The organism is Sphingomonas cannabina (genome assembly GCF_021391395.1).
In the GTDB taxonomy this organism is placed as follows: Bacteria; Pseudomonadota; Alphaproteobacteria; order Sphingomonadales; family Sphingomonadaceae; genus Sphingomonas; species Sphingomonas cannabina.
The window spans coordinates 332559-552030 of record NZ_CP090059.1 but is presented as its reverse complement, the minus strand read 5'-3'; the positions used below and the strand labels follow the sequence as shown (position 1 = coordinate 552030).

Genomic DNA, 219472 nt, shown 5'->3' with positions numbered 1-219472 from the left:
GCGAGGCGCTCGACGCGATCGCACCGCGGCTCACCCGCGGCAGCCTCGACGACGGCGTCGGCCGGGCGCTGTGGCGCGAGCTCACCAGTCTGGTCGTGCTGCGGCACGAGACCACGCCGAGCCCACGCGCGGCCGACCGGCTCGCCCGTGCGCGGCGAATGCTCGACGCGGGCCAGGTCGAGGGTGCGCTGGCCGAGGTCTCGCGGATGCCCGGCGCCCCCGCGGCGAAGAGCTGGACCGATGCGGCGCGCCGCTACGTCGGCGCGCGCGAGGCGTTGAACGCATTGGAGCTGGTCGCGCTCGGCCCGGCCAAGGCGGCACCGCCGCCCCCGCCTCCGCCGGCAGCGGCGGAGCCCGAAACCGGCGCGACGACGCCGGCGATCTGATTAGGAGAGTTCCATGGCCGAGATGGGCCGGTTCGACTGGCAGGATCCGTTCGCGCTCGACACGCAGCTCACCGACGAGGAGCGGATGGTGCGGGATGCCGCCCGCGCCTATGCCCGCGAGCAGCTGCTGCCGCGCGTGACCCGGGCATTCCTCGACGAGAGCTTCGACCGCGAGATCATGCGCGAGATGGGGTCATTGGGCCTGCTCGGCCCCACCATCTCGCCCGAATATGGCGGCGCGGGCCTCGGCTATGTCGCCTATGGCCTGGTCGCGCGCGAGGTGGAGGCGGTCGATTCGGGCTATCGCTCGGCGATGAGCGTGCAGTCGAGCCTCGTCATGCACCCGATCAACGCCTATGGCACTGAGGAGCAGAAGCGGAAATACCTCCCCGGCCTCGCCACCGGCGAGCTGGTCGGCTGCTTCGGCCTGACCGAGCCTGACGCCGGTTCCGATCCCGGCAGCATGAGGACGCGCGCAGAGAAGACCGCGGACGGCTACCGCCTGACTGGCACCAAGATGTGGATCACCAACTCGCCGATCGCCGACGTGATGGTGGTCTGGGCCAAGAGCGACGCGCATGGCGGCGGGATCAAGGGTTTCGTCCTCGAACGCGGCCTCCCCGGCCTCTCGACGCCCAAGATCGAGGGCAAGCTGTCGCTGCGCGCCTCGATCACCGGCGAGATCGTGATGGACGGCGTCGAGGTCGGCGAGGATGCGCTGCTGCCCGAGGTGCAGGGATTGAAGGGCCCGTTCGGCTGCCTCAACCGCGCGCGCTACGGCATCGCCTGGGGCACGATGGGCGCTGCCGAGTTCTGCTTGGAGGCGGCGCGGCAATATGCGCTCGACCGCCAGCAGTTCGGCCGCCCGCTCGCCGCGACGCAGCTGGTGCAGCTCAAGCTCGCCAACATGGAGACCGAGATCGCGCTCGGCCTCCAGGCGGCGCTGCGTGCCGGCCGCATGTTCGACGAGGGCACGCTGGCGCCCGAGGCGATCTCGCTGATCAAGCGCAACAACTGCGGCAAGGCGCTCGACATCGCCCGGGTCGCGCGCGACATGCACGGCGGCAACGGCATCTCGGCCGAGTTCCACGTCATCCGTCACGCGATCAACCTCGAGACGGTCAACACCTACGAAGGCACGCACGACGTCCACGGCCTGATCCTCGGCCGCGCGATCACCGGGATCGCGGCGTTTTGACGCCGGACCGTCAGCCGGTGCTCGAAGGCGAGCTCGTCCGCCTGCGGCCGAGCGTGCCGGAGGATTGGGACGCGCTCTACGCCGTCGCCTCCGACCCGCTGCTCTGGGAAGTACATCCCGCGCACGATCGCTGGCAGGAGCCGGTCTTCCGCGCCTATTTCGACGGCGGCATCGCGTCGGGCGGCGCGCTGACGATCATCGACAAGGCGACCGGCCGGGTGATCGGATCGAGCCGCTTCGACAATTGGAACCGGCAAGCCGACGAGATCGAGATCGGCTGGACATATCTCGCGCGTGAGTATTGGGGCGGCACCTGGAACCGCGAGATCAAGCGGCTGATGCTCGATCACATCCACCGCTACGTCGGAACGGTGATATTCACCGTCGGCGAGGGCAACATCCGCTCGCGCAAGGCGATGGAGAAGATCGGCGGCGTGCTCCGCCCCGGTACCGTCGACCGGCCGATGGCCGGCGAGATGAAGCCGCATGTCATCTACGAGATTCGAAAGCCCGCCTAATGAGTGTCGCCTTCCGTCGCGAGAGCGACGACGAGCATAAGGAACCCGAGTTCGAGCTGCCGATCCCGGTCGGGCCCAATCTGGTCACTCCGCGCGGGCTCGAGCTGCTCGCGGCCAGGGATGCCGAGATGGCGGCCGCCGTTGCCGCGGCGACCGACGAGGACGAGCTGAAGCGGCTGAAGCGCGAGCAGCGCTATTGGGCGACGCGCCATGCCACCGCCGAGCTCGCCCCGCCGCCCGAGCCGGGCATCGCCGGGATCGGTTCCGAGGTGGTGATCCGCCGCGGCGGCGCCGAGCAGCGCTTCCGCATCGTCGGCCATGACGAGGCCGATCCCGCCGCGGGATTGCTTGCCTTCACCGCCCCGCTTGCCCGCGCGGTGATGCATGCGGAGGCCGGCGACCGCGTCGACTTCGGCGGCCGCACGGAGGCGGTCGAAGTGGTGAGCGTCGCGCCGTGAAGCCGCTCGCCGGGATCAGGGTCGTCGAGCTCGCGCGCATCCTCGCCGGCCCGTGGTGCGGCCAGCTCCTCGCCGATCTCGGCGCCGAGGTGATCAAGGTCGAGCGCCCCGGCGCAGGGGACGACACCCGCCACTGGGGCCCGCCCTTCCTGCACGACGCCGAGGGCCGCAACCTCGACGCCGCCTATTATCATTCGACCAACCGCGGCAAGACCAGCATCGCCGTCGACATCGCCTCGCCCGAGGGCCAGGCCCGCGTGCGCGAGCTGGCCGCCGATGCCGACGTCGTGATCGAGAACTACAAGGTCGGCGGCCTCGTCAAATACGGCCTCGACCACGCCAGCCTCGCCGCGATCAATCCGCGGCTCGTCACCTGCTCGATCACCGGCTTCGGCCAGACCGGCCCTTATGCCCATCGTGCCGGCTACGACTTCATCATCCAGGGCATGGGCGGGATCATGTCGCTGACCGGCGAGCCCGACGGCGCGCCGCAGAAGGCCGGCATCGCCTATGCCGACATCTTCACCGGCGTCTATGCGACGGTGGCGATCCTGGCGGCGCTCAGGCGTCGTGACGTCACCGACGAGGGCGCGCACATCGACATGGCGCTGCTCGACACGCAGGTGGCGGTGCTCGCCAACCAGGCATTGAACTGGATGGCGTCGGGCAAGGTGCCGCACCGGATGGGCAACGGCCACGCCAATCTCGCCCCTTACCAGGCCTTCGCCTGCGCCGACGGCGAGCTGATCGTCGCGGTCGGCAATGATTCTCAGTTCGCCAAGCTCAATGAGGTGCTGGGACTCGACCTCCACCGCGACGATCGCTTCGCCACCAATCCCGGCCGCGTCGCCAACCGCGACGCGCTGATCCCGCCGCTCGCCCGCGCGATCCTCGACTGGAGGAAGCGCGATCTCGCCGACGCGCTGGAGGCGAAGGGAGTTCCGGCCGGCCCGATCAACAATGTCGCCGAGGTGTTCGCCGACCCGCAGGTCGTCGCGCGCGGGATGCAGGTGGTGCTGGGCGGGCTTCCCGGCGTTGCCAGCCCGATCGTGATCGACGGCGAGCGCATGGTCGCCGATCGCCCCAGCCCGCCGCGCGCCGACCGCTGACAATGCGGCGGCTGGAGGTCGCGGTCGCCGGCTGTGGGGTTGCCGGGCTCGCCGCGGCGCTGCTGCTCCGCCGCGACGGCCATCGCGTCACCCTGTTTGAGCGGTTCGCGGAGCCGGGGCCGCTCGGATCGGGGCTGATGATCCAGCCCACCGGCCAGGCCGTGCTGCGCGCGATGGGGGCCGAAGCCGCGGTGATCGCCCATGGCGCGCGGATCGACCGGCTGGCAGGAGAGGCCGGCGGCAGCGGCCGCACCGTGCTCGACGTCCGTTATGCCGCACTGGGGCGGGCCGCCTATGGCATCGGCATCCATCGCGCCACTTTGTTCCACATCCTCTATCGGCTGGTGCTCGCCGAGGGCATCACGCTCGAGGCCGGCCGCACGGTCCAGTCCGCCGGTGAGGGCCGGCTGCGTTTCGCCGACGGGTCCGATGCAGGGCCGTTCGATCTGATCGTCGATGCGCTTGGCGCGCGCAGCGTGCTGGCGGGGGAGCCGGCGCGCACGCTCCCCTATGGCGCCTTGTGGGCGAGCGTGCCGTGGCGCGGCGATTTCGACCCGAATGCCCTGCAGCAGCGCTATCGCGCGGCCAGCGTGATGGCCGGGGTGCTGCCGATCGGCAAGCCGCCCGGCGGCGCGGCGCCGCAATGCGCCTTCTTCTGGTCGCTGCGCGGCGACCGGCTGAGCGCCTGGCGCGCCGACGGGCTGGAGCTGTGGAAGGCGGAGGTCGCCAGGCTGTGGCCAGCGACGCAGCCGCTGCTCGACGCCATTACGGCGCCCGAGCAGCTCACCTTCGCCCATTACGCCCATCGCACGCTGGCGCGGCCGTGGGCTCCCGGGCTGATCCACATCGGCGACGCCTGGCATTCGACCAGCCCGCAGCTCGGCCAGGGTGCCAACATGGCGCTGCTCGACGCCTATGCCCTGACGCTCGCCCTGCGCGCGGGCGATCCGGCGCAGGCGATCCGGCTGCGGCGCGGCCATGTCCGGCTCTATCAGGCGATGAGTGCGCTGTTCACGCCGGTCTACCAGTCGGACGGCCGGCTGCTCCCCTTCCTGCGCGACTGGCTGGTGGGGCCGCTGTCGAAGCGATGGCCGGCGACGCGGCTGCAGGCAGCGATGGTCAGCGGGCTGGTCGGCGATCCGCTGAAGACGCTCGGGCTCTGATCAAAGCCGCGCGATCAGCGCCTGCGCGGCCGCCGGATTGCGAACCTTGGCGCCGGCGATCATGAAGATGAAGGCGTCGCGCGGCGTCTTGGCCGGCGCATCGGCGACATAGGGCAACCCGTCAGGCTGCCCGCCCGCCGCCCAGGTTTTCGCCGCCTCCGCCCAGCGGTCGAGCTCGGCGGGCGCATAGCCGGCCGGCTCCTCTTCCACCGCCGTCTCGAGCCGGACATAGACGAAGTCGCCGCTCACGTCGGCGATCGCCGGATAATCGTCCGACTTGGCATAGACGATCGCCACGCCCGCCTTGCGGCACAGCTCGACGAACGCCGGCACCGCGAAGCTCTCGTGTCGTACCTGCACGGCATGGCGGAGCGGCACGCCGTCCTGCTTCTCCGGCAGCAGCTTCAGGAAGGCGCCGAAATCGTCCGGATCGAATTTCTTGGTGGCCATGAACTGCCATAGGATCGGCCCCAGCTTGGGTCCGAGCTCGACGATGCCCTGCCCGCAGAAGCGCGCGATCGATTCGCCCGCCTCCGCCAGCACCTTGCGGTTGGTGCAGAAGCGCGAGGCCTTGACCGCGAACATGAAGTCGTCTGGCGCGACTTTCGCCCATTCGGCGAAGCTCGCCGGCTTGAAGGTCGAATAATAGGTGCCGTTGATCTCGATCGCGGTGACGTGGCGGCTGGCATATTCCAGCTCGCGCTTCTGCGGCCATTTGTCGGGATAGAAGGTCCCGCGCCACGGCTCGAACGTCCAGCCGCCGATGCCGACGCGGATGGCGCCGGCGCCCGTCACCGGACGCGCACCCAGGTCGACGTCTTGCAGATGAGGCCGCCCAGCACGCAGCCCTTGCCAAGCAGCTTGTCGTCGCTCGTCACGGTCAGGCGGCCGGCGAAGGTGCGATTCATATCGGGCACGAACACCTTGCCCTTATAGCTGCCATCGCCCTCAGGACGAAATTCGCGGAAGATCTTCGTGCCGACGAGCTCCGGCGTGCCACCGCGGCGGGCGTCTGCCTCGGCCTCGGCGCTCGCCCAACTCACCGTGCCGCACACCAGCGCGCCGCAAGCATGGGTGCGGATATGGACGGTGTCCTTCTTGTTGCGCCATTCGCCGGCGAGGGTGCCGATGCCCTCCTCCACGCGAGCGGTGGCCGGGGTGGGTGCCGCGGTCAGCAGCACCGCCGATACGACGGCGGCGATCATACCCGACCGCAGCCCGCCAGGGGCGCGATTGATGTTCGTCATCGTTCCAAACTCCTGCGGCGCGCCGTCACCGTCGCCTCTCGCGACTCGCGCGGACGTAAAGCAAAAGCGCGCTTGCCATCGCCTGAACGGTGACGCGATTTGGCGACGGTATGATGGCGCCGAGTTGGGCAGATTGCGGCAGCTGCTGGAGGATTCGAACCACGCGCGCAACCCGGCAGGGCGGAGCGCCAACAAAGGACTCGAGGGTTCGGGCGAGCGCGTTCCGGAGGTGGAATCGCGCACAAAACGCGAAAACTGGAGCGGGCGAAGGGATTCGAACCCTCGACCCCAACCTTGGCAAGGTTGTGCTCTACCCCTGAGCTACGCCCGCTCGGCGCCAGTCCCACGGAAGAGCCCGTGGGCGGGTAAGGCGGCGGCCTCTAACAGCGCTCCGGGACGGGCGCAAGTCCCGAAAAGGCTTGCCCGATCCGCCTCCCGGCCCACATAGGCGCCTTCGAGGTCGAAAGGAGCGCCGATCCGTGGCTACGCTAGGTCTGTCCCCGCAGGAGAAGGATGCCGTCGAGGCGTTCCGCCGCGACGTCGTCGAGCCGTCGATGACCAAGCTGGTCATCATCGATTTTTGGGCGGAATGGTGCGGACCGTGCAAGGCGCTGGGGCCGGTGCTGGAGAAGGTGGCGGCCGATTACGCGTCCAAGGGCGTGGTGCTCGCCAAGATCGACGTCGACGCGAATCAGTTCATCGCCGCCCAGTTCCAGGTGCGCTCGATCCCGACCGTCTATGCGATGTTCCAGGGTCAGCTCGCCGCGGACCTCACCAACGCGCGCACCGAATCACAGCTCAAGGCGATCCTCGACCAGCTGTTGCGCCAGCTGCCGATCCAGAGCGACGATTCGCAGCAGGAGGCCGAGCTCGAGCCGCTGATCGCGATGGGCGAGGAGGTGCTGGCGGGCGGCGATTCGGCACGCGCTCTGTCGATCTTCGAGCAGCTTGCCGAGATGGCGCCGGAGCATCCCGCGGTGATCGCCGGCCGCGCCCGGGCGCTGGTCGGCCAGGGCCGGCTCGACGAGGCGGAGGCGGCGCTCGCCGACCTGCCGGAGGAGGTGGCGAAGAGCGCCGAAATCGCGCGCGCCCGCTCGGCGATCGATCTCGCCAAGGTCGCCGAGCCGGTCGACGACCTCGCCGGCCTCGCCGCCGAGGTCGCCGCCAACCCCGACGATTTCGACGCGCGCATGCGCCTTGCCGGCGGGCAGATGGCGGCCGGCGACCGCGACGGCGCCGCCGACACGCTGCTCGCGCTGGTCGCGGCCGACCGGGAGTGGAACGAAGGCGCCGCGCGCAAGCAGCTGCTCCAGCTGTTCGAGGCGGTCGGGCTGGAGGACCCCTGGGTCGCCGCCCAGCGCCGCAAACTTTCCGCGATCCTGTTCGGGTGAGCACGCGGCTGACGATCTTCCCCCTCGCGGGGGCGATCCTGTTTCCGCGGATGCTGCTGCCGCTCCACATCTTCGAGCCGCGCTACCGGGCGATGGTGACCGATGCGCTGGCGCGCGACCGGCGGATCGGGATGATCCAGCCGCGCGCGGCCGGCAACCCGCCGCCGCTGTTCGACATCGGCTGCGTCGGCCGTATCACCGATGTCGAGGCACTGCCCGACGGGCGCTTCGACATCGTGCTGGAGGGATTGGCGCGCTTCCGCCTGCTGCGCGAGCTCGATGTCGCGACGCCGTTCCGCCAGATCGAGGCGGAGCTCGAGGCGCCGGGCGAGGCGGAGGCGCTGGCGCCGGTCGAGCGCGCCGCGATCGAGAGCGAATCGCGCCGTTTCGCCGACGCGCAGGGCTATGCGGTCGACTGGGAAGCGGTCAGCCGGCTCGACGACGAGAGTCTGATCAACGGCATCGCCCAGATCGCGCCGTTCGATCCCGCCTCCAAGCAGGCGCTGCTCGAGGCGGCGACGCTCAGCGAACGGGCGCGGCTGATCGTACAGCTGATGGCCTTCTTCGGCCGCCACGACGAGGATTCGGGGACGCTGCAATGACGATCGACCCGTGGCTGCTCGAACGGCTCGTCTGCCCGGCGACGCGCACGCCGCTGCGCTGGGACGAGGCGGCGGGCGAGCTGGTCTCCGATGCGGCCGGCCTCGCCTATCCGGTGCGCGACGGCACGCCGGTGCTGCTGGTCGAGGAAGCACGGACGGTCAGACGGTAGAGCTCTCCTCTCCCGTTCGCCCTGAGCTTGTCGAAGGGCCACTCTTCTTCTCTTCTTCGAACACCGGAAAAGAAAGGACGGCCCTTCGACAAGCTCAGGGCGAACGGAAAGGGAGACTTGTCCGTTTCAGACCGTCAGCCCCTGCAGCAGCTTGGGCACCTCGCCGCTCTCGCCGCGCGCTTCGGCCATGAAGCGGTCCTTGAGCGGCGGCAGCGCCTGCACTGCGGACAGGCCGAGCCGGCGCACCGCGCTCGCGGTCCTGCCGGGGATGCCGAACAGGCGGGTGAGCCCGTCGGTGGCGGCGGCAACCATGAAGGTGTCGAGGCTGCGCCAGCGCTCGTAGCGCGCGAGGAGCTGCGCGTCGCCGAGGTCGAGGCCCAGCCGCTTGCCGTCGACCAGCACCTCGACCAGCGCCGCGACGTCGCGGAAGCCGACGTTGACGCCCTGGCCGGCGATCGGATGGATGCCGTGCGCCGCATCGCCGACCAGCGCGAGCCGCTCGGCGGTGATCTTTGCCGCATGGTGGAAGCCGAGCGGATGGCTGAACCGCTTCGTCAGCCGCGACAGGCCGCCGAGCACGCCGCCCATCTTCCTCTCGCATTCGGCGAGGAAGCCGCGGTCGGACAGCTTCAGCATCCCCGGCGCCGTGTCGCGCCGCACCGACCACACGATCGCCGAGCGATGGTCGTGCTCGTCGTCGGTGAGCGGCAGGATCGCGAACGGCCCTTCGGGATAGAAGATCTCGAAGGCGATGCCGCCGTGGTTCTTCTCGTGGTGGAGCGAGGTGACCAGCGCGGCGTGGTCGTAGCTCCAGCGCGCGACCTTGAGGCCCGCGGCGTCGCGCGTCGGCGAATTACGTCCCTCCGCGCCGACCAGCAGCGGCGCCGCGACCTCGCTGCCGTCGCTCAGCGTCGCGCGGACGCCATGGGCGTCGCGCGTCACCTGGACGGCCCGCGTCTTCATGCGAAGGTCGAGCCGCGGCGCCGCCTCGGCCGCCCCTATCAGCGCCGCGCGCAGCCGGCGGTTCTCGAACATTACGCCGAGCGCACCTTCGTCCGCGTCGGGCACGAAATCGAGCCCGCCCGGCGCGAGGCCATCGCTCACCCGGATATGCTCGATCGGGCAGCCGAAGCCGGCGAGCCGCTCGCCGACGCCGATCGCCTCCAGCATCCGCATCGGCGCGCTGGCGATCGCCGAGGCGCGGCCGTCGAAGTCGGCGGCGAGCACGGTGGCCGGATCGGCCGGATCGACGATGATCGCGCTCAGCCCATGCGCATCGAGCGCGACGCCGAGCGCGCTCCCGACCAGACCGCCGCCGAGGATGAGGACGTCCGCGCGTTCCATGGACGTTGCCCTAGCCCGGCTCGCCGCCGCTGCCAATGCCGCTGCCTTGACGTCGAGTCCGTGGGGGAGGACAATAGGAGAACGCCGATGGTCGGCGACGTTCCCGGGGGGACAGGACGATGGCAACCCGCGCGGCACCCTTTCTGTGGCGCGACACGATGAAGGCCGGTGCGCGGCGCTCGGGCGCGATGATCGGCGCGCTCGCGCTGCTGGTCGCGCTCGTGCTGCTGGCGCTTGCCCTCGGCAGCTATCATCCGGGCGATCCCTCGCTCAACACCGCCGCGGGCGGGCCGGTGCGCAACCTGATCGGCGCGCCGGGGGCGATGATCGCGGACCTCATGCTCGCGCTCGCCGGGCCGCCGGTGGCGCTGATGCTGCCGCCGGTGCTGTTGATCGCGCTGAGATTGTGGCGCGGCCGCCCCGTCGGGCGCTGGGTGGCGATGCTCCGCAACTGCGCGATCGCGGTCGCGCTGATGGCGACCGCGCTCGCCTTCATCTCCAGCGCCTCGGTGCTGTGGCTGCCGGCGGGCTATGGCGGCATCGTCGGGCTGACCATCGCCGATCTCTGCAAATGGGCGATCCACCTGATCGGCAACGAGACCGCCGAGATTTGGACGATGCGCCTGGTGGGCACGTTGTTCGGCATCGCCGGGGTGGTGATCTGGGCGCGCGCGGTCAACCTGGAGCTTCCCGAGCGCCGTCTCGCGCTGCCGAGTTTCCGCCGCGACGCGCCCGCCGACGAGGCACCGGCGGAGCGCGTGATCGCCGAGCCGACGCCCAAGCCGCAGCCGCGCAAGCCCGCCGCGCCGATCGACAAGCCGGCCCCGGTGATCGCCGACCGCACGCTCGCGCCCTCGCTGGCCAAGCCCAAGGCGGAGCAGGGTTCGCTCGATTTCCGCGACAACTACCGCCTGCCGCCGCTCGACCTGCTGAAGCCGGCCCCGGCGGGCACCAAGGCCGCAGTCGACAAGGCGGCGCTCGAGCGCAACGCGCGCCTGCTCGAGAGCGTGCTCGACGACTTCAACGTCAAGGGATCGATCGTCGAGGTTCGCCCCGGCCCGGTGGTGACGATGTACGAGCTCGAGCCCGCCGCCGGCATCAAGGCGAGCCGCGTGATCCAGCTCGCCGACGACATCGCGCGCAACATGAGCGCGATCTCCGCCCGCGTCGCCACCATCCCCGGCCGCAGCGTGATCGGCATCGAGCTGCCCAACGCCAAGCGCGAGGCGGTCAACCTGCACGAGCTGATCGGCAGCCAGAGCTTCGCCGACCAGTCGGGCGGGCTGCCGCTGGTGCTCGGCAAGAACATCGCCGGCGATCCGGTGGTCGCGGACCTCGCGCCGATGCCGCACCTGCTCGTCGCCGGCACCACCGGCTCGGGCAAGTCGGTGGGGCTCAACTGCATGATCCTGTCGCTGCTCTACCGGCTGACGCCGGACCAGTGCCGGCTGATCATGATCGACCCCAAGATGCTCGAGCTCAGCATCTACAAGGGCATCCCGCACCTGCTCGCCGACGTCGTCACCGATCCGCCCAAGGCGGTGCGCGCGCTCAAATGGGCGGTCGAGCAGATGGAGGAGCGCTACCGGATGATGGCCTCGGTCAACGTCCGCGGCCTCGCCAGCTTCAACGAGAAGGTGAAGGCGGCCAAGGCCAAGGGGCAGAAGCTCGGCCGCCGCGTCCAGGTCGGCTACGATCCCGACACCGGCAAGCCGATGTACGAGGAGGAGGAGCTCGACCTCGTCCCGCTGCCGCAGATCGTGGTGATCGTCGACGAGCTCGCCGACCTGATGATGACCGCGGGCAAGGAGGTCGAGTTCCTGATCCAGCGCCTCGCGCAGAAGGCGCGCGCGGCCGGCATCCACCTGATCATGGCGACGCAGCGCCCCTCGGTCGACGTCATCACCGGCGTGATCAAGGCGAACCTGCCGACCCGAATCAGCTTCCACGTCACCAGCAAGATCGATTCGCGCACCATCCTCGGCGAGCAGGGCGCCGAGCAGCTGCTCGGCAAGGGCGACATGCTCTACATGCCGGGCGGCAAGGGGGTGGCGCGTGTCCATGGTCCCTTCGTCAGCGACGAGGAGGTGCAGGCGGTCGCCGACTTCTGGCGGTCGCAGGGCGAACCCGATTACATCGACGCGGTCACCAACGATCCGGAAGGCGACGACGGCTTCGCGATGGAAGGCGGCCCGTCGGGCGACGACAGCCCCGAGGACCAGCTCTACCGCCGCGCCTGCCAGCTCGTCGCCGAGAGCCAGAAGGCCTCGACCTCGTGGCTCCAGCGGCAGCTGCGCGTCGGCTACAATTCCGCCGCGCGCCTGATCGAGCGGATGGAGAAGGACGGGCTGGTCTCGCGCCCCGACCATGTCGGCCGGCGCGAGGTGCTGATGGACCCGGACGGGCGGCCGCTCGCCTGATGAGTCTTGTCGAGCTCGGCCGCTACGACCGTAACCTTGCGCATCTGCTGGTGGGCAGGCTGGAAGCGGAGGGGATTCCGGCGGTCGCCTTCGACGGCGGCGCCTCGATCGCCGACGGGAGCTGGCTGCTGATCCCGGTGCGGGTGATGGTCGACGAGGACGATCTGGAGGCCGCGCGCGGGATCGTTGGCGACGTTTGACGCCGATTGTAAGACCGTCATCCCGGCGAAAGCCGGGATCTCGTGCCACAAACCGTTTGGCTGCCGCGGGAGATCCCGGCCTTCGCCGATGACGAAAGATCGCTGCCCGATTCTTAGGCATCTCCTTCGCAGCTGCACAAAAATTTACCGCCAATTGACAATTTTCGATCCCCTGTAACCGTTTTCCTGCCCCGAAATTGCTCTGGCACGCCCCTTGCGAGGCATTTCCTTGCGACTGCGCAAGGGGGTGCCAATGAAATTGGTCATCGCGATCATCAAGCCATTCAAGCTCGACGAGGTCCGGGAAGCTCTGACCGAGGCCGGCGTCGCGGGCATGACCGTCACCGAGGTCAAGGGGTTTGGCCGCCAGAAGGGCCAGACCGAGATCTACCGCGGGGCGGAATACAGCACGAACATGGTGCCGAAGCTCAAGATCGAGGTGGTCTGCGCCGCCGACCTCGCGCCCAAGGTGGTGGAGGCGATCCAGGCCTCGGCCAACACCGGCGCGATCGGCGACGGCAAGATCTTCGTGCTCGACGTCGGTCAGGCCGTGCGCATCCGCACCGGCGAGACCGATGAGACGGCGCTCTGAGATGAAGGGGGGAACGATGAAGCAGATGTTGAAGTTTGCCGCGGCCCTGGGCGTCTGCGCCGTGCTGGCGCATCCGGCCTTCGCCGCCGCGCCGGCCGCACCGACGGTGAACAAGGGCGACACCGCCTGGATGATGACCTCGACCGTCCTCGTCCTGATGATGATCCTGCCGGGTCTGGCGCTGTTCTACGGCGGCCTCACCCGCGCCAAGAACATGCTGTCGACGATGACGCAGATCGGCGCGGTCGCCTGCCTCGCCATGCTGATCTGGGTGATGTGGGGCTACACCATGGCCTTCGGCGATGGCGGCAACGACTTCATCTCCGGCTTCGGCAAGGCGTTCCTCGCCGGCATCACGCCCGATTCGACCGCCGCGACCTTCACTACCGGCGTCGCGATCCCCGAATATGTCTTCATCTGCTTCCAGATGACCTTCGCCGCGATCACCATCGCGCTGGTGCTGGGATCGGTGGTCGAGCGCATGAAGTTCTCGGCGGTGATGGTGTTCGCCGCCGTCTGGCTGACGATCGTTTATTTCCCGATCGCGCACATGGTGTGGGCATCGGGCGGCCTGTTCTTCAAGATGGGCGCGCTCGATTTCGCGGGCGGCACGGTGGTGCACATCAACGCCGGCGTCTCGGCGCTGGTCGCCTCGCTGATCCTCGGCAAGCGCATCGGCTATCCGACCGAGCGGATCGTGCCGCACTCGCTGACGCTGACCGGCGTCGGCACCGGCCTGCTTTGGGTGGGCTGGTTCGGCTTCAACGCCGGCTCGGCGCTAGAGGCGAACGGATCGGCAGGACTCGCGATGATCAACACCTTCGTCGCCACCGCCTCGGCCGGCCTGTTCTGGATGCTGGCGGAGCGCGTCAACGGCCACAAGGGCTCGGCGCTCGGCTTCTGCTCGGGCATCATCGCCGGGCTGGTCGCGGTGACGCCGGCGGCGGGCAACTCGGGTCCGTTCGGCGCGATCGTGCTGGGCGCGGTCGCCTCGGTGATCTGCTTCTATGCGGTGTCGGTGCTGAAGCCGAAGCTCGGCTACGACGACGCGCTCGACGCGTTCGGCATCCACGGCATCGGCGGCATGATCGGCGCGGTCGGCACGGCGATCGTCTATGCGCCGTCGCTCGGCGGCCCCGGCAAGCCCGATTTCGCGATCGGCGGCCAGATCGTCACCCAGCTCGCGGCGGTGGCGACCACCATCGTCTGGGCCGCGATCGGCACCGTGATCGCCACCTATGCCGCCAAGGCCCTGACCGGTCTGCGCGTCGCCCCGGAAGTCGAGCGCGAAGGCCTCGATCTCGGGGAGCACGGCGAGCGCGCCTACAACTATTGACGAGGTTCCTCCTGCGGACGACTGGGCCGGCGGGTCATTCCGCCGGCCTTTTTTTACTTGCCGGAGGCCGCCGTCGAGCCGCGCCGCTGCGCGAACAGCCAGGCGGGGAGCTTGGGGTCGTCGAACCCGGGATCCCAGCTGTTGTGGTCGACGCCGGGCAGCTCCTTATAGTGGACCGCGGCACCCGCCGCCTTGAGCGCCGCCGCCATCTGCCGCGAATCCTCGACCGGGACGACCGTGTCGGCACCGCCATGGATGATCCACACCGGCAGCCGCGCGATCCGCCTGGCCATCGCGGCATAGGGATCGGGCTCGGAGGCGGGGACGAGCGGCTGGTAGGGGCGCAGCGTGATCGGCTTGACGAAGCCGCACACCACCACGATCGCGGCGAAACGGTCGGGATCGTCATAGGCGAGCGCCCAGGTGCCGTTGCCGCCCATCGACAGCCCCGCGACATAGACGCGGTCGCGATCGGTGCGGAACTCGCGCTCGGCCGCCGCCAGCGCGGCCAGGGCGATGTCCTTGCTGTTCTGCCACAGCCGGTCCTTCGGCACCTGCGGGAACACCACGATCGCCGGCCAGCGCTCGACATGCTTGCGGATGGCATGGCCCAATCCGACGTCGGTCTGGAGCAGCCCGTCGCCGCCGCGCTCGCCGGCGCCGTGCAGCGCGAGGATGATCGGCAGCTTCTCGCCCGGGCGATAGCTGCGCGGCACATAGACCTGATAAGCGTGGCGTACCCCCGCCACCGTCACCGTGCGATCGAGAAAGCCGGTCTCGCGCGCCTCGGCCGTCGCGGGCGCCAGCCACGCCATCAGCGCCAACAGCGCCAGAACCATTCGCCGCATCGTCTCTCCTCCCTCGCTTTCGCCGCACGCTAGTCGGTCATGCGGATACGAAAAAGGCCGGAGCGATGCCCCGGCCTTTTTACATTTCGTTCCCTAAAGCCGTCGCGGCGAAGCCGCGCCGTCGGTCGGGCTCATGCCCGCCGGCCGGCACTCGGCTTGACCCTCGCCAATGCTCGCGCGTTAGCTCGGGCCTCGTGCTTACCCGTCGTAATCCCCGCCGACGTTCTGGTTGCGCGGCGGCGCGGCCGCGGTGAGGCGCAGTGCCTCGGCCGACGCGGCGAGGCTGCCGATCTCGTCGGGCGCTTCCTCGTCGTCGATCTGCACCTTCTGCATGCTCGAGACGAGCGCTTCCTCAAGCTGGTTCGGGGTGACCGACTGCTCGGCGATCTCGCGCAGCGCGACGACCGGGTTCTTGTCGCGGTCGCGGTCGAGCGTCAGCTCGGCGCCGCCGGAGATCTGGCGCGCCCGCTGCGCAGCCAGCAGTACCAGGTCGAAACGGTTCGGGATCTTGTCGACGCAATCCTCGACGGTGACGCGCGCCATCCAGCACTTCCTTGGGCAAACGGTGTTCGGGAAAGGCGCTGCACCTAGGGAGTAGGGCCGCGGGAGTCAAGGAAAACGGCTTGCCGAGCGCCGCCCGCTGCCCCAAATCGGCGGCGTGGCCGCGCCTTTGATCCAGCCGACGTTCGAGGTCGAAGGCAATCGCCTGACGCTGCTCGACACCGGCCCTGGCCGGCTGGAGGCGCTGATCGCACTGATCGACGGCGCGCGCGAGAGCGTGCGGCTGCTCTTCTACATCTATGTCGACGATGCCGCCGGCGCGGCCGTGCGCAATGCCCTGATCCGCGCCGTCGGGCGCGGGGTGAGGGTGTCGCTCACCGTCGACGGGCTCGGCAGCGAGCACGCCGCGCAGCGCCATTTCTTCGCGCCGCTGATCGCGGCAGGGGTGGACGTGTGCCGCTTCGTGCCGCGGCTCGGCCGGCGCTACCTGCTGCGCAACCACCAGAAGCTCGCCATCGCCGACGAGAGGATCGCGATCATCGGCGGCTTCAACGTCCAGGACAGCTATTTCGGCACGCCGGCCGAGCAAGCATGGCGCGACCTCGGCCTCGTCGTCGAGGGCCCCGCGGCGCAGCGGCTCGTCGGCTATTACGACGCCCTCTCGCGCTGGGCGCGCCGGCCCAGGTCCTCGCTCCGCGCGCTCCGCCGCATGCTCTCGACCTGGAGCGAGCCGGCCGGTCGCGCGCGCTGGCTGCTCGGCGGGCCGACGCGACGGCTCTCGCCCTGGGCGCGCGTCGTCAAGAACGACATCAACGCCGCCCGCCGCGTCGACATCATCGCCGCCTATTTCGCGCCCAGCCCGGCGATGCTGCGCCGGCTCGACAGGGCGAGCCAACGTGGCCGCGTGCGCGTGGTGCTGCCGGCCAAGAACGACCACCCGGCCGCGATCTGGGCCGCGCGCTTCACCTATGCCGGCCTGCTCAGGAAGGGCGTCGAGATCTATGAGTACCAGCCGACCAAGCTCCATACCAAGCTGTTCGTGATCGACGACATCGTCCACATCGGCTCGGCCAATTTCGACATGCGCAGCCTCTTCCTGAACCTGGAGCTGATGCTCCGGATCGACGACCCCGCCTTCGCCGCGCATGTCCGCGCCTATGTCGACGGCGAGGTGGCGGATTCGGAGCGGATCACGCCGGAGCTCCACAGCGCGCGCACCGGCTGGTGGACGCGGACCAGGCAGTTCGCCGCTTGGTTCGTGATGGCGGTGCTCGATCCCGAAGTGACGCGGCGGTTGAGCTTCGGCAGCGACCGGAGCTGACCTTCGGTGAGATCGGTGCCGGCCCGCAACTGTTCCAGCTTGCAAACGAATCGCAACTGAAACCCACCGGGCTTCTCGCCGGTTGGCGCCGGGAGGAGAGGCATGATGGCCGAAGCCAAGATCTTCCGCGACCTGAAGGCGGACCATGACAAGCAGCGCAAGATGCTGAAGGCGCTGGGCGAGCTCCAGGGTGATACCAAGAAACGCAAGACACTGTTCGAGGAATTCCGCCTCGAGCTCCAGAGCCATGCCGCCGCCGAGGAGGAATCGCTCTATGCGGAGATGCTCGCCGATCCGAAGCTGCGCGAGGACGCCCGCCATTCGATCGCCGAGCACAAGGAGATCGACGATGTCCTGGGCGAGATGATGGAGCTCGATTTCGGCTCCGACGAATGGACGGAGAAGTTCTTCCACATGCGCCGCCGCTACGAGCATCATATCGACGAGGAAGAGGAGGAGATGTTTCCGGCGGCGGCCAGGCGGTTCGACGATCCGACCGAATATGAGCTCGCCAGGACCTATGAGGAACGCAAGCCCGAGGAGCTCGAGCTGGCCAAGGACAACCCGCCGGGAAGCGACGAGCGCGAATGAGCGTCGGCGGCAACATCGCCGCGGCCTGGACGGCGCTGCGCGAAGAAGCCTCCGGCTGCACGCGCTGCGACCTCTACAAGGATGCGACTCAGACCGTGTTCGGCGAAGGCCCGCTCGACGCGCGGCTGATGTTCGTCGGCGAGCAGCCCGGCGATCAGGAGGACCTCGCCGGTCGGCCGTTCGTCGGCCCGGCCGGCCAGGTATTCGACCGCGCGCTCGCCAGCGCCGGGGTCGAGCGCGACCGGGTCTACGTCACCAACGCGGTCAAGCATTTCAAGTTCGAGCGCCGCGGCAAGCGCCGCATCCATTCCAAGCCCAACGCTGGCGAGATCACCGCCTGCCGCTGGTGGATCGAGCGCGAATCGGCGCTGGTGAAGCCCGAGATGACGGTCGCGCTCGGCGCCACCGCGGCGCGATCGATGATCGGCAAGGCGGTGACGATCACCAAGGCGCGCGGTGCGCCGGTCCCGCTCGCCGACGGCAGCGAGGGCTGGGTGACGATCCACCCGAGCTTCCTGCTCCGCATCCGCGATCGCGCACAGGCGGAGGACGAGTTCGGCCGCTTCGTCGAGGACATCAGGCTGGCGGCGGCGCGGCTGAAATAGCGGCCGGACGGCGCGTCGGGGGACTAGGCAAGCGGCGCGGCTTCGGCCACCAAGCCGCGCATGGTGGAACAGATCCTCGGCTGGCTCGCCGGCATCGTCATCGCGGTCATCGAAGCGACCGGCTATCTCGGCGTCCTCATCCTGATGGCGATCGAGAGCGCCTGCGTGCCCCTGCCCTCGGAGCTGGTGATGCCCTTCGCGGGCTATCTCGTCTCACTCGGCAAGATGAACCTGTTCGCCGCCGCCACCGCCGGCGCGCTCGGCTGCAACCTCGGCTCGGTGATCGCCTACGAGATCGGCAAGCGCGGCGGCCGGCCGGTGATCGAGCGCTGGGGCAAATATCTGCTGATCGGTCCCGACGAGCTCGACGCCGCCGACCGCTTCTTCCTGCGCTGGGGCCGCTCGGCAGTGTTCGTTGGTCGCCTCCTGCCGGTGATCCGCACCTTCATCGCCTTTCCCGCCGGCGTCGCACGGATGCCGCTCATCCCGTTCCACCTCTACACCTTCGCCGGCAGCTGGCCCTTCTGCTTCGCGCTGACCTGGGTGGGGATGAAGCTCGGCGAGGCGTGGCACACCGATCCGCGGCTCAAGGAAGCGTTCCATTCGGCCGATGCGGTGATCGGCGTGGTGCTGGTGGTGGTGGTCGGCGGCTACATCTGGCACCGCGTCCGCAGCATCCGCCGCTCTAGCAAGGGCTGACGTCGAGCCACAGCCCGCCCTGCGGCCGCAGCGTCACCGTGCCCAGCGGCTCGACCGGCCGGCCCGGGATCGGGGCATAGCGGCGCGCCGCCAGCCAATGGGCGAGGATCACCAGCGCCTCGGTGATCGCGAAGCGCATGCCGACGCAGGTCCGCGGGCCGCCGCCGAACGGGATGTACTGGAAGCGATGGCGCTCCGCCTCGCGGCCCGGCGCGAAGCGGTCGGGATCGAAGGCGTCGGGATCGTCCCACAGCCGCCGGTGCCGGTGGATCAGCCACGGCCAGATCGAGACGATGTCGCCCTTGCGCACGACCAGCTCGCCGAGCCGGTCGTCGTCCGCCGCCTCGCGGTCGAAGCGCGGCGCCGGCGGATAGAGGCGCAGCGCCTCGTCGAGGATGCGGCGCAGATAGGGCAACCGCTCCGGTAGCGTCGCGACGTCGCCGGCCAGCGCCGCCATCGCTTCCATCCGCGCGCGGTCCTGCACCTCCGGCACGTTGGCGATCAGGTACATGCTCCATGCCAGCGCATTGGCGGTGGTCTCGTGCCCGGCGAGGTAGAAGGTCGCGGCATTGCCGATCGCAAGCTGGGTCGCCTGGACCGGCGGGAAGCGCTCGTGCAGCGCCCGGATGATGCCACCCAGGAAATCGTCGCCGCCTTCGGGCCCGCGCTCGCGCACGATCGCGGTAAGCGTGGTGCGCAGGAAGCGACGTCCGGCATGGCCGGCGCGGATCCTGGAGGAGAAGCCGATCGCCGGCAGACCGAGGATCGCCGACATGCGCACCGCTCCCGCCGCCTCCAGCGCAGCGGTGATGTGCCGGCTCGCCGCGGGCGTCACCAGCCGGCGGTCGCCGGAGAACAGCGCCTCGGCGATGATCGTCATCGTCGCCTCGGTCGCGGCGGCGGCAATGTCGATCGTGCCGCGCGCGGGCCATTCCGCCATGCGCCGCTCGGCCGCCTCCGCGATCAGCGGGGTGAGCGCCGCCACTGCGCCGGGCGCGAAGCTCGGCGCCACCATCCGCCGCTGCTGGCGCCACAGCTCGCCGTCGGCGGTGAGCAGCCCCTCGCCGATGATCGGCGCGATCAGCCGCTTGACCACGCGCGGCTTCACATAATTGGCGGCATTGCCGAGCAGCACGCGCTCGACCGCATCGGGATGGCGCGGGAAATGGATCGTCAGACCCATCAGCCGACGGGTGATCGTCCAGTCCTCGAACGCGCGATGCGTCCAGCCCGCGACGGCGTTGCGCGATCGCTCGCCGAAGAAGGCAGTCCAGGCGGGCCGCAGCCGATCGGCGCGCGGCGGATGGGCGGGGATGAAGCTCATGGCGTCATTCGTTCTGCGATCGCCTTCACCTTCTCGGCCCGGCCGGGGGCATAGGCCTCCACCATCGAATGATAACGCGCCAGCGTCTCCGGCGCGGCGCGTTCGGGCGAGCCGCTGTCGAACGGCGGGGCGGGGTCATATTCGAGGCTGAGCTGGACGAAGCGGGCGTGGTCCTCGCCGCGGATCGCGGCGGTCAGGGCGAGGGCGAAGTCGATTCCCGCGGTTACGCCGCCGCCGGTCACGCGATTGCGGTCGAACACCACCCGCTCCGCCACCGGCTCGGCGCCGAACCAGGCGAGCTGGTCGCGCGAAGCCCAATGGCAGGCGGCGCGATAGCCGCGGAGCAGCCCTGCCGCGCCGAGCAGCAGCGATCCGGTGCAGACGCTGGTGACCCAGGTCGCGCCGGCACCGACCTGCCGCAGCCAGGCGAGCGTCGCCTCGTCCTCCATCGCCGCGACCGTGCCGAAGCCGCCGGGGACGCACAGGATATTCGCCGCCGGCACCTCGTTGAAGGTGGCGGTCGGCAGCAGTGCGAAGCCGGCATCGGTCGGCACCGGATCGCGCGTCTTCGCGACCAGCGCGATGCGGGCACCGCCGAGCCGCGAGAGCACCTGCGCCGGGCCGGTCAGATCGAGCTGGGTGACGTGCGGAAACAGCAGGAAGGCGATGGTCATCGGATCTGGGGTGATCGGCTCGGGCATGGCAGTCCTCCTCATGGCAAAGGGGTGCCCAGGCGAGCGGCGTCCGGCGCCGCGCGCTTCCCGATGGTGCTCCATCCGAATCGCCAGTCACGCGCGGCGTGGTCGGGAGCTTAGCGTGATCGGCGGCGGGGCTGAACCCCGCCCGCTGCTTACTGCCCGCCCGCGCTCTTGCTCGCTGCCATCGCCGCGGCCGCCTGAGGCGAGCCTTCGGGCAGCACCACCAGCGTCCAATCCTTGTCGGGGCGCAGATACTTGGCCGCGAGCGCCTGGATCTCCTGCGGCGTCGTCCCGGCGAGATCGCTGGCGAGCGTATCGACCGCCTTCAGCCGGCGCGGGTCGAGCGTGCCGCCCTCGGTCTGCTCGAGCCAGAACATGTTGCCGGTCGAAAAGCGCATCATCTGCTGCGCGATCGGCAGCAGCGCGCGCTTCAGCTCGTCGGCGTCGACCGGCTTCGCCGCCAGGTCCGCGGCAATGCTGCGGGCAAGCTCGAAGAAGAAGCCGGTCTTGTCGGGCGGCACCATGCCCATCGCCATGACGCGCCCGCCGCCCGGCATCCCGACCGGCCATTGCGAATCGACGTTGGGGGTGTAGCTCATCCCCGCCTTCATGCGCAGCTGGTTGAGCAGCCGGTCGCGGAACACCGCCGCCAGCACGTCGAGCCGCCGGCCCTCGCCGACGCCTTCGATCCCGCCGCCGGTCGGCCAGGCGATCACCGCCGCCGCCTGGGTGTCGCGCCCGCCATGGGTGCGTACCACCGGATTGGCGACATGCGCTGGGAACTTGGCCGCAGGCGCCACCGCCGGGGCGGGCTTGCGCGGCTTGAGCGCGCCGAAGCTCCTCGCCATCGCGTCGATCGCGGTATCGGCCTTGACGTCGCCGAACACCTGCACCTCGATCGGCCCTTCGGCGAGCAGCGGCGCCCACAAGGCGCGGAAGCTCTCGGGGGTGAGCTGGTCGATCTCCTCCCGCGACGGCGTGCCCCAGCGCGGGTCGCCGGCATGGAGCAGCCCGTCGAGATCGCGCGCGAGCACGCCGTCGGGCGATGCGCCGAGCGCGGCATAGCTCGCCAGCAGCGCCGCCCGCGCCCGTGCCACCGGCTTGGGGTCCCAGCCCGGCGACTGCAGCTTGGCGGCGAACAGCCGGAGTTGGTCGGGCAGGTCCTCGGCCGAGGTGGTCGCGCCGACCACGAAGGCGTCATCGTCGGTCGCGAAGTCGTAGCCGATCCGGCGGCCGCCGGTGAGCCGGTCGATCTCCTCCTGCCCCATCTTGCCGATCCCGCTCGGCATCAGCGCGAGGTCGGCGGCGAAGGCCGGCGTCGGCCGGTCGGAGGGCAGCGCGGTCAGGCCGCGGCCGAAGCGCACGCGGACGTAGACGCGGCTCACCTCCGAGGGGTTCTCGAACAGCAGCATGGTCACGCCGTTGGCGAACTCGATCCGCTCCATCTTGGGATCGGCGAGCGCGACGGTGCGGCTGACGACCTTCCCCTTCGGCCCGAATTTCGGCAGCTTGTCGAAGCTGACCTTGGACAGGCGGGCCGCGGCCTCGGCGGCGCCCTTGACGTCGGTCTTGAGCGCGGCCGCGAGCTCGGCGGCGGCGTCCTCGCCTGGGGTCGGGCTGTTGATCACCGCCCGCAGCGCGGTGCCGGAGAACACCGCCTTGGCCGACGCCTGCACCGCGGCGGGGGTGAAGAACTTCTTCTTCACCGCGTCTTGGAAGATCGCGTAGCTCGTCGCCATCGTCGTGGTGGTCTCATGGATGTCGACCGCCTCGACCATGTCGTCGGCCTTCTTGGCGCCGGCCTCGACCTTCGCGCTCGCCACCTGAGCGCGCATGTTGGCGTCGATCTCGCCCACCTCGCGATCGATTTCGGCCTGGGTCGGCGGCGCGGCGATCGCGTCGGCGATGGTCTGGCGCACGTCGCCGAGCGCGGCCTTCCAGTCGTTGCCGAGCGGCAGGATGTTGACGAAGGTGATGTTTGCCGAACGCGACACGTCCTGCAGGTCGGTGCTCGCCTGGATGAAGCTGCCGCCGCCGCGCGCGCGCGATTCGAGGCGGCGGTTGACGATGCGGGTCGCGATCATGTCGACCATGCGCTTCTGGTTGAAGATGATGGTGTCGTCGCCGATCGTCCACGGCCGCACATAGGCCATCGACAAGAGCGGCGGCAGCGACGGCTCGACCAGGCTCGCCGTGGCGGGATCGGCCCCTGGAGCGGGCTTGCCGAAATCGGGGCTCGGCGTCGCCGGACCCTCGCCCTGCCAGGACGAGAAGTGGCGCTGGATCAGCCGCTCGGACGTGACCGGATCGATGTCGCCGGAGATCACCACCACCGCGCGTTCCGGCCGATACCAGCGCTCCTGGAAGGCGCGCATCTTCGCCGGAGTCGCCGCCGTCAGCGTCTCGGGCTTGCCGATCGGCGAGCGCTTGGCGAGCAGCTGGCCGGCGAAGAAGGTCTCGCGCGTGAGGTCGGCGAGCCGCATCTGCGGCCCCGGCTGCTCGCGCGCCTCGGCCAGCACCACCGGGCGCTCCGAATCGAGCACCGCCTGTGTCAGGCTGGGCCGGTCCATCATGTCCTCGAGGATCTTGAGGCTCTCGTCGAGATTGGCCTCGGTCGCGGACGGCAGGTCGATCTTGTAGACCGTCTGGGTGAAGCTGGTGCTGGCGTTGGTGTCGGCGCCGAAGGTCGCGCCCATCCGCTGCCAGATCCGCATCGCCTCGCCGTCCGCGACATGCTCCGAGCCGCGGAAGGAGAGGTGCTCGATGAAATGGGCGTAGCCGAGCTCGTCGTCGTGCTCCATCAGCGATCCCACGTCCATGCGGATGCGGATCGCGACCTGCCCCGGCGGCACCCCGTTCCGCCGCACGGCATAGCGCAGGCCGTTGGGCAGCACGCCGAAGCGCCACTCGGGGTCGGGCGGGATGTCGCTGCCCTTGTAGAGCCAGCCGGGCTGCGTCTGCGGCGCCGGCAGCGGGGCATGTTCCTGCGCCGGGGCGGCAATGGCGGCGGCGAGCAGGGGAAGCGCGACGAGCGCCGGGCGGAGCACGCGGGGGAACCAAATCATCGCCGCCGATTTAGCTGGCTTCGTCATCTCCCGCCAGCGTCACTTGCCGCACCGGTGAGGCGACTGGTTGGCGGTGGCCGGGAGGCTGCCGTCGCGCTGCCATGATTTTGACCCAAGTCGCGCCTAGCGCCCCCCTGTGCCGAGATCGCTGCGCCAATGAGGGCCAGGGACCTGCGATCCGGCCAAGTTCAGCCGTTGTGGGCGAGTATTATGAACGTAAAGCTTGAAGAGTCGGAGCCCGCGGCCCGGGCGGGAACCGGAGATCGCGTGCCCTCGCGCATTCCCGACATCACCGCCGTCTCGGGTGCGCCCGCCGACTCGCGCCGACTGGAAAAGGCACGCGGCCGGCCATTGATCGTGCAGCTCGGCAAAAGGTTGCGCGGTCCGTTCGACCGGGTGATCGCCTCCTCGTCGCTGGTGCCGAACGATCCGGTGCTCGACGTACGGGACTTCCCCTGGACGGCGGAGCTGCGCGCCAATTGGCAGGCGATCCGCGACGAGGCGGTCGCGGTCGCGCTCCAGGGCGGCGTGGCGCCGAGCCTGGCGACGATCTCGCCCGATCACCGCGCGATCGCCGAGGTCAACATGTGGAAGTCCTTCTTCCTGTGGGGCTACGGCTATCCGATCGAGGAAAATCTCGCGCAATGCCCGGCGACCGCCGCGCTGGTCGAAAAGATTCCCGGGCTCAACAGTGCCTTCTTCTCGATCCTCGAGCCCGGCACCCACATTCCCGCGCACCGCGGCGTCACCAAGGGGCTGATCACCTGCCACCTCGGCCTGATCGTGCCGCACGACGGCGACGTCAGGATGCGCGTCGACGAGCGGATCGTCCGCTGGGCGGAGGGAGAGACCTTGGTGTTCGACGACACCTACGACCATGAGGTGTGGAACGACACCAGCGGCACCCGCGTCGTTCTGCTCATCCAGTTCGAGCGGCCGCTGCGCCAGCCCGGCAAATGGTTCGCCGACCTGTTCCTCAACGTCGCGCGCCGCTCCGCCTTCGTTCAGGAAGCGCGGGAGAATATCCTGAGCTGGAATGCGGCACTGAAGGCGATGGATGTCTGAAGGCCAATTCGAATCGTCATTCCCGCGAAGGCAGGAATCCATTGTCGCCGAAGGTCATGAGATTCACCGCGGTCAGCCAGAATGGATTCCCGCCTTCGCGGGAATGACGACGCCCCAAACTCAATCGGACAGCTTCCAACGGACGCCGTGCCCCTGACGTTTCGGCCTTGCTCCTTGATCACACGCCCACGCGGGCCCAAATGCACGTCATGCTGATCGAGACCGAAGCCACGCCCAACCCGGCGACGCTCAAGTTCCTGCCCGGCCGCACGGTGATGGAGGCCGGCACCCGCGACTTCGCGACGCCCGAGGAGGCGGCCGCCTCGCCGCTGGCCGAGGCGCTGTTCGACCTCGGCGACGTGACCGGCGTGTTCTTCGGCCGCGACTTCGTGTCGGTGACCGCCGCGCCCGGCGTCGAATGGCTCGACCTCAAGCCCGACGTGCTGGCGGTGCTGCTCGATCATTTCTCCGCCAACATGCCGTTGTTCCGCCCCGGCTCGGCCGCCGGCATCACGGTGCCGCCCGAGGGCGCCGAGTTCGCCGATAATCCGGAGGACGCCGACATCGTCGCGCAGATCCGCGAGCTGATCGACACGCGCGTGCGCCCTGCGGTCGCCAACGACGGCGGCGACATCGTCTACCGCGGCTTCGACCAGGGCAAGGTCTATCTCCAGATGCAGGGCGCCTGCTCGGGCTGCCCCTCGTCGACGGCGACGCTGAAGCAGGGTATCGAGCAGCTTCTCAAATATTATGTCCCCGAAGTGACCGAAGTCCGCGCGGTCTGATCTTTGGGGCGGGGGAGAATTTGATGGGACAGCCGCTCGACGATGCCGGGCTCGACACGATCTTCCGCACCGCGCGCACCTATAACGGCTATACCGACGCGCCGGTCACCGAGGCGGACATCCGCCGCATCTACGACCTGCTCAAGCTGGGCCCGACCTCGGCCAACCAGCATCCCGCGCGCTTCATCTGGCTGCTGAACCAGGAAGGGAAGGACAGGCTCGCCGAGCTCGCGAGCCAGGCCAACGCCCCCAAGATCCGCAAGGCGCCGGCGACCGTGATCATCGGCATGGACATGGAGTTCCAGGAGAATCTGCCCTGGCTCTTCCCGCACGCGCCCGACGCCAAGAGCTGGTTTCCCGAAGGCGAGATGCGCTTCAACAATGCCTTCCGCAACTCGTCCCTGCAGGGCGCCTATCTGCTGATCGCCGCCCGCGCGCTGGGCTTCGATACGGGGCCGATGTCGGGTTTCGACAACGCCAAGGTTGACGCGGCCTTTTTCGCGGACCAGCCGAGCGTCCGGTCCAACTTCATCGCAACATTGGGACATGGCGACGCCTCCACCATCTTCGAACGCCTCCCCCGCCCTGAATTCGAGCGGTTCAATCGCGTCCTCTGACCTGATCCTCGTCATCGAGACCGCGACCGCAGCCTGCTCGGTCGCATTGATCGTCGACGGTGCGGTCGCCGCTGCGCGGCACGAGGTGGTCGGCCGCGGCCATGCCGAGCGGCTGGTGCCGATGATCGCCGAGCTGCCGGGCGAGGGTCGTGCCGCGCGCATCCTCGTCGATTGTGGTCCCGGCAGCTTCACCGGCATCCGCGTCGGCCTGGCCGCGGCGATCGGGCTCGGCATCGGCTGGGGCGCCGAGGTCTGGGGCTTCTCGTCGCTCGCGCTGGTCGCCGCAGCCGGTTTCGCGGCGCGCCCGGGCCTCGGCGAGCTTGCCGTGGTGCTCGAAGGCGGCCACGGTGAAGTGTTCATGCAGAGTTTCACCCATCCGCTCGCCGCAACCGATGCGCTCGCCTCGCTGCGTCCGGAGGTGGCGCTCGCCAGGCTCGGCGGGCGTCCCGCCGTCGGCAACGGCGTGCGCCATCTCGCCGCGCTCGATTCCTCGCTCGACCTTGTCGAGGCGCTGCCCGATGCAGCGCAGGCCATATTGCTGCCGCCGACCTTCGCCGCGCTGCCGCCTCGGCCGATCTATGGCCGCGCACCGGATGCCGTCGCCAAGCCATGAGCGCGAAGCTGATCGATCTGCGCGCGGGGGACGCCACCGACCTGCCCGAGGTGTCGGCGCTAATGGCGGACGCGTTCGATCCGCGTTTCGGCGAGGCGTGGACGCTCAACCAGTGCCTGGGAATGCTGAGCCTGGCGGGCGTGTGGCTGACGCTCGCTTATGATCGGGGCCGGTTGGCGGGCTTCGCGCTCGCCCGCGCGGTCGCGGGCGACGGCGAGCTGCTGCTGCTCGCGGTGCGGCCGGCGAAGCGCGGCCACGGCATCGGCGCGGCATTGCTCCGAAGCGTGATCGCCGATGCCGAAGCGCGATCGGCGACGCGGCTCCATCTCGAAGTCCGCGCGGGCAATGATGCGGTGAATCTCTATCGTGCTAATGGTTTCGCCAAGGTCGGCGAGCGACGCGATTATTATCGCGGCATTACGGGCCAGTCGTTCGATGCGCATACCTATGCGCGGGAACTGTCGGTCAGCCGAGTCGGCTAATCGTAGTAAGCAACGATTGCGCTTGCGTTCGCTCGCAAATCGTCCGAAAGGCGCCCGGCAGGGGCTGTTGGTGCAATACATATACGGGGACCAAGGAAACGACCATGGACAATACGAACGATCTACAGGAAACGCTGGTCACGCTGACCGCTGATATTGTCGCTGCGCACGTCAGCAACAACAGCGTCGCGGTTTCCGATCTTCCGCTGCTGATTCAGAACGTCCATGGCGCGCTTTCGGGCCTCGGCACCCCCGCTCCCGCTCCCGAGGTCAAGCAGGAGCCGGCGGTTTCGATCCGTTCGTCGATCAAGCCGGACTACATCGTGTGCCTCGAGGACGGCAAGAAGCTCAAGATGCTGAAGCGACACCTGATGACGCACTATCAGATGACCCCGGAACAGTATCGCGCCAAGTGGAACTTGCCGGCCGACTATCCGATGGTCGCCCCCAACTATGCCGAGCAGCGCCGTTCGCTCGCCAAGAAGATCGGCCTCGGCACCAAGCGCCGCAAGTCGCGCTGAGCGCCGTCTTCGTACGGATATAGAGAAGGGAGTCGGCCGTGCCGGCTCCCTTTTTTTCATCTGCGCCCTCCGCGCCGGAATCTGCTCCACAGCTTATTGCGAGTCGGTTGCCCTTCCTTCTCGCGCCCGTTCGCATTACATCGCTGTCATGGCGCGCAAGATCGATCTCGAAGCTCTCTGTCACGAAAAGGGACTGCGCATCACCGAGCAACGCAAGGTGATCGCCCGCGTCCTGTCCGAGGCGGAGGACCATCCCGACGTCGAGAAGGTCTATGAGCGCGCCTCGGCGATCGATCCCGGCATCTCGATCGCGACGGTCTACCGCACCGTGCGGCTGTTCGAGGAGGCAGGCATCCTCGACCGCCACGACTTCGGCGACGGCCGCGCCCGCTACGAGCCTTCGCCCGAGGCGCATCACGATCACCTGATCGACGTTGAGACCGGCCGCGTGATCGAGTTCGTCGATCCCGAGCTCGAGCAGCTCCAGAAGCAGATCGCGGAGAAGCTCGGCTTCCGCCTGGTCGATCACCGCATGGAGCTCTACGGCGTCTCGCTCGACCGCAAGAGCTGAGCGCTGTTCGGTCCGGCTGTGATCCGGTGACGCTCAGCCCCGAGGCCCGGCTCGCCGCTCTCGAGGGCCGCCCGCCGCCGATCGACGCGCTGGGGTGGTGCCGTGTCGGCTTGCGCGCCGCGGGACTGGTCGGCGGGCTGATCCTGTGCGTGCCGCTCCACTATCTCTGGCATTTGCTGCGGCTCGGTTCGCCATGGCCGCGCATCTTCCTCGGCTGGGCGGCGCGGATCGCCGGCGCGCGCGTGACGCGGGTCGGCGTGCCGCTGAAGCGCGACGTCTTCTATATCTCCAACCACCTGAGCTGGATCGACATCCTGGCGATCGCCGGCGCCTCGGGCTCGGCGTTCGTCGCCAAGGCGGAGATCCGCGACGCACCGGTGGTCGGCTGGCTGGCCGGACTCAACCGCACCGTCTTCGTCAGCCGCGAGGACCGGATGGGTGTCGCCGAGCAGATCAATCAGCTGAAGGATGCGCTTTCGGAGAATTGGTCGGTCACCGTCTTCCCCGAAGGCACCACCACCGACGGCCGCTCGCTGCTCCCGTTCAAGACGCCGATGCTGCGCGTACTGGAGCCACCGCCGCCCGGAGTGATGGTCCAGCCGGTGATGCTCGAATATGGCGCGGTCGGCGAGGAGATCGCCTGGATCGGCGTCGAGGCGGGAATTGACAACGCCAGGCGGCTGCTGTCGCGCAAGGGCAGCTTCTCGCTCCGGGTCCATTTCCTCGAGCCCTTCCACCCGCGTGACTTCCCCGGCCGCAAGGCGATCGCCGCCGAGAGCCGCCGCCGCATCGAAGAGGCGCTGGTCGCCGCGCTCGGCGAGCCGCTGCGGCCGTTCCGCTACGATGTCGCCTCGGTGCGCTACGAAGCGGCTCTGCCGCACCTTGACGAGATCGAGCGGAGCAGACGGCTTCCGGTCTGGTCCTCGCTGTCCGATCTGTTCCTGGACACAGACGTATCGCTGCTGCGTGATACGAATGCCCGCGTGCTGGCGGACAGCCCGTATACGATCAACCAGATCGAACGCATCTTCCTGGACGAAGTAACGCCGGCCTGTTCGTTCAACTTGTCGGCTGTCGCTGGCGAATGGTCGGGGTTCGACGAGCAATGGCTTGCCGAGCGCATCATCGCCGTGCGCGTCCGGCCGGGTAGCGGCAAACCATATGTTCCTGTCGAGGCGGAGTGGCGTGCTCTGCGTGATGAAGTCCTTCGCCTTCGCGGGTCCGCCTCGCTGGTGTCTTCGGGCAGTTAGCAGTAAGGGCGGCGCAAATGACCGACCCGAAAACCTTTCACGTCAAGTCGTTCGGCTGCCAGATGAACGTCTATGACGGCGAGCGCATGGCCGAGCTGATGGGCGAGGCCGGCCTGACCGTCGCGGCCGATGCCGGCGAGGCGGACCTCGTCGTGCTCAACACCTGCCACATCCGCGAGAAGGCGACCGAGAAGGTCTATTCGGAGATCGGGCGCCTCCGGAAGGATGGCCGCAAGCCGATGATCGCGGTCGCCGGCTGCGTCGCGCAGGCCGAGGGCGAGGAGATCGCGCGCCGCGCCAAGGTCGACGTGGTCGTCGGACCCCAGGCCTATCACAACCTTCCCGAGCTGGTCGCCAAGGCGGCAAAGGGCGGCCTCGCGCTCGACACCGACATGCCGGCGGCGAGCAAGTTCGCCGCGCTCCCCGCGCGCCGCAAGGTCGCGCCTTCGGCCTTCCTGACGGTGCAGGAAGGCTGCGACAAGTTCTGCACCTATTGCGTGGTGCCCTATACCCGCGGCGCCGAGATCAGCCGGCCGTTCCAGGCGATCGTCGACGAGGCCAAGGCGCTGGTCGACGCGGGCGCGCGGGAGATCACGCTGCTCGGCCAGAACGTCAACGCCTGGGGCCAGGACGAGGGCGGGCTGGAGACGCTGATCCGCGCGCTCGACCGGGTCGAGGGGCTGAAGCGCATCCGCTACACCACCAGTCACCCCAACGACATGACGCAGGGCCTGATCGACGCGCATCGCGACGTCGAGACGCTGATGCCGTTCCTCCACCTGCCGGTGCAGGCCGGCAGCAACCGCGTGCTGAGGGCGATGAACCGCAGCCACACGCGCGACTCCTACCTCCGCATCCTCGACCGCGTCCGCGCCGCCCGGCCGGACATCGCGCTGTCGGGCGACTTCATCGTCGGCTTCCCCAGCGAGACCGACGCCGAGTTCGAGGAGACGTTGAGCCTGATCGACGAGGTTCGCTATGCCCAGGCGTTCAGCTTCAAATATTCGCCGCGCCCCGGCACGCCGGCGGCGGAGATGGACGGCTTCGTGCCAGCCGAAGTGATGGACGAACGCCTCCAGCGCCTCCAGGCGGCGCTCAACCGCGATCAGGCCGCATTCAATGCGGCGACGGTGGGCAGGCACTGCAAGGTGCTGATCGAGCGTCCCGGCAAGCTCCCCGGCCAGCGCATCGGCAAGTCGCCCTGGCTGCAATCGGTCCACCTGATGACCGACGCGACGATCGGCGCGATCGTCGAGGTCGAGATCGTCAGCGCCGGCCCCAATTCGCTGGGCGGCATCGAGCGGCTGCGCGCGGCGGCGTGACGCGTCCGCGCGCCGGCCAGCCATATTTCCCCCCTTATTTCCGCTATCCACGCCGCGCCGCTTCTGCCACAGTCGCGCCAGCGATGCAGCGCGGACCCGCAGCTTTCTTGGCGCCGTCACGAAACCCGTCCATGCGCGCCCCGTTGATCCGGGGCACGGCACGCCCGCCTGTCCTCCACCCCTCCGCTTCAGGAGACGCATGAGCCGCAAGCCCGTCCCCGCCCAGTCTGGCGAACGCAGCCGCGCCGAAGTGACCTTCGACCGGCCCGAACTGCTGCCCCAGCTCTTCGGCGAATATGACACCAACCTCGTCGCGATCGAGAACCGCCTCGGCGTCTACATCACCGCGCGCGGCAACCGCGTGCAGCTCGAGGGCACGGCGGAATCGGTCGCGCTCGCCCGTGACGTGCTGAACGGGCTCCATACCCGGCTTCTGCAGGGGCAGGACGTCGATCCCGGCATGGTCGACGCGGTTATCGCGCTCGCCAGCGAGCCGACGCTCGACGGCATCATCCGCGCCGACCGCACCGCGCCGCCGCCGATCATGATCCGCACGCGCCGCAAGACGATCGTGCCGCGCACGATGATGCAGACGCACTACATGCGCGAGCTGGTGTCGAGCGACATGATCTTCGCGCTCGGCCCGGCTGGTACGGGCAAAACCTATCTCGCGGTCGCGCAGGCGGTGGCGCAGCTCATCAGCGGGTCGGTCCAGCGCCTTATCCTGTCGCGCCCGGCGGTCGAGGCGGGCGAGCGCCTGGGCTTCTTGCCCGGCGACATGAAGGAGAAGGTCGATCCCTATCTCCGCCCGATCTACGACGCGCTCTACGACTGCATGCCGCCCGAGCAGGTCGAGCGGCGCATCGCGTCGGGCGAGATCGAGATCGCGCCGATCGCCTTCATGCGCGGCCGCACACTCGCCGACGCCTTCGTCATCCTCGACGAGGCACAGAACACCACGCCCGCACAGATGAAGATGTTCCTGACCCGCTTCGGCCAGAACAGCCGCATGGTGATCTGCGGCGATCCCAAGCAGGTCGACCTGCCCGGCGGCATGGGCGCCTCCGGCCTCAACGACGCGGTTGGACGGCTGGAGGGGATTGAGGGGATCGCCATGGTCCGCTTCAGCGCCGCCGACGTGGTGCGCCATCCGATCGTGGGGCGGATCGTCGAGGCCTATGAGGGGGCGGAGGCTTGAAGGGAGGGATATCCCGTACTATATAGCGGGATATCCCCGGAGGGTCGGATGGCATCGCTCTATATCAAGGACGGCGAAACCGCGGAGCTGGCCTCGCGCATCGCACGCCGGCTCGGCACGACCAAGACCGAGGCCGTCCGGCGCGCCCTGCTCAAGGTTGAGGCGGAGCTGGGACCGCAGGCCGCCAAGCAATCGACAGTCGAATGGCTTCGCGAATATCGCCGCGATCATCCGCTGCCGCCGCCGACCGGCCTGAAGGCCGACAAGGCATTCTTCGATGAGCTCTGGGGCGAGGATCCCGATTGACCCTGTTCATCGACGCTTCGGTGCTGGTCGCGATCCTCGCGGAGGAAAGCGGTTTTGACGCATTGGCCGATCAGCTCGATCAGGCGCCACGACGACTATGGTCGCCGATGTCCTGCTGGGAAGCGATCTCGGGTCTGCGCCGCTCGCACGGGTACGACGTCGAACAGGCGCGCGAAGACGTGACGGCCTATGCTCGGACACGCCGTTTCGACCTGGTGCCGGTCGGCGCGGCGGAATTGGAGATCGCGCTCGACGCCTATCAGACCTACGGCCGCAGCAGCGGCAGCCCCGCCCGGCTCAACATGGGCGACTGTTTCGCCTATGCCTGCGCGAAGGCCAACCAGGCCCGCCTGCTCTACAAGGGCGACGACTTCATCCATACGGACCTCGCCTGATGATCGACGTCGCCGTCCTCCGCGAGGATCCCTGGCCCGAGGGCGAATGGGAGGACCTCGCCACCCGCGCCGCCGTCGCCGCGATCGAGCGGACGCCGCAGGGTGAGTGGATCGGCCTGCCGACCGCGATCGAGATCGCCGTGCGGCTGACCTCCGACGAGGAGGTCCACACGCTCAACCGTCAGTATCGCGGCAAGGACAAGCCGACCAACGTCCTCTCCTTCCCGATGGTGCAGCCCGACCTGCTCGATACGGTGACGCAGGGCTCCGACGACGGCGAGGTGATCCTCGGCGACATCGTGCTCGCGCATGGCGTCTGCGTCGCCGAGGCGGCGGACAAGGGGATCAGCGTCGAGCATCACGCGACGCACCTCATTGTCCATGGCGTGCTCCATCTGCTAGGCCACGACCACGGCGACGACGCCGCGGCGGAGGCGATGGAGGAGATCGAGCGCGCGGCGCTGGCGAGCCTCGGCATCGCCGACCCCTACGCCATCGACCCAGATTTCATCGACGAGGACTGATCCCCACCATGCCCGAGGGCCAAAGTCGCAGCGGGAACGGCGACAACGAACCTTCCAGTATCTGGCGCGGCCTGCGCAACCTCCTGTTCGGCGAGGACAGCGGCGAGACGCTGCGCGACCGCCTCGAGGAAGTGATCGACAGCCATGAGGACGAGGGCGAGGGCCACCGCCCGATCGCCGGCGACCTCGCCCCGGTCGAGCGGCAGATGCTGCGCAACCTCCTCCACTTCGGCGAGCGCGACGCCGGCGACATCGGGGTTCCGCGCGCGGACATCATCGCGGTCGAGGAGCAGACCAGCTTCGCCGATCTGGTGAAGCTGTTCGCGGAAGCCGGCCACAGCCGCCTGCCGGTCTATCGTGAGGAGCTCGATACGGTGATCGGCATGGTCCATATCAAGGACGTGTTCGAGATCGTGGCAAACGGCACGACGCCTCCCGCCTCGATCACCGCGATCATGCGCCAGCCGCTCTACGTCCCCCAGTCGATGGGTGCGATCGACCTGCTCGCGCAGATGCGTCAGAGCCGCACGCATCTCGCCGTGGTGCTCGACGAATATTCGGGCACCGAAGGCCTCATCACCATCGAGGACCTGATCGAGGAGATCACCGGCGAGATCGAGGACGAGCACGACGAGGCGCCGGTGGCGATGCTGGTGCCGCTCGACGGCGGCGCCTGGGACGCCGATGCGCGTGCGGAGCTGGAGGATGTCGCCGAGACGGTCGACCCGCGGCTCGGCGAGGTCGACGAGGACGTCGACACGCTCGGTGGGCTCGCCTTCGTGCTCGCCGGCCATGTGCCCGAGCCCGGCGAGTGCCTGGTCCACGACAGCGGCTGGACGCTCGAGGTGACTGAGGCCGATTCGCGCCGCGTCACTCGGCTGATCCTGCATCCGCCCAGGCCCGCGCGCGAGGAGGACGAGGTGGCCTGAAGCCGCTCGTCCTGTGATCGCCCCAGCCGATCACCAACTTCGTCTTTTCGCGTTTCTCCGATCACTGCGCCTCGGTTAGCTTCGCCGAAACTTCTCGGAAAAAGCCGCTCGGCCGTCGCCGGGCGCGAGCACGTCAGCGCATGGACAAGGAGAAGACGAGATGGATGCCCCAACCACCGGTGATCCCCTGAGCTCCCCCGCCAAGCAACCGGCCGCGCTGCGGCGGCTGCTCGGCCGCACCAACCGCGACTGGTGGCCGAACCAGCTCAGCCTCGAGATTCTCCAGCAGAACGGCCTGTCGAGCGATCCGATGGGCGACGACTTCGACTATGCCGCCGAGTTCAAGACGCTCGACTATCAGGCGGTGAAGCGCGACCTCCACGCGCTGATGACCGACAGCCAGCCGTGGTGGCCGGCCGACTATGGCCACTACGGCCCCTTCTTCATCCGCATGGCGTGGCACAGCGCCGGCACCTACCGCACCGGCGACGGCCGCGGCGGCGCGTCGTCGGGCTCGCAGCGCTTCGCGCCGCTCAACAGCTGGCCGGACAATGCCAATCTTGACAAGGCGCGCCGCCTGCTGTGGCCGATCAAGCAGAAATACGGCCGCAAATTGAGCTGGGCCGACCTGCTGATCATGGCCGGCAACGTCGCGTTCGAATCGATGGGTGCGCCGGTGTTCGGCTTCGGCGGCGGGCGCAAGGACGTGTTCGAGCCCGAGAAAGACATCTACTGGGGCACCGAGGAGCAGTGGGTCGGCCACCCCGAGAACCAGACCCGCATCCAGCCCGAGAAGGAGATGGTGCTCGAGGAGCCGCTCGCGGCGATCCAGATGGGGCTCATCTACGTCAATCCGGAGGGTCCTGGCGGCGTCCCCGAAGCGCTGCAGTCGGCGCGCGACATCCGCGAGACGTTCCTGCGCATGGGCATGAACGACGAGGAGACCGCCGCGCTCACCGCCGGCGGCCACACCTTCGGCAAGGCGCACGGCGCCGGCGACGCGTCCAAGGTCGGCGCTGAGCCCGAGGGCGCGGACATCGCCCAGCAGGGTCTCGGCTGGCAGAGCGGGCACGAGTCTGGAATGGGCGACCACACCATCACCAGCGGCATCGAGGGCGCATGGACGCCCACGCCCACCAAATGGGACATGAGCTTCTTCCACATGCTGCTCGACTATGAATATGAGCTGGTGCGCAGCCCCGCCGGCGCCAAGCAGTGGCAGCCGGTCAATCAGAAGCCCGAGGATTTGGCCCCCGGCGCGCACAGCCCCGACCGCCGCCTGCCGACGATGATGACCACCGCCGACATGGCGTTCAAGGTCGATCCCGAATACCGCAAGATCATCGAGAAGTTCCGGGCCGATCCGGACTATTTCGCCGACACCTTCGCCCGCGCCTGGTTCAAGCTGTGCCATCGCGACATGGGGCCCAAGGCGCGCTACCTGGGGCCCGAGGTGCCGGAAGAGGATCTGATCTGGCAGGATCCGATCCCGAAGGCGGACTATGCGCCGATCGATGCGGGCGACGTGGCGGCGCTCAAGGGCAAGATCGCGGAGTCCGGCCTGTCGGTCGCCGATCTCGTCAAGACCGCCTGGGCCTCGGCCTCGACCTATCGCAGCTCGGACCACCGCGGCGGCGCCAACGGCGGACGCATCCGCCTCGCCCCGCAGAAGGACTGGAAGGTCAACGAGCCCGAGAATCTCGCGCGAGTGCTCAAGGTCTACGAGGGCATCAAGGCCGACTTCGACGGCAGCGCCGGCGGCGGCAAGAAGGTGTCGATCGCCGACCTGATCGTGCTCGGCGGCTCGGTCGGCATCGAGCAGGCGGCGCGCGCCGCCGGCCATGCGATCGAGGTGCCCTTCACCTCCGGCCGCACCGACGCGACCGAGGAGCAGACCGACGCCGCCGGTTTCGCGGTGCTCGAGCCCAAGGCCGACGGTTTCCGCAACTATCTCTCGGTCCGCTTCAGCGTGCCGACCGAGGAGCTGCTGGTCGACCGCGCGCAGCTGCTCGGTCTCAGCGCGCCGGAGATGACGGTGCTGGTCGGCGGCCTGCGCGTGCTCGGCGCCAACCATGACGGGTCGAAGCACGGCGTGTTCACCGACCGGCCCGGGCAGCTCACCAACGACTTCTTCGTCAACCTGCTCGACATGGGCACTGCGTGGAAGGAAGTGGATCCGGCCGGCGACGAGGAGTTCGTCGGCACCGACCGCCGCACCGATCGGCCGAGATGGACGGCGACGCGCACCGACCTGGTGTTCGGCTCCAACTCGCAGCTCCGCGCGCTGTCGGAGGTCTATGCCTCGGCCGATGCCGGCGGGAAGTTCGTGAAGGATTTCGTTGCGGCGTGGACCAAGGTGATGAACGCGGATCGCTTCGATCTCGCTGCGTGATCGCGCGACGCTGAAGGACAGGGGTCGTGAGGACTGCTCGCGGCCCCTGATCCGTTGAAGGCCGTGCCCGAATCGGTGCTCCTCCGAAAGCAGGAGCTCAGGCCGGCGCTGGGCGCGATGCTTGGCGTCATGACGCTGATGGACATCACCAGCCATATCGCACCTGGTTTCGCGGGAGCAAAGCCACGCGAGCCGCGTTTGCTCCGAAAAGGACAGGGAATCACTGGATGATAGAACGCGTTGCTCCGCTTGCCGCCCTCGCGATCGCGCTGGCGGCCGTCCCCGCCGCTGCCCAGGACAATCCGCCACCGCCCGCCGAGCCCCGTAACGACAGCTTCGCCACCATCGGCGTCGGCATCGCCACCGTGCCCGACTACGAAGGCTCCGACGACAACCGTATCGCGCCTTTCCCAGCGGCGATGGGGCAGGTGAGCGGCTATCGCTTCACGCTGATCGGCAACCGCCTCAGCGTCGATCTCATCCGCAACCGCCCGGGGCCCGGCTGGGACCTCCAGCTCGGCCCGGTGGCCGCGGTCAACTTCAACCGCAGCTCGACCAAGAGCATCGACGATCCGCGCATCAAGGCGCTCGGCAAGGTCGACACCGCGATCGAGCTCGGCGGCTATGCCGGCATCGCGCGCACCGGCGTCATCACCAGCGACTATGACCGCCTCAGCGTCAGCGTCACCTACCGCCACGACGTCGCCGGCTCGCACGACAGCGGCATCTGGACGCCGACCGTCAGCTACATGACGCCCTTGAGCCGCAAGGCGATGGTCGGCCTGTTCGCCAGCGCCGATCATGTCGAGGGCAAGTACGCCCGCACCTATTTCAGCGTCACGCCCGGCCAGTCGATCGCGAGCGGCCTGCCCGTCTACAACGCCCGCGGCGGCTGGAAGAACCTGACGCTCGGCGCGATGGCCGGCGTGTCGCTGACCGGCGATCTCACCCACGGCCTCAGCCTGGTCGGCGGCGGCGCCTGGAGCCGGCTGATGAACGACTTCGCCGACTCGCCGGTCACCAGCGTCGCGGGCGATCGCAACCAGTGGATCGGCACGGTGGGGCTCGCTTACACCTTCTGATGGTCCGCCGGGCAGCACGCCTCGCGAGATTTCGGCTTCCGCCGCGCCGGCGAAGCGCCTAGAACGTCCGCATCCCCGGGGGAGCGCTGGTCCGCGCTTGAGAGGAGGGCAGGAGCCCTCGACCCGCTGAACCTGATCCGGCTGACACCGGCGTAGGGAGGGAGCGGCCCCGCCACCGGACCGTCCTCTCCCGTTTAAGGAGAAGACGAATGGCCGATATCCCCGCTCGCACCGAAATCGGCGTCACGACGGGCCCCATCCGCGGCTCGCGGAAAATCCACGTCGGCCCCCTGAACGTCGCGATGCGTGCGATCGACCTCGAGCCCTCGTCCGGCGAAGCCCCGCTCAACGTCTACGACACCTCCGGCCCCTATACCGACCCGAACGCGCGCATCGACATCATGGCCGGTCTTCCCGCCCGCCGCCGCGACTGGATCCTCGCCCGCGGCGACGTCGAGTCCTACGACGCGCGCGCGGTAAGGCCCGAGGACAACGGCCAGCTCGGCCCCGACCGCTCCGGCGGCGTCGATCCCTTCCCCAACGTCGTCCGGCGGCCCCTGCGCGCCAAGTCCGGCGCCAACGTCAGCCAGATGCACTACGCCCGCCGCGGCATCGTCACCCCCGAGATGGAATATGTCGCCACCCGCGAGAACCTCGGCCGCGAGATGCTGCGCGACTACGTCCGCGACGGCGAGAGCTTCGGCGCCGCCATCCCCGACTATGTCACGCCCGAGTTCGTCCGCGACGAGGTCGCCCGCGGCCGTGCGATCATCCCCAGCAACATCAACCACCCCGAGACCGAGCCGATGGCGATCGGCCGCAACTTCCTGGTCAAGATCAACGCCAACATCGGCAATTCCGCCGTCGCCTCCAACGTTGCGGCCGAGGTCGACAAACTGGTGTGGGCGATCCGCTGGGGCGCGGACACGGTGATGGACCTCTCCACCGGCCGCAACATCCACGACACCCGCGAGTGGATCATCCGCAACTCGCCGGTGCCGATCGGCACCGTCCCCATCTACCAGGCGCTGGAGAAGGTCGGCGGCATCGCCGAGGAGCTGACCTGGGAGATCTTCCGCGACACCCTCATCGAGCAGGCCGAGCAGGGCGTCGACTATTTCACCATCCACGCCGGCGTGCGCCTGCCCTACGTGCCCCTGACGGCGAAGCGCGTCACCGGCATCGTCAGCCGCGGCGGCTCGATCATGGCGAAATGGTGCCTGGCGCACCACAAGGAGAGCTTCCTCTACGAGCGCTTCGACGAGATCACCGAGATCATGAAGGCCTATGACATCGCCTATTCGCTGGGCGATGGCCTCCGCCCCGGCTCGATCGCCGACGCCAACGATGAGGCCCAGTTCGCCGAACTCTACACGCTGGGCGAGTTGACCAAGCGGGCGTGGGCGCAGGACGTCCAGGTGATGATCGAGGGCCCTGGCCACGTGCCGATGCACAAGATCAAGGAGAACATGGACAAGCAGCTCGAGGCCTGCGGTGAGGCGCCCTTCTACACATTGGGACCGCTCACCACCGACATCGCGCCGGGCTACGACCACATCACCTCGGGCATCGGCGCGGCGATGATCGGCTGGTACGGTACGGCGATGCTCTGCTACGTGACGCCGAAGGAGCACCTCGGCCTCCCCGACCGCGACGACGTCAAGGTGGGCGTCGTCACCTACAAGCTCGCCGCCCACGCCGCCGACCTCGCCAAGGGCCACCCCGCCGCCAAGCTGCGCGACGATGCCCTGAGCCGCGCGCGGTTCGAGTTCCGCTGGCGCGACCAGTTCAACCTGTCGCTCGATCCCGAGACGGCCGAGCAGTACCACGACCAGACGCTGCCGGCGGAGGGCGCGAAGACCGCCCACTTCTGTTCGATGTGCGGTCCGAAGTTCTGCTCGATGAAGATCACCCAGGAGGTGCGGGACTTCGCGGCGAAGCAGAATGCGCCGGTGGAAAGCTTCGTCGCCGCCGAGGAGGCGGAGGCTGGGATGCAGGCGATGAGCGACGTGTTCCGGGAAAAGGGAGGCGAGATCTACCTGCCCGAAGCGGAGTAATTCGCGAGCACGGATTTGGATAGGCTCGCGAGAATGATATTCGACCAAACCGCGATGGCCCAGCCTGATCTTCCGATAAGAAATATCTCCGTTCGTCGGCTCGGCCTGGCCGAGCCCGGCGACGACGCATCATTGCGCAGCGTGCCGATCGAGGCGCCCGTTTCGATCGAGGTCTGCGGTCTCGGCTACGCCGTCATGATGGCGACACCGTCGGACCTGGTCGATTACGCGCTCGGCTTTGCGATGAGCGAAGGGCTGGTGGAGCGGCCGGATCAGGTCGAAGCGATCGACGTCGATCAGGTCGGCGGCGGCTGGGTCGTGAGGGCCGCCTTGCCGCCTGAGCGCGCCGAAATCGCTCTCGATCGGGCGCGCCGGCGGGTGACCGAAAGCAGCTGCGGCCTGTGCGGCATGGACAATATCGAGCAGGTGCTGCGGCCGCTGCCGGCGGTGACGGCGCGTATCTCGATCGATCGGAGCGCTATCGCTCGCGCGCTCGCTTCGCTGCCCGACCATCAGCCGCTCGGACGGGCGACGGGCGCGGCGCATGTCGCGGCGTTCTGCTCTCCCGACGGGGAGATCGTGCGGGCGCGCGAGGATGTCGGCCGGCACAATGCGCTCGACAAGCTGATCGGCGCGCTCGCGCGGGCGGAGATCGATCCGGCGTCGGGCTTCATTCTTCTCTCGGCCCGGTGCAGCTACGAGCTGGTCGAGAAGACCGTCCGGGCGGGATGTCCGATGCTGGTCACCATCTCGGCGCCGACCAGCCTTGCCGCCGAGCGGGCGGCCGCGGCCGGCCTGACCCTCGTCACGCTCGCGCGCGCCGATTCCGCCCTGATCGTCAGCGACGTACACCGAGCGATCGGATGAGGACGCTGGGCATCGTGCTGGCCGGCGGCCGCTCCAGCCGCTTCGGATCGGACAAGGCGGAGGCGATGCTCGCCGGGCGCCGGCTGCTCGACCACGCGATCGCGGCGCTATCGCCGCATTGCGACGAGGTCGCCGTGGCCGGCCGGGCGAGCGTCCCCCATCTGTCGCTCGCCGATCGCCCGCGGTCCGGGCTGGGCCCACTCGGCGGGCTCGCCGCAGCGCTCCACCATGCGGCGGCGCACGGTTTCGGGCAGGTGCTCAGCATTCCGGTCGATTGCGCGGTGCTCCCGCCCGGCATCCGGACGATGCTCGAGCCAGCGCCGTCCTATCTGGCCAGCCAGCCGGTCATCGGCCTGTGGCCCGCCGCCGCTGCCTCCCGGCTCGACGACCTGCTCGCCGGCAGCGGGAGCCGCGCGATGCGGGCCTTTGCCGAAGCGATCGGGGCGCGGGAGGTCGCGAGTGACTTCGCATTCCCCAACATCAACACGCGGGACGATCTCGCCGCCTTGTCCGGGGCGCCGGAATGACGGAGACGCCATCCTGCCCCGCCCATGTTCCGCTCGAGGAGGCGCTTGCCCTGATCCGGACCGAGGCGGTTCCCCTCGATCTGGAGACCGTTCCCATCGCCGATGCCGGCCTTCGCGTCCTCGGCGAGACGCTTCGCGCCCGGATCGATGCTCCGCGCGGGAATGTTGCCGCCATGGATGGATTTGCGATTCAGGACTCCGTGGCACGGGCAGGACGCCGGACCTTCGACATCGCCGGAACGACCTATGCCGGGAGCGAGCGGGGCACGGCGCTTGAGCCGGATTCGGCCTATCGTGTCATGACCGGCGGGCTGATACCGCCTGCCGCCGACCGGGTCATCCCGTTCGAGCTGGTCGACGAGCATGACGGCCGGATTCACATCAACGGCGCCCTCCCCCATAGCCTGCACGTGCGGACGCAAGGGAGCGATTTCCGTGCCGGTGACCCGCTTCTCGAACGCGGGACGCTGCTGGACCCGGCGAGGCTGCTGGTGGCGATGGCCTCCGATCAACCCTCCGTTGCGGTCCATCGGCGGCCGCGGCTGCGGATCGTGGCGAGCGGGGACGAGCTGGTCCCGGCGGGCACCGCGCTCGGCGTCGAGGCCGGCGTCCCCGACAGCATCAGCGCGGCGCTGCTGCTCTTTGCCAGGCAATGGGGCGCCGAAAGCCTGGGCGCGGTCACCGTCGGCGACGACGTCGCGGCGATCGAGGACGCGGCCCGGCGCGCCATCGCCGACAGCGACATCCTCGTGCTGGCGGGCGGCGCGTCGAACGGCGATCGCGATCTGGCGCGGCCGGCGTTGCGCGCGGCCGGACTCCGGCTCGGTTTTGCGGGAGTCGCGATCAAGCCCGGGAAGCCGGCCTGGTTCGGCCGGATCGGCCGGACCCACGTTGTCGGGCTTCCCGGCAATCCCGCCGCAGCGCTGGTGGTCGCCCGGCTGTTCCTGGCGCCAATGATCCATGCATTAAGCGGGCGGAGCTTCGATGACGCGCTGCAGTGGCGAGAGATGCCACTGTCGCGCCCGGTTCCCGCGGTGGGGACGCGGGAGACCTTTCTCTTCGCCCGAAGCGACAGCAGCGGCGTGGAGGTCATAGCGCGGCAATCCGCCTCGACCCAGCTGCCACTCGCCGGGGCCGAGATGATCGTCCGCCGCCCGCCGGAAGCGCCGTCGCTTTCGCCCGGCACGCTCGTGCCGACCCTCGACCTGCTGCGATAGGACCTAAGCGGCGACGACGCGGACCGGGATCGACTTGGCCGCCGGCGTGCCGCTGATCCTGTCGTGGTGGTCGAGCGGCAGCAGGGGATTGAGCTCGGGATAATAGCCGGCGACCGCGCCGCGCGGCATCGGGTAATCGATGACGGTCAAGCCATCGACGCACCGCCGCACCTCGTCGTTCGCGATCGTTTCCAGCGCGACGCGCGTCCCGGCCGCGATCCCGCGGGCGATCCGGTCCTCCCGGTTCATGAACAGGACCATCCGGTCGTTGTACACGCCGCGATACCGGTCGTTGTAGCTGTAGATGGTGGTGTTGAACTGGTCGTGCGACCTGACCGTCGCCAGCCGCAGCATGTCGGGATCATCGACCGGCGCATCGACCTCGAGGCCCGGCAGCGGCAGGAAGTTCGCCTTGCCGTTGGGGGTCTTCCACACCCGGCGGCGGGGCGCGATGTCGAGGTGGAAGCCTTTCGGTTCCTTGATCCGCTCCGAGAAGCCGGCGTAGATTTCGGGATAGACCTTCGCGATCCGGTCGCGGATCAGGTCGTAGTCGTGAATGTAGCTTTCCCACGGGATGCCGCTGTCGGGCAGCGTCGCCATCGCCATCCGGCAGACGATCTCGACCTCGGGCTTGAGGTCCGGGCTGGCCGGCGCCAGCACGCCGCGTGAGGCGGTGACGTTCGACATCGAATCCTCGATCGTGACGAACTGCTCGCCCGCCGCGGTCTTGATGCGCTCCGACCGCGCGACGACGGGCAGGATCAGCGCGTCCTTGCCGTGGACCAGATGGCCGCGGTTGAGCTTGGTCGCGATGCCGACGGTGAGCGCGAGCTTGCGCATCGCCGCATAGGCGCGCTCGGTATCCGGCACCGCCCGGACGAAGTTCCCGCCGAGCCCGATGAAGACCCGCGCGGTGCCGTCCAGCATCGCCTCGACCGACTCCACGGTATGGTGCCCATGCTCGCGCGGCGGCTCGAACCCGAACACGTCGCGGACGCGGTCGAGATAGGCCTCGGTCGGCTTCTCGTCGATGCCGACCGTGCGGTCGCCCTGGACGTTCGAATGTCCGCGGATCGGCGAGATGCCCGCGCCGGGCCGGCCGAAATTGCCCTTGAGGAGGAGCAGGTTCGCGACCTGCTGGGTCAGCCGCGATCCCTGCTGGTGCTGGGTGAGGCCCATGCCGTAGCAGATCACCGTCGCGCGCGAGCGGACGTAGATCTCCGCGCAGCGCCGGATCTGCGCCTCCTCCAGCCCGGAAACGCGGACGATGTCCGCCCAGTCGAGCGCCATCACCTCGTCGCGGATCGCCTCGCCCCCCGCAGTGTGCTCGCGGATGAAGTCGTGGTCGAGCGCCGTCTCGCCGCGTGCCTCGCGCTCGAACATGTCCTTCATCATGCCCTTGATCAGCGCGAGGTCCCCGCCGATCCGGATGTGAACGAACTCGCTGGCGATCGGCGTCGAGCCGAAGGTCGCCATCTGCACGACGTCCTGCGGCTCGGTGAAGCGGATCAGCGCGCGCTCGGGCATCGGGTTGACCGCGACGATCGGCACGCCGCGCTTTCGCGCCTCGACGAGGGTGGTCATCATCCGCGGCGCGTTGGTGCCGGGGTTCTGGCCGATCACGAAGATCGCCTGGGCGTGCTCGAAATCCTCGAGCACCACCGTTCCCTTGCCGACGCCGATCGCCGGGGGAAGGCCGCGGCTGGTCGGCTCGTGGCACATGTTCGAGCAGTCGGGGAAATTGTTGGTGCCGAACGCGCGGACGAAGATCGAATAGAGGAACGCCGCCTCGTTTGGGGTGCGGCCGGAGGTGTAGAATTCGGCCTGGTGAGGACTCTCCAGCGCGCGGAGATGGGCGCCGATCATCGCGAACGCCGTGTCCCAGTCGCAGGGCACATAATGGTCGGTCGCGGCGTCGTAACGCATCGGCTCGGTCAGGCGTCCCTGCATCTCCAGCCAATAGTCGGGCTTCTCCATCAGCTCGGCGACGCTATGCTGCGCGAAGAACGCGCGGGTCACGCGGAATTTGGTCGCCTCGTGCGCGAGCGCCTTGGCGCCGTTCTCGCAGAATTCGAGCGTCTTCTTGCAGTCGGGATCGGGGAAGGCGCAGCTCGGGCATTTGAAGCCGCCGGGCTGGTTCATCGACAGCAGCGCGCGCGACCCTTTGGTGACGACGCTCTGTTCGAGCAGGACCTTGGCCGTCGCCGCGGCCGCGCCCCAGCCGCCCGCGGGGCGATCATAGGTCTTATAGCGGGGCTTTTCCTCAGCCATGGCGGCAGACTCCGAAAAACAGCCCGATGATTATACGATGGAATCACGCTATCCTATTGATATCGTGCCCGAGCGACTTGGCGCTGTCGGAGGGGTGGCGGCTGATGAAGCAGGAGGCTGACCCGGTAACCAAACGGAGAACGTCTGACGCCAGGTCAACCTCATGTGGCCAGCTATCGGATTGTTGGACGCGATGTTGGATGCATCGCCGATGATGCGATAAAATCGCAATATATCAGCATCTTATTGAGATCAATGGCGGAGACGGAGGGATTCGAACCCTCGGTACGAGTAATCCCCGTACGGCGGTTTAGCAAACCGCTGGTTTCAGCCACTCACCCACGTCTCCGGATGCGGCAGAGCGCCGGGCTATAGCGACGGTGGGAAGGGTGATCAACCGACCATGCACATCACGAACCGACGCGGAATCGACTCGCCTCGTCGTCCGTGCGACTCGCCCTGCCGCCTGTTCATTGCCGGTCAAGCATGGCAGGATCAGTCGTGAAGGATGAATCCGAAGGCCGGGGGTCGACAATGCGTGCTTTGAGGGCCCTGGGCCTGTTCGTTCTGACCGCCGGTCTTTTGGCCACGCCCGCAGCCACGCAGGTGCGCACGGTCGATCCCAACAGCGCGATCGATGCCGACCTCCGGCAATCGTCGCCTCCCGCCCAGCAGACGACCCCTCCGCCGCCCGAGCCGGGGGAGGAGATGCCGGTCGATCCCGGTTCCGACAGTTCCGCCGCCCAGGCCGCTCCTCAAGCCGATGCCCAGGCTGACACTGGCGCCGCGCCGGCGAGCACCGCCCGATCGGGCGACCTGCCGCCGCCGGTCCCGGGCTCGCAGGCGGCGCCCACCTACGACAACGAGGACGTGCTCTCCGCGGCGGAAGGGGTGTTCGGCAAGGGTGCCAAGGGTCTCGCCTCGATGATCGAGGACCTGCTCAAGAAGCAGGGCCGCCCCAACGCCTATATCGCCGGCCGCGAGGCGGGCGGCGCGCTGGTCGTGGGGCTGCGCTATGGTTCGGGCACGCTCAGCCACAAGGTCGAGGGAACGCGTCCGGTCTATTGGACCGGCCCGTCGGTCGGCTTCGATGTCGGCGGCGACGCCAACAAGGTGTTCGTGCTGGTCTACAACCTTTACGATACCCAGGAGCTCTACCGCCGCTTCCCGGCCGCCGAGGGCCGCGTCTATTTCGTCGGTGGCTTCGCGGCGACCTATCTGCGCCGCGGCAACATCGTGCTGATCCCGATCCGGCTCGGCGTCGGCTGGCGGCTCGGCGCCAACGTCGGCTACATGAAATTCAGCGAGAAATCGCGCTGGCTGCCGTTCTAGCCGCGCGCAGCGCCGGCTGTGTCCGGCGCGATCAGCGCGCGGCCGGCCGGCGAGGCGAAGCTTCGTCCGACGGCGCGGCTTTGCCGCGCCGCGCCAGCGCTATTCCACCATCCGCCACCTGAGCCGCTCGCCCGCCCGGAACGGCACCACCGCGCTCCCGCCGACGGCGATCCGCTCGGGCACCGTCCACTCGGCCCGCTCGAGGGTCACCGTCCCCTCGTTGAGCGGCAGGCCATAGAAGCGCGCACCGTTCCCGCTGGCGAACGCCTCGAACCGGTCGAGCGCGCCATCTTCCTCGAACACCTCGGCATAGAGCTCGAGCGCATGCAGCCCGGTGAAGATCCCCGCGCACCCACATGCGCTCTCCTTGGCCTCCACCATATGCGGAGCGGTATCCGTGCCGAGGAAGATGTTGGGCGCTCCGGAGGTCGTCGCACGCCGCACCGCCAGCCGATGCCGCTCACGCTTAGCGACCGGCAGGCAGTAGGCGTGGGGCCTCAGCCCGCCGGCGAAGATCGCGTTGCGGTTGATGATCATGTGCTGCGGCGTCACCGTCGCTCCGACGCGTCCGGGGTGCGCGAGCACGAAATCGGCGGCCTCGGCGGTGGTGATATGCTCGAGCACGACGCGCAGCTCAGGAAGGTCGCGCAGCAACGGCGCCAGTACGCGCTCGATGAACACCGCCTCGCGATCGAACACGTCGACCTCGGGATCGGTCACCTCGCCGTGGATGAGCAGCGGCATGCCGATCCGCTGCATCGTCTCCAGCACCGGCATGATCGCGGCGATCCGCGTCACGCCATGAGCCGAGTTGGTGGTGGCATTGGCCGGATAGAGCTTGCAGGCCGCAAACACGCCCTGGACGAAGCCGCGCTCCACCTCGCCCGGGTCGGTGGCATCGGTGAGATAGCAGGTCATCAGCGGCGCGAAGCCGCTCTCCTCCGGCACCGCGGCGAGGATGCGCGTGCGATAAGCCTCGGCGGCGGCGATATCGGTCACCGGCGGAGCCAGGTTGGGCATCACGATCGCCCGCGCGAACTGGCGCGCGGTGAGCGGCGCGACCGCCGCCAGCATCGCGCCGTCGCGCAGATGCACATGCCAATCGTCGGGGCGGCGGATGGTGAGGCGATCGGTCATGCGGATGTCCGGCTTGGATTTGCGTCGGCCCCGCTTACCTAGACGTCATGGCCAACACCACCCTTGCCGACCGCGCATTGATCCGCGTCGCCGGCGATAATCCGCGGGACTTCCTCCAGGGCCTCGTGACACAGGACACCAATCTCGTCGCCCCGAATGTACCACGCTGGAGCGGCCTGCTGACGCCGCAGGGCAAGGCGCTGTTCGACTTCATCCTATGGGACGACGGCGACGCGCTGCTGATCGATTGCGAGGCAGGCGAGGCGGAGGCACTCGCGCGCCGCCTCGCCATGTACCGCCTGCGCCGCGCGATCACGATCGAGCCGGCCGCCGGTGCCGTCCATTGGTCGGCGGATGCGGACAAGGGCGTGCCCGATCCCCGCCTCGTTGAGCTCGGCCGCCGCTGGCTGGGCGAGAAAGGCGATCCGGCCGCCGGCTGGGTCGAGCATCGCCTGAAGCTCGGCGTCACGGAAGGCGGCGCCGAGCTCGGCCACGACGCGACGCTCTGGCTCGAATGCAATGCCGCAGAGCTGGGCGGGGTGAGCTTCGCCAAGGGCTGCTACGTCGGCCAGGAGAATACGGCGCGGATGCATCATCGCAGCAAGGTCAACCGCCGGCTGGTGGTGGCGCCGCTCGGCGAGCCGGGCGAGCGCACCCGTGCGATCTATCCGGAGCTCGGCCTGATGGTCGAGCATCGCCGCGTGGAGGCGTTGGGCGACGCGATCATGCCGGATTGGCTCGCGAACGCGGTCTCTGGCGAGGCTGATTGAGTCCATTGGGAGACGCGAAGGCACGAAGAAAGAAGGATCTGTTCGCGCAGAGACGCGGAGGCGCCTCGCCTGCTGCACCGTCAGCCGCGTAAGCGGTTTTCAAAGCTCCGGAGCCGCAGGTGAAAGGTCTCGCTGACGCGAGACGGAGCTGCGAGCGAGACACCTCCGCGTCTCCGCGCGAACCTCTACCTTTCTTCTTCTCTTCGCGCCTTCGCGTGAACAAACTCTTTTTTTCTCTCCACGTCTTACACGAACAAATCTCGATAAGCCCCAGCGCCCCCAAACAAAAAGGGAGGCCGGTTGCCCGACCTCCCTGATTGTGTCGTCCGGAACCGGACGGTGGATTACATCCCCGAGCCAGGCCCGTAGGTGATTTCCACGCGACGGTTCTGGAGCTCGCGGACGCCATCGGCGGTCTCGACGCGCGGGCGGCTTTCGCCGAACGCTTCGGTCGAGATGACCCCGTCGGGGATGCCGTGCGAGGTGAAGTAGGCCTTCACCGAGTCTGCGCGGCGCTGCGACAGGCCGACGTTGTACTTGGCGGAACCCGAACGGTCGGCGTGACCGGCCAGCATGACCTGCGCGTTGCCGCAGTTCTGGTACGCCGAGATGGCGTTGTCCAGGATACCCGAGGCCTCCGGCGTGATGTCCGAGCGATCCCACTCGAAGAACACGATGTACGGTCCCGGCGTGCACACCGGCGGCGGAGGCGGCGGGGGCGGCGGCGGGGGAGGAGGCGGCGGGGGCGGCGGGGGCGGAGGCGGCGGGGGAGCCGCCGGCTCACCGAAGTTGTAGGTGAAGCCGCCGAGGATGCTGTGCGACCGGTAGCGACCCTCGTAGGTGCTGCCGACGACGTCGACGAACTTCGGATCCTGCGCATTGAAGAAGCGATACTTCAGCGTCGCGTCGATGTGATCGGTGATCGGCGCACGGATACCGGCGAGGCCCTGCCATGCGAACACGGTGTCCGAATCGTTCAGGAACCAGCCGTTGGTGTTCAGCCCGTACTTGGCCTTGATGCGCGCTACACCGGCACCACCGCCGATGAAGCCCTGGATGCCGTCATCGTCGCCGAAGTCGAGCAACGCGTTCAGCATGAAGCTGAGAGCGCTGGTGTTGCCGCCGGCATAGTCATAATCGCCGGCCGGTGCCGTGCCGAGTACGCCCGCGCCATTGAACGCCGGCGTCGCCACGGTCGAACGATAGCCGTCGACGTTCGAACGCTTGTAGCCGACCTCTGCCTCGAGGCGGAACGCGCCGAAGTCGTAGCCGATGTTGCCGTCGAAGTCATAGCCGTAACCGCTGTCGACGGTCGAGGCATTGCTGACGGTAGTGCCGGCAGCACTAGTGATGTCGAAGTCGATGTCCTCGACGAGAGTCACGCCGCCCTCGACGCCGACGTACCACGATTTATCGCGGGCGACGGCGGGAGCGCTGAGCGCGGTAGAGGCGAGCGCCAGAGCGACGACAAGCTTCCGCATCATAATCCCCTTTCAGTGACGTCCAACGGACAGCCCAAACTCCCTACCCTCAGCTTGGTTGCGGCGCAAGACGACAAATTCTGCGGACTGTTGCCTTATCGTCACAGTTTACGCGGATAAGACCAAGTGATGACGGCGTAAAACGTTGAGCACCTCGGCAAGGGTCGCGCGGGCTTCGGCGTCGATCGTTGCGCCTCCGATCGGATCGGGGATGGCCGGCGCGGGCGAAGCGAGCATCGGCTGACCCGCCAGGAGCAGGGTCTCCCCCACGATCTCGCCGAATTTCCAGGCCGTCTCGTATCGTGCCGCAACGCCGCGGTCCGCCACCCACACCGCCATGCCTTGCCGAGGTGCGACGAAGCGCCAGCCGCCCGCTGTCCAGCCCGCGATCTCGCCGGCATGTCCGGCCCAGCCTCCGGTCGGCGTGTCGCCCACGATCCAGCACTGGCCCTCCGCCGGGCCCTCCGGCGGCGCATCCACGCCCGCCGCCACGACTGCCGGCTGCACGATCATGTCGAGTGCGGCGAGCGCCTCGTTATGCGTCATCTCCTTCTGCACCTGCCCCGGCGCGAGCAGCGGCAGCGCCCAGCACGCGGTCATATCATCGTTCATATCTGTCCTCCGTCATTCCGACAGCGCCTGCGTGGCGGCGGGCGACCAGCCGAACGAACCGAGCTGCCGCACCTCGACGACCGCCGTTCCGATCGTCGCTCGATCAATTGACGCCTCGCTCGCGTCCGTGTCGATCGCCAGCGTCGACCCGTCGCCGCGGCGCAGCGTCACGCGATAGCGTTCGCTCTCCTCAGCAAGCGGTACATCCGCGCCGTCGATCCACCGCCAGCCGGCTCGGCTGCGCCGGACCCAGGCGAGCCGCATCGCCTCCTCCGATCGGCGCACCGTGACATGTACCGGAGAGGGCGGGCGCACCGACGCGCCAGTCACCGGCACGGTCGCGACAGGCGGCGCATCGCCATCCGCGACGCCTGAGGCCATGACCCTTGCCGTTCCGCCGATACTGCCGGCGGGCAGGTCGATGGTCGTCAGCGTCGGCGGCTCGAGCAGCACGAAGCGATCTCCCGCCACGGCCGCGCCGGTCGCCCATTCGGTTCCGCGCCGCCCGCGCCACAGTTCGGTGAGCCGCCAACGCCGCGGACCGATCCGTTCGGCGCGGCCGAACTGGACGATCTCGTCGCCGACCAGCGCCAGGTTGGCTCCGGCGTCGAGCGCCGCTGCATCGGCGTCGCCAAGCTCCATCGCTTCATTCGCGAGCATCACCTCAATCGCATGACGCCGATCGATCAGTGCCGACCCCGCTGCACCAGGGGCGACCACGACGTCGCCGAGCACCGCCGGCATGGACGTGCGCCCGGCCGGCGTCCAGCTCGCTCCGTCGGCGCTGATCTGCAGCGCGGCGCTCCGCCACCCGGCGCCGGTGCCCGCCACCGCGATCGTCAGCCGCGGCGCGGAGAGCACCGCATCGTCGGTCGGCGGGATCTCGAAGGCATGGACGACCGTGCGCCCCGCCGTCAGGTCCGGCGCGCTGCTCACCCGTCCCGGCGTGGCGGTCGCCGGCGCCATCGCCCGGGCGATCCGCTTCAATTCGAGCCCGAGCACCATCCCCTCGAGCGACCAGCCTGCCACCCGCCAGCGCCCCTGCTCGCCGGCGATCGTCACGCTATCCCCCGGCGCGATCCCGATCGCCCGCCAGTCGAGCGACACCGTCCGCCGCTCCCGCTCGACGTCGAGCCGTCCGAGCGCCGCCGCCGCGATCCGCTTGGCTCCGGCCGCATCGAGCACCGCCGGCAGCTCAATCCGCGCCATCTGCGATCCCGCCCCCGGCCGGTCGGCGCGCTGCAGTCCCGCCTGGTAATCCCGTGCCGGATCATAATAGCCGAGCGTCAGGCTGCGCGGCGCCGTGTCCGCCGGCGCGATCGCTCGGCTCCCGCGCTTGCCCTCGCCAACACCGTCGTCGGCGATCGCCGCTGCAACGCCCTCGCCGGTCCTCAATGCTAGCCGATCGCCCTCGGCCGTAAACCAGGCGCTGCCCGCCTCTGCGAGCCCGTCGACCACGTCGCGCCGGCTCGCGCCATAAGCCGAATAGCCGCCGAGCATCGTCGCCGCTTCGCCGCCCGCGACCGCTCCGCCGGTCACCGTCTCGACGATGGAGCCGACGCTCACCGGCCCCGCATCCGCCTCGACCTCGAAGGTCAGCGATGGAATCCGGTTGCCGTAATCGGCGAGCGCCAGCTCCTCGAACACCGCATAGGCCTGCCCCCGGCACGCGGGCGCGAGCGCCGCCCCTTCCGCCGAAGCGATCAGCGGATCGGCCACCTGCTCCTCTCCGCCGAGATGCAGGCGAAACCCGCCAACCGGGGTCTTGAAATCCCCCGCAGCCCCTCGCAGCAGCTTCCCATCGGCCCAGATCCGCTTGACGCCCCGGACTGCCCGCGCCGACAGCAGCACCGCGAACGACACCGAATAGGAATAGCTCGTGGTCGGCGGCGCGCCCTTGCCCCCGCCGCTGCGCGAGCGATGCTCGATGAGGTCGGTCGACCAGATCACCGTCCCCGCCACGCGCATCGTCCCGAACAGGTGCGGGATCGGCGCGCCATAGGAGGACATCTGCACCGCAAGGTCGGTCAGCCGCGGCCCTTCGCGCCCCTTGGGCCGGAAGATCTGCCGGTCGACCGCCCCGCCCAGCGCCGCCCCCAGCGCCGCCCCGATCGGTCCGCCGATCGCGCCGCCCACCGCCGTCAGCACCAGCGTCGCCATATCCTACTCCTTCCGCCAGCGCCCGAGCACCGGCCATGGCGGTTCCCCCGGCCGCTCGACGACACGCCCGAGCCCCGCATCGGCATGGACGAACCCGCTGTCAGTCGCGACGCCGAGATGAAGCTGCCCCGGCCCCGTCCGCATCAGCAGGAGATCGCCGGCCGCCGCATCCTTGGCGACTGCCAGCCCTGCCGCCGTGATCGCGCGGGCGACCCGCTCCGCATCCCCGGTCCGCAGCCGGTAGCCGCGCGGCACCTCGACCCCGAACGCCAGCCCGGCCAATCCTACGCAATCCAACCCGTCCGCCGCCGACCGCCCATGCAGCCGGAACCGCGCGCCCACCGCGCCCCGCGCCGCGCTCACGCTCCCGGGTAGCGCGTCAACAGATCGATTCCCGGCAGATAGGGTTCCCCCCGGAAGTTCACGGCATTGCCGAACCGCGCCGCGCAGGTCGCCAGGCTCTTGTCGCACCCCTCGATCACCTCGACCCGGTCGCCCGGCGCCGGCACGAACCGTGGTACCGTCCGCAGCGTCACCATCGCCCCGCTCGACGCGACGATCGCATCCTCCAGTCCCGAATTCGCACCGCCGAACCACCGCAGTCTCCCCCCGCCCCAGCCGTTCGCCACCGGCTCCGCCACGTCGAGCGTCACCGTCTCGTCCTCCGCCGCCGTCACGCGCGCGAAGCGCCGCCGCCCGGCCATCGCCACCCGGCATCGCCGGTCGCCGAGCTCGGCGCGGCATTCGGGAGAGGTCTCCTCGCACACCGGCGCATCCAGCACCGCCGCGACGCCCTTCAGCTCCGCGGTGAAGTTGCCGTCCGCGGTCTCGACCGCCCCGATCGTCCCTTCGCCCAGCGCGATGCGCCGGCCGGTGTCGGTCCAGTCGACCGCGAAGATCGCCACCCGCGCCCCGTCCCAGCGCCCCGCCAGCAGGTCGCGTTCCCGGATCGCCGCGCTGGTCAGGGCTCCGCTCACGTCCATGCTGCTGGGGTCCGCGCCGTCGCCGCGCTTGATCGCCGACGGCACCATGCCGGGGCTCGCGCGATAGATATTGCCGTCGATCACCAGGTCGCGGTCATGCGCGGTGAGCCCGATCCCCACTCCATCGCGCCGCTCGAGCCTCCAGCACAGCGCCAGCGTCGTGACCGGTTCATCCAGCCAGCTCATAAATAAAGCCCTCTCCCCTCTGGGGAGAGGGTTGGGAGAGGGGCGGTGTCTCACCGAGCCCGCCGCCTGCCGCACTGCCCCTCTCCCCGGCCCTCTCCCCGACGGGGAGAGGGAATTATCCTTCCCTCACCTCGACCAGCGGCACGCTCGGCACCACGCCGGCCAGGAACGTCGCCCGGCTCGCGCTCAGCCGGTCCTCGGCAAAGCGCACCGGCACGTCGAAGTCGAAGCTCGCCTCCACCCAGGTGCCGGCGGCGGGCGGCGCGTCGAACGCCACCCAGCCGCCCTCCTCCAGCGTGAACGCCGCGGTCTCGACGCCGCCGACGAACGCCGTCACGCTCCCCGCCACCGGCCGCGTGATCCGCCGCGCGACCTCGCCATAATGCTTGACCAGCGCGAACCGCATGCGGCTACCGTCGCCGATCCCGATCCGCTCGCGCTCGCCCCGCCAGTCGAACGGATCGCGCAGCCGAAAGCCCCGCGCCGGTCCCATCCGCGCGCGGAAGAAGGCGAGCAGCTCGGCGACATCGGCCTCGCTGCGCACCCCCGGCCCCACGTCATAGCGCGTCCGCGCCTCCGCCCAGCCGACATTGCGGCTCTCGCGCCCGCCCGCCGAACTCACGATCGCGGTCGACGTCTCGGGGATCACCTCCGCCTCGCGCCCCAGCGCCAGCGGAAAGCTTACGTCGTCGAAGCCTTGCACCGCGTCCTCCTCATCGAAATGCACGAAGCCGTCGCGCATCACCTGCGGCAGCGCCCAGACGAAGCTCGCCGCCACGCCCCGCCGCCGCGCCGCCTCGGCCGCCGCATCGATCGCCGCCCATTGCGCGCGGTCCTCGGGCCTCAGCACGAAGCCCGCGAAATAATGTTGCCGCTCAGTCGGATAGCCGAGCCGCCCCTCGGCGGCGGCGATCCCGCGCGCGGTCGCGCCGGGATTGCCCGTCGCCGCCCAGTCGTAATCCTCGAGCTGGAGCACATCGAACGCCGGGCTCGCCCAGCCGAGCGGCAGGTTGGCGCGCTTGGCCTCGGGCGCCCGCCCATCGAGCACCGTCGGCAGATAGGCTAGCAGCAACGTCTCCGCCCCCGGCGCCGCCGCGCGCACCGCCGCCGTCAGCGCCGCGGTCGACTCCGCCAGCAGCGCGCCTGCCCGGTCGAGCAGTGCCTTCTGCGCCGCATCGAGCGGCGCGAACATCGTCGGGATCTCGACGGTCTCCGCCCCGAATGCCGCCCGCGCCGCCGCGTCATAGAGGCACAGCCGCCCGTCGCCCGGCACCGTCCACCACCAGGGCTCGCCGACCTGGAACTTGACCGGCAGGCCCGCCTCCAGCGCGATACCGACGAACGCCAGCGCCACCTGACGCAGATAGCCCATCGCTCCGGCATGGGCCGGCGACAGCAAGGTAGAGGGCGGCTCCCACCCGGTCAGCGCCATCCCGCCATCCCACGCGCGCTGCGCCCAGTCGCCCCAGCAATGCTGCGCCAGCATCTCGTATGACAAGGACCAGATGACGTCGTAGCCGAGCGCCTTCGCCCGCGCCGCGAAGTCGCGATGCCATGCCAGCGCCGCGACGTTGAGCACCCCACCGGCCAAGCTCACATAATAGCCGCCGGAATTCGCCTCGAGCCGGAAATAATGGCTCATCCCGACATAATGGTTGATCGCCCCGCGATAACCGAGGTGCAGCGCGTTCCTCAGCAGCCGTGCCGGCGTCAGGTGATAGCTGTCGTCATAGCCCCCGGCGATGCCGATCCCATGCTCCGGCACGATCGTGTCGCCGATCGCCAGCACCGCGCCGGGCCCCTCGCAGCCGATGCCGCTGAGCTCGACCCAGCCCTCCGCCCGCGCGTCGAGGGGCGCATCGTCGCCCTCGACATAGCCCGGCGCCACCAGCGACACGAACATCCGATCGATGTCCCCGGCGAACACCGGATCGGCCTCGCCCGGCAGCCCGAACCCGCCGACGAGCGCGTCGAAGTCGATCGCGACCGCCGCGTCCTCGGGCGTTCCCGTCGCATAGTTCCACAGCCGCACGTACCAGGCGCGCGGGTTGCCTGCGGCGTCGCGCCCCTCGATCGTCAGCGTCGGGCCATGCGTCGCATCGAGCGCCCGCACCCCCGACGACCGCCAGCGGAAGCTCAGCCGGCATCCGCGAAAGTCACGCGACGTCTCGTAGCGCAGCAGCGGATGATCGTGGACATCCTCCGCCTCCCAGATCAGCCCGGCAAGATCGCTCCGCCGATAGAAGACCGCATCGACCCTCAGCGAATCCGCGCCCGTCGATACCACGCTCGCGCCCATCGGCCGCGGGAAGTTGACCGTCCAGAACCGCGGATCGAAGCGCTGGATGAAGCCGGCGATGCCGTCCTTCGGCACCCGGCCGGCAAGCCAGTGACCCAATTGCCGTCTCCCTTTGGTTGGACGATGATGACCGGATGGAAAAACAGGTCGCCATCCTCATGGGCAACGAGGTTGATCGACGCGTCGTCGTCACAGAGGACGGCAACGGACATTTCCGCTGGTATGAAGAGGCGTTCGTCACTCTGGACGAAACCCCGGAGGGCGGCGTCATCTACGAATATTGGAGTTCCGTCTGGATTCCGCCGGGGCTCTACAGCAATGCCGCCGATGCAATTGCCGATGCGAAAGCCCATTTCGATTGGCTGAGAGCGTCCGCCGCGGATTAATCCATCTCCATCAGCGCCTGCCGCACCGCGCGTGCCACCTGCCGGCTCGACTGCTGCAGCGCCGCCGGCGCCTCGCCGCCGCGCGCGTTGACCGTGATCGCGACCCGCACCTCGCGCGACCCTGCCGCCGCAGACGGCGCCGCCACCCGCCCGCTCGAGGTCGGCACGAACAGCTCGGGCCCGCGCTCGCCGACCAGATAGGCCGCGCCCGGCGACACCGGCCCGCCCGTCGCGCGCCCCGGCAACCCCAGCAGCGCGGTCAGCAGCCCGCCGGCACCGCCGCCGCTTCCGCCCGATCCGCCGCGCAGGACCGCATCGATCCCGCTGCGCACTGCTGCCGTCGCGATCTCCGACAGCACCTGCAACGCGAGCTTGCCCAGGTCGTCGAACCCGACCTTGCCGGTCGCGATCGCCCGCGCCAGCGAGGTCTCGATGCGTCGCCCGGCGCGATCCACCCCGTCGGCGAACGGCCCTTCCAAGTTGCCGCGCATCTCGGCCACGTCCCTGGCGAAGGCGCCGGTATCGGCACGTACGCTGACGATCAGCCGCTCGATCTCCTCATCCATCGGGAAAAGCCTCCATCAGCCGCGCAAGCTCGCCGCCGCCGAGCGCGTCGGGCGCATCGCCCGCCACCGCCGCCACCAGCGCCCCCAGCTCCGCCGGCGTCGCATTCCAGAAGGTGTCGGGTGCCCAGCCGAACAAAACGCCGGCCAACCCTGCGAGCCGCACGGCGGCACTCCGAAAATCCTCCCCGGCACGGGGAGGGGGACCATTCGTCGCAGACGAATGGTGGAGGGGGCCCTCCTCCTCAAGTCGAGTCCCGTAGGGCGGGGCCCCCTCCACCACGACGCTGCGCGTCGCGGTCCCCCTCCCCGTTCCGGGGAGGATCTTCGCCTCCATCACCGCCCCGCCAGAATCTGCCCGACGAGCGCCTTCAGCACCGGCGTCGCGCTCACCAGCCCCCCGGCCACCACGGCCTCCCCGAACGCTTCCCGCGTCAGCCCCTCGGGCCGCTCCCGCAGGCAATGCCAGAACAGCGCCGTCATCTCCCCGAGCGCCAGCCGCCCCTCCGCCGCCCGCTCGACCAGCGCGAACAGCGGCCCGATCTCGGCTTCGGCCGCCACCAGTGCGGCGAAGCTCGGTCGAACCGCCAGCTCGACGCCGCCGACCCGCAGCACCGCCTCGCCCCGCGCGGGATTGGCCCCGCTCACGCCGACACCACCGGCCCGGAGCTCTCCAGGCTGAGCGTGTAGGCCCGCTCCCCATTGAAATCGCCCGAATAGTCGAGCCGCGTGACCAGGAACCTGCCCGTCATCGTCTCGCCTCCCTCGAAGCTCAGCCGATAGTCGTCGAGCACGCCCGACAGCGCCGACGCCTTGATCCGCGCCTCCGCCACGCTGCCGGTGAACACGCCGGCCCCCGACACGCTCACCGATCGCACGCCGGCCCCCGACAAGAGCTCGCGCCACCCGCCCGAATCCTTGGAGGTGATCGCCACCATCTCGCCGTTGATCGAAAGCTGCGTGGTCCTCAGCCCCGCCACCGTAGTGAATGCGGGCGTCGCCGTCCCATCCCCCACCTTGAGAAGGAACGCGCTTCCCTTTTCCGCCGCCATAAGACTCTCCCAAAAAATCCTCCCCGGCACGGGGAGGCTAGTCCGCCTCCAGCACCCGCACCCGATATTCGAGCACGCACAGCCATTTCCCCGGCCCGTCACCGGTGGTCCGCGAACGCAGGAAGGCGATGCTCGCCACCCGCCACCCCGCGATCTCGCGCGGCATCGCCTCGATCGCCCGCTCCGCCAGCGCCGCGATCGCACCCAGCCGCGCCGGTGTCTCCGCCGCATCGCGCAGCATCACGGCGACGCGCACCTCGCGCCCGCGCGTGTCCTTGGTCCCCCAGTCCGCCGCCAGCGTCTCGCTCACCTCGGCGAAGGGCGGAGACGAGCGCACCGCCGGCCCTGCGAACACGCCGTTGAGCAGCCCGCGCAGCTCCGCATCGCTCCGCAGCGCGTCGGCCACCGCCGCGCGCACCGCTGCCGGGCCGCTCACAGCCAGCCTCCCAGCCAGCGCAGCCGCGCGTCGGTCAGCCAGCGCCGCCTGAGCCCGCGCCCGCTGACGGCAACGCCCTCGTCGACCGCCTCCGCCCGCACGCCTTGCATCTCGCCCAGCGCGGCCAGCACCCGCTCGACGGCGCGCTGCCGTACCCGCTCCGCCGCCGCTCGGCCGCGCGCCTCGACCCCGCTCAGCATCGCCCGCGCTCCGCCGACAGCCGCATCCGCCGGAACGGCCGCCACAGCGCCGCGATCGCCGCCGGCGGCGCCGCACTGCCGGGCCGTGCGTTGAACAGATGCGCGGCGAGCAGCACCACGCCCTGCCGCACCGGCGCCGGGAGTGCCTCCCAGCTTTCGCCCGATCCGGCCAGGTAACGTATCGCGACCCGGTGCTCGCCGGCGCTGCGATGCGCCCGCACCCAGCCGTCGCCGGCCGCATCGATATCGACTGCATAGGCCTCCGCCGGCAGCACGATCGCCGTGCCATCGTCGGCCAGTCCTTCGACACCGGCGATGCCCTGCACCGGCCCCATCGCGAGCCGGGTCCAGCGCCCGTCCGCCGGCGCCGTCTCGTGCCATTCGCGCGCGATCATCGCCGCGCCGGTGAAGCTCTCGCACAGCGCCAGCGCCGCGGCCGCCTGCGTCTCGATCAATGCATCCTCGTCCGCGCTCGCGATCCTGAGGTGCGCCTTGGCGGCATCGCGCGCAGCCGCGATCGCCTCCGCCGGAAAGGGCGGTGGTGTCATGTTCGTCCCCCAATGTTGCCGTTACGCCGTCCTCCCTCTCCCGCATGGGAGAGGGAGGGGCCCCTCCACTCAGCTCGCGGCGAACTTGATGAGCTTGATCGCCTCGGAGTTCGACACCATCCCGCCGATCCGCTTGGCGGCGTAGAAGTGGACGAACGGCTTGTTGGTGTAGGGATCGCGCATGATCTGCGTCTCGGTCCGCTCGGCGATCAGATAGCCCGCCTTGAAGTTGCCGAACGCGATCGACAGGCTGTTGGCGGCGATGTCGGGCATGTCCTCGGCCTCGACCACCGGATAGCCGAGCAGGGTCGCCGGCTGCCCCGCCGCGATCCCCGGCACCCACAGGAAGGCGCCGTCGCTGGTCTTGAACTTGCGGATCCTGGCCAGCGTCGCCGAGTTCATCACCCAGACGGCGCCCTGGCGATAGGGCGCGCGCAGCGCCTGCACCAGGTCGATCAGCACCTCCTCGGGATTGGCCGCGAACGCGCCCGCCGAGCCGCTCACCAGATGCTGCAGCGTCCCGAACGGCCGCGTCGCGTCGCCCGCCGCCGAGGTCGGCACCTTGAGGAAGCCCCGCGGCTTGTCGACGCCGTCGCCGTTGACGAACGCCGCGCCCTCGGCCTTGGCGAACTCGGTCGCGATCTCGTGCGCCAGCCATTCCTCGACGTCGAACGCGGCGTCGTCGAGCATCGCCTGGCTCGCCGCCGGATTGGCGTAGAGCTCGCCCATCGGCGGCGCCACCTCGTTGAAGGTCGGCGTGCCGGTCTCCGCCCGCGCGCCCGTCTCGCTCGCCCAGCCCGACGGCGTGCCGCCGGAGGCGACCAGCTTGCGATAGCCGGCCGATCCCACCTTCACCACATTGGCGACGGCGCGGATCGGCGAGATGCTCGCCAGCGTCTCGTCGATCACCGCGTCGATCTCGCGCGGTACGGCATAGCCGCCCGCGGCGTCGCTCGCCCCGCTCATCGCCTTGGTCTCGAGCATCGCACCCGACCGCACGAAGCCCGCGAACGCGCCGTCCCGCGCGCTCGCCCCCGCCAGCGGCGGCCGCGCCGCCGGCACGCCCGCACCCTCCACCGCGCCGAAGCTCGCCTCCAGCGCGTCCATCACCTCACTCATCCCCGTCTCCTCCAAAAGAAAAAGGGCGCGCCCACCGGGGCACGCCCTTTCCGTCCAAAACCTGCGACCGGCACCGCAACCGTTTCAGCTTCGCTGAAACAGGCACATCACGACAGCAGCACCAGCGCCTCCTGCCCGAGCAGCGAGCCGTTCTCCGCCTCGCCCGCGCGCAGCCGAGTCACGCGCGGCGCCTGCCACGGCTGCTTGCGATCCCTGTTCCTCACTCGATCGGCCATAAGGTCCTCCGCCTCGCTTCCACCGCCAGGACCGGCGGCTCGCGCGTAATGTGACGCGAACCGGCCTTCCAAGTTTCCTCAAACAGTCTCCGTTTCGGAGGCTTGGGACGCAGACGGAGTGGGAAAATCCTCCACAACGGCGTGGACCCGCGCCAGCCGCTGCATCGGCTCGGCCACCAGGCTCACCTCGACGAGCTCCAGTGCGGTCAATTCGCGCCGCGCGCCCTCCCGGCAGCCGCGCACGCGATAGCCGAACGACAGCCCGTCCACCGCTCCCGCGCGCACCGCCGCCGCCAGCCGCGGCTCATCGATCCGCCCGATCACCCGAAGCCCCCGCGCATCCTCGCCCAGCGCCTCGATCACCCCGATCGGCGAACCCTGATGCTGCCACAGTAGCGGCACCGGCCGCGCCGTCGCGTCGAACGCCCCGCGCCGCACCACGTCGCCGCCCCGGTCGGGCGCGTCGAACACCGCGGCATAGCCCGCGAACCTCAGTCCACCCACGCGCCGAACCCCAGCTTCACTGCCAGCCCCACCAGCACCAGCGCGAGCAGCATCCGCACCACCCAACCGACCACCGCCTTCACCGCGGATCTTTTGGCATCCCGCCAGGCGCGCAGCAGCTCGCGCAGCTCCGCCATGTCCGCCGCCGCATCCTCATCCGCCAGCCCCAGCCGCTTGAGCGCCCGACCCGCGCCGAGCTCGCCCGCCTCCTCGGCGATCGCGCGCAGCGTCGACAGGTCCGCCCCGTCGCCCGCCGCCTGCGCCATCAGCTGCGCCAGCACCGCCGCGCTGCTCATAATCCCACCACCTTCCGCTTCTCGTCGTCCGTCAGGAAATCTGCCCCCGCCACCGATCGCCACAGCCGCTCGCGGTCCTCCGCCAGCGCCGGCACCCGATTGAGATCGACGCTCATCGCCGCCTCCGGCCACCACCCCCGCAATCCATGCGCCAGCCCGCCGAGGATCGTCGCGGCGAGCGGCAGGATGGTGAGCCGCCACAATGCCCGATTGGCCTCCCGGTAATTGGCATAGGCGGCGTCGCCCGGCAGCCCGACCAGCATCGGCGGCACGCCGAACGCCAGCGCGATCTCCCGCGCCGCCGCCGCCTTCAGCCCGACGAAGTCCATGTCGGCCGGCGACAGGCTCATCGCCTGCCACCTGAGCCCGCCCTCGAGCAGCATCGGCCGCCCGGCATTGGCGGCGCCGGCGAACCCCTCCTCCATCTCCTGCCTGAGCCGCGCGAACTGCTCCGCCGACAGCGCCGCCCCGTCGCCGGGATCATAGACCAGCGCGCCGGACGGCCGCGCCGCATTGTCGAGCAGCGCCTTATTCCAGCGCGTCGCCGCATTGTGGATCGCGATCGCGCCCGCCGCCGCCCCCAGGCAGCCGAGCCCGTAATGGTCGTCGGCCGGATGAAAGGCCTTCAGATGGATCACCTCCGGCCGCGGCCCCTCGGCCATCAGCCGCATGACGCGCTCGCCGACGCGGTAGCGATAGGCCGCCGGCCACCCGTCCGCCGCCGGCTCGACCGCCACCCGCTCGGGCCTGAGCGCGAACAGCTCGCCGATCCCGCCCTGGCCGTCGCCGAGCAGCTGCACATAGGCATTGCCGTGCAGCAGCAGCTGCGCCGCCACCGTCTCGAGCAGCGGCTGCGCCCCGGAAGGCGCAGCCAGCAGCTGTGCAAGCTCGGGCGCGGAGGCGTCGACCGGCGCCCAGCCGACCCCCTCGCTGACGATCCGAACGGCGCGCTGCGCGATCGGATTGAGGCAATAGCCGTCCCGCACCTGCGCCTCATAGGACCGCGGCCAATCCCCGACCGCCGGCCCTACCGACACGCGCCCCAGCGCCGGACGCGACCCCTCGCGCCCGGACTTGCGTCCGAACAATTTCATGTGACGTGCTCCTTGTTTGTCGCGGAGGCGGGTTAGCGCTTAAACTTAATCAGGACCGGGTCGCGATCGTCCGTGGAAAGCCGTGGACAAGGAGAGCACCGCAGACGCTCCCGAGAAGGGTTAGCTTACCAGGCCCAGCAATGCTTCGACTTGGCTCTTAGTGAATTCCACCCCGGCAATGGTCACATGGGTGTCGGCCGTTTTGCCGATGACAATTTCATTATCGCGAGTGGAGACGGCCCCGACTCCGATCACCACGCTGCCGCTCGCATCGATCTTTTGCCCGGCACCGAAGCCGGCATCGCGCCCGATAAAGATCGTGTCGTTGCCGCCGGTGAGCGACCGTCCAGCATTGGCTCCGAGGCCCGTATGACCTCCGCCAGACGTGTTCTCGAAGGCTAGCCAGCCGACAATCGCGTTGTAGCTGCTGGGCGTGCCCGGGTCTGTCGGCGTGCCGCTATCTTCCGGCAACGGCCCGACCGGCTTTCCGGCATTGTAGAGTGCGCCTTGTCCGATCACGACATTATAGCTGTTGTAATAGCCGTATCGCATCGCGCCGTACCCAACGACGCAGTTCTGCTCGCCCTGGCCCAGCCCGGCGGCGCTGGCATCCGCGCCGCCATAAAGGTTGCGGGCGGCGGAATCGCCGAGCGCCGTATTGTTCCCGCCCTGCACGAGCGACTGAAGCGAATAGCGCCCGATCGCAGTCACGCCGACGCCATCGATCATCTTGTTGAGCGCACCCGCTCCGACGGCCGTACAGTCGCGCGCCGTCGTACCGGAGATCAGCGCCCGCGCCCCAAGCGCGACATTGTTGCCGCCACTGACGATATTGTAGCCCGCCTCATAGCCGATGAGCGTATTGCTGTCCGCATTGGCGAGGCTGAAACCAGCGGTGATGCCGATCGCGATATTGGCGCCTCCCGTTGCGGTGAAATTTCCGGCATTGCCGATGAAGATCGCCTGCCCGCCGAGCCCCGCCTTGCGGAACATCGTGAAGTCGAACAACACCATCTCGCCGGCGTTGAGCCCCAGGACTGTATTATTGTCGGCCGTGGTTCCGACCTCATCGCTCGCCTTGATACCCATCGTCTTACCTCCTCAACCAACCGTTGCGATCGCCGACCCCGCGAGACCGATTGGCCTCCGAGCGCGCCAAAAGCCCCGCGCCCAGTAATAGCGGGTTCCCTCTGAAACTCGGCGCCCATGACCTGCATGACTTGGCCGAGCGCGCGATGACATCTCGGCCAACCTGCGTTGCCGTGTCGAGATCGTCTATGCTGTTTGCGATAGAGCCGCTCATGGGCGAGTAGAGGCATTCTGAAGGTCACCCTAGCGGTCCTAGGCTATCGGCGGGGCATCCCCCTCACCCCAACCCCCGCACCCGAGCCTCCCCCCGCCGCCCGAGCATCAGCTCCGTCATCGCCCACACCAGCGCATCCGCCCGATCCGGCGACCGCCCCGGCCCTTCGTAGCCACCCCCGGCTGTCAGCCCGCACAGCTCGTCCTCGAGCGCCGGAAACGCCCCGACGTGCCTAACCTTCCCATTCTCGTAGAGCGCCGCCACCGGCTCGGCCCGCGCGCTCTTCCCCCGGCTCGCGTGGACCAGCGTCAGCGGCAATGCCGCATCCGCACCCGTCAGCACGCTGCGCACCATCTCCCCGCCGTTGTTCTTCTCGGCGATCACCCGGTCGGCGCCATGCCGCGCCACGCAACCCGCCACCGCCGCCGCCCATTCGCCGGGCGAGGCGCCCGCGACGCTAGCATCCTCTAGCACGTAACCGATCCCGTCCGCGCCCAGCGCCACCGCCACGATCCCGCACGCATCGCCGTCGATCCCCGCCGGCGGATCGACGCCAACCACCACCCGCGTCACCTCCGGCCGCCTGCGCACCCGAGACGCCTCCAGCAGCGCGCGCGTCCACAGCGCGCCGGCGACGTCGTCGATCATCTCGCCGTCCAGCTCCTGCCGCCCCAGCCGCGTGCCGCCATATTCCGCCGTCACCGCCTCGACGAAGCTCTGGGGCAGATGCGGGTTGTCGCGCGTGCTCCCCACCGTCTGCGCGATGTCCGGCAGCGCCATCACCCGCCGCATCAGTCGCGTCGGCCGCGGCGTGGTCGTCACCAGCACGCGCGGCCGCTCGCCCAGCCGCATCCCCATCACCAGATTGTCCCACGCCAGCTCGCCGCGCTGCCGCCATTTGCCGAGCTCGTCGCACCAGGCGAAATGATGCTCGGGCCCGCGCAGCGCCTCGGGCGCCTCGGCCGAATAGACGAAGGCGCGGGCGCCCGAGGAGAACAAGATCTCGCCCGCGGTCGGCCGCCAGTCGATCGTCTCGCCGTCGCGGGCGACCGCGATCAGGCCGCTCTTGCCCTCGATCATCACCCGGCGCACCTCGTCGAAGGTCGCGCCGACCAGCGCGATCCGCGCGGAGCGATCGCGGCGGGCCAGCTCACTCACCCATTCCGCCCCGGTCCGCGTCTTTCCAAAGCCGCGTCCGGCGCGGATCATCCACACGCGCCAGTCGCCGGGCGGCTCGTGCTGCTCGTCGCGGCGCCACATCGTCCAGCGCCGCTCGAGCTCGCGCGCCTGCGGGTCGCTGAGCGCGGCCAGCACCCGCACCTGCTCGTCCTCGGGCAGGTCGGCCAGGGCTTCGCGCAGCCAGGCATCGTCGACCGCATCCGCGCTGTGCCGACGCTCAGCTCTCGCGGTCACGACGCTTCTCCACGCGCCGCTTGGCCGCGGCGAGCGCCTTCAGCAGGTTGGCATTGGTCTCCTCGCGCGTCGCGGCGCGGCGCGGACCGCCGGTGCGGCGATTGGGTTCGCCATTGCGCTCGCCGCGGCGATAGATCAGCACCTTCATCGCCCGCTCGAAATCAAATGGTTCGGGATCGGCGCCGTCCGCCGCGGCGCGTTCGGGATCGGGCTCTATCCGTCCGCAGGCGCCGCTATACTCGAGCACCAGCGCCTCGATCCGATCGTAGCCCATCTCCAGCGCCTTGCGCCATTGTTCGGCGAACACCGGATCGCGATGGCGCGTGCGTGCGATGGTGGCGCTGGAGACCTCCGCATAGGCGGCCGCCTTGGTGATATTGCAGGTGAGCGCCAGTGCATCGAGGAACTTCTGCCGCTTCCTTATCCCGAAGCTGTTCGCTCTCGTTCCCGTGTCGTACCCCGACGCTCTCCGCCGCTTTCGCATGGTATCGTCCATGTCACGATCTCCCGAAACGCGAACGGGCCGGCAGCAGCCCTGCGGCGCGCCAGCCCGTTCGCTGCGAAGCAGGGATGCGGCCGCCCAACCGCTATCCCCGCTTCGAACTTGTTTCCGTTCCCTCTCCGCCGTCATCCCGACGAAAGCCGGGATCCAGGGTCAGGCAGGTTGTCGCCCGCGGCCCTGGATCCCGGCTTTTGCCGGAGAAATGAATCCTCTTTGGCCAGCTGATCCTCGATCGGACGATGGCACGGCCTGCGGCGACGCCATCCCCCGACTCGCAATTCTTCAGCGTTCTCTTTTTGTGCCATAAGAGCGTGACGATGTCAATAGAAAAGTGCCAGATAGGTTAAATTGGTTTGGCGCTTTCCCAGGCGGCCACTTCGTCCTCGCGTCGCCGCGTCACGGTGAGGCCGGACGCGGTGGCGGTGGCGAGGTCGACCTCCACCTCGCCGTCCCATTCGAAGGTGGCGTTGCCCGCGATCGTCACCATGCCGTCCTCGCCCGCTGCGGCGCGCACCATCCCGCCCGGATTGAACACGGTGATCTCGCGCCCGAACGGCACACGGCCGGTCAGGCCCGCGGCATAGGTCGACGCCGCCATCGCGCTGCCGCAGGCGTCGGTCAGGCCGACCCCACGCTCGAAGGTGCGCACGTAGAGGTCGCTTCCCCGCACCTCGACGAAGGACACGTTGGCGCGGTCGGCGAGCAGCTCCGGCCCCGCCTCGCACCACCAGCCGAGCGACACCAGCTCGCGCTCGTCGACCTTGTCGACGAAGGCCACGAGATGCGGGTTGGGCATCGCCACCGCGGTGAAGGCGCGCGCGTTGGGCAGTCCCGGAATCGTCGCCTCGATCACCGGCGCGTCGACCCTCAGCCCGACGTCGCCCGGCGCCAGCGAAGCCGGCCCCACCCGCGTGCGCACCGTCACCACCCCGGGCGCCAGCTCCGCCACCCGCTCGACCTCGGCGGTCGACCGCATCAGCTGAACGGTCGCGGCATCGATTCCCAACGCCTCGAACCCTGCCCGCGCCACGCACCTCAGCCCGTTCAAACAGGTCGCCGCCTCGGACCCATCAGAATTGAACATTCTTTGCCCGAATTTCGCAACTTTATTACCGGGTGTCAGCAGCAAAAGTCCATCGCCGCCCACCGGTCCCCGCCGGTCGGCGAGCGCCCGCGCTACCGCTGCCCACTCGGTGTCGCTCAATTCGATCGCGCGGGCGTCGATCAAGGGAAAATCATTCCCCGATCCGTGGCATTTGACGAACGTGAATCTCATGCGCGCGCTGCGTCCGGCAAAGGGGTCGATCCGACGAGAATCATGATGTGCTCCAATCCATGGCAAGCCTAGCGTTACCGTTTTTCATCGCAACGCAGTTTCGCGGCGGACGGCGTCGCTCGCTTGTGGCATAGCAGGTCCAGCGAAAGGGGCCGCTTATCTTCTCATCGTTCGTCATCCTGCTGATCGGTGTCGTCGGGGCCGCTGCCTTGCATCGGCGGATCGCCCGCCTCGAAGCGGAGGTCGAGCGGCTCCACGACCGGCTGATCGCGCTCGATCCCGGCATGTCCGTCCGCCCGGCCGAACGCGAGGTCGCTTCGTCCGCACGGCCGGCGGCGGAACGCCGCGCTCCGGCCACGGTCGTCGCGGGACAACGCAGCGAAACACCGGCATCACCACCCGAACCTGTTCCGCCGCCGTACGAAAGCCCGCTCACTGCCCTGCCGCGTTTCAATCTGGAGGACGCGATCGGCGGACGCCTCCCGATCTGGATCGGCGGCGCCGCTCTGGTCCTCGCCGGCTTCTTTCTGGTGCGCTATTCCATGGAAACCGGCCTTCTCGGCCCGGCCGTCCGCACGATTCTCGCGGCGCTGTTCTCGCTGCTGCTGGTCGCTGCCAGCGAAGTCGCGCGCCGTCTGCCGCTCACGCGGGACGATCCGCGCGTGGGACAGGTGCTGGCGGGTGCGGGTGTCGCCAGCGCCTATGGCACGCTCTACATCGCCGCCGCGCAATATCATCTGGTCGGCGCGCTCGCCGGGTTCGCGATCATGGTCGCGATCACCGCGCTGGCGCTGTTCCTGGCGCTGCGTCACGGCCCGCCGACCGCGGTGATGGCGCTGGTCGGCGGATTCGCCGCGCCGCTCGTCGCCGGCTTCGAAGCAACGGGCGTCGGGCCTTTGCTGGTCTATCTTGCGCTGCTCGTGACGGCGCTGTTCGGCCTCGCGATCCGGCGCGGGTGGAGCTGGCTCGCGATCGCCGCCGTCGCCGCGGGGTTCGGCTGGGCGAACCTGACTACGCTGCTGCTTGACGGCCGCGACGCCGGTGCGGTCGCGGGCTTCGTCGTCGCGCTGGCGATCGGCGCGACGCTGGCGCTGCCGCGCACGGGTGCACGCAGTCCCTGGCTGCTGCTCGCGCCGCTGGTTGCCGGGCTGGTCCAGCTCGTCGTGCTCGCACCGGTCCTGCGCTTCGATGCGCTGTCGTGGAGCTTCGACCTGATCCTCGCTGCCGCCGCGCTGATCCTGGCATGGCGCGACCCCCGGATGCGTGCGGGAGCGCTCGCCGCCGCGCTGCTCCTCCTGTTTCTGATCGGTGCCGGCCTGCTTGCACCCGAAACGCGCGTAACGCCGATCGCAGCCGTGGCGGCGACGCTGCTGTTCGCCGGTGCCGGCGGCGCGCTGTCCCGCACCGCGCGCGAATGGGCCGGCGTCGCCGTCATCGGCCTCGCCGGACCGGTGCTTGTCGCCCATGGTCTCGCTCCAACCCTGCTCGCACCGTCCGCCTGGAGCGCGATCGAGCTGGCCCTCGCCGCCGCCGCCCTCGTGCTTGCCTGGCGCCACCGCGATCGCGCGGGCAGCAGCGATGCCGGGCTGGTCGGCGGCACCGCCGCTGCCGCGCTGCTCGCCGGCATCGCGCTCGCCACCTGGGTCCCCCCGCTCTGGGCGAGCCTGCCCGTTGCCGCCATCACGGTCGGCCTCGCCTTCTGGGCAAGGCGCTGGCCTGATCCGGCTCTCGCACGGCTCCCGACGCTCGCCCTGGTTGCGCTGGTGCTGCTCGCGATGCAGCCGCTCATCGGCATGGCGGGCCTCATCGGCGAATCGCTGATCGGCAACCACACGCCTTACACGCACCTCCCGCCGCTCGCCGACCTGCTGCTGCGCGTCGGCGTGCCCGGTCTCGCCGTCGCCGGTCTCCTCGTCCTCGACCGCACCGCCTTCGCGAGCGGCCGCCCGGGTGCCGGTGCCGTCGCCGTCCTGTTCATCGCGGCGGCGCTCTACGCGCTCGCCAAGCAACCGCTGGCGATCGCCACGCCTGAGCGCTTCATCACCTGGGGATTCACCGAGCGCGCCATCATCACGCTCGCTTTCCTCGCCGCCGGCTGGCTCGCCTGGCGGTTGCGGCGCGATGTCCTCGGCAACCTGCTCGCCGGTATCGCCCTGCTGCGCATCCTCTGGTTCGACCTGCTGATCCTCGACCCGCTCCACACGCCCCAGCTCGTCGGTCCTGCGCCGGTCGCCAATGCGGCGGTGCTGCTCCCGGCGATCGCGGCGGCGCTGCTCGTCCGGCGCATGGGCGTCTGGCGCATCGCCTGCCTCGCGCTCACCGCGCTCGCCGTCGCCGCCGCCGTCCGCCAGCTCGCCCATGGCAGCCTGCTCACCGGCCCGGCCGGCAGCGGCGAGAACTGGGGCTATTCGGCCGCCTTCCTGCTGCTCGCGATCGCATGGCTCTGGCGCGGCATCGCGACGCGGTCGCATACACTGAGGAGCTTCGGGCTCGGCCTGCTCACGCTGGTGGTGCTCAAGGTATTCCTGCTCGACATCGCCTCGTCGGGCGGGCTGCTGCGCATCGTCTCGCTGCTCGGGCTGGGGATCGCGCTGATCGGGATCGGCTGGGCCTATCGCCGCGTCTTCCCCAGCACCGTGGCGGAGGACCCTCAGCCCAGCCCGTAATGGTCCGCCAGCCGGTCGAGCGCCAAGCCGAGCACCAGCTTGCCCGACCGACTCGGCCAGCCGAGCGCCTTCTCCGCCATCGTCAGCCCTTCGCCCGCGCACACCACGCGCCACAGCACGTCGCCGAGCCCGGCGCCGACCGCCTGCATCGCCGCATCGAACCGCCGCTTCGCCGCGATCCCGGCCAGCGTCGGATCGAGCGCGTCCGGCGCCGATCGCCGCCCGCGGCCGGCCGGCGCCGCGTCCCAGCGCATGGTGACGCGCGGGCCCAGCTCCGCCGTCTCATAGTCCGCACGCAGCCGCTCCCCCGCCTCATACTGCCGTACGTCGACATGCCCGCGGGAGCGCAGCCAGCTCAGCGGCGATTCGGCCAGGTTCACCGTCACGCTCCGCCCTCCGCGGCCGGACGGCCGCTCCGTTACCCGCCCGTCCTCGAAAACCCGCTCGACCAGCTCCCGCATACACCCTCCATCGTTCCGAGTCGCGCGAGGGGGTTGCCATAACGGCAAGTATGTAGGAAACAGGAAAAACCATATAGGTTCACGGAGCCGATCATGATCACCGCCATCCGCGAAGTCCGCCGCGCCAAGGGAATGACGCTCGAGGACGTCGCCAGGGCGTGCGTGCCGCCGACGACCGCGCAGACGATCGGCCGGCTGGAGACGGGGACCCGCACCGTCTCGGTCGCCTGGCTCAATCGCATCGCCGCCGCGCTCGGCGTCGACGCGAGCGATCTGGTGACACTTCCCGACCGCCCTGACGTTGCGGTGGCGGCCGAACTCGGCGCCGACGGTGTCCACGCGCCCCGTCGCCCCGCCACAGTCGTTCCGCCGCGGCCGGCGCCGGAGATGGTTGCAGTCACGGTTGCCAACGGAGTCGGCGATTATCGCGCAGGTGATGAGATCTGGTGCGAACGGCTTGCGCCCGATGCCTTCGGCCAGGCGCTCAACCGCGACGTGCTGGTGCCCCGCCCCGCCGGCCGCTTCCTGTTCGGCCGCCTGATCGGTCGGGAGGAAGGCAAGCTCCATCTGCTCCCGCTCGGCGCCGGTCAGCGGCAGCAGGTCGTCGCCGATCCGCCCTGGCTTGCCCGGGCGGTGCGGCTGGTCCGGAGCCTCTAGTACCTCTAGGGGATCGGCCGATGGTGGGCGGTGACGGGCTCGAACCGCCGACCCTCTCGGTGTAAACGAGATGCTCTACCAACTGAGCTAACCGCCCTCGGGACGGCCTCGATACGCCAGGCTCAGGCGCTCGCCAAGCCCGCGCGGCGGATCGCAGCGAAATAGCGCAGCATCCCCTCGCGCGCCTTCTCCGACAGCGAGACATAGGCGCGCCGCCGGTCGAACGGATCGGCGTGGCGCTCGAACAGCCCGGCGTCGATCATCGTTCCGATCCAGCGCAGCGCCGTCGTTCCCGGCACCGCCGCGGCGATGCACAGGCTCGAGACGGAGACGCGCACATGCTCGAGCTCGGCCGCGAACAGGTCGAGCAGCATGTCCCAGGCCGGATCGGCGAACAGATCGGCGGCGAAGAAATTGGCGCGCAGCCGCCGCGCCCGGATCGCACCGCGCACCTCGGCGGCGCTCACCGTCACGCCCGTCTCGATCACCGGCGGCATGCCGTAGCCGCGCGCAGGCTCGTGCAGGGTCGGCCGGATACGGCTGCCCGGCTCGTCGTCTTCGCCGCGCGTCAGCCGCGCCAGCGTCTCGGCGATCCGTGCCACCTCCGCGTTGAGCATCCGGAGCTGCTCGGCCTCGTCCCGGCGCGGCTCGTTGATCTGCGTAGCGGGGCCCTGCGGCATCGTCGCGAGCGCGGCGACGCGATCGCCGACGCCGGGGGCGCACAGCAGCTTGATGCCCGGTCCCATCAGTCGGGCGGCGACGAGATCGATCTGATCCTCACCGAACGCGACGATCACGCGCAGCTCGCGCTCACGCATCGCCGCCTCGACGTGGCCGAGCACATCGTCGGCAACATCGGCTGTGATCCCGGTCAACTCGACCATCAGGATATCGAGCGCGGGTTGCATCGCCAGCCGCTCTGCCGCGTCGGCAATGCGGACACGGTCGAGCAGCCGGGCGCCGGCAAGGGCGACCGCCCGCTCCGCCGCGCCGCCCGCACGGGTGTCGTCGGCGATCAGCAGGACGGTGGGTGCGTCGGCATAGGTCACATCAGGCGCATCGCTCTCGCTCATCGCGATCCCCTTCGTTCGATCTCTGTTCCGGTTTGCCGCAAGGCATCTATCCGGACGAGTAGCATCACCGCCGGAATGGACCCGTCACCCGCCGAATCCGTGCGAAATGCCTCCGGAGCGGATCAACCGAGCGCCTTGACGATCTCTTCGACCATCTTCTTGGCGTCGGCGAGCAGCATCATCGTGTTGTCGCGGTAGAACACTTCGTTGTCGACGCCGGCATAGCCGACGCCGCCCATGCTGCGCTTCACGAACAGCACGGTCTTGGCCTTTTCGACGTCGAGCACCGGCATGCCGTAGATCGGCGACGACTTGTCGGTCTTGGCCGCGGGATTGGTGACGTCGTTGGCGCCGATCACGAAGGCGACGTCGGTCTGCGCGAACTCGGAATTGATGTCCTCGAGCTCGAACACCTCGTCATAGGGGACGTTGGCCTCGGCCAGCAGCACGTTCATGTGCCCCGGCATGCGCCCGGCGACGGGATGGATCGCATATTTGACGCGCACCCCTTCTTCCTTGAGCTTGTCGGCCATCTCGCGCAGCACGTGCTGCGCCTGCGCCACCGCCATGCCGTAGCCGGGGACGATGATCACCTGCTCGGCCTGGCTCATCAGGAAAGCCGCGTCCTCGGCCGAGCCGCGCTTCCACGGCCGGTCGATCGCCGCGCCGCCGCCGACGGCCGCCGCGTCGCCGCCGCCGAAGCCGCCCGCGATCACCGAGAGGAAGCTGCGGTTCATCGCCCGGCACATGATGTAGGAGAGGATCGCGCCCGAGCTGCCCACCAGCGCGCCGGTGATGATCATCGCGGTGTTGTGCAGCGTGAATCCCATCGCCGCCGCCGCCCAGCCCGAATAGCTGTTGAGCATGGAGACCACGACCGGCATGTCCGCGCCGCCGATCGGGATGATCAGCAGGAAGCCGATCGCAAAGGCGAGTGCGGTCGCCGTCCAGAACACCCAGGGCGCCTGGTCCTGCGTGAAATAGCCGATCAACCCGAGGATACCGGCGAGCACGCCGAGATTGATGACGTGGCGCGCGGGCAGCAGGATCGGCTTGCCCGACATGTTGCCGTTGAGCTTCAGGAACGCGATCACCGAGCCGGAGAAGGTGATCGCGCCGATCGCGACGCCGAGACCCATCTCGATCCGGCTGACCGGCAGGATCGCGCCGTCGGCGCCGACGATCCCGAACGCCTCCGGATTGAGGAAGGCGGCTGCCGCCACCAGCACCGCGGCCATGCCGACGAGGCTGTGGAAGGCGGCGACGAGCTGCGGCATCGCCGTCATCGCGATCCGCCGCGCGACGACGAAGCCGATGCCGCCGCCGATCAGGATGGCGACCGCGATCTCGGGCAAGCTCGCGATCTCGTGGGTGACGAGCGTGGTCACCACCGCCAGGCCCATGCCGATCATGCCGAACCGGTTGCCGCGACGGCTGCTCTCGGGCGAGGAGAGCCCGCGGAGTGCCAGGATGAAGCACACGCCGGCGACGAGATAGGCCAGGGCCACCCAAGGGTTCACCGGTGCTGCGTGTTCCATTCCATCCCCCAAATCGTCATGCCGGCGAAAGCCGGAATCTCGTGCCGGATCGCCCCATCGCCTGAGACCCCGGCTTCCGCCGGGGTGACGTCAATCAATGCTTGGCCGCCGGCCGGTCCTTCTTCTTGTACATCGCCAGCATCCGCTCGGTGACCGCGAAGCCGCCGAAGATGTTGACGCTCGCCAGCACGACGGCCGCGAGGCCCAGCCATTTCGAGGTGGCCGATCCCGCCGCCGCGCTGGCGATCAGCGCGCCGACGACGATCACCGAGGAAATCGCATTGGTCACCGCCATCAGCGGCGTGTGCAGCGCCGGCGTCACTGACCAGACGACGTAATAGCCGACGAAGCAGGCCAGCACGAAGATCGACAGGATCGAGATGAAGTCCATTTGCTTACTCCTGCTCGGCCAACCGCTTTGCCGCAGCGCTATCGAGGGGGCGACACCCCTCCGACGCGCTTGCGCGCGCCACCTCCCCTTGCAGGGGAGGATTGTTCATGACGTCAACCTCGCGCTCACCACCTGACCGCCCTTGGTCAGCCGGATCGCCTCACCGATCTCGTCGCCGTCGGGCAGCACCGGCCGCCCGGCATCCTTGTCCCAGAAGGCCGACAGGAAATTGTAGAGGTTGCGCGCGAACAGCGCCGAGGTGTCGCTCGCCAGCCGCGACGGCACGTTCCTGTGCCCGACGATCTTCACCCCGTGCTTCTCGACCACCTCGCCGGCGACCGCGCCCTCGACGTTGCCGCCCTGCTCGACCGCGAGGTCGACGATCACGCTGCCCGGCCGCATCGCCCTGACCTGCGCGTCGGAGATGAGCCGCGGCGCCGGCCGGCCGGGGATCAGCGCGGTGGTGATCACCACGTCCTGCTTGGCAATATGGCCGGAGACCAGCTCGGCCTGCGCCTTCTGATACTCCTCGCTCATCTCGGTCGCATAGCCGCCCGAGCCCTCGCCCTCGATGCCGGCGACGTTCTCGACGAAGATCGGCTTGGCGCCCAGCGACAGGATCTGTTCCTTGGTCGCCGAACGCACGTCGGTGGCCGAGACCTGCGCCCCCAGCCGCCGCGCGGTCGCGATCGCCTGGAGCCCGGCGACGCCGACGCCCATCACGAAGACCTTGGCGGCGCTGACCGTGCCGGCCGCGGTCATCATCATCGGAAAGGCGCGGCCATATTCCGCCGCCGCGTCGAGCACCGCCTTGTAGCCGGAGAGGTTCGACTGCGAGGACAGGATGTCCATCGACTGCGCGCGGGTGATGCGCGGCATGAACTCCATCGCCAGCGCTTCGAGACCGAGCTTGGCGTAGTCGTCGACCCGTGCCCGCTCACCGAAGGGGTTGAGCCCCGCCACCAGCCATGCGCCGGGCTGCACGCCGGCCAGGCTCGCCGGATCAGGTCCCTGCACGCCGAGCAGGATGTCGGCGCCCTTCACCACCTCGGCGCGCGAGCCCAGCGTCGCTCCCGCCGCGGCATAGTCGGCGTCGGCATAGGAAGCGGCCTCGCCGGCGGCGGCCTCGACCGCCATCTCGGCGCCGAGCGCGACGAACTTCTTCACCGTCTCCGGCACGGCCGCGACGCGGCGTTCGCCGGCAGCCCCCTCCTTGAGGACGGCGATCCGCACTTAGCTGGCGATCAGCAGGATGACGGCGAACGCCACCAGGAAGCAACCGAGCGCGCCCCATTTCAGCAGCGCCATCACCCCGTGATAGGTCGCCTCGTGCGCCTTCATGTCGGTCTGCTCGGCCATTCGCATCCATCCCCTAGCTGCTGTGGCCGCCGTCTTACCCACCCGGCCGCCGCCCCTCAAGTCCCGGTGCGAGACGCGCTTAAGGCGGCCTTTACCGAACCGCACCTAAAAGTCGCTGACCTGATCTGGGACAGTGGGATAGGATTATGACGCGGAACGGCCAGCGCGTGCTGATGCTGATCGACGACGAGCCGGCGCAGCGCCGCCTGGTCGCCGCCATCGCGGCGCGGCGCGGGTGGCGGACGATCTTCGCGGGCGACGCGGAGACGGCGATCGCCACGCTCGGCACCCCCGATGGCATGGCGCTCGACGTGGTCCTGCTCGACCATTGGTCGCCCGACGCCGATGCCGGCTCGCTGATCCGCGAGATCCGCCTGCGCCGCCCGGCGCTGCCGCTCTTGATGCTGACCGCCAATGGCTCGGTCGCCGCCGCGGTCGACGCCATGCGCGCCGGCGCCACCGATTTCCTGGTCAAGCCGATCGGCGCCGAACGCCTGCTCGCCGCGCTCGATACCGCCGTGGGCGGCAGCGCCGCCGGTGAGCTCCGCCCGCTGACGGAGAAGATTCCCGCCGCACTCGCCTTCGACGAGATCGTCGGCGCCGCACCGCAGTTCCGCGCCGCGCTCGCCATTGCCGCCAAGGCCGCGCGCGCCCGCGTGCCGGTGCTGATCGAGGGCGAAAGCGGCGTCGGCAAGGAAGTGGTGGCGGAGGCGATCCACGCCGCCTCGCCGCGCGGCCGCAAGGCCGTAGTCCGCGTCAATTGCGGCGCGATCCCCGCCAACCTCGTCGAATCCGAGCTGTTCGGGCATGAGAAGGGCGCATTCACCGGCGCGTTCGAGCGCAAGATCGGCCGTTTCCAGGAGGCCGACGGCGGCACCCTGTTCCTCGACGAGGTCGGCGAGATGCCGCTGGAGGCGCAGGTCAAGCTGCTGCGCGTGCTCCAGTCGGGCGAGATCCAGCCGATCGGCGCGCGCCACACCAGCGAGGTCGACGTCCGCGTCATCGCCGCGACCAACAAGACTTTGGTCGAAGAGGTCGAGGCGGGCCGGTTCCGCGAGGACCTTTATTATCGTCTCAATGTGGTGCAGGTGACGATCCCGCCGCTGCGCGAGCGGCCGGACGACATCGCCCCGCTCGCCCGCCACCTGCTCGGCCGCATCGCCACCCAGCCGGGGCTGAGGCCGCTCGGCATCACCGACGATGCGCTGTCGCTGCTGGTCCAGTACGACTGGCCCGGCAACGTCCGCCAGCTCCACAACGCGCTGTTCCGCGCCGCGGTGCTGTGCGACGGCGATGCGCTGACGCGTTCGGATTTCCCGCAGATCGCGACGCTCGCCGGGGTGCGCCAGGGCGGCCCGGCCGGCAGCCTCGCCGGCGCGAGCGGCGTCACCTTGTTCCGCCCCGACGGCAACCTGCGCGCGCTCGAGGAGATCGAGGCCGATGTCATCCGCCTCGCGATCGGCCATTATCGCGGCCGCATGACCGAGGTCGCGCGCCGGCTCGGCATCGGGCGTTCGACGCTCTACCGCAAGCTCGGCGAGCTCGGCATCGACCAGAGCAGCGCCGCCTGATGGGCAGCGGCGGAAACATCATGCTCGTCTATCCAACGGGGAGCCCGTCATGATCGACTTCATCGCACTCGTCGCCGCCGTCGCCTTCGCTCTGATCATGCTCTATCGCCTCAGCGCAGCCGCCCCGGCGGCGACCCGCCTGGCCGCATCAGTGGCCGGACTCGCCGGCGGTCTGTTCGGCATCGCTCATTGGCATGCGATCGGCGATTCGCGCTGGCTGGTCGGCGCGGGGCTGGTCCTGGCGGCGACCGTTCTCGGCTGGATCGGCGCGTCCCGCCTGCTGCGGATCGCCGCGGCCGTGCTGGCCGTGCTAGGCGGACTGCTCATCGTGATCGCCTTCGCGACCGGATTTCAGCCGATCCAGCCCGTTTGATCTAACGCACCGCGCTCAGCGCCGCGTCCCTGAGGCCGCGCCACACCCGCAGCGCCTGCGCGGTCTCGGCGACATCGTGGACGCGCAGGATCTGCGCGCCTTGCTGGGCGCCGTGCAGCGCCAGCGCCAGGCTGCCGCCCAGCCGCTCGTCGACCGGCGCCTCGTGACTCAGCGCGCCGATCATGCGCTTGCGGCTCGCGCCGAGCACGATCGGGACGCCGAGGCCGTGGAGCAGGCCGAGCCCGTTCAGCAGCGCGAGGTTGTCGGCCAGGCTCTTGCCGAAGCCGATGCCGGGATCGATCAAAATCTTCGCGCGATCGATTCCCGCCGCCACGACGGCCTCGATCCGCGCCTCCAGCCAGTCGAACACCTCGATCAGCACGTCGCGATAGCCCTCGTCCCCGTGCGGGCCCTTGGCCGGATCGGGCGAGTGCATCAGCACCACGGGACAGCCGGCGCGCGCGACCACGCCGGCCGCGCGATCGTCCCACAGCAGCGCGGCGACGTCGTTGACCATGTGCGCTCCGGCCGCGAGTGCCGCCTCCATCACTGCGGCCTTGCGGGTGTCGATCGAGATCGGCGTGCCGCCCGGCGTCATCGCCGCGATCACCGGGACGACGCGGGCGATCTCGTCGCCTTCCCACACCGTGGCCGCGCCGGGCCGCGTCGATTCGCCACCAATGTCGACCACCGCGGCGCCGGCTACCCCCAGATCGAAGCCCGCCCGCGCGATCGCACCCGGATCGCCCTGATGCTTGCCGCCGTCGGAGAAACTGTCGGGCGTCACGTTGAGAATGCCCATCACCTGCGGCTGCTCGAACCGCAGCACGCGCTCGCCGAGCGTCATCGGCGCACGCGGGGCCGAGATGCGATGCGCGAGCTCGCGCAGCCGCTCGGCCTGCGCTGGCGGCAGGTTGGCGATCATCCCCGGCAGGCGGCTCACCGGTAGGCTCGCCTGCACGACGCGCCGGCCGTCCTCGACCGCGATCAGCTCATAGGCCGCGCACCAGACGAGGCCGCCCGCGATCCGCGCCACCTCGCCATCGCGGCCGACCGGCGAATCGACGAGCTGCTCGGGGCGGAGATAGAGGCGGGCACCGGCAGGAATCTCGGCAGGGTCGATCATGCCGGCGCCCTAGCCGGTCTAGGGCTGCGTCGCGAGCAGGTAGCGCTGGCGCAGCGTGTCGATCGGGGCGAGCGCGCCGTTCTCCTCATGGTGCCAGAAGGTCCAGCCATTGCACGCCGGCGCGCCCTGCAGGGTCGCGCCGAGCTTGTGGATCGATCCGTTGGCGCCGCAGTCGCTCGCCAGGCTGCCGTCGGCGCGCACGGTCGCGAACCAGCGCCGCTTGGTGTCGGTGAGCCGGCTTCCCGCCGGCAGCAGCCCGGTCTCGACCAGGGTGCCGAACGCCACCTTGGGCTGCGCCTTGGGGCTCTGCATGGTGGTGAGCGCGCTCTCGTCGAGCGGCAGCGCGGCGGCGATGCGCTCCTCGGCGGCATCGATGTAGACGCCCTCGCGCTCGATCCCGATCCAGCGCCGCCCGAGCCGCTTCGCCACCGCGCCGGTGGTGCCGGTGCCGAAGAAGGGGTCGAGAATCACGTCGCCCGGCTTCGAGCAGGCGAGCAGGATGCGGTAGATCAGCGCCTCGGGCTTCTGGGTCGGGTGGACCTTGACCCCGTTCTTCTTGAGCCGCTCCTGCCCGCCGCAGATCGGAAACTCCCAGTCCGATCGCATCTGCAGCTCGTCGTTGAGCGTTTTCATCGAGCGGTAGTTGAAGGTGTATTTCGCCTTCTCGCCCTTGGATGCCCAGATCAGCGTCTCGTGCGCGTTGGTGAAGCGCGTGCCTTTGAAGTTCGGCATTGGATTGGCCTTGCGCCACACGATGTCGTTGAGGATCCAGAAGCCGAGGTCCTGGATCGCCGCGCCGACCTTGAAGATGTTGTGGTAGCTGCCGATCACCCAGATCGCGCCGTCGTCCTTGAGCACGCGGCGCGCCTCGGCCAGCCAGGCGCGGGTGAAGGCGTCATAGGCGGCGAGGCTGTCGAACTTGTCCCAGTCATCGGTGACCGCGTCGACATGGCTGCCGTCGGGCCGGCTGAGGTCGCCGCCAAGCTGGAGGTTGTAGGGCGGATCGGCGAAGATCAGGTCGACCGACTTGGCGGGAAGCGCCCGCATCGCCTCGATGCAGTCGCCGCGGATGATGCGGTCGAGCGCGAGCTCGATCGGCGCCTCCGCGCTCGCGTGTCCCCGCGCAACCTTCTCGATCACCCCCATCGGCGGTCCTTCACCCTGTTTTCCGGACGGGTCACGTCAGCGGGCGAACTCCTACCCGTCAAGCGAACATTGGTTAACGGAAAATCTTGCCAAGTCGTTAACCGAGCGGAACATTCGTGGACCGCGACTCGATATTGAGTCCGTCCGAATCCTCGATCCACAACCCCTTGGGGTGTGGCACGAAAGACTCAGCCGGCATGGATAACGGCAGCTCGGCTTGGGCGACCGGCGCAAAGCTGCGGCGGTGGAGCGGCGACGGTCCGTGTTCTCGCAGCGCCCGGAGATGCTCGGGCGCGGCATAGCCCTTGTTGGAATGCCAGCCATAGTGCGGATGCGATTCGGCATGGGCGATCATGATCGTGTCGCGGGTGTGCTTGGCGACGATCGAGGCGGCGGCGATCGACAGGCTGATCGCGTCGCCCCCCACGATCGCGGTCGAGGCATAACCCCAGCGCGGCAGGCGGTTGCCGTCGACCAGGACATGGCCGGGCGCGCAGCCCAATGCCTCCACCGCCAGCGTCATCGCCTTCATCGTCGCCCAATAGATGTTGAGCCGGTCGATCTCGTCCGCCTCGACGATGCCGATGCCGACGGTCGCGCAGCCGCGCAGCCGCTCGCACAGCCGCGCGCGCTCGGGCGCGGTGAGCTTCTTCGAATCGTCGATGCCGCGCGGCACGCCTCTGGCCGGCAGGATCACCGCCGCCGCCACCACCGGTCCGGCGAGCGGTCCACGGCCCGCTTCGTCGACGCCGACGACCGGCGCCAGGCACAGCTTCTCGTGCTTGAGGCCCGGCATCAGCCTTCGAGCTCCTCGAACGGATTGTAGCCGAGCGCATGTCCCATCGGCCCCTGCCCCTGGCCCAGGCCGGGCGCATTGATCAAGGCGATGCGCACGAACCGGACCGCCGTCGCGAACGCCTCGTCGATCGGCCTCCCTTGCGCGAGCCCGGTGGCGAGCGCGCTGGCGAAGGTGCAGCCGGTACCGTGGGTATCGTCGGTGTCGATGCGCTTGCCGTCGAGCTCGCGCAGCAGCTGGCCGGTCGGCGACAGCAGCCGGTCGATCACGCGCGGGCCGTCGACATGGCCGCCCTTGATGACGAGATGGCAACCATGGGCGAGCACCGCCTCGACCCCGCCGAGCGCCTCGAGCTCGGGGGCGTTGGGAGTCGCCACCGTGGCGACCGCGAGCAGCCGCTCGAACGCCGCGATGGTCGCATCGTCGGCGAGCACCGATCCGCTCGTCGCCACCATCACCGGGTCGAACACCACCGGCACGCCGATCCCCTTCAGCCGATCGGCGACGGCATGGGCGGTCTCCGCCGATCCGATCATGCCGATCTTCACGGCATCGACCCCGATGTCGGCGACGACCGTATCGATCTGCTCGAGCACGAAGGCCGCCGGCACCGGCATCACCCCCTCGACGCCCAGCGTGTTCTGCGCGGTCAGGGCGGTGATCGCGGTCATCGCATGGCCGCCGAGCATGGTGATCGTCTTGATATCGGCCTGGATGCCGGCGCCGCCGCCCGAATCGGAGCCGGCGATGACGAGGACCCGGGCGATCACGCCTTCGTGCTCCTGCGAAGGCAGGAGCGTTGGATCATGGTGTCGCCGGAGGCCCAGGGCTTCTGCTTGCGCAAGAGCACATGATGGCAAGCTGTGCTCATGATCCTTGGAACTTCCGCTCGGTCGATGCCGGATGCTGCCTCAGCGTCTCACCCACCCGCGCCGGCCGGTCGAGCAGCTCGCCGCCGCAATTGGGGCAGGTCTCGTCCATCGCCTCCGCGCATTCCGCGCAGAAGGTGCATTCGAACGAGCAGATGAACGCTCCCGCCTGGTCGGCCGGCAGGTCGGCGCCGCAGCGTTCGCAGTCGGGGCGCATCTCTAGCATGTGCGTTCTTCCTAGACCGGATCGACGTTCAAATCCTCCCCCGCCAGGGGGAGGTGGCACGCGAAGCGTGACGGAGGGGGCGGAAGCACGCCGATAGTGGGTCGGCATCCTCCCCCTCCGTCAGCCTACGGCCGACACCTCCCCCTGGCGGGGGAGGATTGAAAGGGGCGTATTTCGACAAGCTCAGGGCGAACGGGGAAGGAGTTACCGTCACGCCGCCGCCTTCTGCACCGCGTCGCAGATGCGGTCGACCAGGCGCTCGATCTGCGCGCGATCCTCCCCTTCCGCCATCACGCGGATCAGCGGCTCGGTGCCCGATTTGCGGATCAGCAGCCGGCCGCTGCCGTCGAGCTCGGCCTCGCTCTCGGCGATCGCCGCCTTGACCGCTTCGGCCTCCAGCGGCTGGCCGCCCTTGAAGCGGACGTTCTTGAGCAGCTGCGGCAGCGGATCGAAGCGGTGCAGCACCTCGCTGGCCGGCGCCCCGGCGCGCTGCAGCTCGGCGAGCACCTGCAGCGCCGCCACCAGCCCGTCGCCGGTGGTCGCATAGTCGGATAGGATGATATGGCCCGACTGCTCGCCGCCGAGATTGTAGCCCGACGCGCGCATCTTCTCGAGCACGTAGCGGTCGCCGACGGCGGTGCGCACCAGCCCCAGCCCCTGCGCCGCGAGATGCCGCTCGAGGCCGAGGTTCGACATGACGGTCGCCACCACGCCACCGCCCGCGAGCCGGCCCTGGCGCGCCCAGCCACCGGCGATCGTCGCCATCAGCTGGTCGCCGTCGACGATCGCGCCGGTCTCGTCGACCACGATCAGCCGGTCGGCGTCGCCGTCGAGCGCGATGCCGATCGCCGCGCCGGAGGCGACCACCGTTTCCTGCAGGGTGGTCGGCGCGGTCGATCCGACCTGGTCGTTGATGTTCTTGCCGTTGGGCTCGACGCCGATCGCCACCACCTCGGCGCCCAGCTCCCACAAGGCCGAGGGCGCGACCTGATAGGCGGCGCCGTTGGCGCAATCGACCACCACCTTGAGCCCGTCGAGGCGCAGGTCGTCGGGGAAGGTCGACTTGGCGAAGTGGATGTAGCGCCCGCGTGCGTCCTCGACCCGGCGGGCGCGGCCGATCTCGGCGGCGGGGGCCAGCGCCACCTCGCTCGCCAGCAACGCCTCGATCGCCGCCTCGTCCTCGTCGGAGAGCTTGTAGCCGTCGGGTCCGAACAGCTTGATGCCGTTGTCCGAATAGGGATTGTGGCTCGCCGAGATCATCACGCCGATGTCGGCGCGCATCGAGGTGGTCAGCATCGCCACCGCCGGGGTCGGCATCGGCCCGAGCAGCACCACGTCCATGCCGACCGAGGTGAAGCCCGCCACCATCGCGCTTTCGAGCATATAGCCCGACAGCCGCGTGTCCTTGCCGATCACCACCCGGTGGCGGTGGTCGCCGCGCTGGAAGTGCTTGCCCGCGGCCATTCCCACCTTCATCGCCATCTCGGCGGTCATCGGGGCGACGTTAGTCAGCCCGCGAATTCCGTCGGTGCCGAAATATTTCCTTGCCATTGCACGTCTCGTCGGTTTGCGTTGTCGACCCAATAGCGTGACCGGAGGCGAACCGCGAGCATGTCGCAAGCCACTCGAATATTGCTCGCCCTGGTCGTGGGGCTCCTCGCGGGCATCGCCGGCGCCTCGCTCGCGCCCGACGTCGCCGCGGCGGCGCTGCATGTGACCGATCCGATCGGCGCGGCCTGGCTGCACGCGCTGCAGATGGTGATAGTCCCGCTGATCGTCGCGCTGCTGGTGGTGGGCGTCGCCGCCGGCGCCGAGGCCGCGCGGGCAGGGCGCATCGCCGGGCGCGCGCTGGTCATGTTCGTGGCGATCCTGTGGACGACCACCTTGATCTCGGCGGTGATGATGCCGCTGCTGCTGCGCCTATGGCCGCTGCCGAGCAATTGGGCGGCGGCGCTCAGGGGATCGCTGTCGGGCGCCAAGCCGGTCGGCGAGGTGCCGGGGCTCGCCGCCTTCTTCGATTCGATCGTGCCGACCAACGTGGTGACGGCGGCGGCGGGCGATGCCTTCCTGCCGCTGACCGTGTTCGCGCTGGTGTTCGCCTTCGCGATCATCCGGCTGCCGCCCGAGCCGCGCACCACGCTCACCAAGCTGTTCCAGGCGATCGCCGACGCGATGATCGTCATCATCGGCTGGGTGCTGAAGCTGGCGCCGATCGGGGTGCTGATGCTCGCCTATGGCGTCGGCGCGCGTACCGGGGCGGCGGCGTTCGGCGCGCTGGCGCATTACATCGTGATCGTCTCGACGATCGGGCTGATCGTGCTGATCCTCGCCTATCCGGTGGCGATGATCGGCGCGCGCGTCGGCCTGGTCCGCTTCGCGCGCGCGGTGGCGCCGGCGCAGGCGGTCGCGATCAGCACGCAATCCTCGCTCGCCACGCTGCCGACGATGCTGCGCGCGAGCGAGGCGCTCGGCGCCACCGCGGGCGTGTCCGGAATCGTGCTGCCGATCGCGGTGGCGATCTTCCGCGCGACCAGCCCGGCGATGAACCTGGCGGTCGCGCTCTACGTAGCGCACTGGCTGGGGGTGCCGATCGGCCCGGCCCAGCTCGCCGCGGGCATCGCCACCGCCGCGATCACGACGATGGGATCGGTGAGCCTGCCGGGCACGATCAGCTTCATCGCCTCGACCGCGCCGGTCGCGATCGCGATGGGCGTGCCGATCGAGGCGCTCGGCCTGCTCGTCGCGGTGGAGACGGTGCCCGACCTGTTCCGCACGATCGGCAACGTCACGATGGACGTCGCCGTCACCGCGACGATCGCGCGGCGCTCCGATGCGGGGCCGGCGGGGGAGGTGGACGCGTTGATCGCGGAGGGCGATTAGGACTGACATTCCCACGCCTCCTCGCCGTCACCCCGGACTTGTTCCGGGGTCCACCGGGAGGCAAGGACTGGGCAGGAGGATTGAGCGCGGCCTGCGAGGCTTGGTGGACCCCGGAACAAGTCCGGGGTGACACGAACCTACCGCATCAGCACCAGCTCCTCCGCCATGGTCGGATGGAGCGCCACCGTCGCGTCGAAATCGGCCTTGGTCAGCCCCGCCTTCACTGCGATCGCCGCGGCCTGGAGGATCTCCGGCGCGTCGGGGCCGATCATGTGGAGGCCGACCACGCGGTCGGTCACGCCGTCGCACACCATCTTGTAGAGTGCGCGCTCGTTGCGGCCGGCGAGGACGTTCTTCATCGCGCGGAAGTCCGACTGATAGACCTTGACCGACCCCAGCTTCTGCCGCGCCTGGCTCTCGGTCAGACCGACGCCGGCCATCGGCGGATGGCTGAACACCGCATGGGGCACGTTCTCGTGGTCGACCCGCCACGGATTGCCGCCGAACACCGTGTCGGCAAAGGCATGGCCCTCGCGGATCGCCACCGGCGTCAGCTGGATGCGGTTGGTGACGTCGCCGACCGCGTAGATGCTGGGGCAGGTCGAGCGGCTGTCCTCGTCGACCTTGACCGCGCCCTTGGCGTCGAGCTCGACGCCCGCATTCTCCAGCCCGAGGTCGGTGGTGTTCGGCACGCGGCCGGTGGCGAACAGTACGCAGTCGACGGTGATCGGCTCATGGTTGGTCATCTCGACCGTCAGGCAGCCGTCCTTGTCCTTGGTGATGCCCCGGAACTCGGCGTGGAAGCGGAAGTCGATGCCCTTCATCATCGCGATCTGCAGCAGCCGGTCGCGGATCGATTCGTCATAGCCGCGCAGGATCACGTCGGTGCGGTTGATCAGCGTCACCTTGCTGCCGAACTGATGGAAGATGCCGGCGAACTCGTTGGCGATATAGCCCGCCCCCGCGATCAGCACGCGTTTCGGCAGCGCCTCGAGGTGGAACACCTCGTTGGAGGTGATGCCGTGCTCGTGGCCGGGGCAGCTCGGGACGTCGGGCCGCGCGCCGGTGGCGACTAGGATAACCTTCGCGCTGACCTCGCGTCCGTCGGCGAGGCGCACGCCGTGCGGACCGGTGACGGTGGCGCGCTGGTGGATGATCTCGACGTTGTTGTTGGTCAGCGTCTGGGTATAGGCCTGGTTGAGCCGGTCGACCTCGCTCAGGACATTGTCCCTGAGCGTCGTCCACTCGAAGTCGCAGTCGGGCACGTTCCAGCCGAAACGGCGCGCGTCCTTCAAATCCTCGGCGAAATGGGCGCCGAACACGAGCAGCTTCTTGGGCACGCAGCCGCGGATCACGCAGGTGCCGCCGACGCGGAATTCCTCGGCGATCGCCACCTTCGCCCCGTGCGCCGCCGAGACGCGCGCCGCGCGCACGCCGCCCGATCCTGCGCCGATGACGAAAAGGTCGTAGTCGTACCCGGCCATATGCTGCCCTCCTGCTGGCGCTGCCCAGTTAGGATGGCGGCGGCTTGCGCGCCAGCATCCGATGCGCGACGCTGCGGCGAAAGGAGGAGAGGGCCATGAGCGACTTCGACATCATCGTCTACGGCGCGACCGGGTTCACTGGCCGGCTGGTGGCCGAATATCTGGCGGAGCGCTACGGCGCCGGCAGCGGCGTGACCTGGGCGATGGGCGGCCGTTCGCTGACCAAGCTCCAGGAGGTGCGCGACGCGATCGGCGCGCCGGCCGACACGCCGCTGGTCACCGCCAATGCCGACGATCCCGCCGCGCTGCGGGCGATGGCGAGCCGCGCCAAGGTAGTGATCACCACGGTCGGCCCCTATCAGCTCCACGGCAGCGAGCTGGTCGCCGCCTGCGCCGCGACCGGCACCGCCTATGTCGACCTGTGCGGCGAGCCCGCCTGGATGCGCCACATGATCGACGCGCACGAGGCCGCGGCGAAGGCGAGCGGGGCGCGCATCGTCTTTTCCTGCGGCTTCGATTCGATCCCGTTCGATCTCGGCGTCTGGACCTTGCAGGAAGCGGCGAAGGCGCGGTTCGGGCGCCCGGCGCCGCGGGTCAAGGGCCGCGTCCGCCAGATGAAAGGCACCTTCTCCGGCGGCACCTTCGCCAGCGCCAAGGCGACGATGGTGGCGGCGGCCAAGGACCCGTCGATCCTCAAGCTGCTGGTCGACCCGTTCGCGCTGACCCCCGGCTTCCGCGGCCCCGAGCAGCCCAAGGGGCTGATCCCCGAATATGACGGCGCGCTCAACGCGTGGCTGGCGCCGTTCATCATGGCGCCGATCAACACCAAGAACGTCCACCGCACCAACGCATTGCTCGGCCACGCCTATGGCACCGACTTCGTCTACGACGAGATGATGATCGCGCCCGGCCTCGGCGACCTCGGCAAGGCTGCGGCGGAGGCGATCGCCAAGTTCAACCCGATGGCCGGCGACGACGGTCCCAAGCCGGGCGAGGGCCCGTCGAAGGAGGAGCGCGACACCGGCTTCTACGACCTCCTGTTCATCGGCGAGATGCCGGGCGGCGAGCGGATCGACGCGGTCGTCACCGGCGACAGGGACCCGGGCTATGGCTCGACCAGCAAGATGATCGCGGAGAGCGCGCTGTGCCTGATCCGCGACGTCGAGGGGGAGGGCGGCATCTACACGCCAGGCGGGCTGATGGCGGCGCCGCTCCGCAAGCGGCTGCAGGAGAATGCGGGGCTGACGTTCACGGCCTGACCCTTACCGTCACCCCGGCGAAGGCCGGGGTCCACGGTGCCGCAAGTCCGGTCCTTTGAGCCTCTTGCACTGAAGCCTGCCTCCCGGTGGACCCCGGCCTTCGCCGGGGTGACGGTGGAGGGTCAGCGCTTCCTTCCCTGATGCCGGATATTCGCCGGCCGCCCGCGCCGCTTGAGCACGCGCTTCGGCCGCTCGCCCCCGCCGGCCGCGCCCTTGCCCTCCGGCAGCTCGAAGCGCAGCGCCCCCGACACGGGATTCGCCTCGACCAGCCGCAGCTGCAGCCGCTGGCCGAGTGCGAACTCAGTCCCGCTGTGCTCGCCGACCAGCCGCTGTCCCGCCTCGTCCCAGCGGTAATATTCGCTGCCGAGATCGCGTGCCGGCACCAGCCCGTCGCCGCCGACGCCGTCCACCGTCGCGAAGAAGCCGAAGCTCTGCACGCCGGTGATGCGCGCCTCCATCACCTCGCCGACATGCTCCGCCAGATAGGCCGCGACGTAGCGGTCGATCGTCTCGCGCTCCGCCTCCATCGCGCGGCGCTCGAGCTGGCTGATGCCTTCGCCGATCCGCTCGAAATTGGCGACTTCCTCCGTCGTCAATCCGCCCGGCCCCAGCCGATAGCCCTCGACCAGCGCACGATGCACCAGCAGGTCGGCATAGCGTCGGATCGGCGAGGTGAAATGGGCGTAGCTGCCGAGCGCGAGCCCGAAATGCCCGGCGTTCTGTGGCCCGTAATAGGCCTGGGTCTGCGTCCGCAGCACCTGCTCCATCACCTGCGGGCGGAAGTCGGCGTCGCCGATGCGGTCGAGGATGCGGTTGAATGTCGCCGGCCGGATCACCTGCCCCAGCGCGAACTCGACATCGAAGGTGGCGAGATAGTCCTTGAGCGCGACCAGCTTCTCGCGCGCGGGCGGCTCGTGGATGCGGTACATGACGGGGAGCTTCTTCGCCTCCAGCGCCTTGGCCGCGGCGACGTTGGCGGCGATCATGTAATCCTCGATCAGCTTGTGCGCGTCGAGCCGTTCGCGCGGCGCCACCGACAGGATGCGCCCCTTCTCGTCGAGCACCACCCGCCGCTCGGGCAGGTCGAGGTCGAGCGGCTCGCGCTTCTCCCGCGCGGCGTAGAGTGCGCGCCAGCAGTCCCAGAGGGGCTTCAGCGCCGTCTCTGTCAGCGCGTGCGGCTTGATGCCGTCGATCGCCGCCTGCGCATCCTCGTAGGGAATATTGGCGGCGATCCGCACCACCGCGCGGGTGAAGCGGAAGTCGCTGATCGCACCGGCCTTGCTCACCTTGAAATGGCAGGCCAGCGCCGCGCGATCCACGCCCTCCTTGAGCGAGCAGACGTCGGCCGACAGCACCTCCGGCAGCATCGGCACCACCCTGTCGGGGAAATAGACGCTGTTCCCCCGCCGCCGCGCCTCGCGGTCGAGCAGTGAGCCGGGCCGCACGTAGAAGCTGACGTCGGCGATCGCGACGATCGCGTCCCAGCCGCCCTCATCGTTCGGCTGCGCCCAGACCGCATCGTCATGGTCGCGCGCGTCGACCGGATCGATCGCGACGATGGGGAGCTGGCGCAGGTCCTCCCTCAGATCCTCCCCGGCACGGGGAGGGGGACCAGCCGAAGGCTGGTGGAGGGGGCTCTCGGCACCGGCTTCCGATGCGGCCAGCCCCCCTCCACCACCGCCTTCGGCGGCGGTCCCCCTCCCCGTGCCGGGGAGGATCTTGAGTTCCGCCACCCGCCGCGCCTCGTCGAGCAGCTCTTCGGAGAAGACATGCGGGATCTCGTGCCGGTGGATCGCGATCAGCGAGAAGCTGCGCGGCGCGAACGGATCGCCGAGCCGCTCGACCACCCGCGCAGTCATGCGTGGCGGCCGGCCCGCCTTCTCCGCCATCACCAGGTCGCCCGCCTCCGCGCCGCCGGCGTCGGAGACGAGGAAATCCCGCCGCTCCTTCTTCTCGACACCCTGGAGGAACAGCCGTCCACCCTCCTCGCGCAGCACGCCGATCATCGTCTCGGACGCCTTGGGGAGTGTCTTCATCGGATGGGCGATCCAGCCCTTCCCCGCTTCCTCGGTCCGCGCGAGGATGCGGTCGCCGACGCCGAGCCGCCCGTGCTTGCGCTCGCGTACCCTGAGGCGCGGCTCGGGCACGCCCTCCGCCTCCCAGCGCTCGGGCTGCGCCCAGACGTTACCGCCGTCGTCGACATCGACCACGCGCAGCACCGTCACCTTGGGCAGCCCGCCCACCGCATGGAAGGCGCGGCCGGGGCCGGCGTCGATCAGCCCCTCGTCGCCCATGTCCTTGAGCAGCGCCTTGAGCGCGATCTTGTCCTGCCCGTGCAGGCCGAACGCCCGCGCGATCTCCCGCTTGCCAGCCGGCTGGTCCGACGAGGCGATGAAGTCGAGGATCTGCTGCCGCGTCGGCAGCCCTGCGCGCTTGGCCATGCCCCGAGATAGGGGGTTAAGCCGGCTCAGTCACCCCGATCCGCCGCACGCTGATCAGCATCGCCGCCCCCGCGAGCACCCCGAACGCCCCCGCCACCACCAGCGCCGGCAGGTAGGTGCCCAGCATCTCGCGCGTCACGCCCGCGCCGAACGCCGCCACCGACGCGCCGAGCTGGTGCCCGACCAGCACCCAGCCGAACAGGATCGGCCCGTCGCGCTCGCCGAACGCCTGGTTGGCGAGCTTCACCGTCGGCGGCACCGTCGCGATCCAGTCGAGCCCGTAGAAGATCGCGAAGATGGTGAGGCTAACCGCGTCGAAGTTTATGAACGGCAGCGCGATCAGGGAAAGGCCACGGAAGCCGTAATAGACGACCAGCAGCTTCCTCGGGTCATAGCGGTCGGTCAGCCAGCCCGAGGCGGTGGTGCCAATCAGGTCGAAGAAGCCCATCATCGAGAGCAGCCCCGCCGCCGCCACCGGCGCGATGCCGCGATCGCCGCAGAAGGCGATGAAATGCGTGCCGATGAGCCCGTTGGTGGTGAGCCCGCACACGAAGAAGGTGCCGAACAGCAGCCAGAACATCGGATGCCGGCTGCCGCGCACCAGCGCATGGATCGCCAGCATCGGCGTCCCGGCGCCCTTGAGCGGCGGCGTCGCGGCGAGCGGCTCGACCTCGCCGAAGCGGCGCGCGCCGATGTGCGCCGGGCTCTCCGGCACCAGCAGCGCCACCAGCGGGATCAGCGCGAGCGCGACGATCGACACCGCCAGCACCACCGGCCGCCACGCGCCGCCTTCCGACAGCCACGCCATCGCCGGCAGGAACACCAGCGCGCCGGTCGCGGTCGAGGCGCTGAGCAGCCCCATCACCAATCCCTGCCGCGCCGCGAACCAGCGGTTGACCACCGCCGCGCCCAGCACCGGCGCGATCGCGCCGCTGCCGATGCCGGACAGCACGCCCCAGGTCAGCACATAATGCCAGGGCTGCGTCATCCACAGGCTGGCGAAGGTCGACGCCGCCATCAGCGCGAGGCCGCCGAGCATGGTGCGCCTGAGCCCGATCGTCTGCATCAGCGCCGCCGCGAACGGCCCGACCAGGCCGTAGAGCAGGATGCCCACCGCCGCCGCGGTCGAGACGGTGGCGCGGCTCCAGCCGAAATGGAGCTCGACCGGCTGCATCAGCACGCCCGGCGCCGCGCGGAGGCCCGCCGCGGCCAGCAGCGCGAGGAAGGTGGTCATCACCACCACCCAGGCATAATTCTCGCCCCGGCGGATCCTGGCCGCGCCGCTCATCGCGCCGGCTCCTGCGCCAGCGCGGCGAGGCCGGTGAGCGAATCGTACAGCGCATCCCAATCGGCCGCGCCGAACCGTTCGACCAGCCGCCGCTGCGCCGCTTCCCACGCCGGGGTCGTCTCCGCCATCGCTTTCCTCCCCGCCTCGGTCAGCGCCGCGCGCTTGGCGCGGCCGTGCCCCGCCGCCGTCACCGCCACCCAGCCTGCCCGCTCGAGCGGCGCCAGCGCGCGGTAGAGCGAGGTGCGGTCGAGCACCATCGCGTCGGCCAGCCGGCTCAGCTCGACCGGCTCGGCGCGCGCGACGTTCCGGAGCAGCGCGAATTGGGCGATCGTCATCGCAGACCCCTCCAGCGCCTCGTCATAGAGCCGCGTCACCGCGCGCGATGCCTTGCGCAAAACGGTGCAGGCGCAATGAAGATCATGATGCATATACATCATGTATCTGCATCATATAGACCGGTCAAGCTTGCCAGCCGGCCGCCGATATCGCATCGCTGGCGGGGGGAGCCGTCTACCTATGACTTTCGTGACCTTCGACGGTTTTCTGCGGGTTTCAGCGCGGTGACCTACGACCTCCTGATCGTCGGCGGCGGGATCAACGGCTGCGCGATCGCGCGCGAGGCGGCGCTCCATGGCGCGAGCGTGCTGCTGGTCGAGCGCGACGATCTCGCCAGCCACACGTCCTCCGCGTCGACCAAGCTGATCCACGGCGGGCTGCGCTACCTGGAGCATTACGAGTTCAGGCTGGTCGCCGAGGGACTGCGCGAGCGCGAGCGGCTGCTCCACGCCGCGCCGCATCTCATCCGGCCGCTGACCTTCGTGCTGCCGCACGACCATGGGCTGCGACCGTGGTGGATGGTCCGCCTCGGCCTGTGGCTCTACGACCGGCTCGGGGGCAAGAGCAGCCTGCCCGCCTCGCGTGGCCTCAGCGCAAGCGACGCCGCCTATGCGGCGCCGCTCAAGGGCGGGGCGAAGGGCTTCGTCTATGCCGACGCCTTCGTCGACGACGCACGGCTGACGCTGCTCAACGCGATGGACGCTGCCGTCAACGGCGCGGAGATCGCCACCCGCACCGCGCTGGAGGCCGCCCACCGCGCCGGCGATCATTGGCTGGTGGGGCTGTCGGACGGCCGCCGGGTCGAGACGCGGATGTTGGTCAACGCCGCCGGCCCGTGGGTCCACCTTCTGCTCGACCGGCTCGGCATCGCGACGCGCAGCACCGTGCGCCTCGTCAAGGGCAGCCACATCGTCGTGCCCCGGCTCTACGAGGGCGACCACGCCTATATCCTCCAGCAACCGGACCGGCGGATCGTCTTCGCCATTCCCTATGAGGGGATGACGGAGGTCGGCACCACCGACGTGCCGGTGGAGCGCCCCGAGGATGCCGGGATCGACGCCGGCGAGGTCGCCTATCTCTGCGATGCGATCAACCGCCACTTCACTCGCCGGATCGCGCCGGCCGACGTGGTCGCGACCTGGTCGGGCGTGCGGCCGCTCTACGACGACGGGACCAGCGCCGCGCAGGCGGTGACGCGCGACTATGTGCTCGAACTCGACGCGGACGGCCCGCCGCTGCTCAGCGTGTTCGGCGGCAAGATCACCACCGCGCGCCAGCTCGCGGAGGATGCGATGGCGAAGCTCGGCATCGGTGCGGGGCCGGTCACGCGCAACCGCCCCTTCCCGGGCGGCAATCCGTGCCCCGGCGAAGGCCGGGGCCCAGCAGGGGGCCGGTTCGAGACTGGGCCCCGGCCTTCGCCGGGGAAGCGGTTTGAAGAATATCTGGCCATCGTCCGCGCACGCTGGCCGTTCCTTGGCGACGAGCGCTCTATCCGCATGGCCCGCGCCTACGGCACGATGCTGGAGGAGATGCTCGCCGGGATCACCGAGGAAGCCGGCCTGGGCGCCGACCTCGGCGGCGGGATCACAGAAACCGAAGCACGCTGGATGCGCGCGCGCGAATGGGCGGTCACCGCCGACGACGCCCTCGACCGCCGCTCGAAAGTCGGCCTGCACCTGACGCCGGAGCAGCGCGCCGCCTTCACGCGATGGTGGGAGGCGGACAAGCGGCGGGAGCCTTGAGCGCGCGCGCCGGTTCGGGCATTCGGCGCCGATGCCGATCCTCCCGAGCGCCGCCCTCGCCCTCCTTCTCGCAGGCCCGGCCGCAAGCGCCGACGACCCGGCCGCGCCGGATTTCTTTGCCGCAGCGCTCTGCCAGCCGCCTTATTCGATCGACGGCGCGACCACGCTCTACGAGGCGGCTGAGAAGCTCGCCAAGCCGGACACGTCGATGCTGGGCGCCGCGGTCTACCACCTGCCGGCTGCGATCGAGAGGGACGGCTTCGCCGCCCGCGACGTGGTGTTCGCGGGCATGGCGGTCGGCGTGCTGGTCGAAGGAGAGGTCGCGGCCCGGCTCGCCCAGCGCTACGAGCTGACGCCGGAAACCGGCCATCTGCTCGGCGCGTCGTCGCTGGGCTTCTCGCGCCAGCTGCCGGAGGCGCAGCAGGGCATGAAGGCGCTGGGCCTCATCTCCATCGTCGCCCGCCAGGGGCCGGCGATGCAGGGCAAGACGCTGCTGGCGTGCGAGTTCGTCTCGAACGAGGATCGCGAGGCCATGGAGGAACTGGAGAAGTCTTCCAGCCAACCGTGATTCATGTCGAAGGCGCCCTTTCAATCCTCCCCCGCCAGGGGGAGGTGGCACGCGAAGCGTGACGGAGGGGGCGGAAGCACACCGATAGCGGATCGCCGACCTCCCCCTCCACCGCCTTTGGCGGTCCCCCTCCCCCTGGCGGGGGAGGATTGGATGTCGTTCAATAAGCCCGCCCGATCAGGATGCGCTCGACCGCCGGCTTGCCGGTGAACAGGCACGTCCCCGTCACCGGCGCCTGGCCGATCGGCACGTTGCGCATGGTGAGCTTGAGCGGCTTGATCCGCTCGACCACCGCTTCCAGCTCGGCGCCGGTCGGCCGCGCCCAGGCGACCTCGGCCCAGCCGGGGTTGTCCTGCCCCTCGAAATAGGCCGCCAGCGCCTCGAAGCTGTCGAGCCCGCGCACGATCCCCGCCTCCAGCCGCGCCTTGGCCTCGGCGAACAGCGATGCCTGGATGTCCTCCAACGTCGCCGCCACCTCGCCGACGAACTCGCCGCGCGCGATCACGCGGCTGTCGAGCTTGCCGTCCTCGCGGTAGAGCCGGTCGCGGCGGATCACCGACACGTTGCCGCCGGCGACGTCGCGGCCGCCGACCTCGATCACGATCGGCGCGCCCTTCTTGACCCACCCCCAGCGCTTGGTCGCGGCCTTGATCGGCTTCAGGTCCAGCAGCGCGCGCACCGGCTCGCCGAACGCGCTGAGCTTCGCCAGCTCGGCATGGAGCTCGCGGCAATAGGCGACGACCGCCTCGTCCTCCGGCAAGTCGCGCAGCATCGGCACGATCACCACCTGCCACGGTGCCACCCGCGGCGGCACGCGCAGGCCGTCGTCGTCGCCGTGCGTCATGATCAGCCCACCGATCATGCGGGTCGACATGCCCCAGCTCGTCGTGTTGGCGTATTCCAGCTCGCCCGTGTCGTTCTGGAAGCGGATGTTCTGGGCATGGGCGAAATTGGTGCCGAGGAAATGGCTGGTGCCGGCCTGCAGCGCCTTGCCATCCTGCATCATCGCCTCGATCGACCAGGTCTCGACCGCGCCGGGGAAGCGCTCGTTCTCGGGCTTCTCGCCCGCGATCACCGGCAGCGCCACGCACTCCTCGGCGAAGCTGCGATAGACCTCGAGCATCCTGAGCGTCTCCTCGCGCGCCTCCTCGGCGGAGGCGTGGGCGGTATGCCCCTCCTGCCACAGGAACTCGGCGGTGCGCAGGAACATGCGCGTGCGCATCTCCCAGCGCACCACGTTGGCCCATTGGTTGATGAGCACCGGCAGGTCGCGCCACGACTGCACCCAGCGGGCAAAGGCGGTGCCGATCACCGTCTCGCTGGTCGGCCGCACCACCAGCGGCTCCTCCAGCTTCGCCTCGGGATCGGGCATCAGCCCGCCCTTGCCGTCGGCGATCAGCCGGTGATGGGTGACGACCGCCATCTCCTTGGCGAAGCCCTCGACATGCTCCGCCTCCTTCTCGAAATAGGAGAGCGGGATGAACAGCGGGAAATAGCAGTTCTCGTGGCCCGTCGCGCGGATGCGGTCGTCGAGCTGGCGCTGCATCCGCTCCCAGATGCCATAGCCCCACGGCCGGATCACCATGCAGCCGCGCACGCCGGAATCCTCGGCCATGTCGGCCTCGGTGATGACGGCCTGGTACCATTGCGCGAAATCGTCGGCGCGGGTGACGGGAAGAGCGTGCTTGATCATGGCGGCGGCGGATAGCGCGAACCCGCCCGGTCGCGCCAGCATCGAATCGCTGGCCGCACTGCGGCCATTCGCCTAAGACGCCGACGCAGACGTGGGGGGAAGGTCTCATGCAAGGTCACGCCGCGCAGCCGAATCTGTGGATCAGCTATGCCGTCACCGCCGCGGTGATCGGCATCGTGTTCCTGATCCGCTGGCGGCGGATGCGCCGGGTACGGCCGCTCAGGATCGAGCAGCTCTGGATCTTCCCCGCGCTCTATGCGGCGCTCGCGGCCTATATGATGTGGCGCTACCCGCCGACCGGCTGGGGCTGGGCGTTCTGCGCGCTGGCGCTGGTGCTCGGCGCCGCCTTCGGCTGGCAGCGCGGCAAGCTGATGCGCATCCATGTCGATCCCGGGACACATGAGATCAACCAGCACGCTTCGCCCTGGGCGGTGCTGTTCATCCTGCTGCTGATCGTGGTGCGCACCGGCGCGCGGACGATGATGGCCACCGACAATCCCTTCCACCTCAACGCCATGGCGGTCACCGACATGCTGATCGCCTTCGCGCTCGGCATGTTCACGATGCAGCGGATCGAGATGTACCTGCGCGCGCGGCGACTGCTGGAGGAGGCGCGCGCCGTCTGAGAGCCGTTCAGGTGCTTGCATCATCAGCCGACCGGCGTAAGGAACCTCTCGCCTGCCGAAAGGAACCGTCTTGGCCACCGCCCGCAACGTCAACCGCCCGCTCTCGCCGCATCTCCAGATCTGGAAATGGGGCCCGCACATGCTGGTCTCGATCCTGCATCGCGTTACCGGCTCGGGAATGGCGACGGTGGGAACGGTGCTGCTGGTGTGGTGGCTCGCCGCCGCCGCTTCGGGCAAGGAGGCCTATCAGACCTTCACCGACGTGATGGGCTTCCACGGTCTCGGCTATGTCCTCGGCATCGGGCTCAGCCTCTGCTTCTTCATCCACATGGCCAACGGCATCCGCCACTGGTTCATGGACGTCGGCGCCAATTTCGAGCTCAAGGGCAACAAGACGTCGTCGATTGCGGTGCTGACGTTCGGCATCCTCGCGACAATCGCCTATTGGGCCTATCTGATCTGGGGGAAATGACCATGGCGAACCGCACCGCGCTCGGCCGCGTCCGCGGCCTCGGCAGCGCCAAGGAAGGCGCGCACCACTGGATCAACCAGCGGATCACCTCTGCCTCCAACCTGGTGCTGATGCTGTGGCTGGTGATCAGCCTCGCCCGGCTGCCGGGCTATGACTTCGACAGCATCACCCGCTGGCTGCATTCGCCCTGGGCGGCGATCCCGATGGTGCTGCTGGTCGTCAGCGTCTTCTATCACTTCCGCCTGGGCCTCCAGGTGGTGATCGAGGACTATCAGCACGACGAAAGCCGCTTCGTGCTGCTCCTCCTGCTCAACTTCTTCACCGTGGGGGCGGCGGCGATCGCCATCTTCTCGGTGCTCAAGATCGCCTTCACCGGGACCCCCGCCTGATGCCTGACGCCTACAAGATCATCGACCACACCTATGACGCCGTCGTCGTGGGTGCCGGCGGCTCGGGCCTGCGCGCGACGATGGGCATCGCCGAGAGCGGGCTCAAGACCGCCTGCATCACCAAGGTGTTCCCGACCCGCAGCCACACCGTCGCGGCGCAGGGCGGCATCGCCGCCAGCCTCGGCAACATGGGCCCGGATCACTGGACCTGGCACATGTTCGACACCGTCAAGGGTTCCGACTGGCTCGGCGACCAGGACGCGATCGAGTATATGGTCCGCGAGGCGCCGGCCGCGGTCTACGAGCTCGAGCACGCCGGCGTGCCGTTCAGCCGCACCGAGGCGGGCAAGATCTACCAGCGCCCGTTCGGCGGCATGATGCAGAACATGGGCGAGGGCCCGCCCGCGCAGCGCACCTGCGCCGCCGCCGACCGCACCGGCCATGCGATGCTCCACGCGCTCTACCAGCAGAGCCTCAAGTACGACGCCGACTTCTTCGTCGAATATTTCGCCATCGACCTGATCATGGAGAATGGCGAGTGCCGCGGGGTGATCGCCCTCTGTTTGGAGGACGGCAGCATCCACCGCTTCCGCAGCCACGCGGTGGTGCTGGCGACGGGCGGCTACGGGCGCTGCTATTTCTCGGCGACATCGGCGCACACATGCACCGGCGACGGCGGCGGGATGGTGCTGCGCGCGGGTCTCGCGCTGCAGGACATGGAGTTCGTCCAGTTCCACCCGACCGGCATCTACGGCGCCGGCGTCCTCATCACCGAAGGTGCGCGCGGCGAGGGCGGCTATCTCACCAACTCCGAGGGCGAGCGCTTCATGGAGCGCTATGCCCCCAGCGCCAAGGACCTCGCCAGCCGCGACGTCGTCGCGCGCTCGATGGCTATGGAGATCCGCGAGGGGCGCGGCGTCGGCGCGGAGAAGGACCATATCTTCCTCCACCTCGACCATATCGACCCCAAGGTGCTGCATGAGCGCCTGCCCGGCATCACCGAGACCGGCAAGATCTTCGCCGGCGTCGATCTGACCCGCCAGCCGCTGCCGGTGGTGCCGACCGTCCACTACAATATGGGCGGCATCCCGACCAACTACCATGGCGAGGTCGTGCAGCTTCGCGACGGCAACCCCGACGCGGTCGTCCCCGGCCTGTTCGCGGTCGGCGAGGCGGCGTGCGTCTCCGTCCACGGCGCCAACCGGCTCGGCTCCAACTCGCTGATCGATCTGGTCGTGTTCGGCCGCGCGACCGGCAAGCGCATCGCCGAGATCGTCAAGCCCGACACGCCCCACAATCCGCTGCCCAAAGGCTCGGAGGAGCTGGCGCTCGGCCGCCTCGACCATTTCCGCAACGCCAAGGGCGGCACCCCGACCGCGCGCATCCGCCTCGACATGCAGCGCACCATGCAGAAGCATTGCGCGGTGTTCCGCACCGAGGAGCTGATGGCCGAGGGCATCGGCAAGATGGAGCAGGTCTATGCGTCGATGCAGGACATCGCCGTCACCGACCGTTCGCTGATCTGGAACACCGATCTCGTCGAGACGCTCGAGCTCGACAACCTGATCGGCCAGGCGATGGTGACGATCCGCGGCGCGATCAACCGCACCGAGAGCCGCGGCGCGCACATGCACGAGGACTATCCCGAGCGCGACGACAAGACCTGGATGAAGCACACCATCGCCACCTTCGACGGCTGGGGCGGCAAGGGCGGCGCGACCGCGCTCGATTACCGCCCGGTGCACGACTACACGCTCACCGACGACGTCGAGTACATCAAGCCGAAGAAGCGGGTGTACTGAGGGCCAAGTGGCTGCCTCTCGTCAGGCAGCCCGCCCGGGTGAATCAGCTCCGCTCCCGCTCCAACAGCTCGGCACGGACGTGGACGGCGCGCAGCGACATGCGCACCTCGATCAGGAACAGCAGCAGCCCGATCATCAGCATCGCCATCGCGAAGATGAACATCACCGCGACCGTGCTACCGATGTGGAGGTTGACCAGCCGTGCGACGAACATCAGCGCCACGACTCCGCAGATCGCGACCGCGCTCGCGACGCAGAAGGACAGCGCCCAGTTGATGACGACGATACGGCGGTCGAGGATACGCAGCTCCCAGACGTGGCGGTCGTGCTCCGGTCCGGACGAGCGGGGATGCAGCGCCTCCAGCGCGCGGACGCGGTCGACCACGCGCGACATGCGCCCGGCGAGCACGTTCAGGATCGAGCCCAGGCCCGCCAGCAGGAACACCGGGGCGATCGCGGCCTGGATCGTTTCGGCGACAGTCGAGAGCCCGGGAGAGAAACCCATGGCCCGACGTTATGGCGAAAGGGGCGCAGGAGGCAATCATGCTGACGATGACCACCGACGATGTCACGGGACTGGTGGAGCTGACCGTCGACGGGCGGATCGACCGCGCAGACTTCGAGCGCGTGGTGGCCGAGCTCGAACGGCTGCTGGAGACGCACAAGCAACTGAACGTGGTCGAGGTGATCCGGAACTTCGAAGGGATCGATCCGGCCCTGTGGTGGCAGGACGTGAAGTGGAGCTTCGGCCACATCCACCGCTTCGCCCGCGCGGCGGTGGTGACCGATTCGGGCTGGATCGGACCGGTGGCGCGGGCACTGGGCGCGCTGATGCCGTCGGAGATCCGCACCTTTCCGCTCGACCGGCTCGAGGAAGCGCGGCGCTGGGCGGCGGAGCGGCGGTGAAGGCACAAACCCAACCCCGTTGTGGAATCGTGGGGCCCCTCACGCCTTGGTAACCCCTGCCTGCTAGGCCCCTCCCATGAACAAGCCGATGCCGCTCGCCGATTTCGCGCGGCTGCCGCCGGTCCATGGCGCGCAGCTCGGCGTCGGGCTGGCCGGCGCGATCGATGCGGTCGCCGAGCGGGCGCGGCCGAGCCATCGCTTCCTGCGCTACGGCTGGTATGCGGCCGCGCTCCAGGCCTATGGCGGCGAGGCGCGCACTCTGGTCGTCGAGCGCGAGGGAACGCCGGTGCTGGCGCTGCCGCTGGTCGGCCTCGGCCCGCGATGGCTCGGCATGGCCGCGGTGCCGGGCTGCTACTGGCCGTTCCGCAGCTTTCCGACCCGCGTCGGCGTCACGGCGGGCGCGTTCGACGTTGCGCTGGCGAAGTTGGCCAAGGCGGTGACGGCGCTGCGGATCGGCCCGGTCTATGACGGCGACGCCAGTGCGGCGCCGCTGATCGAGGCCGCCCGCGCGCGCGGCTGGGCGGTGCTCGACCGATTCGTCGCCGACAGCTACCTGCTCGACATCGCCGCCAGCCAGGCCGAGGGGCCCTGGCCGCGCAATTCGACGCTCAAGAAGAACCGCTTCCACGAGAAGCATCTCGCCGGCCACGGTGCGCTCGAATGGCGATTCGTGGCCGGCGCGGACTGGACGTCCCAGGCATTCGATGACCTCGCGAGCATCGAGCAGGCGAGCTGGATCGCGGCACGGACCGACGGCGGCGATGCCAAGTTCACCGACGCGGGACACGGCCGGTTCTGGCGCGCCGCCGCCGCCGATCCGGTGATCGCGAAGATGATGTGGGCCGCGGTGCTCGACGTCGCCGGCAAGCCTGCGGCCTTCTCGTTCGACATGAACGCTGGCGCACTCAAATATGCGATAGCGAACAGCTACGACCCCGCCTATGCCAAGCATTCGCCGGGCAAGCTGCTCTACTACCGCAACCTCGTCCGCGGGATCGAGGACGGCATCCACACCGTCGACTGGGGTGCGGGCGACAGCGGCTACAAACGCACGATCGGTGCCGAGCAGGGCCCGGCGATCCGCGACTGGCTACTGGTGCGGCCGGGCCTGAGCGCGCTCGCCGCCAAGGCGCTGGCGTTCGCCTGGCGGCGGAGCGGCAATCGGGCCTAGACGGCGGCGAGCTTAGTCCTCGCGCGGCGACTGGGCGCGGCGCTCCGCGACCCGGCGTTCAGGACCGGGATAGGTAGGATCGTCGGTAACGCGGCGGTCGCCGGTGCGGCGCTCGGTCTTGGCTTCCTTGTCGAGCATCGAGGCTCTCCTGATCGTCCGGTCTCATGGACCGGTACGGGAGGATAGCCGATGATGGTTAACGGATTGCTCCGCCCCGTCAGATGCGCAAATAGCGGAAGTACCACACCTCATGCCCCTGACGGCGTGCCTTGCGCTCGTAGCGCGTCTCGGGCCAGTCGTCGGGCCGCGTCAGGAAGTCGCGCGGATGACGCGCCTGCCAAGCGAAGTCGCGGCGCTGGTCCATCACCATCATCGACCAGCGGCAATAAGTGGGATCGTCGGTGCCGAGGCGGAACTCGCCGCCGGGCTTGAGCTTCGCCGCGATCAGATCGAGCGGACCGTGGTTGACCATGCGCCGCTTGGCGTGGCGCGCCTTGGGCCAGGGATCGGGATGGAGCAGATAGACGCGCTCCAGGCTGGCATCGGACAGGCGATCGATCACCTCAATCGCGTCGCCCATGTGGAGGCGGACGTTGTCGAGGCCGCCGTCGCGGATGTGGCCGAGCGCGCCGACCACGCCATTGAGGAAAGGCTCGCAGCCGATGAAGCCGGTGCCGGGCCGTGCCGCCGCCTGACCGGCGAGATGCTCGCCGGCGCCGAAGCCGATCTCAAGTTCGAGCGGGCGATCATCGCCGAACAAGGTGCGGGCGTCGAGCGGGCCGGTCTCGGGCACCGACACCCGGGGCAGCAGCTCCTCGACCAGCGCCGCCTGTCCGGCGCGGAGCTTATGGCCCGAGCGGCGGCCGTAGAGCTGACGATGGGTGGCGGGATCGACCATGGTGGGCGCGCTTAGGGGCAGCGATGCCCGCTGTCACCCCACCCGCTCGAAAGCGAGGCTGCGATGCTCGGGATCGGCCGCCTCCAGCCGCACCCGCACCGCATCGCCGGGATGCACGCGATGCGCCGAGACCCGCGCCACGATCGGCAGGTCGGCGAGCTGGATGCGGGCGCCGCGCTCGTCGATGTCGGTGACGACGGCGTCGAATATCTCACCCATCCGATCGCGGAGCATGATCGCCTCCGCAAGGTCGATCACCGCATTGTCGATCCGGCCGCTCAGCGAATCGGCGCGGGCCATCACCTTGGGCAGCCGCTCGAACGCTGCGATGACGCCCTCCGGCACCGGCCGGCCGTTCGCCACCGCGAGCGCCGCCTGCACGACATAGCGGTCGGCGAGCCGGCGCAGCGGCGCGGTGGCCTGGGCATAGGTCGCTGCCATCGCGGCGTGCCACGGCACCACGCCATCGCGATAGGGGGCGTAGGAGGCACCGTTCCCCGCCCGCCTGATCGCGAGCATGAAGGCGGCATGGCGCGGATCGGCGGCATCGAGCGTGCGCTCGAACTGCTTGAGCTCGGTTTCGGCGGGCCAGTCGAGGCCGAATGCCCGGGCGGTGTGGCGCAGCCGGGCGATCGCCTGCTCGCTCGGCCCGGCCATCACCCGGAACAGCCCGGTGCGATGCTCCTGCAGCGCCGCGGCGATGGCGAGGTTGGCCGCGAGCGACAGCGCGGCGTTGCGATCCTCCGAAGCGAGCCGCGGGCGGAAGGCGAGCCGATAGCGCCCGTCGCCGAGCGCGATCACCTCCTGTTCGGGCGGGTCGACGCGGGCGGCGCCGCGGCGGTCCTCCGCCGCCTGGATGCGCCTGGCGAGCTCGGCGAAGCCCTCCGGCAGATCCTCGTCGCGGACGGTGTCATAGGCGAGCTTGGCGGTGGAGCGGATCACCGCGCGCTCGGCGCCGTCGAGGCGGGCGATGCCATCGGCCGGCACGCGGACGGTGAACACCACCGCCGGGCGTGGACCGTCGGGAAGCAGGCTGGCGGCGCCCTGGCTCAGCACCTGCGGATAGAGCGGGGCCTTGCCGTCGGGGAGGTAGAGCGTCTCGCCGCGCTGCCAGGCCTCGGCATCGAGCGCGCCGCCCTCGTCGACGAACCAGGCGACGTCGGCGATGGCATAGTAGAGCAGCAGGTCGGCACCGCTGCGCTCGATCGCGAAGGCCTGGTCGAGATCGGTCGAAGTGACCGGATCGAGCGTGACGAAGCGGGTGCCGGTGCGGTCGACGTGCTCGGAGGGCGCGCGAGCGGCAGCATCGTTGGCGGCAGCGACGACCTCCGGCGGGAACTCGGCGGGAACCTGGAACTCACGGCGGAGCCTGGCGAGGCCCTCGGCCAGCGCCCTGTTCGGATCGGCGAGCGTCTTCATCGGGGATGGTGGTAGCGGCTCGGGGTGCCGGCGTCACTTGCCCAGCGTCTTGGGATCGAGCGCGATCTCGCGCTTGCCGCCCCAGGTGCCGGTGCTCGACTGCGGCTCGCCCGCGATGATCTCCAGCAGCTGATCCGGCGGCGGCAGCCGATCCTGGTCGGCATAGACCAGCGTCCGGCCGGGTAGGACCAGGCTCACCGTCCAGCTCGGCTTGCGCCTCTTCTCGATCAGGCCGGCCAGGCTGGGTGCGACGCTGACGCCGCGGCCAGCGTCCGACAGCGCGAGCAGATAGGCGTCGGTGCCCGCGTCGGCGCGATAGATGGCGGCGTCGGCCACCGGTGCCGGATCGCGGCACCAGACGGCAGGCGTCTTCACCGCACCCTCCGTCTCTGCGTCAGCCGCCGCTGCCGCCATCAGCGCGCCCATCAGGGTCCCGGTGGCGTCCCGCCGCGCCGGCTTGGCCCGGCCGTTGAAGGCGATCGGCGCGGAGCATGGCTCGACCGCCGCCGCCGGTGGCGCGGATGCGAGCCCCGCCGGCCAGCCGAGTGCCGCCACCGCCTGGCGCAACCGCTCGTCCAGCGCCGGCGCGTCGAGGGTCTTCGAGGAATAGCGTAGCTTGACCAGCCATTCGCCGAGCGGGACGATCGCCAGCGCGGTGCTGCGGAAGCTGCTGCCTTCGAGCGACCAGACCGCGATCAGACCCGACGCCGCCGCGCCGGCGGCTGGCGCGAAGGCGACGGGACGGTCGAGCCGATGGGGCGTGCCGAACATCGGCCGCTTCTCGACCGCGGCGACCGCCCGGTCGAACCATACCGGCGCCGCGCCGGCTGTGGTGCGATAGACATAGACCGAGGCGAAGTCGCTCTCGTCGGCATTGGCATATTCGAAGATGATGTCGAGCTGGGGCGCCTCGAGCTCCGAGGCGCGAGTGCGCGGCAGCCCTGTCAGCGACGACGGCAGCGTCATGCCGCTGTTGGCATGGACGAACGGCTGCCCCTCGGGCACGGCGATCGCGACATTGTGCGCGCCTTGCGCGAACGCGGGCGGCGCGGCGCAGATCAGCAGCGCCGCGCACAGCCTGGCAGTGATGGACATCCGGTGGCCCTCCCCCTTGGACGGCCGCCAGAGTGTCAGCTCCGGCTCATGCCGGCAAGCCTCAGCCGAGCTCGGCCTTGAGCGCGTCGACCAGGTCGGTGCGCTCCCAGGTGAACAGGTCGCCCTCCGCCTTGCGGCCGAAATGGCCATAGGCGGCGGTCGGCTGATAGATGGGTTTGTTCATGCCGAGGTGTGTGCGGATGCCCTTGGGCGTCAGGCGCACCAGCTTGGGCAGCACCGCCTCGATCTTCGACTCCTCGACGGTGCCGGTGCCGTGGGTGTCGACGTAGAGCGACAGCGGCTCGGCGATACCGATCGCGTAGGACAGCTGGATCGTGCAGCGCTTGGCGAGGCCGGCGGCGACGATGTTCTTGGCGAGGTAGCGGCTGATGTACGCCGCCGAGCGGTCGACCTTGGTCGGGTCCTTGCCCGAGAAGGCGCCACCGCCGTGCGGGGCCGCGCCGCCATAAGTGTCGACGATGATCTTGCGGCCGGTGAGGCCGGCGTCGCCGTCGGGACCGCCGATCTCGAACAGACCGGTCGGGTTGACGTAGATCTGCGATTGGTCGGCCGGCATCCAGCCCTTGGGCAGGACCTCCTCGAACACCGTCATCACATAGTCGCGCAACTGCTTCTGTCCGGCGTCGCTCGACAGCGCCTTCGAGTGCTGAGTCGAGACGACCAACGCGGTGGCGCCGGTCGGCACGCCGTCCTCGAACTTCAGCGTGACCTGGCTCTTGGCGTCGGGCTCGAGGAAGTCGACGACCTTGCCGTGACGGTCCTGCGCCAGCTTCTCGAGGATGCGGTGCGAGTAATAGAGCGTCGCCGGCATCAGGTCCGGCGTCTCGTCGCAGGCGAAGCCGAACATGATGCCCTGGTCGCCGGCGCCCTCGTCCTTGTTGCCGCTCTCGTCGACGCCCTGCGCGATGTGCGCGCTCTGGCCGTGGAGATGGCAGGCGAACTCGGCGGTCTGCCAGTGGAAGCCGTGCTGCTCGTAACCGATCCGCTTCACCGTCTCGCGCGCGGCCTTCTCGATCTCGTCGAGCGTCGGGAAGCTTTCCTGGTCGCAGCGGACCTCGCCCGCCAGAACGATGCGCTGCGTCGTCACCATCGTCTCGCAGGCGACGCGCGCGACGGGATCGCGCGACAGGAACAGGTCGACGACGGCATCGGAGATCTGGTCGGCGACCTTGTCGGGATGGCCTTCGGAGACCGATTCGGAGGTGAAGAGATAGTTCTTGCGCATGGGAAGCAGCCTTAATCCAGAGCGCGGGAGCGCGATATAAAGAAATGCTTATGTGTCTATATGCTGCCTCGCGACCTAGCGGCGGCGGAGCGCGGCTGCAAGCGCGAGCAGCACGACGAGCGCGAGTCCGATGCTCCAGTTACCGATGCGCGAGAACAATGTCGGGGGCAGCGGGCGCGGCATCGGCAGTTCGATCGCGGCAGCGGTGAACCGGGGAATCGTGCCGAGCAGGCGGCCATCGGCGGCGATCACCGCCGAGATGCCGTTCGGCGTCGAGCGGATGATCGGCAACCCCTCCTCGATCGCGCGCATCCGCGCCTGGGCGAGGTGCTGCGGCGGGCCCCAATTGCCGAACCAGCCGTCGTTGGAGGGATTGAAGATCAGCGCCGGACGGTGCGCGCGGTCGACCACTTGCCCTGAGAAGATGATCTCGTAGCAGATCTGCATCCCCACCGGGCCGAAGCCCGGCACGTCGAGCGTGCGCGGGCCTGGGCCGGACAGGAAGTCGATCTCGCCCGCGACCAGGCGCGACAGGCCGATCGGCCCCAGCAGCGTCCGCATTGGGAGATATTCGCCATAGGGGACGAGATGCGCCTTGTCGTAGCGCCCGCCGAGCCGCGCGTCGGGGCCGACGAGGAAGATCGAATTGCCGGCGCCGATCAGCTGGCCCTTTTCGCCCGGCCGGTCGAACATGAGCGCGGTGCTGCCGACCAGCGCGCGGTCGCGGGGGCCTAGCGTCCGGGCGATGGCGCCGCGCGTCGCCGCGGGATGTCCGCGATAGTACCACCAATGCGGATAGCCGTCCTCGAGATAGGGATCGACCGATCCTTCCGGCCACACCACCAGCCGCGGCGTCGCGCCGGGCAGGCCGGACAGCGCGACCATGGTGCGCAGGATGCGTTGCGCATAGTCGGGCGCGGTCACCTCGTCCTGGCCGATGTTGGGCTGAACGACGCGGACGCGGCGAGCGGGATCGGCGGGCGGGGCATAGGGCGCGCCGAGCAGGATCGCGGCGAGCGCGAGCGGGGCGAGCACCGCCGCGGCGAAGCGCCAGCGCCTCTCCGCCAACAGCAGGAGCAATGCACCGGCGGCCAGGATGGCGATGCCGGACAGGACATAGGTACCGGTCCAGGCGGCCAGCCGCGCGATGCCGGGAAGTGGCAGCCAGGCGACGCCGAGCGGATCCCAGGCATAACCGGTGAACATCGTCGCGCGGAGCCACTCCGTCGCGATCCAGGCGGCGGTGAACACCAGGACGAAGGCGGCGCCGGGCACGGTGGCCGCGTCGCCCGCCGCGCGGGGGCTCGCCAATCGCCAGGCGAGGCCGGCGGCGAGCATCGGATAAACCGCGAGATAGAGCGCGAGCAGGACCACGGCGACATAGCCGAGCGCTGGCGGCATCTTGTCCTGGAAGTCGAAGGCGTGCTGGATCCAGTTGTTGTTCACGGTGAAGTGGCCGACGCCGAACAGCCAGCCGATCAGCAGCACGCGCCTGAGGCTCGGCGCGTCATGGACGAGCTTCATCCATCCGGCGAAGGCGACGAGCGTCACCGCCCACCAGTCGAGCGGCGCGAATCCGGTCGCGGCGAGCGCGCCCAGCAGCAGGGAGAGGAGCAGGGTCAAGGCCGGCGGTCGGGCAGCGCGTGGGTCGACGGGCAATGCGCCATGCTCAGCCTCCGATGCGCAGCCACAGGGCGGTGGCGTCGTCGGAGACCTTGAAGCGCGGGAAGCGCGCGCAGGCAATATCCGCCTGCTCGATTTCGCGCAGCTCGGCAGCGACGGCGGCGAGGCCGTGCTCGGCCACCGCCGCCATCAGCCCGGCGGTGTCATAGGCGGCATAGCTGTCGACGAGCGCGGCGAAGCCGTCGGTCATCAGCAGGAGCTCATCGCCCGGCGCGCAGGGGGTGCGGAGCGTTTCGACCTCCGCCATCCACTCGGGCAGCACGCCGAGCACGCGGATGCCGGGCCGCCCGCGGCCGGCGCGCAGGTCGGCAAGGATCGGCGCGTTCTTCTTGATGTTGCCGAGGCCGTGCTGCGCCAGGCTGGCAGCGTGGGCGATCTCCTTCCCGCGATCGTCCGCGACGGGGCCGAGCCGGACCACCTGACCGCCGCGCCGCAGCAATCCGGAGCAGTCGCCGAGCCAGCCGCATTCGAGCGCATCGCCGCCGATCCGCACCGCCAGGCCCGACGCCAGCGGCAGTTCCCAGCGTCCCTCGGGCTCGCGGGTGCGGTCGCGCGCATAGGCGGCGACCAGCCGGTCGGCGACGCCGGCGAAGATCGTCTCGATCGCCCCGTCGGCCGCGACGGTGAAGGCGGCCTGCGCCTCGCTCGCCAGCCACGCCGCGCCGCCCTGCGACCCGACCAGCCCCGGCGGGCCGAGATCGGTGGCGCCGTCGATCACCCAGGCATGACGGAGCGCCATGCCGGCGCGGTCGTCGTTGGGCGTGGCGGGATCGCCGGCGAGGCTGATCGACTGGAGGAGATCGAAGTGCATGGCGCAGCTCTACACCGGCTTTGTGACGCGCCGCACCATGTAACATGCTCCCGGGCCATAGCTGGCGAGCTTGGCCCGCAGTGCCGGGCTGTCCTGCGGCACGAAGCCCTGCGCTCGCCAGAAGGCGGCGGAGTCGTTGACCGAGACGAGCGCGATCGGGGCATCGATACGGCCGAACAGCAGATCGAGCCCGGCGCGGGCATGGCCGCCGCCGCGCGCCTCCGGCAGCAGCGCGAGATCGTGGAGATACCAGGCCTCGCGCGCTTCGGGCAGGCTGCCGAGCAGCGTGTCGAGCGGCGGAATCGCCTCGAGCGGCCACGGATAGGCGATCAGGTAGCCGGCGATGCCGTTCTCGCCCTCCAGCACGAAGCAGCTCCCGGGCGCGAGGGCGAGCCGCTCGGCGAAGCAGGCGCGGCCTTCGGGATGCTCGGGAAAGGCGACGCGGGCGACCGCGACGACACCGTCGAGGTCGCCCGCCGCCATCGCGCGCCAGCGCATCACTCGGCGAACAGTAGGACGGGGGTCTCGAGCAGCTTCTTCACTGCCTGGACGTAGCTCGCCGCGTCCCAGCCGTCGACGACACGGTGGTCGCAGCTGATCGACAGGTTCATCAGCTTGGCGCGGACGATGTCGTCGCCCCGGAAGACGGGTCGCTCGACGATCTTGTTGGGGCCGATGATCGCCACCTCCGGCCGGTTGATCACCGGCGTGGTGGCGATGCCGCCGAGCGGGCCGAGCGAGGTGACGGTGAGGGTGGAGCCGCTGAGCTCCTCGCTCTTGGCCTTGCCGGTGCGCGCGGCCTCGGCGAGGCGGGTGATCTCGGCCGCGAGCTGCCACACGTTCCGGTCCTGCGCGTCGCGGATCACCGGCACCATCAGGCCCGCGTCGGTCTGCGTCGCCATGCCGAGATGGACGCGGCCGTGGCGGGTGACGACGCCCGTCTCGTCGTCGTAGCGGGCGTTGATCATCGGAAAGACCGGGATGGTCCGGCAGATCGCGACGATCAGGAACGGCAGCATCGTCAGCTTGGGCCGATTGCCGCGGTTGGCGTTGAGGTCCGCGCGCATATCCTCCAGCGCGGTGACGTCGATCTCCTCGACATAGGTGAAGTGCGGGATGTGGCGCTTCGACGCGGCCATGTTCTCGGCGATGCGGCGGCGCATGCCGATGACCTTGACCGGCTCGTCCTCGCGGGCGTGGCTGGCGTGGGGAGCATGGTAGCCCTCGCCGCTACCGTACCGGAGGTATGCGTCGAGGTCGGCGTGCCGGATACGGTCGCCGTCGGCTTTCACCTGAGCGAGGTCGATACCGAGGTCCCTGGCACGAGCGCGGACGGCGGGAGAGGCGAGGACGTGGCGGTGCTCAAGCTCCTCCCCGGCACGGGGAGGGGGACCAGCCGCAGGCTGGTGGAGGGGGCTCTCCTCAACGGGCGTCGCTTGTGGCGCTCCCCCTCCACCATCGGCTTCGCCGATAGTCCCCCTCCCCGTGCCAGGGAGGATCTCTTCGACCCCCGGCGTCTCCGCCTCGATCTGCTCCTCGACCTCCTCGGCCTTGGGGTCAGGCGGGGGCGCCGCCTCCTCCGCCGCATCGGTCTCGATCACCAGCAGCGCCGAGCCGATCGGCACTTGGTCGCCGACCTCGCCCGCGAGCTCGACCACGGTGCCGGACACCGGCGATTCCATCTCGACCGTCGCCTTGTCGGTCATCATGTCGGCGACCTGCTGGTCCTCCTCGACCCGGTCGCCGACCTTGACGTGCCACGCCACGATCTCGGCCTCGGCGATGCCCTCGCCGATGTCGGGCAGGCGGAAGGTGAAGCGCGCCATTCTGGTCAATCCTTCATGATCTTGCGGAGCGCCTCGCCGATGCGGACGGGCCCCGGGAAATAGGCCCATTCGAGGCTGTGGGGATAAGGCGTGTCGAAGCCGGTGACGCGCTCGATCGGCGCTTCCAGGTGGTAGAAGCAGCGCTCCTGCACCAGCGCCGACAGTTCGGCGCCGAAGCCGGAGGTGCGCGTCGCCTCATGCACGATCATGCAGCGGCCGGTCTTGCGGACCGACGCCTCGATCGCCTCGATGTCGAGGGGCACGAGCGTGCGCAGATCGATGATCTCGGCGTCGACGCCGGCCTCCTCGACCACGCCGCGCACGACATGGACCATCGTGCCGTAGGCGAGGATCGTCAGCGCTTCGCCGGGGCGGACGATCTCGGCCTTGCCCAGCGGGATGTGGTAATAGCCGGTCGGCACCTCGCCGCCTGGGTGCTTCGACCAATTCTCCGCCGGGCGGTCCCAATGGCCGTTGAACGGGCCGTTGTAGATGCGCTTGGGCTCGAAGAAGAGGACGGGATCATTGTCCTCGATCGCGGCGATCAGCAGCCCCTTGGCGTCGTAGGGCGTCGACGGGATCACCGTCTTGATCCCCGAGACATGGGTGAAGATGCCCTCGGGCGACTGCGAGTGGGTCTGTCCGCCGAAGATGCCGCCGCCGAAGGGCGAGCGCACCGTGATCGGCGCGGTGAACTCGCCGGCCGAGCGGTAGCGCAGGCGCGCCGCCTCGCTGACCAGCTGGTCGAGCGCGGGGTAGATGTAATCGGCGAACTGGATCTCGGGCACGGGCCGCAGGCCATAGGCGCCCATGCCGATCGCGACGCCGACGATGCCGATCTCGGTGATCGGCGTGTCGAACACGCGGGTCTTGCCGTATTTGGCCTGCAGCCCCGCGGTCGCGCGGAACACGCCGCCGAAATAGCCGACGTCCTCGCCCATCACGATCACGTCTGGATCGCGCGCCATCATCACGTCCATGGCGGAGTTGATCGCCTGGATCATGTTCATGCGGGTGGTCTCGCCCGCGCCGTTCTGCGCCTCGTCGGCCATCGTCGTCACTTCCGCGCCCATGGCCGTCCGCTCGCTTCCTCTTCCGCCAGCATCTGCGCTTGCTGCTCCCTCAAATGCCAGGGCATCTCCTCGAACACGCCGTCGAACAGCGTGTCGAGCGGCTGGTGCAGGCCGTGGCCGAGGATGCCGTTGGCTTCGGCCTCCTTCTGCGCGGCCTTGACCTGCTCGGCGACCTCCTTGTCCTGCGCAGCGTGGCGTTCCTCGTCCCATTCGCCGAGCGCGATGAGGTGCTGCTTCAGCCGGACGACAGGGTCGCCGAGCGGCCACTTCCCGGATTCTTGGGCGGAGCGGTAAGCGCTCGGGTCGTCCGAGGTGGAGTGGCCTTCGGCGCGATAGGTGAAATGCTCGATCAGCGTCGCGCCCTGGTTGGTGCGCGCCCGCTCGGCCGCCCAGCGGGTGGCGGCATAGACCGCGAGCGCGTCGTTGCCATCGACCCTCAGGCCCGCGATGCCATAGCCGAGCGCGCGCGCGGCAAAGGTGGTCGCCTCCGCCCCGGCAAATCCCGAGAAGCTAGAGATCGCCCATTGGTTGTTGACGACGTTGAGGATCACCGGCGCGCGGTAGACGCTGGCGAAGGTGCAGGCGGAATGGAAGTCGCCTTCCGCCGTCGATCCCTCGCCGCACCAGGTCGCGGCGATGCGGCTGTCGCCTTTGGCCGCACTCGCCATCGCCCAGCCCACCGCCTGCGGATATTGGGTGGCGAGGTTGCCCGAGATCGAGAAGAAGCCGCGCTCCTTCACCGAATACATGATCGGCAGCTGCTTGCCGCCGAGGCGGTCGGCGCTGTTCGAATAGATCTGGTTCATCATGTCGACCAGCGACCATTCGCGCGCGATCAGGATGCCCTGCTGACGGTAGCTCGGGAAGCACATATCGTCGGGATCGAGCGCCATCGTCGCCGCGACCGCCACCGCCTCTTCGCCGGTCGACTTCATGTAGAAGCTGGTCTTGCCCTGGCGCTGGGCGCGGAACATGCGCTCGTCGAAGGCGCGGACCAGCGCCATGTAGCGCAGCATCCGGCGTAGCGTGTCGGGATCGAGCTTCGGGTCCCAGGGCCCGACCGCCTGCGCCGATTCGTCGAGCACGCGGATGAGGCCATAGGCGAGCTCGTGGAAGCCGTCGGCCTTCTCGGCAGTGTCGGGACGACGAGCCGAGCCGGCGGGCGGCACCGTCACATCGGCGAAGTCGGCTTCGTCCCCCGGCCGGAACCGCGGCTCCGGCACATGCAGGCTAAGTCGGGGCAGATTGGCGCGCGCGCCGGGGTCGGTCATGCTCTCTCCAGCGTTCGATCCACATCTCAAGCGCCGGTCGAGCGCGTGGATTCGCGTTGCGCAGCCTTGTTATAAAATTTCAAGAGCCGAGTCACGCCTTCCGGTCGCCGGACGTCACGCCGGACCGCCGCTCAGCGCCGGTTCAGGCGGCATCGGCTAGAGAGCACGGCATGACCCGCACCCTTATCGCCCTGGCGGCGCTTGCCGTCGCCGCCGTGCCGGCCGCCGCACAGAAGCCGGCGCCGACCCAGCCGAAGGAGGAGTCGATCCCCTTCGTCCAGTTCGGCAACATCTATGACTTCGAGGCGGACGGCGATCGCGGCATCTACCTCCAGAATCGCGCGCGGCAGTGGTATTACGCCAGCTTGAACGGACCCTGCACCAACCTGCCCTTCGCGACCCGCATCGCAGTCGACACGCGCTTCGCCGGCGATCGGCTCGACAACAGCGGCCGCATCTATGTCGACGGCCAGGCCTGCTGGATCGCGAGCCTGACCAAGAGCGACGCGCCGCCCAAGCGCCAATCCGCCAAGAAGCAGTGATGGTCGGTCAGGCTTCCGCCCGCTAGAAGCGCGCCATGGCTGAACAGAATATGGCCTACACCGTCGCGGTGTGGCTGATCCCGCTGGTGTTTGCGATCGTGTGCCACGAGGTCGCGCACGGCTGGGTGGCGCGCGCGCTGGGGGATCAGACCGCGGCGAATCTCGGGCGGCTGACCCTCAATCCGATCAAGCATGTCGATCCGATCGGCACGGTGGTGCTGCCGCTGCTGCTGGCGATCGCCCACGCGCCGATCTTCGGCTGGGCCAAGCCGGTGCCGGTCCGCGCCAAGCGCCTGCGCAACCCGCGCCGCGACATGGTGCTGGTCGCGCTCGCCGGACCCGGGAGCAACCTGGTGCTGGCGCTGCTGACGACGCTAGCGCTCGGCGCGACCTATGCCGTCGCGGGCGAGCTGCCGGAGACGGGCGCGGCGGGATTCCTCACCGACAATCTGGTCAACTTCCTGCTGATCAATGTCTTTCTCGCCATCTTCAACCTGATCCCGCTGCCGCCCTTCGACGGCGGTCACGTCGTCGAGGGCGCGCTGCCGCGCGCGCTGGTGCCGGGGTGGCGCAAGATCGCGCGCTTCGGGTTCCCGCTACTCGTCTTCCTGCTGCTGGTGCTGCCGATGATCGCGCCCAAGGCGAACATCGTCGCGCGGGTGATCGGTCCGATCGCGGAGACCGTCATCCGCGCTTTCCTCGCGCTCGGTGGGATTCCGGCCTGAGCGTGATGCACGGCTGGGTGATCCTCGACAAGCCGGTCGGACCGGGCTCGACCGAAGCCGTATCGGCGGTCAAGCGGGCGCTGCGCGCGGGCGGCTACGGCAAGATCAAGGTTGGCCACGGCGGCACGCTCGATCCGCTCGCCTCAGGCGTGCTCCCGGTCGCGCTGGGCGAGGCGACCAAGCTTGCCGGGCGGATGCTCGACAGTGACAAGGCTTATGATTTCACGATCCGCTTCGGCGAGGAGACCGACACGCTCGATGCGGAAGGTGAGGTGGTCGCGACCTCGAAGGTGCGTCCGACGCATGCGGAGGTCGAGGCGGTGCTGCCCCGCTTCACCGGCCCGATCAGCCAGGTACCGCCCGCCTATTCGGCGCTCAAGGTCGACGGCAAGCGTGCCTATGACCTTGCCCGCGCAGGGGAGATGGTGGCGCTGGCCAGCCGGGACGTGGTGGTGCACGCCCTAAGCTCCTCCCCGGCACGGGGAGGGGGACCATCGCGCAGCGATGGTGGAGGGGGCCCAGCCACGAACGATTCGCTTGTGACGGGCCCCCTCCACCACTCGCCTTCGGCGAGCGGTCCCCCTCCCCGTGCCGGGGAGGAGCTTGAAGACATCACCCTCTCCGCCCATGTCTCGAAGGGCACTTACATCCGCAGCCTCGCCCGCGACATTGCGCGGGCTCTCGGCACCGTAGGACATGTGACGATGCTTCGTCGCACAAAGGCCGGCCCGTTCGGCCTCGATTCCGCGATATCGCTGGACAAATTGGCGGAACTCGGTAATGGGCGCCGCCTTGAACAGATTCTCCTGCCGCTGAGGGCGGGGCTGGACGACATCCCGGCTCTCCCCCTCGACCCCGACCAGGCAGGAGCGCTCCGTCAGGGGCGTGTGCTGGCCGGGATCGCCAGAGACGACGGCCTCCACTTCGCGATGCTGGGCGAGACCCCGGTGGCGTTGGTGGAGGTGGAAAGCGGGCAGGCCCGCGTCGTCCGAGGCTTCAATCTTTGATCCGATGTCGAAGGAAACACAATGTCGATCACTGCCGAGCGCAAGGACGCGCTCATCAAGGAACATGGCCGCGCCGCCGGCGACACCGGTTCGACCGAGGTGCAGGTCGCGATTCTCACCGAGCGCATCAAGAACCTGACCGAGCATTTCAAGACCCACGCGAAGGACAACCATTCGCGCCGCGGCCTGCTGATGCTGGTCAACAAGCGTCGCTCGCTGCTCGACTATCTCCGCAAATCGGATGGCGACCGCTATCTGGCACTGATCGCGAAGCTCGGGCTTCGCAAATAAGGGAAGGGCGCCTTCGGGCGCTCTTTTCGCATTCGGGCGGCACGCAATCCGGCGAACCGCCCGCCAAGTCCTCTACCGTTCGCCCCGAGCTTGTCGAAGGGCTGCACTTCTTCTTCCGAAAGAAGGACGGGGCTTCGACAGGCTCAGCCCGAACGGGTTGGGAGGATACCGAAAGAGCCGCACCGGCTCGCTCATAGGCCCCTCGCGCATAGGGCGCGGGGAGTGAAGGAAACCAAATGTTCGACAAGAAGACCGTAAGCATCGAGTGGGGCGGCAAGACCCTCACGCTCGAAACGGGCAAGGTTGCCCGCCAGGCCGACGGCGCGGTGATCGCGACCCTCGGCGAGACCGTCGTCCTCTGCGCCGTCACGGCCGCGAAGACCGTCAAGGAAGGGCAGGATTTCTTCCCGCTCACCGTCCATTATCAGGAGAAGTTCTCCGCCGCGGGTCGCATCCCGGGTGGCTTCTTCAAGCGCGAGCGCGGCGCGACCGAGAAGGAGACGCTGGTCTCCCGCCTCATCGACCGCCCGATCCGCCCGCTGTTCCCCGAAGGCTTCTACAACGAGATCAACTGCATCGCGCAGGTGCTCTCCTACGACGGCGAGAACGAGCCCGACATCCTGGCGATGATCGCCGCCTCGGCCGCGATGACGCTGTCGGGCGTGCCGTTCATGGGCCCGATCGGCGCCGCGCGCGTCGGCTATGACGGCAGCGACTATATCCTCAACCCGACCGACGAGCAGGTCGAGGCCGGCCTGCTCGACCTCGTCGTCGCCGCCACCCACGACGCGGTGATGATGGTCGAGTCCGAGGCCAAGGAGCTGTCGGAAGAGGTGATGCTGGGCGCGGTGATGTTCGCGCACAAGGCGTCGCAGGACGTGATCAAGGCGATCATCAAGCTCGCCGAGCAGGCCGCCAAGGAGCCGTGGGAGCTCAAGCAGGGCGACGACCAGGCCGCGGTCAAGGCCGAGCTCAAGAAGCTGGTCGGCAAGGACATCGAGGCCGCCTACAAGCTGACCAACAAGTCGGAGCGCTCCAACGCGCTCAACGAGGCCCGCGCCAAGGCCAAGGCGGCGATGGCGGAGAAGACCCCGCAGGAGCAGCTGGTCGCGGCGAAGCTGGTCAAGAAGCTCGAGGCGGACATCGTCCGCACCGCGATCCTCAAGGAAGGCCGCCGCATCGACGGCCGCGACACCAAGACGGTCCGCCCGATCGAGGCCGAGGTCCACTTCCTCCCGCGCGCGCACGGCTCCGCCCTGTTCACCCGCGGCGAGACCCAGACCATCGCCACCACCACGCTCGGCACCAAGGACGCCGAGCAGATGATCGATGGGCTGGACGGCCTCAGCTACCAGCATTTCATGCTGCACTATAACTTCCCGCCCTATTCGGTGGGCGAGGTCGGCCGCTTCGGCGCGCCGGGCCGCCGCGAGGTCGGTCACGGCAAGCTCGCCTGGCGCGCGCTGCACCCGGTGCTGCCGACCAAGGAGGAGTTCCCCTACACGATCCGCGTCACCAGCGACATCACCGAGTCGAACGGCTCGTCGTCGATGGCGACGGTGTGCGGCGGCTCGCTGAGCCTGATGGATGCCGGCGTGCCGATCAAGCGCCCGGTTTCGGGTATCGCGATGGGCCTGATCCTGGAGGGCAAGGACTTCGCGGTGCTCAGCGACATCCTGGGCGACGAGGATCACCTCGGCGACATGGACTTCAAGGTGGCGGGCACGTCCGAGGGCATCACCAGCCTGCAGATGGACATCAAGATCGCCGGCATCACCGAGGAGATCATGAAGGTCGCCCTCGCCCAGGCGAAGGACGGCCGCGCGCACATCCTCGGCGAGATGGCCAAGGCGCTGGGCGAGACCCGCACCGAGCTGTCGGCCCACGCGCCGCGCATCGAGACGATGCAGATCGACAAGTCGAAGATCCGCGACGTCATCGGCACCGGCGGCAAGGTGATCCGCGAGATCGTCGCCACCACCGGCGCCAAGGTCGACATCGACGACGAGGGCGTGATCAAGATCAGCTCGTCCGACGTCGCGCAGATCGAGGCGGCGATGAACTGGATCAAGGGCATCGTCGAGGAGCCCGAGGTCGGCAAGATCTACAACGGCAAGGTCGTCAACCTCGTCGACTTCGGCGCGTTCGTGAACTTCATGGGCGGCAAGGACGGTCTCGTCCACGTCTCGGAGATCAAGAACGAGCGCGTCGAGAAGGTCTCCGACGCCCTCAAGGAGGGCCAGGAGGTCAAGGTCAAGGTCCTCGAGATCGATCCGCGCGGCAAGGTCCGCCTGTCGATGCGCGTCGTCGACCAGGAGACCGGCGCCGAGCTCGAGGACACGCGCCCCGCGCGCGAGCCGCGGGAGCGGGGCGAGCGCGGCGATCGAGGCCCACGTGGCGACCGTGGCGGTGACCGCGGCCCGCGTCGCGACGGCGGCGATCGCGGTCCGCGCCGTGACCGCGGCGACCGTGGTGATCGCGGCCCGCGCCGCGAGCGCTCGGAGTCGAAGGACGAAGGCGGCGAGGACATCGGCCTGCCGGCCTTCCTCACCGGCGAGGACTAAGACCGGCGATAGCGCAGGAACGGAAGGGGGCTCGCGGCGACGCGGGCCCCTTTTCACATTCACCGTCATGCCGGACTTGTTCCGGCATCCACGTCTCCGCAAGGACAGGCGTCGAGGTTGCACATGGAACCGAGAAGCCCGCGCTGGGCTGCCCGGTGGACCCCGGAACAAGTCCGGGGTGACGAAGGGTGGCCCTACCCCTCCCGCCCCGGCCGGTAGCGCAGCGCCTCGACGATCGCCGCGAAGGCGGGCGTCGGCTGCCGGCGGCTCGGATAGTAGAGATGATAGCCCGAGAACGGCGGCGACCAGTCCTCGAGCACCGCCTCCAGCGCCCCGCTGTCGAGATCGTCCCCGATCATGGTCTCCATCAGATAGGCGATCCCGAATCCGTCGAGCGCCGCGTCGCGGACCTGGAAGATGCTGTTGAAGATGAGCTGCCCGTCCACCCGCACCCGCAGCGCCCGCCCGTTCCGCTCGAACTCCCAGGCGTAGAGGCCGCCATAGGTCGGCAGCCGGAGGTTGATGCAGCGATGCGTGGTCAGCTCCTGCGGCGTGCGCGGCCTGTCGTGGTTGGCGAAATAGCCCGGCGTCGCCACCGCCAGCATCCGCATCGGCGGGCTGACCGGCACCGCGATCATGTCCTTGTCGAGGAGGTCGCCCAGCCGCACGCCGGCGTCGAACCGCTCGGCGACGATGTCGGTCAGGCGATAATCGGCCTCGATCTCGACCTTGATGTCGGGATGGTCGGCGAGCAGCCCGCGTAGCCGCGGCCACAGCACCGTCTGGAGCGAAAGCTCGTCGGCGGTGATCCGCACCGTGCCGGCGGGCCGCTCGCGCAGGTCGCTCAGCGCCGCGACATGGGTCTCGATCTCGTCAAGATGGAAGGCGACCGAGCGCAGCACGCGCTCGCCCGCCTCGGTCGGGGTGACGCTGCGCGTGGTGCGGTTGAGCAGCCGGACGCCCAGCCGCTCCTCGAGACCCCTGATGCCATGGCTGAGCGCCGACGGCGTGACGCCTAGCTGCGCCGCGGCGCGCGTGAAGCTGCGCTCGCGGGCGACCATGACGAAGGCGGACAGATCGGGCAGGTCCTGGCGGTTCATTGCTGAGAAATACTCACAACCGCTTTCAGATTACAGCGCCTAATCGCGGGACGGAGCCGCCCTATCTCCATTGCGTTCCGGAAGCGACGATGAGGTGGGCACGTGAAGCTGCTGATCCTGGTCGCCGCGCTGGTCCTCCCCACCCCCGCGGCCGCCGCCGAGGACGCGCCGCAACCACAGGAGCATCGCATGCGAATCCAACGCAGCGGCACGCAGCCGTCGCAGCGGGGCCCCGCGGAATGGTTCACCGGATCGGTGCGCATCGATCCGCTGACCGTCGCGCCGGAGCCGCGCTTCGGCGTGGCCAGCGTCACCTTCGAGCCGGGCGCGCGCACCGCTTGGCACACCCATCCGCTCGGCCAGACGCTGATCGTGACCTCCGGCGTCGGCTGGACGCAATGTGAAGGCGAGGCCGTGGTCGAGATCCGCGCGGGCGACGTGGTCTGGTGCCCGCCCGGCCATCGCCATTGGCACGGCGCGAGCCCGACAACCGCGATGACCCATATCGCCATCCAGGAGGTGCTGGACGGCAGCATGGTCGAGTGGATGGAGCATGTCAGCGACGAGGATTATCTCGCCGGCCCCGGAAAGGACCGCTGATGCCGCACGTCACTCTCAAGCTACAATCGGGGCGCTCCGAGGCGGACAAGAAACGGCTGGCTGAGGCGCTCGCCCAGGCGGTGACCGCCAGCATCGGATCGTCGGCGGACAGCATCTCGGTATCGATCGAGGACGTCGACCCGGCCGACTGGCCGGAGGTCTATCGGCGCGAGATCGTCGGGCGCCGGGAGCTTCTCTTCAAGGCGCCTGGCTACACCATGTAGCCGCGGCTCCCTCCCAACCACCTTTCCCCCCAAACCACCGAGGACGTTATGCCCAGCCAAGCCAAGGCCTATGCCGCCCAGTCGGCCACCACTCCGCTCGCGCCATTCAGCTTCGAGCGCCGCGACGTCCGTCCGGACGACGTCGCGATCGACATCCTCTTCTGCGGCGTCTGCCATTCCGACCTCCACACCGCGCGCGGCGAGTGGGACGGCACGCTCTACCCCTGCGTCCCCGGCCATGAGATCGTCGGCCGCGTGACCGCGGTCGGCGGCGACGTCACCAAATTCCAGGTCGGCGACCTCGTCGGCGTCGGCTGCATGGTCGACAGCTGCGGCCATTGCCCGTCGTGCCAGGCGAGCGAGGAGCAGTTCTGCGAGACCACCGGCTTCGTCGGCACCTACAACGCCCCGGACACGGTCCTGGGCGGCCACACCTTCGGCGGCTATTCGGACCATATCGTCGTCAAGGACCGCTTCGTGGTGAAGGTCGGCCATGACGAGCAGGACCTCGCCGGCGTCGCTCCGCTGCTCTGCGCCGGCATCACCACCTACTCGCCGCTCCGCCACTGGCAGGCCGGCCCGGGCAAGAAGGTCGGCGTGGTCGGCATCGGTGGCCTGGGGCACATGGGCATCAAGCTCGCCGCGGCGATGGGCGCGCATGTCGTCGCCTTCACCACCTCTGCCGACAAGGTCGAGGACGCGAAGCGGCTCGGCGCGCATGAGGTGGTGATCTCCAGGGATCCCGAGGCGATGGCGGCGCATGCGGGCAGCTTCGATTTCATCCTCAACACCGTCGCGGCCAGCCACGACCTCGACCAGTTCATGGTGCTGCTGCGCCGCGACGGCACGATGACCCTGGTCGGCGCGCCCGAGCATCCGCATCCCTCGCCCAGCATCTGGAACCTGCTGATGGGTCGCCGCTCGATCGCCGGGTCGCCGATCGGCGGCATCGCCGAGACGCAGGAGATGCTCGATTTCTGCCGCGACCACGGCATCACCGCGGACATCGAGATCATCCCGATCCAGGAAATCGAGACCGCCTATGCCCGGATGCTGAAGAGCGACATCAAGTACCGCTTCGTGATCGACATGGCGTCGCTCAAGCAGGCGGCGTGATCGGAGAGCCTTTTTGAAACAGCTTGTGTGCTCCTGCGAAAGCAGGAGCCCAGGCAGCAAGCGAACGACCTGAAATCCAACGCTCCTGCCTTCGCAGGAGCACGCTCCTTTCCGTTCGGACGGACTTTGACGAGGGCTGGTCCAGGCAACCGGCCCTCGCCATAACAGGGCGATGCGTCTCGCCCTGCCGCTCCTTGTCCTCCTCGCCGGCTGCGCGACCACACCGCGCCCCGCCGAGGTCCGCGTCGCCTTCGACGCCACCCGCATCACCGCCGAGCAGGCGCGCGGCATCGCCGATCGCCGTACCGGCCGCAGGGTCGCCCCCGCCGATCCCGTCCGCGTCGCCAGCATCTCCAAGCTGGTGGTGGCGCTCGGCGTGATGCGGCTGGTCGAGCGCGGCACGCTCGATCTCGACCGCGACGTTTCCGACTATCTCGGCTGGCGCCTGCGCAATCCCGCCTATCCGGACACGGCCGTAACGCTGCGCCTGTTGCTCTCGCACCGATCGAGCCTGACCGACGGTATCGACTACATCATCCCGTTCGGCGTCCGCATCCGGGATGCGCTGGCCGATCCCAAGGCCTGGGACGCGGAGCACGCTCCCGGCGCCTATTTCCGCTATACCAACCTCAACTTCCCCGTCGTCGCGACGGTGATGGAGAAAGCGTCGGGCGAGCGCTTCGATCGCCTGATGCAACGCGAGGTGTTTCGCCCGCTCGGCCTGGACGGCTGCTACAACTGGTCAGGGTGCAGCGACGCCGCGATCGGCCGGGCGGTGGTGCTCTACCGCGCGGGTGGCGACGTCGCGCGCGACGACCTGCGCGGCCAGCACCCCGCCTGCCCGACCGTATCGAAGGGGCCGTGCGATCTCGCCGCCTACCGAATCGGCGACAACGGCGGCATCTTCTCGCCGCAAGGCGGCATGGATATCTCGATGCGCGACCTCGCCCGTATCGGCCAGATGCTGCTGAGACGCGGCGACGGCTTCCTCAAGCCGGAGTCGATCGCGACGCTCGCCACGCCGACCTGGGTGTTCGACGGCGCCAATGGCGACACCTCCAGCGGCTTCTACTGCCAATATGGTCTCGCGGTGACGATGCTTCCCGCCAAACGCCCCGGTTGCGACGACGACCTGTTCGGCGACGGCCGCACCCGCATCGGCCATGCGGGCGAGGCCTATGCGCTCCGCTCCGGCCTGTGGATCGATCCCGCCGCCGGTACCGGCGTCGCCTTCTTCGCCACCGCCGTCCGCGACGACAGCAAAGGCAGGTCGCGCTTCAGCCGGGAGGAAGAGCGTCTGGCGCGGGGGCGCTGAACAGCCGCCGCAGCACGCGCCGCACCATCAGCAGCGCGGCCACCGCGACGGCAAGCAGCACCAGCGCCACGACGATGGCCACCGCCGGAAACGCCGTCACCAGCGCCAGCAGCCCCACGGTCGCGACATCCTCCCCGGTCGACACCACGGCGTTGCTCACCGGCTCGGGGCTGGCGTTCACCACCGCGCGCGTCCCCGCCTTGGCGCCGTGGGTCAGCAGCGTCGCCCCACCGCCGAGCAGCAGCACCGCCACCTGCCACGCCGGGTTGGACGGATCGACGATCGCCACCGCGAGCAGCGCGCCGCCCACCGGCCGCACCAGCGTGTGCACCGCGTCCCAGGCGCTGTCGATCCACATCACCTTGTCCGCCAGGAACTCGGCGAGCGCCCCAATGCCGGCAATGCCGATCACCCAGGGATTGGCGAGCACGTCGAGGCTGCGCAGCTGGTCGGGTAGCCCCAGCCAGCCGAAGTGCATCGCCATCCCCACCGCGAACACGCACAGGTACAGCCGCCACCCGGCAAGCAGGCTGATGCTGGCGGCGAGCCCGATGATCTCGACCGCGCTCACCGCTGGATGAACCGGATGGAGTTGCCGTCGGGATCGTCCACGTAGAACTCGCGCGTGCCCCAGCTCTGGTCGACGGGCGCGCAATGCACCGGCGAATCGCTCAGATGCCGCTGGTCTAGCCCGCGCACCGCCAGCCGCCCGGCCAAGGCGTCGACGTCGCCGACCAGCACGCCCACCGCCTGCCCGGCCACACCGTCGCCGGCATGGCTGGAGAGATGCAGCTCATGTCCCCCGCGCCTCAGCACGGTGTAGGATGGGTCGGTCATCGCCGGCCACGTCCCCTCATGCTCGAAGTCGAGCACGCGCGTGTAGAATTCGACCGCCCGGGCCATGTCGGTCACGCGGACGATCGGGATCAGCGCCATCGCCGGTCAGTCGCGATAGCTCGGGTCGATGCGGTCGAGCTTCCTGAGCAGCGCCGGCCAGGCCAGTCCCTTCGCCAGCATCCCCACGCCGCCGGCCGGGGACTGGCTCGCCACCTTCTCCTCCGTCCCCTGCGGCGGGTTGTTGAGGTTCTCCAGGCCCGCGGAGAGCATCATCACCTGCGCCTGGCATGCGCGCTCGAGGAAATAGAGGCGCAGGAAGCACGACGCCACGCTGTCGCCCACCGTCAGCGTGCCGTGGTTCCTGAGGATCATCGCATGCTTGTCGCCGAGGTCCTTCACCAGCCGCTCGCGCTCGTCGAGGTCGGTCGCGATCCCCTCATAGTCGTGATAGGCGACATTGTGCTTGGCGATCATCGCGGTCTGGGTATGCGGCAGCAGGCCGAACTCCATCGCGCTCACCGCCTGCCCGTGCGGCGTGTGGAGGTGCATCACCGCCGTCGCATCCTCGCGCGCCATGTGGATCGCCGAATGGATGGTGAAGCCGGCCGGGTTCACCGGAGACTTGGCCTCGCCCACCGGCATCCCGTCGACGTCGATCTTGACCAGCGAGGAGGCGGTGATCTCCTCGAACATCATGTTGTAGGGGTTGATCAGGAAATGATGCTCCGGCCCCGGCACGCGGCACGACAGATGGGTGAAGATGAGGTCGTCCCAGCCATAGAGCGCGACCAGCCGGTAGGCGGCGGCGAGGTCGACCCGCGCCTCCCATTCGCCGGGCGCCATCCGGGTATCGGGCCGGGTTTCGGGTTCGCGTGCGAGCGTGGCCATCGGGTGTACCTCTCCGTCTTGCTTTGACGGCAGGATACGCCGCTTCGGCCGAGTCTTCAAATCTTCGGTACGGTTTCAGTCGGCGCGCACGTACCAGTCGTCCATCTGCGACAGGTCGGTGAACTTGCGGACATAGCCGTGCCCGGCGAGCAAGGCGAACAGCCGGTCGCGCATCGGCGAGAAATTATGCTCCACCGTGATGACGCGCGGCCGCCAGGCGTCGAAATCGAGCGCGCTCAGGATCGCGAGCTCGGAGCCTTCGGTGTCCACCGACAGATAGTCGATGTCGCCGGGCGCCCCGTGCTGGTGCAGCAGATCGTTCAGGGAGACGGTCTCCACCGCATAGCGCCGTCCGCCGCGGCGGACGAGGGCGTGGTCGTCGTTCGCGGAATATTGCTCGATCGACGACAGCTCGAGCTCGCCGACCTCGGTGAAAGTCACGGCCTCGCCGCTGCGGTCGGTGACGCAGCGATGGTCGACCGCGCAGCGGCGGCTGCGGTCGAGCGCCTCGTGCCACGCGCGCGCCGGCTCGGCGACGATGCCGGTCCAGCCGAACTCGGTCTCCAGCATGAAGCTGTTGCTGCGCACGATCCCGTCGGTCGCGCCGAACTCGACGAAATAGCCGCTGCGTTTCTCGCCCGTCTCGTAGAGGGCGAACAGGTCCTGCAGGATCTGCGATTTCGACAAGGAAAGCCTGGTCAGGCAGAAGGACAGGAACGCCCGCGTCTCCGGCGCGGTGGTCTCCATCAGATCGCGGGCGTGCGCCAGCATGTTGACGCTCGCGGCGCCGGGATCGAGCACCCGCTTCAGCTCATAGCCGAACCCGCGCGCGACGCGCCTGCTTGCCCGTTCGATGATCGACACGGGCGCCTCCCCCGCAACCTCTTTATGCGAGCGGATAGAGCCCGCGATCCCCGATCCGGGCAATGGGAAACAAGGATGTCCCCGAAAGGCGTAGGGGGCCGTGCGACGTGCAGCCCCTTTCAATCCTCCCCCGCAAGGGGGAGGTGTCAGCCGCAGGCTGACGGAGGGGGAGGACGGCGACTCATTATCGGTTCGCTTCCTCCCCCTCCGTCACGCTTCGCGTGCCACCTCCCCCTGGCGGGGGAGGATTGAATGTCATTCGTCTTGGGAAGAATTCGAAAAGGTCCGGAGGGTTCTGTTGCCCGGCCCCTCCGGCGGCCGCTGGAATCCGCTTCTGTTGCCCGGTGCGGCCCGACCGCGCTTTTGTCCAGATAACCTAGGCCGTTAGGCCGTCAGTTACGCGGCAATCGCGAGCGCCTCGTTATCGTTGGCACTTGTGTAATGGGCCGTTGCGGTGGTCCCATTCCGGGCGAAAGCTGCGCTTTTCAACACACGTCGATCCTGGTTCGGCCCCGTCATCGAGGCTGAGGTCCGCCGCCACGCTTGAACCGCGTGGCGCCGAGCGCCTCAGCTCCGGTGGTGGAGCCGCCGGGTACTGCCCCCGGGTCCGCTGCGCCTATTGAACGCAACATTTTATCGCCATAGCCGGCAAGCCGGCATTCATGAATATAGGCGCATATTCCCCGAAGAAAAGAAGGATATGGCCTTCACACCGCCACAATGGTGCGGCATGGGGATTTCTCATATGTTGACCCAGCGTTCCCGTTACGCGCTCCGTGCGATGCTGTTTCTGGCCGAACAAACGGCGGGAGGACCGCCGGTGCCGATGAACCGGATCGCCGCCGCCGCCAATGTGCCGAGGAAATTCCTTGAGCTGATCCTCGCCGACCTGCGTGAGGCGGGCTTTCTTCATTCGCATCGCGGCAAGGCGGGCGGCTATTGCCTGTCGCGGCCGCCGCATCTCATCTCGCTGGGCGAGATCATCCGCGTGATCGAGGGGCCGCTGGCGCTGGTGCCCTGCGTCAGCCGTACCGCCTATCGCCCGTGCAACGACTGCCGCGACGAGGCGGCCTGCGCGATCCGCATCGCGATGGCGCGCGTGCGCGACGAGACCGCGCGCATCCTGGACGGCACCAGCCTGGCCGACGCGATCGCCGAGGACTTGGCCGCGGCATAATCCGCGGCCGTCGTCCCGATACCGGCTTACTTCTTCCGAAGCTCGTCCCTGATCTCCCTGAGCAGCGTCACATCCGCGGCTTCGGCGGCATCTTCCGCTTTGGTGATGGGAACGACGCGGTTCACTGCGCGCACCAGCAGGAAGATGATGAAGGCGACGATCACGAAATTGACCGTCTGGGTGATGAACTCGCCATAGCCGAACAGCGGCACGCCGGCCTTCTTCAGCGCCTGATAGTCGGTCGACCCGGCGAGGTTGGCCGGCACCGGCCCCAGCGCGACGAAATAGCTCGAGAAATCGAGCCCGCCGAAGATGCGGCCGATCACCGGCATCAGCACATCCTCGGTCAGCGAGGTCACGATCTTGCCGAAAGCGGCGCCGATGATCACCGCCACCGCCAGGTCGAGCACATTGCCGCGTGCGATGAACGCCTTGAATTCCTTGAACATTCGCTGGTCTCCCTCTTTTGCCCATCCGATTTGCCATTGTGCGGACGCGCGAGACCCCTAAATGTTGCCGCCGCGAGGGTTGGAGGACAAGTCACATGAAGCTTCGTCTCGTCTTTGCCGGGCTGGCCGCGCTGGCGCTGTCGGCGTGCGGCCTCAACAGCGTCCCGACCGCCGAGGAGAACGCCAAGGCGCGCTGGGCCGACGTCCAGAACCAATATCAGCGCCGTGCCGACCTGATCCCGAATCTGGTCGCCACCGTGCGCGCGGCCGGCGCGCAGGAGAAGGACATCCTGACCGAGGTGACCCAGGCCCGCGCCTCGGCGACCCAGGTGCAGGTGTCGGAGGGCGATCTCACCGATCCCGCCAAGATGGCGGCCTATCAGCGCGCCCAGGCAGGCGTGACGCTGTCGTTGCAGCGGCTGCAGGAAGCCTATCCCGAGCTCAAGAGCCAGGCCAACTACACCACGCTGATGAGCCAGCTCGAGGGCACCGAGAACCGCATCACCATCGCCCGCAACGACTATAATTCGGCGGTGCAGGCGTATAACACGCGTATCCGCACCTTCCCCGACGCGATCGGCGCGAAGATCTTCTATGGCGCCAAGCCGATGGTACCGTTCGCGGCGACCACGCCGGGGGCCGAGACCGCGCCGAAGGTCAATTTCGGCAACGCGAGCTGAGGAACTGAAGCGACTCACTAACCCGTTCGGCCCCGGACTTGATCCGGGGTTGTCGGCCCCCATCCTTCTGAGGTGAGAGAAGAAGTGCAGCCCTTCGACAGGCTCAGGGCGAATGGATGGGGATGGGTGGCGGTCCTCTGCGCGCTGCTGTTTGCGCTCGCGGCGCCGGCGTCCGCCCAGACCTTCCCGAAGTTCACCGGCCTGGTGGTCGACGACGCCAATGTCCTCCCGCCCGAGACGCGGGCCGACCTCACCGCCAAGCTCGAGGCGCTCCAGCGCGACACCAACCGTCAGCTGGTGGTGGCGACGATCGCCGACACGCAGGGTTATCCACTGGAGGACTATGGCTATCGGCTCGGGCGGGCTTGGGGCGTCGGGCTGAAGGACGTCAACAACGGTGCCATCCTGTTCATCGCGCCCAATAACCCGGCCGGGCAGCGCGGCCCCCGGATCGAGGTCGGGCGCGGGCTCGAGCCGATCCTGACCGACGCTCTGTCGAGCGTGATCATCAATACCGAGATGATGCCGCGATTGCGCGAGAACGGCGACATCCCGGGCGCGATGACGGCCGGCGCCGATGCGATCATCGCCCAGCTGCGCGCCTCGCCCGACGAGGCCAAGGCGCGCACCGATGCCGCGGTCGCGGAATTCGACCGTACTCATCGCCAGCGGACGTCCTCCAGGGGTGGCGGCTTCCCCTGGCCGATCCTGCTGCCGATCGGGATCGTGCTGTTCTTCATGGTGCTGGGCGCGGCCGGCAGCCGGCGCGGGCGGCGCTACAGCGATGGCGGCGGCAGCGTGTGGCCGATCGTGCTGTGGTCGATCGCCGACGAGCTTTCGCGCGGCTCGGGCCGTTCGGGCGGCTCGGGCTGGGGAGGCTCCGACTGGGGCGGCGGTGGCGGCGGCAGCGACGGCGGTTGGGGCGGCGGCGGCTTCACGGGAGGCGGCGGCGGCTCGTTCGGCGGCGGCGGCGCGTCGGGGAGCTGGTGATGCATCTGAGCGCTGCCGAGCACGACAGGGTCACCGCCGCGGTCACCGCTGCCGAAGCCCATACCAACGGCGAGATCGTCACCGTCGTCGCGCGCCAGTCCGACGCCTATCACGACGTCGCGCTGCAATGGAGCGTGCTCGGCATGGTGCTGACGCTGGCGCTGCTCGCGACCTTCCCCGGCGTAGTCGAGGCGATCAACGCCCGGCTGTTCGATGCCTGGAGTGGGCCGCATGTCGGCCACCTCATCGCGATCGCGACGGTGCTCGCGACGCTGGTCTATCTGCTCTGCCGCTTGGCGCTCGCCTGGCGTCCGCTGCGCCTGCTGCTCACGCCCGCCGCGACCAAGACCCGCCGGGTGCGCCGCCGCGCGCTCCAGCTGTTTCGCACGGGCGCCGAGAAGCGCACTATCGCCGCGACCGGCGTGCTGCTCTACCTCTCGCTCGACGAGCATCGCGCCGAGCTGATCGCCGACGAATCGATCCATTCGAAGGTGCCGCAGGAGACCTGGGGCGCGGCGATGGCGGCGCTGATCGCGGCGGTGAAGGACGGCCGACCCGGCGACGGCATGGCCGATGCCGTCGCCCAGATCGGCCTCGTGCTCGCCGAGCATTTCCCGCGCAGCGATGACGACGTCAACGAACTCCCCGACCGCCTGATCGAGTTGTGATTCCATGGTAATCGACGCCGACGCGCCAGAAGAGACCGTCTGGCAGGGCCGCTTTCTCGCCGCCAAGACGCGCGGGCGCTGGGAATATGTCGGCCGCGCCCGCGGCATCCGCGCTGCGGTGATCCTCGCGATCGACGAGGAGGGGCGGGTGATCCTGGTCGACCAGTATCGCGTGCCGCTCGGCCGCCGCTGCCTCGAGCTCCCCGCCGGCCTGATCGGCGACGAGGAGGACGGCGAGAGCGTCGAGGCCGCCGCCGCGCGCGAGCTGGAGGAAGAGACCGGCTACCGCGCCGAACGGATCGAGCCGCTCGGTGAGTTCTGGTCCTCGCCGGGCATGGTCTCCGAAAGCTTCACGCTGGTCCGCGCCCACGGCCTGACGCGCATCGGCGATGGCGGCGGAACGGCGGACGAAGGCATCATCGTCCACCGCGTACCGCTGGCCGATGTCCCCGCCTATGTCGCCGCCCGGCGGGCAGAGGGCATGGCGGTCGACGTCAAGATCCTGCTGCTGCTGGCCAGCGCGATACTGAGGTGACGAAAAGCTCCTCCCCGAGACGGGGAGGGGGACCAAGACGCGAAGCGGCTTGGTGGAGGGGGCCCTCCGCATCGGAATCCGTCTCGGCAAGCCCCCTCCACCACCGCGCTACGCGCGGCGGTCCCCCTCCCCGTGCCGGGGAGGAGCTTCGTGCTACCGGAAATTGTCGGCGTAGGCCTGCAGCTTCAGCCTGCGCTCCGGCGCCGGCACCACATGATAGGCGATGCCCTCCCGCTTGGCGTAATCGACCGCCGCCTCCAGCGTCGGGAAGTTGAGGCGGAGCTGGTTGCGGGTATCGCTCGATCCGGCCCAGCCGGTGAGCGGATCGGGGCGCTGCGCCTCGGCGGGCTCGAACTCGAGCACCCAGCGGTCGGTGCGGAAACGGCCCGACTGCATGGCGTTCTTCGGGCGCTGGTAGATGCGGGCTGGCTGCGACATGGCCGCCTCCTTATCGCGACTCGGCGCGGCGCGCATCAGCCTTTTTGGTCCTGAGCGTCGCCGCCGCGCCGGCCGGATCGTCGGGCCAGGGATGCTTGGGATAGCGTCCGCGCATCTCCTTGGCGACCGCCGCCCAGCTCCCGCGCCAGAATCCCGGCAGATCGCGCGTGGTCTGGATCGGCCGTCCCGCCGGGGAGGTGAGGCTCAGCACCAGCGGCACCCGGTTCGCGCCGACGGTCGGGTGCTCGGCGAGGCCGAACAGCGCCTGCACCCTGAGCTCCACCTTGGGTCCGCCCTCGACCTCATAGTCGATCGCATGGCTGGAGCCGGCCGGGCTCTCGAACCGCGCCGGGGCGAGGCGGTCGATCGTCCGCATCGCGTCCCAGCCGAGCAGGCCCTCGAGTGCCGACGTCAATCCCTCCACCGCGTCGAGCCGCCGCTTTCCGGCGAGCAGCGGCGGCAGCCATTCGTCGAGCCGGCCGAGCAGCGCCGTCTCGCCCAGCCCTTCGATCCCGGCAAAGGCGGCGCGGGCCCTGAGCGCCCCGGCGCTCTCCGGCCACGGCAGCAGGTCGAGCCCGTGCTCGCGCACCCCCTCGAGCAGCGCCGCCTCGATCTCGGCGGCGCTCGCGGCCGAATCGGGCCCGGACGCCAGCCGCAGCGCCCCCAGCCGCGTTTCCCTGAGCGCCGTGACGGCGCCCGTCGCCGGGTCGAAGCGCACCGTCCGCCGTGTCTCGATCCGGTCGCCGAACAGCGCATCGATCGTCGTCCGCTCGATCGGCGCGGCGGAGAGGATGCGCGCGCCGGCAGCCATGCCCGCCGTCTCCGCCACCGCCAGCCACTCCTGCCGCGCGAGGTTCGACGCCGGATCAAGCCGGAACCCGCGCCCGCCGACCGATGCCCAGCTCTCGCCCGAGGCATCCCGCCGCCGCGCGACCCGATCGGGAAAGGCGAGAGCGACGCAGGTCGCGACCGGATTTAGCCCTCTCCCCTCTGGGGAGAGGGTTGGGAGAGGGGAAGAGGTCTCACCGAGACCGTCGCCCGCGGCACGGCCCCTCTCCCCAGAGGGGAGAGGGAGAAGCTTGGCCCACCGCTCCGCCAGACGCCGGGCGCTCTCGGCCCGCTGCCCGCGCTCGCTCCGCCAGCGCCGGAGACGCGCCTCCAGATCGGCGTCATTGCCCCCGAGGCCGCGCTCGCCGAGCAGCACCGCGATCTCGGCGGCGGTCCTCGCCAGCCCCATCTCGCCCGCCCGCACCAGCATGTGTCCGAGCCGCGGCGGCAGCGGCAGGCTCGCGATCATCCGGCCATGCGCGGTCGGCCGCAGGTCGGTGTCGAGCGCCTCCAGAGCCTTCAGTCGCGATCGGGCCTCCTCGACCGCGGCCGCCGGCGGCGGATCGAGCCAGCGCAGCGCGCGCGGATCGGCGATGCCCCAGATCGCGGCGGCGAGCGTCAGCGCCGACAGATCGGCCTCCAGGATCTCGGGCGGATCGAAGCGCGGCAGCCCGGCGGTCGCCGCCTCCTCCCACAGCCGATAGGCGACGCCCGGCCCCTGCCGTGCCGCGCGGCCGGCGCGCTGGGTGGCCGCCGCCTGGCTCGCGCGCTCGGTCACCAGCCGCGTCATCCCGGCCGCCCGGTCGTAACGCGGCCGCCGTGCGAGTCCGGAATCGACCACCACCCGGATGCCGTCGAGCGTCAGCGACGTCTCGGCGATCGAGGTGGCGAGCACCAGCTTGCGCGTGCCGGACGGCGCGATCGCGGCACGCTGGGCAGCGGGGTCGAGGCTGCCGTGCAGCCGGTGCAGGGCGATGCCGGGCAGCTCGCCGAGCCGCTCGGCGGTCCGTTCGATCTCGGCGACGCCGGGCAGGAAGGCGAGCACGCCGCCGTCCTCCTCGCGCAGCGCCGTGCGGATCGCCGCCGCCATCGCCTCCTCGATCCGGCTCTCGGGCGCGCGGCCGAGGTAGCGAATCGTCAGCGGATGGCTGCGTCCTTCGCTCTCGATCACCGGCGCATCGTCCATCAGCGCGGAGAAGCGCGCTCCGTCGAGGGTCGCCGACATCGCCACCAGCCTCAGGTCCGGCCGAAGCCCCGCCTGCGCGTCGAGCGCCAGCGCCAGCGCGAAGTCGCTGTCGAGGCTCCGTTCATGGACCTCATCGAACAGCACCGCCGACACGCCGGCGAGCTCGGGGTCGGCCTGGATGCGGTTGACGAAGATGCCCTCGGTCACGACCGTCACCCGCGTCGCCGCCGAGCGCTTGCTGTCCATCCGCGTCGCGTAGCCGAAGGTCCTGCCGGCCGGCTCGCCTGCCAGCGCGGCCATCCGCTCCGCCGCCGCGCGCGCCGCCAGCCGGCGCGGGCTCAGCAGCAGCACCTCGCCCGTGCACCAGCCTTCGCCGAGGAGCGCGGGAGCCACCGCCGTGGTCTTGCCCGCGCCCGGCGGGGCGACCAGCACCGCGTTGCTGCGTTCCCGCAGCGCCGCCAGCAGGTCGGGAAGGACGGCTTCGATCGGAAGCGTCGTCAGGGGCGCCTCAATAGGCGCGGGCGACGGCGAACTCGACCGCCTCGACCATCGCGTCCTTGGCGGTCGACGGCGCGAAGCGGCCGAGCGCGTCGATCGCGCGCTGGCCGTAATGGCGCGCGCGCGCCAGCGTGTCGTCGACCGCGCGGGTCTGCCGGATGTGATCGACCGCCTCGGCGAAATCGGCGTCGGTAGCGCGGCGCCCGGCGATCGCGTCGCGCCAGAAGTCGCGCACACCCTCGTCGCCGCGGGCGTAGGCGAGGATCACCGGCAGCGTCACCTTGCCCTCGCGGAAGTCGTCGCCGGCTTCCTTGCCCATCGTGCCGGCGTCGCTGACATAATCCAGCGCGTCGTCGACCAGCTGGAAGGCGATGCCGAGGTTGCGGCCATAGGCGTCGAGCGCGACCTCGTCCGCCTCCGGCCGTTCGGCCACGACGGCGGCGATGCGGCAGGCGGCGGCGAACAGCGCGGCGGTCTTGGCGCCGATGATGTCGAGATAGCGCTCCTCGCCCAGCTCGATCTGGCGGACGGCGGTGAGCTGGTTGACCTCGCCCTCGGCGATCACCGCGCTGGCGTTCGACAGAATCTTGAGCGCCTTCAGCGATCCGTCCTCGACCATCAGTTCGAAGCTGCGGCTGAACAGGAAATCGCCGACCAGCACGCTCGCCGGGTTGCCCCAGATGATGTTGGCGGTGCGCCGCCCGCGCCTCAGGTCCGAATTGTCGACGACGTCGTCGTGGAGCAGGGTCGCGGTGTGGATGAACTCGACCGCGGCGGCGAGCCTGTGGTGGCGGTTGCCGGTATAGCCGAGCAGCGCCGCGCCGGCGAGCGTCAGCATCGGCCGCATCCGCTTGCCGCCGCCGGCGATGAGGTGGCCGGCGAGCTCGGGGATCAGCGGGATGTCCGACTGCATCCGGTCGAGGATGACCGCGTTCACCAGGTTCATGTCGTGCGCGACCAGCGCCATCATCGGATCGAGCGAAGGCGCGCGCTTGGCGTCGAGGCGATGAACGGTTGCGCTCATGGGCGGCAGATGGCGGGGCGCGGACGGAAACGCAAGCCTTGCGCCGGGATGCGCGGCGTTTCAAAGCGGCGCGGGCATTCGCGTACGAGGACAGGCATGAGCGACGAGACGCTGCAACGCTATCGCCAGAGCATCGACAATATCGACATGGCGCTGGTGTGCCTGCTCGCCGAACGCTTCAAGGTTACCCAGGCGGTCGGCCGCTACAAGGCCGAGGCGGGGCTGCCGCCGGCCGATCCGGGTCGCGAGGAGCAGCAGATCGCCCGCCTGCGCGCGCTGGCGGTGCAGGCGGACCTCGATCCCGAATTCTCCGAGAAGTTCCTGCGCTTCATCATCGACGAGGTGATCCGCCACCATGAGCGGGCGCGGGAAGCGCGGGAGGTTTGAGGTTCACGCGAAGGCGCGAAGAAGAGAAAGATAAGAGGTTCACGCGGAGGCGCGGAGACGCGGAGGTGGTTCGCCTGTGGTGCTCATCTCGCGTCAGCGAGACCTTTCAACCTGTAGCGAGTGGTAAGCAAGAAGGCCGCTGGCGCGGCTGAGAGTGAGGCAGGCGACGTATCTCCGCGCCTCCGCGTCTCCGCGCGAACAAACTCTTCGCGCCTCGCGTGAACAAGATCACTCCGCTGCCAGCAGCCGTTCCGCGCCGCCGAGGTCGACCGAGACCAGCCGGCTCACTCCCTTCTCGACCATCGTCACGCCGAACAGCCGGTGCATCCGGCTCATCGTCGCGGCATTGTGGGTGACGATGAGGTAGCGGGTATCGGTCTCCTCGATCATGCGGTCGAGCAGGTCGCAGAAGCGGTCGACATTGGCGTCGTCGAGCGGCGCGTCGACCTCGTCGAGCACGCAGATCGGCGCCGGATTGGTGAGGAACAGCGCGAAGATCAGCGCGACCGCGGTCAGCGCCTGCTCGCCGCCCGACAGCAGAGTCAGCGACTGCAGCCGCTTGCCCGGCGGCTGCGCCATGATCTCCAGCCCCGCCTCGAGCGGATCGTCCGAATCGACGAGCTCGAGATGCGCCTGGCCGCCGTTGAACAGCGTCGTGAACAGCCGCCGGAAGTGCCCGTCCACCGCCTCGAACGCCGCGAGCAGCCGCTGCCGCCCCTCGCGGTTCAGGGTGCCGATCGAGCCGCGCAGGCGATGGACCGCCTGGATCAGCTCGTCGCGCTCGGCGGCGTTGGTGGTGCTGGCGGCCTCCAGCTCGGCGAGCTCGCTCTCGGCGACGAGATTGACCGGCCCGATCCGCTCGCGCTCGGCGAGCAGCCGCTCGTGGCGGGCGGATTCGTCGACGGGCGCGCCGACATCGGCCTCGGCGAACTCGATACGCTGCGGCAGCAGCGGTGGCGGGCATTCGAAACGCTCGCCCGAGAGGCGTCCCATCTCGACCCGCCGCGCTTCCTGGTTCTCCGCGCGCGCCACCGCGCCGGCACGGGCCTCGCGCGCTTCCGCCAGGGCCTCGGCGATGACGCGGGCGGCGGCCTCCTGCGCGCGGACCTCGGCCTCGGCCGCGCGCTCGCCTTCGAGCGCCCGGTCCGCGGCGGCGCGCAGCTCGGCATGGCCGGCCTCGACCCGCGCGATCTCCCTGGCGAGCGCGGCGGGGCGGGTGGACAGCGCCGCGATCTCCTCCGCCAGGCTCGCCTCGCGCGTGCCCATCTCGGCGATGCGGCGCGCGGCCTCGCCGGCGCGTGATTTCCAGCCCTTCGCCTCGGCCGCCGCGGCGGCGAGGCGCGCGCGCGCGTCGGAGACGGCGCGGTCGTGCGCCGCCCGCTCGGCGCGAGCGGTGGCGACCGCCGCGCGCGCAGCCTCGGCATCGCCGGTCAGCGCGGCGACGCGTGCGCGGGTGGCGGCGCCATCGGGGAGCGCGGCGATCGCAGCTTCGGCGCGGGCGAATTCGGCTTCGGCCTCGGCACCCTCGGCCTCGACCCGCTGGCGCCGTGCATCGAGATCGGCGCGCTGCGCCTCGGCGCGTTCGAGCGCGGCGGTGGCGCGGTCCTCGCCGCGAGCGGCCTCGCGCGCGCCGGCTTCGGCCGAATCGAGCAGCCGCCGGGCGTCGGCGGCGGCGCGGCGCGCCTCGGCGATGGTGGCGTCGATCCGGGCGAGCTCGGCGTCAGCAGTCTCGACCGCGCGCACCGCCGCCGGCCGCGCCGCCTCGATCGCGCGCAGGCGGTTGAGCCGCTGCAGCCGCTCGGCCGCCGCCGCGCCGCCCTGGCGCGCGACATAGCCGTCCCAGCGCCGCAGCACCCCGGCCAGCGTCACCAGCCGCTGGCCGACGGCGAGCGGCCGGCCGTCGTCGCTCTCCACCACCAGGATCTGCCGCAGCCGCCGCGCCAGCGCCGCGGGAGCCTTGACGTGATCGGCGAGCGGACTCGCCGCCACCGGATCGTCGGGCAGCGGCTCGGCGCCCGCCCAGTAGCGATCGGCCTTGGCATCGAGCCCGGCCTCGAGATCGTCGCCCAGCGCCGCCGCCAGCGCGCGCTCATAGCCCGGATCGGGGCGGAGCTGGTCGAGCAGCTTGTCCCCGCCTGTCGTCCGCGTCGCCTTGGCCAGCGCCGCCGCCTCGCTGTCGAGCGCGGCGAGCTCGGCATGCGCCTCGGCGCGGGCATTCTGCGCATGATCGCGCCCGGCAATCGCACCGCGCTCCTCGGCGTCGGCGCGGGCGAGCGCGGTGCGCGCCTGCTCGGCATGGCGCTGGCACTTCGCGCGCTCCTCGGCGGCGCGCTTGCGCTCGGCCTTGAGCGGCTCGGGATCGGCGAGCCGCGCCGTCTCCGCCGCCAGCGCGGCCTTGTCGCGCTGCGAACGGTCGCGCCGCTGGCGTGCGGCGGCGAGCGCGGCGTCGGCGACCCTGGCGTCCGCCGCCTCGGCCGCCTGCTCGGCCAATGCCTGCGCCAGCGCCACCTCGGCATCGCGCGCGCCGCGCTCGGCTTCGGCGAGCGCGGCCTCCAGCGCCGGCAGGCGGTCCGTGCCTTCGGCGATGCGCGCCTCGAGCGCCTTGCTTTCCTCCCCCAGCCGCTCGAGCGCCTCGGCGGCGTCATGCGCCAGCGCCCCCTCGCGCGCGCGGTCGTCGACCAGGCGTCTCGCCGTGTCCTGCAGCTCGACCAGCCGCCGCTCGGCGCTGTCGCGTTCGGCGCGCAGCCCGGCGAGCTTGTGCCCCGCCTCGCTCGCCTGGTCGCGCGCGGCCAGCGCCGCGGAGCGCGCCACCACCAGCAGCTCGGTCGCCTTGGCCTGCGCTGCCTCGGCCATGCGCGACGCCTCGCCGCGCTCGGCGACCAGCGCCTCGGCGGCGGCGGCCTCGGCCTTGGCGGCATCGGCGGCGGCGGCGGCATCGCGCCAGCGCGCGAAGATCATCCGCGCCTCGGCGACGCGGATGGTGGCGGAGAGGGTGCGGTAGCGCTCCGCCTGCCGCGCCTGGCGCTTCAGCGCGGCGGCGCGCGCCTCCTGGTCGGAGATCACCTCGTCGAGCCGGGCGAGGTTGGTCTCGGTCGCGCGCAGCTTCTGCTCGGCGTCCTTGCGGCGGACGTGCAGGCCGGCGATGCCCGCCGCCTCCTCCAGCATCGCGCGGCGCTCGGCGGGCTTGGCCTGGATGATCGCGCCGATCCGGCCCTGGCTCACCAGCGCCGGCGAATGCGCGCCGGTCGCGGCGTCGGCGAAGGCGAGCGCGACGTCCTTGGCGCGCACGTCGCGGCCGTTGATGCGATAGGCGGAGCCGGCGCCGCGCTCGATCCGCCGCACCACCTCCAACTCGCCGTCGCCTTCGCCCCCCTCACCTGCCACCTCATCGGCAAGGATCGACACTTCGGCGAAGTCGCGCGGCGGCCGGCTGGCGGTGCCGGCGAAGATCACGTCCTCCATGCCGGCGCCGCGCATCGACTTGGCGCTGGTCTCGCCCATCACCCAGCGCAGCGCCTCGAGCAGGTTGGACTTGCCGCAGCCGTTGGGACCGACCACGCCGGTCAGCCCGGGCTCGATCCGGAGGTCCGCCGGGTCGACGAAGCTCTTGAAGCCGGTCAGCCTGAGCCGCTTGATCCGCATGGCGCTAGGACCGGCCGAGGTTCGGACGGGCCGCGCGACCGGCGCCAAGGGGAAGGGAGTCGCGCTTCATTCGTTCACTTTGCTCCACTTGTCCCCCGGGGCTGTGCGGCGGCAGCCCCGATGCAAGTCAAGCAAAGCAAATCCTATTAGGGAAGCGATTTGTTTGAGCTGCATTTCCCCTCTCCTTTTGGGAGAGGGAGGGGCCCGCCCGGCGTAGCCGGGTGGGAGGGTGAGGGCGACCACGCCCGCCGCAGTCACCCTCACCCTCCCGCAGCTTCGCTGCTCCTTCCCTCTCCCAAAGGGAGAGGGACAGTAGGACACCCGCTCTACCGCGCCCCGGCGTTGCGCAGCGCCGGCTCGAGCTGCGACCAGGACACCACGCCCTCGACCGGCTTGTCGTTGAGGATGAAGGTCGGCGTGCCGGTCACCAGCCCGCTGGCGCCGGCGTCGTTGGTGACCTTGGCCAGCGCATCGATCGCCTTCTGGTCGGTGAGGCAGGCGCGCGCCTTCGCCTCGGGCACGCCGCGCTGCTTGAAGAAGTCGATGAGGCCCAGCTTCTCCGCCCAGGCGGTCGAGACCTGGCCCGGCGACTTGCCCTGGAGGCTGGCGGTGAACGCCTGATCCTTGCTCGCCGCCTCGAGCGGCTCGAGGTAGCTCAGCTGGTTCTGGTACATCTGCTCGAGGATGACGAAGAACGGCTCGGTGCCGACGCAGGTGCCGAGCAGGCTGGCGGCGAGGTCGGGGGCGCCATGGACCAGGAACTCGCGGAACTCGTAGCTGACCTTGCCGGTCGAGACATATTTCTGCTCGAGCGGCTGCATCCCCTCGCGCCCGAAGATGCCGCAGGTCGGGCAGGTGCGGGAGCCGTACTCGACCAGCTTGAGCGGCGCATTGGGATTGCCCAGGCGATAGCCCTGCTCGGTCTTCTCGACGACGTCGGTCCATTGCTTGCCGGCGGGCGGCGCCGCGCCGGCGACCGGCGGCGCCTCGGTGGTGCCGTTGGCGCCGGTCGATCCGCCGCCGCCGCATCCGGCGAGGGCGATCAGCGCGGTGAGGGCGAGGAGGTTACGCATTCCTTGACTCTCTCCTGGGGGTCTATCGGGCGCCGGCGGCGCGGAGCTTGGGCTCCAGCGTCGCCCAGTCGAAGGTATTGGCGGCGAGCGTGCCGTTGATCTCGAAGCCGGGCGTGCCGTTGATCTTGGCGAAGGCGGCCTCGGTCATCTTGAGGATCGGGCTCAACGTGGCGTCGCCCTTGAGGCAGGCCGTGAGCGCGGCCGGCGTCACCCCGTGCCGCGCGCCGATCGCGCTGAGGCCGCTGTTGTCGGCGACCGCCCGGAGCTGCGCCGCCTGCGGCATCGCCTTCACCGCGGCGAGATTGGCTTGGACATAGGCCTCGCCCTTCTTCATCCAGTCGTCCTGCGCCGCGAAGATCGCGCTGCTGAGGCCGGCGAAGCGGCGCGGCCCGCCGCAGCGCGCCACCACCCAGGCGGCGAGGTCGAACGGATCGCGCGCGGCGCTGCGCGTCTCGACCCGGACGGTGCCGTCGCGCACCATGCGGTCGTGCAGCACCGCCTTCGATTCGGCGGCGAAATGCGCGCAATGGGGGCAGGTGAAGCTCAGATACTCGACCAGCACCACCTTGGCCGCGGGATTGCCGACGGTGAAGCCGCCCGTCGCCGGCGCGACGCCGACGTTGGTGCGCCAATCGCGCGCCTGGGGGGACGCCGCGGCAGTGAGGAGCGCGCCGAACAGGAGCGCGAGGAGGATGCGCATCAGTTGATCTTGCCGATCTTGGGAATGGGGCCGGCGCCGACGCCGGCGGCGAGCCCTTCGAGGACGGCCTTGAGCTCGGGGTCGGCGATGGTGCGCAGGCTGTCGCCGAGCTCGACCGGAACCGGTCGGACGGCGGGCGGGGCGACACGCTGCGGCCGCTTGATCTCGCCCTGGCGGATGACGATGCGGCCGACCGCGGCATAGCCGAAGAAGCGGTTGACCCGCTCGATGATCTCCGGGCCGATGTGCTGCATCATCGTCGCGTGCGGTCCCGCGACGGTGAGCGTCAGCGTGCCGTTGGCGCGCTCGCCCATCGGGAAGCGGATTGAATCGGGCGCGGAGACGCGGGCGTATTTCTCGCCGACGATCTCGGCCCAGCGGCTGATCACCGAGGATTGCACGAAGCCGAAGCGGCGGAAGGCGGCGCGGCCCACGTCGGGGAGCAGCTCGCTCACCTTGCGGACGCGATTCGCGCGCTGCGGTTCGGGGGCGTCGGGCTTCGGCATCGCGCTCACCCATGCCATAGGGCGCGGGTGTCCGCAAAGCCTTCCATCTCCGACCTGCTGCTCGCCTGGTACGATGCCAACGCCCGCGTGCTCCCCTGGCGCGCGCCGCCGGGGAGCAACGCCGCCAATCCCTATCGCGTGTGGCTGTCGGAGGTGATGCTGCAGCAGACCACCGTCGCCGCGGTGACGCCGCGATTCGCGGCGTGGATCGCCCGCTGGCCGGACTTCGCCAGCCTCGCCGCGGCGTCGGAGGAGGAGGTGATGGGGGCCTGGGCCGGGCTCGGCTATTATGCCCGCGCGCGCAACCTCGTCGCCTGCGCCCGCGCGGTGGCGGCGCGGGGCGGCTTCCCGACGACCGAGGCCGAGCTCAGGCAGCTTCCCGGCATCGGCGACTATACCGCCGCCGCGGTCGCGGCGATCGCCTTCGGCCGGCGGGCGGTGGCGATCGACGCCAATGTCGCGCGCGTGGTCGCGCGGCTGTTCGCGCTGGCGGACAAGGCGGACGTGCCGGCGCATGCCGAGCGCATCACGCCGGACCTGCGCGCCGGCGATTTCGCCCAGGCGATGATGGACCTCGGCGCGACCGTCTGCACGCCGCGCGGCCCGCGCTGCCTGCTGTGCCCGCTTCGCACCGAATGCCGGGGATTCGCGAGCGGCACCCCCGAGGCGTTTCCGGCCCGGGCGGCGAAGAAGGCGCGGCCGACCCGTCACGGCACGATCTTCTGGCTCGAGCGCGATGGCCGCGTCCTGCTCGTGCGCCGTCCGCCGAAGGGGTTGCTCGGCGGGATGCGCGCGCTGCCGACCGGCGACTGGGCGGAAGCGCCGCCGGGCCTCGCCGGCGCCCCTGCCACGGCGGGCTGGCAGCTGCTCGAGGACGAGGTCACGCACGTCTTCACCCATTTTCGGCTCGAATGCCGGCTTGCGGCCGCCTCGATCGCGGCGCAGGAAGTGCACGCGGAGGGTGAATGGTGGCCGATCACCGATCTTGGCGCGGCGGGTTTGCCGACGCTGTTCGCCCGCGCGGCGCAACTGTTCGGGAGAGAGCGATGGGGATGAGATTGGCGGCGGCGATCCTGCTGGCGGGCAGCGTGACGGCATCCGCATGGGCCCGGCAGGCGCAGCCCGCGCCGGCGCCGGCTCCGGCGGTTCAGGCGTCGATCGGCCGCTACCCTGCCCTCAAGACTCTGGTCGACCGCTATGTCGCCGAGGGCAAGACCAACGGCATCGTCGTCGCGATCGGCGAGGGCAGCGCGCCGCCGACCTTCCTCGTCGCCGGCACCATCGCTGCCGAGCCGGGGTCGGAACCGGCCGGTCCCGACAGCCTGTGGCGGGTCTATTCGATGACCAAGCCGATCACCGCGATGGCGGCGATGATGCTGATCGAGGACGGCCGGATGTCGCTCGACCAGCCGATCAGCGACTTCATCCCCGCCTTCAAGGACATGAAGGTGCTGACCGACCCCGCCAACAGCCTCGCCGCGCGGCCGGCGGCGCGGCCGATCACGATCCGCCACCTGCTGACCCATACCGCCGGGCTCGGCTACACCATCGTCACCAAGGGGCCGCTGCTGGAGGAATACAACCGGCTCGGCATCGTTCCGGGACAGGTCGACATTAGGACCGAGACCGAGGCGCGCAAGGCGCGTCCGGCGAGCCTCCAGGAATTCGCCAACCGCGTCGCCAGCCTGCCGCTGATTGCCGATCCCGGCACCGAATGGAGCTATTCGATCGCCCTCGACGTGATGGGGGCGGTGATCGAGAAGGCGAGCGGCATGACGTTCGACGCCTTCGTGCAGAAGCGGATCCTCGGTCCGCTGAAGATGACCTCGACCTTCTGGCAGGTGCCCGCCGCGGACGTCGGCCGGCTCGCCAGCAACTATGCCTGGGTCGGCGACAACCGCGTGCCGATCGATCCGGCGGCGACCTCGGTCTATCTCCAGAAGCCGAGCTTTCCCTATGGCGGCGCGGGCCTGGTCATGTCGGCGCGGGACTATGACCGTTTCCTGCAAATGCTGCTGAACGAGGGCGAGGTCGACGGCGTGCGCGTGATGAAGCCGGAGACGGTGCGGCTCGCCATGTCCAACCTGCTGCCGCCGGGCGTCACCTTCGGCGGCGTCGGTGGCAACACCGGCGGCGACGCCAGTCCCGAGCAGGGCTATGGTGCCGGCGGCTCGGTCTACCTGCGCGACGTGCCCGGCGGGGCGAGCAAGGGCACCTACGGCTGGGGCGGCGCCGCCGGGACGGTCGCCTGGGTCGATCCGGTGCGCAAGGTCCGCGGCACGGTGATGGTCAATTATTTCCCCTCCGACAAATGGCCGCTCCGCGCCGATGTCGTGAAGGCGCTCTACGCCGATCGTCCGTGAGCGTGCGTCCCGGCTTCACCGGCGGCTGGCTCGACCGCGCCGACCATGTCCGCATGAATGCCGATGCCCTCGACGCGGCGGCGGGCGACTGGCGCGCGCGGCTGCTCAAGCTCGACGGCAGCTTCGATCCGATGATCGGCGATGACGGCAAGCTCATCTGGTCGAACCTCGCCGAGCGCGCGGATGATGGGGAGCTGCTGTTCCTGGGCCTCGACGCGGGCGGCCGCCCCCATTTCGCCGAGACGCGGCTCAGCGATCCGCCGGCGGTGGACCGTTCGCCGGCGCTGTTCGGGATGCTGGCGCTCATGCCCGACGAGGAAGCGGCGGTGTTCGCCGCCGCGCGGCATCTCGTCTCCTGGCACGCGCGGCACCGGCGCTGCTCGGTCTGCGGCGCAGGGACCGGCCTGATCCGCGGCGGCTGGGCGCGGGTCTGCCCTGACTGCGGCGCGGAACATTATCCGCGCGTCGATCCGGTGGTCATCATGATCGCCGAGCACGACGGCCGTGCGCTGGTCGGCCGCGGGCCGAGCTGGCCCGCGCGGCGCTATTCGGCCCTGGCCGGCTTCGTGGAGCCTGGCGAGACGATAGAGGAGGCGGTGGCCCGCGAGATACACGAGGAGGCCGGCGTGCGCGTGCGCGACGTCCGCTATGTCGCGAGCCAGCCTTGGCCGTTCCCGGGCTCGCTGATGATCGCCTGCATCGCGCTCGCCGACGATCCGTCGATCACGATCGACCCGAACGAACTGGAGGACGCGATGTGGGTCTCGCGCAAAGACGTCCGCGCAGCGTTGGCAGGCGAGGAAAGCGCCCCCTTCCTCTGCCCGCCCCGCTACGCGATCGCGCATACGCTGCTGACGGCCTGGCTCGGCGATTAGGGCCGCGGCCGCGCTTGGGCGTAGGTGCCGAGCAGGCGCAGCCACTTGGAGTGGAAGCCCAACTCCTCCAGCGCCCGATCGACGGCCGGCTCGCCGGGACGGCCGACGATGTCGGCGTAGAATTCGGTCGCGGCGAAGCTGGCGCCGCGTTGGTAGCTCTCGAGCTTGGTCATGTTGACGCCGTTGGTGGCGAAGCCGCCGAGCGCCTTGTAGAGCGCGGCGGGGACATTCTTCACCTCGAAGATGAAGGTGGTCATGAACGGTCCGTCGCCTTCCAGCGGCCGCGAGCCGCGCGCCAGCGTCACGAAGCGCGTGACGTTGTGCTCGGCGTCCGACACATCCTCCTCGAGCACGTCGAGCCCGTAGAGCCCGCCCGAGGCCGGCGGCGCGAGCGCGGCGATCGTCGGATCGCCCTTCTCCGCCACCATCGCCGCGGCGCCGGCGGTGTCCGGATAGGCGACCGGCGCGATGCCGTGCGCGCGCAGCCAGTGACGGCACTGGCCGAGCGCCTGGGGGTGGCTCATCGCCTCCCGGATCCCCTCGCGCGGGCCCTTGGCGAGCAGCGCGTGGCGGATCGACAGGAAATGCTCGCCGACGATCACCAGCCCCGATTCGGGCAGCAGGAAGTGGATGTCGGCGACGCGGCCGTGAAGCGAGTTCTCGATCGGGATGATCGCACAGCCGGCCGTGCCCTTCTGCACCGCCTCGATCGCGTCGGAGAAGTCGAAGCAGGGGAGCGGCAGCCCGTCCGGCACGGCTTCCATCGCAGCGACATGGCTGTTGGCGCCCGGCGCGCCCTGGAAAGCGACCGCACGCTCAGGGTCCGCGGCGGCGGCTTTGGCCATGCGGGCGACGATCGGACGGGCGGGGGCGGCGAAATTCTCCATGATGCCGGGCGCGTAGCCGTCGCATTTCATCATCGCAAGCGCGGCTTGCCGCGACGAAATGTGCGCCTTAAAGGAGCACGACCTTTCTAGTTCTTCCATCGGCGGGCAAATGGACAATCGGACCAACACGATCGCGGGCTGGGTGCTGGCTGCATGCGTTTCCGCGCTGGGGCTCTCGATCGTGAGCGGCATGGCATTCCACGGCGAGAAGCCCGAGAAGATGGGCTATCCCATCGAGGGCGTCGAGGAGAGCGGCGGGGCGGCCGCGGCCGACAAGCCGATCGCGGCACGGCTCGCAACCGCCGATCCGGCGAAGGGCGCCGAGGTGTTCAAGAAGTGCGCGGCCTGCCACACGATCAACCAGGGCGGCGCGAACGGCGTCGGGCCGAATCTCTACGCCACGCTCGGCGAAGGGATCGCACAGGGCAAGGGCGGCTTCGCCTTCTCCGACGCGCTGAAGAAGGTCGGCGGCACCTGGGACTTCGACAAGATGGACGCGTGGCTCAAGAGCCCGCGCAAGTTCGCCGACGGCACCAAGATGACCTTCGCCGGCCTCGGCAATGCCGACGATCGCGCCAACGTGATCGCCTATCTGAACCAGCAGGGCTCGAACCTGCCGCTCCCCGCCGCTCCGGCCGAGGGGGCTGCGCCGGCGGCGGCCGATGCCGCGACCAAGACGGGCGAGGCGGGTGAGACCGCCAATGTGGCCAACGCCGCGGCGCCTGCTCCGGGCGCGCCGACCGTCGACAAGGCGGCAGCGGTCGAAGCCGAGAAGCACTAAGGTCTTTGGACCACTTCGTCACCCCGGCCTTGTGCCGGGGTCCACTAAGCAGCCAGGCACTGGTTTCGAGGTTCCAGCCGGAACCTCACCGCCTGTCCTCGTGGAGAAGTGGATGCCGGAACAAGTCCGGCATGACGATATAGGTTACGGCACCATCATCCCGCCGCGATCGCGGTAGAAGGCGCGGACCACGTCCCACCCCTCCTCCGCCGTCTCGACATAGGTGAACAGGCTGAGGTCGCGCGGGGAGATCACGCCCTCCTCGCAGAGCCCCGGGAAGTTCACCACCCGCTCCCAGAACTCGCGCCCATAGAGCAGCACCGGGATCGGCGCGATCTTGCCGGTCTGGATGAGCGTCAGCAGCTCGAACAGCTCGTCGAACGTGCCGAACCCGCCCGGAAAGGCGGCAAGCGCGCGGGCGTGGAGCAGGAAGTGCATCTTCCGCAGTGCGAAATAGTGGAACTGCAGGCTGAGGCGGGGGGTGACATACTGGTTCGGCGCCTGCTCGTGCGGCAGCACGATGTTGAGCCCGATCGTCTCCGCGCCGACATCGGCCGCGCCGCGATTCGCCGCCTCCATGATCGAGGGCCCACCGCCCGAACACACCACGAAATGGCGCTTGCCGGCCTCGTCGACCGGGAAGCCGCTGGCGAGCCGGGCGAGTTCGCGCGCGACCTCGTAGTAACGCGATTTGGCGGCGAGGCTCTCGGCGATACGCTTGGCCTCGCCCTCGGGCGCGGCGGCGACCAGCGCCTCGGCCTTGTCCGGCGCCGGGATGCGCGCCGATCCGTAGAAGACGAAGGTGGAGGCGATGTTCGCTTCGTCGAGCAGCAGCTGCGGCTTCAAGAGCTCGAGCTGGAAACGGACGGGACGCAGGTCCTCGCGCAGCAGGAAATCCATGTCCTGGAAGGCGAGGCGGTAGGCCGGATGCTCGGTCTGGGGAGTGCTGATGCCCTTCCTGGCGGTCTCGGCATCCTGCTCGGCGCGCGGGAAGACGCGCGCGGGGACTTTCGTGTCGGTCATTTTTGCGGGCCTTAGAGGAATGCGCGGGTCTTGGCTATCGGCAGAACGGCCGTCCGCCCATGTCGAAATGCAGGTGGTTGTAATGCGCGGCGTTGTAGTCGGGGCTCAGCACCGTCCTGAACCGCTTGCAGGCGGAGGCACGGACGATCTGGAGGAAGTCGCGTACCGCCGGGTCGGGATTGCGCCAGTCCTGCTCGATCGCGATCCGGCGCCCGTCGGCGAGCACGAAGGCGGAGACGTCGACGGCATTGGCGTGCGCATGTTCGGAGAGCTTGCCGGCGGTGGCCCCGCCGCCCCCGATGATGCCGCGGCACGAATAGGTGCCGAAGGTCTCGATCCTCACCACCGGGCTGCCGAGGATCTCCCGCCCGGCCGGCACCACGCCGTAGCGCGCCCAGGCGACGAAGGTGCGCGAGAGCGGGCAGGTCATCGCCTTGAGGTTGGTGGTGGGCACGCCGAAGTCGATGAGCTGGACGGTGCCGGTCAGGATACAGCCGCCGCCGAAGTCGCGGTCGGGCAGCGGCGAATAGCGGACGTTCGCGCCGGAGAGGTCGGCGAAGCATTGCCGCGTCTCGCGCGACGGTTCCGAGCTGAGCGTGATCGGCGCGCTGTTGCGCGGTCGCGGCGCGGGCCGCTCGCCGCCGCAGGAGGTGAGCATAAGCGTCAGCGCCAGCCCCGCCACGCCGGCGACGCGCCGCCGTCCACCCCGCCCGTACACTCGCATGGACGAGACTTTGCGGCATGGCGGACTCGGGCACAAGGCCGCGGTGACGAAGGGGATCGCCAAATGCGGCAGAATGCACGCCCGCGCTTGACAGCAGCCGCCGCATCGTTAGGGCCGCCGGCGGGCCACGCGGTCCCAACGCCGCGCGTGCTCTCTGCAAGGAGAGTCTACATGACTGATACGCTCGTACCCGGCGCCACAGCTGCGCCCGCCAAGCCCGCCACCAAGCCGGCGCGCCCCCACTTCTCCTCCGGTCCCTGCGCCAAGCCTCCCGGCTGGTCGCCCGAGAAGCTCGCCGTCGACGTGCTCGGCCGCTCGCACCGCTCGAAGCTCGGCAAGGCCCGGCTCCAGTACGCCATCGACCTGATGCGCGAGCTGCTCCAGCTGCCCGACACGCATCGCATCGGCATCGTGCCCGGCTCCGACACCGGCGCATTCGAGATGGCGATGTGGACGATGCTCGGCGCGCGCGGCGTCACCGCGCTGGCCTGGGAGAGCTTCGGCGAGGGCTGGGTGACCGATGCGGTCAAGCAGCTCAAGCTCGAGCCGACGGTGATCCGCGCCGACTATGGCCAGCTCCCCGATCTCGACAAGGTCGACTGGGCCGACGACGTGCTGTTCACCTGGAACGGCACCACCAGCGGCGTGCGCGTACCCGACGGCGAGTGGATCCCGGCCGACCGCGAGGGGCTGAGCTTCGCCGACGCGACCAGCGCGGTGTTCGCCTATGACCTGCCGTGGGACAAGATCGACGTCGCCACCTTCTCTTGGCAGAAGGTGCTGGGCGGCGAGGGCGGTCACGGCGTGCTGATCCTCGGCCCCCGCGCGGTCGAGCGGCTCACCGAATATACGCCGGCTTGGCCGCTGCCCAAGGTGTTCCGGCTCGTCTCCAAGGGTGCGCTCGCCGAGGGCGTCTTCAAGGGCGAGACGATCAACACCCCGTCGATGCTTGCGGTCGAGGATGCGATCTTCGCGCTCGAGTGGGCGAAATCGGTCGGCGGGCTGAAGGGATTGATCGCGCGCTCCGACGCCAATGCCGCCGCGCTCGACAAGATCGTCGCGGAGCGTGATTGGCTCGGCCATCTCGCGGTCGACCGCGGCATCCGGTCGAAGACCAGCGTATGCCTGACCGTCGAGGGCGCCGACGAGGCGTTCATCAAGAAGATGGCCTCGCTACTGGAAGCGGACGGCGCGGCGTTCGACATCGCCGGCTATCGTGATGCCCCGGCGGGGCTGCGCATCTGGTGCGGCGCCACGGTCGACACCGCCGATATCGAAGCGCTCGGCCCGTGGCTCGACTGGGCCTACGCGACGGCCAAGGCGGGCTGACCTGCCCCTGGGCACCCGCGCAGGCGGGTGCACAGGGCCGCAAGCGGTTCCCCTCGCAACTCTAGGCTCCCGCTTTCGCGGGAGCACATGCTCTTGAAAGGCACGCACATGCCCAAAGTCCTCATCAGCGACAAAATGGACCCCACCGCCGCCGAGATCTTCCGCGCGCGCGGGATCGAGGTCGACGAGATCACCGGCAAGACGCCCGACGAATTGAAGGCGATCATCGGCCGATACGACGGCCTCGCCATCCGCAGCGCGACCAAGGTGACCAAGGAGATCCTCGACGCCGCGACCAACCTCAAGGTGGTCGGCCGCGCCGGCATCGGCGTCGACAACGTCGACATCCCGCACGCTTCGGCCAAGGGCGTGGTGGTGATGAACACCCCGTTCGGCAACTCGATCACCACCGCCGAGCACGCGATCGCGCTCATGTTCGCGCTCGCCCGCCAGCTGCCGGAAGCCGACGCCTCGACCCAGGCCGGCAAGTGGGAGAAGAACCGCTTCATGGGCGTCGAGCTGACGTCCAAGGTGCTCGGCCTGATCGGCGCCGGCAACATCGGCTCGATCGTCGCCGACCGCGCGATCGGCCTCAAGATGAAGGTGATCGCCTATGATCCCTTCCTCAGCCCCGAGCGCGCGATCGAGCTCGGCGTCGAGAAGGTCGAGCTCGACGAGCTGCTCGCCCGCGCCGACTTCATCACGCTGCACACGCCGCTCACCGACCAGACCCGCAACATCCTGAGCCGCGAGAACCTCGCCAAGACCAAGAAGGGCGTGCGCATCATCAACTGCGCGCGCGGCGGGCTGGTCGACGAGGCGGCGCTCAAGGAGGCGCTCGATGCGGGCCATGTCGCCGGCGCCGCGCTCGACGTGTTCGTGACCGAGCCGGCCAAGGAGTCGCCGCTGTTCGGCACGCCGAACTTCATCTCGACCCCGCACCTCGGCGCGTCGACCAGCGAGGCGCAGGTCAACGTCGCGATCCAGGTCGCCGAGCAGATGGCCGAGTATCTCACCACCGGCGGCGTCACCAATGCGCTCAACATGCCGAGCCTGTCGGCCGAGGAAGCGCCGCGCCTGAAGCCCTACATGGCGCTGGCCGAGGAGCTCGGCAGCCTGGTCGGCCAGCTCAGCCACGGCGCGATCCCGCGCATCTCGATTCATACCGAGGGCGCGGCGGCCGAGCTCAACCCGAAGCCGATCGTGAGCGCGGTGCTCGCCGGATACCTGCGCACGCAGACCGCGACGGTCAACATGGTCAACGCCCCCTATCTGGCGAAGGAGCGCGGGCTCGAGGTGCGCGAGGTACGGACCGAGAAGGAAGGCGATTACCACACGCTGCTGCGCGTCTCGGTGAAGACCGACGCCGGCGAGCGTTCGGTCGCCGGCACCTTGTTCGGCAACCAGGCGCCGCGCCTGGTCGAGCTGTTCGGCATCAAGGTCGAGGCCGATCTCGCCGGCCACATGCTCTATGTGGTGAACGAGGATGCGCCGGGCTTCATCGGCCGCCTGGGCTCGCTGCTCGGGCAGGAAGGCGTCAACATCGGCACCTTCCACCTCGGCCGCCGCGAGGCGGGCGGCGAGGCGGTGCTGCTGCTGTCGGTCGACGAGGCAGTGACGCCGGACCTCATCGCCAAGGTCCGCGCGCTGCCGGGCGTGAAGACCGCGATGGCGCTGGCGTTCTGATCCTGAGCGGGGGGGGGGGGTGGGAGGTGTTTCCACCTCCTCGTTCGCCCTGAGCTTGTCGAAGGGCCGTCCTTCTTCTAGCCGGGGCAAGTGAGGACCGGGCTTCGGCACGCTCGGCCCGATGAGGGGCTTCATCCATTGATGACCGGCTTGCTTCCCGAGGGCTTCGACGATCGCCTGCCGCCGTTCGCGGACGCGGCGGCGCGGCTGGAGCGAGGCGTGCTCGATGCCGCACGGCTCAACGGCTATGAGCAGGTCGAGCCGCCGCTGGTCGAATATGCCGACGAGCTCACCCGCCGGCTGAAGGCGGGCGCGGTGCGCGACGCGGTGCGCTTCGTCGATCCGCTGTCGCAGCGCACGCTGGCGATCCGGCCCGACATCACCGCGCAGATCGGCCGGATCGCGGCGACGCGGATGGCGCATCATCCGCGCCCGATCCGCCTCAGCTACGCCGGCCCGGTGCTCAAGCTCCGCGCCTCGGAACTGCGCCCGGCGCGGGCGATGCGGCAGATCGGCGTCGAGCTGATCGGCCTCGACAGCGTCGCCGCCGCGACGGAGGTGGTACGCGTCGCGGTCGACGCGCTCGCCGCGGTCGGGGTGAAGGGACTGTCGATCGACTTCACCCTGCCCGACATCCTCGCGACGCTCGCCGGCGATCTTGCGCCGGAGACGCGGACTGCGCTGAGCGAGGCGCTCGACGCCAAGGACGCGGGCCGTGTCGCCGCGATCGACCGCGCCTATCTGCCGCTGATAGAAGCCGCGGGACCCTTCGCCGCCGCGGTCGAGAAGCTGCGCGCTCATGACAAGCTCGCCAGCCGGCTCGACGGCTTGGTCGCGATTGCCGAGGCGCTGCCGGAGGGTATCGGCCTCACGCTCGATCCCACCGAACGCCACGGGTTCGAGTACCAGAGCTGGGTCGGCTTCTCGATCTTCGGCGGCGGCGCGCGCGGCGAGATCGGGCGCGGCGGCAGCTACACCATCGTCCACGACGGCGGCCGCGAGGAGCCGGCGGTGGGCTTCACGATCTTCGCCGATTCGATCCTTGAATCTCAGGGCCGCTCGGTCGAGCGGCGGCGATTGTTCCTGCCGTTCGGGACCGATGCTGCGGCGGCGGCGAAGCTGCGCACCGACGGCTGGGTGACGGTCGCCGCGCTCACCGGTGACGATACGCCCGAGGCGCAGCTGTGCACCCATGTCCTGACGCGGCATGGGCCGGAGCCCCTGTAACACTCCGCTGTAAGGATCGGCCGGCCCGGGTGTTGCTGCGATGCGACAATTCGGACTTGATACGTTGTAACATTGCTCGTAACAGGCGCGCCCATGCTGAAGCTCGCCTCCGCCGCCAGCCTGATCGCGCTGGCCGTCACCGCCGCTCCCGCCTTCGCGGAAGACACGCCCGCCGCTCCGGCACCTGCTCCGCAGCAGCACGATCATGCCAACGATCCGGGCGACATCGTCATCACCGGCATCATCGAACGGAGCGAATCGGACGTGCTACAGGGCACCTCGGTCGTCACCGGCGAGCAGCTGACCCGCAGCCTGCGCCCGACCATCGGCGAGACGCTCGCCCGCCAGCCCGGCGTGTCGGCGACGTCGTTCGGGCCGAGCGCGTCGCGGCCGATCCTGCGCGGCTTCCAGGGCGATCGCGTCCGCGTGCTGACCGACGGCATCGGCTCGATCGACGTCTCCAACACCTCGGTCGACCACGCCGTCATCATCGATCCGCTGCTCGCCGAGCGCATCGAGGTGGTGCGCGGGCCGTCCGCGCTGCTCTACGGCTCGTCGGCGGTGGGCGGCGTCGTCAACGTGATCGACACGCGCATCCCGCGCAGCATCCCCGAGGACGGCTATCGCCTGCAGGGCATCGCCACCTACGGCTCGGCCGCCAACGAGCGCACGGTGGGCGCGGCGGGCGACGTCGCCGTCGGCGGCCCGTTCGTGGTCCATGCCGACGGCAGCTATTCCAAGTCCGGCAACCTCAGGACCGGCGGCTATCTGCTCGCACCCTGGGCGCGTGCCGCGTCGCTCGCCAGCGCCGGCCTGCCGCAGGATCCGGACGAGGAGCCGATCGACTTCGCCGGCCAGGCCAGGCTCAAGGGCAAGCTCCCCAATTCCTCGGCCGAGACCTGGACCGCCGGCTTCGGCGCCTCGGTGATCACCGACACCGGCAACCTCGGCGTCTCCTACAGCCACTATGACAGCCTCTACGGCGTGCCGATCCGCTATGCGACCGAGCCTGGCCAGGAGCAGGAGGCGCCGCGGCTCGACGTCGTGCAGAACCGCGTCGACCTGCGCGGCGAGATCGATACCGGCGGCGGCTTCCTCGACCAGATTCGCCTCCGCATCGGCCACGCCAACTATCGCCATTACGAGTTGGAGGAAGACGGATCGATCGGCACCGCCTTCTACAACAACGGCACCGAGGGGCGGCTCGAGCTGGTCCAGGCCAATCGCGGCGGCTGGACGGGCGCGTCGGGCGTCCAATATTTCAACCGCGCCTTCAACGTCGTCGGCGACGAGGCCTTCCTGCCGCGCAGCGAGACCAACCAGTTCGGCGTCTTCACGCTCCAGCAGCTCGATCTCGGCGCGTTCAAGGTCGAAGGCGGTCTGCGCTACGAAGTGACCGACCAGGACGCCAAGACGCTGGCCGACGATCTCTCCTTCTTCGGCGGCAGGCGGCATTTCGAGACGCTGTCGGGCTCGCTCGGCGCCTCCTACGCGATCGCGTCCGACTGGCGGATCGGCGTCAACGTCTCGCGCACCGAGCGCGCGCCCTCGGCCGAGGAGCTGTTCGCCAACGGCCCGCACGCCGGCACCCAGGCGTGGGAGCTCGGCAATCCCTTCTTCAAGACCGAGAAAGGCTGGGGCGTCGAGGCGACGCTGCACGGCCACGGCGACGGCTACAGCTTCGACGCCTCCGCCTATTACAACTGGTTCTCCAACTTCATCTACGAGAACCAGGTGGCGCAGTCGGTGTGCGATGCGGCCGCGGCGCCGTCCGGCCGCGACGTCGACCTGCCGTGCTTCCAGTCGCTCCAGGCCGACGCGCGCTACTGGGGCCTGGAGGCCAACGCCTCGGTGCGGCTGGCGCGGCTCGGCGGCTGGACGATCAATGCCGACGCGCTCGGCGACTATGTCCATGCCAACATCGTCGACCAGGGCCCGGCGCCGCGCATCCCGCCGCTCCGCCTTCTCGGCGGGCTCGAGGCGCAGAGCGATGCGCTCACCGGCCGGTTCGAGGTCGAGCATGTGTTCAAGCAGGACCGCGTCACCGATTTCGAGACGACCACGCCGGGTTACACCATGGTCAACGCCTCGGCGTCGTGGAAGCCGTTCGGCGATAAGAAGCTCGACCTGGTCCTCAGCGCCAACAACATCTTCGACGTCGTCGCGCGGCGCGCCTCGAGCTTCCTCAAGGACTTCGCTCCGCTCGCGGGCCGCGACATCCGCGTGACGGCGCGGTTCGCGCTCTGACGGCCAAAGGGGGCGCGGCGCCGGCGACCCTCTGACGCCGGCGCCGCGGTCACTCGACCCAGTCGAGCCCGATGTCGCGATAGAGCCCGCGGTCCTCCTCCCATCGCGGGTTCACCTTGACGTGCAGGTAGAGGTGGACCGGCACGCCGAGCAGTTCCTTCAATTCGGCGCGGGCGCGGGCGCCGATCTCCTTGATGCGGCTGCCGCCCTTGCCGAGCACGATCGCGCGCTGGGTGTCGCGCGCGACCAGGATCTGCTGGTGGATCTCGACCGATCCGTCCTCGCGTTCCTTGTAGAGCTCGGTCTCGACCGCGCTGTCGTAGGGGAGCTCGGCATGGAGCTGGTGGTAGAGCTGCTCGCGCGTCACCTCGGCGGCGAGCATCCGGTCGGTGACGTCGGCGACCTGATCCTCGGGGAAATGCCACGGGCCTTCGGGCATCCGTTTCGCGAGTTCGGCCTTGAGCTCGGGCACGCCGTCACCGGTCGTCGCGCTGACGAAGAAGGTCTCGTCGAACGGCAGCAGTTCGTTGAGCTTGGCCGCGTGGCCGAGGAGGCGCGGCTTGTCGGCGACGTCGACCTTGTTGAGGATGAGCAGCTTTGGCTCGGGCCGCGCCTTGAGCGCTTCGATGATCATGGTCACCTTTGGCCCGATCCCCGCCTTGCCGTCGACGACCAGTGCGATCAGGTCGGCGCCCTCCGCGCCGCTCCAGGCGGCGGCGACCATCGCCCGGTCGAGCCGGCGGCGGGGCTCGAAGATGCCCGGCGTGTCTACCAGCAGGAGCTGGGCGTCGCCCTCGATCGCGATCCCCATCAGCCGCGCGCGCGTGGTCTGCGCCTTGGGGCTGACGATCGCGACCTTCTGTCCGACCAGCGCGTTGACGAGCGTCGACTTGCCCGCATTGGGCGCGCCGACGACGGCGACGAGGCCGCAATGCTGGGTCATGGGGTGTTCCCTTCACCCGTTCGTCCTGAGCTTGTCGAAGGACCGTTCTTGCTCGCCGCAAGCACTGAAATCGCGGCCCAATCCCCTCGAACCAATGCCAGCTTCTTCGCCCGGCTCCAACCCTTGATCCGGCGTTCCGTTTCCAGGGCTTCGAGACGGGTCGGGAAGTCCTGCGACCAGACGAGCTCCAATGGGAGGTACTGCCGAGTGTAGGCGGACTTGCCGGCATGATGCTCGGCAATACGCGCTTCGAGATTGTCGGTGTGGCCGACATAGAACACGCCGCCACGGCAATGGAGCATATAGGCCCAGAAGCTCATCGCCCGCTGTCCCCATCAAAGAACGGTGCTTCGACAAGCTCAGCACGAACGGGGAGAGGGACGAGGCTCATTTCGTTAGTTTCCCGAGCAACGCCGCCGCCGCCGCCGTCTCCGCTTCCTGCTTGGATGTGCCCTCTCCCTCAGCCTCGGCGAGCTTGCCGATCGCGACCTTCACCCGAAAGCGCGGCGCGTGATGCGGGCCGGTGCGGTCGACCACCGCATATTCTGGCGGGCGTCGGTTGTGCGCGGCCGCCCATTCCTGGAGCGCGGACTTGGGGTGCTGCGGCGCGCGGAGCTGGTCGATGCGGTCGGCCCAATGCTGACGGACGAAGGCTCTCGCCGCCTTCAGCCCGCGGTCGAGATAGAGCGCGCCGATCAGCGCCTCCATCACGTCGCCGAGCACGTTGTCGCTCGCCGCGGCGCCGTCGTCGCGCGCCTGCTTGCCGAGGCGGACATGCGCCGGCACCCCCAGCTCGCGCGCCACTTCCGCGCAGACCGGGCCGGTCACCAGCGCGTTGAACCGCTTGGAGAGCTGGCCCTCCGGCTCATCCGGAAAGCGCTCGTAAAGCCATTCCGACATGGCCAGCCCCAACACACGGTCGCCCAGGAACTCGAGCCGTTCGTAATTTGCCGCGGCCTGGCTGCCGTGCGTCAGCGCACGCTCGAACACGGCGCGGTTGGCCGGAGCCGCGCCGAACGTCGCTGCGAGCCAGGCGTCGAGATCGCTGCTCAGAACCCCATCCCGAGACGCTTCCACCGCGCGGCGGTGAACCAGGTCCACGGCAGGAACCAGTTGGCCGTGCCGTCGGTCGACCAGAAGTTGACCAGCGCCTTGCCTTCGACATTCTCGATCGGCACCAGCCCGATCGCCTCGCCCTCGACCGCGGGGAAGCGGCTGTCGGCGCTGGCGTCGCGGTTGTCGCCCATCATGAACAGGTGGCCGGCCGGCACGGTGTAGACGCCGGTGTCGTCGGCCTGCGGGTAATAGCCGCGGTCGAGCACGTTGTAGCTCTTGCCGTTGGGCAGCGTCTCGCGGAACTGCTGGTAGCGGCACACCGGCTTGCCGCCGACATCGTCCTGGAACTGCGCCTCGCAGCCGTAGTTGGGGGTGATCGGCACGATGAAATCGGCGACGCGCTGCTTGGGCACCGGCTTTCCGTTCAGCACGAGCTGGCCGTGGACCATCTGGATGGTGTCGCCGGGGACGCCGATCACGCGCTTGATATAGTCGGCCTTGTTGCCCGGCGGCGCCTTGAACACCACCACGTCGCCGCGCGCGGGCGTCGACGGGAAGATGCGGCCGGGGATCAGCGGCAGGCTGAACGGCAGCGAGTGCCGGGAATAACCGTAGTTCCACTTGGAGATGAAGAGATAGTCGCCGATCAAGAGCCGCGGCAGCATCGACTCGCTCGGGATCGAGAAGGGCGAGAGGATGAAGCTGCGGAAGACGAACACGATCAGCGCGAGCTTGATGAGGAAGCTCAGCGTCTCGCGCCATTCGGAGCGCTTGGGCTTTGTCGCCGGAGCGGTAGCGGTGTCGGACATGATGTGCACGGCATGTGGCGGCGCGCCTTGCGCGTCAAGCATTAGGCTTTAGGTGGCGCTGTCCCCCAAGGAGATGCACATGACGGACTGGTCGAAGGTCGAGGCGCTGAATCCCCCCAGCCTGGTCGAGCTGTTCCAGGACGATCCCGATCGCGTGAAGCGATTCTCGGTCGATGTCGCGGGCATCCATTTCGACTTCTCCAAGACGCATCTCGACGCGGCGGCGATCGCGGCGTTCGAGGGGCTGGCGAAGTCGGCGGGGCTCGCCGCGCGGCGCGATGCGCTGTTCGCCGGCGAGGCTGTCAACACCAGCGAGGGCCGCGCCGCCGAGCACACCGCCGAGCGCGGCGAGGGCGCGGAAGAGAGCGTCGCCCGCGCCCAGGCGCTGCACGCGCGGATGCGCGCTCTCATCGACGCGATCGAGGCCGATGCGCTGGGCCCGATCCGCCACGTCCTCCACATCGGCATCGGCGGCTCGGCGCTGGGACCGGACCTGCTGGTCGACGCGCTCGGCCGCGAAAGCGCGCGCTACGAGGTGGCGGTGGTCTCCAACGTCGACGGCGCCGCGCTGGAGGAGGCGTTCGCACGCTTCGATCCGGCGGCGACGTTGCTGGTGGTCGCGTCCAAGACCTTCACCACCACCGAGACTTTGCTCAACGCGCAGAGCGCGATCGCCTGGATGGCCGAGGACGGGGTCGAGGATCCCTATGGCCGCGTGATCGCGCTGACCGCCGCGCCCGAGAAGGCGATCGAATGGGGCGTCGACGAGACGCGCGTGCTGCCGTTCGCCGAGAGCGTCGGCGGACGCTATTCGCTGTGGTCCTCGATCGGCTTCCCGGCGGCGCTCGCGCTCGGCTGGGACTCGTTCCAGGAGTTGCTGGAAGGCGCGGCGGAGATGGACCGCCATTTCCGCCTGGCCGCCTCGCATGAGAACGCCCCGGTGCTCGCCGCCTTCGCCGACCTGTTCTACGCGCAGGTCCGGCATTGCGAAACCCGCGCGACCTTCGCTTATGACGAGCGCCTCCGGCTGCTGCCTTCCTATCTCCAGCAGCTCGAGATGGAATCGAACGGCAAGGGCGTCACCGTCGACGGCAAGCCGCTCGACCGGCCGACCGCGCCGATTACCTGGGGCGGGGTCGGCACCGATGCGCAGCATGCGGTGTTCCAGCTCCTCCACCAGGGCACACATCTGGTGCCGGTCGAGTTCGTCGCCTCGATCGAGCCGGGCGATGCGCTGGCCGACGTCCATCACCGCCAGCTCCTCCTCAACGCCTTCGCGCAGGGCGCTGCGCTGATGAAGGGGCGGCCCAACGACGACGCCGCGCGCGCCTATCCGGGCAACCGGCCGTCGAGCACGATCCTGCTCGACACGCTCGACGCGCGGACGCTCGGCGCGCTGATCGCCTTCTACGAGCAGCGCGTCTTCACCAGCGCGGCGCTGCTCGGCATCAACCCGTTCGACCAGTTCGGCGTCGAGCTGGGCAAGGAGATGGCGAAGGCGGCCGATCAGGGCGGTGGCGACTTCGATCCGTCCACAAAGGATTTGATCGCGCGCGCGTTCGGCGATTGACTCGGACAAAAGGCGCGGCCAGAGCTTGGCCGGTCGAGGCCGGGTGACCGGCCGAGGCGCGCGCGGGAGAGAGTGAGGGGCACGCCCCTCGCCGCCGAAGGAGCAACCGCCCCGGAATCTCTCAGGCACAAGGGACCGCGCGAGGCCCGACACTCTGGAAAGCGTCCCGCGCGAGCGGGGCCACCGAAGGGGTAAGCCCCGGCCGCGGCCGGGGTCAAAGCTCTCAGGTTTCCGTGACAGAGGGGGCGGCGGACAATGGCGCGATACGCGCGTTGCCGTCGCAGACCCATCGAAACGGAAGGCCGGCCATGAGCGACGACACTATCGACCAGCCGATCGCCGAGGAGCCGATGACGCTCCCGCTCGACGCCTGGCACCGCGCGCGGGGCGGCCGGATGGTGCCGTTTGCGGGCTATCACATGCCGGTCCAGTACGAAGGGATCATGGCCGAGCATCTGTGGGTGCGCGAATCGGCCGGGCTGTTCGACGTCAGCCACATGGGCCAGCTGCTGCTGTCGGGCGAAGGTCTGGACGCGGCGCTGGAGGCGCTGATCCCGGCCGACGTGAAGGGGCTCAAGGTCCATCAGCAACGCTACTCCCTGCTGCTCGCCGACAATGGCGGCATTCTCGACGACATCATGATCACGCGCTGGCCGGGCGGCATCTACATGGTCGTCAACGGCGCGGTGAAGTTCGACGATATCGGCCACCTGCGCGATTCGCTGCCCGACGACATCACGCTCAACCATATGGACGAGCACGCGCTGCTCGCGCTGCAGGGCCCGAAGGCGGTCGACGCGCTCAAACGGCTGGCGCCCGGCGTCGAGACATTGGTGTTCATGACCGGCGGCCGCTTCGACTGGGCGGGCACGCCGCTGTGGGTCAGCCGCTCGGGCTATACCGGCGAGGACGGGTTCGAGATCTCGATCGCCGCCGACCGCGCCGAGGCGTTCGCCGACGCGATCACGGCCGAGCCCGAGGTCAGGCCGATCGGCCTCGGCGCGCGCGATTCGCTGCGGCTGGAGGCGGGGCTGCCGCTCTACGGCCACGACCTCGATCCCGAGACGACGCCGGTGATGGCCGACCTCGGCTTCGCGCTGTCGAAGCGCCGGCGCGAGGAAGGCGGCTTCCCCGGCCATGCCCGCATCATGCTCGAGCGCGAGCAGGGTCCGGCGGTGAAGCGCGTCGGCCTCGCCGTCGAGGGCCGTCAGCCGGTGCGCGAAGGCGCGCTGGTGGTCGACGGCGAAGGCAGCGAGATCGGCCGCGTCACCTCGGGCGGCTTCGCTCCCAGCGTCGGCGCGCCGATCGCAATGGCCTATGTCGCCGCCGCCTTCGCCGCGCCCGGCAGCAAGGTCACGCTCACCCAGCGCGGCAAGCTGCACCAAGCCACCGTCACCGCCATGCCCTTTGTCCCCCATCGCTATGTCCGCCAGGGAGCCTGACCAGATGAGCCGCTATTTCACCGAAGACCATGAATGGATCGACGTCGACGGCGACACCGCGACCGTCGGCATCACCGACTATGCCCAGGGCCAGCTCGGCGACATCGTGTTCGTCGAGGTGCCCGAGGGCGGCCGCCGGCTCGCCAAGGGCGACGACGCCGCGGTGGTCGAGTCGGTCAAGGCCGCATCCGACGTCTACTCGCCGGTCTCCGGCACGGTGATCGAGGGCAACGCCGCGCTCGGCGACGACCCGAGCCTCGTCAATTCGGACCCCGAGGGCGAGGGCTGGTTCTTCAAGCTCACCATCGCCGATGCCGGCGAGCTGGAGAGCCTGATGGACGAGGCCAAGTACCAGGATTTCGTAAGCAAGCTGTAACCCTGAAAGCCCCTCCCCTTCAGGGGAGGGGTTGGGGTGGGGACTGTCTGCAGGCCACAGGCTCGGTGAGACGGCACTCCCCCACCCCTTACCCCTCCCCTGAAGGGGAGGGGCTTGGAGAATGACATTGCGCTACCTCCCCCTCACCCAGCCCGATCGCGAGGCGATGCTCGGCGTCATCGGCGCCAGATCGATCGACGACCTGTTCGTCGACGTGCCGGAGGCCGCACGGCTCGACGGTCCGATCCCAGGCCTGCCGCTCCACGCCTCGGAACTCGCTGTCGAGCGCCACATGGCCGCGCTCGCGCGCAAGAACCTGGCGGCGGGCGATGCGCCCTTCTTCCTCGGCTGCGGCGCCTATCGCCACCATGTGCCGGCGAGCGTCGACCATCTCATCCAGCGCGGCGAGTATCTGACCGCCTACACGCCCTACCAGCCGGAGATCGCGCAGGGCACGCTGCAGATGCTGTTCGAGTTCCAGACGCAGGTCGCGCGCCTGCTCGGGACCGACGTCGCCAACGCCTCGATGTACGACGGCTCGACCGCCTGCTGGGAAGCGATCGTGATGGCGCGCCGCGTGACGCGGCGGGCGAAGGCGGTGCTCTCGGGCGGGCTACACCCGCATTACGTCTCGGTCGCGAAGACCATGGCGAAGTTCACCGGCGACGTGCTCGAGACCTCGCTGCCGGATCTGGTTGCGGAGCCCGATACCACCGCGCTGATCGACAAGATCGACGATGATACGTCGTGCGTGGTCGTCCAGTACCCCGACATTCTCGGCCGCATCGCCGACCTCTCCGAGCTCGCTGCGGCGTGCCATGCGAAGAAGGCGCTGCTCGTCGCGGTGGTCACCGAGCCGGTCGCGCTCGGCCTGCTCAAGTCGCCGGGCGAGATGGGCGCCGACATCGTCGTCGGCGAGGGTCAGTCGATCGGCGTCGGGCTCCAGTTCGGCGGGCCCTATGTCGGCCTGTTCGGCTGTTCGGAGAAGCTGGTGCGCCAGATGCCCGGCCGCCTCACCGGCGAGACGGTCGACGCCGACGGCAAGCGCGGCTTCGTCCTCACGCTCTCCACCCGCGAACAGCACATACGCCGCGAGAAGGCGACGTCGAACATCTGCACCAACTCGGGGCTGTGCGCGCTCGCCTTCTCGATCCACATGACCCTGCTCGGCGAAGCCGGCCTGCGCCAGCTCGCCCGGGTCAACCACGCCGCCGCCTCCGCCGCCGCCGACCGGCTGGCCGAGGTGCCGGGGGTCGAACTGGTGACGCCGAGCTTCTTCAACGAGTTCACCCTGCGCCTGAGCAAGGAAGCACGCCCGGTCGTGCGCCAGCTCGCCGACAGCGATATCCTGGCGGGCGTCTCGCTGGGCCGGCTCTACCCGGGCGCGGAGAGCCTCGAGAACGGGCTCGTCGTCGCCGTCACCGAAACCACCACGGCGGAGGACGTCGCCGTGCTTGCCGAGGCGCTGAGGGAGGTGCTGGCATGACGATCAATCCGAGCGGCTGGCGCCCCGAGGCGCCGCAGGCCGGCACCGGCGAGGCCGCGACCTTCACCGGCAACCGCGCGCTGATGCTGGAGGAACCGCTGATCTTCGAGATCGGCTCGACCGAGACCACCGGCGTCGACTTCGGCCCCGCGCCCGCGGCGAACGGATCGCGCCTGGCCGGCCTGGAGCGCTCTGCACCGATCGGCCTGCCCGGCCTCAGCGAGCCCGAGGCGGTGCGCCACTACACCCGCCTCAGCCGCCAGAATTACGCGATCGACCTCGGGCTATTCCCGCTCGGCTCGTGCACGATGAAGCACAATCCGCGCCTCAACGAGAAGGTCGCGCGGATGCCGGGCTTTGCCGATCTCCACCCGCTGCAGCCGGTCGACACGGTGCAGGGTGCGCTGCAGGTGATCAACGAGCTGGCCTTCTGGTTGATCGAGCTGACCGGCATGCACGGCGTGGCGATGAGCCCGAAGGCCGGCGCGCACGGCGAGCTGTGCGGCATCCTGGCGATCAAGGCGGCGCTGGAGGCACGCGGCGAGGGACACCGCAAGGTGATCCTGGTGCCGGAGAGCGCCCACGGCACCAACCCCGCCACCGCTGCCTTCGCCGGCTATACGGTCGAGGACATTCCGGCGAACACCGACGGCCGCGTCGACCTCGAAGCGCTCAAGGCGCGGCTGGGCCCGGACGTCGCCGCGGTGATGATCACCAACCCCAACACCTGCGGCCTGTTCGAGCGCGACATGAAGGCGATCTCGGACGCGGTCCACGCCGTCGGCGGCTACGTCTATTGCGACGGCGCCAACTTCAACGCGATCGTCGGCCGGGTGCGGCCGGGTGACCTCGGCATCGATGCGATGCACATCAACCTCCACAAGACCTTCTCGACGCCGCACGGCGGCGGCGGCCCAGGCGCGGGCCCGGTGGTGCTGTCGGAGGCGCTGTCGCCCTACGGTCCGCTGCCCTTCGTCGCGAAGATGCCGGACGGCCACTACAAGCTGGTCGAGGAGGAGACCGCCGACGAGGATCATCCCGCGACCTTCGGGCGCATGACCGCGTTCCACGGGCAGATGGGCATGTTCACGCGGGCGCTGACCTATATCCTCAGCCACGGCGCCGACGGCCTCAGGCAGGTCGCCGAGGATTCGGTGCTCAACGCCAACTATGTCCTGCGCAGCCTGGAGGGCACGCTCGACGCGCCGTTCGCGGCGTCGGGGCCGTGCATGCACGAGGCGATCTTCTCCGACGAGGGGCTGGCCGAGGGCTTCTCGACGATCGACGTCGCCAAGGCGCTGATCGACGAGGGCTATCACCCGATGACGATGTACTTCCCGCTCGTCGTCCACGGTGCGATGCTGGTCGAGCCGACCGAGACCGAGAGCAAGGCGGCGCTCGACCAGTTCATCGGTGCCTTGCGGTCGGTAGCGGAGCGCGCCAGGGCCGGCGACTCGGCGCTCAAGTCCGCCCCGCACTTCGCCCCGCGGCGCCGCCTCGACGAGACGCTGGCGGCGCGTAAGCCGGTGCTGGTTTGGAAGGAGCCGGAGTTGGCGGAAGCGGCCGAGTAACAGCGTTCGATAGCGGCGCGGCTCAGAAGTCCACCGCGATCCCGTTCCGCTCCCAATCGCCGTAGCGGACCGGGTCTTTGCCGAGCGGATCGGCGTCGGGACGGACCAGCGGTTCGGGCGTGGGCACGGGAGGGCTGGGCGGCGGCCAGTCGGCGGGCGGTTTCACATGCGGCGGGCGTTGGGCCATAGAGGCCCAATGCGCCCACCCAAGTCCCCGATCAAGGCCGATCCGGCCGGTGTCCCCGCCCGTCGTGCCGCACTCCGGCTGCTCGATGCTGTGCTGAGACGCGGTCAGGCGATCGAGCAAGCCTTTCCGGCCGCCACCCAGGGCATCGAACGCGCCGACGACCGCGCCTTTGCCCACGCCATCGCCGCGGAGGCGTTGCGGCGCCTGCCCGACCTCGACGCGCTGATCGACTCGGCGACGCGCCAGCCGCTCCCCGGCGACGCCAAGGCGCGCACGGTGCTCCGCATCGCCCTGGTGCAGGCGTTCGCGCTCGGCACGCCGCCCCATGCAGCGATCGCCACCACGCTGCCGCTGGTCGACGGCGGCCCGCGCCGGCTGGTGCACGGCGTGTTCGGCACGCTGACCCGCCGCGGTGCGACGCTGCCGGCGCTGCCGACGCTGCCCGAGGAGGCGGCCGTCCGCTGGCGCGAGGCCTGGGGCGAGGCGGTGGTGACGGGCGCCCGCCACGCCATCGCCGCGCCGCCGCCGCTCGATCTCACGCTCAAGGCCGATGACGTCATGGCGCCGGACGGGCTGTCGCTGCTCCCCCGCCATCGCCGGCTCGCCGACGGCGCTGCGGTGCCGGGACTGCCCGGCTATGCCGAGGGCGGCTGGTGGGTCCAGGACCTCGCCGCCTCGCTCCCGGCGCGGCTGATCGGCGGCGGGGATGGGCGGGCGCTGGATCTCTGCGCCGCGCCGGGCGGCAAGACGCTCCAGCTGGCGGCGGCAGGCTGGCGCGTGACCTCGCTCGACATCTCCGAAAGTCGTCTCGCGCGACTTCGCGACAACCTCGCCCGTACCGGCCTCGCCGCCGAAGTGATCGCCGCCGATGCGCTGCGATGGGCGCCGAGCGAGTCCTATGACGCGGTGCTGCTCGACGCGCCGTGCAGCGCGACCGGCATCTTCCGCCGTCATCCCGACGTGCTCCATCGCGTGACGCCGCGCCTGATTGCCGAGATGGCCGAGCTGCAGGGGGCACTGCTCGCGCGCGCCGCGGACTGGGTGCGCCCCGGCGGGCTGCTGGTCTACGCCACCTGCTCGCTGGAGCCGAGCGAGGGCGAGGCGCAGCTCGAGCGCTTCCTGGGCGAGCGGCGCGACTTCGCGATCGATCCGGTGCTCGCCGACGAGCTGCCCGACGATCTCGTCGCCCATCCGCGCGGCTGGGTGCGCACGCTGCCGGGAATGATGGCTGACGCGGGCGGGCTCGACGGCTTCTTCATCGCGCGGATGATGCGGACCGGCTAGGGCGGATCGATATTCAGGCAGTTGGAGGTGCTGTCCCCCTTCAATCCTCCCCCGCAAGGGGGAGGTGTCAGCCATAGGCTGACGGAGGGGGAGGAAGCACGCCGGTAACGGATCGCCATCCTCCCCCTCCGTCACGCTTCGCGTGCCACCTCCCCCTGGCGGGGGAGGATAGAAAAGACCGCACTTCTCACCGATCCGAATATAGACCCACCCTCGACCAAGCCTTGCCCCTCGGCGCATGCGTGCTAGAGGCTCCTCGGATGCCCGTCCGCATCGCCCCTTCGATCCTCTCCGCCGATTTCGCCCGTCTTGGCGAGGAAATCCGCGCGATCGATGCGGCGGGGGCCGACTGGATCCATGTCGACGTGATGGACGGCCATTTCGTGCCCAACATCACCATCGGCCCCGGCGTGGTGAAGGCGCTGCGTCCCCACACGGCCAAGCCGTTCGATGTCCATCTGATGATCTCGCCGGTCGATCCGTTCCTCGACGCCTTCGCCGAGGCGGGCGCGGACATCATCACCGTGCATCCGGAGGCCGGCCCGCACATCCACCGATCGGTGCAGCGGATCAAGGCGCTCGGCAAGCGGGCGGGCGTGGTGCTCAATCCGGCGACGCCGGTTGCCGCCCTCGACTATCTGATCGACGACGTCGACCTAATCCTGGTGATGAGCGTCAACCCCGGCTTCGGCGGACAGAGCTTCATCGCCAGCCAGCTGCGCAAGATCGCGGCGATCCGCAAGCTGATCGACGCCTCGGGCCGCGCGATCGACCTGGAGGTCGATGGCGGCGTCGACCGCACCACCGCGCGGCAATGCATCGATGCCGGCGCCGACGTGCTGGTCGCCGGCACCGCCACCTTCGCCGGCGGCACGGACCGCTACGCCGACAACATCCGGGCCCTGCGCGGACAGTGAGCGCCGACGACCCGACCCGGCCCGGCCCCGACACGATCGACCAGGGCAGGAGGCTGATCCGCGTCGGCGGCGACAAGGGGCTGTCGCTCGCCGACCGCATCGCCGACCGGTTCCAGCGCCTCGCCTGGCGCACGCCGTTCCACCGGCTCGCCCTCAGCGGGCGCCATCCGCTGCGGCTGCTCGCGGTGGCCGACGATCCCTTCCTCGGCGATCCGGCGCGCGGCCACGCACTGCTCAAGGCGATGGTGATGTTCCGCGGCGAGCGCCGGTCCGTCGACACGCTCGACCTCGCGCGGCCGGACGTCTCGACCGATTTCGCCGCCTATCTCCACGGCTTCGGCTGGCTGCGCGACCTGTCCACCGTCGCCACGCGCGACCAGGCGGTCCCGATCGCCGAGGCGCTCACGCGCCGCTGGCTCGCCGCCCATGCCGAGAAGGTCTCCGATCCGGCATGGCGCGCCGACCTGGTCGGGCGCCGCGTGCTCGCCTGGATCGCGCATGCGCCGCTGATCCTGTCGTCGAACGACCTCGTCTATCGCTCCAGCGTGCTCCACACGCTCGCCCGCGGCGTGCGCCATGCCGAGCGCACCGCCGACCGGGTGCCGCCGGGGCCGGCGCGGATCGCCGCCTGGTGCGGCGTGGTCGCGGCGGGGCTGATGATCGCCGGCGGCGAGACGCGGCGCGCGGTCGGCGAGGCGGGGCTCGCCCGCGCGCTCGCCGCCTCGATCACCGGCGACGGCGGCACGCTCGGCCGCTCGCCGGCGGGGCAGCTCGATGCGCTGATGCTGCTGGTCGCGCTGCGCGAGGTCTATGCCGCGCGGCGCGTGGAGCCGCTCGCCGAGATGACCGGCGCGATCGCGGCGCTGGTGCCGCCGCTGCTTGGGCTGTGCCACGGCGACCGCGGGCTCGCCAGCTGGCAGGGCAGCGGCCCGATCGCCGGCGATACGATCGAGGCGATCGTCACCGCCTCCGGCGTGCGCACGCGGCCGCTCAAGCAGGCGCGCGAATGGGGATACCAGCGGCTCTCGGCGCAATCGACCCTGCTGATCGTCGATGCCGCCCCGCCGCCGGTCGCGCGCGTGGCGGAGGGGGGCTGCGCCTCGACGCTGGCCTTCGAGCTTTCGGACGGGCCGCACCGCATCATCGTCAATTGCGGCGGCGGGCGCATTGCCAACGCGACGCTGCCGGCCGCGCTGATCGAGGGGCTGCGCACTACCGCCGCCCATTCGACCCTGGTGCTTGCCGACTCCAACTCGACCGCGGTGCTGCCCGACGGCGCGCTCGGCAAGGGCGTGGCCGAGGTCGAGCTGGCGCGCGCCGAAAGCGACACCGTCAGCCGGATCGAGGCAAGCCACGACGGCTATGTCCGCCGCTTCGGCTTCGTCCACCGCCGCACGCTGGCGCTCAGCGGGGACGGGCGCGACCTGCGCGGCGAGGACATGCTGGTGCCCGCCGGGCGCAAGCGCGCCACCGCAGCCACGCCGTTCGCGATCCGCTTCCATCTCGCCCCGCATGTCGAGGCCGCGATGACCGCCGACGGCCAAGCCGCGCTGCTGCGGCTCCCCGGCAACCTCCTCTGGCAGTTCCGCTGCCGCGGCGCCGGCCTCGCGCTCGAGGAGAGCGTGTGGATCGACGGCGACGGCCGCCCCCATCCGACCCAGCAGCTCGTCGTCAACGGGGAAACGCCCGCCGGCGGGACGAGCGTGAGCTGGTGGTTCCACCGATCGAAGTAAGGACGTCCATGGACCAGGTTCCGATCAAGCGCGCGCTGCTCTCCGTCTCCGACAAGAGCGGCATCGTCGAGCTCGCCGAGGCGCTCGCGCGCCGCGGCGTCGAGCTGGTGTCGACCGGCGGCACGGCGAAGGCGCTGCGCGAGGCGGGGCTGACGGTGCGCGACATCTCCGACCTCACCGGCTTTCCCGAGATGATGGACGGCCGCGTCAAGACGCTGCATCCGGTGGTGCACGGCGGCCTGCTCGCGGTGCGCGACAATCCCGAGCACGTCGCCTCGATGGCCGAGCACGGCATCGGCGCGATCGACCTGGTGGTGGTCAACCTCTATCCCTTCGTCCAGACGGTGGCGAAGGGCTCGGACCGCGACGAGATCATCGAGAACATCGACATCGGCGGTCCGTCAATGGTGCGTTCGGCGGCGAAGAACCATGCCGCGGTGGCGATCGTGACCGATCCCGCGGACTATGCCGTGGTGATCGGCGAGCTGGAGGCCGGCGGCACCAGCCTCGCCACGCGCAAGCGGCTCGCGGCCAAGGCCTATGCCGCGACCGCCGCCTATGACGCGGCGATCGCGAGCTGGTTCGCCTTCGCCGACCAGGGCGAGGCTTTCCCCGAGGCACTGCCGATCGCGCTCAAGCGCGGACAGGCGCTGCGCTACGGCGAGAACCCGCACCAGCAAGCGGCGTTCTACACCCAGGGCGGCTCTGGCGCGCGGGGCATCGGCCAGGCGCGGCAGGTGCAGGGCAAGGAGCTCAGCTACAACAACTACAACGACGCCGACGCCGCGCTCGAGCTGGTGAGCGAGTTCCGCGACGCCGAGCCGACCGTCGTCATCGTCAAGCACGCCAATCCCTGCGGCGTCGCCACCGCGGACATGCTGGCCAAGGCCTATGCCGAGGCCTTCGCCTGCGACACGGTGTCCGCGTTCGGCGGCATCATCGCGCTCAACCGGCCGCTCGATGCCGAGACCGCGCGCGCGATCACCGGCATCTTCACCGAAGTGGTGGTGGCGCCCGACGCCGACGAGGAGGCGCTGGCGCTGTTCGCGGCCAAGAAGAACCTCCGGCTGCTCTTGACTGGCGAGCTGCCCGATCCCGCGCGGCTCGGCCTCACCGCCCGGTCGATCGCCGGCGGCTGGCTGGTGCAGACCCGCGACAACGGGACCGTCTCCGAGCTCGACCTCAAGGTGGTGACCCGGCGCGCGCCGACGGCGCAGGAGCTCGCCGACTGCCGCTTCGCCTGGACGGTCGCCAAGCACGTCAAGTCGAACGCGATCGTCTACGCCAAGGACGGCGCCACCGCCGGCATCGGCGCAGGGCAGATGAACCGCCTCGAATCGGCGCGCATCGCCGCCTGGAAAGCGAAGGACGCCGCCGACAAGGCCGGCTGGGCCCAGCCGCGCACGATCGGATCGGCGGTCGCCTCCGATGCTTTCTTCCCCTTCGCCGACGGATTGCTCGCGGCGGTCGAGGCGGGCGCGACGGCGGTGATCCAGCCGGGCGGATCGATCCGCGACGAGGAAGTGATCGCCGCCGCCGACGAAGCGGGGCTCGCAATGGTGTTCACCGGGATGCGGCATTTCCGCCACTAGCGGACCCGGTGCTCCTGCGAAGGCAGGAGCGCAGGCCGCAAGCGAGACGGCCTGTGATCCAGGGCTCCTGCCTTCGCAGGAGCACTTAACCGCTAATGCCCCGTCGCCGCTGTCTCCTTGAGGTCGATCGCCTCGGCGCGGGGCACCTTGCGGAATAACGCGCGGTCCTCCGGGCCGAACGCCCATTTCCACAATATGAAGAGATAGGTGAGCGCGATCATCGGCTCGCCGATCACCAGCTCGGCCCATTCGAAGCGCTTGGGCAGGGTGGTGAACATCCAGCCGACCACGATCGCCGCCAGCGCCGCCCACACCAGCGGCCACCGCCAGCCGGCGACGGGCGCCTTCAGCAGATGCGAGAGGAAATTCGCCTTCACCACCGACCCGGCGAGCACCGCCACCATCAGCGCCACCGCGACGCCCGCCGCCTGATAATTGATCGGCCAGCCGAGACCGCGCATCGCCAGGATCAGCACGAAGCTCAGCACGATCTGGAACAGCAGCACCCCGATCGAGATCATCAGGTTGCGGTGGCGCGCGACATAGACCAGCGCCGATTCGCACACCGCGCCAGTCGAGGCGAGCACCTCCGCGATCAGCAGGAAGGCAAGCGCGGCGGTGCCCGCGACGAACTGCGGCCCGACGATGCCCATCACCGCCTCGCCCGGGATCGACCCCATCAGTGCGAGGCAGCCCTGCGCCGCCATGATCCAGAAGCCGACCTGCCGCACCTGCTTGGCGACGGCGGCGCGATCGCCCTCCTTGAGGCTCTGGGTGATCACCGGCCCCAGCACCGGATCGAAGCTGGTCTTGAGCTTCTGCGGCAGCGAGGCGACCTGCTGCGCCATGTAATAGATGCCGACGATCGACGGTGCGAACATGATGCCCAGGATGAAGCGGTCGACGTTGCGCGTCCCCCATTCGATCGCATCGGCGCCGGCGAGCGGGGCGTTGCGCCGCGCGAGCGCGAACATCGAGGCGATATGCGGCGACCAGCCATAGGGCAGGCCGTAGCTCTTGACGAACGGCACCAGCGACGCGGTGAGCGCCGCCAGCATCGACAGCACATAGGCCAGGATCAGCCCGTCGCGCGACGAGACATAATAGAGCGCCCAGGCCGCGATGCTGATCGTCCAGGGCTCGACTACCGCGCGCGCGGTGACGCTCGCCTTCACGTTCATGCGATAGGCGAGCGCGGCAAGGCTCACGTCGGACCAAGCGATGGCGAAGACGATGCAGGGTAGCAGCCGCTCGAAGCCGATCACCTGGCTGTTGGGATACATCGCCTGCGGAAAGGCGAACAGCACCGCCGACCCCAGCACCGAAGCGCCGAACGCCACCGCCATCGCGTCCCACACGACATGGACGTGCGGCCGGTCGGTCGAGGTCAGCGCCTGCGCGAGGCCGCGCTTCAGGCCCAATGTCGCGATCATCGCCACGAATTCGACCACCAGCACCGCGAGCGCGAAGCGGCCGACGATCTCCGGCCCGTAGAGACGGCCGGCAATGAACAGGAACGGCAGGCGTGCAGCCAGCCGCAGCACGAAGCCGAGGATGTTGGTACGCCCGCCCTTGGCGAGCGCGGCGATGTCTTGTTGGGATTCAGCCATGTGCGGCTACTTCACCAACCCCGTTCGCCCTGAGCTTGTCGAAGGGCCGTCCTTCACTTCCGAGAGAAGAAGGGCGGTGCTTCGACAAGCTCAGCACGAACGGTGGAGGGGGCTGGATTCGCACCAGTATCAATGCGCCGCGCCCCAGCTCGGGCCCACGCCGATGTCGATGCCGAGCGGCACTGTGAGCTCGACCGCGGGCTCGGCAGCGCGGGCCATCACATCGCGGATGATCGGCGTCGCCGCTTCGACATCGCTTTCGGGCAGCTCGAACACCAGCTCGTCGTGCACCTGCATCAGCATCCGGACACGCGGCAGCCCTGCGGCGGCGAGCGCCGGGCCCATCCGCGCCATCGCGCGCTTGATGATGTCGGCGCTGGTGCCCTGGATCGGCGCGTTGATCGCGGCGCGTTCCGATCCGCCGCGCTCGTTGGGGTTGGGCGACTTGAGGCGCGGGAAATGCGTCTTCCGCCCGAACAGCGTGGTGGTGTAGCCGCGCTCCTTGGCTTCCCTCAGCGTGTCGGCGATGTAGCGGTTGATGCCGGGGAAGCGCTCGAAATAGCGGTCGATCATCGCCTGCGCCTCGTCGGGCGTGACGTCGAGCCGACCGGCGAGCCCCCAGCGCGAGATGCCGTAGAGGATCGCGAAGTTGATCGTCTTGGCCCGCGCGCGGGTGTCGCGGTTGAGTTCGCCGAACAGCTCCATCGCCGTCATGTTGTGGATGTCGTCGCCGTTCAGGAACGCCTGGCGCAGCGGATCGACGTCAGCGATGTGCGCGGCGAGCCTGAGCTCGATCTGCGAATAGTCGGCGGCGAGAATGACATTGCCTGGCTCGGCGACGAAGGCGTCGCGAATCTGCCGGCCGACCTCGGTCCGGATCGGGATGTTCTGCAGATTGGGATCGGTCGAGGAAAGGCGCCCGGTCTGCGCGCCGGTCAGCGAATAGCTGGTGTGGACACGGCCCGTCGCCGGGTTGATCTGCGCCTGGAGCGCGTCGGTGTAGGTCGACTTCAATTTGGTGAGCTGGCGCCAGTCGAGCACCTTCTGCACCATCTCGCGTCCGGGCGAATCCTTGTCGGCGGCGATCCGTTCGAGCTCGTTGACGTCGGTCGAATAGACCCCCGACTTGCCCTTGCGCCCGCCCTTGATCCCCATCTTGTCGAACAGCACGTCGCCCAGCTGCTTGGGGCTGCCGATCGTGAACTTGAAGCCGGCGATGGCGTGGATCTCGTCCTCGAGGGCCGCGATCTGGTGCGAGAATTCGGTCGAGAGCCGCGAAAGGATGTCGGCATCGACCTTGACGCCCGCGCGCTCCATGCCGGCGATCACCGCCGGCAGCGGCCGGTCGACCATCTCATACACCCGCGTGACGCTCTCGAACGGCAGCCGCGGCTTGAAGCGGCGCCACAGCCTGAGCGTCACGTCGGCATCCTCGGCAGCGTAGCGGGTGGCGGCCTTGAGATCGACCTCGTGGAAGCCGAGCTGCTTCTTGCCCGTCCCGACCACGTCCTTGTAGGCGATGCAGCTGTGCGAAAGGTGGGTCGCGGCGAGCTCGTCCATGCCGTGGCCGTGCAGCCCCGAATCGAGGTTGAAGCTCATCACGATCGTGTCGTCATAGGGCGCGACCTCGATTCCCAACCGGCCGAGCACGATCAGGTCGTATTTGAGGTTGTGCCCGATCTTGAGCACCGCCGGGTCCTCGAGCAGCGGCTTCAGCCGCGCCAGCACCAGCTCGCGATCGAGCTGCACCGGCTTCTCGGCGAACATGTCGCTGCCGCCGTGGCCGACGGGGACGTAGCAGGCCTGGTTCGGCGCGAGCGCTAGGCTGACGCCGACCAGCTCGGCGCGGGTGGCGTCGACGCCGGTGGTCTCGGTATCGATCGCGACATGGCCCTGGTAGCGCGCCTGCTCGATCCAGCGATCGAGCGCGGCCTCGTCCACCACCGTCTCATAGGCGTCGTGGTCGCAGGGCGGGTCCTCCTCCTGCGCGATCGGCAGCGTCGGCGTCTCGACCGGCGCGTCCGCCACCGCCGACAGCTTGGCGATCAGCGAGCGGAAACCGTGATGCTCGAGGAAGGCGCGCAGCGGCGCATCGGGTATCCCCTTGAGCTCGAGCGCATCGAGCGGATCGGGCAGCGGCACGTCGCAGGCGAGCGTCACCAGCTTGCGGCTGAGCCGCGCCATCTCGGCATGTTCGATGAGGTTGTCGCGCAGCTTGCCCGGCTTCATCGACGGCGCGGCGGCGAGCACCGCTTCGACGTCGCCATGTTCCAGAATCAGCTTGGCCGCGGTCTTGGGGCCGACGCCGGGCACGCCGGGGACGTTGTCGACGCTGTCGCCCATCAGCGCCAGCACCTCGCCGAGCTTGTCCGGACCGACGCCGAACTTCTCGACCACCGCTTCCGGCCCCAGCCGGCGGTTGTTCATCGTGTCGTAGAGGTCGAGCCCCGGCTCGATCAGCTGCATCAGATCCTTGTCGGAGCTGACGATCGTCACCTGCCAGCCCTGCGCAAGCGCCGCCTTGGCATAGGAGGCGATGAGGTCGTCCGCCTCCCAGCCCTGCTCCTCGATGCACGGCAGCGAGAAGGCGCGCGTCGCGTCGCGGATCATCGGGAACTGCGGCACCAGGTCCTCGGGCGCGGGCGGGCGGTGTGCCTTGTACTGGTCGTAGAGCTCGTTGCGGAAGGTGTGCTCGGACTTGTCGAGGATCACCGCCATGTGCGTCGGCCCCTCGGCCTTGTGCAGCTCGTCGGCGAGCTTCCACAGCATGGTGGTGTAGCCGTAGACGGCGCCGACCGGCTCGCCGTGCTTGTTTGTGAGCGGCGGCAGCCGGTGATAGGCGCGGAAGATGTAGCCGGAGCCATCGACCAGGTAGAGGTGGGGCATGGGCGGGGGATAGCAGGGGCGCGGCGCCCCTCAAACCCTTAGCTGTCCTTAGGCCGATCGACGTCCAGCAATTTAGCCCCTCCCCTTCAGGGGAGGGGTTGGGGTGGGGACTATCCACGAGCCGGACGGCCTGCCGCACTTCCCCACCCCCAACCCCTCCCCTGAAGGGGAGGGGCTTAAGACATAACCAAACGACATGCTTGGTGGCGATCCGTCCGAGCTCAACTGGCGTCGTGGAAGATGACGCCAAGCGTGTGGCGCTGTCCGCTTCGCACGGCGGCGACGCCGTGGCGCATGGTCACGCGATAGTCGCCGCGCGTGCCGGTCACCGGTCGCTGGTTGACCGCGAACACCAATGCATCGCCCTGGCCCAGCGGCGCCACATGCGCGCGGGACTGCATCCGCGGGCGCTGCTCGGTCAGCACGAACTCGCCGCCAGTGAAATCCTCGCCCGGCGCCGACAGCGGGATCGCGACCTGCAGCGGAAAGACCTGATCGCCGTACAGGTCCTGGTGCAGCGCGTTGTAGTCGCCCGTGCCGTAGCGCAGCAGCAGCGGCGTCGGCCGCAGCTGTCCGGCCTCGTGGCAGCGAAGCACGAACGCGCTGTGCGTCTCGGGAAACCGCGTCGGCAGACCCATCCGCTCGTGCCAGCGGTTCGCCAGCGGCGCCAGGCGCGGATAGAGCGTGGTCCTCAGCGCGAACACCAGCTCCGGCAGGGGGTAGGCGAAGTAGCGATATTCACCGCGGCCGAAGCCGTGACGCGCCATCACGACGTGGCTGCGGAAATGGTCCGGCTCATCATAGAGTGCGGCGACCGTGCGGCAGGTCGCGGGGTCGAGCAGACCGGGCAGCACCGCCCAGCCCTGCGTATCGAGATCGCCGGTCAGCGCCGGCCAGTCATAGCGTTGCAAATCCATGGCGGCCGCCTATCCGCCCGTCCGGCCGCACGCTTCCCGCCGCTTGCGCGCGAACTCAGGCGCGTTCCCAGCACGTCAGCATTTCAATCCTCCCCCGCCAGGGGGAGGTGGCGCGCGTAGCGCGACGGAGGGGGAGGACTCCCCAACGATCGTTCTGGCATCCGCCCCCTCCGACAGCCTTCGGCTGCCACCTCCCCCTGGCGGGGGAGGTTTCATTCAAATGTCGAACCGTCCTAGCGCGCGATCGTCGTGGTCGCGGCGTCGTGGTTCGCCACCACCGCCTGCACCACCGCCTGCATCAGCGCCTGACGCTCGGGAATGGTGCGCGCGGTGTCGCCGATCATGATCGCGATCGCGTAGCTGCGCCCGTCTGGCGCGGTGAGCAGGCCGACGTCATTGTAGCCGGCGGTGCGGCTCAGGAAATTCTGCCCGGTGCCGGTCTTGTGACCGAAGCTCCAGCCCGGCGGCACCGCACCGCGCATGCGCTGCTTGCCGGTCTTCGACGCTTCCATCGTGCTGATCAGGTAGCTGGTCGATTCGGGCGACAGCAGCGCGCCGCGCTTCAGCTTCGCCAGCGCACCGGCGATCCCGCTCGGCGCCGCGCCGTCGATCGGATCGGCGACATAGCTCTGATACGCCGCCTGGCGAACGCCGATCGGCAGCCTCGCGCGCGCCGCCTCGAACGCTCGGCCCATCGCATAGTCCTGCCGCCAGGTGAGCCCGGCGGTCTTCGACTGGAGCAGCCGCTCGCCGGGACCGAACCGGACGTTCTCGATGCCATGGCTGGCGATGAAGCTGCGCACCGCCGCCGGTCCGCCGACGTAGCGCAGCAGCTTGTCGTTGCAGGTGTTGTCGCTCATCGTCAGCGCACGATGGAGCAGGTCGCGCACCGTCGTCGTGTAGCTGCCGTCCTTGAGCATCGCCGCGATCGGCTGATGGAACAGCGTCAGGTCCGACTGGGTAATGGTCAGCCGGTCGTCGAGCGTGATGCGGCCGCGGTCGACCGCGTCGAGCACGGTCATCGCCACCCACAGCTTGCTCACGCTCTGCTGCGGCATCGGCCGGTCGGCATCGGCGCTGTCGACGGTCCAGCCGTCGTCGACGCTCTGTACCGAGATGCCGGCGAGCCCGTCGAAACGGTTGCGGAGAGCGAGGATGCTCGTCTTGAGCGCCAGCGGCGCCTGGACCCGCGGAGCCGGCGGCGGAACCGGGATGAGCGTGCGATAGCTCGGCGGCAGCAGATCGCGCGTCTGCGCCGTCTGATGCACGCCCGCGCCCAGCAACACCACCGGCGCCAAACCCGCCAGCGTCAATGCCCTCTCGAGCGCCGTAAATGTCGGTACGAACCCCACGCTCACTCTAAGCCCTTGCCCGTTTTCCCATAAAAGCCTCATCGCCGTCGCACTGCAAGAGTCTTGCCGATTTCCTGCGGCGAACCGAGTCGATATGGCGGCAGAAAGGTGAACGGTTACGGAACGAGCACCGTATCGACGGGCTCGGGCAGCATCTCCGGATAGTCGAGCGTGTAATGGAGGCCGCGGCTTTCCTTGCGGTGGAGCGCGGAACGGACGATCAGCTCGGCCGACTGCAGCAGGTTGCGCAGCTCGATCAGGTCGGGCGTGACGCGGAAATGACCGTAATAGTCGGCCACCTCCTCCTGCAGCATCTTGATGCGATGCGCCGCGCGCTCGAGCCGCTTGGTGGTGCGCACGATGCCGACATAGTTCCACATGAACCGGCGGATCTCGGTCCAGTTCTGCTTGATGACGACTTCCTCGTCCGAATCGGCGACGCGGCTCTCGTCCCACGGGCGGATCGGCGGCGGCGGCGCGAAATCGTCCCAGTGCGCGGCGATATGGCTCGCAGCCGCCTCGCCGAACACGAAGCATTCGAGCAGCGAGTTGGAGGCGAGGCGATTGGCGCCGTGCAGGCCCGACTGGGTGCACTCGCCTGCGGCATAGAGACCGGGGAGGTCGGTTCGGCCGTCGCGGTCGATGACGATGCCGCCGCAGGTATAGTGCTGCGCGGGCACCACCGGGATCGGCTCCTTCGTCATGTCGATGCCGAGGCCCAGCAGCTTCTCGTGGATGGTGGGGAAGTGCCCCTTCACGAAACCGGGATCGAGATGGCTGATGTCGAGGTGGACATAGTCGAGGCCGAGCCGCTTGATCTCGTGGTCAATCGCCCGGGCGACGATGTCGCGCGGCGCGAGCTCGGCCCTCGGGTCGAAGTCCGGCATGAAGCGGTAGCCGTTGTCCGGCAGCAGCAGCTGCCCGCCTTCGCCGCGCACCGCCTCGGTGATGAGGAAGTTCTTGACCTCCAGATTGTAGAGGCAGGTCGGGTGGAACTGCATCATCTCCATGTTGGAGACGCGCGCACCCGCCCGCCACGCCATGGCGATGCCGTCGCCGGTGGCTCCGCGCGGCGCGGTCGAGAAAAGATAGGTCCGCCCCGCGCCGCCCGTCGCCAGGATCGTCGCGCGCGCGGTGAACAGCTCGACGCGGCCGGTCGCCCGGCTCACCGCATAGACGCCCCAGACGTTGCCGGCGCCTGAATAGCGCGTCTCGTGCCGGCTGGTGGCGAGGTCGATCGCGACCATGTCCGGTACCAACGTGATGTTGGGATTGGCATGCGCGGCCTTGAGCAAGGCCTCCTGCACCGCCCAGCCGGTCGCATCGTTGACATGGACGATCCGGCGATGGCTGTGCCCGCCCTCGCGCGTCAGGTGCAGTGCGTTGCCGTCGGTATTGAACGGCACGCCGAGCTCGACCAGCTTCGCGATCGCCGCCGGGGCCCCCTCGACCACCATCTCGACCACGCCGCGGTCGTTGAGCCCGGCGCCCGCGATCATCGTGTCCTCGATATGGCTCTCGAAGGTGTCGCCGGGCTCCAGCACCGCGGCGATGCCGCCCTGCGCCCAGGCGGTCGAGCCCTCGTCGAGCCCGCCCTTGGCGAGCACCGTCACCTTGAAATGCTCGGCAAGGTTGAGCGCCGCGGTCAGCCCCGCCGCGCCGGAGCCGACAATCAGGATATCGGTGGAATGAGGATCAGGCACTCAACCTCCGTTCGGGCTGAGCTTGTCGAAGCCCCGCCCTTCTTTCCCGGGCGGATTAGAAGAAAGGACGGCGCTTCGACAAGCTCAGCGCGAACGGGGAAATGGGGCCGCTAGCCATTCGCGGCGCGGGTAAGGCTCAGGAACACGTCCTCCAGGTCGGGCTCGCGGGTCGAGACGTCGACGATGCCGTAGCCGTCCTCGGTCACCGCGGCGAGCACCTGGCCGGCGTTGGCCTGGTCCTTGCGATAGGTGATCGACAGCACACGCGCGCCCTTGGCCTCGATCTTCTGGAAGCAGGCGGCGGAGGGCGGCGTCGTGACGTCGCGATCGACGGTCACCTCGACCATCTTCTCCTGCGCCTTGCCGACCAGTTCGCGGGTCGGCTCGTTGGCGATGAGCTTGCCGTGGTTGATGATCGCGATGCGATCGCACAGCTCCTCGGCCTCCTCGAGATAATGGGTGGTGAGCACCACCGTCACGCCGCCGGCGTTCAGCTCGCGCACATAGGCCCAGAGCTGCTGGCGAAGCTCGATGTCGACGCCCGCCGTCGGCTCGTCGAGCACCAGCACCGGCGGACGGTGCACCAGCGCCTTCGCGACCATCAGCCGCCGCTTCATGCCGCCCGACAGGGTGCGGGCATAGGCGTTCGCCTTGTCCTCCAGATGCACCGCGCGCAGCAGCTCCATCGAGCGGCGCAGCTCCTTCCTGACGCCGTAGAGGCCGGCCTGGATCTCCAGCGTCTCGAAGGGGGTGAAGAAGGGATCGAACAGGATCTCCTGGTTGACGATGCCGATCGAGGCCTTGGCGTTGCGCGGATGATCGTCGATGTCGAAGCCCCAGATCGACGCCGTGCCCGAGGTCTTGTTGACCAGGCCCGCCAGGATGTTGATCAGCGTCGACTTGCCGGCGCCGTTGGGGCCGAGCAGGCCGAAGATCTGCCCGCGCGGCACCTCGAAGCTCACCTCGTCGAGCGCGCGCTTGCCGCCTTGATAGGTCTTCGAGAGGCCGGAGATGGCGATGGCGGCGTCGGTCATGAACGCCATCTAGGTTGCTACGCCAGCGCAATCAAACCAAAGTCGTCATGCCGGACTTGGTCCGGCATCCACCCTGCCACATCGACTATAGTGGCGGTGGCGCAGTGGACCCCGGAACAAGTCCGGGGTGACGAAGGCATTCAGGCTTGCTATCCGCACTTCCATGATCGCCCCGCCCGAAGTCCTCCGAGTCTCCAGCCCCCGCGTCGCCTGCGACGGCACCGGCGAGGGCCTGCCCGCCGCGCTCGGCCATCCGCGCGTGTATCTCCAGATCGACGAGCACGGCTATGTCGACTGCGGCTATTGCGACCGCCGCTTCGTCCTGATCGGCGGACCCGCCGACGGGGTCGACCCGGGCACGCTTCCCGACATCGCGTCTGGCGCGAGCCTCTGACGCGCCTATATCGGGGCGCATGACCGTCGCTCCCGATCCCCGCTCGTTCCTCTATCGCGAGGGACTCGATCCCGACGCCGCCCGCCGCCTCACCGCCGAGGCGCTCGCCAGGGCCGAGGACGGCGAGCTCTACCTCCAGTACCGCAAGGCCGAGGCGTTCGGCTTCGACGACGGGCGGCTCAAGACGGCGAGCTACGACACCCACGCCGGCTTCGGCCTGCGCGCGGTCTCCGGCGAGACCACGGCTTTCGCCCATGCCAACGAGCTGACCGAGGAAGCGATCAAGCGCGCCGCCGCGACGATGGCGCTGATCGATCCCGCCGCCGGCCCCCGCGCCGCGCCGCCGCGCGCAACCAACCGCCATCTCTACACCGACGCCGATCCGCTCGACCTCGTCCCCTTCGCCGACAAGGTGAACCTTTGCCAGACGATCGACGCCGCCGCGCGTGCCCGCGATCCGCGCGTCGCCCAGGTCTCGGTCTCGCTGCTCGGATCGTGGAGCGTGGTCGAGATCGTCCGGCCCGACGGCTTCGTCGCCACCGACGTGCGGCCGCTGGTGCGGCTCAACGTCACCATCGTCGTCGAGGCGAACGGCCGGCGCGAGACCGGCACCTTCGGCACCGGCGGCCGCACCACCTATGAACGGCTGCTCGAGCCCGCCACCTGGAACCGCGCGATCGACGAGGCGCTGGCGCAGGCGCTGGTCAACCTCGACGCGGTGCCCGCGCCCGCGGGCGAGTTCACCGTGCTGCTGGGGCCGGGCTGGCCGGGCGTGCTGCTGCACGAGGCGGTTGGGCATGGCCTGGAGGGCGACTTCAACCGCAAGGGCAGCTCGGTCTTCTCCGGCCGCATCGGCGAGCGCGTCGCCGCACCAGGCGTGACGGTGGTCGACGACGGATCGATCCACGACCGCCGCGGATCGCTCAGCATCGACGACGAGGGCACGCCGACGCAGGAGAACGTCCTGATCGAGGACGGCATCCTCAAGGGCTATATCCAGGACCGGCTCAACGCCCGGCTGATGGGCGTCGCGCCGACCGGCAACGGGCGCCGCGAATCCTTCGCCCATGCGCCGATGCCGCGGATGACCAACACCTTCATGCGCGGCGGCAAGGACGATCCGGCCGAGCTGCTGAGCCGCGTCAAGAACGGCATCTTCGCCAAGAGCTTCGGCGGCGGATCGGTCGACATCGTCTCGGGCAAGTTCGTCTTCTCCTGCACCGAGGCGTACCGGATCGAGGACGGCAAGCTGGGCGCACCCATCAAGGGCGCGACGCTGGTCGGCGACGGGCCGACCGTGCTGACCAAGGTGACCGGCATCGGCAACGACATGGCGCTCGACGAAGGCGTCGGCATGTGCGGCAAGGGCGGCCAGAGCGTGCCGGCCGGTGTCGGCCAGCCGACGCTGCTGGTCGAGGGACTGACGGTCGGCGGGACGGCGGTGTGACGCTGTCGCCGGCCGATCTCGCCGCCTATCGCGACCGGATCGGCTGGCACGGCGATGCGCGCGCCGATCACGCTACGCTGGAGACGCTGGTCGCGCTCCACACGCGCACCTTCGCCTTCGAGAATCTCGATCCGCTGACCGGCCAGGTACCCGATCTCACGCTGCCCGGGCTGATCGCCAAGCTCGTCCACGCCGGGCGCGGCGGCTATTGCTATGAGCAGAACGGACTGTTCAAGGCGGTGCTCGAAACGATCGGCTTCCAGGTCACCGGCCATGCGGCGCGGGTGATGTGGAACCTGCCCGAGGAGGTGCCGACCGGCCGCACCCACATGGTGCTGCGCGTCGACCTGCCCGAAGGCCCGGTGATCGCCGACGTCGGCTTCGGCAGCCAGACGCTGACCGGCGTGCTCGACCTGGTCGACGGCGTGGAGCAGGCGACCCCGCACGGCCCGTTCCGCCTGATACGCCAAGGGGACGTCTGGCGGCAGGAGGTGTCGGTGCTCGGCGAATGGCGGCCGGTCTATGCCTATGACCTGCAGCCGCAGCTCCCGATCGACTATGAGCTCGCCAACTGGTGGTCGGCGACGAGCCCGCGCTCGCACTTCCTGACCGGACTGATCATCGCGCGCGCGACGCCGGGACGCCGCAGCGTGCTCAGGAACTTCGACCTGACGATTCACCATGTCGATGGCCCGAGCGAGCGACGGCACCTCGAGTCGCCGGCCGAGACGTGCGACGTCATCGAGACGCTGTTCGATGTCCGCATCCCCGATCGCGCCGCGCTGGAGCACAGGCTGGAGGAGATCGCCGGATGAATGACGCATGGCCTGAACTCGACTGGCCGTCCTGGCGCGAGACCGCGCAGCACCTCCACCTGATGACGCAGGTCGTGGGCAAGGTCCGGCTGGCGCACAGCCCGTGGCTCAACCACGGGTGGCAGGTCGCGCTCTATCCGACTGCGCGCGGGCTCGGCACTGGGCCGATTCCCGCGCCGGGGGTCACGATCCAGATCGACTTCGACCTGATCGGCGACATGCTCTCCCTCGCGAGCGACCGCGGCGAGACGCGAACGCTGCCGCTGCGCGCCGGCACGATGGCGGGGTTCCACGGCGCGGTGATGGAGGCGCTCGCCGAACTGGGCGCGCCGACCCGCATCAACGTCATGCCGAACGAGCTGCCCGGCGCCTATCCCTTCACCGAGGATTTCGCCGAACGCCCCTATGACGGCGACGCGGTGCGCCGCTTCCATCGGGCGCTCCTGTCGGTCGGCCGCGTGTTCGCGCGCTACCGCACCGGCTTCCTCGGCAAGTCCAGCCCGGTGCACTTCTTCTGGGGCAGCTTCGACCTCGCCGAGACGCGCTTCTCGGGCCGCGCGGCGCCGCGCCATCCGGGCGGCTTTCCCGGCCTGCCCGACGCCGTGACGTGCGAGGCCTACAGCCATGAGGAGGCGAGTGCCGGCTTCTGGCCGGGCAGCGACGCCTATCCGAAGCCCGCCTTCTACGCCTATGCCTATCCGGCGCCCGAGCGCTATGGCGCCGCGCACGTGTCGCCGGAGGCAGCGGCGTTCAGCGTCGAGATGGGCGAATGGCTGCTCGATTATGACGCTGTCCGCACCGCGGCCGATCCGGACGCCGCACTGCTTGCCTTCCTGCAATCGACCTACGATGCCGCCGCCGACCTCGGTGGATGGGACCGCCCCGCCCTCGAATGCCCGATCGGCCGTCCCCGCATGCCGCGCGTGGTGTAGCGGGTCTGTGGAGATTGGCGCGCGTGCCTTTTCCCCTTCGTCACCCCGGACTTGGTCCGGGGTCCACTGTGCCGCAAGCGCAGCGCAAGAGGCTCTCTCGACTTCAGAAGACGATAGGTGGACCCCGGACCAAGTCCGGGGTGACGAAGGAAAGGGGAGCGATGGTAGCCATCCCCACAAATTTCGATCCGTACCGCCGCCGCTTGCAAAGTAGGATTTCGCCTGCTTGGCTCGCCTAGTTCGAGCCGTGCGAGCCTCGGCCAGCTCTTTGACTCCGTCGATCTCATCCGTAGCGCGTCGGCGTAGCGTCGCTGTCGCCTCGGCGTAGCGCCGCTGTAGCGCTCCTGGCGCGCTGGTGGCGCCTTCTCGGCGCATCGGTGTCGCGTTCCTGGCGCGTCCGCGTCGCGTTCCTCTGCCGCGCTCTCGGTGCCGGCCGAACACACATGTCCGGAGTCAACTTAGTCAACTTTTCCGTGATCGCCCGCGTGACAAACTCTTCCCGAAGTTCACCTTTCGACGCGAGGCCCGTTTACCTATGACTTTCGTGACCTTCGACGGATTTCCGCGGGTTTCTGCACCGCTCGCCGCCGCTCCCCTGGGTCGCGGGCCTCGGGCCGCGTTCAGTTCACGACAAATTCAAGCGACGGACCTATCCTGACCTCATGAAGACGATCCTCCTCCCCTCCGCGCTGGCCGCATTCCTCGCCGCGCCGGCGATTGCGGCTCCCGCTTCCGCCGAACTGCAGCAGGTGCAGCGCCACCTCGCCGCGGTCGACACCATGACCGCGACCTTCTCGCAGACCGACCGCGCCGGAAAGGTGTTGACCGGCACGCTCTCGCTCAAGAAGCCGGGCAAGGTGCGCTTCCAATATGAGAAGGGCGTGCCCTATCTCGCGGTCGCGGACGGCAAGTCGCTGTTCTTCATCGACTATTCGGTGCGTCAGGTCTCGCGTTGGCCGATCGGCAACTCGCCGCTCGCCGTGCTGCTCGATCCCAAGCGCGACATCTCCGGCATCGCCAAGGTCCAGCCCAGCCCCAATCCCGGCATACTGAGCGTCGAGGCGCACGATCCCAAACACCCCGAATATGGCCGCATCACGCTGATCTTCGCGCGCAACGCCGCGGGGCCGGCGGGGCTGATGCTGCAGGGCTGGGTCGCGCTCGATTCCCAGAACAACCGCACCACCATCCGCCTCAGCAACCAGAAGCTCAACGTGCCCGTCAGCGACGGGACGTTCCGCTGGAACGATCCGCGGAGACAGGGCGGGCGCGGGTAACCGCCGCCCGTTCATTCTGGTGACAGGAAAGGGGGACTAACACGGACATCGCGGAGGCGGGGTTTCCGTTCGGGATTTTCCCCCTGTTGCCCGGGCCAGTGGCCTCGCCTCCTGCCTGCGTGACGAACGCTGGTTGGCCCTCGCTCCAAGCCCCCGGAGCGGGGGCCTTTCCTTGTCGGCCCGGCGGCGCCTCGCTACATCGCCTCGCGCATGCTCTCGATCGCTTCCTGGAACATCAATTCCGTCCGCTTCCGCATCGACATCGTCGAGCGGTTCCTGCGCGAGGAATCGCCCGACATCCTGTGCCTGCAGGAAACCAAGGTGATCGACGGGGATTTCCCCGCCGCGGCGTTCCGCGCGCTCGGCTACGACCATATCGTCATCCACGGCCAGCGGATGCACCACGGCGTGGCGATCGTCAGCCGGATACCGCTCGCCGAGGACGACCGGCTCGACTGGCAGGCGAACGGCGAGGCGCGGCACGTCGGCGTGCGGCTGGCCAACGGCCTCCGGCTCGAGAACGTCTATGTCCCGGCCGGTGGCGACATCCCCGATCGCGAGCTCAATCCCAAGTTCGGGCAGAAGCTCGATTTCCTCGCCCGGATGACCGAATGGTCGGCGGCGCTCGACGTCCCGACGCTGCTGGTCGGCGACTTCAATGTCGCGCCGCTCGAATGCGACGTGTGGAACCACAAGGCGCTGCTCGACGTGGTCAGCCATACGCCGATCGAGGTCGAGGCGCTTGGCCGGCTGCAGGCGGCGCACGGCTGGGTCGACCTCGGCCGGCATTTCCATCCGGCGCCGGCGCGGCTCCACACCTGGTGGAGCTATCGCGCCAAGGACTGGGCGGCATCGGACCGCGGGCGGCGGCTCGACCATATGTGGGCGAGCCCTCAGGTCGCGGCCAAGGCAGTGGCCCACCGCGTGTGCGAGCCGTGCCGCAGCTGGCTCAAGCCCAGCGACCACGTGCCGATCGTCACCGAGTTCGACCTGTGAGCGACCCGCGCGCCGCGGCCCGGGCGATCGACGCGCTGCGGCGCGGCTGGCCGGTCGCGATCGACGGGCTGGCGCTGCTGGCGATCGAGACCGCCGACGCCGAACGGCTGACGGAGTTCGATCCCGAGGGGCAAGCGCCGGTGCTGCTGTCGGCCGGCCGTGCGCAGACGCTGAAGCTCGCCAACCAGCGCGAGGCGGCCGTCCCCGACGCGCCGGTGTGGGTGGAGCGCGCGCCATGGCTCGACTTCGCCGCCGCAACCGCGCTCGCCGATCCGCAGTTCGACCTGGCGACCCCGCTCAAGGGTCCATTCCGGGCGGTGCCTGTCACCGCGCCCGAGCCATCGGCGGCGGCGCTGCGGCTGGCGCGGATCGCGGGCATCCTGCCGGCCTTCTTCGTCCGCCCGCGCAGCGCGGTCGAGGTGGCGATCGCCGCCGCCGACATCGACGCGCACGAGAACCCGGCGCGCCTCGCCATCGCCACGCGCGCACGGCTGCCGGTCGAAGGCGCCGAGACCAGCGAGATCGTCGTCTTCCGCAGCCCCGAATCGACCAACGAGCATGTCGCGCTGATCGTCGGCCAGCCGGACGGCACGCCGCCGCTGGTGCGGCTGCACAGCGAATGCCTGACCGGCGACGTGCTCGGCAGCCTCAAATGCGATTGCGGGCCGCAGCTCCACGAGGCGCTGCGCCGGATCGAGGGCGCCGGCTGGGGCATCCTCCTGTACCTCAGGCAGGAAGGGCGCGGCATCGGCCTGGTCAACAAGCTGCGCGCCTATGCGCTGCAGGACCAGGGCTTCGACACGGTCGACGCCAACACCCGGCTCGGCTTCGCGGTCGACGCGCGCGACTTCGGGATCGCGGCGCGGATGCTGAGCCTGATCGGGCCGCGCGCGGTGCGGCTGCTGACCAACAACCCCGCCAAGGTCGCCGGACTGGAAGCGCAGGGCATCACCGTCACCGAACGCGTGCCGCTGGTGCTTCCGCCCAATCCCTTCAACGAACGCTATCTCGCTACCAAGCGCGACCGGACCGGGCACCAGCTCTGACCCGCGACTCGGGGGCGTCGCCCATAATTTCGCTTAGGAAATGAAACCCTGCTGCGTTAAAACGTTATGTTGCCAAGCCATAATGTTGGAGAATGGCAATGTATGCAGGTCTCGACAGAGCGGAGGAGGGGGCGCCCGCGTGGTTCCATCCCGGCTATAACCTGCTCTATCACGACGATGGCGTGAACCACTGCCCGAGCTGCGGCAAGCAGCATTGGCTGATCGGACGCGTGATGGCCGAATGCGCCTTCTGCGAGACCGCGCTGCCGCTCGAGCGTGCCTTTCGCTACCGTCTCGCTCCCGAAGCGGGAGTGCAATAGCGCTACGCCAGCAGGCGGGCGACCTCGGCGAAGTCATGCGCGATCGCGTCGACGCCGATCGCGCGGAGACGGGCGTCGTGGCCGGGACCACAGTGGCTGCCGGCACACAGGCCGATGACATAGGCGCCCGAAGCGACCGCGCCGGTCGCACCGACCGGCGAATCCTCCAGCACCGCGATCCGCTCGATCGGCACGCCGAGCTGCGCCGCGCCATAGAGATAGAGGTCAGGCGCCGGCTTGCCGTGTTCGACATGCTCCCGGCCGCTGTAGAGATGATCACCGAACGCATCGGCAAGGCCGAGATGCGCGAGATGGCTGCGGATCCAGCGCGTCGAGCTCGACGAGACGATCGCCTTGGGCAGCTCCGGCGGCAGCGAACGGACGAAAGCGACCGCGCCGAGCACCTCGGCCAGCCCCTCGCGCATCGCCCGCTCGTCCTCGATGGCGCGGGCGGTGTTGAAGTCCTCCGGCAGCGGCCGCCCGATCCAGCGCTCGACCGCGCCGTAGAATTCGGCGCCGGACAGACCCATGAAATTGGCCATCGATTCCTCGGGCGTGGTCGGATGGCCGATGCCGGTCAGATAGGCGGCGACCTGGGCGTTGCCGGCGTATTCGCTCTCGACCAGCACGCCGTCGAAATCGAACAGCAGCGCGTCGAAGCGGACCGCGATCGGTTGCGAGAAGGACTGGACGCCGAGATCGGCCATTAGATGCGACTCCCGAATAAGGCTGTACCGACGCGGATATGGGTAGCGCCGAGCATCACCGCGACCTCGAAATCCTCGCTCATCCCCATGCTGAGTTTGGACAGTCCCGAATCGCGCGCCATCTTCGCCAGCAGCGCAAAATAGGGTGCCGCCTCGACTCCGGCCGGGGGCACGCACATCAGGCCCGCGACCGGCAGGTCGGCGGCGCGCGCCTCGGCAAGCAGCGCCGGCAGGTCGTCGATCGCGCAGCCGCCCTTCTGCGGCTCGCCGCCGATGTTGACCTGGATGAAGCAGTCGGGGCGGCGGCCTGCCCCCTCCATCGCCCGGGCGAGCGCAGCGACGAGCGAAGGCCGGTCGACCGAATGGATCGCATCGAACAGCGTCACCGCATCCGCCGCCTTGTTCGACTGGAGCTGGCCGACGAGATGGAGCGCGATGCCTGAGGTCGCCTCGCGCAGCGCCGGCCATTTCGCTGCCGCTTCCTGCACGCGGTTCTCGCCGAACACGCGGTGGCCGGCGTCGATCAAAGGTTGGATGGCAGGGGCGTCATGGGTCTTCGAGACCGCGACCAGCATCACGTCGGCCGCCGACCGGCCGGCAAGGCCGGCGGCGCGGGCGATACGGTCATGGATCGCGGCGAGGCGGATGGAAGCGTCGTCGGTCGGCATCGCGCGCGCTATAGGATGAGGAATGCGCCGCCGCCACCCGATCCCTCGCGTCTGGATGATGACCGACGAACGGATGGGCGATCGACTGTGGGATGCGCTCGAACGGCTGCCGCGAGGGAGCGGCGTGGTGTTCCGTCACTACGGCCTGCCCGAAGCGGAGCGGCGCGGGATTCTGCGAAAGGTTGCGAAGATTGCGGCCCGGCGGGGACTGGTGCTGCTGGCGGCGGGAGGGATCGAAGGCCGCGACGGCGTGCACAATGGCCGGCGACGCCGCGGGCTGCTCAGCCGGTCGGCGCACAGCCGGCGCGAGGCGGTCGCCGCGGTGCGTGCCGGTGCGGACCTGCTGTTCGTCTCGCCGGTGTGGCCGACACGGTCGCATCCGGGTGCGAGGACGCTCGGACGCGCGCGGCTGGGGCTGATGATCCGCGGTCTGCCGGTGCCGGCGATCGCGCTTGGCGGCATGACGTCAGCGCGGTTCAAGCCATTGAAGCAGCTTGGCGTTTACGGCTGGGCGGGGATCGATTCCTGGCTGGACTTCCAGAGTCCGCGACAAGCCTGAGCCGTCATGCCGGACTTGTTCCGGCATCCACTCCACAACGAAGACTGGTGGCGAGGTTCAAGCTGGAGCCTTGAAGCCTTCCCTTGGCTGCCCGGTGGACCCCGGAACAAGTCCGGGGTGACGAAGGGGTGAGACTTTCCGCAATTCACTCCGATGATCCCAACCCGGTCAGGATCGCGCTTCCGTTCTTCACGTCGAGCTGGAGAGGGACGGAATCCTCAGAACCTGAACGCCGTCCCGACATAGACCGACTGGCTGTCGCGCCGGTCGTCGGTGAGCTGCGGCAGGCGCTCACGCTCGGTCTTGTAGCGGACGCCCGCGGTCAGATCGAGGTTGCGGGTCAGGCTGTAGGAACCGCCGACGTCGATCGAATAGCTCGGCTGGTCGGCGATCAGGCGCGGCTCGCTCCCGATCGGGCGGTCCGCCGTCGCCTTTACCCGGCCGCTGAACTTGCGGGCGGTATAGGACAGACCGAGATCGACCGATTCGCGGCTGCCCGGCTGTCCGGCGAGATCGACCTTGGCGAGATCGCCCGACAGCGCGAATCGCTTCCAGCCCACCGCGACGCCGAGGTTGTAGGCGATCGGGGCCAGCGCCACCGGCGAAGCGGCGCTCGGCAGGCGATCGCTCGCCGCCGCCGTCTGGGTCGAGCGGGCGCGCACCGCGACGGTCACCGAACGGTTGTTCGCCCGATTCGTGCCGGAGGGGGTGAAGCGGAACCCGCTGCTGGTGACGCCCGCGCGCGCCAGCACGGCGGCCAGGCGCGGATCGGCCGAAGCCGGGGTGAAGGAGCCGATTCCGGAGCTCATCTGGGCATGCGGCTTGCGCGCGACATAACGCACGTCGTTCGCCCCCATTGCCGGCGCGATCGCACACACGCCGGCAAGCGCCGACGCGGCCAGGATCCCGGCAATGACACGGCGCTGGACCATGCGACTCCCTCTTGGTGATTCGGGCCTACCACAATCCCGCCGTAATGTGCCACGGCAGCGAATGTTTTTCCGTATAGTGTTGCAGCTTATCCACAGCCCCGGCTGCGCTTGCCCCGGCGCGCGCAGCTTCTATAGAAGCATGTCGCTCTTTTTCGGACCCGAGGACCCGCCGATGACCGCCCGTTCGCGTACCCTGTTGCTGCTGAGCGTCGCGCTCATCCCGCTCGCCGCCTGCAGCCGTGGCGGCGACCGCCCCCAGGCCGATCTCGCCGCGAGCAAGATCACGACGATCGGCGTCAACAGCTACCTGTGGCGCGCCAGTCTCGACACGCTGAGCTTCATGCCGCTGCTCCAGACCGATTCGAACGGCGGCGTGATCGTCACCGACTGGTACACGAACCCCAACTCGCCGACCGAGCGGATGAAGGTGACCGTCAGCATCCTCGACCAGGACCTGCGCGCCGATGCGGTGCGGGTGGCGGCGCTGCGCCAGGTCAACCAGAACGGTCAGTGGGTCGACGCGCCGGTGCAGGCGGCGACGGTGCAGAAGCTCGAGGACATCATCCTTACCCGCGCCCGCGACTTGCGCCGCGGTGCGATCACGAATTGATAGGGTCGCGGCGCCGCCGGTGCCGCCAGCCAACGGAGTCACGATGTCGCGCTTCAACGCGCTGAAAGCCGATGCCGCGTGGCAGAAGGTGTGGGACGAGCGCCGCACCTTTGCCGCTGATGATGCGTCCAACAAGCCCAAGAGCTACGTCCTCGAGATGTTCCCCTATCCGTCGGGGAAGATCCATATGGGGCACGTCCGCAACTACACGATGGGCGACGTGCTCGCGCGCTTCCGGCGGATGAAGGGCATGGAGGTGCTCCATCCGATGGGGTGGGACGCCTTCGGCATGCCGGCCGAGAACGCGGCGATGGAGAAGGGCGTGCATCCTGCCGCCTGGACCTACCAGAACATCGAGACGATGAAGGCGCAGCTGAAGCGCCTGGGCTTCGCGCTCGACTGGACGCGCGAGTTCGCGACCTGCGACCCGACCTATTACGGGCACGAGCAAGCGCTGTTCCTCGACCTGCTCGACGCGGGCCTCGTCTATCGCAAGGAATCGGCGGTCAATTGGGATCCGGTCGACATGACCGTGCTCGCCAACGAGCAGGTGATCGACGGCAAGGGCTGGCGCTCGGGCGCGACGGTCGAGCGGCGCAAGCTCAGCCAGTGGTTCCTCAAGATCACCGATTTCGCTGACGAGCTGCTCGACGGCCTCGGCACGCTCGAGCACTGGCCCGACAAGGTCAGGCTGATGCAGGAGAACTGGATCGGCAAGAGCGAGGGGCTGCGGTTCCGGTTCAAGCTCTCCGACGGCGGCGAGATCGAGGTGTTCACCACCCGGCCCGACACGATCTTCGGGTCGAGCTTCGTCGCGATCGCCGCCGACCATCCGATCGCGCAGGCGCTGGCGGCGGAGAGCGCGGAGATCGCCGCCTTCGTCGAGCGCTGCAAGGAAGGCGGCACCAGCGCGGCGGAGATCGAGACGCAGGAGAAGCTGGGCTTCGACACCGGCATCCGCGCAACGCATCCCTTTGATGAGACATGGAAACTTCCGGTCTACATCGCCAATTTCGTGCTGATGGATTATGGCACCGGCGCCGTGTTCGGCGTGCCGGCGCACGACCAGCGCGACTTCGAGTTCGCCAGCAAGTACGGCTTGGCCGTGCGCCGCGTGGTCTCGGACGGCGACAAGACCGCGCCGGAGTTCCACGAGAGCGAGGCCTATAGCGGCCCCGGCACGCTGGTGAACTCGCACTTCCTCGACGGCATGGACGTTGCCGACGCCAAGCGCGCGGTGATCGACCGGGCCGAAGCGGGTGGCTGGGGCCAGGGCACCACCGTGTGGCGGCTGCGCGACTGGGGCGTGTCGCGCCAGCGCTATTGGGGCACGCCGATCCCGATCATCCATTGCGAGACATGCGGCCCGGTGCCGGTGCCACGCGACCAGCTGCCGGTGAAGCTGCCCGAGGACGTGAGCTTCGACGTGCCGGGCAATCCGCTCGACCGTCATCCGACGTGGAAGCATGTCGATTGCCCGCAGTGCGGCGGGGCGGCGCGGCGCGAGACCGATACGCTCGATACCTTCGTCAACTCGAGCTGGTACTTCATCCGCTTCGCCAGCCAGCCGGCGGACAAGCCGTTCGATCGGACGGTCGCCGAACAATGGCTGCCGGTCGGCCAGTATATCGGCGGCGTGGAGCACGCGATCCTCCACCTGCTCTACGCCCGCTTCTGGACCCGCGCGCTGCGCCGCGTCGGCCGGCTCGACATCGCCGAGCCGTTCGCCGGGCTGTTCACCCAGGGCATGGTGACGCACGAGACCTACCAGGACCCGGCCGGCAACTGGCTGGCGCCGGAGGAGGTCAGGGACGGCAAGGTGATCGCGAGCGGCGCGCCGGCGACGGTCGGCCGCGTCGAGAAGATGTCCAAGTCGAAGAAGAACACCGTCGACCCCTCCCCGATCGTCGACCAGTACGGCGCGGACGCGGTGCGGTGGTTCATGCTCTCCGACAGCCCGCCCGAGCGCGACCTGCCGTGGAGCGAGGCCGGCATCGAAGGTGCGTGGCGCTTCGTGCAACGGCTATGGCGGTTGGTCGACGGTGCCGCGCCGGCCGACGGCGCCGATGCCGAGCTCGACCGCAAGCTCCACCGCACCATCGCCGGGGTCGCCGAGGATATCGAGGCGCTCGCGTTCAACAAGGCGGTCGCCAAGCTCTACGAGCTGGTCAACGCGATCGAGCGCGCCGCCCCTTCCGCCTCGCGCACCGTCGCCGTGGCGACGCTGGTGCGGCTGGTCGCGCCGATGGTGCCGCATCTCGCCGAGGAAGCCTGGGCGCGGCTGGGCCACGACGGACTGGTCGCCGACGCGGAATGGCCGGCGGTCGATCCCGCGCTGCTGGTCGACACGCAGGTGACGATCGCGGTGCAGGTCAACGGCAAGCTGCGAGACACGCTCACCCTGCCCAAGGGGGCGCCCAAGGACGAGGTGGAAGCAGCAGCACTGGCCTCGGCCAATGTCGTGCGCATCCTCGAGGGCAAGGCGCCGCGCAAGATCATCGTCGTGCCCGACCGTCTGGTGAACCTGGTCGCATGAGGGTCGCTGCCGCCCTGCTGGCGCTCGCCGCCCTGTCCGGATGTGGCCTCAGGCCGCTCTACGGCGGTGCGGAGAGTGCGTCGCGCACGATGCTGGGCAGCGTGCAGGTCGCGCCGATCGAAGGGCAGCAGGGCTGGCTCGTCTCCAAGGAATTGAGGGACCGTTTCTCGGCGGTCGACGGCGGCACGCCACGCTATCGGCTCGAAGTGAAGCTGGACGACGATATCACCGGGCTCGGCGTGCGCCGGGACGATGCGATCACGCGCGAGCGCCGGACGCTGCGCGCACGGTATCAGCTCGTCGATCTTGCCAACGGCCAGGTCGTGCTCGACGCCACCGCCGGATCGGACGCCGGCATCGACGTGGTCGGCTCCGAATATGCCACCATCGCCGCCGAGCAGTCGGCGCTCGAGCGGCTGGCAGGAATCGTCGCCGACCAGATCGTCGCGCGGCTCGCGCTCTACGCCGAGCGCAACGCCAAGCAATGAAGGCCAACGCCGCCCAGATCGGCAGCGCGATCGATCGGGCAGGCAACGGCGGCGACATCCGCCTGTTCCTGCTCCACGGTCCCGACGAGGCGGGAGCGATGGACTATGCCGAACGGCTCGGCCGCGCGATGGGACAGGCCGAAAGGGTCGATCTCGATGGCCCGACGCTGAAGAGTCAGCCGGGACGGCTCGCCGATGAGGCAGCATCGATGTCGCTGTTCGGCGACAAGCGCTGGGTGCGCGTGACCGGCATGGGCGAGGAATCGGCCGAGGCGATACAGCTGCTGCTCGACGCCCCGACCGCGGGCAATCCGGTGGTGGCGATCGCGCCCGGCGCCAAGGCGACCGGCAAGCTGGTCAAGGCCGCGATCGCCGCGTCCAATGCGATGGCGCTCGCCTGCTACCCACCCGAGGGCCAGAACGCGGCACGGCTGGCGGCGGGAATCGCGCGCGAGCACGGCCTGCGCCTGATCGGCGACACCGCGATGGCGATGTTCGACGCCGCGGGCGGCGACCGCGCAGTGCTGACGCGCGAGATCGAGAAGCTTGCGCTCTATCTCGACGCCGCACCCGACCGGCCGAGGGACGCCGACGCCGATGCCCTGGCGGCGATAGGCGCGAACTTCGACGAGGCGGAAATGGCGACGGCGATCGAGGCTACGATCGATGGCCGACCAGCCGATCTCGGCCGTGAACTGGCGGCGCTCGCCGGCGCCAATATGGAAATCCCGATGCTGCGCGCGCTGGCGCGACGGCTGGTCACGCTCGCCGAGATGCGCGGCGAGGTCGATGCCGGCGCCTCGCCCGATACGGTGGTGGAGCGGCATCGCGTGTTCTGGAAGGAAAAATCCGGTACGCTCAAGGCGTTACGGAAATGGGATACCAGCCAGCTCGCCGCAGCGCTGGAGCGGGTACGGCGCGCGGAACGCGGCGTGATGGCCGGCGGAGGCACGGTTGGCTCGGTGGGTGCCGCCCATGACCTGCTCACCATCGCGCGCGCCGCAGCGCGGCTTTGAGCCCGATCCGTCGGGCAAGAGCAATTCGAGTCCGAGATCGTCATCCCGGCGAAAGCCGGGATCTCGTGCCGTATTGCGCTATCGCTTGAGATCCCGGCTTTCGCCGGGATGACGCCTTAGTTCAACGCGTCCCGTCGCCTAAATCCGTTCCCCGCTCAATCGCTGGCAAAGCATGTCGAGCTGATCGAGCGTCGAATAGGCGAGCGTCAGCGTGCCGCCCTTGTCGCCATGGGCGATCGCCACCTTGAGCCCCAGCACATCGCCGAGTTGCCGCTCCAGCGCCTCGATGTCGGCGTTGCGGGCGGACGTGCCACCCCCACCCTTTCCTTTTGCACCCGGCTTGGCTTCGCGCGCCAGCCTCTCGACCTCGCGCACCGACAATTGACCTTCCACGGCCCTGCGCGCCAGCGCGAGCGGATCGGGCGCGCCGATCAGCGCGCGCGCGTGGCCCATCTCCAGGCTGCCTTCGACCACCATTTCCCGGACGGGCGCAGGAAGATCAAGCAGTCTCAACAAGTTAGAGATATGACTTCGCGACTTGTGGACCAGCTTGGCCAGCGCCTCCTGGGTATGACCGAATTGATCGATTAGCTTGCGATAGGCCTCCGCCTCTTCGATCGCATTCAGGTCCTCGCGCTGGATGTTCTCGACCAGCGCGAGTTCCATGGTTTCGGCATCAGTGATCTCGCGGACGATCACCGGCACCTCATGCAGCTTCGCCCTCTGCGCCGCGCGCCAGCGGCGCTCGCCGGCGACGATCTGATAGTCCTTGCCATGCGGGCGGACGAGCAGCGGTAGCAGCACCCCACGCTCGGCGACCGAGCGCGCCAGCTCCTCCAGCGCCTCCTCGTCGAAGCGGCGGCGCGGCTGATCCGGATGCGGTGAGAGCGCACTGACCGCCATCATGCGAACGCCAATGACCTCCCCGGACACCGTGCCGGCTGGCGTTTCCCCGGTGGCATCGCCGAGCAGGGCACTGAGGCCCCTGCCGAGGCCAGGGCGAGACTTGCGAATCGGAGTGACGGAATCGGTCATGCGGCCTGGGCAACCTTGGGCAAGCGGGCGATCACCTCCCGAGCGAGCGCCATATAGGCCTCGGACCCCGAGCAGCGATGGTCGTAGATCAGCGCCGGCACGCCATGGCTCGGCGCTTCGGACAGACGGACGTTGCGCGGGATGACGGTGTCGAACACCACCTTGCCGAGCACTGCGCGCACGTCGTCCGATACCTGGTCGGTCAGGCGGTTGCGACGGTCGAACATCGTGAGCACCACGCCGAGGATCGAGAGCCCCGGATTGAAGCGCGACCGGATGCGCTCGACCGTGGACAGGAGCTGGCTCAGTCCCTCCAGCGCAAAGAACTCGCATTGCAGCGGCACCAGCAGCGCATGGGAGGCGACCATGGCGTTGATCGTGAGCAGGCCGAGCGATGGCGGGCAATCGATCAGGACCACATCCCAGCGCTGCTCGCTACGGCGGATCGCGGCATCGAGGCGATGCGTGCGGGCATCGAACTCGACCAGCTCGATCTCGGCGCCCGAGAGGTCGACCGTCGCCGGCACGATGTCGAGCCGCGGTACGCGGGTGGGCGTCGCAACCGACTGCAGGTCGGTGTCGCCGATCAGCAGATCGTAGCTCGAGCGGGTACGCTCGGCGCGCGCGATACCAAAGCCGGTCGAGGCATTGCCCTGCGGATCGAGATCGATGATCAACACCCGCAGCCCGGTCGCGGCCAGCGCAGTGCTGACGTTGATAGCAGTCGTGGTCTTGCCGACCCCGCCCTTCTGATTCGCGATGGTGATGCAGATCATCGGCGGCGCGCAACCCGGCTGGCGACGACGATTCCCGAGTCAGGGTCGACGACGCTCTGTTTCACGTGAAACACACCCTGCCACGAACGCCGCGCTTCCGCCACCTCCGATTGCGCGCGGCTGCCCTTCGGCAACAGCCAAACCGTCTCTCGATCGGCGAGATGCACTGCCGAGGCGATCAATTGCGGAAGCGCCGCAACCGCACGAGCGGAGATCACGCGTGCCGGCGCCGCGCGGCGGACGCTCTCGATCTTGCTTGCTTCAACCGTAACGCGGCCCACAAGGCCGAGCTCTTCGATGCAATGGTTGAGGAAGGCGACACGCAACCGTCGCGGCTCGACCAAGGCGACATGCCAGTCGCTGGCCAGCGCGATCACCAGGCCGGGCAGACCGGCGCCGGAACCGATATCGATCCACTCGCCTGTGCTGGACGGCGCCAGTTCCAGGAGCTGAGCGGAATCGACCAGGTGGCGTGCCCATAGCGTCGCCAGGGTGGAAGCAGCGATGAGATTCTGGCGTCCCATCTCATCGACCAGCAAGTCGACGTAGTGCTCCAGTCGCTCGATCGCATGAGCGCCACAGCGATTCGCTATCCAGCTTCGCGCCTCGTCCTCAGTCACGCGGCACGTTTCACGTGGAGCAGAATCGCTGATAGCGCTGCGGGTGAGATACCGCGCACCCGGCCGGCGGCGCCGATCGTTTCGGGCCGCGCCGCAGAGAGTCTCTCCACCATCTCGTTGGAAAGGCCGCGAATCCTCGCATAGTCGAGCGCCGGCGGGAGCGGCATGGCTTCCTCGCGCGCCGCGGCTTCGATGTCCGCCGCCTGACGTTCGAGATAGGGAGCGTAACGGGCATCCTCGACCGCCTCTGCGAGTAGCGCAGGATCGGTCTCGGCGCGGACGTCCGGCAGCAGCATCTCGACATCGACGCCGTCGAAACGCAGCCATTCGCGGACGCTCCGGCGCGCGCCATCCTGCGCAACCGGCGCGCCGCGCAAGGCCAGCTCGGATGCGGTGAAGCGCTCCCCAAAACGACGGTCGAGCCGATCACGTTCGGTCATCCGTTCTTCGAGATGGCGGCGCCGCTCCTCGCCGACACATCCTGCGGCGAGCGCGATCGGCCCGAGCCGGGTCTCGGCATTGTCTGCGCGCAGGCGGAGACGGTGCTCCGCCCGCGCCGTCAGCATGCGATAAGGTTCCGTCACACCCTGCAGGATCAGGTCGTCGATCATCACGCCGAGATAGCTGTCGGAGCGGCTCAGCGCGACCGGCGCGAGATCGCGCGCATAGGCAGCTGCATTGAGGCCGGCGACGAGCCCCTGCCCCGCCGCTTCCTCGTAGCCGGTAGTGCCGTTGATCTGCCCGGCACAGAATAGTCCGGGCAACGCTGCCAGCATCAGCGTGCGATCGAGCGACCGCGGGTCGATATAGTCATATTCGACGGCGTACCCCGGGGTGACGATCCGCGTGCGCGCGAGTCCGGGGATCGACGCGATCATCGCTGCCTGCACATCGGCCGGGAGCGAGGTCGAGATACCATTGGGATAGACGAGATGGTCGTCGAGCCCCTCCGGCTCGAGAAAAATCTGATGACCATCGCGATCGCCGAAGCGATGAACCTTGTCCTCGATCGACGGACAGTAGCGCGGCCCCGCACCCTGGATATCGCCACCAAACAGCGGAGAGCGATCGAGACCGCTGCGGATGATCGCATGGGTTTCCGCCGTCGTGCGGGTTACAGCGCAGGCAAGCTGCGGCAGCGTACGCGCGAGTGTCAGCGGGGACATCGTCCACGGCTCGACATCGGACGGCTGCTCCAGCAGCGCCGCCCAATCGATGGTGCGCCCATCGAGCCGAGGCGGCGTACCCGTCTTGAGTCGCGCCATCGGCAGACCAAGCGCGCGGAGCTGAATTCCAAGCCGGGTCGCGGCGCGTTCGTCGACACGGCCACCTTCCTGGCGCTCCTCCCCGCGGAAGATGCGGCCGCCGAGAAAGGTCCCGGTCGCCAGGATCACCGCAGGCGCGGCAAGGCTGGTGCCGTCACCCAGCACGAGCCCTGCAATCCTGTCCCCGGCGACAATCAGCTCCGCCGCCTCGCCTTCGACGATCGTCAGATTCCCCTGGCTGGCAAGCATCGCCCGAATGGCAGCGGCGTAGCGGCGGCGATCGGCCTGGATACGGGGTCCCCTCACCGCCAGCCCCTTGCTGCGGTTGAGCATCCGGTAATGAATCGCCGCGGCATCGGCCGCCCGCGCAATCAGTCCGTCGAAGGCGTCGACCTCGCGAACCAGATGCCCCTTGCCGATCCCGCCGATCGCCGGATTGCACGACATCGCGCCAATCATGCGCGCATCGAACGTCACCAGCGCCACGCGCGCGGCGCGCCGGGCGGCAACGGCGGCCGCCTCGGTTCCGGCGTGACCGCCGCCGACGACGATGACATCAAAGCTGTTCATGGCGAGCGCCATCTAATCGTTCGGAGCGCCGTGTTCCACGTGAAACATCACTTGCCGATGCAGAAGCGGCTGAACAGATCGTCGAGGACATTCTCCACGCCTGCCCGTCCGGTAAGCCGGTCGAACTGAACAAGCGCGTGACGCAGTTCCTCGGCGATCAGCAGCGGGTCGGACGCCACAGCGGCGAAGTCCAGCGCCGCGGCGGCGGCGCTGGCCAGCTCCGCCTGCCGCCGGTTGAGAGCGACCGCATCGGGCACGGGCAACAGCGTCGTCGCCCGCTCGACCAGAACGTCCCACAGCGCCTCCATCCCTTCCCCCGTCGCCGCCGAGATCGCAAGGCGTTCCGGACGAGAGGGACGCGCATCAGCACGCGGGTGGATGGCCAGCATCGCCGGCTCGGGCGGCGCCTCGTCCCCCAGCCACAGCACGATATCGGCGAGCGCCGCCGCCTCGCGCGCGCGCGCGATCCCGATCGCCTCGATCGGGTCATCGGTCTCGGCGGCGAGACCGGCGGTATCGGTGAGCAGCCAGGCGATGCCTCGCCGTGTCACCGGCGCCTCGATGCGATCGCGTGTCGTGCCGGCGATCGGCGAGACGATTGCGGCCTCCCGCCCGGCCATCGCATTGAGCAGAGTCGATTTGCCGCTGTTCGGTGGTCCGGCGAGGACGACACGGATGCCTTCGTGCAATCGCTCCGCCGGCGGTTGCACCAGCATCGCCTCGATCTCGCGCGCCAGCGTCCCCGCGTCCTCGCGAACGCCGGTGGCGATCGATTCCGCCTCGACGTCACCTTCGTCCTCATGGTCGATCGCCGCTTCAATCCGTGCGGCGAGCGTCACCGTCCGCGCGCTCCATTGCTCGACCTGGCGACGCAGCCCGCCTTCGGCGCTGGCGATGGCGGACCGACGCTGCGCTTCGGTCTCGGCAGCAAGGAGATCGGCAAGACCCTCGGCCTCGGTGAGATCGATACGGCCATTGGCGAGCGCACGGCGAGTGAATTCACCGGGCTCTGCCGCACGCAGACCCGGCATCGCCGCCAGCACGGCATCGACGGCACGCACCACCGCGCGGCCGCCATGAAGGTGCAGCTCGGCAACGTCCTCGCCTGTCGCACTGTCGGGACCGGGAAACAGCAGGACCAGCGCGCGATCGAGCAGGGCACCTGTCGCCGGATCACGGAGCGAGCGCAACGCGGCGGAGCGCGGTCCGGGCAGCCGACCCGCCAATGCCTTGACCGCCGCAAAGGCCCCCGCCCCGCTCAGCCGTATGATCGCGATCGCTGCCGGCGGCGTGCCGCTCGACAGCGCGAAGATGGTGTCGCTCATCCGCCGGATTTGTTGCTCGGCTTGGTCGCGCTCTCGAACAGCGTGCGCCACAGGTTGAGGCCGGCCTCGCCCATCGGCGCCCAGCTCTTCATCACCGATTCGAGCAACTCGGGCGACGCGCCGCCGTTCATCGCCTCCTGCATCATCGCGACATAGCGATCGTGGAGCGGTGTCAGGTCGGGCAATCCGATCGCGCGGCGCGCTTCTTCGGGGGTGCAGTCGATCTCGACGTTGATCTTCATGGGCGCGCATCCCCGTGTTAACCTCAGCCATGCCTTATGCGCGCGACACAGCCCTGATCGCAACGCCCGTCGGTACCATACGGATCGAAGGAGATGCGACCATCATTCACCGCATCGCGATCGAGCGCGATCGCTCGCCTCCGTCGCGAGCGCACGCGCCGGCGGTCGTTGCCGCGGCCGAGCAGCTCGAGGCGTGGTTCGATGGTGCGCTGCAGCAATTCACCTTGCCACTCGAACCCGCAAAAACCACGCGAGGACAAGAACTTAGGGGTGGACTGATCGCCATCGGTTACGGCGAGACGATGAGCTATGGCGCGCTCGCTCGCCGGCTCGATTCAGGCCCGCGCGCCATCGGGCAGCTCTGCTCGCGCAATCCCTTTCCGATCGTCGTCCCCTGCCACCGCGTGCTTGGCGCGGACGGGCTCGGCCATTATTCGGCGGGCGAGGGACTCGCCACCAAACGGTGGCTGCTCGACCACGAAGCCAGGCACGGGAGACTCATATGACGCTGACGATCGAAGCACTCGACGGCCAGGGCAGCTTCTCCGCCTATGTCGCCCGCCCGACCCGCGAGCCGCGCGCGGCGATCGTGGTCATCCAGGAGATTTTCGGGGTGAATCCGGGCATCCGCCAGAAGTGCGACAAGCTCGCCGCCGACGGCTATCTCGCGGTGGCGCCCGACCTGTTCTGGCGGCTGCAACCCGGCATCGAGCTCGATCCCGATGTACCCGAGCAATTCCAACAGGCGCTCGACTGGATGGGCAGGTTCGACCAGGACGCCGGCATCCGCGACATCGAGGCGACGATCCGCGCCGCCCGCGCCGAGATCGGCGGCGGCAAGGTCGGCTGCGTCGGCTACTGCCTGGGTGGCCGGCTCGCCTATATGACCGCGGCGCGCACCGACGTGGACGCCAGCGTCGGCTATTATGCGGTCGGCATCGACAATCTCCTCGGCGAGAAGCACGCGATCGCGCATCCGCTGCTCCTGCATATCGCCGGCGCCGACCATTTCGTGTCGCCCGAGGTGCAGCGGAAGATGCACGAGGGGCTCGACGCCCATCCCAAGGTCACGCTGGTCGACTATCCGGGCGAAGACCACGGCTTCGCGACCGAGATGGGCAAGCGCCGCTCGCCCGACTCCGCCGTGCGCGCCGATGCGGTGACGCGGCAGTTCTTCGCCGACAATCTCGGCTGACGCGTTAGCTGAACAGCCTCAGCACTCCGACCTGGTGGTCGGTCCAGCCCTCGTAGATCATCTTGAAGGCGACGTAGAGGATCACCGCCAAGCCGATATAGGCGATCCAGCGGTAGCGCTCGATGTATTTGGCGATGACGTTGGCGGCGATGCCCATCAGCGCGACCGAGAGCAGCAGGCCGACGATCAGGATGCCCGGATGCTCGCGCGCGGCACCGGCAACGGCAAGGACGTTGTCGAGGCTCATCGACACGTCGGCGACCGCGACCGCCCAGGCAGCGGCGGCGAAGCTCTTGGCGGGCTTCAGATTGCCGAGTTCCTCGTCGTGATTCACGTCCTGCCGGATCTCGCGCCACATCTTCCATGACACCCACAGCAGCAGCAGGCCGCCGGCAAAGATCAGGCCGATGATCTGCATGAGCTGCGTCACCGCCAGCGCGAAGATGATGCGCAGCACCAGCGCGGCGATGATGCCGATCAGGATCACCTGCTTGCGCTGATTGGCGGGAAGACCAGCGGCGAGCGCGCCGACGACGATGGCGTTGTCGCCCGCCAGCATCACGTCGATCGCCAGGACCTGCAGGAACGCGCTCAGCGCGCTCGGGCTGGTGATGTTGGCGAAGTCGTTGACGATATGCTGCCAGAGCTCGGTCATGCCGGCGGGCTTAGCGGGTTAGCCGGCGAGGGCAAAGGGATTCAGCACCCGTCAGGGCGTGGGCAAAGCCCACGCCGTCGGCCGGAGCCTTGCTCCGCCGGCCGAGCCGGTGCGAGTCCGGAATTAGCGCCGCTAATTCCGGCCGCACTCGGCTACTGATTCATCGAATCGAAGAAATCCTCGTTGGTCTTGGAGTCCTTCATCTTGTCGAGCAGGAACTCCATCGCGTCGACCGTGCCCATCTGCATGAGAATACGGCGCAGCACCCACATCTTCGACAGCTTGTCCTTCGGGACGAGCAGCTCTTCCTTGCGGGTGCCGGACTTGCCGACGTCCATCGCCGGGAAGATGCGCTTGTCGGCGACCTTGCGGTCGAGCACGATCTCGGAGTTGCCGGTGCCCTTGAACTCCTCGAAGATCACCTCGTCCATGCGGCTGCCGGTGTCGATCAGCGCGGTGGCGATGATCGAGAGCGAGCCGCCCTCCTCGATGTTGCGGGCGGCGCCGAAGAAACGCTTCGGCCGCTGCAGGGCGTTGGCGTCGACGCCGCCGGTCAGCACCTTGCCCGAGCTCGGCACCACGGTGTTGTAGGCGCGGCCGAGGCGGGTGATCGAATCGAGCAGGATCACCACGTCCTTCTTGTGCTCGACCAGGCGCTTGGCCTTCTCGATCACCATTTCCGCCACCTGGACGTGACGCGTCGCCGGCTCGTCGAAGGTCGAGGAGACGACCTCGCCGCGCACCGAGCGCTGCATGTCGGTGACTTCCTCGGGCCGCTCGTCGATCAGCAGCACGATCAGGAAGACCTCGGGATGATTGTCGGTGATCGCCTTGGCGATGTTCTGCAGCATCACCGTCTTGCCGACGCGGGGCGGCGCGACGATCAGCGTGCGCTGGCCCTTGCCCTGCGGCGAGACGATGTCGATGACGCGCGCCGACTTGTCCTTTTGGGTCGGATCGAGCTGGTCGAGCGTCAGCTTCTGCTCGGGATAGAGCGGCGTCAGATTGTCGAAGTTGACGCGGTGGCGCACCGCATCGGGATCGTCGAAGTTGACCGAGACCAGCTTGGTCAGCGCGAAATAGCGCTCGCCGTCCTTAGGCCCGCGGATCTCGCCCTCGACCGTGTCGCCGGTGCGCAGGCCGAACTTGCGGACCTGGTTGGGCGAGACATAGATGTCGTCGGGGCCGGCGAGATAGTTCGCCTCGGGGCTGCGCAGGAAGCCGAAGCCGTCGGGCAGCACCTCGATCGTGCCGAGACCCATGATCTGCTCGCCGTTCTCGGCCTGGACCTTGAGGATCGCGAACATCAGGTCCTGCTTGCGCAGGGTCGATGCGCCCTCGATACCGAGTTCTTCGGCCATGCTGACCAGCTCGGCGGGGGATTTCTTCTTGAGGTCCTTGAGATGCATTTCGGGCGTCCGGTGGGTGGATCGAAGGGAGGTCTGCAGGCGCTGAACGGCTGGGAAGGTGCGAACGCGCTGGCGATGGAGGGAGGGATGCCGAGCCCGCTGGAGCGGTGTCCCGACACAGAAGTGAGTTAGGTGCGGCTCAAGCCCAAGTCAAGGCGCTCAGAAGGGGCGGACGATCACCAGAATGACGATCAGCGTGACGGCGAGCGCCGGAATCTCGTTGATCATCCGCAGCGTCCGCGTCGCGAGCGTGGCTTGGCCGCGCGCGAGCTTCTTCGCATAGGCGACCGCCCAGCCGTGATAGCCCGAAAGCAGCACCACCAGCAGCAGCTTGGCATGGAGCCAGCCGAGATTCGGCGCGCCGTCGAACAGGCCGAGGTTGGTAGCCAGCATCACGCCGAGCACCCACACCAGGATCATCGACGGCGTCAGGATCATCCGCCGGAGCTTGGCTTCGCGCTCGACCCATTTCGCCGCTTCCCCGGGGTTTCCGAGCGCGTCCTGGTGATGGACCAGATAGCGCGGCAGCATGAACAGCCCGGCCATCCAGAAGATCACGAAAATGACATGCGCCGCTTTGACCCAGAGATAGGTGCTGCCGAGCCAATTGCTCATGCCGTCCTCCGTACGCGGGCCAGCAGTTGCTCGACATGCGCGATTGGCGTGTCGGGCAGGATGCCATGGCCGAGGTTGAACACATGCGGCCGATCCTCGAAGGCCGCAAGGATCCGATCGATCGCATCGTCGAGCGGCGCGCCGCCGGCGATCAGCGCGAGCGGGTCGAGATTGCCCTGCACCGGCAACCCCGCGGGCAGGCCGGTGGCTGCCCACAACGGATCGACCGTCTCGTCGATGCCGATCGCATCGACGCCGGTCTCGCGCGCATAGGCCGGGAGCTTGCCGCCGGCGCCCTTGGGGAAGCCGATGATCGCGACGTCGGGGCAGCGCGTGCGGAGTTCCGAGACGATCCGGGCGGTGGGACCGATCACCCAGGTCTCGAACTGCGCAGGAGAAAGGCTGCCCGCCCAGCTGTCGAACAATTGCACCGCCTCGACGCCCGCGGCGACCTGACCCTCGAGATAGTCGAGCGTCACTGCGACAATGCGGTCGACCAGCGCCGCCATCAGCCCGGGATCGGCATAGGCGAGCCGGCGCGCCTCGGCCTGCTCGCGGCTGCCCTGGCCGGCGATCATATAGGTCGACACCGTCCACGGTGCCCCTGCGAAACCGAGGAAAGTGGTAGCTGGATCGAGCGCAGCCTTCACCCGGCGCACCGTCTCATAGACCGGATCGAGCCGCTGCGGGACCGGTGCCAGCTCATCGATCGTGCTGCGGCCGATCGTGGGGGCAAGCCGCGGGCCCTCGCCCGTCTCGAACCACAGATCCTGCCCGAGCGCCCACGGCACCATGAGGATGTCGGAGAACAGGATCGCACCGTCGAAGCCGAAGCGGCGGATCGGCTGGAGCGTGACCTCGGCCGCCGCGGCGCTGTCGGTCACCAGCTCGAGAAAGCCGCCCTTCTTTTCCCTCAGCGCGCGATATTCGGGCAGATAGCGCCCGGCCTGGCGCATCAGCCATGTCGGAGGGATTGCCTGCCGCTCCCCCTTCAGCGTCGCCAGCAGCGGCTTCGTCTCGTACACGCTCACTGGCGTCGCCTACCTCTATGAAAAGAAGAATCTAAGGGTTGTTGAAGGTTGTTGGCGGGTGGATGGCCGGGATTAGGCGAGCATCCCGCATCTGCCAACAGCTTGACGATGCGATTCATCGCGGCGCTGTCGGGAGTCGGGCATCGGCATCCCCGCTATCCACAGCCTGTGGGGCAAATCGGGCGCTGTCGGCGGGGCTGTGGATTGTCATGGACGAATCGATCGGAATCACCTCGCTTGGCGCATGGACGGGGTTGCGCTAGCGCTCGTCCCCATGTTTTCCACAGGTCTGTCCTGAATGCGGCTCCATCTGCACCTCCTGTCGGATTCGACCGGCGAGACGCTGGAGAACATCGCCAAGGCGGCGCTCGCCCAATATGACGACGTCGAGACGCAGCGCCATTTCTGGCCGATGGTGAGAAGCGAGGCGCACCTCGAGCGCATCCTGCAGGAGATCGCGCAGAATCCCGGCCTGGTGCTGTTCACGCTGGTGAACCATGCGATCCGCGAGACGCTGGAGAGCCGGTGCCGGGCGATGGGGCTGCCGGCGGTGGCGCCGCTCGACGGGGTCAACGACGCGCTGTCGGCGATGCTGGGGCAGGAGGCGAAGGCACGGCCCGGCCGGCAGCACATGCTCGACGCCGCCTATTTCGCGCGTGTCGACGCGATCCAGTTCACCATCGCCCATGACGACGGCATCGCGCCGGAGGATTGGGAAGAGGCGGACATCGTGCTGGTCGGGGTCTCGCGATCGTCGAAGACGCCGACGTCGATCTATCTCGCCAATCGCGGCTACAAGGCCGCCAACGTGCCGATCGTCGTCGAATCGCCGCCGCCGTCCGAACTGTTCGCGCTCAGGAATCCGCTGATCGTCGGCCTCACCACGAGCGCCGACCGGCTGGTGCAGATCCGGCGCAACCGCCTGCTCTCGCTCAACCAGAAGACCGAGACAGCCTATGTCGAGCAGGAAGCGGTGGCCAAGGAGGTCGCCTATGCCCGCCGCATGTTCGCCGACAACGGCTGGCCGGTGATCGACGTCACCCGCCGCTCGATCGAGGAGACGGCCGCGGCGATCATCGGCCTCGTCAACGACCGCAACCTGCCGAAGGTGGAGACATGAGATTGATCCTGGCGTCCGGCAGCGCGTCGCGCCGGGCGATGCTGGAGGCGGCGGGGGTGCCGTTCATGGCGGTGCCGCCCAACGTCGACGAAGCTGCGGCCAAGGCGGGGCTCGCCGGCGTGAGCGCGCGCGACACTGCCGATGCACTCGCCGAATTGAAGGCGCGCAAAGTGTCGATGAACGAGCCCGGCGCGCTCGTGCTCGGCAGTGATTCGATCGTCGAGCTTGCCGACGGCGCGATCCTCGACAAGCCGGCAACGCGCGCCGAGGCCGAAAGCCATCTAAGGCTCTTGTCGGGTAAGCGCCACAAGATCCACAGCGCCGCGGTGATCGCCGAAGGCGGCCGGCCGGTGTGGCGCGAGGTCGATACCGCGACATTGTTCGTGCGGCCGTTGAGCGATGCTTTCCTGCAGACCTATCTCGATGCCGAATGGCCGGCGATCGCCGGCTGCGTGGGCTGCTTCCGGATCGAGGGACTGGGTGCCCAGCTCTTCGCTCGCATCGATGGAAGCCACTTCACCGTGCTCGGCCTGCCGCTGCTGCCGGTGCTCGATTATCTGCGGGTGAGAGGCGTGTTGACGTCATGACGCGAGCCTATGCCGAGGTGATCGGCGATCCGATCGTCCAGTCCAAGTCGCCGGTGATCCATGGCTTCTGGCTCGATGCGCTCGGCATCGATGCCGAATATCGCAAGACGCTGGTCGCGCCGGACGGTCTCGCCGCCTATTTCGCCGAGCGCCGTGCCGATCCGGCCTGGCGGGGGTGCAACATCACGCTGCCGCATAAGATCGCCGCGCTCGATCATGTCGAGGATCGCGGCGGCATCCGCCAGTCGATCGGCGCGATCAACTGCGTGCTGCGCGACGGCGATGCCCTTATCGGCACCAATACCGATGCCGGCGGGTTCGCCGCGCCGATCTCGGGGCTCGACCTCGCCGGCCAGCACGTGACGGTGATCGGCGCAGGCGGCGCAGCGCGGGCGGTGCTGTTTGCACTGGCGCGGCTGGAGGTCGACCGCGTCACGCTGATGAACCGCACGCCGCTCAAGGCCGCCGGCCTGCTCGCGCAATTCGGACTCAAGGGCGATGTGGTGCCGCTCACTGCGCCGCTCGCGCCGACCAGCGCGCTGCTGGTCAACACCAGCGCGCTCGGCATGACCGGCCATCCTCCGCTGGAGATCGATCTCTCGCCGCTGTCCGAGGAGGCGGTGGTCTATGACATCGTCTATTCACCGCTGGAGACGCCGCTGCTGGCACAGGCACGCGCGCGCGAGCTGGATACCGTCGACGGCCTGCAGATGCTGGTGGGGCAGGCGGCGCTCGCGTTCGAGCTGCTGTTCGATGCCGAGCCCCCTCGCGAGCGCGACGACGAGCTGCGCGCGCTGCTGACGGCATGATCAAGCTGGGCCTCACCGGCTCGATCGGCATGGGCAAGTCGACGGTGGCGGCGATGTTCGCCGACGAAGGCGTGCCCGTGTTCGACGCCGACGCCGTGGTTCACCAGCTGCAGGGTCCGGGCGGGCGCATCCTGCCGGCGATCGAGGCACACTTTCCCGGCACCACCGGGCCGGCGGGGGTGGACCGGCCAGCGCTCGGCGCGGCGGTGTTCGGCAGGCCGGACGAGATGCGGGCGCTGGAGGCGATCGTCCATCCGGCGGTGCGGGAGGAGCGTGCGGCGTTCCTCAACGCCCATGCCGATGCGCCGCTCGTCGTGCTCGACATCCCGCTGCTGTTCGAGACTCAGGGTGAGGCTCAGGTCGACAAGGTCGCGGTGGTCTCCGCCCCGCCCGAGGTCCAGCGTGAACGCGTGCTAGCCCGGCCCGGCATGACCGAGGACCGATTCGCCGCGATCCTCGCCAAGCAGATGCCCGACGCCGAAAAGCGCGCCCGCGCCGATTTCGTCATCCCGACCGGCGGACCGCAGGATGAGACGCGCGCCGTCGTGCGCTGCGTGATCGCTTGCCTGATGCCGCAGTCGGGAGGATAAGGGGCCATATGCGCGAGATCGTGTTCGACACCGAGACCACCGGCCTCAGCTTCGCCGGTGGCGACCGGCTGGTCGAGATCGGCTGCGTGGAGCTGATCAACAAGGTCGAGACCGGCCGCACCTTCCACGCCTATATCAATCCCGAGCGCGCGATGGCGGCCGAAGCGCAGGCGGTGCACGGCCTAAGTGACGCCTTCCTCGCGGACAAGCCGGTGTTCGCCTCGCTGGTCGGCGAGCTGCTGGAGTTCCTCGGCGACGCGCCGCTGGTCGCGCACAACGCCGGGTTCGACTTCAGCTTCCTGAACGGCGAGCTCGGCCGCTGCGGCCATCCCGAAGTGTGCCGCACGCGGATGATCGACACGCTGGTGCTAGCGCGGACGAAGCATCCGGGCGCCAAACACACGCTCGACGCCCTCTGCACGCGTTACGGCATCGATCGCAGCCACCGTGTGCTCCACGGGGCGCTGCTCGACGCGCAGCTGCTCGCGCAGGTCTATGTCGAGCTGTCCGGCGGACGGCAGATCGGGCTGGGCCTCGCGGTCGATGTCGAGACGGTGGAGGTCGCGGCGCCGGTGACGCGCGCCGTGGTGCGGCCGGCGCGGCCGCACGCCGCCAGCGAGGAAGAACTTGCGCGCCACGCCGAGTTCCTGACGACGGTCAAGGAACCGTTATGGGGGTCTCCGGCGTTGGGATGAGTCCGCCGGGGGGGGCGCGCGTCCTTTGCGCCATCCCCAATTTTGAAAGGAGGAAGCGATGGATATCCGGGTCTCTGGCCATCAGGTCGAAACCGGCAACGCGCTCAAGCGCCATGTTGCGGAGCGGCTCCAGGGAATCGCGGACAAATATTTCTCGCGCGCGCTCTCGGCCCAGGTGACCTTCGGCAAGGGGCCGCACGACCATCGCTTCACCTGCGACATCGTCGCGCATGTCATGCAGGGGCTGATCCTCAAGGGCAGCAACGACGGCCAGGACGCGCACGGCGCGTTCGAGGGCGCCGCCGACAAGATCGAGAAGCAGCTGCGACGCTACATGCGCCGGCTCAAGGACCGCAATGCCGGGGAGGCGGTCGCGGTCCAGGAGAGTCAGGCGTATGACAACGCCGGCTATACCGTCTTCAACGCGGGCGGCGAGGAAGACGTCGCCGAGGCCCCGCTGATCATCGCCGAGACCCGCGTCGACGTGCCGAGCGCGAGCGTGTCCGACGCGGTGATGATGCTCGACCTCAGGAACACCAACGCGCTGCTCTTCACCAACAGCGGCACCGGCAGCCTCAACATGGTCTATCGCCGCGGGGACGGGACGATCGGCTGGGTCGAGCCCAACCGCGCCGACTGAGCCCATCTGCCGAAAGATCATCGATGAACGACATTACCGACCTGCTCGGCCCCGACGCCGTGTTCGCGGACATGGCCGTCGGCAGCAAGCGCGCGCTGTTCACCGCGCTCGGCGCCGCTACGGCGAAGCTCTGGGGGATGGACGCCAAGCTGATCGTCGACCGGCTGGCGGCGCGCGAGAAGCTCGGCACCACCGGTTTCGGCGGCGGTATTGCCGTGCCGCACGCGCGAATCGAAGGACTGAGTGGCGTGCGCGGGCTGTTCGCCCGTTTGTCGCGGCCGATCGAGTTCGCGGCGGTCGACGATCTGCCGGTAGACTTGGTGTTCATGCTGCTGTCGCCGGCCGGCGCCGGCGCCGAGCATCTGAAGGCGCTGGCGCGCATCTCGCGGCGGATGCGCGACCGGGCGCTCGCCGACAAGCTGCGCGGCGCGGCATCGCCCGACGCGATCTACGCCCTGCTCACCGGTATCGAAGCCCGCGATGCCGCCTGAGGGGCCGACTCCGCCTGCCGGTGCGGAGGCGCATTTCCGCGCGCTCGAATCGCTTTACGACGCGGCGCCGATCAACCGGCTGTTCGATTCGCGGATGGAGATCGTCGCGCCGGGCGAGGCGCGGATTCATTTCACCGTCGCGGAAAGCTTCTTCCATGCCGCGGGGGCGCTCCACGGCACCGCCTATTTCAAGATGCTCGACGATGCCGCCTTCTACGCGGCGAACAGCCTGGTCAGCGACCGTTTCCTGCTCACCACCGCCTTCAACCTGCTGTTCACCAAGCCGCTCCGGGCCGGACCGGTCGTCGCCGAAGGCCGCTGGGTGAGCGGACAGCGGCGGGTGCTGATTGCCGAGGCGCGACTGGTCGACGCCTCGGGCGAGGAAGCGGCGCGGGGGACCGGCACTTTCATGCGCTCGAATATCCCGCTGGCGGGGCTGCCTGGTTATCACGCGTGATCGAACGTCTGCCGAGTGGTCTCTTGGCCAAGGCGCTGATCCGCCGAGTCCATGATGCCGGCGGCAGCGCGATGGTGCTCGCGCGGGGCGACGATCAGGCCGGGGCGCTGCTGGTGCTGCTGCTCGAAAGGGGGAGCGAGCCGCGTTTCGTCGAGCGCGGAATCGGCCCCGATGGTCGTACCGCACTCATCCGAACGGGCCCGCGCGAGGAGGATGCGGAGGCGATCGCCGCCTATTGGCGCCGCCGAGTCGAGCGCGATCCCGATTTGTGGGTAATCGAACTGGATATCCCGGAAGGAGAACGATTCGTCGCTGAAACGATCGCGTTGAATTGACTTTGCTGCGCCGCGGAATGACCTACCGGTGTCATTATGTTCGCGTTGTGCCGTTCGAAGTGCGATTTCGGCCGGTGACGCAGTCGGGGGGTATCCCGATCCGTATCGAACCCGCCTTATCGAAGAGCGGGGAAGCCGCCGGATCGTGTGCCAACCGCACTTGATCGTTGTTGAATGTCGTTCGTTGCCCGCGCCGCAATTCCTGCGGCCGTTTTTCTCGTGAGCGCCGTGTTCGTCGGCACCTCGGCGCCCGGCTTCGCCCAGAAGCTCGATTCCGCGCCGCTCACTACGCTCAACGCCATCACCCTTCCCCAGGTTCCGCCCGCTCCGGCGCCCCAGGCCGCCGTTGAGCCGACCGCGACGGTTCAGACCGTTCAGCCGCAGCCTGCGATGATCCAGGCGATTCCGGCCGAGAACGAGCAGCAGCCTGTCCAGGCTGAGGACGATTTCGATTCGCTTGCCGATGCCGTCGCTGCGCAGAACACCGCGCTCGACGACGATCGCGAGCTCCAGTGCCTCGCCTCCGGCGTCTATTTCGAATCGAAGGGCGAGCCGCTCGCCGGCCAGCTGGCGGTCGCCGAGACCATCCTCAACCGCACCCGCTCGGGCCGTTTCCCCACGTCGGTGTGCTCGGTGCTGACCCAGCGCGGCCAGTTCTCGTTCGTGCGCGGCGGCTATGTGCCGACCGGCAAGGGCAAGGCATGGCAGACCGCGGTGGCGGTCGCCAAGGTCGCGCAGCGCGACCTGTGGGATTCGGCTGCCGGCAGTGCGCTTTATTTCCATGCGCGGCGGGTCTCGCCCGGCTGGCGGCTGTCGAAGGTCGCCGCGATCGGCAACCACGTCTTCTATCGCTGAGTCGTTTATCTAGGCGGCACCGGCCCGCTCCCCCACCCGGCCACCCAACGGCAGTATCTTATGGGTGGCCGGGTGGGGGAGCGGGCCGGTGCCGTCTTACGGCGCACGAGCGCTTTCCAGCGTTCCCATGATGTTCTAGGAAGGGGCATGGCCAGCGCCGTGCCCCTTTCCGATTCTGCGGCCCCTCTCGTCGCTGCCGACGTCGCGCGCGGGGTGTGCCGGATGCTGCTTCGTCACGATATCGTCGCGATCGCGGAGGTGCCGCTCGACGGCGGGCGCCGTGCCGACCTGATGGCGCTGGATGCCAAGGGCGGGCTGGTGATCGTCGAGATCAAGGTATCGCGGGCCGACCTGCTCGGCGACGCCAAATGGACCGACTATCTGGGGCATTGTGACCGCTTCTACTGGGCGGTGCCGGAGGGTTTCGATGCGAGTCCGCTCGACGGCCCCGCATTCCTGCCCGAGCGTTCGGGGGTGATCGTCGCCGACCGCTATGACGCGGCGATCGTGCGCGAGGCGGCGACGGTGGCGCTGCCCGTCCATGCCCGCCGCCGCTGCACGCTCGCGCTCGCAAGACGTGCGGCGCGGCGGGTGATCGGGCTCATGGATCCGGACGCGTTCGGCGATCTCGGGGGGTATTAGAGTCGGATTCGGCCAGTTGTAGTTGTTCCCCGGCGAAGGCCGGGGCCCAGTATCGAACCGCTCGCAGCGGGGCCCCGGCCTTCGCCGGGGAACAGCTGCTTCAAGCCGGATGGATCAAACTCTGGCCCTCACCGTCCCCCCGGCGTCGTGCCGGGGTCGGAGGATCAGAGTCCCGGTCCCGCAACCCTGCGACTGCTGCCGGCCTTGGGCGCATCGGCGAGCAGCTTGGTCAGCGCCGGCGAGCGGGTGTCGCGCGTCGCATAATCGCGCGCGGACAGACCGGCGACCACGTCGCGCTGGTCGGGATTGCCACCGGCGTCGAGCAGCCGCCGCGCCATCTCGAGATTGCGCAGCTGCACCGCGCGGATCAGCGGGGTCTCGCCCGAGGCATTGGCGAGGTTCACGTTCGCCTTCTGCTGGGTCAGCACGTCGACGCAGTCGAAGCAGCTTGCGCTCACCGCCAGCATCAGCGGCGTGTTGCCGCGCCCGTCCTGGATGTTGATGTTGGCGCCGCGGGCGATGAGGAAGCGGAGATAGGTGACGTCGCCGCGCTTGGTCACGATGTGCAGCGCCGCGTCGCCCGAATCGTCCCGGGTGTTGATGATCCGCGACCCCGGCTTGTCCAGGATCTGCGTGACCTTGTTGCCGTCCGCCTCGCGCACCGCCTTCAGGAACTCGTAGCTGTCGGACATGCGCTGGGCGGGAAGGGCGGCGGGGGCGGCGAGCAGCGCGGCGGCGAGGACGAAGCGGAAAGCGGGCGACACCATCGACGAAGGATCCTGTTGAGCTTGCATGGAACCGATTAGCAGACCAAGGCTCGCGATGCCATGAACAGACGCTTACCGGCTCTCGCCCTGCTGCTCGCGCTCGCCGGCTGCGGCGGCGGCGCGGATTCGCCGCTGGCCGGTGCCCGGATCGGCGGCCCGTTCACCCTCACCGACGAAAACGGCGTGCGGGTCACCGACCACGCTTTCGCCGGCCGCTATCGAATCATGTACTTCGGCTACACCTTCTGCCCCGATATCTGCCCGACCGACGCACAAGCGATCGGCCGCGGCCTCAAAATGTTCGAACAGGCCTCGCCGGCGCTGGGGGCGAAGGTGGTGCCGATCTTCGTCACCGTCGATCCCAAGCGCGATACCCCGGCTGTACTCAAGGAGTTTACCGATCAATTCCATCCGCGCATGATCGGCCTGACCGGCAGCAAGGCCGACATCGACGCGATCACCAAGGCTTATGCGATCAGCTATTCGCTCGAACCGCCGGCGCCGGGCGGCGGCTATCTGGTGCAGCATGTCCGGGTCACCTATTTGATGGGGCCCGACGGCAGCCCAATCGCCTTACTGCCGTCGGATCAGGGGCCGCAGGCGGTAGCGGACGAGCTCAAACGCTGGGTGAAGTGACCGACGAGAAATTCTGGGAGACGCTGCCGCTCGACCGGCTCGACCGCGCGCAATGGGAGGCGCTGTGCGACGGCTGCGGCAAATGCTGCCTCCACAAGCTGGAGGACGAGGAGAGCGGTGCGCTCTACCCGACCAATGTCGCCTGCCGGCTGCTCGACCGGCGTACCGGGCTGTGCAGCGACTATCGCAACCGCCGTGCGCATGTGCCCGACTGCGTGCGGCTGACGACGCGCAACGTCGCCGACATCGACTGGCTGCCCGGCACCTGCGCCTATCGCCTGCGCGCGGCAGGCGAGCCGCTGCCGGAATGGCATTATCTGGTGTGCGGCGATCGCGAGGCGGTGCACCGCGCCGGCGAATCGACGCGCGGTTGGACGGTGTCGGAAGTCGATGCCGGCGAGCTCGAGCACCACATGATCGACCGCGAGCTGTGACGGCGATCGAGGTCCGCCGCCATCCGCGCGCGCGGCGGCTCAAGCTTTCGGTCGATCCGGCGAGCGGCCGGGTGCGGCTGACCTTGCCCAAGCGCGCGGCGTTGAAGCCGGCGCTGGCCTGGGCCGAGGAGCAGGCCGGCTGGATCGCCTCGCAGCGCGCGAAATTGCCCGAGGCGCGGCCGTTCCTGCCGGGAATGGTGATCCCCATCGGCGGCATCGAGGTGGCGCTGGAGCATCGCCTCGGCGCCGCCCGCACGCCGGTCCGCGAGGGTGACCGGCTGGTGTGCGGTGGCCCAGTGGAGGGTTTCGCCGGCCGGATCGCCCGCTGGCTCAAGCGCGAGGCGCTGCGGGTGCTGAGCGAGGAGACCACGCATTACGCCGACAAGGCCGGCGTCACGGTCGAGGCGGTCACGATCGGCGATCCGCGCGGGCGCTGGGGAAGCTGCTCGTCGAGCGGGGCGATCCGCTACAGCTGGCGGCTGATCCTCGCTCCTGCCCATGTCCGCCGCGCGACGGTGGCGCATGAGGTCGCGCACCGCGTCCATATGAACCACGGCCCCGCCTTCCATCGGCTGGTCGCCGAGCTTTTCGAGGGCGATCCCGCCGCGGCGCGCGCCTGGCTGCGCGCCCACGGCGCCGCGCTTCACTGGTTCGGCCGCTCGTCCTGAGCGCGCGACGGCGGACGGTCGCGGTCCAGCGGCCGGGGTGTTCCCTGCTGCGACGGCGATTGGCGCGGTGCCTCGCGTGAGCGGTCGCGGCCGATCGCGCGGTCGATGAAGTCCTGATCGAGCCGCTGCGGTGGCGGCTGCAATTGCTCGCCGCCGCCTTCGGGCAGCGGAGGTTGGTTCTCGGTCCCGGTGCCGGGCTCAGGGATGGCGAAATCGTCGGGCGCGGGTTCGAGCGGGTTGCCGTCGGGATCGACCATCATCCCGTTGTCGGGCTGGCCGAGATAGGCCTCGTCGTCGGGTTCGAGCTGCCATTCGGGCAGCTTCACCTCGGTGTCGAAATTCTCGATCGGGCGATTGGCGACGGCCTTGCGCATGAAGCTGGCGAAGGCGCGCGCCGGCGCGGTGCCGCCCTGCAGGCCCGGGATCGGGCGCGCGTCGTCGCGCCCCATCCACACGCCGGTGGTGATGCCGCTGGAGAAGCCGAGGAACCAGCCGTCCTTGTTCGAGCTGGTGGTGCCGGTCTTGCCCGCCACCGGCCGCCCGATCTGCGCCGCGCGCGCAGTACCGGTGTTGACCGCGGTCTGGAGCAGGTCGGTCATCTCGGCGGCGACATAGGGAGCGACCAGCACGCGGCTGGTGTCGACCTGATGCTGGTAGATCACCTGGCCGTTCGCGGTGACGCGGGTGATCGCATAGGGCGTGACCATCACCCCCTTCTGCCCGACGCTGGCGAAGGCGCGGGTCATGTCGATCAGGCGCACGTCGCTGGTGCCGAGGACCATTGAGGGATGGGTGTTGACCGGCGTGGTGATGCCGAAGCGGCGCGCCATGTCGGCGACGGTGGTGAAGCCGACCTCCTGCCCCAGCTTCGCGGCGACGGTGTTGATCGAATAGGCGAAGGCGGTACGGATATCGATCTGGCCGGAGAAGCGCCGCGACGAGTTGCGCGGGCTCCAGCCGTTGATGTTGACCGGCTCGTCGACGATCGCATCGTCGGGCTTGTGGCCGGCCTCCAGCGCGGCGAGATAGACGAACAGCTTGAACGCCGATCCCGGCTGGCGCGTCGCCTGGGTCGCGCGGTTGTAGATCGAGCTGATGTAATCCTTGCCGCCGACCATCGCGCGTACCTCGCCGCCGCGGTCCAGCGCGACCAGCGCGCCCTGGGCGCCGCCGGGGGTGTTGGCATCGATCGCCTGGTCTGCGGCGCGCTGCATGTTGAGGTCGAGCGTGGTCCACACCTCCAGCGGCTCGACCGTCTCGTCGATCAGCGTCTCCAACTGGGGCAGCGCCCAGTCGGTGAAGTAGCGGACGGAGTTCTGCTGCGGCTCGGGCGCGAGCTTAACTGCCTTGGGATCGGCGCTCGCCGCCTCGGCCGGCGTGATCGCGCCCGTCTCGACCATCGTCTGCAGCACCACGCCGGCGCGGCCGACCGCGGCCTCGGCATCGGCGGTGGGCGAATAGCGCGACGGCGCCTTGACCAGCCCGGCGATCACCGCGGCCTCGCTCAGCGACAGGTTGGTGGCAGGATGGCCGAAGAATCGCCGGCTCGCCGCGTCGATGCCATAGGCGCCGCCGCCGAAATAGACCTTGTTGAGGTAGAGCTCGAGAAGCTGGTCCTTGCTGAACTTGCGCTCGAGCGCCAGCGCCAGGATGCCCTCGCGGATCTTGCGGCGCCAGTCGTATTTGTTCGACAGGAAGATGGTGCGCGCGACCTGCTGGGTGATGGTCGAGGCGCCCTGGAGGCGGCGGCCGTTGTTGCGGTTCTCGATGCCGAACTTGATCGCGCGCGCCATGCCGACCGGATCGACGCCGATGTGCGAGCGGAAGCGGCGATCCTCGACCGAGACCATCGCGTCGCGCATAACCTTCGGGATCTGGCTGTAGGGAATCCACTCGCCGTAGCTTGGTCCCAGCGACACGATCACCGTGCCGTCGGCGGCATGGACGCGGATCATCTGGCCGTTGGGCGAGGACTTGAGTTCGTCGAAGCTGGGGAGCGAGGCACGCGCCGTATAGACGGCGATCGCCAGCGCGGCGAGGCCGAGGATCGCGAGCGTCAGGCCGATGCCGACCGTCCAGGCGAGGACGCGGCGCCAGCGCGGCTTGGGGGATCGGGTGCTGCGGCTCGCCATCGCGTCGGCGGGAGGATTACGCGGTTACCGATTCACGGACAAGGGGATCAGGCCGCCTTCCCGTTCGCCCTGGCGCGGAAATCGAGGCTGACCGAATTGATGCAGTAGCGCAGCCCCGCCGGCGGCGGCCCGTCGGGGAAGACATGGCCCTGATGCCCGTCGCAGCGCGCACAGCGTACCTCGGTGCGCACCATGCCATGGCTCGCGTCGCCATGCTCGGTGATATGGTCCTCGGCGATCGGGCGCGTGAAGCTCGGCCAGCCCGAACCCGAATCATATTTGTCCTCGCTGTCGAACAGCTCGAGCCCGCAGCCCGCGCAGCGATAGACGCCGTCGGCCTTGTTGTTGGTGTATTTGCCCGCGAACGGCGCTTCGGTGCCGGCTTCGCGCAGGACGTGGAATTGTTCGGGCGTCAGGCGCTTGCGCCATTCGGCCTCGGACAGGTTGAGCTGGTCCATGGGTCTTCGCGTGATCGATTCATGCCCGTGCGTCAACGCAGGAAATGCTTGATCCATATCAGGAGGACGGTCGCCTTCCGCCCGGATTACGTCGAAAGGATCAATCCTTCCACGCCCACCAGATCTGCGCCGGCGGCACGTTCCACCATTCGATCTCATAATCGATGCGCTCGAAATGCGGTGTCAGGAAATTGCGGACGTTCGGGTTGAACTGATAGACGAGGAAGGCACCGCCGGGCCGGAGCACGCGGCGCGTCGCCGCGGCGATGCGGTCGCCGACGCCGGGCGGCAGCGTCGAGAAGGGCAGGCCCGAGAGCACGTAATCGGCATGCTCATGGCCATGTTCGGCAGCGATCTTCTCGACGTCCTCGGCCGATCCCTGCACCACCGTGAAGCGCGGATCGTGGAAGGAATCGCGCAGATACTCGACGAAATCGGGATTGGTGTCGATCGCGATATATTGCGCGTCGGGGCCGAGCCGGTCGAGCACCGCCTGGCAGAAGGTGCCGACGCCTGGGCCATATTCGACGAACAGCTTGACGCTGGCCCAGTCGACGCGATCGAGCACGCGCCGGATCGTGCGGTTCGACGACGGGATGATCGATCCGACCATCACCGGCCGCCTCAGGAACTCGCGGAAGAACATCGCTTGCGGCGAGAGGCGGCGCTTGCTCTTGCGTGCCGAGCGGCCGAGGGAAAGCGAGCTGGTCATCATGATCCTTGCGAAGCCGGCGACAAGCGAGCGTCCGTCGCAAAACTGCAACGAAAGTGCAAGCGCACCGGTTGCATGTAGGAAGCGGGAACGGTTGCACAATGCGACCGGCCGCTTAAGCGATGAGCGGATGAACGGTCCGCGCTTCGACCGCACCTTCGCGATGCTGTTCGTGGTGATGCTGACGATCGCCGCGGGCAACACGGCGCTGCAGTCGGTGCTGCCGGCACTGGGGCGGTCGCTGGGCGTGCGCGACAGCTGGGTGGCGGTCGCCTTCTCGGTCTCGGCGCTGCTCTGGGTGGTCGCCGCGCCCTTCTGGGCCAACCGGTCGGACCGGCACGGACGGCGGGCGATGGTGCTGCTCGGGCTCACCGGCTTCTGCCTGTCGCTGTTCCTGTGCGGATCGTTCCTCGCCGCGGGGATCAACGGCTGGATTCCGGGGACGCTCGCCTTCGCGCTCTTCGTGATCGGGCGGATGTTCTACGGCGGGCTCGGCTCGGCGGCACCGCCGGCGGTGCAGGCGATCGTCGCCGGTCGCACCACGCGCGAGGAGCGCACGCGGGCACTGGCGCTGCTGGGATCGGCGTTCGGGCTCGGCACGATCCTGGGCCCGGCGATCGCGCCCTATCTGGTGGTGGGGCATCTCGGGTCGGTCGAGATCGGCCTGGCCGGCCCGGCGTTCGTCGGCTGCATGATCGGTCTCGTCGTCCTGACCGCGGCGGCGCGGCAGCTGTCCGGCCAGCCGGACCTCGCCGGGCATGGCGTCGCCTCCGCCTATCCTTCGATCGGCGGCGCGCCGACCGGGGCGAGCGTCACCGCCGCCGTCGCCGGGCATGACGAGCGCGTCGGCTTCCTCGACCCGCGCGTCCGCGGCTGGATGACGGTCGGGCTGGTGATGGGCCATGCCCAGGCTATGACCGGGCAGGTGATCGGTTTCCTGGTGATCGACCGGCTCCACCTGGCCCCGGCCGAGGCATTGCCGCCGACCGGCCTGGTGCTGATGATCGGTGCGGTCTCCGCGCTGCTGGTGCAATGGGGTTTCATCCCGCTGCTCAACCTGAGGCCGGCGACGCTGGTGCGGATCGGGCTGGTGATCGCCGCGGTCGGCTGCGCGGCGACGGGGACCGCCGGCACCCTCTATGGCATCGCGATGGGCAATGCGCTGGCGGCGATGGGCTTCGGCTTCATCCGCCCCGGCTTCACCGCCGGATCGAGCCTGGCGGTCGGCGCCGAGGCGCAGGGATCGGTCGCCGGCAAGGTGACGTCGATCAACGGCGCCTCCTTCGTGCTGGGGCCGTCGATCGGCGTCGGTCTCTACGAGCTGTGGCGGCCGCTGCCCTATCTGACCGCGGCCGCCGCGCTCGTACTGCTGCTCGGCTATGCGTGGTTGGTGTTGAAGGACCGCACCTCACCCCGTTCGTGCTGAGACAAGTCCCCTACCCCCGTTCGTCCCGAGCGAAGTCGAGGGACGCTCACGCAGGCCATGTCCCTCGACTTCGCTCGGGACGAACGGGGATAGGGGCGGGGAAAGCCCTGTCTAATCTGCGCTCTTCGGTCCCCGGCCCTGGAGCGTCCCCGGCGCGATGAAGCCGATCGGCTGGATCGCCACCGCATCCTGCTTGAGCTGCGACGACATCCGCCGATACTCCTCCTCCATCTCCGGCGTGACCGAGGCGCGCGATTCCTCGAGTGCCTCCTCGAAATCGGCCATCGACACCGTTTTCGCGCCCAGCGACTTGCGCAGCGCGATCATGCCGGCGCGGCGGACGATGTCCTCCAGGTCGGCGCCGGTGAAGCGCTCGGCCCGCGCGGCGATCGAATCGAGGTCGACGTCCTCGGCCAGCGGCATCTTCTGCGTCTGGATGTCGAGGATACGCCGCCGCCCCTCCTGGTTCGGCACGCCGACGTAGATCAGTTCGTCGAAGCGGCCGGGACGCAGCAGCGCCGGGTCGACCAGGTTCGGCCGGTTGGTCGCGCCGATCACCACCACCGACTGCAGCTCCTCGAGCCCGTCCATCTCGGCGAGGATGGTGTTGACCACCCGCTCGGTGACCTGCGGCTCGCCGAGGCCGCCGCCGCGAGCGGGGACCAGCGAATCGAGCTCGTCGATGAAGATCACGCACGGCGCCACCTGGCGCGCGCGGGCGAACAGGCGGGCGATCTGCTGCTCGCTCTCGCCGTACCATTTGCTGAGCAGGTCGGACGACTTGGTGGCGATGAAGTTCGCCTCCGCCTCGCGCGCCACCGCCTTGGCAAGCAGCGTCTTGCCGGTGCCGGGCGGGCCATAGAGCAGGAAGCCCTTGGCCGGACGGATGCCGATGCGGCGGAACGCGTCGGGGTCCTTGAGCGGCAGCTCGACGCCCTCCTTCAGGCGTTCCTGCGCCTGGTCGAGCCCGCCGACGTCCTCCCAGCGCACCTGCGGCGCCTGCACCATCACCTCGCGCATCGCCGAGGGCTGGACGCGCTTCAGCGCCTCCAGGAAATCCTCGCGGGTGACGGCGAGCGTGTCGAGCACCTCGGGCGGGATCGTCCCCTCCTCGAGATTGAGCTTCGGCATGATCCGCCGCACCGATTCGATCGCCGCCTCACGGGCGAGTGCGGCCAAGTCGGCGCCGACGAAGCCATAGGTGGTGCGCGCGAGCTCGCCCAGGTCGACCCGGTCGCCGAGCGGCATGCCGCGCGTATGGATGCCCAGGATCTCGCGCCGCCCGCGCTCGTCCGGGACGCCCACGATGATCTCGCGGTCGAAGCGGCCGGGCCGGCGCAGCGCCTCGTCGAGCGCCTCGGGCCGGTTGGTCGCGGCGATGATGACGATGTTGGCGCGCGCCTCCAGCCCGTCCATCAAGGTGAGCAGCTGGGCGACGAGGCGCTTCTCGGCCTCGCCCTGCACCTGCCCGCGCTTGGGGGCGATCGAATCGATCTCGTCGATGAACACGATCGATGGCGCGTTGGCGGCCGCCTCCTCGAACACCTCGCGCAGCCGCTTCTCCGACTCGCCATAGGCCGAGCCCATGATCTCGGGCCCGTTGATCAGGAAGAAGCTGGCATCGCTTTCATTGGCGACCGCACGCGCGAGCCGGGTCTTGCCGGTGCCGGGCGGGCCGTGGAGCAGCACGCCCTTGGGCGGATCGACGCCCAGGCGCTGGAACAGCTCGGGATAGCGCAGCGGCAGCTCGACCATCTCGCGCAGCTGATCGATCGTGGCGGCCATGCCGCCGACGTCGTCGTAGGTCACATCGGCGCGGCGGCTTTCCTTGGGCTCCTCGTAATCGGACCGCAGTTCGATCTCGGTGGATTCGTCGATATGGACGATGCCCTTGGGCGCGGTCGACACCACGATCATGCGGATTTCCTGCAGGGCATAAGCAGGCGCGCGGAGATACTGGGCGATGTGCGGCGGCACGTCGCTGCCGGGGACGCGCTGCTGGCCGACGGTGGCGACGGTGTCACCGGCGGTGAGCGGTCGCCCGGCGAAGCTGCGCTGGAGCGCGAGCCCCGAGCCCTGGAGGCGGACGTTCTTGGAGGCCGGCGCGAACACCACCCGCGTCGCCGGCTTCGATTCGGCGCGGCGCACCTCGACGAAATCGCCCGATCCGGCGCCGGCGTTGGCGCGCTGGAGGCCGTCGATGCGCAGGATCTCCAGCCCCTCGTCCTCGGCATAGGGCAGCACCGCGCGGGCGGGCGTCACGCGCTTGCCGACAATCTCGATCACGTCGCCCTCAGTGATGCCGAGCGCCGCCATCATGGCGCGGGGGATATGGGCAAGCCCGCGGCCGCTGTCCTCGGGCCGGGCGTTGGCTACCTGCAGCTTGCGCCCGCGCGTTTCGTCGTCGGCCATCCGACTCTCCCTGAGCAAACTCCTGAAGCGCGCCACATAGGGCGGCAGTTCCGGGAGCGGGAGGGGTATTGCGGGCAAAAAAAAGGGCCGGTCCCGAAGGACCGGCCTTGGAAAGGTTTAGGAGAGGATGCCTGAAAGGCCTGCTCTATGTGCGGCGCAGCACGTTTTTGTGCAAGTGCGAAATAATTCTATTAAATTGCATAAAATGCAACTATGGGACCGTTATCAGTGCGTTTTTGACATGCGTGCGAGGCGATGCAAGGAAGCTGAGCGATGCGCAGGCTCCCTCCCCTGACCGCGATCGAGGCGTTCGTCCAGGTCGCCCGGCTCGGCTCGATCAAGGCCGCCGCCGAGGAGCTGGCGCTGTCCTCGCCCGCGCTCAGCCGCCGCGTGCAGGCGCTGGAACGCTTCATCGGCAAGCCCTTGTTCGAGCGGCGCCACCAGGCGCTCCGGCTCAATGCGGACGGCGAGCGGCTGCTGAGCGGGATAGCGCCCGCGCTCGACACCATTTCCGACACGATCGAGGCGATGACCAGCGGGGTCGAGCTGCTGCGCCTGCGCCTCGGCGTGCTGCCGCTGTTCGCGACGCAGCGGCTGCTGCCGCGGCTCGGCGAGCTGAAGCGGCTCCATCCCGAGCTCCATCTCGACGTCGATACCGGCGGCCATGGCGTGACCCGACTCGGCGACGGGCTCGACGCCGCGATCGTGCTGGCCGAAGAGATCGACCCGGCGCTCTACGCCAAACGGCTCGACCGCAACCGCGTGCACGTGATCGCCGCGCGCGCGCTCGCCGAAGGGCCGGGCGCGATCACCGAGCCGCACCAGCTCGCCAGCCAGACCGTGCTGATCCACCGCGACATGCCGGAGACCTTCACCGCCTGGCGCGAGGCGGTGGGACTGCCGGACCTCGAGCCGTTGGCGATCGACTTCTTCGATTCGGGATCGCTGATGCTCGAGGCGGCGGCGCAGGGACTCGGCATCGCCTTCATGCTCGAGACCCATTACGAGTCGGCGAACGACCCGCGGCTCGTCCAGCTCTTCGACGTCACCGTCGAGAGCCGCTACAGCTACTGGTTCGTGTGCCGCCCGCGCGCGCTGCAGACGCGCCCGGTGCGGCTGTTCCACGACTGGGTGGCCGCGACGATCGCGACGACCTGATAGTCCCGGCCGTCATCCCGGCGAAAGCCGGGATCTCCTGCCGTATTGCGCCTTCGCTTGAAATCCCGGCTTTCGCCGGGATGACGAGGTTGGCGATTACGCCGCCCGCGCTCGCACGATCTTGCCGGGGTTGCGCGGCGGCTCGCCCTTGGGGAGGGCGTCGACATGCTCCATGCCTTCGGTCACCTCGCCCCACACGGTGTACTG

Annotated in this window: 223 protein-coding genes, 3 tRNA genes, 1 other RNA gene, 2 pseudogenes and 3 riboswitches (2 of these 232 only partly in view); of the genes and pseudogenes, 118 read left to right on the top strand and 111 right to left on the bottom strand. The window is 69.3% G+C overall.

The genetic code is table 11. The features are described from left to right. The 6 genes in view from LZK98_RS02815 to LZK98_RS02790 are tightly spaced (at most 13 nt apart) and all read left to right on the top strand, a layout consistent with a single transcriptional unit that may run on beyond the window. A protein-coding gene (locus LZK98_RS02815) for a hypothetical protein (protein ID WP_233784838.1) crosses the window boundary here: on the top strand, positions 1 to 386 show its end. It extends 496 nt beyond the left edge of the window; only the last 386 of its 882 coding nucleotides appear in the window; its start codon lies off the left edge, out of view; its stop codon occupies positions 384 to 386. A gap of 13 nt (positions 387 to 399) precedes the next feature. After that, entirely contained in the window at positions 400 to 1584 is a 1185-nt protein-coding gene (locus LZK98_RS02810) for an acyl-CoA dehydrogenase (RefSeq protein WP_233784837.1), read from the top strand. Beyond that, entirely contained in the window at positions 1581 to 2102 is a 522-nt protein-coding gene (locus tag LZK98_RS02805) for a GNAT family N-acetyltransferase (protein ID WP_233784836.1), read from the top strand. The genes LZK98_RS02810 and LZK98_RS02805 overlap by 4 nt, the downstream gene beginning before the upstream one ends. Next, positions 2102 to 2560, top strand: coding sequence for a GreA/GreB family elongation factor (locus LZK98_RS02800; RefSeq protein WP_233784835.1), 459 nt, complete (start codon positions 2102 to 2104; stop codon positions 2558 to 2560). The genes LZK98_RS02805 and LZK98_RS02800 overlap by 1 nt, the downstream gene beginning before the upstream one ends. Beyond that, on the top strand, positions 2557 to 3669 hold the full coding sequence (locus tag LZK98_RS02795; RefSeq protein WP_233784834.1) for a CaiB/BaiF CoA transferase family protein: 1113 nt from the start codon (positions 2557 to 2559) through the stop codon (positions 3667 to 3669). The genes LZK98_RS02800 and LZK98_RS02795 overlap by 4 nt, the downstream gene beginning before the upstream one ends. 2 nt (positions 3670 to 3671) lie before the next feature. Further along, a complete protein-coding gene (locus tag LZK98_RS02790; RefSeq protein ID WP_233784833.1) occupies positions 3672 to 4832 on the top strand; it encodes an FAD-dependent oxidoreductase in 1161 nt (386 codons plus the stop codon). On the opposite strand, the gene LZK98_RS02785 is transcribed toward LZK98_RS02790, so the two are convergent. From LZK98_RS02785 to LZK98_RS02775, 3 genes are all read right to left on the bottom strand, one after another. Then, the gene (locus tag LZK98_RS02785; protein WP_233784832.1) at positions 4833 to 5627 is read right to left on the bottom strand and encodes a DUF72 domain-containing protein; all 795 of its coding nucleotides are present in this window, start codon (positions 5625 to 5627) and stop codon (positions 4833 to 4835) included. Beyond that, positions 5624 to 6079 carry a DUF2147 domain-containing protein gene (locus LZK98_RS02780; RefSeq protein WP_233784831.1) on the bottom strand — a complete coding sequence of 152 codons (456 nt, stop codon included), beginning with the start codon at positions 6077 to 6079 and terminating at the stop codon, positions 5624 to 5626. The genes LZK98_RS02785 and LZK98_RS02780 overlap by 4 nt, the downstream gene beginning before the upstream one ends. Before the next feature lie 256 nt (positions 6080 to 6335). After that, a tRNA-Gly gene (locus LZK98_RS02775) sits at positions 6336 to 6410 on the bottom strand. Between the two features lie 163 nt (positions 6411 to 6573). Between LZK98_RS02775 and LZK98_RS02770 the strand changes: the two genes are divergently transcribed. Genes LZK98_RS02770 through LZK98_RS02760 form a run of 3 tightly spaced genes read left to right on the top strand, consistent with a single transcriptional unit; the run spans position 6574 to position 8242 of the window. Beyond that, entirely contained in the window at positions 6574 to 7470 is an 897-nt protein-coding gene (locus tag LZK98_RS02770; RefSeq protein ID WP_233786490.1) for a tetratricopeptide repeat protein, read from the top strand. Between the two features lie 50 nt (positions 7471 to 7520). Next, positions 7521 to 8072 carry an LON peptidase substrate-binding domain-containing protein gene (locus LZK98_RS02765; protein ID WP_233786489.1) on the top strand — a complete coding sequence of 184 codons (552 nt, stop codon included), beginning with the start codon at positions 7521 to 7523 and terminating at the stop codon, positions 8070 to 8072. Then, on the top strand, positions 8069 to 8242 hold the full coding sequence (locus tag LZK98_RS02760; protein ID WP_233784830.1) for a Trm112 family protein: 174 nt from the start codon (positions 8069 to 8071) through the stop codon (positions 8240 to 8242). The genes LZK98_RS02765 and LZK98_RS02760 overlap by 4 nt, the downstream gene beginning before the upstream one ends. Positions 8243 to 8368: 126 nt before the next feature. Here the strand turns inward: LZK98_RS02760 and LZK98_RS02755 are convergent, their stop codons facing one another. Continuing rightward, complete coding sequence (locus LZK98_RS02755) at positions 8369 to 9586, bottom strand: UbiH/UbiF/VisC/COQ6 family ubiquinone biosynthesis hydroxylase (RefSeq protein ID WP_233784829.1); 1218 nt, start codon at positions 9584 to 9586, stop codon at positions 8369 to 8371. A gap of 119 nt (positions 9587 to 9705) precedes the next feature. On the opposite strand from LZK98_RS02755, the gene LZK98_RS02750 reads away from it, so the two are divergent. The 4 genes from LZK98_RS02750 to LZK98_RS02735 all read left to right on the top strand — a co-directional run bounded on the left by LZK98_RS02750 (position 9706) and on the right by LZK98_RS02735 (position 14134). After that, positions 9706 to 12006, top strand: a complete 2301-nt coding sequence (locus LZK98_RS02750; protein ID WP_233784828.1) for an FtsK/SpoIIIE family DNA translocase — start codon at positions 9706 to 9708, stop codon at positions 12004 to 12006. Next, positions 12006 to 12206, top strand: coding sequence for a putative signal transducing protein (locus LZK98_RS02745; protein WP_233784827.1), 201 nt, complete (start codon positions 12006 to 12008; stop codon positions 12204 to 12206). The genes LZK98_RS02750 and LZK98_RS02745 overlap by 1 nt, the downstream gene beginning before the upstream one ends. A 253-nt stretch (positions 12207 to 12459) precedes the next feature. Next, complete coding sequence (locus LZK98_RS02740) at positions 12460 to 12798, top strand: P-II family nitrogen regulator (protein ID WP_233784826.1); 339 nt, start codon at positions 12460 to 12462, stop codon at positions 12796 to 12798. Positions 12799 to 12823: 25 nt separating this feature from the next. After that, complete coding sequence (locus tag LZK98_RS02735) at positions 12824 to 14134, top strand: ammonium transporter (RefSeq protein ID WP_233786488.1); 1311 nt, start codon at positions 12824 to 12826, stop codon at positions 14132 to 14134. A gap of 53 nt (positions 14135 to 14187) precedes the next feature. On the opposite strand, the gene LZK98_RS02730 is transcribed toward LZK98_RS02735, so the two are convergent. Then, positions 14188 to 14982, bottom strand: coding sequence for a carboxylesterase family protein (locus tag LZK98_RS02730; protein WP_233784825.1), 795 nt, complete (start codon positions 14980 to 14982; stop codon positions 14188 to 14190). Between the two features lie 198 nt (positions 14983 to 15180). Further along, positions 15181 to 15525, bottom strand: a complete 345-nt coding sequence (gene rpoZ, locus LZK98_RS02725; protein ID WP_233784824.1) for a DNA-directed RNA polymerase subunit omega — start codon at positions 15523 to 15525, stop codon at positions 15181 to 15183. Between the two features lie 115 nt (positions 15526 to 15640). On the opposite strand from rpoZ, the gene LZK98_RS02720 reads away from it, so the two are divergent. The 4 genes and pseudogenes from LZK98_RS02720 to LZK98_RS02705 all read left to right on the top strand — a co-directional run bounded on the left by LZK98_RS02720 (position 15641) and on the right by LZK98_RS02705 (position 18699). Continuing rightward, entirely contained in the window at positions 15641 to 16804 is a 1164-nt protein-coding gene (locus LZK98_RS02720; protein WP_233784823.1) for a phospholipase D-like domain-containing protein, read from the top strand. A 105-nt stretch (positions 16805 to 16909) separates the two neighbouring features. Beyond that, on the top strand, positions 16910 to 17395 hold the full coding sequence (locus tag LZK98_RS02715; protein WP_233784822.1) for a hemerythrin domain-containing protein: 486 nt from the start codon (positions 16910 to 16912) through the stop codon (positions 17393 to 17395). Continuing rightward, positions 17371 to 18000, top strand: a pseudogene (locus tag LZK98_RS02710) (UdgX family uracil-DNA binding protein); the annotation flags it as partial. The gene LZK98_RS02715 and the pseudogene LZK98_RS02710, both read left to right, overlap by 25 nt. Before the next feature lie 60 nt (positions 18001 to 18060). Next, complete coding sequence (locus LZK98_RS02705; RefSeq protein WP_233784821.1) at positions 18061 to 18699, top strand: DedA family protein; 639 nt, start codon at positions 18061 to 18063, stop codon at positions 18697 to 18699. On the opposite strand, the gene LZK98_RS02700 is transcribed toward LZK98_RS02705, so the two are convergent. From LZK98_RS02700 to LZK98_RS02690, 3 genes are all read right to left on the bottom strand, one after another. Continuing rightward, positions 18686 to 20023, bottom strand: coding sequence for a cytochrome P450 (locus tag LZK98_RS02700; protein WP_319937526.1), 1338 nt, complete (start codon positions 20021 to 20023; stop codon positions 18686 to 18688). The genes LZK98_RS02705 and LZK98_RS02700 overlap by 14 nt on opposite strands. Then, entirely contained in the window at positions 20020 to 20724 is a 705-nt protein-coding gene (locus tag LZK98_RS02695; protein WP_233784820.1) for a DJ-1/PfpI family protein, read from the bottom strand. The genes LZK98_RS02700 and LZK98_RS02695 overlap by 4 nt, the downstream gene beginning before the upstream one ends. Positions 20725 to 20743: 19 nt before the next feature. Next, positions 20744 to 20825, bottom strand: a riboswitch (ZMP/ZTP riboswitch). A gap of 48 nt (positions 20826 to 20873) precedes the next feature. After that, on the bottom strand, positions 20874 to 23786 hold the full coding sequence (locus tag LZK98_RS02690) for a M16 family metallopeptidase (protein ID WP_233784819.1): 2913 nt from the start codon (positions 23784 to 23786) through the stop codon (positions 20874 to 20876). Positions 23787 to 24053: 267 nt separating this feature from the next. Between LZK98_RS02690 and LZK98_RS02685 the strand changes: the two genes are divergently transcribed. The 21 genes and pseudogenes from LZK98_RS02685 (at position 24054) to LZK98_RS02590 (ending at position 42506) form a co-directional block, all read left to right on the top strand. Continuing rightward, positions 24054 to 24851, top strand: coding sequence for an aspartyl/asparaginyl beta-hydroxylase domain-containing protein (locus tag LZK98_RS02685; RefSeq protein WP_233784818.1), 798 nt, complete (start codon positions 24054 to 24056; stop codon positions 24849 to 24851). A gap of 209 nt (positions 24852 to 25060) precedes the next feature. Beyond that, positions 25061 to 25636 (top strand): NifU family protein, encoded by a 576-nt coding sequence (locus LZK98_RS02680; RefSeq protein WP_233786486.1) that lies wholly within the window; start codon positions 25061 to 25063, stop codon positions 25634 to 25636. A gap of 23 nt (positions 25637 to 25659) precedes the next feature. Next, the gene (locus tag LZK98_RS02675; RefSeq protein ID WP_233784817.1) at positions 25660 to 26253 is read left to right on the top strand and encodes a malonic semialdehyde reductase; all 594 of its coding nucleotides are present in this window, start codon (positions 25660 to 25662) and stop codon (positions 26251 to 26253) included. Between the two features lie 46 nt (positions 26254 to 26299). Further along, positions 26300 to 26866: a tRNA (adenosine(37)-N6)-threonylcarbamoyltransferase complex dimerization subunit type 1 TsaB gene (tsaB, locus tag LZK98_RS02670; RefSeq protein WP_406693748.1), complete on the top strand. Its 567-nt coding sequence runs from the start codon at positions 26300 to 26302 to the stop codon at positions 26864 to 26866. Next, positions 26863 to 27348, top strand: a complete 486-nt coding sequence (locus LZK98_RS02665) for a GNAT family N-acetyltransferase (RefSeq protein ID WP_233784816.1) — start codon at positions 26863 to 26865, stop codon at positions 27346 to 27348. The genes tsaB and LZK98_RS02665 overlap by 4 nt, the downstream gene beginning before the upstream one ends. A gap of 104 nt (positions 27349 to 27452) precedes the next feature. After that, entirely contained in the window at positions 27453 to 27869 is a 417-nt protein-coding gene (locus LZK98_RS02660) for a MucR family transcriptional regulator (RefSeq protein ID WP_233784815.1), read from the top strand. A 148-nt stretch (positions 27870 to 28017) separates the two neighbouring features. Continuing rightward, positions 28018 to 28440: a Fur family transcriptional regulator gene (locus tag LZK98_RS02655; RefSeq protein WP_233784814.1), complete on the top strand. Its 423-nt coding sequence runs from the start codon at positions 28018 to 28020 to the stop codon at positions 28438 to 28440. A 26-nt stretch (positions 28441 to 28466) separates the two neighbouring features. Beyond that, positions 28467 to 29303: pseudogene (locus tag LZK98_RS02650) on the top strand (lysophospholipid acyltransferase family protein); the annotation flags it as partial. Continuing rightward, positions 29295 to 29690, top strand: coding sequence for a DUF7079 family protein (locus LZK98_RS20745; protein ID WP_454877249.1), 396 nt, complete (start codon positions 29295 to 29297; stop codon positions 29688 to 29690). The pseudogene LZK98_RS02650 and the gene LZK98_RS20745, both read left to right, overlap by 9 nt. Before the next feature lie 17 nt (positions 29691 to 29707). Further along, positions 29708 to 31012 carry a tRNA (N6-isopentenyl adenosine(37)-C2)-methylthiotransferase MiaB gene (gene miaB / locus LZK98_RS02645; protein WP_233784813.1) on the top strand — a complete coding sequence of 435 codons (1305 nt, stop codon included), beginning with the start codon at positions 29708 to 29710 and terminating at the stop codon, positions 31010 to 31012. Positions 31013 to 31211: 199 nt separating this feature from the next. Further along, positions 31212 to 32210: a PhoH family protein gene (locus tag LZK98_RS02640; RefSeq protein ID WP_233784812.1), complete on the top strand. Its 999-nt coding sequence runs from the start codon at positions 31212 to 31214 to the stop codon at positions 32208 to 32210. A gap of 48 nt (positions 32211 to 32258) precedes the next feature. Then, complete coding sequence (locus LZK98_RS02635) at positions 32259 to 32516, top strand: type II toxin-antitoxin system VapB family antitoxin (protein ID WP_233784811.1); 258 nt, start codon at positions 32259 to 32261, stop codon at positions 32514 to 32516. Beyond that, positions 32513 to 32911, top strand: coding sequence for a type II toxin-antitoxin system VapC family toxin (locus tag LZK98_RS02630; protein ID WP_233784810.1), 399 nt, complete (start codon positions 32513 to 32515; stop codon positions 32909 to 32911). Before LZK98_RS02635 ends, LZK98_RS02630 begins: the two co-directional genes overlap by 4 nt. Next, complete coding sequence (ybeY, locus tag LZK98_RS02625) at positions 32911 to 33435, top strand: rRNA maturation RNase YbeY (RefSeq protein WP_233784809.1); 525 nt, start codon at positions 32911 to 32913, stop codon at positions 33433 to 33435. Before LZK98_RS02630 ends, ybeY begins: the two co-directional genes overlap by 1 nt. Before the next feature lie 8 nt (positions 33436 to 33443). Next, positions 33444 to 34364: a hemolysin family protein gene (locus LZK98_RS02620; RefSeq protein WP_233784808.1), complete on the top strand. Its 921-nt coding sequence runs from the start codon at positions 33444 to 33446 to the stop codon at positions 34362 to 34364. A gap of 160 nt (positions 34365 to 34524) precedes the next feature. After that, a complete protein-coding gene (gene katG, locus LZK98_RS02615) occupies positions 34525 to 36756 on the top strand; it encodes a catalase/peroxidase HPI (protein WP_233784807.1) in 2232 nt (743 codons plus the stop codon). Between the two features lie 227 nt (positions 36757 to 36983). Continuing rightward, entirely contained in the window at positions 36984 to 37838 is an 855-nt protein-coding gene (locus tag LZK98_RS02610) for a MipA/OmpV family protein (RefSeq protein ID WP_233784806.1), read from the top strand. Between the two features lie 66 nt (positions 37839 to 37904). Continuing rightward, a riboswitch (TPP riboswitch) is annotated at positions 37905 to 38014 on the top strand. Positions 38015 to 38047: 33 nt separating this feature from the next. After that, on the top strand, positions 38048 to 39895 hold the full coding sequence (gene thiC, locus LZK98_RS02605; RefSeq protein WP_233784805.1) for a phosphomethylpyrimidine synthase ThiC: 1848 nt from the start codon (positions 38048 to 38050) through the stop codon (positions 39893 to 39895). A gap of 33 nt (positions 39896 to 39928) precedes the next feature. Further along, positions 39929 to 40762, top strand: coding sequence for a formate dehydrogenase accessory sulfurtransferase FdhD (gene fdhD / locus LZK98_RS02600; protein ID WP_233784804.1), 834 nt, complete (start codon positions 39929 to 39931; stop codon positions 40760 to 40762). Further along, a complete protein-coding gene (gene mobA / locus LZK98_RS02595; protein WP_233784803.1) occupies positions 40759 to 41289 on the top strand; it encodes a molybdenum cofactor guanylyltransferase in 531 nt (176 codons plus the stop codon). The genes fdhD and mobA overlap by 4 nt, the downstream gene beginning before the upstream one ends. Then, a complete protein-coding gene (locus tag LZK98_RS02590) occupies positions 41286 to 42506 on the top strand; it encodes a molybdopterin molybdotransferase MoeA (RefSeq protein ID WP_233784802.1) in 1221 nt (406 codons plus the stop codon). Before mobA ends, LZK98_RS02590 begins: the two co-directional genes overlap by 4 nt. Positions 42507 to 42509: 3 nt before the next feature. On the opposite strand, the gene LZK98_RS02585 is transcribed toward LZK98_RS02590, so the two are convergent. Beyond that, entirely contained in the window at positions 42510 to 44777 is a 2268-nt protein-coding gene (locus tag LZK98_RS02585) for an FdhF/YdeP family oxidoreductase (RefSeq protein ID WP_233784801.1), read from the bottom strand. Positions 44778 to 45033: 256 nt separating this feature from the next. After that, positions 45034 to 45126: transfer RNA gene (locus LZK98_RS02580), tRNA-Ser, on the bottom strand. Positions 45127 to 45311: 185 nt separating this feature from the next. Between LZK98_RS02580 and LZK98_RS02575 the strand changes: the two genes are divergently transcribed. Continuing rightward, positions 45312 to 46109: a DUF1134 domain-containing protein gene (locus LZK98_RS02575; RefSeq protein WP_233784800.1), complete on the top strand. Its 798-nt coding sequence runs from the start codon at positions 45312 to 45314 to the stop codon at positions 46107 to 46109. A gap of 99 nt (positions 46110 to 46208) precedes the next feature. Here LZK98_RS02575 and pyrC read toward each other — a convergent pair whose 3' ends face one another. Further along, positions 46209 to 47246, bottom strand: coding sequence for a dihydroorotase (pyrC, locus tag LZK98_RS02570; RefSeq protein ID WP_233784799.1), 1038 nt, complete (start codon positions 47244 to 47246; stop codon positions 46209 to 46211). Between the two features lie 47 nt (positions 47247 to 47293). Between pyrC and ygfZ the strand changes: the two genes are divergently transcribed. Then, positions 47294 to 48016: a CAF17-like 4Fe-4S cluster assembly/insertion protein YgfZ gene (ygfZ, locus tag LZK98_RS02565; protein WP_233784798.1), complete on the top strand. Its 723-nt coding sequence runs from the start codon at positions 47294 to 47296 to the stop codon at positions 48014 to 48016. A gap of 344 nt (positions 48017 to 48360) precedes the next feature. Here ygfZ and LZK98_RS02560 read toward each other — a convergent pair whose 3' ends face one another. From LZK98_RS02560 to LZK98_RS02535, 6 genes are all read right to left on the bottom strand, one after another. Further along, a complete protein-coding gene (locus LZK98_RS02560) occupies positions 48361 to 49497 on the bottom strand; it encodes an OmpA family protein (protein WP_233784797.1) in 1137 nt (378 codons plus the stop codon). Positions 49498 to 49605: 108 nt separating this feature from the next. Continuing rightward, on the bottom strand, positions 49606 to 50109 hold the full coding sequence (locus LZK98_RS02555) for a DUF2793 domain-containing protein (protein WP_233784796.1): 504 nt from the start codon (positions 50107 to 50109) through the stop codon (positions 49606 to 49608). A 12-nt stretch (positions 50110 to 50121) separates the two neighbouring features. Continuing rightward, positions 50122 to 52269: a phage tail protein gene (locus tag LZK98_RS02550; RefSeq protein WP_233784795.1), complete on the bottom strand. Its 2148-nt coding sequence runs from the start codon at positions 52267 to 52269 to the stop codon at positions 50122 to 50124. Between the two features lie 3 nt (positions 52270 to 52272). Continuing rightward, positions 52273 to 52611, bottom strand: coding sequence for a peptidoglycan endopeptidase (locus LZK98_RS02545; RefSeq protein ID WP_406693741.1), 339 nt, complete (start codon positions 52609 to 52611; stop codon positions 52273 to 52275). Between the two features lie 17 nt (positions 52612 to 52628). Beyond that, a complete protein-coding gene (locus LZK98_RS02540; RefSeq protein WP_233784793.1) occupies positions 52629 to 53438 on the bottom strand; it encodes a DUF2163 domain-containing protein in 810 nt (269 codons plus the stop codon). A 115-nt stretch (positions 53439 to 53553) separates the two neighbouring features. Next, complete coding sequence (locus LZK98_RS02535) at positions 53554 to 55836, bottom strand: DUF2460 domain-containing protein (protein WP_233784792.1); 2283 nt, start codon at positions 55834 to 55836, stop codon at positions 53554 to 53556. Positions 55837 to 55871: 35 nt separating this feature from the next. On the opposite strand from LZK98_RS02535, the gene LZK98_RS02530 reads away from it, so the two are divergent. Next, a complete protein-coding gene (locus LZK98_RS02530) occupies positions 55872 to 56123 on the top strand; it encodes a hypothetical protein (RefSeq protein WP_233784791.1) in 252 nt (83 codons plus the stop codon). Here the strand turns inward: LZK98_RS02530 and LZK98_RS02525 are convergent. The 16 genes from LZK98_RS02525 to dapF form a co-directional block, all read right to left on the bottom strand. Then, complete coding sequence (locus LZK98_RS02525; RefSeq protein ID WP_233784790.1) at positions 56120 to 56689, bottom strand: tail tape measure protein; 570 nt, start codon at positions 56687 to 56689, stop codon at positions 56120 to 56122. The two genes, LZK98_RS02530 and LZK98_RS02525, sit on opposite strands and share 4 nt — an antisense overlap. Further along, positions 56682 to 56852: a phage tail assembly chaperone gene (locus LZK98_RS02520; RefSeq protein WP_233784789.1), complete on the bottom strand. Its 171-nt coding sequence runs from the start codon at positions 56850 to 56852 to the stop codon at positions 56682 to 56684. Before LZK98_RS02520 ends, LZK98_RS02525 begins: the two co-directional genes overlap by 8 nt. Positions 56853 to 57022: 170 nt before the next feature. Further along, complete coding sequence (locus LZK98_RS02515) at positions 57023 to 57334, bottom strand: gene transfer agent family protein (RefSeq protein ID WP_233784788.1); 312 nt, start codon at positions 57332 to 57334, stop codon at positions 57023 to 57025. Beyond that, the gene (locus tag LZK98_RS02510; RefSeq protein WP_233784787.1) at positions 57331 to 57738 is read right to left on the bottom strand and encodes a phage major tail protein, TP901-1 family; all 408 of its coding nucleotides are present in this window, start codon (positions 57736 to 57738) and stop codon (positions 57331 to 57333) included. Before LZK98_RS02510 ends, LZK98_RS02515 begins: the two co-directional genes overlap by 4 nt. Positions 57739 to 57775: 37 nt before the next feature. Then, on the bottom strand, positions 57776 to 58174 hold the full coding sequence (gp17, locus tag LZK98_RS02505) for a tail completion protein gp17 (protein WP_233784786.1): 399 nt from the start codon (positions 58172 to 58174) through the stop codon (positions 57776 to 57778). Next, a complete protein-coding gene (locus tag LZK98_RS02500) occupies positions 58171 to 58374 on the bottom strand; it encodes a hypothetical protein (RefSeq protein WP_233784785.1) in 204 nt (67 codons plus the stop codon). The genes gp17 and LZK98_RS02500 overlap by 4 nt, the downstream gene beginning before the upstream one ends. After that, positions 58368 to 58922, bottom strand: a complete 555-nt coding sequence (locus tag LZK98_RS02495; protein WP_233784784.1) for a head-tail connector protein — start codon at positions 58920 to 58922, stop codon at positions 58368 to 58370. Before LZK98_RS02495 ends, LZK98_RS02500 begins: the two co-directional genes overlap by 7 nt. A gap of 69 nt (positions 58923 to 58991) precedes the next feature. Continuing rightward, on the bottom strand, positions 58992 to 60041 hold the full coding sequence (locus tag LZK98_RS02490) for a phage major capsid protein (RefSeq protein ID WP_233784783.1): 1050 nt from the start codon (positions 60039 to 60041) through the stop codon (positions 58992 to 58994). A 107-nt stretch (positions 60042 to 60148) separates the two neighbouring features. Next, positions 60149 to 60277, bottom strand: coding sequence for a hypothetical protein (locus LZK98_RS20510; RefSeq protein ID WP_264757862.1), 129 nt, complete (start codon positions 60275 to 60277; stop codon positions 60149 to 60151). 78 nt (positions 60278 to 60355) lie between these two features. After that, positions 60356 to 60781, bottom strand: a complete 426-nt coding sequence (locus tag LZK98_RS02485) for an HK97 family phage prohead protease (protein WP_233784782.1) — start codon at positions 60779 to 60781, stop codon at positions 60356 to 60358. Continuing rightward, positions 60769 to 61077, bottom strand: coding sequence for a DUF6127 family protein (locus LZK98_RS02480; RefSeq protein WP_233784781.1), 309 nt, complete (start codon positions 61075 to 61077; stop codon positions 60769 to 60771). The genes LZK98_RS02485 and LZK98_RS02480 overlap by 13 nt, the downstream gene beginning before the upstream one ends. After that, positions 61074 to 62171 carry a phage portal protein gene (locus LZK98_RS02475; protein WP_233784780.1) on the bottom strand — a complete coding sequence of 366 codons (1098 nt, stop codon included), beginning with the start codon at positions 62169 to 62171 and terminating at the stop codon, positions 61074 to 61076. The genes LZK98_RS02480 and LZK98_RS02475 overlap by 4 nt, the downstream gene beginning before the upstream one ends. Positions 62172 to 62291: 120 nt before the next feature. Further along, on the bottom strand, positions 62292 to 63260 hold the full coding sequence (locus tag LZK98_RS02470; protein ID WP_233784779.1) for a hypothetical protein: 969 nt from the start codon (positions 63258 to 63260) through the stop codon (positions 62292 to 62294). Positions 63261 to 63537: 277 nt separating this feature from the next. Then, on the bottom strand, positions 63538 to 64833 hold the full coding sequence (locus LZK98_RS02465) for a DNA-packaging protein (RefSeq protein WP_406694159.1): 1296 nt from the start codon (positions 64831 to 64833) through the stop codon (positions 63538 to 63540). A 37-nt stretch (positions 64834 to 64870) separates the two neighbouring features. Beyond that, the gene (locus LZK98_RS02460; RefSeq protein WP_233784777.1) at positions 64871 to 65383 is read right to left on the bottom strand and encodes a hypothetical protein; all 513 of its coding nucleotides are present in this window, start codon (positions 65381 to 65383) and stop codon (positions 64871 to 64873) included. 349 nt (positions 65384 to 65732) lie between these two features. Next, on the bottom strand, positions 65733 to 66665 hold the full coding sequence (dapF, locus tag LZK98_RS02455) for a diaminopimelate epimerase (RefSeq protein WP_233784776.1): 933 nt from the start codon (positions 66663 to 66665) through the stop codon (positions 65733 to 65735). A gap of 209 nt (positions 66666 to 66874) precedes the next feature. Between dapF and LZK98_RS02450 the strand changes: the two genes are divergently transcribed. Then, complete coding sequence (locus LZK98_RS02450) at positions 66875 to 69331, top strand: DUF2339 domain-containing protein (protein WP_233784775.1); 2457 nt, start codon at positions 66875 to 66877, stop codon at positions 69329 to 69331. Here the strand turns inward: LZK98_RS02450 and LZK98_RS02445 are convergent. Beyond that, positions 69316 to 69792: a DUF6456 domain-containing protein gene (locus tag LZK98_RS02445; RefSeq protein WP_233784774.1), complete on the bottom strand. Its 477-nt coding sequence runs from the start codon at positions 69790 to 69792 to the stop codon at positions 69316 to 69318. The genes LZK98_RS02450 and LZK98_RS02445 overlap by 16 nt on opposite strands. A 93-nt stretch (positions 69793 to 69885) precedes the next feature. Here LZK98_RS02445 and LZK98_RS02440 point away from each other — a divergent pair, with 93 nt between their 5' ends. Further along, the gene (locus LZK98_RS02440; protein WP_233784773.1) at positions 69886 to 70449 is read left to right on the top strand and encodes a helix-turn-helix domain-containing protein; all 564 of its coding nucleotides are present in this window, start codon (positions 69886 to 69888) and stop codon (positions 70447 to 70449) included. 21 nt (positions 70450 to 70470) lie between these two features. Here the strand turns inward: LZK98_RS02440 and LZK98_RS02435 are convergent. The 6 genes from LZK98_RS02435 to LZK98_RS02410 form a co-directional block, all read right to left on the bottom strand. Next, positions 70471 to 70546, bottom strand: a tRNA-Val gene (locus tag LZK98_RS02435). 25 nt (positions 70547 to 70571) lie between these two features. Then, a complete protein-coding gene (locus LZK98_RS02430; RefSeq protein WP_233784772.1) occupies positions 70572 to 71522 on the bottom strand; it encodes a helix-turn-helix domain-containing protein in 951 nt (316 codons plus the stop codon). 122 nt (positions 71523 to 71644) lie between these two features. Further along, a complete protein-coding gene (locus tag LZK98_RS02425; RefSeq protein WP_233784771.1) occupies positions 71645 to 73060 on the bottom strand; it encodes an NAD(P)(+) transhydrogenase (Re/Si-specific) subunit beta in 1416 nt (471 codons plus the stop codon). Positions 73061 to 73154: 94 nt separating this feature from the next. Beyond that, positions 73155 to 73451 (bottom strand): NAD(P) transhydrogenase subunit alpha, encoded by a 297-nt coding sequence (locus LZK98_RS02420; RefSeq protein WP_233784770.1) that lies wholly within the window; start codon positions 73449 to 73451, stop codon positions 73155 to 73157. A 105-nt stretch (positions 73452 to 73556) separates the two neighbouring features. Continuing rightward, positions 73557 to 74684: an NAD(P) transhydrogenase subunit alpha gene (locus LZK98_RS02415; RefSeq protein ID WP_233784769.1), complete on the bottom strand. Its 1128-nt coding sequence runs from the start codon at positions 74682 to 74684 to the stop codon at positions 73557 to 73559. After that, positions 74685 to 74810, bottom strand: a complete 126-nt coding sequence (locus LZK98_RS02410) for an aa3-type cytochrome c oxidase subunit IV (protein WP_233784768.1) — start codon at positions 74808 to 74810, stop codon at positions 74685 to 74687. It lies immediately after the preceding gene. A gap of 146 nt (positions 74811 to 74956) precedes the next feature. On the opposite strand from LZK98_RS02410, the gene LZK98_RS02405 reads away from it, so the two are divergent. Both LZK98_RS02405 and LZK98_RS02400 read left to right on the top strand, forming a co-directional pair. After that, a complete protein-coding gene (locus tag LZK98_RS02405; protein ID WP_233784767.1) occupies positions 74957 to 76381 on the top strand; it encodes a sigma-54-dependent transcriptional regulator in 1425 nt (474 codons plus the stop codon). Between the two features lie 49 nt (positions 76382 to 76430). Next, positions 76431 to 76754, top strand: coding sequence for a hypothetical protein (locus LZK98_RS02400; protein WP_233784766.1), 324 nt, complete (start codon positions 76431 to 76433; stop codon positions 76752 to 76754). Between the two features lies 1 nt (position 76755). On the opposite strand, the gene folP is transcribed toward LZK98_RS02400, so the two are convergent. The 6 genes from folP to glmM form a co-directional block, all read right to left on the bottom strand. Further along, positions 76756 to 77880: a dihydropteroate synthase gene (gene folP, locus LZK98_RS02395; RefSeq protein ID WP_233784765.1), complete on the bottom strand. Its 1125-nt coding sequence runs from the start codon at positions 77878 to 77880 to the stop codon at positions 76756 to 76758. Positions 77881 to 77898: 18 nt separating this feature from the next. Further along, positions 77899 to 79026 (bottom strand): site-specific DNA-methyltransferase, encoded by a 1128-nt coding sequence (locus tag LZK98_RS02390; protein WP_319937525.1) that lies wholly within the window; start codon positions 79024 to 79026, stop codon positions 77899 to 77901. Between the two features lie 97 nt (positions 79027 to 79123). Continuing rightward, positions 79124 to 79822 carry a ribonuclease HII gene (locus LZK98_RS02385; RefSeq protein ID WP_233784764.1) on the bottom strand — a complete coding sequence of 233 codons (699 nt, stop codon included), beginning with the start codon at positions 79820 to 79822 and terminating at the stop codon, positions 79124 to 79126. Next, positions 79822 to 80592, bottom strand: a complete 771-nt coding sequence (gene thiD, locus LZK98_RS02380; protein WP_233784763.1) for a bifunctional hydroxymethylpyrimidine kinase/phosphomethylpyrimidine kinase — start codon at positions 80590 to 80592, stop codon at positions 79822 to 79824. The genes LZK98_RS02385 and thiD overlap by 1 nt, the downstream gene beginning before the upstream one ends. A gap of 97 nt (positions 80593 to 80689) precedes the next feature. Then, positions 80690 to 80917, bottom strand: a complete 228-nt coding sequence (locus LZK98_RS02375) for a DUF1272 domain-containing protein (protein WP_233784762.1) — start codon at positions 80915 to 80917, stop codon at positions 80690 to 80692. Positions 80918 to 81127: 210 nt separating this feature from the next. Beyond that, positions 81128 to 82468 (bottom strand): phosphoglucosamine mutase, encoded by a 1341-nt coding sequence (gene glmM, locus LZK98_RS02370; protein WP_233784761.1) that lies wholly within the window; start codon positions 82466 to 82468, stop codon positions 81128 to 81130. 60 nt (positions 82469 to 82528) lie between these two features. On the opposite strand from glmM, the gene LZK98_RS02365 reads away from it, so the two are divergent. Further along, entirely contained in the window at positions 82529 to 83797 is a 1269-nt protein-coding gene (locus LZK98_RS02365; protein ID WP_233784760.1) for a dicarboxylate/amino acid:cation symporter, read from the top strand. Positions 83798 to 83934: 137 nt separating this feature from the next. Here the strand turns inward: LZK98_RS02365 and gor are convergent, their stop codons facing one another. Further along, the gene (gor, locus tag LZK98_RS02360) at positions 83935 to 85281 is read right to left on the bottom strand and encodes a glutathione-disulfide reductase (RefSeq protein WP_233784759.1); all 1347 of its coding nucleotides are present in this window, start codon (positions 85279 to 85281) and stop codon (positions 83935 to 83937) included. 95 nt (positions 85282 to 85376) lie between these two features. On the opposite strand from gor, the gene LZK98_RS02355 reads away from it, so the two are divergent. Then, a complete protein-coding gene (locus LZK98_RS02355) occupies positions 85377 to 86540 on the top strand; it encodes a saccharopine dehydrogenase family protein (RefSeq protein WP_233784758.1) in 1164 nt (387 codons plus the stop codon). Positions 86541 to 86662: 122 nt separating this feature from the next. On the opposite strand, the gene LZK98_RS02350 is transcribed toward LZK98_RS02355, so the two are convergent. From LZK98_RS02350 to LZK98_RS02340, 3 genes are read right to left on the bottom strand one after another with little or no spacing between them, the layout of a single operon-like run. Continuing rightward, positions 86663 to 88981: a ribonuclease R family protein gene (locus LZK98_RS02350; protein WP_233784757.1), complete on the bottom strand. Its 2319-nt coding sequence runs from the start codon at positions 88979 to 88981 to the stop codon at positions 86663 to 86665. A 16-nt stretch (positions 88982 to 88997) separates the two neighbouring features. After that, positions 88998 to 90269, bottom strand: a complete 1272-nt coding sequence (locus tag LZK98_RS02345; protein WP_233784756.1) for an MFS transporter — start codon at positions 90267 to 90269, stop codon at positions 88998 to 89000. Beyond that, positions 90266 to 90706 carry a MarR family winged helix-turn-helix transcriptional regulator gene (locus LZK98_RS02340; protein WP_233784755.1) on the bottom strand — a complete coding sequence of 147 codons (441 nt, stop codon included), beginning with the start codon at positions 90704 to 90706 and terminating at the stop codon, positions 90266 to 90268. Before LZK98_RS02340 ends, LZK98_RS02345 begins: the two co-directional genes overlap by 4 nt. A 123-nt stretch (positions 90707 to 90829) precedes the next feature. On the opposite strand from LZK98_RS02340, the gene glpD reads away from it, so the two are divergent. Both glpD and LZK98_RS02330 read left to right on the top strand, forming a co-directional pair. Further along, a complete protein-coding gene (gene glpD, locus LZK98_RS02335) occupies positions 90830 to 92347 on the top strand; it encodes a glycerol-3-phosphate dehydrogenase (RefSeq protein WP_233784754.1) in 1518 nt (505 codons plus the stop codon). Positions 92348 to 92378: 31 nt separating this feature from the next. Further along, positions 92379 to 92915 carry a hypothetical protein gene (locus LZK98_RS02330; protein WP_233784753.1) on the top strand — a complete coding sequence of 179 codons (537 nt, stop codon included), beginning with the start codon at positions 92379 to 92381 and terminating at the stop codon, positions 92913 to 92915. 160 nt (positions 92916 to 93075) lie between these two features. Here the strand turns inward: LZK98_RS02330 and LZK98_RS02325 are convergent, their stop codons facing one another. Then, positions 93076 to 94608, bottom strand: coding sequence for an aminoacyl--tRNA ligase-related protein (locus tag LZK98_RS02325; RefSeq protein WP_233786483.1), 1533 nt, complete (start codon positions 94606 to 94608; stop codon positions 93076 to 93078). Positions 94609 to 94715: 107 nt separating this feature from the next. Here LZK98_RS02325 and LZK98_RS02320 point away from each other — a divergent pair, with 107 nt between their 5' ends. The 4 genes from LZK98_RS02320 (at position 94716) to sdhA (ending at position 97897) form a co-directional block, all read left to right on the top strand. Further along, complete coding sequence (locus LZK98_RS02320; RefSeq protein WP_233784752.1) at positions 94716 to 95234, top strand: CcdC protein domain-containing protein; 519 nt, start codon at positions 94716 to 94718, stop codon at positions 95232 to 95234. A gap of 70 nt (positions 95235 to 95304) precedes the next feature. Beyond that, positions 95305 to 95706: a succinate dehydrogenase, cytochrome b556 subunit gene (sdhC, locus tag LZK98_RS02315; protein WP_233784751.1), complete on the top strand. Its 402-nt coding sequence runs from the start codon at positions 95305 to 95307 to the stop codon at positions 95704 to 95706. A gap of 2 nt (positions 95707 to 95708) precedes the next feature. After that, complete coding sequence (sdhD, locus tag LZK98_RS02310; RefSeq protein WP_233784750.1) at positions 95709 to 96095, top strand: succinate dehydrogenase, hydrophobic membrane anchor protein; 387 nt, start codon at positions 95709 to 95711, stop codon at positions 96093 to 96095. Then, the gene (gene sdhA / locus LZK98_RS02305; protein WP_233784749.1) at positions 96095 to 97897 is read left to right on the top strand and encodes a succinate dehydrogenase flavoprotein subunit; all 1803 of its coding nucleotides are present in this window, start codon (positions 96095 to 96097) and stop codon (positions 97895 to 97897) included. Before sdhD ends, sdhA begins: the two co-directional genes overlap by 1 nt. Positions 97898 to 97940: 43 nt before the next feature. On the opposite strand, the gene LZK98_RS02300 is transcribed toward sdhA, so the two are convergent. Then, positions 97941 to 98402: a DUF2721 domain-containing protein gene (locus LZK98_RS02300; protein ID WP_233784748.1), complete on the bottom strand. Its 462-nt coding sequence runs from the start codon at positions 98400 to 98402 to the stop codon at positions 97941 to 97943. Positions 98403 to 98440: 38 nt separating this feature from the next. Between LZK98_RS02300 and LZK98_RS02295 the strand changes: the two genes are divergently transcribed. Both LZK98_RS02295 and LZK98_RS02290 read left to right on the top strand, forming a co-directional pair. Next, a complete protein-coding gene (locus LZK98_RS02295) occupies positions 98441 to 98803 on the top strand; it encodes a SpoIIAA family protein (RefSeq protein WP_233784747.1) in 363 nt (120 codons plus the stop codon). A gap of 76 nt (positions 98804 to 98879) precedes the next feature. Next, a complete protein-coding gene (locus LZK98_RS02290) occupies positions 98880 to 99974 on the top strand; it encodes a GNAT family N-acetyltransferase (protein ID WP_233784746.1) in 1095 nt (364 codons plus the stop codon). A 12-nt stretch (positions 99975 to 99986) separates the two neighbouring features. On the opposite strand, the gene LZK98_RS20505 is transcribed toward LZK98_RS02290, so the two are convergent. From LZK98_RS20505 to LZK98_RS02240, 11 genes are all read right to left on the bottom strand, one after another. Further along, positions 99987 to 100112, bottom strand: a complete 126-nt coding sequence (locus LZK98_RS20505; RefSeq protein WP_264757861.1) for a hypothetical protein — start codon at positions 100110 to 100112, stop codon at positions 99987 to 99989. 79 nt (positions 100113 to 100191) lie between these two features. Further along, positions 100192 to 100872: a tRNA (guanosine(46)-N7)-methyltransferase TrmB gene (gene trmB / locus LZK98_RS02285; protein WP_233784745.1), complete on the bottom strand. Its 681-nt coding sequence runs from the start codon at positions 100870 to 100872 to the stop codon at positions 100192 to 100194. Positions 100873 to 100905: 33 nt separating this feature from the next. After that, complete coding sequence (locus tag LZK98_RS02280; protein ID WP_233784744.1) at positions 100906 to 102291, bottom strand: RNB domain-containing ribonuclease; 1386 nt, start codon at positions 102289 to 102291, stop codon at positions 100906 to 100908. A 33-nt stretch (positions 102292 to 102324) separates the two neighbouring features. Then, entirely contained in the window at positions 102325 to 103386 is a 1062-nt protein-coding gene (locus LZK98_RS02275; protein WP_233784743.1) for a hypothetical protein, read from the bottom strand. Between the two features lie 61 nt (positions 103387 to 103447). Then, positions 103448 to 104632 carry a methionine adenosyltransferase gene (gene metK / locus LZK98_RS02270; RefSeq protein WP_233784742.1) on the bottom strand — a complete coding sequence of 395 codons (1185 nt, stop codon included), beginning with the start codon at positions 104630 to 104632 and terminating at the stop codon, positions 103448 to 103450. 75 nt (positions 104633 to 104707) lie between these two features. Next, on the bottom strand, positions 104708 to 106255 hold the full coding sequence (gene lnt / locus LZK98_RS02265) for an apolipoprotein N-acyltransferase (RefSeq protein WP_233784741.1): 1548 nt from the start codon (positions 106253 to 106255) through the stop codon (positions 104708 to 104710). 46 nt (positions 106256 to 106301) lie between these two features. Further along, positions 106302 to 107126 (bottom strand): protein phosphatase 2C domain-containing protein, encoded by an 825-nt coding sequence (locus LZK98_RS02260; protein ID WP_233784740.1) that lies wholly within the window; start codon positions 107124 to 107126, stop codon positions 106302 to 106304. Between the two features lie 9 nt (positions 107127 to 107135). Next, a complete protein-coding gene (locus LZK98_RS02255) occupies positions 107136 to 107624 on the bottom strand; it encodes a GNAT family N-acetyltransferase (protein WP_233784739.1) in 489 nt (162 codons plus the stop codon). Continuing rightward, on the bottom strand, positions 107624 to 108952 hold the full coding sequence (locus LZK98_RS02250; RefSeq protein ID WP_233784738.1) for a dihydrolipoamide acetyltransferase family protein: 1329 nt from the start codon (positions 108950 to 108952) through the stop codon (positions 107624 to 107626). The genes LZK98_RS02255 and LZK98_RS02250 overlap by 1 nt, the downstream gene beginning before the upstream one ends. Before the next feature lie 5 nt (positions 108953 to 108957). Next, positions 108958 to 109962, bottom strand: coding sequence for an alpha-ketoacid dehydrogenase subunit beta (locus tag LZK98_RS02245; RefSeq protein WP_233786481.1), 1005 nt, complete (start codon positions 109960 to 109962; stop codon positions 108958 to 108960). A gap of 47 nt (positions 109963 to 110009) precedes the next feature. Next, positions 110010 to 111296 (bottom strand): thiamine pyrophosphate-dependent enzyme, encoded by a 1287-nt coding sequence (locus LZK98_RS02240; RefSeq protein ID WP_233784737.1) that lies wholly within the window; start codon positions 111294 to 111296, stop codon positions 110010 to 110012. Between the two features lie 170 nt (positions 111297 to 111466). Between LZK98_RS02240 and LZK98_RS02235 the strand changes: the two genes are divergently transcribed. The 5 genes from LZK98_RS02235 (at position 111467) to pnp (ending at position 116425) form a co-directional block, all read left to right on the top strand. Next, on the top strand, positions 111467 to 111838 hold the full coding sequence (locus LZK98_RS02235) for a DUF6491 family protein (RefSeq protein ID WP_233784736.1): 372 nt from the start codon (positions 111467 to 111469) through the stop codon (positions 111836 to 111838). A 35-nt stretch (positions 111839 to 111873) separates the two neighbouring features. Then, positions 111874 to 112563 carry a site-2 protease family protein gene (locus LZK98_RS02230; RefSeq protein ID WP_233784735.1) on the top strand — a complete coding sequence of 230 codons (690 nt, stop codon included), beginning with the start codon at positions 111874 to 111876 and terminating at the stop codon, positions 112561 to 112563. Between the two features lie 5 nt (positions 112564 to 112568). Next, entirely contained in the window at positions 112569 to 113570 is a 1002-nt protein-coding gene (gene truB / locus LZK98_RS02225; protein WP_233786480.1) for a tRNA pseudouridine(55) synthase TruB, read from the top strand. 21 nt (positions 113571 to 113591) lie between these two features. Continuing rightward, positions 113592 to 113861 carry a 30S ribosomal protein S15 gene (gene rpsO / locus LZK98_RS02220; protein WP_233784734.1) on the top strand — a complete coding sequence of 90 codons (270 nt, stop codon included), beginning with the start codon at positions 113592 to 113594 and terminating at the stop codon, positions 113859 to 113861. Positions 113862 to 114097: 236 nt separating this feature from the next. Beyond that, a complete protein-coding gene (pnp, locus tag LZK98_RS02215; RefSeq protein ID WP_233784733.1) occupies positions 114098 to 116425 on the top strand; it encodes a polyribonucleotide nucleotidyltransferase in 2328 nt (775 codons plus the stop codon). A gap of 194 nt (positions 116426 to 116619) precedes the next feature. Here the strand turns inward: pnp and LZK98_RS02210 are convergent, their stop codons facing one another. Further along, entirely contained in the window at positions 116620 to 117525 is a 906-nt protein-coding gene (locus LZK98_RS02210) for a LysR family transcriptional regulator (RefSeq protein ID WP_233784732.1), read from the bottom strand. A gap of 102 nt (positions 117526 to 117627) precedes the next feature. On the opposite strand from LZK98_RS02210, the gene LZK98_RS02205 reads away from it, so the two are divergent. The 4 genes from LZK98_RS02205 (at position 117628) to LZK98_RS02190 (ending at position 120780) form a co-directional block, all read left to right on the top strand. After that, complete coding sequence (locus LZK98_RS02205; protein WP_319937524.1) at positions 117628 to 118125, top strand: (R)-mandelonitrile lyase; 498 nt, start codon at positions 117628 to 117630, stop codon at positions 118123 to 118125. Then, positions 118125 to 118349: a tautomerase family protein gene (locus tag LZK98_RS02200; RefSeq protein ID WP_233784731.1), complete on the top strand. Its 225-nt coding sequence runs from the start codon at positions 118125 to 118127 to the stop codon at positions 118347 to 118349. The genes LZK98_RS02205 and LZK98_RS02200 overlap by 1 nt, the downstream gene beginning before the upstream one ends. A 48-nt stretch (positions 118350 to 118397) precedes the next feature. Then, positions 118398 to 119465 carry an NAD(P)-dependent alcohol dehydrogenase gene (locus LZK98_RS02195; protein ID WP_233784730.1) on the top strand — a complete coding sequence of 356 codons (1068 nt, stop codon included), beginning with the start codon at positions 118398 to 118400 and terminating at the stop codon, positions 119463 to 119465. A 172-nt stretch (positions 119466 to 119637) separates the two neighbouring features. After that, positions 119638 to 120780, top strand: coding sequence for a serine hydrolase domain-containing protein (locus LZK98_RS02190; protein ID WP_233784729.1), 1143 nt, complete (start codon positions 119638 to 119640; stop codon positions 120778 to 120780). Here LZK98_RS02190 and LZK98_RS02185 read toward each other — a convergent pair. The 5 genes from LZK98_RS02185 to ssrA form a co-directional block, all read right to left on the bottom strand. Next, the gene (locus tag LZK98_RS02185; protein ID WP_233784728.1) at positions 120743 to 121351 is read right to left on the bottom strand and encodes a DUF4126 domain-containing protein; all 609 of its coding nucleotides are present in this window, start codon (positions 121349 to 121351) and stop codon (positions 120743 to 120745) included. The genes LZK98_RS02190 and LZK98_RS02185 overlap by 38 nt on opposite strands. Beyond that, positions 121348 to 121716: a bleomycin resistance protein gene (locus LZK98_RS02180; protein WP_233784727.1), complete on the bottom strand. Its 369-nt coding sequence runs from the start codon at positions 121714 to 121716 to the stop codon at positions 121348 to 121350. The genes LZK98_RS02185 and LZK98_RS02180 overlap by 4 nt, the downstream gene beginning before the upstream one ends. Before the next feature lie 6 nt (positions 121717 to 121722). Beyond that, the gene (locus tag LZK98_RS02175; RefSeq protein WP_233784726.1) at positions 121723 to 122505 is read right to left on the bottom strand and encodes a class II aldolase/adducin family protein; all 783 of its coding nucleotides are present in this window, start codon (positions 122503 to 122505) and stop codon (positions 121723 to 121725) included. 75 nt (positions 122506 to 122580) lie between these two features. After that, a complete protein-coding gene (locus tag LZK98_RS02170) occupies positions 122581 to 123369 on the bottom strand; it encodes an FkbM family methyltransferase (protein WP_233784725.1) in 789 nt (262 codons plus the stop codon). Positions 123370 to 123692: 323 nt separating this feature from the next. Further along, positions 123693 to 124066, bottom strand: a transfer-messenger RNA (tmRNA) gene (gene ssrA / locus LZK98_RS02165). Positions 124067 to 124114: 48 nt separating this feature from the next. Here ssrA and LZK98_RS02160 point away from each other — a divergent pair. Next, a complete protein-coding gene (locus LZK98_RS02160; RefSeq protein ID WP_233784724.1) occupies positions 124115 to 124546 on the top strand; it encodes an RrF2 family transcriptional regulator in 432 nt (143 codons plus the stop codon). Positions 124547 to 124572: 26 nt separating this feature from the next. On the opposite strand, the gene mscL is transcribed toward LZK98_RS02160, so the two are convergent. Next, positions 124573 to 124995 (bottom strand): large conductance mechanosensitive channel protein MscL, encoded by a 423-nt coding sequence (mscL, locus tag LZK98_RS02155; protein ID WP_233784723.1) that lies wholly within the window; start codon positions 124993 to 124995, stop codon positions 124573 to 124575. Positions 124996 to 125090: 95 nt separating this feature from the next. Between mscL and LZK98_RS02150 the strand changes: the two genes are divergently transcribed. The 4 genes from LZK98_RS02150 to LZK98_RS02135 all read left to right on the top strand — a co-directional run bounded on the left by LZK98_RS02150 (position 125091) and on the right by LZK98_RS02135 (position 127868). Continuing rightward, positions 125091 to 125675 carry a LemA family protein gene (locus tag LZK98_RS02150; RefSeq protein ID WP_233784722.1) on the top strand — a complete coding sequence of 195 codons (585 nt, stop codon included), beginning with the start codon at positions 125091 to 125093 and terminating at the stop codon, positions 125673 to 125675. A 126-nt stretch (positions 125676 to 125801) separates the two neighbouring features. Next, on the top strand, positions 125802 to 126665 hold the full coding sequence (locus tag LZK98_RS02145) for a TPM domain-containing protein (RefSeq protein ID WP_233784720.1): 864 nt from the start codon (positions 125802 to 125804) through the stop codon (positions 126663 to 126665). Next, positions 126665 to 127333, top strand: coding sequence for a TPM domain-containing protein (locus tag LZK98_RS02140; protein WP_233784718.1), 669 nt, complete (start codon positions 126665 to 126667; stop codon positions 127331 to 127333). Before LZK98_RS02145 ends, LZK98_RS02140 begins: the two co-directional genes overlap by 1 nt. A 4-nt stretch (positions 127334 to 127337) precedes the next feature. Further along, complete coding sequence (locus tag LZK98_RS02135; protein ID WP_233784717.1) at positions 127338 to 127868, top strand: NUDIX hydrolase; 531 nt, start codon at positions 127338 to 127340, stop codon at positions 127866 to 127868. A 153-nt stretch (positions 127869 to 128021) separates the two neighbouring features. Here the strand turns inward: LZK98_RS02135 and LZK98_RS02130 are convergent, their stop codons facing one another. From LZK98_RS02130 to LZK98_RS02120, 3 genes are read right to left on the bottom strand one after another with little or no spacing between them, the layout of a single operon-like run. Then, positions 128022 to 128306 (bottom strand): ETC complex I subunit, encoded by a 285-nt coding sequence (locus LZK98_RS02130; protein WP_233784716.1) that lies wholly within the window; start codon positions 128304 to 128306, stop codon positions 128022 to 128024. A gap of 10 nt (positions 128307 to 128316) precedes the next feature. After that, complete coding sequence (gene hrpB, locus LZK98_RS02125) at positions 128317 to 130821, bottom strand: ATP-dependent helicase HrpB (protein ID WP_233786477.1); 2505 nt, start codon at positions 130819 to 130821, stop codon at positions 128317 to 128319. A 7-nt stretch (positions 130822 to 130828) separates the two neighbouring features. Further along, positions 130829 to 131842 (bottom strand): polyprenyl synthetase family protein, encoded by a 1014-nt coding sequence (locus LZK98_RS02120; protein ID WP_233784714.1) that lies wholly within the window; start codon positions 131840 to 131842, stop codon positions 130829 to 130831. A gap of 96 nt (positions 131843 to 131938) precedes the next feature. On the opposite strand from LZK98_RS02120, the gene LZK98_RS02115 reads away from it, so the two are divergent. Continuing rightward, on the top strand, positions 131939 to 132229 hold the full coding sequence (locus tag LZK98_RS02115; RefSeq protein ID WP_233784713.1) for a chorismate mutase: 291 nt from the start codon (positions 131939 to 131941) through the stop codon (positions 132227 to 132229). Positions 132230 to 132457: 228 nt separating this feature from the next. On the opposite strand, the gene smc is transcribed toward LZK98_RS02115, so the two are convergent. The 4 genes from smc to LZK98_RS02095 form a co-directional block, all read right to left on the bottom strand. Then, entirely contained in the window at positions 132458 to 135871 is a 3414-nt protein-coding gene (gene smc, locus LZK98_RS02110; protein WP_233784712.1) for a chromosome segregation protein SMC, read from the bottom strand. 326 nt (positions 135872 to 136197) lie between these two features. Next, positions 136198 to 136944 carry a DsbA family protein gene (locus tag LZK98_RS02105; RefSeq protein WP_233784706.1) on the bottom strand — a complete coding sequence of 249 codons (747 nt, stop codon included), beginning with the start codon at positions 136942 to 136944 and terminating at the stop codon, positions 136198 to 136200. A gap of 22 nt (positions 136945 to 136966) precedes the next feature. Then, entirely contained in the window at positions 136967 to 137644 is a 678-nt protein-coding gene (locus LZK98_RS02100) for a thioredoxin domain-containing protein (RefSeq protein ID WP_233784705.1), read from the bottom strand. Next, positions 137644 to 138150 carry a DUF721 domain-containing protein gene (locus LZK98_RS02095; protein WP_233784703.1) on the bottom strand — a complete coding sequence of 169 codons (507 nt, stop codon included), beginning with the start codon at positions 138148 to 138150 and terminating at the stop codon, positions 137644 to 137646. Before LZK98_RS02095 ends, LZK98_RS02100 begins: the two co-directional genes overlap by 1 nt. Before the next feature lie 57 nt (positions 138151 to 138207). Between LZK98_RS02095 and LZK98_RS02090 the strand changes: the two genes are divergently transcribed. From LZK98_RS02090 to nudC, 3 genes are read left to right on the top strand one after another with little or no spacing between them, the layout of a single operon-like run. Beyond that, positions 138208 to 139206 carry an A/G-specific adenine glycosylase gene (locus LZK98_RS02090; RefSeq protein WP_233786476.1) on the top strand — a complete coding sequence of 333 codons (999 nt, stop codon included), beginning with the start codon at positions 138208 to 138210 and terminating at the stop codon, positions 139204 to 139206. Next, positions 139197 to 140513, top strand: coding sequence for a serine hydrolase domain-containing protein (locus LZK98_RS02085; RefSeq protein ID WP_233784702.1), 1317 nt, complete (start codon positions 139197 to 139199; stop codon positions 140511 to 140513). Before LZK98_RS02090 ends, LZK98_RS02085 begins: the two co-directional genes overlap by 10 nt. Continuing rightward, the gene (nudC, locus tag LZK98_RS02080) at positions 140510 to 141388 is read left to right on the top strand and encodes an NAD(+) diphosphatase (RefSeq protein ID WP_406693715.1); all 879 of its coding nucleotides are present in this window, start codon (positions 140510 to 140512) and stop codon (positions 141386 to 141388) included. Before LZK98_RS02085 ends, nudC begins: the two co-directional genes overlap by 4 nt. Here nudC and LZK98_RS02075 read toward each other — a convergent pair. Then, positions 141385 to 142275, bottom strand: a complete 891-nt coding sequence (locus tag LZK98_RS02075; protein WP_233786473.1) for a prephenate dehydratase — start codon at positions 142273 to 142275, stop codon at positions 141385 to 141387. The genes nudC and LZK98_RS02075 overlap by 4 nt on opposite strands. 109 nt (positions 142276 to 142384) lie before the next feature. Here LZK98_RS02075 and LZK98_RS02070 point away from each other — a divergent pair, with 109 nt between their 5' ends. Then, entirely contained in the window at positions 142385 to 143056 is a 672-nt protein-coding gene (locus LZK98_RS02070; RefSeq protein WP_233784700.1) for a c-type cytochrome, read from the top strand. 144 nt (positions 143057 to 143200) lie between these two features. On the opposite strand, the gene LZK98_RS02065 is transcribed toward LZK98_RS02070, so the two are convergent. Both LZK98_RS02065 and LZK98_RS02060 read right to left on the bottom strand, forming a co-directional pair. Beyond that, positions 143201 to 144079 (bottom strand): LOG family protein, encoded by an 879-nt coding sequence (locus LZK98_RS02065; protein WP_233784698.1) that lies wholly within the window; start codon positions 144077 to 144079, stop codon positions 143201 to 143203. A gap of 34 nt (positions 144080 to 144113) precedes the next feature. After that, the gene (locus tag LZK98_RS02060) at positions 144114 to 144803 is read right to left on the bottom strand and encodes an extensin family protein (RefSeq protein ID WP_233784697.1); all 690 of its coding nucleotides are present in this window, start codon (positions 144801 to 144803) and stop codon (positions 144114 to 144116) included. Positions 144804 to 144974: 171 nt separating this feature from the next. Here LZK98_RS02060 and LZK98_RS02055 point away from each other — a divergent pair, with 171 nt between their 5' ends. From LZK98_RS02055 to LZK98_RS02040, 4 genes are all read left to right on the top strand, one after another. Further along, entirely contained in the window at positions 144975 to 146132 is a 1158-nt protein-coding gene (locus tag LZK98_RS02055) for a phosphoserine transaminase (protein ID WP_233784695.1), read from the top strand. Positions 146133 to 146240: 108 nt separating this feature from the next. Then, on the top strand, positions 146241 to 147818 hold the full coding sequence (serA, locus tag LZK98_RS02050; protein ID WP_233784692.1) for a phosphoglycerate dehydrogenase: 1578 nt from the start codon (positions 146241 to 146243) through the stop codon (positions 147816 to 147818). 141 nt (positions 147819 to 147959) lie between these two features. After that, positions 147960 to 149045, top strand: coding sequence for an ATP phosphoribosyltransferase regulatory subunit (locus tag LZK98_RS02045; RefSeq protein ID WP_233784691.1), 1086 nt, complete (start codon positions 147960 to 147962; stop codon positions 149043 to 149045). A gap of 93 nt (positions 149046 to 149138) precedes the next feature. Further along, complete coding sequence (locus LZK98_RS02040; protein WP_233784690.1) at positions 149139 to 151292, top strand: TonB-dependent receptor; 2154 nt, start codon at positions 149139 to 149141, stop codon at positions 151290 to 151292. Between the two features lie 49 nt (positions 151293 to 151341). Here the strand turns inward: LZK98_RS02040 and era are convergent, their stop codons facing one another. The 4 genes from era to lepB form a co-directional block, all read right to left on the bottom strand. Then, entirely contained in the window at positions 151342 to 152235 is an 894-nt protein-coding gene (era, locus tag LZK98_RS02035) for a GTPase Era (protein WP_233784689.1), read from the bottom strand. Beyond that, positions 152232 to 152555, bottom strand: a complete 324-nt coding sequence (locus tag LZK98_RS02030; RefSeq protein ID WP_233784688.1) for a GIY-YIG nuclease family protein — start codon at positions 152553 to 152555, stop codon at positions 152232 to 152234. Before LZK98_RS02030 ends, era begins: the two co-directional genes overlap by 4 nt. Positions 152556 to 152622: 67 nt before the next feature. Beyond that, complete coding sequence (rnc, locus tag LZK98_RS02025) at positions 152623 to 153312, bottom strand: ribonuclease III (RefSeq protein ID WP_233784687.1); 690 nt, start codon at positions 153310 to 153312, stop codon at positions 152623 to 152625. Then, entirely contained in the window at positions 153285 to 154100 is an 816-nt protein-coding gene (gene lepB / locus LZK98_RS02020) for a signal peptidase I (RefSeq protein ID WP_233784686.1), read from the bottom strand. The genes rnc and lepB overlap by 28 nt, the downstream gene beginning before the upstream one ends. 79 nt (positions 154101 to 154179) lie before the next feature. Between lepB and pgi the strand changes: the two genes are divergently transcribed. The 5 genes from pgi to gcvPB all read left to right on the top strand — a co-directional run bounded on the left by pgi (position 154180) and on the right by gcvPB (position 160545). After that, on the top strand, positions 154180 to 155670 hold the full coding sequence (gene pgi / locus LZK98_RS02015; protein WP_233784685.1) for a glucose-6-phosphate isomerase: 1491 nt from the start codon (positions 154180 to 154182) through the stop codon (positions 155668 to 155670). Between the two features lie 53 nt (positions 155671 to 155723). Further along, positions 155724 to 155818: riboswitch (glycine riboswitch) on the top strand. Between the two features lie 160 nt (positions 155819 to 155978). Then, positions 155979 to 157112 (top strand): glycine cleavage system aminomethyltransferase GcvT, encoded by a 1134-nt coding sequence (gene gcvT, locus LZK98_RS02010; protein WP_233784684.1) that lies wholly within the window; start codon positions 155979 to 155981, stop codon positions 157110 to 157112. Positions 157113 to 157116: 4 nt separating this feature from the next. Beyond that, positions 157117 to 157488 carry a glycine cleavage system protein GcvH gene (gene gcvH / locus LZK98_RS02005; RefSeq protein ID WP_233784683.1) on the top strand — a complete coding sequence of 124 codons (372 nt, stop codon included), beginning with the start codon at positions 157117 to 157119 and terminating at the stop codon, positions 157486 to 157488. 127 nt (positions 157489 to 157615) lie between these two features. Beyond that, positions 157616 to 158974 (top strand): aminomethyl-transferring glycine dehydrogenase subunit GcvPA, encoded by a 1359-nt coding sequence (gcvPA, locus tag LZK98_RS02000; RefSeq protein WP_233784682.1) that lies wholly within the window; start codon positions 157616 to 157618, stop codon positions 158972 to 158974. Continuing rightward, the gene (gene gcvPB / locus LZK98_RS01995; protein WP_233784681.1) at positions 158971 to 160545 is read left to right on the top strand and encodes an aminomethyl-transferring glycine dehydrogenase subunit GcvPB; all 1575 of its coding nucleotides are present in this window, start codon (positions 158971 to 158973) and stop codon (positions 160543 to 160545) included. The genes gcvPA and gcvPB overlap by 4 nt, the downstream gene beginning before the upstream one ends. A gap of 22 nt (positions 160546 to 160567) precedes the next feature. Here the strand turns inward: gcvPB and LZK98_RS01990 are convergent, their stop codons facing one another. After that, a complete protein-coding gene (locus LZK98_RS01990) occupies positions 160568 to 160732 on the bottom strand; it encodes a DUF1674 domain-containing protein (RefSeq protein WP_233784680.1) in 165 nt (54 codons plus the stop codon). 9 nt (positions 160733 to 160741) lie between these two features. Here LZK98_RS01990 and LZK98_RS01985 point away from each other — a divergent pair, with 9 nt between their 5' ends. The 4 genes from LZK98_RS01985 (at position 160742) to purH (ending at position 166258) form a co-directional block, all read left to right on the top strand. Next, on the top strand, positions 160742 to 162016 hold the full coding sequence (locus tag LZK98_RS01985) for an RsmB/NOP family class I SAM-dependent RNA methyltransferase (RefSeq protein ID WP_233784679.1): 1275 nt from the start codon (positions 160742 to 160744) through the stop codon (positions 162014 to 162016). Positions 162017 to 162276: 260 nt separating this feature from the next. Next, a complete protein-coding gene (gene rpe / locus LZK98_RS01980; RefSeq protein ID WP_233784678.1) occupies positions 162277 to 162933 on the top strand; it encodes a ribulose-phosphate 3-epimerase in 657 nt (218 codons plus the stop codon). Further along, positions 162930 to 164666, top strand: coding sequence for a heparinase II/III family protein (locus tag LZK98_RS01975; RefSeq protein WP_233784677.1), 1737 nt, complete (start codon positions 162930 to 162932; stop codon positions 164664 to 164666). The genes rpe and LZK98_RS01975 overlap by 4 nt, the downstream gene beginning before the upstream one ends. 8 nt (positions 164667 to 164674) lie before the next feature. Continuing rightward, positions 164675 to 166258, top strand: coding sequence for a bifunctional phosphoribosylaminoimidazolecarboxamide formyltransferase/IMP cyclohydrolase (gene purH, locus LZK98_RS01970; RefSeq protein WP_233784676.1), 1584 nt, complete (start codon positions 164675 to 164677; stop codon positions 166256 to 166258). 92 nt (positions 166259 to 166350) lie between these two features. Here purH and LZK98_RS01965 read toward each other — a convergent pair whose 3' ends face one another. The 6 genes from LZK98_RS01965 to LZK98_RS01940 all read right to left on the bottom strand — a co-directional run bounded on the left by LZK98_RS01965 (position 166351) and on the right by LZK98_RS01940 (position 175760). Further along, positions 166351 to 167868, bottom strand: a complete 1518-nt coding sequence (locus tag LZK98_RS01965; protein ID WP_233784675.1) for a lipopolysaccharide biosynthesis protein — start codon at positions 167866 to 167868, stop codon at positions 166351 to 166353. A 129-nt stretch (positions 167869 to 167997) separates the two neighbouring features. After that, positions 167998 to 170754: a DNA polymerase I gene (polA, locus tag LZK98_RS01960; RefSeq protein ID WP_233784674.1), complete on the bottom strand. Its 2757-nt coding sequence runs from the start codon at positions 170752 to 170754 to the stop codon at positions 167998 to 168000. Positions 170755 to 170975: 221 nt separating this feature from the next. After that, positions 170976 to 171671: a 2OG-Fe(II) oxygenase gene (locus LZK98_RS01955; protein ID WP_233784673.1), complete on the bottom strand. Its 696-nt coding sequence runs from the start codon at positions 171669 to 171671 to the stop codon at positions 170976 to 170978. A gap of 233 nt (positions 171672 to 171904) precedes the next feature. After that, positions 171905 to 173029 carry a serine hydrolase gene (locus LZK98_RS01950; RefSeq protein WP_233784672.1) on the bottom strand — a complete coding sequence of 375 codons (1125 nt, stop codon included), beginning with the start codon at positions 173027 to 173029 and terminating at the stop codon, positions 171905 to 171907. A 110-nt stretch (positions 173030 to 173139) separates the two neighbouring features. Further along, a complete protein-coding gene (gene nadB, locus LZK98_RS01945) occupies positions 173140 to 174726 on the bottom strand; it encodes an L-aspartate oxidase (protein WP_233784671.1) in 1587 nt (528 codons plus the stop codon). Between the two features lie 110 nt (positions 174727 to 174836). Continuing rightward, positions 174837 to 175760: an ABC transporter ATP-binding protein gene (locus LZK98_RS01940; protein ID WP_233784670.1), complete on the bottom strand. Its 924-nt coding sequence runs from the start codon at positions 175758 to 175760 to the stop codon at positions 174837 to 174839. A 163-nt stretch (positions 175761 to 175923) separates the two neighbouring features. Here LZK98_RS01940 and LZK98_RS01935 point away from each other — a divergent pair, with 163 nt between their 5' ends. The 8 genes from LZK98_RS01935 to LZK98_RS01900 all read left to right on the top strand — a co-directional run bounded on the left by LZK98_RS01935 (position 175924) and on the right by LZK98_RS01900 (position 182987). Continuing rightward, the gene (locus LZK98_RS01935) at positions 175924 to 176154 is read left to right on the top strand and encodes a zinc-finger domain-containing protein (protein WP_233784669.1); all 231 of its coding nucleotides are present in this window, start codon (positions 175924 to 175926) and stop codon (positions 176152 to 176154) included. Between the two features lie 19 nt (positions 176155 to 176173). Then, the gene (tldD, locus tag LZK98_RS01930; RefSeq protein ID WP_233784668.1) at positions 176174 to 177601 is read left to right on the top strand and encodes a metalloprotease TldD; all 1428 of its coding nucleotides are present in this window, start codon (positions 176174 to 176176) and stop codon (positions 177599 to 177601) included. Further along, positions 177598 to 178416 carry an arylamine N-acetyltransferase family protein gene (locus tag LZK98_RS01925; protein WP_233784667.1) on the top strand — a complete coding sequence of 273 codons (819 nt, stop codon included), beginning with the start codon at positions 177598 to 177600 and terminating at the stop codon, positions 178414 to 178416. Before tldD ends, LZK98_RS01925 begins: the two co-directional genes overlap by 4 nt. Continuing rightward, positions 178413 to 179348 (top strand): DUF5996 family protein, encoded by a 936-nt coding sequence (locus LZK98_RS01920; RefSeq protein WP_233784666.1) that lies wholly within the window; start codon positions 178413 to 178415, stop codon positions 179346 to 179348. Before LZK98_RS01925 ends, LZK98_RS01920 begins: the two co-directional genes overlap by 4 nt. Positions 179349 to 180010: 662 nt before the next feature. Continuing rightward, positions 180011 to 180625, top strand: a complete 615-nt coding sequence (locus LZK98_RS01915; RefSeq protein WP_233784665.1) for a LolA family protein — start codon at positions 180011 to 180013, stop codon at positions 180623 to 180625. 210 nt (positions 180626 to 180835) lie between these two features. Further along, positions 180836 to 181621, top strand: a complete 786-nt coding sequence (locus LZK98_RS01910; protein WP_233784664.1) for an exodeoxyribonuclease III — start codon at positions 180836 to 180838, stop codon at positions 181619 to 181621. Next, a complete protein-coding gene (gene ribA / locus LZK98_RS01905; RefSeq protein ID WP_233784663.1) occupies positions 181618 to 182667 on the top strand; it encodes a GTP cyclohydrolase II in 1050 nt (349 codons plus the stop codon). The genes LZK98_RS01910 and ribA overlap by 4 nt, the downstream gene beginning before the upstream one ends. Before the next feature lie 98 nt (positions 182668 to 182765). After that, positions 182766 to 182987, top strand: coding sequence for a hypothetical protein (locus tag LZK98_RS01900; protein WP_233784662.1), 222 nt, complete (start codon positions 182766 to 182768; stop codon positions 182985 to 182987). A gap of 2 nt (positions 182988 to 182989) precedes the next feature. Here LZK98_RS01900 and LZK98_RS01895 read toward each other — a convergent pair whose 3' ends face one another. Then, entirely contained in the window at positions 182990 to 183694 is a 705-nt protein-coding gene (locus LZK98_RS01895; RefSeq protein ID WP_233784661.1) for an HAD family hydrolase, read from the bottom strand. Then, the gene (locus LZK98_RS01890; protein WP_233784660.1) at positions 183694 to 184362 is read right to left on the bottom strand and encodes a YggS family pyridoxal phosphate-dependent enzyme; all 669 of its coding nucleotides are present in this window, start codon (positions 184360 to 184362) and stop codon (positions 183694 to 183696) included. Before LZK98_RS01890 ends, LZK98_RS01895 begins: the two co-directional genes overlap by 1 nt. A 22-nt stretch (positions 184363 to 184384) precedes the next feature. Between LZK98_RS01890 and LZK98_RS01885 the strand changes: the two genes are divergently transcribed. Next, the gene (locus LZK98_RS01885) at positions 184385 to 184921 is read left to right on the top strand and encodes a thiamine phosphate synthase (RefSeq protein WP_233784659.1); all 537 of its coding nucleotides are present in this window, start codon (positions 184385 to 184387) and stop codon (positions 184919 to 184921) included. Between the two features lie 218 nt (positions 184922 to 185139). On the opposite strand, the gene LZK98_RS01880 is transcribed toward LZK98_RS01885, so the two are convergent. Continuing rightward, positions 185140 to 185853: a porin gene (locus LZK98_RS01880; protein WP_233784658.1), complete on the bottom strand. Its 714-nt coding sequence runs from the start codon at positions 185851 to 185853 to the stop codon at positions 185140 to 185142. A 172-nt stretch (positions 185854 to 186025) separates the two neighbouring features. Here LZK98_RS01880 and LZK98_RS01875 point away from each other — a divergent pair, with 172 nt between their 5' ends. From LZK98_RS01875 to holA, 4 genes are read left to right on the top strand one after another with little or no spacing between them, the layout of a single operon-like run. Further along, positions 186026 to 186463 (top strand): DUF3576 domain-containing protein, encoded by a 438-nt coding sequence (locus LZK98_RS01875; protein ID WP_233784657.1) that lies wholly within the window; start codon positions 186026 to 186028, stop codon positions 186461 to 186463. Between the two features lie 43 nt (positions 186464 to 186506). Next, complete coding sequence (gene leuS / locus LZK98_RS01870; protein ID WP_233784656.1) at positions 186507 to 188999, top strand: leucine--tRNA ligase; 2493 nt, start codon at positions 186507 to 186509, stop codon at positions 188997 to 188999. Next, positions 188996 to 189487 carry an LPS assembly lipoprotein LptE gene (gene lptE, locus LZK98_RS01865; RefSeq protein ID WP_233784655.1) on the top strand — a complete coding sequence of 164 codons (492 nt, stop codon included), beginning with the start codon at positions 188996 to 188998 and terminating at the stop codon, positions 189485 to 189487. Before leuS ends, lptE begins: the two co-directional genes overlap by 4 nt. Further along, the gene (gene holA / locus LZK98_RS01860; RefSeq protein ID WP_233784654.1) at positions 189484 to 190503 is read left to right on the top strand and encodes a DNA polymerase III subunit delta; all 1020 of its coding nucleotides are present in this window, start codon (positions 189484 to 189486) and stop codon (positions 190501 to 190503) included. Before lptE ends, holA begins: the two co-directional genes overlap by 4 nt. A gap of 138 nt (positions 190504 to 190641) precedes the next feature. On the opposite strand, the gene LZK98_RS01855 is transcribed toward holA, so the two are convergent. From LZK98_RS01855 to LZK98_RS01830, 6 genes are read right to left on the bottom strand one after another with little or no spacing between them, the layout of a single operon-like run. Continuing rightward, positions 190642 to 191538 (bottom strand): ParB/RepB/Spo0J family partition protein, encoded by an 897-nt coding sequence (locus LZK98_RS01855; RefSeq protein WP_233784653.1) that lies wholly within the window; start codon positions 191536 to 191538, stop codon positions 190642 to 190644. Further along, positions 191535 to 192314: a ParA family protein gene (locus LZK98_RS01850; RefSeq protein ID WP_233784652.1), complete on the bottom strand. Its 780-nt coding sequence runs from the start codon at positions 192312 to 192314 to the stop codon at positions 191535 to 191537. The genes LZK98_RS01855 and LZK98_RS01850 overlap by 4 nt, the downstream gene beginning before the upstream one ends. Continuing rightward, positions 192311 to 192934: a 16S rRNA (guanine(527)-N(7))-methyltransferase RsmG gene (rsmG, locus tag LZK98_RS01845; protein WP_233784651.1), complete on the bottom strand. Its 624-nt coding sequence runs from the start codon at positions 192932 to 192934 to the stop codon at positions 192311 to 192313. Before rsmG ends, LZK98_RS01850 begins: the two co-directional genes overlap by 4 nt. Continuing rightward, the gene (gene mnmG, locus LZK98_RS01840; protein ID WP_233784650.1) at positions 192931 to 194769 is read right to left on the bottom strand and encodes a tRNA uridine-5-carboxymethylaminomethyl(34) synthesis enzyme MnmG; all 1839 of its coding nucleotides are present in this window, start codon (positions 194767 to 194769) and stop codon (positions 192931 to 192933) included. Before mnmG ends, rsmG begins: the two co-directional genes overlap by 4 nt. Positions 194770 to 194816: 47 nt before the next feature. Continuing rightward, positions 194817 to 196094 carry a tRNA uridine-5-carboxymethylaminomethyl(34) synthesis GTPase MnmE gene (mnmE, locus tag LZK98_RS01835; protein ID WP_233784649.1) on the bottom strand — a complete coding sequence of 426 codons (1278 nt, stop codon included), beginning with the start codon at positions 196092 to 196094 and terminating at the stop codon, positions 194817 to 194819. Beyond that, positions 196091 to 196336: a DUF6489 family protein gene (locus tag LZK98_RS01830; protein WP_233784648.1), complete on the bottom strand. Its 246-nt coding sequence runs from the start codon at positions 196334 to 196336 to the stop codon at positions 196091 to 196093. The genes mnmE and LZK98_RS01830 overlap by 4 nt, the downstream gene beginning before the upstream one ends. A gap of 29 nt (positions 196337 to 196365) precedes the next feature. Here LZK98_RS01830 and LZK98_RS01825 point away from each other — a divergent pair, with 29 nt between their 5' ends. Further along, positions 196366 to 196842 carry a methylated-DNA--[protein]-cysteine S-methyltransferase gene (locus LZK98_RS01825; RefSeq protein WP_233784647.1) on the top strand — a complete coding sequence of 159 codons (477 nt, stop codon included), beginning with the start codon at positions 196366 to 196368 and terminating at the stop codon, positions 196840 to 196842. Continuing rightward, on the top strand, positions 196839 to 197531 hold the full coding sequence (locus LZK98_RS01820) for a dienelactone hydrolase family protein (RefSeq protein WP_233784646.1): 693 nt from the start codon (positions 196839 to 196841) through the stop codon (positions 197529 to 197531). Before LZK98_RS01825 ends, LZK98_RS01820 begins: the two co-directional genes overlap by 4 nt. Positions 197532 to 197535: 4 nt before the next feature. Here the strand turns inward: LZK98_RS01820 and LZK98_RS01815 are convergent, their stop codons facing one another. From LZK98_RS01815 to hemE, 4 genes are all read right to left on the bottom strand, one after another. Then, positions 197536 to 198186, bottom strand: a complete 651-nt coding sequence (locus LZK98_RS01815) for a TerC family protein (protein ID WP_233784645.1) — start codon at positions 198184 to 198186, stop codon at positions 197536 to 197538. Positions 198187 to 198338: 152 nt separating this feature from the next. Continuing rightward, the gene (gene rho, locus LZK98_RS01810) at positions 198339 to 199595 is read right to left on the bottom strand and encodes a transcription termination factor Rho (protein WP_233784644.1); all 1257 of its coding nucleotides are present in this window, start codon (positions 199593 to 199595) and stop codon (positions 198339 to 198341) included. Between the two features lie 159 nt (positions 199596 to 199754). After that, positions 199755 to 200210: a CopD family protein gene (locus LZK98_RS01805; RefSeq protein ID WP_233784643.1), complete on the bottom strand. Its 456-nt coding sequence runs from the start codon at positions 200208 to 200210 to the stop codon at positions 199755 to 199757. Continuing rightward, positions 200207 to 201166 (bottom strand): uroporphyrinogen decarboxylase, encoded by a 960-nt coding sequence (gene hemE, locus LZK98_RS01800; protein WP_233786675.1) that lies wholly within the window; start codon positions 201164 to 201166, stop codon positions 200207 to 200209. The genes LZK98_RS01805 and hemE overlap by 4 nt, the downstream gene beginning before the upstream one ends. A gap of 373 nt (positions 201167 to 201539) precedes the next feature. On the opposite strand from hemE, the gene LZK98_RS01795 reads away from it, so the two are divergent. From LZK98_RS01795 to LZK98_RS01745, 11 genes are all read left to right on the top strand, one after another. Continuing rightward, a complete protein-coding gene (locus LZK98_RS01795; RefSeq protein ID WP_233784642.1) occupies positions 201540 to 202361 on the top strand; it encodes a pyruvate, water dikinase regulatory protein in 822 nt (273 codons plus the stop codon). Continuing rightward, positions 202358 to 202948, top strand: coding sequence for a Maf family protein (locus tag LZK98_RS01790; protein WP_233784641.1), 591 nt, complete (start codon positions 202358 to 202360; stop codon positions 202946 to 202948). The genes LZK98_RS01795 and LZK98_RS01790 overlap by 4 nt, the downstream gene beginning before the upstream one ends. Further along, complete coding sequence (locus tag LZK98_RS01785; RefSeq protein ID WP_233784640.1) at positions 202945 to 203757, top strand: shikimate dehydrogenase family protein; 813 nt, start codon at positions 202945 to 202947, stop codon at positions 203755 to 203757. The genes LZK98_RS01790 and LZK98_RS01785 overlap by 4 nt, the downstream gene beginning before the upstream one ends. Then, the gene (coaE, locus tag LZK98_RS01780; protein ID WP_233784639.1) at positions 203754 to 204347 is read left to right on the top strand and encodes a dephospho-CoA kinase; all 594 of its coding nucleotides are present in this window, start codon (positions 203754 to 203756) and stop codon (positions 204345 to 204347) included. Before LZK98_RS01785 ends, coaE begins: the two co-directional genes overlap by 4 nt. Before the next feature lie 8 nt (positions 204348 to 204355). Then, entirely contained in the window at positions 204356 to 205042 is a 687-nt protein-coding gene (gene dnaQ, locus LZK98_RS01775; RefSeq protein WP_233784638.1) for a DNA polymerase III subunit epsilon, read from the top strand. A gap of 58 nt (positions 205043 to 205100) precedes the next feature. After that, positions 205101 to 205682, top strand: a complete 582-nt coding sequence (gene hpf / locus LZK98_RS01770) for a ribosome hibernation-promoting factor, HPF/YfiA family (protein WP_233784637.1) — start codon at positions 205101 to 205103, stop codon at positions 205680 to 205682. 23 nt (positions 205683 to 205705) lie between these two features. Further along, positions 205706 to 206173, top strand: a complete 468-nt coding sequence (locus LZK98_RS01765) for a PTS sugar transporter subunit IIA (protein ID WP_233784636.1) — start codon at positions 205706 to 205708, stop codon at positions 206171 to 206173. Beyond that, entirely contained in the window at positions 206163 to 206630 is a 468-nt protein-coding gene (locus LZK98_RS01760; RefSeq protein WP_233784635.1) for a PaaI family thioesterase, read from the top strand. The genes LZK98_RS01765 and LZK98_RS01760 overlap by 11 nt, the downstream gene beginning before the upstream one ends. Beyond that, on the top strand, positions 206627 to 206965 hold the full coding sequence (locus LZK98_RS01755) for a DUF1491 family protein (RefSeq protein WP_233784634.1): 339 nt from the start codon (positions 206627 to 206629) through the stop codon (positions 206963 to 206965). Before LZK98_RS01760 ends, LZK98_RS01755 begins: the two co-directional genes overlap by 4 nt. 219 nt (positions 206966 to 207184) lie before the next feature. Then, complete coding sequence (locus tag LZK98_RS01750) at positions 207185 to 207820, top strand: cell wall hydrolase (RefSeq protein WP_233784633.1); 636 nt, start codon at positions 207185 to 207187, stop codon at positions 207818 to 207820. Between the two features lie 147 nt (positions 207821 to 207967). Continuing rightward, positions 207968 to 208462 carry an MmcB family DNA repair protein gene (locus tag LZK98_RS01745; protein ID WP_233784632.1) on the top strand — a complete coding sequence of 165 codons (495 nt, stop codon included), beginning with the start codon at positions 207968 to 207970 and terminating at the stop codon, positions 208460 to 208462. 164 nt (positions 208463 to 208626) lie between these two features. Here LZK98_RS01745 and LZK98_RS01740 read toward each other — a convergent pair whose 3' ends face one another. Beyond that, the gene (locus LZK98_RS01740) at positions 208627 to 209229 is read right to left on the bottom strand and encodes an ankyrin repeat domain-containing protein (protein WP_233784631.1); all 603 of its coding nucleotides are present in this window, start codon (positions 209227 to 209229) and stop codon (positions 208627 to 208629) included. A gap of 60 nt (positions 209230 to 209289) precedes the next feature. Between LZK98_RS01740 and LZK98_RS01735 the strand changes: the two genes are divergently transcribed. The 3 genes from LZK98_RS01735 to LZK98_RS01725 are packed head-to-tail and all read left to right on the top strand — an operon-like array spanning position 209290 to position 210967. Then, a complete protein-coding gene (locus LZK98_RS01735) occupies positions 209290 to 209865 on the top strand; it encodes an SCO family protein (RefSeq protein ID WP_233784630.1) in 576 nt (191 codons plus the stop codon). Next, positions 209853 to 210299 carry a YcgN family cysteine cluster protein gene (locus tag LZK98_RS01730; protein ID WP_233786674.1) on the top strand — a complete coding sequence of 149 codons (447 nt, stop codon included), beginning with the start codon at positions 209853 to 209855 and terminating at the stop codon, positions 210297 to 210299. Before LZK98_RS01735 ends, LZK98_RS01730 begins: the two co-directional genes overlap by 13 nt. Next, entirely contained in the window at positions 210296 to 210967 is a 672-nt protein-coding gene (locus tag LZK98_RS01725) for a M48 family metallopeptidase (RefSeq protein ID WP_233784629.1), read from the top strand. Before LZK98_RS01730 ends, LZK98_RS01725 begins: the two co-directional genes overlap by 4 nt. On the opposite strand, the gene LZK98_RS01720 is transcribed toward LZK98_RS01725, so the two are convergent. From LZK98_RS01720 to LZK98_RS01710, 3 genes are all read right to left on the bottom strand, one after another. After that, positions 210943 to 213099: a transglycosylase domain-containing protein gene (locus LZK98_RS01720; RefSeq protein WP_233784628.1), complete on the bottom strand. Its 2157-nt coding sequence runs from the start codon at positions 213097 to 213099 to the stop codon at positions 210943 to 210945. The two genes, LZK98_RS01725 and LZK98_RS01720, sit on opposite strands and share 25 nt — an antisense overlap. 47 nt (positions 213100 to 213146) lie before the next feature. Beyond that, the gene (gene msrB, locus LZK98_RS01715; protein ID WP_233784627.1) at positions 213147 to 213557 is read right to left on the bottom strand and encodes a peptide-methionine (R)-S-oxide reductase MsrB; all 411 of its coding nucleotides are present in this window, start codon (positions 213555 to 213557) and stop codon (positions 213147 to 213149) included. Between the two features lie 100 nt (positions 213558 to 213657). Then, positions 213658 to 214269, bottom strand: coding sequence for a class I SAM-dependent methyltransferase (locus LZK98_RS01710; RefSeq protein WP_233784626.1), 612 nt, complete (start codon positions 214267 to 214269; stop codon positions 213658 to 213660). 130 nt (positions 214270 to 214399) lie between these two features. Here LZK98_RS01710 and LZK98_RS01705 point away from each other — a divergent pair, with 130 nt between their 5' ends. Beyond that, positions 214400 to 215695: an MFS transporter gene (locus LZK98_RS01705; protein WP_233784625.1), complete on the top strand. Its 1296-nt coding sequence runs from the start codon at positions 214400 to 214402 to the stop codon at positions 215693 to 215695. Between the two features lie 111 nt (positions 215696 to 215806). Here the strand turns inward: LZK98_RS01705 and LZK98_RS01700 are convergent, their stop codons facing one another. Then, a complete protein-coding gene (locus tag LZK98_RS01700; protein ID WP_233784624.1) occupies positions 215807 to 218107 on the bottom strand; it encodes a CDC48 family AAA ATPase in 2301 nt (766 codons plus the stop codon). Between the two features lie 273 nt (positions 218108 to 218380). Between LZK98_RS01700 and LZK98_RS01695 the strand changes: the two genes are divergently transcribed. After that, positions 218381 to 219265 (top strand): LysR substrate-binding domain-containing protein, encoded by an 885-nt coding sequence (locus tag LZK98_RS01695; RefSeq protein ID WP_233784623.1) that lies wholly within the window; start codon positions 218381 to 218383, stop codon positions 219263 to 219265. Positions 219266 to 219361: 96 nt separating this feature from the next. On the opposite strand, the gene LZK98_RS01690 is transcribed toward LZK98_RS01695, so the two are convergent. After that, positions 219362 to 219472, bottom strand: partial view of a peptidylprolyl isomerase gene (locus LZK98_RS01690; RefSeq protein ID WP_233784622.1) — the end only. Its footprint extends 345 nt past the window's final position; 111 of the gene's 456 nt are visible here — the last part of the coding sequence; its start codon lies beyond the right edge, outside the window; it ends in the stop codon at positions 219362 to 219364.

Bases quoted from the DNA above. Each gene is read 5' to 3' on its own strand.
- LZK98_RS01850 (WP_233784652.1), bottom strand. From the start codon at position 192,314: ATGATCTGCATCACCATCGCGAATCAGAAGGGCGGGGTCGGCAAGACC.
- LZK98_RS02325 (WP_233786483.1), bottom strand. From the start codon at position 94,608: ATGATCAAGCACGCTCTTCCCGTCACCCGCGCCGACGATTTCGCGCAA.
- LZK98_RS02085 (WP_233784702.1), top strand. From the start codon at position 139,197: ATGGGGATGAGATTGGCGGCGGCGATCCTGCTGGCGGGCAGCGTGACG.
- LZK98_RS02430 (WP_233784772.1), bottom strand. From the start codon at position 71,522: ATGAGCGAGAGCGATGCGCCTGATGTGACCTATGCCGACGCACCCACC.
- ybeY (WP_233784809.1), top strand. From the start codon at position 32,911: ATGATCGACGTCGCCGTCCTCCGCGAGGATCCCTGGCCCGAGGGCGAA.
- LZK98_RS02665 (WP_233784816.1), top strand. From the start codon at position 26,863: ATGAGCGCGAAGCTGATCGATCTGCGCGCGGGGGACGCCACCGACCTG.
- katG (WP_233784807.1), top strand. From the start codon at position 34,525: ATGGATGCCCCAACCACCGGTGATCCCCTGAGCTCCCCCGCCAAGCAA.
- LZK98_RS02175 (WP_233784726.1), bottom strand. From the start codon at position 122,505: ATGGCCACGCTCGCACGCGAACCCGAAACCCGGCCCGATACCCGGATG.
- LZK98_RS02635 (WP_233784811.1), top strand. From the start codon at position 32,259: ATGGCATCGCTCTATATCAAGGACGGCGAAACCGCGGAGCTGGCCTCG.
- LZK98_RS01815 (WP_233784645.1), bottom strand. From the start codon at position 198,186: ATGACCGAGCTCTGGCAGCATATCGTCAACGACTTCGCCAACATCACC.
- LZK98_RS01965 (WP_233784675.1), bottom strand. From the start codon at position 167,868: ATGGCTGAATCCCAACAAGACATCGCCGCGCTCGCCAAGGGCGGGCGT.
- dnaQ (WP_233784638.1), top strand. From the start codon at position 204,356: ATGCGCGAGATCGTGTTCGACACCGAGACCACCGGCCTCAGCTTCGCC.
- LZK98_RS02500 (WP_233784785.1), bottom strand. From the start codon at position 58,374: ATGCTGAGCGGGGTCGAGGCGCGCGGCCGAGCGGCGGCGGAGCGGGTA.
- ygfZ (WP_233784798.1), top strand. From the start codon at position 47,294: ATGGCCAACACCACCCTTGCCGACCGCGCATTGATCCGCGTCGCCGGC.
- LZK98_RS02700 (WP_319937526.1), bottom strand. From the start codon at position 20,023: ATGAGCTTCATCCCCGCCCATCCGCCGCGCGCCGATCGGCTGCGGCCC.
- LZK98_RS01935 (WP_233784669.1), top strand. From the start codon at position 175,924: ATGATCGCCCCGCCCGAAGTCCTCCGAGTCTCCAGCCCCCGCGTCGCC.
- LZK98_RS01805 (WP_233784643.1), bottom strand. From the start codon at position 200,210: ATGAGCAATTGGCTCGGCAGCACCTATCTCTGGGTCAAAGCGGCGCAT.
- LZK98_RS02610 (WP_233784806.1), top strand. From the start codon at position 36,984: ATGATAGAACGCGTTGCTCCGCTTGCCGCCCTCGCGATCGCGCTGGCG.
- LZK98_RS02740 (WP_233784826.1), top strand. From the start codon at position 12,460: ATGAAATTGGTCATCGCGATCATCAAGCCATTCAAGCTCGACGAGGTC.
- LZK98_RS02445 (WP_233784774.1), bottom strand. From the start codon at position 69,792: ATGCGGGAGCTGGTCGAGCGGGTTTTCGAGGACGGGCGGGTAACGGAG.
- LZK98_RS01875 (WP_233784657.1), top strand. From the start codon at position 186,026: ATGACCGCCCGTTCGCGTACCCTGTTGCTGCTGAGCGTCGCGCTCATC.
- LZK98_RS02055 (WP_233784695.1), top strand. From the start codon at position 144,975: ATGACTGATACGCTCGTACCCGGCGCCACAGCTGCGCCCGCCAAGCCC.
- rpsO (WP_233784734.1), top strand. From the start codon at position 113,592: ATGTCGATCACTGCCGAGCGCAAGGACGCGCTCATCAAGGAACATGGC.
- LZK98_RS02320 (WP_233784752.1), top strand. From the start codon at position 94,716: ATGCAAGGTCACGCCGCGCAGCCGAATCTGTGGATCAGCTATGCCGTC.
- LZK98_RS02765 (WP_233786489.1), top strand. From the start codon at position 7,521: ATGCTGCTGCCGCTCCACATCTTCGAGCCGCGCTACCGGGCGATGGTG.
- LZK98_RS01910 (WP_233784664.1), top strand. From the start codon at position 180,836: ATGCTCTCGATCGCTTCCTGGAACATCAATTCCGTCCGCTTCCGCATC.
- hemE (WP_233786675.1), bottom strand. From the start codon at position 201,166: ATGCGCCAGGCCGGGCGCTATCTGCCCGAATATCGCGCGCTGAGGGAA.
- hpf (WP_233784637.1), top strand. From the start codon at position 205,101: ATGGATATCCGGGTCTCTGGCCATCAGGTCGAAACCGGCAACGCGCTC.
- LZK98_RS01940 (WP_233784670.1), bottom strand. From the start codon at position 175,760: ATGACCGACGCCGCCATCGCCATCTCCGGCCTCTCGAAGACCTATCAA.
- LZK98_RS02680 (WP_233786486.1), top strand. From the start codon at position 25,061: ATGCTGATCGAGACCGAAGCCACGCCCAACCCGGCGACGCTCAAGTTC.
- rpe (WP_233784678.1), top strand. From the start codon at position 162,277: ATGCCCGTCCGCATCGCCCCTTCGATCCTCTCCGCCGATTTCGCCCGT.
- LZK98_RS02100 (WP_233784705.1), bottom strand. From the start codon at position 137,644: ATGCGCATCCTCCTCGCGCTCCTGTTCGGCGCGCTCCTCACTGCCGCG.
- serA (WP_233784692.1), top strand. From the start codon at position 146,241: ATGCCCAAAGTCCTCATCAGCGACAAAATGGACCCCACCGCCGCCGAG.
- LZK98_RS02350 (WP_233784757.1), bottom strand. From the start codon at position 88,981: ATGGCCAAGCGCGCAGGGCTGCCGACGCGGCAGCAGATCCTCGACTTC.
- LZK98_RS01740 (WP_233784631.1), bottom strand. From the start codon at position 209,229: ATGGTGTCGCCCGCTTTCCGCTTCGTCCTCGCCGCCGCGCTGCTCGCC.
- LZK98_RS02070 (WP_233784700.1), top strand. From the start codon at position 142,385: ATGGACAATCGGACCAACACGATCGCGGGCTGGGTGCTGGCTGCATGC.
- LZK98_RS01735 (WP_233784630.1), top strand. From the start codon at position 209,290: ATGAACAGACGCTTACCGGCTCTCGCCCTGCTGCTCGCGCTCGCCGGC.
- LZK98_RS01885 (WP_233784659.1), top strand. From the start codon at position 184,385: ATGCGCCGCCGCCACCCGATCCCTCGCGTCTGGATGATGACCGACGAA.
- pyrC (WP_233784799.1), bottom strand. From the start codon at position 47,246: ATGACCGATCGCCTCACCATCCGCCGCCCCGACGATTGGCATGTGCAT.
- LZK98_RS02105 (WP_233784706.1), bottom strand. From the start codon at position 136,944: ATGCGTAACCTCCTCGCCCTCACCGCGCTGATCGCCCTCGCCGGATGC.
- LZK98_RS02480 (WP_233784781.1), bottom strand. From the start codon at position 61,077: ATGAGCAGCGCGGCGGTGCTGGCGCAGCTGATGGCGCAGGCGGCGGGC.
- LZK98_RS02470 (WP_233784779.1), bottom strand. From the start codon at position 63,260: ATGGGTATCAAGGCGAGCGATGAGGTCGGAACCACGGCCGACAATAAT.
- LZK98_RS02400 (WP_233784766.1), top strand. From the start codon at position 76,431: ATGATCGACTTCATCGCACTCGTCGCCGCCGTCGCCTTCGCTCTGATC.
- LZK98_RS02065 (WP_233784698.1), bottom strand. From the start codon at position 144,079: ATGACCGACACGAAAGTCCCCGCGCGCGTCTTCCCGCGCGCCGAGCAG.
- LZK98_RS02475 (WP_233784780.1), bottom strand. From the start codon at position 62,171: ATGAAATTGTTCGGACGCAAGTCCGGGCGCGAGGGGTCGCGTCCGGCG.
- gcvT (WP_233784684.1), top strand. From the start codon at position 155,979: ATGAGCGACGACACTATCGACCAGCCGATCGCCGAGGAGCCGATGACG.
- holA (WP_233784654.1), top strand. From the start codon at position 189,484: ATGAAGGCCAACGCCGCCCAGATCGGCAGCGCGATCGATCGGGCAGGC.
- smc (WP_233784712.1), bottom strand. From the start codon at position 135,871: ATGCGGATCAAGCGGCTCAGGCTGACCGGCTTCAAGAGCTTCGTCGAC.
- LZK98_RS02135 (WP_233784717.1), top strand. From the start codon at position 127,338: ATGGTAATCGACGCCGACGCGCCAGAAGAGACCGTCTGGCAGGGCCGC.
- LZK98_RS01760 (WP_233784635.1), top strand. From the start codon at position 206,163: ATGCCGCCTGAGGGGCCGACTCCGCCTGCCGGTGCGGAGGCGCATTTC.
- LZK98_RS02160 (WP_233784724.1), top strand. From the start codon at position 124,115: ATGTTGACCCAGCGTTCCCGTTACGCGCTCCGTGCGATGCTGTTTCTG.
- lepB (WP_233784686.1), bottom strand. From the start codon at position 154,100: ATGTCCGACACCGCTACCGCTCCGGCGACAAAGCCCAAGCGCTCCGAA.
- LZK98_RS02555 (WP_233784796.1), bottom strand. From the start codon at position 50,109: ATGAACGATGATATGACCGCGTGCTGGGCGCTGCCGCTGCTCGCGCCG.
- fdhD (WP_233784804.1), top strand. From the start codon at position 39,929: ATGATATTCGACCAAACCGCGATGGCCCAGCCTGATCTTCCGATAAGA.
- LZK98_RS01825 (WP_233784647.1), top strand. From the start codon at position 196,366: ATGCCTTATGCGCGCGACACAGCCCTGATCGCAACGCCCGTCGGTACC.
- LZK98_RS02345 (WP_233784756.1), bottom strand. From the start codon at position 90,269: ATGAGCGGCGCGGCCAGGATCCGCCGGGGCGAGAATTATGCCTGGGTG.
- truB (WP_233786480.1), top strand. From the start codon at position 112,569: ATGCACGGCTGGGTGATCCTCGACAAGCCGGTCGGACCGGGCTCGACC.
- purH (WP_233784676.1), top strand. From the start codon at position 164,675: ATGGACCAGGTTCCGATCAAGCGCGCGCTGCTCTCCGTCTCCGACAAG.
- mobA (WP_233784803.1), top strand. From the start codon at position 40,759: ATGAGGACGCTGGGCATCGTGCTGGCCGGCGGCCGCTCCAGCCGCTTC.
- coaE (WP_233784639.1), top strand. From the start codon at position 203,754: ATGATCAAGCTGGGCCTCACCGGCTCGATCGGCATGGGCAAGTCGACG.
- LZK98_RS02045 (WP_233784691.1), top strand. From the start codon at position 147,960: ATGACCGGCTTGCTTCCCGAGGGCTTCGACGATCGCCTGCCGCCGTTC.
- rpoZ (WP_233784824.1), bottom strand. From the start codon at position 15,525: ATGGCGCGCGTCACCGTCGAGGATTGCGTCGACAAGATCCCGAACCGT.
- LZK98_RS02040 (WP_233784690.1), top strand. From the start codon at position 149,139: ATGCTGAAGCTCGCCTCCGCCGCCAGCCTGATCGCGCTGGCCGTCACC.
- LZK98_RS01695 (WP_233784623.1), top strand. From the start codon at position 218,381: ATGCGCAGGCTCCCTCCCCTGACCGCGATCGAGGCGTTCGTCCAGGTC.
- LZK98_RS02490 (WP_233784783.1), bottom strand. From the start codon at position 60,041: ATGAGTGAGGTGATGGACGCGCTGGAGGCGAGCTTCGGCGCGGTGGAG.
- LZK98_RS01765 (WP_233784636.1), top strand. From the start codon at position 205,706: ATGAACGACATTACCGACCTGCTCGGCCCCGACGCCGTGTTCGCGGAC.
- thiC (WP_233784805.1), top strand. From the start codon at position 38,048: ATGGCCGATATCCCCGCTCGCACCGAAATCGGCGTCACGACGGGCCCC.
- leuS (WP_233784656.1), top strand. From the start codon at position 186,507: ATGTCGCGCTTCAACGCGCTGAAAGCCGATGCCGCGTGGCAGAAGGTG.
- LZK98_RS01890 (WP_233784660.1), bottom strand. From the start codon at position 184,362: ATGCCGACCGACGACGCTTCCATCCGCCTCGCCGCGATCCATGACCGT.
- LZK98_RS02585 (WP_233784801.1), bottom strand. From the start codon at position 44,777: ATGGCTGAGGAAAAGCCCCGCTATAAGACCTATGATCGCCCCGCGGGC.
- LZK98_RS01790 (WP_233784641.1), top strand. From the start codon at position 202,358: ATGAGATTGATCCTGGCGTCCGGCAGCGCGTCGCGCCGGGCGATGCTG.
- gor (WP_233784759.1), bottom strand. From the start codon at position 85,281: ATGGCCGGGTACGACTACGACCTTTTCGTCATCGGCGCAGGATCGGGC.
- LZK98_RS02375 (WP_233784762.1), bottom strand. From the start codon at position 80,917: ATGCTAGAGATGCGCCCCGACTGCGAACGCTGCGGCGCCGACCTGCCG.
- LZK98_RS02790 (WP_233784833.1), top strand. From the start codon at position 3,672: ATGCGGCGGCTGGAGGTCGCGGTCGCCGGCTGTGGGGTTGCCGGGCTC.
- LZK98_RS02280 (WP_233784744.1), bottom strand. From the start codon at position 102,291: ATGAAGACGCTCGCCGATCCGAACAGGGCGCTGGCCGAGGGCCTCGCC.
- LZK98_RS02255 (WP_233784739.1), bottom strand. From the start codon at position 107,624: ATGCGCTGGCGCGCGATGGCGGCGGGCGACCTCGACGGTGTCGTCGCG.
- LZK98_RS02140 (WP_233784718.1), top strand. From the start codon at position 126,665: ATGCATCTGAGCGCTGCCGAGCACGACAGGGTCACCGCCGCGGTCACC.
- LZK98_RS02655 (WP_233784814.1), top strand. From the start codon at position 28,018: ATGGCGCGCAAGATCGATCTCGAAGCTCTCTGTCACGAAAAGGGACTG.
- LZK98_RS02540 (WP_233784793.1), bottom strand. From the start codon at position 53,438: ATGAGCTGGCTGGATGAACCGGTCACGACGCTGGCGCTGTGCTGGAGG.
- LZK98_RS01855 (WP_233784653.1), bottom strand. From the start codon at position 191,538: ATGACCGATTCCGTCACTCCGATTCGCAAGTCTCGCCCTGGCCTCGGC.
- LZK98_RS02340 (WP_233784755.1), bottom strand. From the start codon at position 90,706: ATGATGTATATGCATCATGATCTTCATTGCGCCTGCACCGTTTTGCGC.
- LZK98_RS01990 (WP_233784680.1), bottom strand. From the start codon at position 160,732: ATGGCCCAACGCCCGCCGCATGTGAAACCGCCCGCCGACTGGCCGCCG.
- LZK98_RS01880 (WP_233784658.1), bottom strand. From the start codon at position 185,853: ATGGTCCAGCGCCGTGTCATTGCCGGGATCCTGGCCGCGTCGGCGCTT.
- LZK98_RS02115 (WP_233784713.1), top strand. From the start codon at position 131,939: ATGAGCGACGAGACGCTGCAACGCTATCGCCAGAGCATCGACAATATC.
- LZK98_RS02745 (WP_233784827.1), top strand. From the start codon at position 12,006: ATGAGTCTTGTCGAGCTCGGCCGCTACGACCGTAACCTTGCGCATCTG.
- LZK98_RS02780 (WP_233784831.1), bottom strand. From the start codon at position 6,079: ATGACGAACATCAATCGCGCCCCTGGCGGGCTGCGGTCGGGTATGATC.
- folP (WP_233784765.1), bottom strand. From the start codon at position 77,880: ATGATCGACCCTGCCGAGATTCCTGCCGGTGCCCGCCTCTATCTCCGC.
- LZK98_RS02420 (WP_233784770.1), bottom strand. From the start codon at position 73,451: ATGGACTTCATCTCGATCCTGTCGATCTTCGTGCTGGCCTGCTTCGTC.
- LZK98_RS02660 (WP_233784815.1), top strand. From the start codon at position 27,453: ATGGACAATACGAACGATCTACAGGAAACGCTGGTCACGCTGACCGCT.
- LZK98_RS02510 (WP_233784787.1), bottom strand. From the start codon at position 57,738: ATGGCGGCGGAAAAGGGAAGCGCGTTCCTTCTCAAGGTGGGGGATGGG.
- LZK98_RS02300 (WP_233784748.1), bottom strand. From the start codon at position 98,402: ATGGGTTTCTCTCCCGGGCTCTCGACTGTCGCCGAAACGATCCAGGCC.
- LZK98_RS20510 (WP_264757862.1), bottom strand. From the start codon at position 60,277: ATGGCCGATCGAGTGAGGAACAGGGATCGCAAGCAGCCGTGGCAGGCG.
- LZK98_RS02195 (WP_233784730.1), top strand. From the start codon at position 118,398: ATGCCCAGCCAAGCCAAGGCCTATGCCGCCCAGTCGGCCACCACTCCG.
- LZK98_RS02550 (WP_233784795.1), bottom strand. From the start codon at position 52,269: ATGGCGACGCTGGTGCTGACGGCGGTGGGCGGCGCGATCGGCGGACCG.
- LZK98_RS02575 (WP_233784800.1), top strand. From the start codon at position 45,312: ATGCGTGCTTTGAGGGCCCTGGGCCTGTTCGTTCTGACCGCCGGTCTT.
- glmM (WP_233784761.1), bottom strand. From the start codon at position 82,468: ATGGCAAGGAAATATTTCGGCACCGACGGAATTCGCGGGCTGACTAAC.
- LZK98_RS02440 (WP_233784773.1), top strand. From the start codon at position 69,886: ATGATCACCGCCATCCGCGAAGTCCGCCGCGCCAAGGGAATGACGCTC.
- LZK98_RS20505 (WP_264757861.1), bottom strand. From the start codon at position 100,112: ATGCTCGACAAGGAAGCCAAGACCGAGCGCCGCACCGGCGACCGCCGC.
- LZK98_RS02230 (WP_233784735.1), top strand. From the start codon at position 111,874: ATGGCTGAACAGAATATGGCCTACACCGTCGCGGTGTGGCTGATCCCG.
- LZK98_RS02425 (WP_233784771.1), bottom strand. From the start codon at position 73,060: ATGGAACACGCAGCACCGGTGAACCCTTGGGTGGCCCTGGCCTATCTC.
- lptE (WP_233784655.1), top strand. From the start codon at position 188,996: ATGAGGGTCGCTGCCGCCCTGCTGGCGCTCGCCGCCCTGTCCGGATGT.
- trmB (WP_233784745.1), bottom strand. From the start codon at position 100,872: ATGGTCGATCCCGCCACCCATCGTCAGCTCTACGGCCGCCGCTCGGGC.
- mscL (WP_233784723.1), bottom strand. From the start codon at position 124,995: ATGTTCAAGGAATTCAAGGCGTTCATCGCACGCGGCAATGTGCTCGAC.
- LZK98_RS02695 (WP_233784820.1), bottom strand. From the start codon at position 20,724: ATGCCCGAGCCGATCACCCCAGATCCGATGACCATCGCCTTCCTGCTG.
- LZK98_RS02715 (WP_233784822.1), top strand. From the start codon at position 16,910: ATGGCCGAAGCCAAGATCTTCCGCGACCTGAAGGCGGACCATGACAAG.
- msrB (WP_233784627.1), bottom strand. From the start codon at position 213,557: ATGGACCAGCTCAACCTGTCCGAGGCCGAATGGCGCAAGCGCCTGACG.
- LZK98_RS02730 (WP_233784825.1), bottom strand. From the start codon at position 14,982: ATGCGGCGAATGGTTCTGGCGCTGTTGGCGCTGATGGCGTGGCTGGCG.
- LZK98_RS02560 (WP_233784797.1), bottom strand. From the start codon at position 49,497: ATGCGGAAGCTTGTCGTCGCTCTGGCGCTCGCCTCTACCGCGCTCAGC.
- gcvPB (WP_233784681.1), top strand. From the start codon at position 158,971: ATGACGATCAATCCGAGCGGCTGGCGCCCCGAGGCGCCGCAGGCCGGC.
- LZK98_RS02760 (WP_233784830.1), top strand. From the start codon at position 8,069: ATGACGATCGACCCGTGGCTGCTCGAACGGCTCGTCTGCCCGGCGACG.
- LZK98_RS02180 (WP_233784727.1), bottom strand. From the start codon at position 121,716: ATGGCGCTGATCCCGATCGTCCGCGTGACCGACATGGCCCGGGCGGTC.
- LZK98_RS02365 (WP_233784760.1), top strand. From the start codon at position 82,529: ATGTCGCAAGCCACTCGAATATTGCTCGCCCTGGTCGTGGGGCTCCTC.
- LZK98_RS02750 (WP_233784828.1), top strand. From the start codon at position 9,706: ATGGCAACCCGCGCGGCACCCTTTCTGTGGCGCGACACGATGAAGGCC.
- gcvH (WP_233784683.1), top strand. From the start codon at position 157,117: ATGAGCCGCTATTTCACCGAAGACCATGAATGGATCGACGTCGACGGC.
- LZK98_RS01900 (WP_233784662.1), top strand. From the start codon at position 182,766: ATGTATGCAGGTCTCGACAGAGCGGAGGAGGGGGCGCCCGCGTGGTTC.
- LZK98_RS02385 (WP_233784764.1), bottom strand. From the start codon at position 79,822: ATGCCGGGCCTCAAGCACGAGAAGCTGTGCCTGGCGCCGGTCGTCGGC.
- sdhD (WP_233784750.1), top strand. From the start codon at position 95,709: ATGGCGAACCGCACCGCGCTCGGCCGCGTCCGCGGCCTCGGCAGCGCC.
- LZK98_RS02200 (WP_233784731.1), top strand. From the start codon at position 118,125: ATGCCGCACGTCACTCTCAAGCTACAATCGGGGCGCTCCGAGGCGGAC.
- mnmG (WP_233784650.1), bottom strand. From the start codon at position 194,769: ATGAACAGCTTTGATGTCATCGTCGTCGGCGGCGGTCACGCCGGAACC.
- LZK98_RS01710 (WP_233784626.1), bottom strand. From the start codon at position 214,269: ATGACCAGCTCGCTTTCCCTCGGCCGCTCGGCACGCAAGAGCAAGCGC.
- LZK98_RS02075 (WP_233786473.1), bottom strand. From the start codon at position 142,275: ATGGAGAATTTCGCCGCCCCCGCCCGTCCGATCGTCGCCCGCATGGCC.
- LZK98_RS02210 (WP_233784732.1), bottom strand. From the start codon at position 117,525: ATGAACCGCCAGGACCTGCCCGATCTGTCCGCCTTCGTCATGGTCGCC.
- LZK98_RS02275 (WP_233784743.1), bottom strand. From the start codon at position 103,386: ATGTCCATCACTGCCAGGCTGTGCGCGGCGCTGCTGATCTGCGCCGCG.
- LZK98_RS01955 (WP_233784673.1), bottom strand. From the start codon at position 171,671: ATGGATTTGCAACGCTATGACTGGCCGGCGCTGACCGGCGATCTCGAT.
- LZK98_RS02495 (WP_233784784.1), bottom strand. From the start codon at position 58,922: ATGACACCACCGCCCTTTCCGGCGGAGGCGATCGCGGCTGCGCGCGAT.
- LZK98_RS02095 (WP_233784703.1), bottom strand. From the start codon at position 138,150: ATGCCGAAGCCCGACGCCCCCGAACCGCAGCGCGCGAATCGCGTCCGC.
- LZK98_RS02755 (WP_233784829.1), bottom strand. From the start codon at position 9,586: ATGGAACGCGCGGACGTCCTCATCCTCGGCGGCGGTCTGGTCGGGAGC.
- LZK98_RS01705 (WP_233784625.1), top strand. From the start codon at position 214,400: ATGAACGGTCCGCGCTTCGACCGCACCTTCGCGATGCTGTTCGTGGTG.
- LZK98_RS01920 (WP_233784666.1), top strand. From the start codon at position 178,413: ATGAATGACGCATGGCCTGAACTCGACTGGCCGTCCTGGCGCGAGACC.
- LZK98_RS01985 (WP_233784679.1), top strand. From the start codon at position 160,742: ATGCGCCCACCCAAGTCCCCGATCAAGGCCGATCCGGCCGGTGTCCCC.
- LZK98_RS02235 (WP_233784736.1), top strand. From the start codon at position 111,467: ATGACCCGCACCCTTATCGCCCTGGCGGCGCTTGCCGTCGCCGCCGTG.
- sdhA (WP_233784749.1), top strand. From the start codon at position 96,095: ATGCCTGACGCCTACAAGATCATCGACCACACCTATGACGCCGTCGTC.
- LZK98_RS01795 (WP_233784642.1), top strand. From the start codon at position 201,540: ATGCGGCTCCATCTGCACCTCCTGTCGGATTCGACCGGCGAGACGCTG.
- LZK98_RS01895 (WP_233784661.1), bottom strand. From the start codon at position 183,694: ATGGCCGATCTCGGCGTCCAGTCCTTCTCGCAACCGATCGCGGTCCGC.
- LZK98_RS02390 (WP_319937525.1), bottom strand. From the start codon at position 79,026: ATGGGGGTGATCGAGAAGGTTGCGCGGGGACACGCGAGCGCGGAGGCG.
- LZK98_RS02405 (WP_233784767.1), top strand. From the start codon at position 74,957: ATGACGCGGAACGGCCAGCGCGTGCTGATGCTGATCGACGACGAGCCG.
- LZK98_RS02735 (WP_233786488.1), top strand. From the start codon at position 12,824: ATGTTGAAGTTTGCCGCGGCCCTGGGCGTCTGCGCCGTGCTGGCGCAT.
- LZK98_RS02290 (WP_233784746.1), top strand. From the start codon at position 98,880: ATGAACAAGCCGATGCCGCTCGCCGATTTCGCGCGGCTGCCGCCGGTC.
- LZK98_RS02355 (WP_233784758.1), top strand. From the start codon at position 85,377: ATGAGCGACTTCGACATCATCGTCTACGGCGCGACCGGGTTCACTGGC.
- LZK98_RS01830 (WP_233784648.1), bottom strand. From the start codon at position 196,336: ATGAAGATCAACGTCGAGATCGACTGCACCCCCGAAGAAGCGCGCCGC.
- LZK98_RS02260 (WP_233784740.1), bottom strand. From the start codon at position 107,126: ATGCACTTCGATCTCCTCCAGTCGATCAGCCTCGCCGGCGATCCCGCC.
- LZK98_RS01785 (WP_233784640.1), top strand. From the start codon at position 202,945: ATGACGCGAGCCTATGCCGAGGTGATCGGCGATCCGATCGTCCAGTCC.
- polA (WP_233784674.1), bottom strand. From the start codon at position 170,754: ATGCCCCACCTCTACCTGGTCGATGGCTCCGGCTACATCTTCCGCGCC.
- LZK98_RS02640 (WP_233784812.1), top strand. From the start codon at position 31,212: ATGAGCCGCAAGCCCGTCCCCGCCCAGTCTGGCGAACGCAGCCGCGCC.
- rho (WP_233784644.1), bottom strand. From the start codon at position 199,595: ATGCATCTCAAGGACCTCAAGAAGAAATCCCCCGCCGAGCTGGTCAGC.
- LZK98_RS01720 (WP_233784628.1), bottom strand. From the start codon at position 213,099: ATGGCGAGCCGCAGCACCCGATCCCCCAAGCCGCGCTGGCGCCGCGTC.
- LZK98_RS02245 (WP_233786481.1), bottom strand. From the start codon at position 109,962: ATGAACATGATCCAGGCGATCAACTCCGCCATGGACGTGATGATGGCG.
- LZK98_RS02590 (WP_233784802.1), top strand. From the start codon at position 41,286: ATGACGGAGACGCCATCCTGCCCCGCCCATGTTCCGCTCGAGGAGGCG.
- mnmE (WP_233784649.1), bottom strand. From the start codon at position 196,094: ATGAGCGACACCATCTTCGCGCTGTCGAGCGGCACGCCGCCGGCAGCG.
- LZK98_RS02295 (WP_233784747.1), top strand. From the start codon at position 98,441: ATGCTGACGATGACCACCGACGATGTCACGGGACTGGTGGAGCTGACC.
- miaB (WP_233784813.1), top strand. From the start codon at position 29,708: ATGACCGACCCGAAAACCTTTCACGTCAAGTCGTTCGGCTGCCAGATG.
- LZK98_RS02460 (WP_233784777.1), bottom strand. From the start codon at position 65,383: ATGGACGATACCATGCGAAAGCGGCGGAGAGCGTCGGGGTACGACACG.
- LZK98_RS02150 (WP_233784722.1), top strand. From the start codon at position 125,091: ATGAAGCTTCGTCTCGTCTTTGCCGGGCTGGCCGCGCTGGCGCTGTCG.
- pgi (WP_233784685.1), top strand. From the start codon at position 154,180: ATGACGGACTGGTCGAAGGTCGAGGCGCTGAATCCCCCCAGCCTGGTC.
- LZK98_RS02190 (WP_233784729.1), top strand. From the start codon at position 119,638: ATGCGTCTCGCCCTGCCGCTCCTTGTCCTCCTCGCCGGCTGCGCGACC.
- LZK98_RS02705 (WP_233784821.1), top strand. From the start codon at position 18,061: ATGGTGGAACAGATCCTCGGCTGGCTCGCCGGCATCGTCATCGCGGTC.
- LZK98_RS02525 (WP_233784790.1), bottom strand. From the start codon at position 56,689: ATGGATGAGGAGATCGAGCGGCTGATCGTCAGCGTACGTGCCGATACC.
- LZK98_RS02130 (WP_233784716.1), bottom strand. From the start codon at position 128,306: ATGTCGCAGCCAGCCCGCATCTACCAGCGCCCGAAGAACGCCATGCAG.
- dapF (WP_233784776.1), bottom strand. From the start codon at position 66,665: ATGAGATTCACGTTCGTCAAATGCCACGGATCGGGGAATGATTTTCCC.
- LZK98_RS01745 (WP_233784632.1), top strand. From the start codon at position 207,968: ATGGCCAGCGCCGTGCCCCTTTCCGATTCTGCGGCCCCTCTCGTCGCT.
- LZK98_RS02250 (WP_233784738.1), bottom strand. From the start codon at position 108,952: ATGGCGCGCTTCACCTTCCGCCTGCCCGACATCGGCGAGGGCATCGCC.
- LZK98_RS02240 (WP_233784737.1), bottom strand. From the start codon at position 111,296: ATGACCGACCCCGGCGCGCGCGCCAATCTGCCCCGACTTAGCCTGCAT.
- LZK98_RS02620 (WP_233784808.1), top strand. From the start codon at position 33,444: ATGCCCGAGGGCCAAAGTCGCAGCGGGAACGGCGACAACGAACCTTCC.
- pnp (WP_233784733.1), top strand. From the start codon at position 114,098: ATGTTCGACAAGAAGACCGTAAGCATCGAGTGGGGCGGCAAGACCCTC.
- tldD (WP_233784668.1), top strand. From the start codon at position 176,174: ATGACCGTCGCTCCCGATCCCCGCTCGTTCCTCTATCGCGAGGGACTC.
- metK (WP_233784742.1), bottom strand. From the start codon at position 104,632: ATGCGCAAGAACTATCTCTTCACCTCCGAATCGGTCTCCGAAGGCCAT.
- LZK98_RS02120 (WP_233784714.1), bottom strand. From the start codon at position 131,842: ATGAGCGCAACCGTTCATCGCCTCGACGCCAAGCGCGCGCCTTCGCTC.
- LZK98_RS02410 (WP_233784768.1), bottom strand. From the start codon at position 74,810: ATGGCCGAGCAGACCGACATGAAGGCGCACGAGGCGACCTATCACGGG.
- LZK98_RS02530 (WP_233784791.1), top strand. From the start codon at position 55,872: ATGGAAAAACAGGTCGCCATCCTCATGGGCAACGAGGTTGATCGACGC.
- LZK98_RS02800 (WP_233784835.1), top strand. From the start codon at position 2,102: ATGAGTGTCGCCTTCCGTCGCGAGAGCGACGACGAGCATAAGGAACCC.
- LZK98_RS02810 (WP_233784837.1), top strand. From the start codon at position 400: ATGGCCGAGATGGGCCGGTTCGACTGGCAGGATCCGTTCGCGCTCGAC.
- LZK98_RS01820 (WP_233784646.1), top strand. From the start codon at position 196,839: ATGACGCTGACGATCGAAGCACTCGACGGCCAGGGCAGCTTCTCCGCC.
- LZK98_RS01700 (WP_233784624.1), bottom strand. From the start codon at position 218,107: ATGGCCGACGACGAAACGCGCGGGCGCAAGCTGCAGGTAGCCAACGCC.
- LZK98_RS02060 (WP_233784697.1), bottom strand. From the start codon at position 144,803: ATGCGAGTGTACGGGCGGGGTGGACGGCGGCGCGTCGCCGGCGTGGCG.
- LZK98_RS02675 (WP_233784817.1), top strand. From the start codon at position 25,660: ATGGGACAGCCGCTCGACGATGCCGGGCTCGACACGATCTTCCGCACC.
- LZK98_RS01915 (WP_233784665.1), top strand. From the start codon at position 180,011: ATGAAGACGATCCTCCTCCCCTCCGCGCTGGCCGCATTCCTCGCCGCG.
- LZK98_RS02330 (WP_233784753.1), top strand. From the start codon at position 92,379: ATGCCGATCCTCCCGAGCGCCGCCCTCGCCCTCCTTCTCGCAGGCCCG.
- era (WP_233784689.1), bottom strand. From the start codon at position 152,235: ATGACCCAGCATTGCGGCCTCGTCGCCGTCGTCGGCGCGCCCAATGCG.
- LZK98_RS02690 (WP_233784819.1), bottom strand. From the start codon at position 23,786: ATGATTTGGTTCCCCCGCGTGCTCCGCCCGGCGCTCGTCGCGCTTCCC.
- LZK98_RS02030 (WP_233784688.1), bottom strand. From the start codon at position 152,555: ATGAGCTTCTGGGCCTATATGCTCCATTGCCGTGGCGGCGTGTTCTAT.